The sequence below is a fragment of the Thioclava sp. F34-6 genome (genome assembly GCF_002213235.1).
Classification (GTDB): Bacteria; Pseudomonadota; Alphaproteobacteria; order Rhodobacterales; family Rhodobacteraceae; genus Thioclava; species Thioclava nitratireducens.
The window spans coordinates 227,273-453,476 of record NZ_NBOA01000001.1 but is presented as its reverse complement, the minus strand read 5'-3'; the positions used below and the strand labels follow the sequence as shown (position 1 = coordinate 453,476).

Below are 226,204 nucleotides of genomic sequence, written 5' to 3'. Positions count from 1 at the left end.
GGGTTTGCCGACGGTTCGCACCGAACATACGGACGAGAACCTCACCGCACGCGGCGCCTATCTGCTGCGCGCACCCGAGGCCCGCGACGTGACGCTGATCGCCACCGGGTCCGAAGTTGAGATCGCAATGGCCGCTGCCGAACAACTGGCCGAGCAAGGGATCAAGGCCGCGGTCGTCTCCGCGCCGTGTTTCGAGCTTTTCGAGAAACAGGACGCGGCCTATCGCGCCGAGGTTCTCGGCGATGCCCCGCGCGTCGGCTGCGAAGCCGCGATCCGTCAAGGCTGGGATCTCTTCCTGCGCCCCGAGGACCGCTTCGTGGGCATGACCGGTTTCGGTGCCTCGGCCCCTGCCCCGGCGCTCTACGAACACTTCAACATCACGTCCGAAGCAATTGTTTCGGATGCAAAAGAACTGATCTGAGGGACTAACGAGAATGACGGTTAAAGTTGCCATCAACGGGTTTGGACGTATCGGCCGCAACGTGCTGCGCGGGATCATCGAGTCGGGTCGCGCCGATATCGAGGTGATTGCGATCAACGATCTGGGCCCGGTCGAAACCAACGCCCATCTGCTGCAATTCGACAGCGTCCACGGCCGCTTCCCGCAGGAGGTCAGCACCGGCGAGGACTGGATCGACGCAGGCCGCGGCAAGATCAAGGTCACCGCGATCCGCGACCCGAAGGAACTGCCCTGGGGTGATGTCGATATCGCGATGGAATGCACGGGCATCTTCACCGCGCGGGAGAAAGCGGCCTTCCACCTGGAGAACGGCTCGAAGCGCGTGCTCGTCTCGGCCCCGGCGGCCGGTGCTGACAAGACCATCGTTTACGGCGTGAACCACGGTGCGCTGACCAAGGACGATCTGGTCGTGTCGAACGCGTCCTGCACGACGAACTGCCTTTCGCCGGTCGCCAAGGCGCTCAACGACGCGATCGGCATCTCGAAAGGCTTCATGACGACGATCCACAGCTATACCGGCGACCAGCCGACGCTCGATACGATGCATTCCGACATGTATCGCGCCCGCGCCGCCGCGCTGTCGATGATCCCGACCTCGACCGGGGCTGCGAAGGCCGTGGGTCTCGTGCTGCCGGAGCTCAATGGCAAGCTGGACGGAGTCGCGATCCGCGTGCCGACGCCGAATGTCTCGGTCGTCGATCTGGTCTTCGAGGCCGCGAAAGATACCACTGTGGAAGAGGTCAACGCGGCTATCCGCACCGCCGCCGATGGTCCGATGAAAGGCATCCTCGGCTATACCGACAAACCCAATGTTTCCAGCGACTTCAACCACGATCCTCACTCCTCGGTCTTCCATATGGATCAGACCAAGGTGATGGACAGCCGGATGGTGCGCATCCTCAGCTGGTACGACAACGAATGGGGCTTCTCCAACCGCATGGCCGACACCGCCGTCGCGATAGGAAAGCTCCTCTGACCGCGGCGCGACCGGTTAGGCCCGCAACGTAAGGCCCACAACGTAAGGAACACCTGATATGGCTCTGATTACGCTCAGACAATTGCTCGATCACGCCGCGGAATACGGCTACGGCGTGCCGGCGTTCAACATCAACAACATGGAACAGGGTATCGCCATCATGATGGCGGCGGCGAAATGCGACGCGCCCGTCATCATGCAGGCCTCGCGCGGCGCGCGCAGCTATGCCGGCGACATCATGCTGCGCCACATGATCCAGGCGCTGTCGGAGATGTATCCCGATATCCCGCTGTGCATGCATCAGGACCACGGCAATAACGAGGCCACCTGCCTCACCGCGATCCGCCACGGCTTCACCTCGGTGATGATGGACGGCTCGCTGAAAGAGGACATGAAGACCCCCGCCGATTGGGACTACAATGTCAGCATCACCAAGCGCGTGGCCGACATGGCCCATTGGGTGGGCGCTTCGGTCGAGGGCGAACTGGGCGTGCTCGGCAATCTCGAGACTGGCGAAGCGGCGGAGGAAGACGGCTCGGGCGCGGTTGGCAAACTCAGCCACGATCAGCTTTTGACCGATCCCGACGAGGCGCTGGATTTCGTCAAGCTCACCAAGGTCGATGCGCTGGCGATCGCCTGCGGCACCAGCCACGGCGCCTACAAATTCTCGCGCAAGCCCACGGGCGACATCCTCGCGATCAGCCAGATCGAGAAGATCCATGCGAAGATTCCGAACGTCCATCTGGTCATGCACGGCTCGTCCAGCGTGCCGCAATATCTGCAGGATCTGATCAACGAGTCCGGCGGCGAGATGCCCCAGACCTACGGCGTGCCGGTCGAAGAGATCGAGCGCGGCATCAAGTCGGGCGTGCGCAAGGTGAATATCGACACCGATAACCGCATGGCGCTGACGGCACAGTTCCGCAAGGTCGCGCAAAGCAAGCCGACGGAATTCGACCCGCGCAAATTCATGATCCCCGCGATGGAAGAGATGGAGAAGCTCTGCCTCGACCGCTTCCAGCGCTTCGGCACCGCCGGGAATGCCAGCAAGATCAAGGTGATCGACCTCGACGACATGGCCAAGCGCTATGCCGAGGGATCGCTCGACCCGGTGATTTCCGCGGCCAAGGCCGCCTGACACACCCGCGATCCCGGCAGTCGAGCGCCCGGGGCCGCAGTTATCGGATTTAGGGAGACAAGGAGACCCCGATGAACCAGCATGCAAATCCCGGTAAATACAGCGCCGGCGTCAAGGAATACCGTGAAACCTATTGGGAGCCGAACTACACCCCCAAGGACAGCGACGTGCTCGCCGTCTTCAAGATCACGCCGCAGCCCGGCGTCCCGCGAGAGGAAGCCGCAGCCGCCGTCGCCGCAGAAAGCTCGACCGGCACCTGGACCACGGTCTGGACCGACCTGCTGACCGATCTCGACTACTACAAGGGTCGTGCCTACGCGATCGAGGACGTGCCGGGCGACGACGAGAGCTACTACGCTTTCATCGCTTACCCGATGGGTCTGTTCGAAGAGGGCTCGGTCGTCAACGTCTTCACCTCGCTCGTGGGCAACGTCTTCGGCTTCAAGGCCGTGCGGGCGCTGCGTCTGGAAGACGTGCGTTTCCCGCTGTGGTTCGTGACCACCTGTGACGGCCCGCCCCACGGCATTCAGGTCGAGCGCGACAAGCTCGACAAATACGGCCGTCCCTTCCTGGGGTGCACGATCAAGCCGAAGCTGGGTCTCTCGGCGAAGAACTACGGCCGCGCGGTCTACGAGGCGCTGCGGGGGGGACTCGACTTCACCAAGGATGACGAGAACATCAACTCGCAGCCCTTCATGCGCTGGCGCGACCGTTTCGAGTTCTGTCAGGAAGCGATCGACAAGGCAGAGCGTGAGACCGGCGAGCGCAAGGGCCACTACCTGAACGTCACCGCGCCGAACATCGAAGAGATGTACAAGCGCGCCGAGTTCGCCAAGGAGATCGGGTCGCCGATCATCATGTCGGACTACCTGACGATGGGCTGGGCCGCGCAGGCCTCGCTGAGCCGCTGGTGCCGCGATAACGGCATGCTGCTGCACGTGCACCGCGCGATGCATGGCGTGATCGACCGCCACCCCAAGCACGGCATCAACTTCCGCGTTCTCGCAAAGATGCTGCGCCTTCTGGGCGGCGACCACCTGCACTCGGGCACCGTCGTCGGCAAGCTCGAAGGCGACCGCGAGGCGACGCTGGGCTGGATCGACCTGATGCGCGACAAATACGTCAAGGAAGACCGCTCGCGGGGCATCTTCTTCGATCAGGACTGGGGGCAGATGCCGGGCGTGCTCCCGGTGGCTTCGGGCGGCATCCACGTCTGGCACATGCCCGCGCTGGTCAACATCTTCGGCGATGACAGCTGCCTTCAGTTCGGCGGCGGCACGCTGGGCCACCCCTGGGGCAACGCCGCGGGCGCAGCGGCCAACCGCGTCGCGGTCGAGGCCTGCGTCAAGGCACGCAACGAGGGCCGCGATCTCGAGAAGGAGTCGAAAGACATCATGACCTCGGCCGCGAAGCACTCGCCCGAACTCAAGATCGCTATGGAGACGTGGAAAGAGATCAAGTTCGAGTTCGACACCGTGGACAAGCTGGACGTGGCGCACCGCTAAGGCGCGCCCCTCCCACCAACGCCTGAGAAAGGACTGACACCATGAGTGAAATGCAAGATTACGGCTCCCGCATCTCGGACCCGAACAGCCGCAAGATGGGCACCTTCTCCTATCTGCCCCAGCTCAGCGATGACGAGCTGCGCAAGCAGGTGGAATACATCGTCTCGAAAGGCTGGAACCCGGCCATCGAGCATACCGAGCCCGAGAATATGCGCTCGAACTTCTGGTACATGTGGAAGCTGCCGATGTTCGGGGAAACCGATGTCGATGCGATCTTCCGCGAGATCGAGATGTGCAAGAAGGCCAACCCGGGCAACCATGTGCGCCTCGTGGGCTACGACAACTTCAAGCAGACGCAGGGCACCTCGATGGTGGTGCACCGCGCCGACATGTCGGCCTCTGCCTGATCTGACACCGGGGCGGGCTGCCGATCGCGGCGGCCCGCCCTGCCCCATTTTTCCGGATTTTCCAGCGCGACGGAGAGCCACCCATGAGCGATATCGACCCAGACCAGTTCCGCGTGAAGACCGAGCCCTATTACCGGCCTGTCGGCAACGAGATCGAACAATACGCCGCCGCCTATGACGTGCGGATGCCGGTGATGCTCAAGGGCCCCACGGGCTGCGGCAAGTCGCGTTTCGTCGAATATATGGCGTGGAAATTGAAACGCCCCCTGATCACCGTGGCCTGTAACGAGGACATGACCGCGTCCGACCTGATCGGGCGGTTCCTCCTCGATATCAACGGCACGAAATGGCAGGACGGCCCGCTGACCGTTGCCGCGCGGATCGGCGCGATCTGCTATCTCGACGAGGTCGTCGAGGCCCGTCAGGACACCACCGTCGTCATCCACCCGCTGACCGATCACCGCCGCCAGCTGCCGCTGGAGAAGAAGGGCGAGCTGGTCGACGCGCATCCCGATTTTCAGGTCGTGATCTCCTACAACCCCGGTTACCAGTCGATGATGAAGGACCTCAAGCAATCGACCAAGCAGCGTTTCGGCGCGATGAGCTTCGACTACCCCCAGGCCGCGACCGAGGCCGAGATCGTCAGCCACGAGGCCGGGATCGACCTCAAGACCGCCGAAAAGCTCGTGCAGGTCGCCCAACGCTCGCGCAACCTCAAGGGCCACGGGCTCGATGAGGGCATGTCGACGCGCCTTCTGGTCTATGCAGGCCAGCTGATCTCGCAGGACATCCCCGCGCCCGCCGCCTGCCAGATGGCGCTGGTGGAGCCGCTGACCGACGACGCGGATATGCGCGACACGTTGCAGGCGGCCGTCCAGACCTTCTTCCCCGAGATCACCGACAGCTCGAAGGTGGCGTAAGGAGCGCGTCCGATGAAGGTCGATCTCGACGATTACGCCGCCGATCTGATCAAATCCGCGCCGGAGCTGGAGGAGACCCTCGACGGGCTCTTCCACGAGGCGGCGCGGATGATGTCGCCCGCCGGGCTGAAGGATTACATGGACGGTGCGAAGGCGATGACCTCGCTCGGCAAGGGCCCCCGCCTGCTGATCTCCTATCTCGACGAGATGCCGCAGGTCGCCAAGGAATGCGGCGAGGACGTCATTCGGGACGTGGTGGGCGCGGTGCTGAAGCTGGCCTCGATGGTGTCGGGCGAAATCCTGGTGCTGATGCTCGACACGCTGCCCGGCGCCGCCAACCGCTTCGGCGATCCGGAACTGCTGCGCGGCTATCTCGCGCTGCTGCACCGGCTGGCGGCCCGTGCGCCGCGCGGCCTGCGCCCTATGTTCGGCGTGCTCGAAGAACTGCTGGCGAAACTCACGCTGTCGGGTCTGCGCCGCTGGGTGGATTTCGGCGCCGAGGCCTATCGGCGCGACCTGCCGAAACAGGCGGATTACTTCGGGCTTGTCTCTGAAGACAGCCGCGCAGTCCTGAAACAGGAACGCCGCGGCACGCTCTTCATCGACAGCCAGCGCAGGCTGAACTTCTACCTCCGCGCCTTCTGGGCCCGCGACTTCTTCCTGCGTCCCTCTGCCGCCGACTTCGAAGGCTTCCGCCCCTTCATCGAGGACGGCGCGCTGCATCTGCCCGATGCGATGGACGGGTTCAACGGCGCCTCCGGCCTCGATCTCTACCGCGCGATGTGCGCCCATATGGCGGCCCATATCGTCTATTCCGATCACGGGCTCGGGCAGGAAGCGCTCAATCCGGCGCAGATTTTCCTGATCGGCATGATCGAGGATGCCCGCGTCGAATATTGCGCGACGCGGGCCTTTCCGGGGCTGCGCGCGATGTTCGACCGGCTGATGCCGGACACGCCACCCGGCGCTTACGAGCACGAGACGATGTATCTGCTGGAAAAGGTCGCCCGCGCGCTCAACACGCCCGGCACCCGCACCGGCGATCTGGAAATCGACAATCTCGTCGAGACCTTCCACGGCGAGATCGCGGACAATGCGCGTGAGACGATGTTCTCCTGGTCGCTGGGCGTCGAACTTTACAACCTGCTGGCGCAACGCCGCGCGGTGCCGTCCCTTCGCATTCTCGAATCTCTGAAAATTCCGTATCGCGACGACAACCGCTTCATCTGGTCGCTCTCGGATTACGACTGGTCGAACCAGAACGCCTATCAGCCCGCGCAGGGTCAGGTGCGCAAGCGCGTGGGCCTGATGGAATTCGTCAACGAGGTCGATGTCGAGACCGCGGGCGACGATGCGCAGGAGGTCTGGGTGCTGTCGTCAGAGCTGTTCCCCTACGAGGATGAGGGCGTCAGCTATAACGAGATGGAGGGCAAGGCCCCGATCTCCGACCCGTTTCATTACGGCGAGTGGGATTACAAGGTGCAGTTGATGCGCCCGTCGTGGTCGACTGTCTACGAACACCGCCCGCCGATGGGCGACCCGGACGAGATCGACACGATCCTGACCGCGCATCGCGGCATCCGTCACCGCATCAAGCAGATCGTGGACCGGCTGCGCCCGCAGGGCATCTCGCGCCAGCGGCGGCTGGAGGATGGCGACGAGCTGGATATCAACGCCGCCGTCGATGCGATGGTGATGCAGCGCATCGGCATGCAGCCCGACATGCGGATCACCATGCGCAACGTCATCAACCGGCGCGATCTGGCGGTCTGCATCCTGCTCGACCTGTCGGAAAGCACCAACGAGACCGTGCGCGGCTCGGACAAGACCGTGCTGGAGCTGACGCGCGAAGCCTCGGCGCTGGTGGCCGCGGCGATCGAAGGGATCGGCGACCCGTTCGCGATCCACGGCTTTTCCTCGGATGGCCGCCACGACGTGCAATATCAGCGCTTCAAGGATTTCGAACAGAAGCTCGATTCCGAGGTCAAAGGCCGCCTTGCGGGCATGAAGGGCGGGCTCTCGACCCGGATGGGGGCCGCGATGCGCCATGCCGCCCATCATTTGTCGCTGCGCCCGGAAGCCCATAAACTGTTGCTGATCGTCACCGATGGCGAACCGGCCGATATCGACGAGCGCGACCCGCAATATCTGCGCATGGATGCCAAGAAGGCGGTTGCGGAACTCCAGCAGATCGGCATTAACAGCTATTGTCTGACGCTGGACCCCGAAGCCGATGCCTATGTGTCGCGCATCTTCGGGACCAATAATTACACCGTGATCGATCAGGTCGAGCGCCTGCCCGAGAAACTGCCGACCCTGTTCGCGCAACTGACGAAATGAGCCGCCAAGGAGGCCCCCATGAGCTTTGACCGTTCCATCAAGATCGCGCCCTCGATCCTGTCGGCCGATTTCGCCAATTTCGGCGCCGAGATCCGCGCCATCGAAGATCAGGGGGCCGATTGGGTCCATGTCGACGTGATGGACGGGCATTTCGTGCCGAACCTCACCTTCGGCCCACCCGCCGTGAAAGCGTTCCGCCCGCATGTGAAGACCTTCATGGACGTCCACCTGATGATCGCGCCGGTCGACCCTTACATCGAGGCCTATGCCGAAGCGGGCGCCGACATGATCGTGGCGCATTGGGAGGCCGGTCCGCACCCGCATCGCACGCTGCAGGCGATCAAGGCGCAGGGCGTGAAATGCGGCATCTCGCTGAACCCCGGCACGCCCGCCAACGTGATCTCGGAACTGCTAGACCTCGTCGATATGGTTCTCGTGATGAGCGTGAATCCCGGCTTCGGCGGTCAGAAATTCATCCCCTCCAGCATCAACAAGGTCCGCCAAGTGCGCGAAATGATTGGCGATCGGGAGATTCACATTCAGGTGGATGGCGGCGTCGATCCGACCACGGTCGGCCCGCTGGTCGAGGCTGGTGCGGATTGCTTCGTCGCGGGCTCCGCCGTCTTCAAGGGCGGCTCGGTCGATAGGCCGGAGGTGTATGGCCAGAATATGCGCGCGATCCGCGAAGCGGCGGAGGGTGCTCTCAAAGCCGCACAGTGAGAAACTGCCAAGCTGCAAGGAGATCGGTCGCGATCTCGTGATCTGACCGCTTGCCCTGCCGCTGCCTCTCGTTCATATTCGTGGAATTGAATACCAGCTAGGGAGGACTGGCATGACATTCACGCGACGCACCATTCTGCGCGGAGGGCTGGCCATGGGCGCCATGACAGCCCTTCCCCGGCTCAGCTTCGCCGCCCAGACCCTCGAGATGGGTTCGGCCCGGCTCGACACGCTGTCCGATGGCAATCTCGTGCTGCCGATCGGCTTTGTGACCGACAATCCGGAGGCCAAGCCGATCCTCGAGAGCTACGGTATCACCGGAGACTCGGTCGAACCGCCCTGCAACGTCACGCTCTATCGCGACGGCACCAACACCGTGCTGTTCGACGTGGGGTCGGGCAATGACTTCATGCCGTCTGCGGGCAAGCTGATGGAGGCGATGGACGCGCTCGAAGTCGCCCCCGAGGACGTGACCCATGTCGTCTTCACCCATGGCCACCCGGATCACCTCTGGGGCGTGCTCGACGATTTCGACGAGCCGTTCTTCGCCAACGCCGAGCACATGATGGGCAAGGACGAATTCGAATATTGGCTCAACCCGGAGACGCTCGACACGATCGATCAGGGCCGCAAGACCTTCGCGGCAGGCGCGCTGCGTCGCCTCCAGATCCTTGAAGACCAGATTGCAACCTTTGGAGATGGCGAGGAAATCCTCCCCGGCATCTTGGCGCAGATGACGCCCGGCCACACGCCCGGTCACATGTCCTTCCACGTCAAGAACGGCGAGACGCAGGCCTTCATCATCGGCGATGCGATCGTGAACCACTACCTCGCCTTCGCCGCGCCGGGCATGGCGGCAGGCTCCGACCAAAACCCCGATCTGGGCGCGGAGACGCGTGTCGCGTTGCTCGATCAGCTGGCGACCGACAAGCTGCCGATCATCGGCTATCACCTGCCCGAAGGCGGCCTGGGCCGGGTCGAGCGCGACGGCGACGCCTATCGCTACGTGCCGGAGGTCTGAGGGTGAAAAAACTCCTTTTGACCAGCGTCTTGGCTGGGCTTCTTCATGTGAGCCCCGTACTCGCCTCTGAAGACGTGCCGGACATGTATCCCGGTTCGGTTCTCTACTCTAAGCCCTACGAGGTGATCCCCGGCGTCTGGACCGCGATCGGGGCCACTGCGCCGCCGACCTATGAGAATTCGGGTCATAACAACAATCTCAGCTTCATCGTCACCGGCGATGGCGTGGTCGTGGTGAATTCCGGCGCGTCCTATCAACTCGCCAAGGCGCTGCATGACGAGATCAAGGCGGTCACCGATCAGCCGGTGAAGCTGGTGATCAACGAGAACGGTCAGGGCCATTCGATGCTCGGCAACAATTACTGGATCGAACAGGGCGTGCCGGTGCTCGCCCATGTCGATGCGGCGGCCGAGTTCGAACATGACGCCGGCGGCGCCTTCGAGGCGCTCAAGAGCTACGGCAAGGAAACCGCCGAAGGCACCGATCCGAAGCTGCCCACCGAGACTTTCGAGGACAAGCGCGTCATCGAGATGGGCGACATGACCATCGAAGTGATGCATCTGGGCCCCGCGCACAGCCCCGGCGACACGCAGGTCTGGCTGCCGGAACAGAAGTTCATGATCGCGGGCGATATCGCCTTTTCGGAAAGGATGCCGCCGATCTTCTCGGGCACCTGCACGAGCTGCTGGATCGAGACCTTCGAGACTAAATTCGCGCCGCTGGAGCCTGCCTTCATCATCCCCGGCCATGGCCATCCGACCAATCTCGAGAAGGTCACGCGCGGCACGACGGGCTACCTGAAATATCTGCGCGGAAAGATCGCCGAACATCTCGACAATGGTGGCGATCTGGCCGAGGCCTACTACGTGGATCAGAGCCCCTACAAAAATCTCGACACGTTCGAGGAACTGGCGACGAAAAACGCGGGCGTCGTCTACGAGGAAATGGAATTCGAATAGGAGGCCGCATGGCTGTCACTCCCCCCGTCTGCGATTTCGGCTGGAAGGCTCCGGGCTTCACCCTGCCCGGCACCGACGGCAAGCAATACAGCTTTGACGACATCCGTGGTCCCAAGGGAACGCTCGTGATGTTCATTTGCAACCATTGCCCCTATGTCCAGTCAATCCTCGACCGCATCCTGCGCGATGCGGCGGAGTTGCAGAAGGCGGGGATCGGCGTCGTTGCGATCTCGGCCAACGATGTCGACGAATATCCGCAGGACAGCTTCGAGAACATGGCCAAACTGGCCGAGGAGAAGGGCTTTCCCTTCCCTTATCTCTATGACGAAACTCAGGCGGTCGCGAAGGTATACGGGGCCGCCTGCACCCCGGACTTCTTCGGTTTCAACGCCGAGGACAGGCTGCAATATCGCGGCCGTCTCGATGCCTCGACCAAGCAGGCCGCCGCGGTCGACGCCAAGCGAGAACTCTACGAAGGCATGATGTTGGTCGCCGAGACCGGCGAAGGCCCGCGCGACCAGATTCCGTCGATGGGCTGCTCCATCAAATGGAAATCGGCATGAGCGATGCGCCTTCCGTCATCTTCGATCTCGACGGAACGCTGATCGATTCCGTGCCCGCGATCCATGCCGTTTCGAACGCCGTTCTGACCGACATGGGCTTCGAGCCGCTCTCGCTGCCGACGGTCCGCAGCTTCGTCGGCAAGGGCGTGCCCAACCTCGTGCGCCAGTTGCTGATCACCTCGGGCGAAGACCCGGACGGGCCGCTCTTCAATCGGGTGGAGCACGCCCTCGTCGCGCGCTACGAGACCGATGTGGAGGGCAACGTGCCCTACCCCAACGTGATCGCCGCGCTTGACCGGCTCACGGAGATGGGCTGCAGGATGGCGGTCTGCACGAACAAACCGGTCCGCCCCGCTGAAGCCGCGCTGCGCCATGTCGGTTTATGGGACTATTTCGAGCTGACGCTGGGCGGGGACTCCATGCCCACCCGCAAGCCCGAGCCGGAAATGCTGCATCATTGCCATCGGGCCCTGGGCGGCGGACAGATGATCTATGTCGGCGACAGCGAGGTCGATGCGGAAACGGCGGCGAATGCGCAGGCCCCGTTTGCGATCTATTCCGAGGGCTATCGCAAGACGCCCCTGACCGACGTGCCCCATGACGTCGCCTTCTCGGATTGGGCGATGCTGCCAGGTCTGGTGGAGGGCTGGAAATGGTAAGCGCGCTGATCTTCGACGTCGACGGAACGCTGGCCGAAACCGAAGAAGCCCATCGCCGTGCATTCAACGAGACCTTTGCCGCACGGCGAGTGGACTGGAACTGGTCGCAGGAGACCTATCGCGAACTGCTGAAAACCGCCGGCGGCAAGGAGCGCATGGCGCGCCACCGCGAGGTCATGGGCTTCGGCCCGACCGACGACGAGATCGCCATGCTGCACGAGATCAAGACCCGCCGCTATGTCGAGATCATCACCGGCGGGCAGGTCCCGCTGCGCCCGGGCGTGGCGCGGCTGATCGCAAATGCGCGTGCCGCCGGGATGAAGCTCGCCATCGCCACGACGACGAACCGTCCCAATGTCGATGCGCTGATCCGCGCGCAGCTGGGTGCCGACCCCGATCACCTGTTCGATGCGATCGCGGCAGGCGACGAGGTCGCCGCCAAGAAACCCGCGCCCGACGTGTTCGAACTCGCGCTGAACCGGCTGCATCTGCCGCCCGAGGCCTGCATCGCCTTCGAGGATAGCGAGGTGGGCCTGCGCTCTGCGCAAGCGGCCGGGCTGCGCGTGGTCGTGACGCCCTCGGCCTATACCGATGGCGGCGATTTCTCGAGCGCGGAGTGGGTGCTCCCCGATCTCTCGCACCCCTTACCGCCCGAGATCACGGAAGGGCTGGGACAGAGTGCCGCAATTTCATAAGATCGGACTCGGCTACATATGCTGGGCAGGTTAACGGAGGCCGCCATGATCAAACCGGACGTCAAAGCTTTTTTCGACACCGCGACTTTCACCGTCTCCTATGTGGTGAAAGATCCCGGCAGCAAAGCCTGCGCCGTTGTCGATAGCGTGCTCGATTTCGACTATTCCTCGGGCCGGACGGATACCAAATCCGCCGACGAGGTGATCGCCTATGTGAAGGAGAACGGGCTTGAGGTGGAGTGGATCCTCGAGAGCCACGTCCATGCCGACCACCTTTCCGCCGCGCCCTACATCCAGGAGCGCGTCGGCGGCAAGATCGGCATCGGCGACCGCATTCAGGTCGTGCAGGACACCTTCGGCAAGATCTTCAACGAAGGCACCGAATTCCAGCGCGACGGTTCGCAGTTCGACAGGCTCTTCAAGGAAGGCGACACTTTCAGCGTCGGCGCGCTGGAGGGTCGCGTTCTGCACACGCCGGGCCATACGCCCGCTTGCCTTACCTACGTCATCGGCGATGCGGCCTTCGTGGGCGATACGCTCTTCATGCCCGATTTCGGCACCGCGCGCTGCGACTTCCCCGGCGGCTCGGCGGAGACGCTCTACGCCTCGATCCAGAAGATCTTGTCGCTGCCCGACGAGACCCGCATTTTCGTGGGCCACGACTACAAGGCACCGGGCCGCGACGAATTTGCGTGGGAGACGAGCGTGGCCGAGGAAAAGGCCCGCAACATCCATATCGGCGGCGGCAAGTCCGAGGCCGAATTCGTCAAGATGCGCACCGAGCGCGATGCGACTCTGGCGATGCCGAAGCTCATCATCCCGTCGCTTCAGGTAAACATGCGCGCGGGCCAGATGCCTCCGAAGGACGAGGACGGCAAGACCTACCTCAAAGTGCCTGTCAACGGGCTTTGAGACGATAAACCGAGAGGGCGGGAAACCCCGCCCATCTCCACCTAGAAGGCAGGATAACAGGACAGATCATGGAATTGCGCAAACTTTCCGACGAGTTCTCCGTCGCCCCGCAGATCGAACCCGAAGACGTGCCGAAGCTTGCCGAGATGGGCTTTCGCACGCTGATCATCAATCGTCCCGACGAGGAGATCGAGGACGCAGATCAGCGCTCGGACGCGATCGCCGCGCTTTGCTCGACGCATGGCCTCACGCCTTACTACCTGCCCTACTATCCCGGCGAACTGAGCCTCGAACTGGTCGACAATTTCGCGACGATCATGGACGCGGCAGAGAAACCCGCATTGGGCTATTGCCGTTCGGGCACGCGCTCGTCGCATCTTTGGGGCGTCAGCCAGGCGGGCGAGATGGAAATCGACAAGATCGTCGCGACCGCCGCCGAAGCGGGCTATGACCATTCCACGCTGGTGCCGGTGATGCAGTATTACGCCAGCCGCCGCGATCAGGCCTGATCCAGCCCTTTCGCGACGTGCCAATGCTCAAACGCTACCTGCCGATCCTAAGCTGGGGGCGCGACTACGATCGCCCGACCTTCGAGGCCGATCTGATCGCGGCGGTGATCGTCACGATCATGCTGATCCCGCAGTCGCTGGCCTATTCTCTGCTGGCCGGGATGCCGCCGGAATACGGGCTCTACGCTTCGGTACTGCCGCTGCTGATCTACGCAGTCTTCGGCACCTCGCGCCCGCTGGCCGTCGGCCCGGTCGCGGTGATCTCGCTGATGACGGCCGCCGCGGTTGGCAGGGTCGCGGCGCAGGGTACGCCCGAATATATCGCCGCCGCAGTGGCGCTGGCGTTTCTCTCGGGCGTGATGCTGGTGGTGATGGGCTTCCTGCGCATGGGCTTCATAACGGCCTTCCTCAGCCACCCGGTGCTGTCGGGCTTTACATCGGCTGTCGGTATCCTGATCGCCGCGGGCCAGATGAAGCATTTCTTCGGTATTCCGGCGGAGAGCGGCGGGATTCTCGATATTCTCGGCGGCCTCTGGGCGCATCTCGGCCAGACCAATCCCTACACGGTCGTCATCTCGATCCTGTCGCTGGTCTTCCTGTTCTGGGCGCGACGTGGGCTTAAGCCGCGCCTGCTAAAGGCGGGGCTGTCCGAGCGGCTTGCGGCCATCCTCACCCGCGCCGCGCCGGTTTACGCAGTCGCCGCGACCATCCTGATCACCTGGCTGTTCGGGCTCGAGGGGCGCGGGGTCCGCGTCGTCGGCACCGTGCCGCTCGGCTTCCCGACCCCGAGCCTGCCGCCCGCCGATCTCGCGCTCTGGAAAGAACTCTTCGTCCCGGCGCTCCTGATCGCGATCATCGGCTATGTCGAGACGATCTCGGTCGCCCAGACATTGGCCGCTAAGAAACGCCAGCGCATCGACCCGGACCAAGAATTCATAGCCCTCGGCGGCGCCTCCATCGGCTCCGCGATCTCTGGATCCTTTCCGATCACCGGGGGCTTCGCGCGCTCTGTCGTCAGCTTCGAGGCCGGCGCCACGACGCCCGCCGCTGGTGCCTTCACCGCGATCGGGGTCGCGCTCGCGACCTTCACCCTGACCCCGGCCCTCTATTACCTGCCGCAAGCGACGCTCGCGGCCACGATCTTCGTCTCGGTGCTTACGCTGGTCGATATCAAGGCGCTCAAGCGCACGTTCAAATACGCCCCCCGCGAAGGTGTCGGCATGGCGCTGACGGTGCTCGTCACCCTGATCTGGGGCGTCGAGGACGGCATCGCCTTCGGTGTCATCCTCTCGATCGCGCTGCGGTTGTGGCAAAGCTCGCGCCCGCATGTGGCCGAGTTGGGCCAGGTTCCCGGCACCGAGCATTTCCGCAATATCCGGCGCCACCGGGTGAACTGCGCGCCGGGCATCCTCAGCCTTCGCATCGACGAGAGCCTGTGGTTCCCGAATGCCCGCTTCGTCGAGGAGATGATCTACGACCGGATCGCGAGCGACGAGTCCATCAAGCATGTCGTGCTGAATTGCCCCGCGATCAACCATATCGACATGTCCGCGCTCGAGGCGCTGGAAGAGGTGAACGACCAGCTCAACGACGCGGGCGTGCGATTGCACCTGTCCGAGGTTAAAGGCCCGGTGATGGACCGCCTGACGCGCTCGGACCTGATCACCCAACTAACCGGGCAGATCTACCTTACCCATTACGACGCGCTGGCGACGCTCGCCCCCGAGACCACCCAAGGTTGCGCACACGAGAGCCGTGTCGAGACCCACCGCTAAGCGTCTTCGTGCCCCACGTGGGTTGCCATGGCGCGCGAAACATAAGACATTTGAACAGGGTCTCCGGCGCGGGGAAACATGCGCCTCCGGAGTAGTGTTAATGAGCTACGCGAACTAACCGATTGTGGGGTGAAACGCGATGTTATCCTTCTGTGAGGCGGTCTTACGCGCAAAATCCGTGCAGGAAATTTGGTCCCGCCATTGCCGCGAAATGGAGCGGTTCGGCTTCGACCGTTTGATCTATGGATTCACGAGTTTCCGAAAGGGAAACAACTTCGGCCACGAAGACGATTTGTTGATCCTCTCGAACCACCAGAAGGAATATCTCGACCTCTTCATCGGAGAGGGAAAATATCGCCACGCGCCGATGGTGCAATGGGCCGCGAAGAATGACGGGCCCTGCTCGTGGCGCATTGTCGCGGACCGCGCAATGCGGGGAGAGCTGACCCCGGCAGAGATCGACGTGATCGACATCAACCACCGTTTCGGCATCCGCGCGGGCTATTCGATCGGTTTCTCCGACCCGCTCTCCTACGCGCGCGGCGCGATCGGACTCGTGGGGCGGCCGGGGCTGAGCCAGGACGACGTCGACCGCATCTGGCGCGAGAACGAACGCGAATTGATGGTGATGAACAGCCTCGTTCATCTGCGCATCTCGACCATGCCCTATTCCACCGGGCGACGCCCACTGACGGATCGGCAGCGCGAAGTCCTCGAATGGGTGGCGGAGGGCAAGACGACCGCCGATATCGCGATCATCATGGGGCTGACCCCTTCGACGGTGGAGAAACACCTGCGACTGGCGCGCGAGGCGCTGGACGTGGACACCACCGCGCAGGCGGTCATGAAAGCCTCGGTGCAAAAGCAGATTTTCCTGAACGCCTCACACGCGGCGGCGCGTTAGGTTCGCATCCCAGACCCCTGCCCCACAATGAAAAACGCCGCCCCGGTCAGGGCGGCGTTTCCTATTTCAAAGAAGAGGCGCGGGCTTAGTTGCCAGCTGCGGTCTTCGCCACTTCGGCGGCGAAATCTTCTTCTTTTTTCTCGATGCCTTCGCCGACTTCCATCCGGACGAAGCCGGTGATCTCGACGCCAGCTTCTTTCGCGGCCTGACCGACGGTGAGGTCGGGATTGACGACGAATTGCTGGTTCAGCAGCGTGACTTCCGCAGTGAATTTCTTCATGCGGCCTTCGATCATCTTCTCGATCACCTGCTCGGGCTTGCCCGATTCACGTGCGATGTCGATCTGAACCTGCTTTTCCTTCTCGACGACAGCCGGGTCGAGATCGGATTCGGACAGCGCGGCCGGGTTGGTAGCGGCGATGTGCATCGCGATCTGCTTGCCGATGCCGTTGTCTTCGCCCTTCAGCGCAACGAGCACACCGATCTTGCCCATGCCGTCGGCGGCAGCGTTGTGCACGTAATGCACCAGCGTGTCGCCTTCGAGGATGTGCATGCGGCGCAGGTTCATGTTCTCACCGATACGCGCGATGGCGTCGGTGATCACGTCTTCGACCTTCTTGCCGTTGAGATGCGCAGCCTTGACGACTTCGACATCTTCACCGGTTTCCAGCGCGACTTCCGCGATGTCGGAGACGAGCTTCTGGAAATCGGCGTTCTTCGCGACGAAGTCGGTTTCCGAGTTCATCTCGATCGCGACGCCCTTGCCGTTGTTGACGGCGAGCGCGACGAGACCTTCGGCAGCCACGCGGCCCGATTTCTTCGCAGCCTTCGCAAGGCCCTTGGTGCGCAGCCAGTCAACGGCGGCGTCCATGTCGCCATCGGTCTCGGTCAGCGCTTTTTTCGCGTCCATCATGCCTGCGCCGGTAGCTTCGCGCAGTTCCTTCACCTGAGCGGCGGTAATCGCCATGGTCGGATCTCCTTCAAGAACTCTGCGAGGGCGGGATACCCCGCCCTCATGTCATCTGGGTGACGGTCGCGGCCTTACTTGGCCTCGGCCTCGGCCAGCGCCTCTTCAACCGGGGTCTCGGTGAGGGCACCGACATCGACGCCCGCCGCGCCCATCTGGGCCGACATGCCGTCGAGAGCTGCGCGCGAAGCGAGGTCGCAGTAGAGCGCAATCGCACGGGCCGCGTCGTCGTTGCCCGGGATCACGTAATCCACGCCGTTCGGCGAGCAGTTGGTGTCGACCACCGCCACGACCGGGATGCCGAGCTTCTTGGCTTCCGCGATGGCGAGGTCTTCCTTGTTCACGTCGATCACGAACAGGAGGTCCGGCAGACCGCCCATTTCGCGGATACCGCCGAGCGACGCCTGCAGCTTGGCCTGGTCACGCTCCATGCCGAGACGCTCTTTCTTGGTCAGGCCTTCAGCGCCCTGCTCAAGCTTCTCGTCGATCTCGTTGAGACGCTTGATCGACTGGGAGACGGTCTTCCAGTTGGTCAGCGTGCCGCCGAGCCAGCGGTGGTTCATGTAATACTGTGCGCATTTCTCGGCGGCTTCGGCGATCGGGCGCGCAGCCTGACGCTTGGTGCCGACGAAGAGAACGCGGCCGTTTTTCGCAACGGTGTCGCGGATGACCTGCAGAGCCTGGTCGAGCAGCGGAACGGTCTGCGTCAGGTCGACGATGTGGATGCCGTTACGCTCGCCATAGATGTACTGACCCATACGGGGGTTCCAACGCTGGGTCTGGTGGCCGAAGTGAACGCCAGCTTCCAAGAGCTGACGCAGGGAGAATTCAGGAAGCGCCATGTCCAATTCCTTTTCCGGTTTGCGCCTGAGCGGAGGGTCTCAGGGCATATGCCCCAACCGGTGGACTTTTGGGGATGTCTCCCCCATCGGCCCGCCTCCGCCTGTGAAGTGCGCGCGATATAGACCCATCGCGCCGCCTTGGCAACCCCTACCGGTCATGGGCGTCCCCGGGAAAACCAAGGCGCGCGCGCCCGCTTCGGCTTGGTGTAAATATCCCGGGTGAATTCGCGTCAGCGAAGAGGGGCAGCGCCCCTGCCCCGTCTCCGGCCCGGCTTACAGCGCGCGGAACCGGTTGCGCTGACTGCCGGTCCATTCGACCTCGAAGGTCCACCCCTCTTCGGTCTGCGTCTCGGCGCGGATCACGTTCTGCTCGTGCAGCCAAGCGCGTTTGCGGCCATCCGCAAAGCCCAGCGTGATCTCTTCGTGATAGCGTTCTTCCGAAAGCTTCTCGTCGATCGCCGTCAGAAGCGCGTCGAGACCCTCTCCGGTCAGCGCCGAGATCGCCTGCAGATCGGGCTCGCGTGCCTCCTGTACCAGCAGAGCGCGGCGCGGCTCGGGCGGTACGGCGTCCATCTTGTTCCAGACCTCGATCAGCGGCACTTCCTTGGCGACGCCGAGTTTGGTGAGAATGTCGTTCACATCCTCCGCCTGCTCCTCGGTCTCGGGATGCGAGATGTCGCGGACATGCAGGATCAGATCGGCTTCGAGCACCTCTTCCAGCGTCGCGCGGAAGGCGGCGACAAGCTGCGTCGGCAGGTCCGAGATGAAGCCCACCGTGTCGGACAGGATCACCTTGCGGCCCGTCGGCAGCTCCAGCCCGCGCATCGTCGGGTCGAGCGTGGCGAACAGCATGTCCTTGGCCAGCACTTCGGCCCCGGTCACGCGGTTGAACAGAGTGGATTTCCCCGCGTTGGTATAGCCCACCAGCGCCACGATCGGGAACGGCACCTTTCGGCGTGCGGCGCGGTGCAGCTCGCGGGTCTTCACGACCTTCGCAAGCTGGCGGCGCAGACGCACGATCTGCTCGTCGATGGCGCGGCGGTCGGCCTCGATCTGGGTTTCCCCCGGGCCGCCGACGAAGCCGAGCCCGCCGCGCTGACGCTCGAGGTGGGTCCAGGCGCGCACCAGCCGCGTACGCTGATAGCTCAGCGCGGCCAGCTCCACCTGCAACACACCTTCACGGGTGCGCGCACGGTCGGCAAAGATTTCGAGGATCAGCCCGGTCCGGTCGAGGACCTTTACCCCCCATTCCTTCTCGAGGTTGCGCTGCTGCACCGGGGTCACCGGCCCGTCGATGAAGACGAGATCGACCTCGTTCTCCTCCAGCCGCGCCTTGATCTCGGCCAGCTTGCCCTGGCCGAACAGCTTGCCCGGCTCGGGCTTGCGCAGCTTCACGATCTCCTCGCCCACCACCTGCAGATGCGGCAGGGCGGCGGCGAGCGAAACCGCTTCGGCCAGCGCAAATTCGGGCAAGTGTCGCTGGCCCTCTCGCGACGGAATGTCGGGATGGATCACGTAGGCCCGCGTATCGGGCGTCTCGGTAGAGGTCGTTTCGCTCAAGATATGTATCGCTAAAGCCGCGCGCGGCGCCGCTTAGTCGTCGCCTTCGTAAAGCGAGATAGGTTGTCCCGGCATGATCGTCGAGATCGCGTGCTTGTAAACAAGCTGAGATTGCCCGTCGCGGCGCAGAAGCACACAGAAGTTGTCAAACCAGGTGATGACGCCCTGCAGCTTCACCCCGTTGATCAGGAAGATCGTGACAGGAACCTTTGTCTTGCGCACATGATTGAGAAATGCGTCTTGCAGGTTCTGTTTGTCGCCAGCCATATTATTCTTGCCCTTGTTTTTCGTATCGCGTTTCGCATCGCGCGTGATCGGACGGGCCTGATTTGCCCTTTCTTCAAGTATGCAGCGCATAGCGGGAGATTCCAGCCCAAAAAACAGTTTGTTAGGCCCTGAGCCAGAAATTGCGTATCGAATCCGGGATTCAGGCGCGCCAGAATTCCGGGTTGAACAGGGCGATGATCGCCAATGTCTCGAGCCGGCCAAGCACCATGGCGAAGGCGAAAACGGCCTTGATTGGCTCGCTCAGATGGGCCCAGCTCAGTGGCACATCGGCCGCGATCCCCGCCAGCGGTCCGGTATTCGACAGCGCCGCGATGGTCAGGATCGTCGCGGGCTCGAACGACAGACCGAACAGCGACGCCGCCATCATCACGCCGGCGATGGAAATCGCGAACAGCATGAACACGATCCAGCTGATATAGGCGCCTTCGCGGCGCAGCCGCCTTGCCATCATGCCGCCGCCCGCGATGGAGTTCGGATAGATCAGCTTGTCGAGTTCGCGCTCGCCGTGACGCAGCAGCGCGTAAACCCGCAGCAGGCGCACCCCGCCCGCGGTCGTTGCGACGCCGCCCCCGATGATCGCAAGCCCCGCGAGGATCAGGCCCGGTGTGCCCAGCCCCGACCAGTCGCGCGCGTCGTGCCAGCCGTTCGATTCGAAGCCGGTCGTGGTCAGGAAGGACAGCGAGGTGAACAGCGACCCCCAGATCGAGCGGAAGATCGCACCGAAATCGCCCGGCGTGCGCACTTCCAGCGCCGCGATCCAGTGACGCAGGAACAGGAACAGCGGCACGAGGATCACCAGCCCGGCAGCCAGACGCAGCTCGGGGTCGTCGATCAGCTTCGGCGAGGCGCGCAGCTCGCCGCCCCCGGGCCAGAGCCTGCGCGACAGCGCGGGCAGGAAGAACACGAAGATCACCATCTCGCCCGCCACCCCAGAGCGCGCATTGGCCATCCCGCCCACTGGCGAGATGCCGGAGGTCGAGAGCGTGGACATCGCATGGATCAGCGCCGTCAGCGACCGGTCCCCCGCCATCAGCAGGCAGACCCACAGCAGCACCGTCAGCCCGGTATAGATAGGAGCCAGCGAGACCGCGTAATGGGCGATGCGCTCGGACATCTCCGCGCCACCATCTGCGGCCGGGGCCGCAGCAGCCGGGGCGCCAGAGGGGCCACCCGAGAAGAACACTTCGAAGCCGCCAAGCCGCATCGGCGCCAGCACCGCGATTGCCATCACGAGGATGAAGAAGCCGCCCATCCACGCCACCAGCCCACGCCAAAGATGCACCGAGCCGACCAACCGGTCGGGCTCGTAAAGCGTGCCGCCCGTGGTGGTGAAGGCGGAAACCATCTCCCACCAGCTATTGAAAAACGACGTGTCGCGCACCGCGATATAGAACGGCACTGCGAGCATCACGGGCAGCACGGTGAAAGCGGCCAGCATGATCAGAAGGCTCGCCCGCCCCGCCCGCGCAGGCCGCGGGTTCGACCCGTTGGCCAAGCCGATCAGGGCGGTCGCGAAGAGAAACAGCGTCGCCGAATAGAAGAACGATCGCGCGGTATGGTGATGATGCGTCAGGAGCGCGTGGATCGCCGGCACATACATCGCCAGCGCCGAAACTCCCATCAGGAGTATCGGCAGCGGCAAGGCCTTGATCATGCGTTCCATGCGGACCGGCCCTTAGAAGAAGTCGATGGAGACCTGCAACAGGCGCTCCACTTCGGGCACGTCGGAGGTCAGAGCGAAGAGAACCACGATATCGCCCTCCTCGATCCGGGTATTGCCGGTCGGCTTGACGATCTTGTCGCCCTTGCGGATCGCGCCGATCAGAACCCCTTCGGGGAAATCGACATCGCGCACCGCCTTGCCCGACATCGGCGACGTGCCCATGACCTGCGCCTCGATCGCCTCGCCCTCGGCATCCCCGATCGAGTAGATCGCGCGCACCCGGCCATGGCGGATATGGCGCAGGATCGACGACACGGTGGTTGCCCGGGGGTTGATATAGGCATCGATATCGAGCGCGCTCAGCAAGGGCGCCAGCGTCGGATCGTTGATCAGGCAGATCGCCATCCGGCAGCCCGCCTGTTTCGCGCGCACCGAAACGAGAATGTTCGTCTTGTCGTCATCCGTGATCGCCAGAACCGCGTCGGCGGTGGCGATATTCGCCTCCTCCAGCAGTTCCGAGCTCATCCCGTCTCCGTTGAGAACGATCGTACGGTCCAGCGCGTCGGCGGCCTTCTCGGCCTGCGCGCGCGAGCGCTCGATGATCTTGGCACGCACGCGCTCGGTTCGCGCTTCGAGGGACTTGGCCACGCTGAGACCGACGTTGCCGCCGCCGATGATGACGATGCGTTCCTGCTTCTGCGTGGATTTGCCGAAGATATCGAGCGTGCGGTTCACGTCCTCGACATGGGCGAAGACATAGATCTGGTCGCCCGCGAAAAGCTGATCGCCCGGCTCGGGCGCGAACAGCCGCCCCTCGCGGCGAATGCCCACCACGACAGCGCGCAGCGTCGAGAACAGATCGGTCAGCTGCCGCAGCGGCGTGTCGAGCACAGGGCAATCAGCGTCCAGCTCGATCCCCAGCAACTGCAACTGCTCGTCGAGGAAGCTTTCGGTGTCGAAGGTCGAGGGCGCCGCCAGACGGCGCAGCGCGGCCTCGGCCACCTCGCGCTCGGGCGAGATGATGACGTCGATCGGCAGATGATCGCGGCGATAGAGATCGGAATATTCCGGCTGCAGATAGCTTTGCGCCCGGATGCGGGCGATCTTGCGCGTGATCCCGAAGACCGACATCGCGACCTGGCAGGTCACCATGTTGACCTCGTCGGAATGGGTTGCGGCGATCATCAGGTCGCAATCGCGCGCCCCGGCCTGCTCGAGAATGTCCGGATGCGAGGCGAAGCCCACCACGCCCTGGACGTCGAGCGTATCGGCCGCGCGCCGCACCAGTTCGGGATTGGAATCCACGACCGTGACGTCGTTGCGCTCGCCCGCCAGATGGCGCGCGATCTGCCAACCGACCTGACCCGCACCGCAGATGATGACCTTCATGGCAAATGCCTCCGCGCCTTACTTGGCCCCTATCTAGGCCGCGTTGCCGGGGGTGGTCAAATGGCAAACACGCAAGCCGCATGTCAGCCTCGTAAACCTAAGCCCGTTCCTCTTGCCGAGAATGTCCTTGGGGGTGAGGCAGGATAAACGAACTTCAAGCGGACGGACGCCCCGCCGCACGCCCCGTAGCGCCAGAGAACGGCCGTGGCGAGCGGAGGCCGCCCCTGCTCAGCCCCCTCGCAAAACCTAGCCGGTGCGCCCGCGCCGCGATCACCGGTCGCTCACGCAACATCCCATCCGCGTGTATCCGCGGCGGTCTCACCGAGCGGTGATGGCGCGTGAGCGGAACCGTCACCGAAGTGTCAAATGACGCCCCTAGCCAGAGGCCACGCCCCGTAACGCACGGGAAAGCTGCCATCTCAACGAGGGACTTCACATGATCGACACGCTCCGCCCGACCGGTGCCGTCAGCGCGCTCGCGCTGGCTTGCGCTGCCGCGACCGCCCAGGCTGGCACCGCCGCCGACACCCAGACCGCCACCCCGATCAAGCATCTCGTGGTGATTTTCCAGGAGAACGTCTCCTTCGACCATTATTTCGCGACCTATCCGAAGGCCGCCAACCCCAAGGGCGAGCCGCAATTCACCGCCGCGAAAGACACGCCCAAGGCCAATACGCTCGCAAGCGCCGGTCTGCTGAAGAACAACCCCAACAAGAGCAATGCCGTCAATGGCGCGAATGCCGCCGCCCCGTTCCGGCTCGACCGGACGCAGGCCGCGTCCGCCGACCAGAACCACGGCTACACCGCCGAGCAGGCCGCTTTCCACGGCGGCAAGATGGATGCCTTCCCGGCCAATACCGGCAAGGGCACGAAGGGCGGCACGGGCGCATTCGGCACCAAGGGCCAGGTGATGGGCTATTACGACGGCAATACCGTCACCGCACTGTGGAACTACGCGCAGGCCTACGCGATGAACGACAATGCCTTCTCGAGCACCTTCGGCCCCTCGACGCCGGGCGCGATCAACCTCGTCTCGGGCCAGACCAATGGCGCGGTGCTGCCCAAGGGCTACAAGCTCGAAGCCGACGGCACCTATGACAAGGGGCGCGTCGTGCCCGACGGCAATGGCGGCTGGACCATGATCTCGGATCTCGATCCGACCGGCGATGTCTGCTCGAACCCGAAATACCCGACGACGCTTATGGGCGGCAAGAATATCGGCGATCTGCTGAACGCCAAACACGTTACCTGGGGCTGGTTCGAGGGCGGCTTCGACCTGACCGCGGTGAACGGCAACGGCACCACCGGCTGCGACCGCTCGTCGCTCTCGCAGGTGACCGGCGAGACCTCGAAGGACTACATCCCCCACCACGAGCCCTTCCAGTATTACAAATCGACCCGGAACGTCGATCACACCCGTCCCGCCTCGGTCGATGTGATCGGCACGTCGGACGATGGCGGCGCGAACCACCAATATGACAGCAAGGATTTCTACGCGGCCCTGAAGAACGGCAACCTGCCGGCGGTGAGCTTCCTGAAAGCGCCCGCCTATCAGGACGGCCATGCGGGCTATTCCGACCCGCTCGATGGGCAGGAGTTCATCGTCAACGCGGTCAACGCGCTGCAGAAATCGAACGACTGGAAGGACACTGCGATCGTCGTGACCTATGACGACTCCGATGGCTGGTATGACCACGCGATGGCAGTGGTGAACGGCTCGAACATCCCGGTCGCGGGCTATGACGTGCTCAATGGCAGCAACTGCGCCAGCGACAAGACGCTGCCCGGGCTCGACGGCAAGCCCGCGCAGGGCCGTTGCGGCTACGGCACCCGCATCCCGATGCTGGTGATCTCGCCCTATGCGAAGAAGAACGCGGTGGATCACACACTGGTCGATCAGTCCTCGGTCACCAAGTTTATCGAGGATAACTGGCTGAACGGTCAGCGCATCGGTCAGGGCTCCTTCGACGCCCAGGCGGGCGAGCTGAACGGCATGTTCGACTTCTCGAAAGCGGCCAATGGCAAGCTGATCCTCGACCCGGCCACCGGCAACCCGAAAGGCTGAGGCGATGAGACTGCCGAACCTGAGATTGATCACTCCCAGAACGATCCGTTCGGCACAGGGGGCCGCGAGCATCACGCTCGCGGCTTTCCTTTCGGCCACCCCCGTCGGGGCCGCGTCCGACGCCGGTTCGAAAACGACCGCACCCGGAGATGCCGATCTGAGCGCCGTGGCCACGATCGGCAAGGCGCTGTTTTCTGACCCCACGCTGTCAGCCAGTGGCCAGATGAGCTGCGCGAGCTGCCACGATCCGGGCAATCACTTCGCGCCCTCCAATGCCCGCCCCGTGCAGCTTGGCGGGGCGTATCTCGACCAGCCGGGACTGCGCGCGGTGCCATCGCTCACATACAAGCGTCAGACGCCACCCTTCACCTTCGGGATGCTCGACCCGACCTCGGAGGCGGGCGAAGCCGCGCCGCAGGCGGTCGTACAGCAAGGGGCGGGCGCGAAAGGAGCCGCAGGAGCAAGCGGATCTTCGCAGCCCGCGCCGCAAAAAACCGCCGGCACGCCCGCCGCCGCGAGCCCGGTGCCGCGGGGCGGTCTGTTCTGGGACGGGCGCGCGGATACGCTGCAAGAGCAGGCGCTGGCCGTCCTCTTCACTCATTTCGAGATGGCAGAGCCCGACCGCGCAACCCTCGCCGCGACCCTGCGAGCGCGCTATGGCGACCGCTTCGCGCGGCTCTTCGGCGAGGCGGTGCGTGACGACGACAAGATGCTGATCGACGAGGCCGCCTTCGCTCTGTCGCGCTACGAGACCGAGGCGGTGGAATTTCACCCCTATACCAGCAAATACGACGCCTTTCTCGCGGGCGAGGCGCAGCTTTCGCCGGCAGAGGCGCGGGGTCGTGCGCTCTTCGACGATCCGAAGAAGGGCAATTGCGCGGCCTGTCATCTCGACACCCGGTCCGCCGATGGTCGCCCGCCGCAATTCACCGATTACGAATACGAGGCGCTCGGCGTGCCCCGCAACCCGGCGATCCCGGCCAATGCCGATCCGCATTATGTCGATCTCGGTCTGTGCGGCCCGCTTCGCCACGACACGATTTCGACGCAGCCCGGCAATTGCGGGATGTTCAAGACCCCGAGCCTGCGCAACGTCGCGACCCGGCACGTGTTTTTCCACAACGGTGTCTACACCAGCCTGCAACAGGTCCTGCGCTTTTACGCCAAGCGCGACAGCGATCCCCGCGCGATTTACCCCACGCGCAACGGAAAAGTGGCGCGGTTCGACGACCTGCCCACTCGCTATCAGGGAAATATCGACCGCACCGATGCGCCTTTCGGACGCAAGCCCGGAGAAGGCGACGCGCTGACCAAGGCCGAGCAAGCAGATATCATCGCCTTTCTCGAGACCCTGACAGATGGCTACGCACCGCCGGAGGAGTGACCAGAGCCACTGGCGAGGCCCCTCTTGCGAGGCCGCTTCCGCCTTTGAGCCATGCCGCCCTCCGGCGACAGGGCAGCGCCCTGTGCCTCTTAAGTTTTGTCGCCATCCGGCGACGGGGTCAGCGCCCCCTGCCCCGGTCACCGGAACAAAACGAGCGCTCCGGGCGACCATGCGACGCGGGTGCGGGTGCCGACTTCCAGCACGGGGCGGCCGAACACGTTGCGCATCGAGATACGGACCGGTTTTTCGGTGCCGTCGAGGCGCACGTCGTAATAGGTCATGTCGCCGTAATAGACGACCTCGTCGATCGTGCCGGGCGCTTCGCGGTCGGAGGCCTGTTGACCTTCGTAAAGAAGCGTCAAGGTTTCCGGGCGGAAGCCCACCGCGGCGCCATCGCCCGCAGGTGCGATCGAGATCTGGCTCGGCGCGACTTCGAGCCGTCCGAGACCTGCGACCTCTGCGGTGACCGCTTCGCCGGGCCCATCCGTGACCGTCGCGGGCAAGAAATTCATCACCCCGATGAAATCGGCCACGCGACGCGAATTGGGGCGACCATAGAGCACTTCCGGGTCGGCGAGCTGGGCGATCTCGCCCTCGAACATCACCGCGATCCGGTCCGACATGACCAGCGCCTCTTCCTGATCGTGGGTGACCAGAACGAAGGTGATGCCGACCTCGCGCTGCAGCTTGATCAATTCGACCTGCATCTGCTCGCGGATCTTGCGGTCGAGCGCGGAGAGCGGCTCGTCGAGCAGCAAAACCTTAGGCTTGAGGATCAGCGCGCGGGCCAGCGCCACACGCTGCCGTTGCCCGCCCGAGAGCGCATGGGCCGCGCGGGCGCCGTAGCCCTTGAGCCCCACCATCTCGAGCGATTCCTCGACCAGCTTGGCCTTCTCCGATTTCGAACGCGGATCGCGGCGAAGGCCGAAGCCGACATTCTCGGCCACGCTCAGATGCGGGAAGATCGCGTAGGACTGGAACACCATATTGGTGGGCCGCTTGTTCGGCGGAACGCCCACCATCGTCTTGCCGTCGATCAGCACCGCGCCTTCCGATATCTCCTCGAACCCCGCGATGGTGCGCAGCAGCGTGGTCTTGCCGCAGCCCGACGGACCGAGCAGCGAGAAGAACTCGCCTGCGCGGATCTCCGCGGTGATGCCGCGCAGCGCGTGATAATCGCCGTAATATTTGTGAACGTCCTGAAAGGCGATCATCGGTTTATCGGTCACAGGAAACCTCCGGTATCCTTGGCGCCGGTCCGTTTGACCCCGCGCCGGCGGAAGAATTCGGCCACGCTCAGAAGCAGGATCGAGGCCGCGACGAGGCAGGTGCCAAGCGCCATGATGACCGGGATCGCTGACGGGAAACGCAGCTGGGAAAAGATATAGGTGGGCAGCGTGGGCTGATTGCCCGCGAGGAAGAAGGCCACGATGAACTCGTCGAGCGAGATCGTGAAGGAGATCAGGAAGGCCGAGATGATACCGGGCATCACCAGCGGCAGCACGATCAGGCGGAAGGTCGACATTCGCGTCTCACCCAGATCGACCGCCGCCTCTTCCAGCGACTGATCCAGCGTCGCGAAAGCCGTCTGCAGCACCGCGATGGCATAGGGCAGCGAAATGATCACATGGCCGAGGATCACCGTCGCGATCGACAGGTTCACCTTCAGCACTTCGAGCATCACCAAGAGCAGCGACATCCCCATCAGGATATCGGGCAGGACCATCGGCAGCAGGATCAGCCCCATGATCCCGCCCTTGCCCTTGAAGCGGTAGCGCGTCGAGGCGCGGGCGGCGAAAACCGCGAGGATCGTGGCGCCCGCCGAGGAGGTCAGCGCGATGATCAGCGAATTCGACAGCGCGTGGCGCAGCGTGTCGTTCTCGGCCATTTTCGCGAACCAGTCGGTCGTGAAACCCTTCAGCGGAAAGGCAATGATCGTGCCATCGTTGAAAGCGAACAGCGGCAGCAGGAAGATCGGCGCGTAGAGGAAGATCAGGTAGGCGATCGCGTAAATCTTGAGGGACGGTATTTTCATGCGCGGCTCACTTTCCGACCTTCAGGAAGCGGCGGTTGAGCCACAGGAAGACCAGCGACAGGGCCGCGACCACGAGCAGCGAACTGACCGCAATGGCCGAGCCCAGCGGGCGATTGTCCAGGGGTAGCATCTGCGCCTGAATGAGGTTCGCGACCATCGGCATCTTGCCGCCCCCGATCAGCTCGGGCGTGACGTAATCGCCGACCGTCGGGATGAACACGATCAGCGTCGCGGCTACGACACCGGGCATCGCCAAGGGCAGCGTCACGCGCAGGAAGGTGCGCCAGCGGCTTTCGCCCAGATCCTGGCCCGCCTCCAGCAACGAGCGGTCGATCTTCTCGAGGCTCACGAAAATCGGCAGGATCGCGAAGGGCGCATAGGCATGGGCCAGCGTCAGCGCGATCGCCCCCACCGAATTGAGCATCTGCAGCGGATCGGCGATCAGCCCGTTCGGCCCGATGAGCCCGATCCCCTCCAACGCGGAATTGATCACGCCATTATAGCCAAGGATCACCTTCCACAGAAACACGCGGATCAGATACGACGTCCAGAACGGGATGGTGATCAGAAAGATCCAGCGCGCCTTGCGGTTCGGCGCCAGACCGAAGCTCAGATAATAGGCAATCGGGAAGGCCAGCGCGACCGTGACCAGCGTCACCAGCCCCGCCACCAGCAGCGAGCGGACCAGAATCACGCGAAAGATCGGATCGGTCCATGTGGCGATGTAATTCTGTACGGTGAATTCATGCACCACCGTCAGATAGCCATCCTTGAAGAAGGAATAGGCAAGGATCGTGACCAGCGGCGCGGCCAGCAAAAGAACGGCATAGAGGAAGGGGGGCGAAATCAGCGCATAGCCCTGCGCGGACTCGCTGCGCAGCCAGCTCTCCCCTTTACCCGCCATCCATCTCTCCCGATTTGCACCCGTCTCGGGCGTCGTTGGCTATCACGAAAGCACAAGGGCGCGGGCGTGAAAAGAGGGCAAGCGCCCCTACTCGCGCAAGGGCAAGGCAGATGCCGTAATTTTGTGCAGCGCGCTTCGGCGGCGCGGCGTCAGGGCTCAGCCCTCAGACCGGCAGATCGTCGGGCATCCGCTCCAGCAGCCCCGTCAGCGTGCGCAGCGCCGTGCGGAAGCGCTCTTCGGGGACCGAGCCCGCCATCGCGATGCGCACCGCGTTGGGCGCCTGCCCGTCCTGCACGACATATTCATCGGCCGAGCGCAGCAGCACGCCCTCCATCTCCGCCATGCGCGCGAAGGTGGAGCCACGCCAGCCCATCGGCAGCTTCAGCCAAAGGAAGCTCAGCCCCGGAAGCCAGTTGAAATCCTGTCCCGCCAGCGATTGCACCGTCATCTGCAACCGCCGACCCATTTCCTCCTGCGCGGCATAGCGAAGACGCATCGCCTCGCCGCTCTCGAAGAGCCGGGCGACCATGTCGGTGATCGGCCGTGCGAGGCCGAAGAAGCTGTGCTGGGCGGCTAGCCGCCCCACTTCGCCCATGCCTTCGGGGGCTGCGACGATGCCGAAGCGCATGCCCGCCGAGATCGTCTTCGACAGCGATGTGATGTGCCAGCTGCGCTCGGGCGCGATCACCCGGAAGCTCGGCAGGCCGGTGACCGGCGCGGTGTAGCAATCGTCCTCGATGATCTGCAGGTCATGGCGGCGCGCGACCTCGACCAGCGCCTCGCGGCGCGCGACATCCATCCGGCCCGCCGTGGGGTTCTGTGCGTCGGGCGTGATGCAAACGATCTGGCCGCCATGTTTGCGGCAGGCCGCGTCGAGCGCATCGGGCATCATCCCCTGCTCGTCGATGGCGACGGGATGAACCTCTGCGCGGTTGAGCCGTGCGGCGTGACGGAAGCCGGGATAGGCCAGCTCCTCGATATAAACGCCGGGCCGATCGCCACGCAGGCAGGTCTGCATCACGAGGTTGATCCCGTTCTGCCCGCCATGGGTCAGCACAAGGTCATCCGCGTTCAGGATAGAGGCGAGCGAGCAATCTTTCGGAAACCAGTCGAGCACCGCCTCGCGGCAATAGGCGTCGCGGCGCAGACCGGGATATTGCAGGTAGGTCTTGCCGATCGAGCGCGCAGCTTCCTCCATCGCCCATTGTAACGCTTTTGTCTGGCCGACATCGGGCAATTGTGGCGATCGGAGGTTGACCAGATCGTCCGGGGTTGCGTCGATCTCCTCCCCGGTATGGCGGTAAAGCGGCTCGCGCGGGCCGAGTCGCTGCGTTTGTGTCGATACAAAGGTGCCGCGTCCCACCTTGGCCTCCAGCAGCCCCTCCTGCGTGGCGATTTGGTAGCCCCGCGCGACCGTGCCGGGGGTCACCCCCAGTGACCACGCCAAGTCCCTGACAGTAGGGAGTTTTGCGCCCGGTTTCAGGTCTCCGCGACGGATCCCTTCGCGCAGCGCGCGCACCAGCGCGAGATATTTCGGTCCGGCGATATGGGCGAGTTGGGGAGACCAGCTTGTATCAGTCACAATATTTCTCTGGTTGCTTATTTTGAGGTATTGTATCCCTCCTATAGCAACAAACGCCACATTGTATCAATACAGAAAGGCATCGCAATGTTTACCCTGTCGCGGACCCGTCCCGTTCCCGCTCGTCATGGCCGTCTGAGCCTGATCGCGCGCGTTGCGCGCGTCCTCGAAGCGCGCCGATCGCGGATGGCGCTGGAGAAACTCGATGACCATCTGCTCAAAGATATCGGAATCAGCCGGGAGATTGCCCGGCAAGAAGTGCGCCGCTTCCTGTGACGCGAACGATCCGGGCAATTCCCCTGACCGGAATCGTCTATTGGCCGGGCCTCAGTGCCCGGCTCTTTTTTGCGGTTGATGAAAATCACTCGGTGGGGTGCGTCTCGGGCAAGGCGGCCTCTGCGTCGCGCCGGGACAGATCGGGGCGCAGCGCCAGAAGCTCCGCCCGCTGCGCCGCATCGAAGCCCGCCAGCATCGCCAACTCCGGTCGGAAACTCTCGACCCATAGTCCGTCGCAGAGCAACATTTCCGGCGCGTCGAGTAGCAGTTGCAGATAGCGCACGCCGCCCGCCGCCCGCTCGGCCTCGACCCCGTCCAGCCCGACAAGCTCTTGCGCGGAAACGAGATTCCCCCGTAGCGGCGACATCAGACGGTGATTGGGTGATACGCGCATATCCTGCACCGGATGCCCCTCGCCAAGCGCGCCCGCGCGGATACGCACCGGGCACAGCAGAGGATTGAGCGCGAGATCGGCAGCCGTGAACACTCGTGAACCGATCCAGCGCAGCGTCTGAACACCGGACTCGCGCGTCACCAGCCGCGCACCGGGGCGCAAATCGCCCGCAGGAACACCGCCAGCCTCGGTTGCGACCCGCGTCTCGGGCGTCACGCAGGGAATGGCCGCGCGAAACGCAGCGATGGAGCCGGAAAAAACCGTATCTCCGGATGCGTCAAAGCCACTGATATGGCCGTCCGTCTCGTCATGGCTGTCGAATTCCAGGCGCAGCGACTCGGTGCGCGCCATCGCGGTACATCGCAGCCCCTGAGCCGGCGATTGCGCCAAAATCTCCGCGATATCCGTTGCGCGCATGCTCCGCGTCATCCGATCCTCCTGCCTCCCAGCAGTCGAGGCCCCCTTCCATCACACGATAGCGACAAAACCCTGAGGCGAAAACGCGTGATGGCGTCTCTACGTGCGGATTAGCGGAAACGAATTGTTCGAGTTGCGGAAACAACACGGCAGCACCGCGCCCCGGAAACATCCCGGACGCGGTCGCAGTTATTGGGCTGGCGGGGCCTCTGACGAGGCCGGCGCGTCAGCTCATGCGCAGGACGTTGGCTTCATGCTTCTTGAGCGTCTTGCGCGCCGCCTGATAGGCCTCGCGGCCCTTCGCGGTCTGCAGTTCCGGGAAGATCTCGAAGATTTCCTGACGCTGCGAATTGCCCATCCCGCCCAGCGTCTGGTCGCCGGGCTGGAAGCTCTCGGTCCAGGCACCATTGGCGAGCAGAACCTCGTGGCGGTCGAACATGAAGTGCAGGTAGCTGGTGCCCAGCGTCTCCACCGTGTCCACGCCCTGATTGCCGACGAGATGCTTGGCCGCGACGAGAACCTCGTGCTCTTCGAAATAGAGCGCAGTCTTGTCATTGGCGACGAGCATTCGGTGGTTCGGCGAGACCATCATGTCGCGCTCGGGCAGGTCGTTGCCGAGCGAGCCCTTGCGGATCAGCACCGGCTTGAGATGCGGTGCGCGCGCGAGCTGCTCATGCGTCATGTCGGCGCGGCCGGCCCAGCGGACCTCCTGAATGCCGTTATCGCGGGTCAGGACCTTGTCGCCTTCGCGCAGCGTCTCCACCGGAACCTCGCCACGCGGCGTCGCGATCAGAGTACCCGGCGTGAAGCAGGGGATGACCTCTTCCATGTTGGAGAATTCGAGCGTACCGGTGACATTGCCCGAGCCGTCGAGGAAGTCGACCGTCCCGGCATAGGTGCTGACACCCGAGACCGGATCGTAATCGGTGACCGTGGAATGAACACGCAGCGGCCCCGCGCCCTGCAGGTCGAGCGTGTCGTAATCGTCGCCGCCTTCGCCGCCGTCGAGCGTGTCTCCGATGCCATCGGTCGAGGACCCCACGATGAACAGATCGCGATCGTCGCCACCGGAGACGGTGTCCGCATCCGCGCCGCCATCGAGCGTATCGTTACCCTGGCCGCCGTCGAGACTGTCCGATCCGTGACCGCCTTCCAGCGTGTCGTTGCCTTGCTGACCGTAGAGCACGTCATCGCCCAGACCGCCCATCAGGCTGTCGTCGCCGGGCTCGCCCGGATCATTTTCCACCGGACAGGTGTCATAGGTCATGTCTGTGATCGAGATCGCCTGATCCGTCGCCCCGCCATTCGAATAGGCGATGCTCAGCTTTGCGGTCGGATCATTGATGGTGACCTTGACCGAACCGATCTTGTCGTCCTGATGCAGGCTGCCGTCGTCCTGATCGCCACCGGTGATGGTGTAGGTGCCGTCGCCATTGTCGGTGACCGTCTGGTTGCCCTCGGGATCGATCGTGATCGCGACCGGGTTGCCATCGGCATCGACGGCCGAGAGCGTCACGACATCGACATGGTCGTCATAGCTGTCCGAACGATCGAGATCGTTGATCCGGAAGCTCAGCCCCTGAACTTCACCGGTGTAATCGCTATTGTCCGAAGAGAAGGTCAAGACGGTCGTCGAGGTCGGCGACACACCGCCTTCGCAATCGCCGCCCGCACCGTAGAGCTGCAGCGCCGAGCAGCTGTCGAAGTTCTCGCCCGCTTCGGTATATTGCGCAGAGGTCGTCAGCGTCGCCTTCGCCCCGTAATCCTGCGACTGGAAGTCGAAATGGACCTTGGTCTCGCCCAGATCGACAGTCTGGTCCTTCACCTCGCCGCAATCGGTCTGGAAATGGCTCCAGTCCACGGTTTCCGAGACCGGATCGGCCGCGGGGCCACCGGCCGGATCGTTGTCGCCGTAGATCGTGTCGTTTCCGGCATCGCCCGAGATCGTGTCGTTGCCGCCCTCGCCATAGATCAGATCGTCGCCCTGGCCGCCCTCGACGGAGTCGTCGCCCTGACCGGCATAGACCGTGTCATTGCCGTCGCCCGCGATGATGTAGTCGTCATTCGGCGCGGCGCCCGGAAGGATCGCGTCGTTATTGTCGACCATGTCGCCTTCGGGATCGCCGGTGTAATGATCGTCGATCAGGTCGCCGCCGGAGGTGCCTTCGACGATACCGTCGGGCGCGCTCACGTTGATCGTGACGGTCGCGGTGTCGTAACCGCCCTGCCCGTCATAGATCTTGTAGGTAAAGCTGTCGGTGCCGGAATAGTTGGGATCGGGCGTGTAGGTAATCGTGCCATCGGCATTCACCGTGACCGAGCCATGCGCCGGGTCGCTCGCCCACTGCACCTTGAGCGGGTCGCCATCGGGGTCGCTGTCATTCGCGAGAACGGCGATCGTCTGCGCGGTATTGTACTTAACGCTCGCGCTGTCGTTGGTAGCATTCGGATCGGAATTCTTGTCGCAATCATCGTCGTCGTGATGATAGTAGAAATAAGTCATCCCCAACTCTCCTTTGCCGTCCGCTTGGCTCCCTGGCCCCGCGCCGTGGCGTATCTTCCCTAGGGCGCAAAGCGGCGGCGCCGTGACGTGTCCGGATCCGAAGTCCGAACGTGTTTTTTGAGAAGAATTGGCCAGCGTCGGCGCGCGCGGGCGCTGCCGGCAAAGTCGCCGCAGATCGCTCTGCGTCTCCTTTGCCCTCATGGTCGAGGCCGTTATGGATCGGTCCCCTTGGCAGCGCCGGGCGAGCTCTCTTTCGACAACTCTTCTCTTTGGCCACCCCCATGGCCAATCGCCCCCCAGCAGGGCTTGGCCTCAATCTGCCCTCGCGACCGCCACAAAGAAAAGGGGAATTTGCCGCTTTCTTGCCTCATTTCGAGGAAATGCCCGGGAAACGGTCATCAATAATCCGAATCGCGAAGTGACTGTTTTTAAACACCGTTTCCGTTTGCCAAAAGATCGACCTATCTTTTTGGACAGGAACTATGCCTAAGTTTCGCCACATTTAAACCGGTGGTTGAAAGGTATTTGTCGGACCCGTTGCGAAAGGCGAAAAACTGTTTTCGATTTAGCGACAATAACCGGGCGAGTTTGTTTCCTGGGAGGCCCCCAATCGCAGCGATATTTCTCCCACGGATAAGTCTTAATTGTCCTCGACCGCGCCGCAATCCGGTATCTCGCGCCCGTTTGTTCTGAGAACGAAACGAGATTACTTCGAATCATCTTTTGCTAACCACGTTCCAAGACGCCGCTTTTCATGATGACGCCAAATTTGGACAAAGTCTTGCGAGCCCGGAAAACGCGGGCCCGACAAGACATAGGAACGAAGATGCGGCGGCCGGGTCACCATCGGCGCGCGGATCTGTCATTTTGCGGAAGGTCTGGTGCCCGAGGTCGGTAAACTGCTTGGTGGAGCAATTGGTGGAGAAACCGAGCCAAAGCTAAATTTATCTAATGATTTCAAATAGATCTGGTGCCCGAGGTCGGACTCGAACCGACACGCCTTGCAGCGGCGGATTTTGAATCCGCTGCGTCTACCATTCCGCCACTCGGGCCCAGTCCGAATCCTCTAGCGCGCAGCCGCGCCCGAGGCAAGTACGCTTAGAGGTTACGCGTTGAAAACGTGTCGCATTGTTTGATCTCACCGCTCAGATAGCCCCGCTCGAACCAGCGTTGCCGTTGAGCGGAGCTGCCATGAGTGAAGCTGTCGGGCATCGGCACCCGGCCGGCCTTGCGTTGCAGCGTATCGTCCCCGATCCGTGCCGCGGCGTTGATGGCCTCCGCGATGTCGCCCGGCTCGATCGCGCCGATCTGATCTTCGGCGCGGCGCGCCCAGATCCCCGAGAAGCAATCGGCCTGCAACTCGATGCGCACCGAGAGCGCATTAGCCTGCGCCTCGGAGCTTTGCGCGCGCACTTCGTTAACCTTACCGAGAATCCCCAGCTCGTCCTGAACGTGGTGGGCCACCTCATGCGCCACGACATAGGCGGCGGCGAAATCGCCCCGCGCGCCGAGCTGCTGGCTCAGCGTGTCGAAAAACGCCGTATCGAGATAGATTTTCTGATCGCCCGGACAGTAGAACGGCCCCGTCGCGCCGCTCGCATTGCCGCAGGGCGATTGCGTGACCCCGCTAAAGAGTACCAGCACCGCCGGATCGTATTGCCGTCCCAGGTCGGATTGGAACACGCCCTGCCAGACCTCCTCGGTATCGGCCAGCGTCACCGAGACGAAATCACCCATCGCCTTCTCGCGTTCGCTCAGCTCGCCCGATTGGGTGATCACCGGCCCCGAGCCCGACCCGCCATCGAGCAGCGGCGTCAGATCGACCCCGAGGAAATAGGCCACCACGATGATCGCGACCACACCGAGGCCGCCGCCGCCCAGACGGATTGCGCCGCCCCCTGCCCTGCGCTGGCCGCGCCGGTCCTCGATATTGCGGCTGCCGCGCCGTCCACGCCATTGCATTTGCGAATGCCTCCCTCGCTTTTTCGTGAAGTCTAGCGCGAGGCCCGCAAAAGCAAAGGTGCGACGCGCGCGACTTGACCTTGCGGCCCGCGCGGGAGATGAAGCGATCCGAGCAGCAAGGAAAAGGATGCCGCCATGATCCGCCGCATCTACGACTGGACGATGGCCCGCGCGAGCCACCCGCATGCGATGTGGTATCTCGCCGCCGTCGCCTTCATCGAGGCCTCGGTCTTCCCGATCCCTCCGGATGTCCTGATGATCCCGATGATCCTCGCCCGGCCCTGGGCGGCTTGGCGCATCGCGCTGGTGGCGACGCTGTCGTCGGTCGCGGGCGGCTGTCTGGGCTACCTGATCGGTTATGGTTTCATGGACGCAATCGGCAGGCCGGTGCTGGACTTCTACGGCAAGGCGGACGATTTCAACACACTCGCCGCCCGGTTCAACCAGATGGGCGGCTGGGCCGTGCTGATCGCAGGTGTCACGCCTTTCCCCTATAAGGTGATCACGATCTTCGCGGGCGCCACGAACCTGAGCCCGGTTCTCTTCCTTGGCGTCTCCTTCATCGCCCGCGCGCTGCGCTTCTTCGTGGTCGCTGGCCTCCTTTGGAAATTCGGCGAGCCGATCAAGACCTTCATCGAACGTTGGCTCGGCCCGCTCTTCACTATCTTCGTCATCCTGCTGATCGGCGGGTTCTATCTTCTGAAATATCTCTGAGGCCTCCGATGCAAGATCGCCTGCAAACCCTGACCTCTTTCCGCGGCCTCGTCGGCCTCGCCGCCGCTGGCTCCGCCGTCGTGCTGGCCGGGGCCTTCGTGTTTCAGGCCTTGGGCTATGCGCCCTGCCACCTGTGCCTGCTGCAACGCTGGCCGCATCTGGTCGCAATCCTGATCGGACTTGCGATCCTCGCCTTCCGCCTGCCCGGCTGGACTGCGCTTCTGGGCATGCTGGCGGCGCTGACGACCTCGGTGCTGGGCTTCTATCATTCGGGCGTCGAGCGGAAGATCTTCCAAGGTCCGACCGATTGCACCTCGAATGGCGTCGACACCACCGTCTCCGCCGCCGACCTGCTCAAGCAGATAAACGAGGCCCCGCTGGTGCGCTGCGACGAGATTCCGTGGGACATCTTCGGCATCACCATGGCGAACCTCAACGCAATCGGCTCGCTCGTTCTTGCGGGCATCTGGCTCTGGGCGTTCCTCAAGTCGCGCCGCGCCTGAGCCACCCGAGCGGGGGCCAAGCCCCCTTGCCCCGCTCCCGAAACCGCGCCAAGAACCGCGCATGAGCGAATCCAGACCTGATATTCTGTGCATCGGTTCGGTCCTGTGGGACATCATCGGCCGCGCCTCGGTGCATATGCACGAGGGCTCCGACGTGCCGGGGCGGATCGAGCGGCTGCCCGGCGGCGTTGCGATGAACATCGCGATGACGCTCCATCGGTTCGGGCTGAAACCGGCCGTGCTGACCGCGCTCGGGCGCGACAGCCAGGGCAACGATCTGATCCGGACCGCCGAGGTGCTGGGCGTCGATTGCAGCTATCTCTACCGCTCCGACGACCTTCCGACCGACCGCTACATGGCGATCGAAGGGGCGAACGGGCTGATCGCGGCGATCGCGGATGCGCATTCGCTCGAGGCTGCGGGCGAGAAGATCCTCGCACCGCTTTCCGACGGGCGGCTCGGCACGGAAAACGAGCCGTGGACCGGCGCCATCGCACTCGACGGCAACCTGACCGAGGCTCTGCTCAGCCAGATCGCGCATTCGCCTCTGTTCGCCAAGGCCGACCTGCGCGTGGCGCCTGCCAGCCCCGGCAAGGCGGAAAGGTTGATGCCACTTCTGACGCATCCGGCGGCGACGCTTTACGTCAATCTCGAAGAGGCGGGCATCCTGTGCCAGGGCCGCTTCGACAGCGCCCAGCACGCCGCCGAAACGCTACTGGAGCGCGGGGCGCAGCGCGTGCTCGTGACGGATGGCGGCAAGGCGGCCGCCGACGGAAGTGCTGTCGCGGGCAACGTGATCGCCTCGGCGCCGCCCCCCGTCCTCGTGACCCGCGTGACCGGCGCGGGCGATACTTTCATGGCCGCGCATCTCGTGGCCGAACAGCGCGGCGCGGGTCGTGAGGAGGCGCTGGAGCGCGCTCTGACCGCCGCCGCGCGCTACGTTTCCGGAGAACTGGCCACATGACCGCCCCCCTCACCTTCGCCGCCGAAGTCGCTGATGCGAAAGCACTAAACCGTCCCATCGTCGCGCTCGAGTCGACGATCATTACCCACGGGATGCCCTATCCGCAGAATCTTGAAACCGCGCAGGCGGTCGAGGCCGAGATCCGCAAGGCGGGCGCGGTACCGGCCACGATCGCGGTGATGGGCGGCAAGATCCATATCGGGCTGGAGCCGGAGGAACTGGAGCAGCTCGCGCAGACCAAGGACGCGATGAAGGTGAGCCGCGCCGATCTGGCGGTGTGCCTCGCGAAGGGCGCGACCGGTGCCACCACCGTCGCCGCCACCATGATCTGCGCGAACCTCGCGGACATCGACGTCTTTGCCACCGGCGGGATCGGCGGCGTCCATCGCGGTGCCGAAGACAGCTTCGACATCTCCGCGGACCTTCTGGAACTGGCACAGACTCCGGTCAGCGTGGTCGCGGCCGGTGCGAAGGCGATCCTCGATCTGCCGAAGACGCTCGAAGTGCTGGAGACCCACGGCGTGCCGGTCATCGCCTACGGGCAAGACGCCTTCCCCGCTTTCTGGTCGCGCAATTCCGGCCTTCCCGCGCCGCTGCGCGCCGATAGCGCCGCCGAGATCGCCAAGTCACAACTCGCGCGCGCGTCGCTCGGTCTGCCGGGCGGCCAGCTGATCGCGAACCCGATCCCCGAAGAAGCCGAGATTGCCCGCGAAGAGATCGTGCCGGTGATCGAACAGGCGCTGAGCGAGGCCGAGGCGCAGGGCATCGCGGCGAAGGCCGTCACGCCCTTCCTGCTGTCGCGCATCTTCGAACTGACCGAAGGCCGCTCGCTCGAGGCCAATATCGCCCTCGTTCTGAACAATGCCCGTCTGGCTGCCGCAATCGCGGGCGAAATCATCACAGCTCGCGGCGCCTGATACGCGGACCATTGCTCATCGTGGCGGCGCTGCCTAGATAGCAGGCAACGCATCGCCACGAGAGGGCGCATCCTGACATGACCAAAGACGATTCCCATCCGCGCCGCCGCTCGCGTTTCGGCGCGCTGCGCGCCTCCTTCTTTACCGGGTTGATCGTCGTCGCGCCGATCGGCCTGACGATCTGGCTGATGTGGACGATGGCCGGTTGGGTCGACGGCTGGGTGCTGCCGCTGGTGCCGCCCGAGCTGCGCCCCGAACGCTATATCGGCATCAATGTGCGCGGGCTCGGCGTCATCATCTTCCTGGTATTCACGGTCATCGTCGGCTGGCTCGCGAAGGGCTTCTTCGGCCGCACGATGATCCGCTTCGGCGAAAGCATCGTCGACCGGCTGCCCTTCGTGCGCACGGTCTATAACGGTCTCAAGCAGATCGCGGAAACGGTGCTAAGCCAGTCCGAGGGCAAGTTCGACCGCGCCTGCATCATCGAGTATCCGAGCGAGGGCCTGAAGGCGATCGCCTTCGTGTCGTCGACCGCGAAGGGCGAGATCGCGGCACAGGCCGAGGATGGCGACCCGCTGATCTCGGTGTTCCTGCCGACGACGCCGAACCCGACCTCGGGCTTCCTGCTCTTCGTGCCGGAATCGAAGGTCACCTATCTCCAGATGTCGGTCGAGGATGCGGCGAAGCTGATCATCTCGGCGGGTCTCGTCTATCCGCAGCCCAAACCGGTGAAGGAGCCGCGCAAGTCGAAGGCGAAGATTCAGTCGAACAACGCCTGAAGGTCGGTCGACGCCTCTTTGCCGATCTTGTCGGCGTGAGCTTCGAGCCAGCGATCCGCCGCCGCCCGGCCTGCCAGTTTCAGCTTTGCCAGCATCCCCCATTCGGGAAGGATCTTGGACTTCGCACCCAGCTCGGTCATGACGTCGTCATCGGCGATCATGTGGATCAGCACATCCTTCATCGACCCCTCCGGCAGCCGGTCTTCGCGGATCAGCCGATGTACGAAATTGATCGCGCGCAATTCCCGCAGCAGCGAGGTGTTGAAGCTGATTTCGTTGATCCGCTCGTCGATCTGCGCGGGCGTCCGGGGGATCTCGTCGCGCCAGAGGGGGTTGATCGAAATCACCACGACGTCGCGCGGATAAGCGGGTTCGAACAGCGGGAAAAGCGGCGGATTTCCGGTATAGCCGCCATCCCAATACGCCTCTGTGCGGCCCGTCTTCGGGTCGTCGATTTCGACCGCCTGGAAAATCTCGGGCAGGCAGGCCGAGGCGAGGATGGCATCCGCTGTAATTTCTTCGCCGGTGAAGACACGGACCTTGCCGGTGCGCACATTGGTCGCCGAGACATGCAGCCGTGGCCCCTCTTCCGCGCAGACATCGCGATATCGGAACCGTTCGACCACCGAGCTCAGCGGATTGACGTAGAACGGCCCTGCATCATAGGGCGAAAAGACGCGCGACATGCCGTCGATGAAGGCCGCAGGGGTGAAAGCGTCGAACCAGCGTTTCAGCGCCTCGGAGCCGGGCACTTGCGCGGGCATCAACCGCTCGAGCCGCAGATCGACGCTTTCTGCCACCTGGCTCCAAAGTTCGTCGAGCGCCTCGCGCGCGCCTTGGCGACCGCCCCGCGCATAGCCCGCCTTGAACGCGGCCCCGTTCAGCGCCCCGGCAGAGGTGCCGGAGATCGCCGCGTAGTCCAGCCACTCTTCATCCAGAAATCGGTCGAGAACGCCCCAGGTGAACGCGCCATGCGCGCCGCCACCTTGCAATGCGAGATTGATGCTCTTGCGGTTCATCGGCTCGGCCCTTTCGCTGCCCGCCTCCCTGCCGCAGAGTTATGCTGCGTCGCAGCAAAAGCAAGTCTCTCGCCCGGGCGGTCGCCTCAGCCTAGCAGATCGTGGCAGAGTTCCAGCGCGGAAATCAGCGCATCGGCCTCTTCGCGGGTGTTATACATCCCGAAAGACGCGCGCGCCGTGGCAGAAACGCCCAGCCATTCCATCAGCGGCCCGGTGCAATGTTGCCCCGCGCGCACCGCGACGCCCCGCTTGTCGAGGATGGTCGAGATGTCATGCGGATGCGCCGGCCCGTTCAGCGTGAGCGAGAAGATCGCGCCCTTGTCGGGCGCGGTGCCCTGCTGGTTGAGCCAGTTCAGCCCGCTCAGTTTCTCGGCCGTATAGTCGCGCAGATCGCGCTCATGCTCGGCGATGTTCTCCATCCCGATCCCCATCAGGTAATCGAGGGCGACGCCCATGCCGATCTGCTGCACGATGCCGGGAGTGCCAGCCTCGAATTTCATCGGCGGCGTGTTGTAGATCACCGTATCGCGGGTAACGGTGTCGATCATGTCGCCGCCGCCAAGGAATGGGCGCATCTCGAGCATCCGGTCGCGGTGAATGAAGAGCGCCCCGGAACCGCTTGGCCCGTATAGCTTATGTCCGGTGATGACGTAGAAATCGCAGCCCAGATCGTCGATGTCGACGGGGCCATGCACTGCCGCCTGCGAGCCATCGACCAGCGTGGCGATCCCGCGGGCGCGCGCTGCCTGCGCGATCGGTTTCACATCGACCCGGGTGCCCAGCACGTTCGACATATGCGTGATCGCGATCAGCTTGGTGCGCGGCGTGATCGCCTCCAGCACCTTTTCGGGCGGCAGCGAGCCATCGGCCTCGGGCTCCACCCAGACCAGCTTCACGCCCTGCCGCTCGCGCAGGAAATGCCACGGCACAATATTGGCGTGGTGCTCCATCACCGACAGGATGATCTCGTCGCCCGGCTCGAGGTTCGGCGCCCCCCAGGCGTAGCTCACGAGATTGATCCCCTCGGTCGAGCCGGTGGTGAACACGATCTGCTCTTCATCTGCGACATGCAGGAAGCGCGCGACGATCCCGCGCACGCTCTCGTATTTCTCGGTCGCGATATTGGACAGCGTATGCAGCCCGCGATGCACGTTGGAATAGTCGTGCTCGTACATCTGCGTCATCGCGTCGATCACGACGCGCGGCTTCTGCGCCGAGGCCCCGTTATCGAGGTAAACCAACGGCTTGCCGTTCACTTCTCGCGTCAGGATCGGGAAATCCGCGCGGATTTTTTCGATATCATACATGGAGCACCTCAGAGTGACGCGGGGTCTGCGGGCATTTGCACGAGGCCGGTCGAGACCAGCACGATCCCCGCGATCATCGCCGAGCCCAGAAAGGTCAAGATAACCCCGAAGCCGGTCGCCAAGGGGTTTTCGAACCCGTGCAGAACCATCGTGAACTGCACCAGCAAGTAGAACATCAGCGCCACCAGCAGCACCGACATCAGAGTGGCCGAGATCGGGAAGAACACCATAAGCACGACCTGGATCATCTGACCTATCATCAGAACGAATTCAATCCAGGTCAGAAGCAGCAGCGCATCCGAGAATTTCCCATTCCCGCCAAAGCGTTGGCCGACGAAAGACATGGCGAAGGCGCCATAGACCAGGAGGGCCGCCTGCAGCCCCACGACGGTCAGCGGCGGCGTCACCGTGCCGATATCGACCTTGGTGATGAACGAGAACACCAGCTGCGCGAGCGTGCCGAGGATCGCCGTCATCACGACAACCAGCACCATCGCCATGAACCGCGCATTGCCGCTCAGATTCAGCCCGATCAAATCGCGCGCAACCGATTTGGGATCGGTGAAGCTGCGGATAAGCCATTCTTTAAGGTCGGGCTGCATCAGTTTGTTTTTCCTTCGAATTCCACCACCCGCAACGCTGCGCCCCATAGCAGGACGAAGGCTACGGTCACAAGCGCGGAGACGAGCGAAAGTTCCGCGCCGCGTCCGATGAACCCCGCGACCAGCCCTTGCAGCAGCATCAGCGGCGAGACCACCAGAAGCGACCAGAACAGCGCGACGCGCGCACCATACCAGCTTCCCTGCCCGCCAAGGAGGCGCAGCACAAGGTGGCTCAATGCCGCAATCGCGTAGAAAACGGGCACCGTGGCCAGCAGCGCCAGCACTGTGCCCATCATCAGCCCAACCATCGGCTGGTCGGGCATCTCATGGGCGATCCGCGACAGCCGCGGCCATTGCGCGATGAAGATCACGGTCAGCGCCGCAAGCAGGAAGACCAGCGCGCGCGGCTCCGAGGCCGGACGCGCGAGATGCTCGCGCATCACCACGCGCGGACGCCGGTAGCTGCGCCGGATATCGTCGGTCGCGGACATCGCGGCGCCTCAGCCGCGATGGCGCGAAAGCCACCCTTCCAACCGGGTGAGGATCGCATCGCGGAACCGCTCTTCCTCAATCTCTTCAATGGCATCGGCCACGAAGCTCAGAACCAGAAGCGCGGTGGCTTCCTCTTCCGGCACGCCGCGCGAGCGCAGGTAGAAAAGCGCCGTCTCGTCGATCGCGCCGGTGGTCGAGCCGTGCGAACACTGCACGTCATCGGCGTAGATTTCGAGTTCCGGCTTCGCGAGGAACTGGCTGTTCTCGTCCAGCAGCAGGGACTGGCTGATCTGGTAGCCATCGGTCTTCTGCGCGCCCGGCTTCACGAGGATCTTGCCCTGGAAGATGCCCTCGGCGCCGTTCTTCAGCACTTTCTTGAAGACCTGACGGCTCTCGCCGCGCTCGGCCCCGTGGGTGATGAAGACGGTGTCGTCGTGGTGGAACTTGCCGGTCTTGCCATCGCCAAGAGCCGCGCCCGCGACATGGGCGTTCGCGTCGTCGCCCACGATGTCGATCACGCATTCATTGCGCGTCAGCACCCCGTTCGAGGTCAGCGTGAAGCTCTTGAACAGGCCCTCTTCCGCGACGCGGGTGAAGATCGAGGTGATCGCACGACGCTCATGGTCGCGGCCCTGCACGCGGATGTGGTGGAATTTCGCGTGTTTCGCGACATCCACTTCCATCAGCTGGTTGAAGCGCGCCCCGGCCGGGCCGTTCTCCAGAACCGTGATCTCCGCGCCCTCTTCCAGCTTCACGAGGTGATGAAGGATCGGGTCGGAACTCTCTGACTCATGGGTATAAATCAGGCTCACGGGTTTCTCGGCGGCACCGGTCACGAGGATCAGAACGCCATCGGTCGCCGACGCGGTGTTCAGCGCCGCGAAGGGGCGTTTCACCGGATCCTGACCGTTGGCTTCCAGCGTGCCGTAAAGGCTGCTGGCCCAGTTCACGTCGGGCGCATCGGCCAGACGCAGGATTTCGACACCGGACATCGCCAAATCGTCGGAGGCCTCGGCATCGAAAACACCGTCGCGGAATACGATCTTCAGCCGATCGATTTCCCCGAAAATTTCGGGCTCGTCATCCGCGAAGGGCGCGGCGGGCACCGGATCGGGCGCGATGAAATCGGTCGGGTTGGTCCAGCGCCAGTATTCGTCGCGACGGCCCGGCAGGCCCATCGCGTTCAGACGGTCCAGCGCGGCGCGACGTTGCGGCCCGAAGCCCTCGGGCAGAGAAACGCGCGCCAGCCGCGTCTCGGCGGGGGTCATTTTCTCGACTGCCGACATTACGCCATCACCTCCGAGATCCCGTGTTTCGCGAGCAGGTCGGCATAGCCGTTCTTCTCGACCTCGAGAGCCAGTTCCGGCCCGCCGGTCTCGATGATGCGGCCATCCGCCATGATGTGGACGACATCGGGTTTGATATGGTCGAGCAGGCGCTGGTAGTGGGTGATCACGAGGAAGGAACGGCCCTCGTCGCGCAGCGCGTTCACGCCTTCGGCCACCAGACGCATCGCGTCGACGTCGAGGCCGGAGTCGGTCTCGTCGAGGATGCACATCTTCGGCTCGAGGATCGCCATCTGAAGGATTTCGTTGCGCTTCTTCTCACCGCCCGAGAAGCCGACATTGACCGGGCGCTTCAGCATATCGGCGTCGATCTTGAGCGATTTCGCCTTGCCGCGCACCAGTTTCAGGAAGTCGCCAGCGGAGATTTCCTCCTCGCCGCGGGCCTTGCGCTGTGCGTTGAGCGCGGTACGCAGGAAGGTCATGTTGCCGACGCCGGGAATTTCCACCGGATATTGGAACGCGAGGAACAGGCCTGCCGCCGCGCGCTCTTCGGGCTCGGAATCGAGCAGGTCGGTGTCGTTGAGATGCGCCTCGCCTTCGGTGACCTCGTAGCCATCGCGGCCCGAGAGCACGTAGGACAGCGTGGATTTACCGGACCCGTTCGGACCCATGATCGCATGGACCTTGCCGGACTCGACGCTCAGGTTGACGCCCTTGAGGATCTGCTTGTCCTCTTCTTCCAGTTTGACGTGCAGGTTCTTGATATCAAGCATGGTTCTTCCTCAGGATACGGTTACAGCGGTGCCGGAGGCCGACACCATTAGCATGGATTGGCCGACGACCTCGTAGTCGAGATCGACGCCGACAACGGCATTCGCGCCCAGCTCGCGGGCGCGGTCTTCAAGCTCGCCGAGCGCCGTGGCGCGCGCGTCTTGCAATTTGGATTCGTAAGCGCCGGAGCGGCCACCGATGATGTCGGTGACCTGCGCGAAGATATCGCGGACGACATTGGCGCCCATGATCGCCTCGCCCACGACGATGCCATGATAGGTCGCGATCGGGCGACCCTCGATGGTGGGTGTGGTGGTGACGATCATGCGCGCTCTCCCCCTTGGCGACCCTTACGGGCTGCGGCGGGCGCGCATGGGGTCAGAAGCGGATGGTTGTCTCGGCGTAGCGCAGCGTGCGCGGCTCGAAATGCGCGGTCTGCTGCTCCACCCAGTCGGGCGTGAAGGCGAGCGCCGCCATATCCGGTTCCCAGAACGCGATATTGTGCAGCCCCACGAAGGCCAGCGCGACGCCCAGCAGCTGCACCGCCATCAGTTTCACCGAGGCGAGCCGCAGCACCATGCCCAGCCCGAAGGCCGTCAGCACTGCCGCGACCACGAGGACCAGATCCGGGTTGGAGCCGACCTTCTCGGCGAGTTCCGGCGTCAGAAAGCGCATCTTGAGCGCCGTCACGATCATCATCCCGATCGCGCCGACCATCAGCGCGGGCAGGACCTTGAACACGGCCAGCCGCGAGTGACGCGGCTTGGCGATGACCCGACGCAGCATCGCGGAATCGTTGGTCACCCAGGCTTCCTGATCGCCGATATGCAGCTGAATCCGGCCCTTCGCCGATTTCCGCGTTTTCTCGATCCGCGCGAGGCGATCGTTGAAGCTGGCGCTCGATATCGTCATGGTCCTCACCTATCCATTTGGACAGGTTAAGACATGCATAAGGATTATGCCCGAAATGGGGCAGATCCTCGGCAATTTCGATATTTGCGCGCGTGAAGATCACCCGACGCTCCCCTCCAGCGAGATCGCCACAAGGCTTTGAGCTTCCATCGCGAATTCCATCGGCAGCGCCTGAAGGACTTCGCGGCAGAACCCGTTGACGACGAGCGCCACGGCCTCTTCCTCGTCCATCCCGCGGGCGCGGCAGTAGAACAGCTGATCGTCGTCGACCTTCGAGGTGGTGGCCTCGTGCTCGACCCGGCTCGAGTTGTTCTTCACCTCGATATAGGGAACCGTGTGCGCGCCGCATTTGTCGCCGATCAGCAGCGAGTCACATTGCGTGTAGTTGCGCGAGTCGGTCGCTTTCGGGTGCATCGAGACGAGACCGCGATAGGTGTTCTGCGCCTGACCAGCCGAGATGCCCTTGGACACGATCCGCGAGCGGGTGTCCTTGCCGAGATGGATCATCTTGGTGCCGGTATCGGCCTGCTGCCAGTTATTCGCGATGGCGATAGAGTAGAACTCGCCCTGGCTTTCGTTGCCGCGCAGAATGCAGGACGGGTATTTCCATGTGATCGCGGAGCCGGTCTCGACCTGCGTCCACATCACCTTGGCGCGGTCGCCGCGGCAATCGGCGCGCTTGGTGACGAAGTTGTAAATGCCGCCTTTGCCGTCTTCATCGCCCGGGAACCAGTTCTGCACCGTGGAATATTTCACCTCGGCGTCTTCCTCGACGATGATCTCGACCACGGCCGCGTGCAGCTGCGCGGTGTCGCGCTTGGGCGCGGTGCAGCCTTCGAGATAGGACACGTAAGAGCCCTTGTCTGCGATGATCAGGGTGCGCTCGAACTGCCCGGTATTCTCCGCGTTGATGCGGAAATAGGTCGACAGTTCCATCGGGCAGCGCACGCCCGGCGGCACGTAGACGAAGGAGCCGTCCGAGAACACGGCGGAGTTCAGCGCTGCGTAGAAGTTGTCACCCTGCGGCACGACAGAGCCGAGATATTTCTTCACCAGCTCCGGGTGTTCCTGGATCGCTTCCGAGATCGAGCAGAAGATCACGCCCGCTTCGGCCAGCTTGTCCTTGAAGGTCGTGCCGACGGAGACGCTGTCGAACACCGCATCGACCGCGATCTGGCGATCTTCGAGGTTGATGTCCTCCGCCCCTTCGACGCCCGCGAGGATCATCTGTTCCTTCAGCGGAATGCCGAGTTTTTCATAGGTGGCGAGCAGCTTCGGGTCGACCTCGTCGAGCGACTTGGGCTTCTCGACCATGCTTTTCGGGCGCGCGTAGTAATACTGGTCCTGGAAGTCGATTTCCGGAACCTTCAGCAGCGCCCAGTTCGGCTTGGGCATATCTTCCCAGCGCGAGAAAGCCTGCAGACGCCATTCGGTCATCCACTCGGGCTCTTTGTTCTTGTCCGAGATCAGGCGGACGATATCCGTGTTCACGCCTTTCGGCGCGTATTCCATCTCGATATCGGTGTTCCAGCCGTATTTGTAGGTGCCCATATTCTGGACGGTCTCGACCGTCTCGCGATCGACGCCTTCACGTACTTCCACCTGATCAACGCCCGCCATATCCGGCTCTCCCATCTCTTACCCGCGCCGTGCGCGGTGTTTCGCTTCGCATTTCAGCCAGTGTTCGGCGAAACGCATGACATCTTCTTCGCGGCTCTGCGGCCCCAGCGAGACCCGCAATGCCGATCCCGCCTCGGTTTCCGAAAAGCCCATCGCGACCAGCGCGGCGGAACTTTTGACCTTTCCGCTCGAACACGCGGAGCCTGCGGAGACCGCGAACCCGCCCAGGTCCATCTGCATCACCTGCGTCTCGCCCTTCCAGCCGGGCGTGATGAAGCAGGACGTGTTCGGAAGCCTGCGCGATTCATTCCCGACAAAAATAGTCTCGCTTGCCCGATCCGCAATGGCGTTTTCTAGAATGTTTCTAAGTTTTTCGATCTCGCGCCAGATTCCGCCCTCAAGATCACGCGAGGCGGCCTCGGCTGCCGCACCGAAGCCCGCGATACCGATCAGATTCTCGGTGCCGGCGCGGCGCCCCATCTCCTGACCGCCGCCCTTGAGCTGCGCCGCGATATCCGTGCCGCGCTTCACGATCAGCGCGCCGACGCCTTTCGGCCCGCCCAGCTTATGCGCCGAAACGATGCCGCAGGTGGTGCCGAGCCAGTTGAACGCAAACGGGAGCTTGCCAAACCCTTGGGTGAGATCGCTCAGATACAGGCCTTCGGGCAACTCCTGCACCACGCCGGTCTCGGAATTGGCCAGCTGCAGCGCCGAATTTGCGGGATCGGTGACGGTGATCCGCCCTGCCCGGTCCACAGGCAGATCCTCCACGCACCAGCTGCGCACCGCGTCATGCTCGACGCCCGCACAATGGACTTCGCGCCCGGCCAGCGCCAAGGCGGCGGCTTCCGTGGCGCCGGAGGTGAAGATCACGTCCTGTCCCTCTGCGCCCAAGGAGGCCGCCACCTGATTGCGCGCCCGCTCCATCAGCGCCTTCGCGGCACGCCCCTCGGAATGCACGGAGGATGGGTTGCCGACCACGTCCATCGCCTCGATCATCGCCGCACGGGCCTCGGGCCTCAGCGGCGTTGTCGCGTTCCAGTCGAGATAGCTGCGCGCCATGATACGCTCCGCGTGAATGAAATGTCGGATGCCTCCGGCGGGGATATTTGACCCAAGCCGAAGAAGAAAGGGCGTGCCTTCGCCTCGACGAAAATATCCCCCGCGAAGCGCCCGCGAGCGACCATCATGCCCGGACGGACGGGATCACTCGTCGACGACCGAAAACAGGCTCGGCACCGCCGGACAGGGTTTGAGCTGGTTCTTCACCACGTCTTCGAGCGTCGTCTGATGCAGGAAGACGAAGACCTGCGCCGAGAGGCTCTCCCAAAGACGGTTCGCCATCGACTGCGCCCGTGAACCCGAGATCGCGCCCGAGGCGCCGGCGCCGACATGCATCGCCGAGACGGTCTCGTCCACGGCCTCGAAGATCTCCGAGATGCGGATTTCCGCGGGCGTGCGCGCAAGACGGTAGCCCCCGCCGGGGCCGCGGACCGAATTCACCAGCCCCGCGCGGCGCAGCCGCACGAAGAGCTGCTCCAGATAAGGCAGCGAGATATCCTGACGCTCGGACAGCGCCGCCAGCGAGGTCCGGCTGCCTTCGCCCGCCAGCGCCAGATCGACCAGCGCGACCATCGCGTAACGGCCTTTCGTCGACAGTTTCATGCACCCTCCCCGGTCCGAGACCCATCCGAACCCGTATTTGACCGCAAATCGGCCCGAAAACTCTGCCCGCGCAGGAGTGAATCATTGCTAAAGCATTGACGCAAGCGCGAGGGCCGATTACCTCCACCAATGCCCGATCTCCCGGCATGGCGCCGGGGGTGGCTTTCTCCTAGGCCAGCCGCGCCGACCCGTCAAGAAAGGCGGATGCGCTGGCGGCCCCGGAACCCAGAGCTGGCGCAATAAAAACGAGAGACGATGCCCGAAGTCATTTTTCCCGGTCCCGAAGGTCGCCTCGAGGGGCGCTACCACCCGCAGCCCGCACCCGACGCGCCGATCGCGATCATCCTGCATCCCGATCCGCAGTTCGGCGGCACGATGAACAACCGCGTCGTCTACAACCTGCACTACGCCTTTTTCAAAATGGGCTTCACGGTTCTGCGCTTCAACTTCCGGGGCGTGGGCCGCAGCCAAGGCGAATACGATCAAGGCGTGGGCGAATTGTCCGATGCCGCCTCGGCGCTGGACTACCTGCAGGCGATGAACCCGAACTCGAAGCATTGCTGGGTCGCGGGCCATTCCTTCGGCGCGTGGATCGGCATGCAGCTGCTGATGCGCCGCCCCGAGATCACCGGCTTCATCTCCGTTGCCCCGCCCGGCCCGTCTTCGCCCGGCCCCGGCAATTACGATTATTCCTTCCTTGCGCCCTGCCCCTCGTCGGGTCTGATCATCAACGGCACGAACGACCGGATCGCGCAGCCGAAAGAGACCGAGCAGCTGGTCTCCAAGCTGCAGGAGCAGAAGGGCATCACGATCACCCATGAGGTCATCGAGGGCGCGGACCACTTCTTCAAGAACGAAGAAGCCCATATGCAGCCGATGATCGAGACCGTTCAGACCTATGTGCGCCGCCGGCTGACGGAGGGCACGCGCTGATGGCGCTGATCGACGAACTGGCCGAAAAGCTCGCCACCGACACGATGGAGGCGATGCGCAAATACGACGACGATCGCCTCTTCATGGAGGTGAGCAACTATATCGGCACGTCGTCGCCCTCCCTGCAGGAGGCCTACATGACCGCCTGTCGCCTGCACATGGCCGAGCAACGCGGCCGCGAATTCTTCGAGCGCAAGCTGGTGGAGTTGGAAAAACGCGCACAGGCGGCGGCGAAAACACCGGATTCCGGGACCGGGGCATGAGCCCGGGGGCCGCGCGCGTTCTCTTCGCGGCAGCCCTCTCCCTCGCCCTGTCGCTGATCATCGCGACGGCCTTTCATGCAGGCCAGATGCTCTGCGACGGCGACTGGGCCGGATCGCATTCGCGTGGTGAGGCGTTGCGGCTCGGGCTTGCAGACCTACTCGCGCGGCCGCTGCACCTGATCGTCGTGGCGGTGCCGCTCTGGCTTGGCTGGACCGGGCTCCTGCTCGCCGCCGCGAACCGCGCGATCCCGCCGGTTCTGGGCATGGGCATCGTCGTTTTCTCGATCTTCGGCACGGTTCTGTTCTACGCTTTCGCCGCGCCGAACCTCGACTGTGCTGCCTATACCGATCGCGCGATGAGCTGGCGCGCGGGCGGTCTGTTCGCCTTCGTGGCGCTTCTTCTGCTTCTGCCCCGGCTCTGGAGACGTTCATGACCCGGCTCGATCAGCAATTCACCTTTCTCGCCGAAGCCGAGAAACTTAAATCGGTGACCCGCGCGACGCCGATCCACGACGCATCGCGCCCGGAGAATTCCGGCGAGCATAGCTGGTCGCTCGCGCTTTATGCGCTGACACTGGCCGAGCAGGCGCCCGAAGGTGTTTCGATCGACCGGGTGATCCGCATGCTCCTGCTGCACGATCTGGTCGAGATCGACGTAGGTGACGTGCCGATCCACAGCCAAGGCGGCACGGCGCATGGCGCGGAAGACATCCAGAAGGCTGAAGCCGCCGCCGCCGAGCGCATCTTCGGACTGCTGCCTGAGGACCAGGGGGCAGCGATGCTGGCGCTGTGGCAGGAATTCGAGGCCAACGAGACCCCTGATGCGATCTTCGCGAAATCGCTCGACCGGGTGCAGCCGGTCCTGCTGAACCACCAGTCAGGCGGCGGATCGTGGATCGATTACGATGTCAGCTTCACCCAACTCGAAGAGCGCATCGGCACCAAGATCGCCCGTGGCGCGCCCGCGGTGTGGGACTGGGTGCGCGATCGGGTAGAAGGCTGGTTCGCGGCGCGCAGCTGACGCGTGCGGCCCCTCAGCGCCCGCTGCATGGGGATTTCGGGCAACCTCCGTATACAATCGCATACCGTCTAGCCAAGCGCATCTGAATCGGGTAAGAGGCAGCAAACCGAGGCTTCAACCGAAGAGGGCTGTGCCATGAGCGACAAGAACACTCCTGACATCATTTACACCAAGGTCGACGAGGCCCCGGAACTGGCAAGCGCATCGCTGCTGCCGATCGTGCGAAAATTCGCGCAAGCGGCCGGGATTTCGGTGGGCACCAAGGATATCTCGCTCGCGGGCCGCATCCTCGCCACCTTCCCCGAAGCGCTTACCGAAGAGCAACGCCAGTCGGACGATCTGGCCTGGCTCGGCGATTACGTGAAAACGCCGCAGGCCAACGTCATCAAGCTGCCGAACATCTCGGCCTCGGTGCCGCAGCTGGTCGCTGCCGTCCGTGAATTGCAAGGCCAAGGCTACGCCCTGCCCGATTACCCGGAAGAGCCGAAGACCGATGAGGAAAAAGCCGTCCGCGCGAAATACGACTCGATCAAGGGCTCGGCCGTGAACCCGGTGCTGCGCGAGGGCAACTCGGATCGTCGCGCCGCCGCTGCCGTGAAGAAATTCGCGCAGAACAACCCGCACCGCATGGGCGAGTGGACCGCCGACAGCAAGACCCGCGTCGCCTCGATGTCAGAAGGCGATTTCTTCTCGAACGAAGTCTCGGCCACCCTGCCGAAGGCGGCCACCGCCAAGATCGTGCTGGAAGGCGCCGATGGCGAGACCGTTCTCAAGGACGGCGTGAGCTATCCCGAAGGCACCGTGGTCGACGCGACCTACATGTCGGCTGACAAGCTCGACGCTTTCCTCGCCGAGGAAATCAAGAAGACCAAGGACGAAGGCGTCCTGTTCTCGCTGCACATGAAAGCGACGATGATGAAGGTCTCCGACCCGATCATCTTCGGTCATGCGGTGAAGGAATGGCTCAAGCCGGTCTTCGAGAAATACGGTGACAAGATGAAGTCGCTCGGCGTCGATCCGGCCTCGGGCATGGGCGACCTGCTGGAGCGCGTGAAGGGCGAGCCGGAAATCCTGGCTGCGATCGAGGAAGTCCGCGACCAGCGTCCGCCGATGTATATGGTGAACTCGGACAAGGGCATCACCAACCTGCACGTGCCCTCCGATGTCATCATCGACGCCTCGATGCCCGCTCTGATCCGCGCCGGCGGCAAGGGCTGGGGCCCGGACAACAAGGAACACGACTGCGTCTGCGTGATCCCGGACAGCTCCTACGCGCCGGTCTATGACGCGACGATCGAGTATTTCAAAGCCAACGGCAAACTGAACCCCGCCACCGCAGGCACCGTTCAGAACATCGGCCTGATGGCGCAGAAAGCCGAGGAATACGGCTCGCACCCGACCACCTTCGAGATCCCGAACGACGGCACCGTGAAGATGGTTCTGGACGATGGCACGGTCCTGCATTCGCATGACGTGAAGAAGGGCGACATCTGGCGTTCGGCCTCGGCCCGCAAGGCGCCGATCGAAGACTGGGTGAACCTCGCCATCGACCGTCAGAAGGCGACCGGCTACCGCGCGATCTTCTGGCTCGACGAGACCCGCGCCCACGATGCGGAGCTGATCTCCTACGTGAAGCCGATCCTGGAAGCCAAGGGCGTGGCCGACAAGTTCGAGATCATGGCCCCGCGTGAGGCGACCATCGCCTCGCTCGAGACCATCACCAAGGGCGAGAACACCATCGCGATCACCGGCAACGTGCTGCGCGACTACCTGACGGACCTGTTCCCGATCCTGGAGCTGGCCACCTCGGCCAAGATGCTCTCGATCGTGAAGCTGATGCAGGGCGGTGGTCTGTTCGAGACCGGCGCTGGCGGCTCGGCCCCCAAGCACGTTCAGCAGCTGGTGGAGGAAAATCACCTGCGTTGGGACAGCCTCGGCGAATTCTGCGCCCTCGGCGAGAGCTTCAAGTTCTTCGCGGACCAGACCGACAACGCGAAAGCGCGCGTGCTGGGCGAGACGGTCGAGACCGCGACGCAGGGCATTCTCGACAACGACCGGTCGCCCTCGCGCAAGGTCGGCGAGCCCGACAACCGCGCCAGCCACTACTGGTTCGCCCGCTACTGGGCCGAGGCTCTCGCCGCGCAAGGCGACGATACCGAACTGGCCGCCGAATTCGCCCCGATCGCCAAGGCGCTGGCCGAAGGCGAGGCGAAGATCGTGGCCGAACTGGCAGAGGTTCAGGGCAAGCCCGCCGATATCGGCGGCTACTACCACGCCGATCCGAAAAAGCTCGCCGCGGTGATGCGCCCGAGCGAGACGCTCAACGCCATCATCGGCTGAGAGCACTGAGACCAGGGGGCGGCGCGGGCCGCCCCTTTCAATTCCCGGCCTCCCCGGCACACGAACCCGTGAATTAAGCCCGATCTGAAAAGGAACGCGCATGACCAAGATCAAGGTAGAGAACTCCGTCGTCGAACTCGACGGCGACGAGATGACCCGCATCATCTGGGACTTCATCAAGCAGAAACTGATCCTGCCCTATCTCGATATCGACCTGAAATATTACGACCTCGGCATCGAGAGCCGCGACGCGACCGACGACCAGATCACCGTCGATGCGGCCGAGGCGATCAAGCAATACGGCGTCGGCGTCAAATGTGCGACGATCACCCCAGACGAGGCGCGCATGGAGGAATTCAACCTCAAGCGCATGTATCGCTCGCCCAACGGCACGATCCGAAACATCCTCGGCGGCGTCATCTTCCGCGAGCCGATCATCTGCAAGAACGTCCCACGCCTCGTGCCCGGCTGGACCAAGCCGATCGTCGTGGGCCGTCACGCCTATGGCGACCAGTACAAGGCCACCGATTTCCGCTTCCCCGGCAAGGGCACGATCACGCTGAAATTCGTGGGCGACGATGGTGAAGTGATCGAGAAGGAAGTGTTCCAGGCGCCTGACGCAGGCGTCGTGATGGGCATGTACAACCTCGACAAGTCGATCATCGACTTCGCGCGCGCCTCGCTGAACTACGGCTTGATGAAGGGCTGGCCGGTTTATCTGTCGACCAAGAACACGATCCTCAAAGCCTATGACGGCCGCTTCAAGGATCTGTTCCAGCAGGTCTTCGAGGAAGAATTCGCCGAGAAGTTCAAGGAAGCCGGCATCTGGTACGAGCATCGCCTGATCGACGACATGGTGGCGAGCTCGCTGAAATGGTCGGGCGGCTATGTCTGGGCCTGCAAGAACTACGACGGCGACGTGCAGTCGGATACGGTCGCGCAGGGCTTCGGTTCGCTGGGTCTGATGACCTCGATCCTGATGACGCCCGATGGCAAGACGGTCGAAGCCGAGGCCGCCCACGGTACGGTCACACGGCACTACCGCCAGCACCAGCAGGGCAAGGAGACCTCGACGAATTCCATCGCCTCGATCTTCGCCTGGACCGGTGGCCTGAAGCACCGCGCCAAGCTGGACGGCAACGCGCAGCTTCAGACCTTCGCGGAAACGCTCGAGAAGGTCTGCGTGCAGGCGGTCGAGGATGGTCACATGACCAAGGACCTCGCGCTGCTTGTCGGTCCGGACCAGAAATGGCTGACCACGATGGGCTTCCTCGAGAAGATCGACGAATACCTGAACAAGTCGCTGTCGCTCTAAAGCGCGCGAAAGGGTTGAGGAAGGCGGGGTTCTCCCCGCCTTTTTCATTTGGCGAGCGACGCCCGACTGGCACGGGGCGACCAGCCCCGGGCCGCGCCCATTCGTCAGGCTTACGCCGCGCCACAGGCGCGACGGTCCCTCCTCATTCCCCCCGGGAGGGCGCATCGGCGGTGTCTCCGCAAGCACGCAGTCATTCGGGCTTGCGAGATAAGACCCCCTCACACAGGCGGATCAAAGCGCCCACCCGAGGTCGGGCGCGCCCCTCATGTCCTTGCATGGGCCGGGCGCATCACACGCCCGACCCTTTCGTTTACCGCATCATGCTCCACGGCTCTGGCGGAGGCTCAGCGGGCCCGAGCCCGATATCTCTGCGCAAGTGGTCGCTCAGCTGCCCGGCATCGAGCGGACGCGGCTTGTTTCCGCGGGAAATAAGCGCGAGCAGTGCCGCGCGCAGCACTTTACCTGCGCCGAACTTGGCGATCGTGGCTTCGATGGTGAAGGCGTCGTTCGGACGCTCGAGAGTCTGGATCATGTGATGTCCCGGCTCGGGTCCAATCCCGCAACCGGCCTTTCTTCGATTGATGTGAAAGAAGACCCGACGGGAACCGCGAGAGCGCGGCCAGGATGCGTCGCGACAGGATCGGGACGCGGAAATCGGGTCAGTTTGCGGGAGTGGGGCCTAGGCCCCGGGTCGGATCGGTACGGTCAGGCGAGGCGTCGTGCGACGCGGGCGGTGACCGAAAAACCGATACGGGTTTCGCAATACGCTGCGAGGGCTTGGTGATATGACATCATGGCGGCCCTCCTCTTGACTTGGGCGTTGCGAATGGCGCCACTTGGCCCGATCTCCGACAGCACGGCAACTCGCGCGACGGTGTTTGGGAGGTATTGGGGCACCTCTGTTGCCGATGCGCCTCAGTTCTTGCGCTTGGCGTTGCCTCATGGCATCTGAGCGCCATGAGCCAGACCCGCATCCAAGACCCGCATCGCCATACCCTGCCCGAGGACACCCAAGGGCTTCTCTCCGGCACGCTGATGATGGCGCTCGCCGTAGCCCTGCTGCACGGCGCGGGCTTGTTTACCGGGCAGATCGCCGGGCTGTCGCTGGTGCTCTCCTACGTCACCGGATGGAGCTTCGGTGCGATCTTTTTCACGCTCAACCTACCCTTCTATTGGCTTGCCTTGCGCCGGATGGGGAAGCGATTCACGGTGAAGACGGTGATCGCAGTGGCCATCCTGTCTGTCTTTACCGAGATCTTGCCGCATCTTCTCAGCTTCGCCACCCTTCACCCCGGTGCGGCGGCTGTCTTGGCGGGGGTCGTCTCGGGCGCAGGCCTTCTGGCGCTGTTCCGCCACGGGGCAAGCCTTGGCGGCGTGGGGATCGTGGCGCTTTATCTGCAGGACAAGACCGGGTTCAAAGCGGGCCGCACGCAGATCCTGTTCGATTGCGGCGTGTTCCTCTTCGCGCTGTTCGTGCTGCCGCTCGACAAGGTGCTGTGGTCGCTTCTGGGCGCGATGGTTTTGAACGTGATCATCCTGATCAACCACCGCCGCGACCGCTATATCGCCACCTGATCCGGACGCGATCGGCCGGCCACGGGCCCGCGCGCCCTGCCCGACCCTTTCGAGCACTGCAAGGCGGACCTGCGCCCAGCGAGTTGGTAGGTCAGCGATTATGCCCTATTATTAGGTCATGACCACTGACGCACATATCACCGCCGACCAGATTGCCGCCAAAGACGCGACCCGTCCGCATTACTCGAAGCTCGAGGATCTGCAGGGCCTTGTCGTGGCCGCCGCTCAAGCCGCGCTGGGAATTCACCTGCTGCGCGCCGCGGGCCTCGTGACCGGGGGCACCGCAGGCGCCGCGCTGATCCTGTCCTATATCACGGGGGTCAGCTTCGGGGTCGTGTTCTTCGTGATCAACATCCCCTTCTACGCCTTCGCCTATTACGCGCGCGGCGCAGGCTTTGCGCTGAAAAGCCTCGTGACCGTGACGCTCGTGTCGCTGATGGCCGAGGCGCTCAAACCCGTTCTGCATGTCGCGGATATCCACCCTGCCGTGGCCGCCGTGCTGTTCGGGATCTCCGCAGGCGTCGGCCTTCTCGGCCTCTTCCGTCACAAAGGCTCGCTCGGTGGAGTCTCCATCGTCGCCGTGATCTTGCAGGACAAGTTCGGCTTTCGCGCCGGCTGGACGCAGCTGATCCACGACCTCTGCCTCTTCGTCATCGCGAGCTTCATCCTCGCGCCGCCTTTGGTGCTCTACTCGCTTCTGGGTGCAATCGTGCTGAATTTCGTCATCGCGATGAACCACCGCCGGGACTGGTATATCGCCGAGTGATCCGGCAGAGTGCCGGCCATGCTCAAGACCTATGTCATCCTGCTCATCGCGGTCGCTTTCGAGACCTTCGGCTCGGCCTGCCTGCAGGCCAGCCAGCAATTCACGCGGCTCTGGCCGACGGTGGGCGTGGCGGTGGGCTTCATCGGCGGGCTCTATTTCTTCACGCTGGTGCTGAAGGTGCTGCCGCTCGGGATCACCTATGCGCTGTGGTCCGGGATCGGCATGGTCCTGATCGCGGGCGTGGGCTGGCTGATGTTCAATCAGCGGCTGGATTTGCCCGCCCTGATCGGGATCGCGCTGATTCTGACAGGCATCCTCGTGATCAACCTGTTCTCGAAATCGCATTTCCACTGACACGATGCCGCATCGCGGCGAGATCGCCATGCTGGGGGCTAGCCGAGAGGCGATCTTTCCTTTATGGGCGGGGCAACTCAAGAACAGGACGACCTCCCATGGACCTTCGCAACATTGCGATCATCGCTCACGTGGACCACGGCAAGACGACGCTCGTGGACCAGCTTCTGCGCCAATCGGGCGCTTTCCGTGAAAACCAGGCCGTCGCGGAACGCGCGATGGACAGCAACGACATCGAGCGCGAGCGCGGCATCACCATTCTCGCCAAGGCCACCTCGGTGGAATGGGGCGGCACCCGCATCAACATCGTCGACACCCCCGGCCACGCCGATTTCGGCGGCGAGGTCGAGCGTATCCTCTCGATGGTGGACGGTGTCGTGCTGCTGGTGGACGCAGCCGAAGGCCCGATGCCGCAGACCAAGTTCGTGACCTCGAAGGCGCTTGCGCTTGGCCTGAAGCCGATCGTCGTGCTCAACAAGGTCGACAAGCCCGCGGCCGAGCCCGACCGCGCGCTGGACGAGGTGTTCGACCTCTTCGCGAATCTCGGCGCCGATGACGAGCAGCTCGACTTCCCGCATCTCTATGCCTCGGGCATCGGTGGCTGGGCGGATACCGAGCTGGACGGCCCGCGCGAGAACCTCGACGCGCTGTTCGAGCTGATCCTGAAGCATGTCGAGCCGCCGAAGCAGGAATTCCGCGCCGACGAGCCGTTCCAGATGCTGGCCACCACGCTCTCGGCCGACCCGTTCATCGGGCGCATCCTGACCGGCCGTATCGAGGCGGGCACGCTCAAGGTCGGCGATCAGCTCAAGGCGCTCTCGCGCAAGGGCGAGCGCATCGAAGCCTTCCGCTGCACCAAGATCCTCGCCTTCCGTGGCCTGTCGCAGCAGCCGATCGACGAAGCCGTCGCTGGCGACATCGTCACCGTCGCAGGCATGACCAAGGCCACCGTCGCCGACACGCTCTGCGCGCCGGAAGTCGATACCCCGATCGACGCCCAGCCGATCGATCCGCCGACGATCTCCGTGACCTTCGGCATCAACGACTCGCCGCTCGCCGGCAAGGACGGCTCGAAGGTGCAGTCGCGCGTCATTCGCGACCGCCTGATGAAAGAGGCCGAAACCAACGTCGCGATCCGCGTCGAGGACACCCCCGGCGGCGAGGCTTTCGTGGTCTCGGGCCGTGGCGAACTCCAGATGGGCGTGCTGATCGAGAACATGCGCCGCGAAGGGTTCGAACTGTCGATCTCGCGCCCGAAGGTGATCTTCCGCGAGGAAGACGGCCAGCGCATGGAGCCGATCGAGGAAGTCATCGTCGACGTGGACGACGAGTATTCCGGCGTCGTGATCGAGAAGCTGACCGGCTACCGCAAGGGCGAACTGGCCGAGATGCGCCCGGCCGAGGGTGGCAAGACCCGCATCGTGGCCCATGTCCCCTCGCGGGGCATGATCGGCTATCAGGGCGAGTTCCTGACCGACACGCGCGGCTCGGGCGTGCTGAACCGCCTGTTCCATAGCTGGGCGCCCTACAAGGGCCAGATCGACGGGCGTCGTCAGGGCGTGCTGATCTCGATGGAGAATGGCGTCTCTGTCGCCTACGCGCTGTGGAACCTCGAGGAGCGCGGCAAGCTGTTCATCGGTTCGCAGGAGCAGGTCTATACCGGGATGATCATCGGCGAGCATTCGCGCGACAACGATCTCGAAGTGAACCCACTCAAGGGCAAGAAGCTGACCAACGTCCGCGCCTCGGGCACGGATGAAGCGGTCCGCCTGACCCCGCCGGTGCGTCTGTCGCTCGAGGAGGCCATCGCCTATATCAACGACGACGAACTGGTCGAAGTCACGCCCAAGGCGATCCGCCTGCGCAAACTGCACCTCGATCCGCACGAGCGGAAGCGCGCAGCCCGCGAAGGCTGATCGGCTGCGGCATGGGCCGCGCCCCGATCGCCCTAACCTGACGTCACGAAGAAGGCCCCGCGCACCCGCCGGGGCCTTCTCCATGATTGCACCCGCCGCTTGCGGCCTTTATAAGGTTCCACAACAATATCTAGAATATCGAGGCGCGCGTGACCGACACTCCTGAACCGCCGGAAACCGAAGAAGAAGGCCCCGGGCGGCCCGCTTATCTCGGCCCCACCGTTTCCATCGCGGACGAGATGAAAACCGCCTATCTCGATTACGCGATGAGCGTGATCGTGAGCCGCGCGATCCCCGATCTGCGCGACGGTCTGAAGCCCGTTCACCGGCGCATCCTCTATGCGATGCACGAGACCGGGAACACTTTCGACAAGCCCTATCGCAAGTCGGCGCGTCCGGTCGGCGACGTCATGGGTCAGTATCACCCGCATGGCGACGCCGCGATCTACGACGCGTTGGTGCGGATGGCGCAGCCCTTCTCGATGTCGCTGCCGCTGCTCGACGGTCAGGGCAACTTCGGCTCGATGGACGGCGACAACGCGGCGGCGATGCGCTACACCGAAGTGCGCATGGCGAAACCGGCCAATTACATTCTCGCCGATATCGAGAAAGACACGGTCGATTTCCAGGACAACTACGACGGCAAGCAGGAAGAGCCGACGGTTCTGCCCGCACGCTTCCCGAACATGCTGGTCAACGGCGCGGGCGGTATCGCCGTGGGTATGGCGACGAATATCCCGCCGCACAACCTCGGCGAGGTCTGCGACGCGACGCTGGCGCTGATCGACAACCCCGACATGTCGGACGAGGCGATCATGGAGATCGTCCCCGCCCCCGACTTTCCGACCGGCGGCCAGATCATGGGGCGCGGCGGTGCGCGCAAGGCTTACCTCGAGGGCCGTGGCTCGGTCATCATCCGGGCGAAGACCCGCGTGGAAGAGATCCGCAAGGACCGCTTCGCGATCATCCTCGACGAGATTCCCTATCAAGTGAACAAGGCGGCGATGATCGAGAAAATCGCCGATCTCGTGCGCGAGAAGAAACTCGAAGGCATCTCGAACATCGCCGACGAATCCGACCGCGTTGGCGTGCGTGTCGTGATCGAGCTGAAGCGCGACGCGACCCCCGATGTGGTGCTGAACCAGCTTTTCCGCTTCACGCAAATGCAGACCTCCTTCGGCTGCAACATGCTGGCGCTGAACGGCGGCCGCCCCGAGCAACTGACGCTGCGCCAGTTCCTCACCTATTTCATCAGCTTCCGCGAGGAAGTCGTCGCACGCCGCACCGCGTTCGAACTGCGCAAGGCGCGCGAGCGCAGCCACATCCTCTGCGGTCTGGCCGTGGCGGTGTCGAACGTGGACGAGGTCGTGGCGACCATCCGCTCCTCGGCCGACGCGGCAGAGGCCCGCACCCGCCTGATGGAGCGGCGCTGGCCCGCGCATGACATCGTCGAATATCTCAAGCTGATCGACGATCCGCTGCATCCGGTCAACGATGACGGCACCTATAACCTGTCGGAAACGCAGGCCCGCGCGATCCTCGATCTGCGTCTTCAGCGTCTGACCCAGATCGGGGTGAAGGAAGTCACGGACGAGCTCGCCCAGCTGGCCGAGAAGATCCGCGAATACCTCGCCATCCTCGCCTCGCGCGAGCGGATCATGGGTATCATCGCCGACGAGCTGCGCGAAGTGCGCGAGCTGTTTGCCGTGCCGCGCCGCACCGAGATCATCGACTGGGCCGGCGACATGGCCGACGAAGACCTGATCGAGCGCGAAGACATGGTCGTGACCGTCACTCAGGGCGGCTACATCAAGCGCACGCCTCTGGCCGATTTCCGCTCGCAGAAGCGCGGCGGCAAGGGGCTGTCGGGTGGCGCGCTGAAGGATGACGACACGGTCACCACGCTGTTCGTCGCCAACACCCATACGCAGCTTCTGTTCTTCACGACCGAAGGCATGGTCTACAAGATGAAGTGCTGGCAGCTGCCGCTCGGCTCGCGCCAGTCGAAGGGCAAGGCGATCGTCAACATCCTGCCGATCCCCACAGGCGTGTCGATCGCCGCGATCACCCCGGTCGATCGCGACGAGGCGGAATGGGACGACCTGCAGATGGTCTTCGCGACCTCCAAGGGCACCGTGCGCCGCAACCGCCTGTCGGATTTCACCAACGTCATGCGCAACGGCAAGATCGCGATGAAGTTCGAGGACGAGAACGCCGGAATGCGCCTGATCAATGCGCGCATCTGTTCCGAGGACGACGACGTGATGCTGGTCACCGCCAGCGGTCGCGCGATCCGCTTCCCGGTGCCGGAAGTGCGCGTGTTCAACTCGCGCAACTCGGTCGGCGTTCGCGGCATCAAGCTGAAGGGCGATGACGAGGTCGTCTCGATGTCGGTGATCCGCCACTTCGAAGCCAGCTCGGAAGAGCGCGCGGCCTATCTCAAGCAGCGTCGACTGATGGCGGGCGTGACCGAGGACGAGGTCGAGCCCGACGAGGACGAGGAAACCGTGGCCGAGGGGCCGCTCTCGATGGAACGTTATGCCGAGATGTCCGCCGCCGAAGATCTGATCCTGACGATCACCTCGAAGGGTTCGGGCAAGATCTCGTCGAGCCATGACTACCCGACCCGCGGTCGCGGCGGTCAGGGCGTGACGGCGATCGACAAGGCGATGCGGGGCGGCCCGCTGGTGGCCTCCTTCCCGGTCGAGATGAGCGATCAGATCATGCTCGCCACCTCGACGGGTCAGTCGATCCGCTGCCCGGTGGAAGACATCTCCTTCCGCTCGCGCTCTGCCGGTGGCGTGCGTGTGTTCAACACCGCCAAGGGCGAAGTCGTGGTCTCGGTCGCACGGATCGCCGATCAGGGCGACGACGACGATCTGGATCCAGGTTCCGATGGGTCGACCGATGCACCCGATGCACCTTCCGCGCCGGACGCCTCCGGGAACGGCGGTGCGGAGGATAGCGAAAGCTGATCCTGCGTAAGCCGCTCGCAATTCGCAACGGCTTCGCAGAAAATCAATGAAATCAAGCCCCCGTTCCGCAAGGACCGGGGGCTTTCCCATTATGGCTTCCACGTTTGAAGAATAGTCGCGATGGCGAGTTCGATCTCTGGAACGTTGGCCTCCGCGTCACCCCTGGAAAAGGTTCGACCACGAACCTCTTCCGCCACAACCTCGCCTTCTGATCGCACGGAGTTTCGATGTTGCGGCTCAGCCACGTGCCGCGCCGTTTCGACTCTTTGTTGCTCTCAATTCGCCATTTGCCCGGAACCACCCCTGAAGCCACCCGTTGCGGTTGCACTATTCAAAAAAGGGAGAGTTTCATGAAAGCCTTGGCAGATAGGCTCGGCCTAAGAACCGACCCGACGATCTTCTTCGTATCGGCAGGCTTCACGATCGTCTTCGTGCTCGCCCTTGTGATCTTTCCCGGCCCGATTGGCGACGCGTTCGCCGCGGGCCGTTCCTGGATCGTCGCCAATCTCGGCTGGTTCTTCATTCTCGGCGTCAATATCTGGCTGGGCTTCCTGATCTGGGCTGCGCTGTCGCGCCATGGCCATATCCGGCTCGGGCCGAAGGACAGCCGCCCGGAATATGGCAATCTGTCATGGTTCACGATGCTGTTCGCGGGCGGTATCGGCACGGTGCTGATGTTCTGGGGCGTGGCCGAACCGATCAGCCATTTCTCCGAACCACCGCTGCCGGGCGTCGAGCCTTTTTCCGACGAGGCCGCGAAAGACGCGATCTCAATCGCGATCTATCACCTCGGCCTGCACACCTGGACGATCTTCACGCTGCCGGGGCTGGGGTTTGCCTATTTCATCAACCGCTACGACCTGCCGGTGCGGGTCTCTTCGGTGTTCTACCCGCTCCTGAAAGAGGGCATCAACGGGCCGATCGGAAAGGCGATCGACATCGCTTCGATCCTCGGCACGCTGTTTGGCGTCGCCGTCTCGCTCGGCCTCGGCTCCAGCCAGATCGCCGCCGGCCTCGATGCGCTTCTCGGTACGGGCGACGGCACCTTCGTCAAGATCGCGATCCTCACCGCGCTGACCGCCGTTGCGATCACCTCCATCGTCGCTGGGCTCGACAAGGGCGTGAAGCTGCTGTCGAATATCAATATCGGCATGGCGGTCGGTCTGATGGTCTTCGTGCTGATCTTCGGCTCGACCCTGTTCCTGCTGCGCGGGATCGTCCAGACCTTCGGGCTCTATTTCTCCAACCTGCCGCATCTGGCCTTCTGGAACGACATGCTGGCCAACGAGAACCCCGACACGCCCGGCTGGGGCTGGCAGGGCTCGTGGACGGTGTTTTACTGGGCCTGGACGGTGACCTGGTCGCCCTTCATCGGGCTCTTCGTCGCGCGCATCTCGCGCGGTCGCACGGTGCGCGAATTCGTCTTCGGCGTGCTGCTGGCGCCCTCGCTCTTCACCCTGATCTGGTTCGCGATATTCGGCTGGCAGGCGATGGAGTTCGACGGCATCGGACAGGCGGCGCGCGCCGCGATGGGCGATCAGGCGGGGCAATTGTCGAAAGCGGTCTCCGATAGCGTTCCGCTCGCGATGTTCGCCTTCTTCGAGCATTTCCCCTTCGTCCATATCGTTCAGGGCATCGCCGTCGTCGTGGTGGCGATCTTCTTCGCGACGTCGTCGGACTCGGCCTCGCTGGTGGTCGACATGCTCTGCACCGGCACGCCGACGCCCGGCCCCGTCCATCAGCGCGTTTTCTGGGGCGCGGCCGAAGGTCTGGTCGCGGCGATGCTGATCATACTCGCAGGCGATGCCGGGTTGACCGCGCTGCAACAGGTGATCACCGTCGTGGGCCTGCCGATCTTCATACTGGTGTCGATGATGATCCCTTCGATCATCAAGGGATTTGCGCTTGAAGACATCGACCATGTCTCGATCGGCAAGAGACCCAAGCTCGACGATTTCTGATCGCAAGAAACGGCCCGGGGATGCTCCGGGCCGTTTCCCGTTTTCCCTCCGCGGATCGGCCTTCCCTTTTGCCGCTTTGACCACTACATGAGCGGCCATGACAGAAGAACTCCATATCGTCGGCGGTGGCATGGCGGGCTCGGAAGCGGCCTGGCAGGCGGCGAATGCCGGCATTCGCGTGGTGCTGCACGAGATGCGGCCCAAGGTCGAAACCTTCGCGCACCAGACCGGCAACTATGCCGAGATGGTCTGCTCGAACTCGTTCCGCTCGGACGATCACGAACGCAACGCCGTGGGTCAGCTCCATTGGGAGATGGGCGCCGCGAACGGGCTGATCATGGAGACCGCGCGTAAGCACCGTCTGCCCGCAGGCGGCGCGCTGGCCGTGGACCGCGAGGCGTTTTCGCAATCGGTGACCGAGGCGCTTCGCGCCCACAAGAACATTTCCTTTACGGAGGAAGAAGTTACGGAGCTTCCTTCAGAGGGAAAATGGATCTTTGCGACCGGGCCTCTGACGTCCGAGAGCCTCGGAACAGCTATCCTGCAAGCAACCGGCGAAGAGCGACTGGCCTTCTTCGATGCGATCGCGCCCATCGTCTATGCCGACACGATCGACATGTCCGTCGCATGGCGCCAGTCGCGCTACGACAAGGGCGAGACCGAGGAAGAGCGCACGGCCTATATCAACTGCCCGATGACGAAGGACCAATACGAGGCCTTCATCGACGCGCTGCTCGAGGCCGACAAGACCGAGTTCCACGAGGGCGAGACCGCGGGCTATTTCGACGGCTGCCTGCCGATCGAGGTGATGGCTGAACGCGGCCGCGAGACCCTGCGCCACGGGCCGATGAAACCGGTCGGCCTGACCAACGAGCACGATCCGCAGACCAAGGCTTGGGCGGTGGTGCAGCTGCGCCGCGACAACGCGCTCGGCACGCTCTACAATATCGTGGGCTTCCAGACCAAGATGAAGTACGGCGCGCAAGCTGCTGTTTTCCGGATGATTCCGGGACTTCAGGATGCCAAGTTTGCGCGTCTCGGCGGGATTCACCGCAACACCTTCATCAATTCGCCGACGCTCCTCGATGCTCAGATGCGGCTCAAGTCGCACCCGAACCTGCGCTTCGCGGGCCAGATCACCGGCGTTGAAGGCTATGTCGAAAGCGCCGCGATGGGCCTTCTGGCGGGTCGCATGGCCGCTGCGGAGCTTCAGGGCCGCGAGTTGCCGCCGCCGGGACCCGAAACCGCGATGGGGGCGTTGATCACCCACATCACAGGCGGGGCCGAGGCGAAGACGTTCCAACCGATGAATGTCAATTTCGGGCTCTTCCCGCCGATCGACGCCAAGGGCGGGCGGCGTGGCCGCAAAGACCGCTACAAGGCCTATACCGATCGCGCCAAGACGGTCTTCGGCGACTGGCTGGCACATCAAGGAGAGACCGTATGAACTACGTTCTGGCCCTGTTTCTGCCACCGCTTTCGATCCTGCTGATCGGGCGCATCTTCCTTGCGATCCTCGTCTTCGTGATCTGGGTTCCGGCGATCATCTTCTCGGGCGGCCTGACGCATCCGATGTTCATCGCGCTTGCCTGGATCCTTATCTATCAGGCGCATGCGGATCGCCGCGCGGGCGGCTGATTTGGCAGGGTGCGCGCGTCGATGATCACACGCTTCGCCCCCTCGCCAACGGGCCCGCTGCATCTGGGCCATGCCTATAGCGCGATCCTAGCGCATGACATGGCGCGCAAGGCCGGCGGGCAGTTCTTGCTGCGCATCGAAGACATCGACCAGAGCCGCGCGCGCCCGCACTGGGAACAGCAGATCTACGACGATTTACACTGGCTCGGGCTGTCTTGGGACGGGCCGGTTCTGCGCCAATCGGATCGCTTGAACCTCTATCGCGAAGCCCTTGAAAGACTTTGGGAAAGCGATCTTCTCTTTGCATGCTCCTGCACCCGCCGCGACATTGAGGCAGCCGCCTCCGCACCGCAGGAAGGCGCGCAATACGGGCCCGACGGCCTGATCTATCCCGGCACCTGCCGCGAAAGCGGCGCGCGCCGACCCGGGGCTCCGCTGCCTGAAAGCGCCTTGCGCCTGAATATGACCCGCGCCGCCCGCGATATCCGCTTCGAGGAAATCTGCGCGCTGCACAAAGGCACGCATCACATCTCTCGCGCCGATCTGATCGACAAGGTGGGCGATGTCGTGCTTGCACGCCGCGAGATGGGTACGTCCTATCACCTCGCCGTGGTGCTAGATGATTCCGCACAGGGCATTACCCATGTCACACGCGGCGCAGACCTGTTCGACGCCACGCAGATCCACGTGCTGCTTCAGAAACTACTCGAACTTCTCACGCCAACTTATTGCCATCACGAGCTTATCCGCGACGAGACCGGCAAGCGCCTCGCCAAGCGCGACGACGCCCGCGCGATTGCGAAATACCGCGAGGATGGGGTCACCCCGGACGAGATTCGCCGCATGGTCGGGCTACCCGCTTCCTCTTGACGGAAATATCCTCCCCGAAGGGTCGCTCTCAATCTTCCATCGGCGTGAGGATCTCGACCTCCTCGCCATCGCGGATCGCGGTATAGAAGCACGACCGGCGATTGGTGTGGCAGGCCGGGCCTTCCTGCTCCACCAGCACCAGAAGCGTGTCGCGGTCGCAATCCACCCGCATCTCGCGCAGGCGCTGCACATGGCCCGAGGTCTCGCCCTTTACCCAGAACGATTGCCGCGAGCGCGACCAATAGGTTACGCGCCCTGTTTCGAGTGTCCTCGCAACGCTCTCAGCGTTCATCCATGCCATCATCAGGATATCGCCGGACAGCGCATCCTGCGCGATGGCGGGGATCAAACCGTTGGCGTCATAGGTCAAGCTGGCGGGATCGAATGGCATCTGCTCTTTCCTTCCTGTGGCTCAGGTCCTATCTACGCCGGACGGGCCGAAGGGGAAAGAGATGAGCGACACCGATCTGATCAAGCTCTATTCGCAGCGTATTCTGGCGCTTGCCGCCGATATGCCGGGCACCGATCCGCTGCCCGAGCCCGACGTGACCATGCGCAAGCGCGCGCCGCTTTGCGGCTCCACAGTCGAGGTCGCGCTGACCTGCGCAGACGGCCGCGTGACCGGCTATAGCCAGACCGTACATGCCTGCGCGCTGGGTCAGGCTTCTGCTGCGATCTTCGGGGCCCAGGTCGTGGGCCGTACGCGCGATGAGATCGCGAAGGTGTGCGATCAGCTGGCCGAGATGCTCAAGGGCGGCCCTGTCCCCGATGCGCCCTTCGGCGATTATGAAGTGCTGCAAGCCGCGCGCGACTACCCCAACCGGCATGGCTCGATCCTGCTCGCCCCCGAGGCGACGCTCGAAGCGCTCGAGCAGTGCTGAGCCGCTAAACTCTCTCCTACGCGATAAAAAAAGCCGCCACTCGAAAGAGCGGCGGCTGAAGGTTGCGCTTTACGGACAGGCGGGGCCTGGGGGACAGGCAAAGCCGCGGGTTTGGGACAGGTGCGGCAGCCAAAAAGCGCGAGGCAGTAACGATGAGACAGGTCGGGCTTAGAGGAGCCCCGGCAGCCAAAGCGCCATGATGAAGCTTGCGCAAAGCGCGATGCCCCCCACGGCGTCGGCCAACAGCGTGCTGTGATTGCGGTCGAGAAGCTCCTTGATTTCCTTGGCCATCTGGCACCTCCATTCCCTTTGTTGCTACTTTGTTCTCATAATTGACGTCGCGTGTAAAGAACTTTTTAGGAACATTTGAGAACACTGGAGGAGAACGTGAGTCGAACCGGGCTCAGCCGATTCCGATCAGGCGGATCGCACGGTCCTGTTCCATCAGCCACAGCAGCACCCGCGCCGCCTGTCCGCGCGGGCCGCTCAGCTCGGGATCGTCGGACAGGAGCTTGCGCGCATCCGACTGCGCCACCGCCATCAGACCGGCCTGACGTTCAAGGTCCGCCACGCGGAAACGCGGCAGGCCCGACTGCGCCGTGCCGATCACATCGCCCGCGCCCCGCATGGCGAGGTCTTCCTCGGCGATGCGGAACCCGTCCTCGCTTTCGCGCAGGATCGACAGGCGGCGTTCGGCCGTCTCGCTCAGCGGGCTCTGGTAGATCATCAGGCAGGTCGAGGCCGCGGCGCCGCGCCCGACCCGCCCGCGCAGCTGATGGAGCTGCGCGAGACCGAAACTCTCGGCCCGCTCGATCACCATGATCGAGGCGTTGGGCACGTTCACGCCCACCTCGATCACCGTCGTCGCGACCAGCACGCGTGTCTGCCCTTTCACGAAAGCCGCCATCGCGGCGTCTTTCTCGGCGGAGGGCATCTGGCCGTGAACCAGCCCCACGACATCGTCGCCAAGCGCTGCGCGCAGCGCCAGAAAGCGGTCGGTGGCGGAGCTCAGATCGACGCGCTCGCTCTCTTCGACCAGCGGGCAGACCCAATAAGCCTGCCGCCCCTCGGCCACCGCCTTGCGCAGATGCTCGACCACCTCTCCCATCCGCTCCATCGCGACGAGCGCGGTCTTGACCGGCGTCCGACCCGGTGGCTTCTCGTCGAGAAGGCTCACATCCATGTCACCATATTGCGCCAGCGCGAGCGAGCGCGGGATCGGCGTCGCGGTCATGACCAGCACGTCGACCGCCTGCCCCTTGGCACCCAGCTCCATCCGTTGCGCCACACCGAAGCGATGCTGTTCGTCGATCACGGAAAGCCGCAAATCCTGAAATTCCACGTCTTTCTGAAAAACCGCATGGGTGCCCACGAGGATACCAATCGCGCCCGAGGCCAGATCGGCGAGCTTGCGCGCCCGCTCCGCCCCCTTGTCGCGCCCGGTCAGAATCTCCAGCCGGACGCCCGCCGCCTCGGCCAGCGGCGCCAGACCTTCCAGATGCTGGCGCGCGAGAATTTCCGTGGGCGCCATCATCACGCCCTGCCCGCCAGCCTCGACCGCCGTCAGCAGCGCCATGAAGGCGACCAGCGTCTTGCCCGCGCCGACATCGCCCTGCAGCAGCCGGTTCATTCGCCGCTCGGAGCCCATATCGCCCGCGATTTCGGCGATCGCGCGGGTCTGCGCACCGGTCGGCTTGTACGGCAGGCTGGCCAGAACCTGCGCCGAGAGCTTGCCCGTGCCGCGCGTCACCCGACCCTTCTTGCGCCGCGACTGGCGCCGCGCGAGCGCGAGTGTCATCTGATGCGCGAAAAGCTCGTCATAGGCGAGGCGCGCGCGCGCCGGCGCCGTGGCCGCGAGATCGTCAATCTTTTCAGGGTGATGCGCCGTTTGCACCGCGTCGCGCCAATCCGGCCAGCCCTCGCGGCGCTTGAGCGCAGCGTCGATCCATTCGGGCAGGTCCGGCGCACGCGCCAAGGCCCCCTCGGCCGCCTTCGCCATCAGCTTTTGCGTGACGCCCGCGGTGAGCGGATAGACCGGCTCGAAGCGGGGCATCTCGCCCGCATTTTCGGGCGGCAGGATGTAATCGGGATGCACGATCTGCGCCTGCCCGTCATAAATCTCGAGCTTGCCCGAAATGATCCGCCGCGCCCCGTTGGGCATCTGTTTCGCGAGCCAGTCGCCCCGCGCGCGGAAGAAGACCAGCGTGATGTCGCCCTGCGCGTCATGGCATAGAACCCGGTCTGGCGCGCCCTGTTTACGCGCAGGGCTATGGGCTCCGATCGTCACTTCGACGGTGACGGTGGTGCCCGCGGGCACGCCTTGCACGGTCGCAACAGGACGGCGGTCGATCACCGAATAGGGCAAGGTAAACAACACGTCGCGCGGGCGGGTGATCCCCAACCCCTCGAAATGCTTGGCCGTTTTCGGACCGACGCCCGCGAGACTGTCGAGCTCGGCGAAGAGCTCGAACAGTTCGGAGGGCCGGGTGCTCATGCGCCCCCCGCGAGCGCGATCCATTCATCCTCGTCGATGACGCGGATGTTAAACTCGGCCGCTTTCTTGGCTTTCGATCCAGCGCCCGGCCCCGCGACGAGCAGGTCGGTCTTGGCGCTGACGGACCCCGAGACCTTCGCGCCAAGCGCCTCCGCCCGCGCCTTCGCCTCGGCCCGGGTCATCTTCTCCAGCGTCCCGGTGAAAACGACGGTGAGGCCCGAAACCGGACTGTCGGATTTCGGCTTCTCGGCCTCCTCGACACTCAGATGCGCGGTGAGACGGTCGATCGAGGCGCGCTCGGCCTCTTGCTGGAACGTCGTCACGACCGAGGTCGCGAGCGTCTCGCCGACCCCGTCGATCGAGATCAGATCGTCCCATTCCGGGCCCTGGCCGCAGTCTGCCTGCGTCATCGCGGTCTCGAACGCGTCCCACGTGCCGTAATGTGTGGCGAGCATCCCTGCGCTCGTCTCACCGACATGACGGATGCCGAGCGCGAAGATCAGGCGTTGCAGCGGAATCCTGCGTTTCTCTGCGATGGCGGCAAAGAGGTTGCGCGCCGATTTCTCTCCCCAGCCCTCGCGGTTCTTGAGCTGCTGGATGCCCTGCCCGTAGCGCTCTTCCAGCGTGAAGATGTCGGCAGGTTCCTTGATCCAGCCATCCTCGTAGAATTGCTCGACCTGTTTCGCGCCGAGACCTTCGATGTCGAAAGCCGCGCGCGAGACGAAATGTTTCAGCTTTTCGACCGCTTGCGCAGGGCAGATCAGCCCGCCGGTGCAGCGGCGCACCGCATCGCCCTCTTCGCGGATCGCCTCGGATCCGCAGCGGGGGCAATGGGTCGGAAAGTCGTAGGGCACCGCGTCTTCGGGGCGGCGCGCGAGATCGACATCGGCGATCTTCGGGATCACGTCCCCCGCGCGATAGACCTGCACCCAGTCGCCGACGCGGATATCCTTGCCGCCGCGAATTTCCGCGCCCTTGGAATCGCGCCCGGCGATGTAATCTTCGTTATGCAGCGTCGCGTTCGAGACGACCACGCCGCCCACCGTCACCGGCGTCAGCCGCGCGACCGGCGAGAGCGCGCCGGTGCGACCGACCTGAATGTCGATCCCTTCGAGCTGCGTCCAGGCAAGCTCGGCGGGGAATTTATGCGCGATCGCCCAACGCGGCGTGGTCGAGCGGAAGCCCAAACGGCGCTGCAGCGCGAGGTCGTTCACCTTGTAGACGACGCCGTCGATATCGTAGCCGAGCGTGGCGCGCTTTGCCTCGATCTCGCGGTAATGGGCGAGCATGTCAGCAGGTCCGTCGCAAAGCTCGGTCAGCGGGTTGGTCTGGAAGCCGAGGGATTGCAGCCGCGCGATGGCCTCGATCTGGGTCTCGGCCAGCGGCGCGGAAAGCTCCCCCCAGGCATAGGCAAAGAACTTCAGAGGGCGCGACGCGGTCACTTTCGGGTCGAGTTGGCGCAAGGATCCAGCGGCGGCGTTGCGCGGATTGGCGAAACGCTTTTCGCCCGCGGCCTCGTTGCGGCTGTTGAGCGCCTCGAAATCGGCATGGCTCATATAGACTTCGCCGCGCACTTCCAGCACGTCCGGCGCATCCGCGATCGAGGTCGGAATGTCGTCGATGGTGCGTGCGTTCTCGGTCACGTTCTCGCCGACCGCACCGTCGCCGCGCGTGGCGGCATGGATCAGCTTGCCCTTCTCGTAGCGGATCGAGAGCGACAGCCCGTCGATCTTCGGCTCGGCCGTGTAGTTCAGCTTTGCGTCGGATTTCAGACCGAGGAAGCTGCGGACGCTTTCGTCGAACTCGGTCACCTCCTCGTCAGAAAAGGCATTGGCCAGGCTCATCATGCGGATCGCATGGGTGATCTTGCCGAAGCCTTCCGCGAGTTGGCCGCCAACCTGTTCGGTGGGCGATTGCTCGGATTTCAACGCGGGAAATTTCGCCTCGATCGCTGCGAGGCGTTGCTTGAGCGCGTCATATTCCGCATCCGAAATCTCGGGCGCATCATGAGTATGATAGGCGGTATTAGCCGCCTCGATCTTGGCGATCAGGCTGGGCATTTCTGCGCGGGCCTCGGCCTCGCTCAGCGCGTCGATCCCGGTGCGGCTTGGCTCGGACATGGAAAACCCCCTCGTGCTGACCTTGGTTTAGGCAAGCGCCGAGGGGGCGTAAAGAGCCGTGACGACGGAGATCGCCGGCTTTGTGAAGTCAGGCGCCCATGGCGATGCGCCGCTCCAACTCCGAAGGGTCGGGATCGCGCAGCACGTAGCCACGGCCCCAGACGGTTTCGATGTAATTCTCGCCCTCGGTGGCATCGGCGAGTTTCTTGCGCAGCTTGCAGATGAAAACGTCGATGATCTTCAATTCGGGCTCATCCATGCCGCCATAGAGGTGGTTGAGGAACATCTCCTTCGTCAGGGTCGTGCCTTTGCGCAGGCTCAGGAGTTCGAGCATCTGGTATTCCTTGCCGGTCAGATGCACCGGCTTGCCATCGACCTCGACCGTCTTCGCATCGAGATTGACCGAGATCTTGCCGGTGCGGATGATCGATTGCGCATGGCCCTTGGACCGGCGGATGATCGCGTGAATGCGCGCCACCAGTTCCTCGCGGTGAAAGGGCTTCGTCATGTAGTCATCGGCGCCGAAGCCGAATCCCTTGATCTTGTTTTCGGTATCGTCGGCCCCGGTGAGGATCAGAATCGGCGTGTCGATCTTCGACAGGCGCAGCTGGCGCAACACCTCGTGCCCGTTCATGTCGGGCAGATTGAGGTCAAGCAGGATCAGGTCGTAATCGTAGAGTTTCGCGAGATCGATGCCTTCTTCACCCAGATCGGTGCAATAGACGTTGAGATTCGCATGGGTCAGCATCAATTCGATACTGCGCGAGGTCGTCGGGTCGTCTTCCACCAATAAAATACGCATTCTGGGTTCTCCGCATTAATCCCTCGATCAGGTCGAGACTTACATCAAATGGTTAACACCGGGTTACCTTCTCACGTTTCCGCGAGGGTGCAACCTAAAGCTGTTTGAGCTTCTGGATCGCGGTCACCTTAAGCCCTTGAATCCCGTGCCTTTCGATCGCTTCGATCCAGAGGTCGAGCTCCTCGTCGGAGAGCCCGTAGCGCTCCAGCACCTCATCGCGCGAGATCAGATCATGCGCGACCGCCTGCACGATTACGGCTTTTCGGCTGGCCACCCATCTTCGGGTTTTCGGAGAAGGCAGATCTGCACGGGTCAGGATCGTGCCGTCGGCGAGGGTCACCGCGCGCGGGCCGTCGACTTTCTTGAGATACATGGGCTCACCCCTTCAAGCTCTTCACGCCGGCCACATTGGTGCGCACGCCGTTAACACTGCGTGAAACGCGGGGTTGAGAGTGGGTCGCATTTTCCTATATTGCTGCACGTCTCGTTAAAGGACGCTTCATCATGCCCAAGGATCTGCCGCTCAATTCGCTCGGTTTCGCCAAACCGCCCGCGGACACCCGCGTCGTCGTCGCCATGTCGGGCGGCGTCGATAGCTCGGTCGTGGCCGCGAAACTCGCCGAGGAAGGCTATGACGTGGTGGGCGTGACGCTGCAGCTTTACGACCACGGCGCGGCGCTGGCCAAGAAAGGCGCGTGCTGCGCGGGGCAGGATATCCACGATGCCCGCCGCGTCGCCGAGGAGATGGGCTTCCCGCATTACGTGCTCAATTACGAGAACACGTTCCGCGAGGCGGTGATCGACGAATTCGCCGACGCCTATCTGGGTGGCGCGACGCCGGTGCCCTGCATCCGCTGCAACGAGCGCGTGAAGTTCAAGGATCTGCTGGAGACGGCGAAGGATCTCGATGCCGATTGCATGGCGACGGGCCATTACATCCAGCGCAAGGACGGCGCGGCCGGGCCCGAGTTGCATTGCGCGGCCGATCCGAACCGCGATCAGAGCTATTTCCTGTTCTCGACCACGCCGGAGCAGCTCGATTACCTGCGCTTCCCGCTGGGCCACCTGCCCTCGAAGGATGCGACGCGGGAACTGGCGGCGAAATACGGGCTGGCGGTGGCCGACAAGCCCGACAGTCAGGATATCTGCTTCGTGCCGAACGGGAACTACGCAAGCGTCATCGAGAAGCTGCGCCCCGGCGCCGCCGATCCCGGCGATATCGTCGACATGGAGGGCAACGTGCTCGGCCAGCATCGCGGCGTGATCCATTACACGATCGGTCAGCGGCGCGGGCTCGGCATCGGCGGACTGGAAGATCCGCTTTACGTTGTGAAGCTCGACCCCGAGACGCGCCATGTCGTCGTCGGCCCGAAAGAGGCGCTGTCGACCCGCACCATCCCCGTGCGCGAGATCAACTGGCTAGGCGACGAGCCCTTCACCTCGCGCGAGGAATGGCACCTGAAGGTCAAGGTCCGCTCGACCCGCCCGCCGCGCGAGGCGATCATCCGCCCCGTCTCGGAGACCGAGGCCGAGGTCGAACTGGTCGTGCCAGAGGAAGGCGTCAGCCCCGGACAGGCCTGCGTGTTCTACGCGCCCGAGGACAGCCGCATCTTCGGCGGCGGCTGGATCTACAAGAAGTAAGCCCGCAAACTGGCCGCAAACGGCACTGCGCGCGGCGAGCCCCTCCGGCTTGCCGCGCCAACGCGTTTTCGGATCGCTCAGACCGGCACGCCGCCGAGGCTCACCCCGTGCTTGCCGACCCGAGGCGTCACTTTTTTCCGACCGCCTTGGCGAGCGCTTCGCCCTCTTCGGTGGCAGAGCGCACCGCGCGTTCCGCGATCCCCGTCATCGAGGTGGCGAGCTTGGTCATCTCGGCGGTGTAATCGCTGGCCGTACGCTGCCAGAACTCACCCCAGAGCGTCATCGCGCGCATCGGATCGGCAGTTTCCGACAGCTGGTTGACCATCTCCTGATCACGCTCGAACCGGGCTTTCAGGAATTCGAGCAGTTCGATGTTCTGCGCGATCATCGATTCCATCATTTTGAGCTGCGGTGCCATCACCGAGCTTACCGAACCCATATCCGGCACCGGCATGCAGCCGGCCATGTTCATGCCGGGTGGGGATTTCTTCTCTGCCATGTAAGCCTCCCTTGTGACTGGATAGCGCAACCCTAACATGGGCGCGCCGAAGATCGTTTGATTTGGAACAATCGTCGCGCGAAAAGCTTGCCCTAGGGCGATTGCCGAAAATTTGGGCCGGGCGCGCGCCCTCGCGTATGCATTTCGAGCGTTACCGTAAGTGAAAGACCGATGGCCGAGCCGCTTCTGATCCCGCGCCCCGAGGGGCTCTATTGCCCGAGCGGCAATTTCTACATCGACCCGAGTCGTCCCGTGGCGCGTGCGCTGATCACGCATGGCCACGCCGATCACGCGCGCGCAGGCCACGGGCATGTACTGGCCACGCGCCAGACGCTGGAGATCATGGCGATCCGCTATGGCGAGGATTTCGCAGGACAGCGGCAGGCTTACGAGGGGCCGCTCTCGGTGGGGGGCGTGGATGTCAGCTTTCATCCGGCGGGGCATGTGCTCGGCTCGGCGCAGATCGCGATCACGCATAAGGGGCAGCGCCTCGTGGCCTCGGGCGATTACGCGCGCGTCGCGAACCCGTCCTGCGCGCCTTTCGAGCCGGTGCCATGCGACACGTTCATCACCGAGGCCACCTTCGCGCTGCCGGTCTTCAAGCATCCCGATCCTGCCGAAGAGATGGCGAAGCTGATGGCCTCGATGCGCGCAGCCCCCGAGCGACCGCATCTGGTGGGTGCCTATGCGCTGGGCAAGGCGCAGCGCGTCATCATGCTCGCGCGCGAGGCGGGCTATGACGCGCCGATCTACATCCACGGCGCGCTGCAGCGGCTCTGCGACTACCACCTGGAGCAGGGCATCCCCTTGGGCGATCTGCGCCCCGCCACGATGGACAAGGCAGAGGCGCGGGAGCTGCGCGAGGCGCTGGTGATCGCGCCGCCCTCGGCCTTTTCTTCGCCTTGGGTGCAGCGCTTCGCCGACCCGGTGATCTCTTTCGCCTCGGGCTGGATGCAAATCCGCGCCCGCGCCCGCCAGCGCGGGGTCGAGCTGCCGCTGGTGATCTCGGACCATATCGACTGGGTGGACCTTACGCGCACGGTGCGCGAGATCGACCCGTCCGAGCTGTGGATCACCCATGGCCGCGAGGAGGCGCTGATGCGCTGGGCGGAACTGGAGGGGCGCGTGGCCCGTCCGCTCCATCTTGTGGGCTACGAGGAGGAGCCAGAATGAAAGCCTTCGCGGTCCTTCTCGAACGTCTCGCCTTCACGCCGGGGCGCAACGCCAAGATCGACGCGCTGGCCGATTACCTGCGCCACGCGCCCGACCCCGAGCGCGGCTATGCGCTTGCGGCGCTCACCGGAGAACTGGAACTGGGCCGCGCGCAACCTGCGGTCCTGCGCGCGATGGTGGGCGAACGGGTCGATCCCGAGCTGTTCGCGCTGTCCTATGACTACGTAGGCGATCTGGCGGAGACGATCGCACTCATCTGGCCGCAGGAAGACACGCCCCAGGACCTCGATCTGGTGGAGATCGTCGAGACCCTGCAGGACACGCCCAAGACCCGCGTCGGGCCGCTGATCGCCGGGTGGCTGGACCGGCTCGAGCCCTCGGAACGCTATGCGCTCTTGAAACTCGCGACCGGGGGGCTGCGCGTGGGCGTCTCGGCGCGGCTTGCCCGGGTGGCTCTGGCCTCGCTCGGCACGCCCGAACTTGAGGAGATCGAGGAAATCTGGCACGGGCTATCGCCGCCCTATCAGCCGCTTTTCGACTGGATCGAGGGCGGCGAAAAGCCCGAGCGCGCGGGCTTCGCGCCGTTCCGGCCGGTGATGCTGTCGACGCCGACCGATCTCGACGCGCTCACCGATTTGACGCCCGACGACTTCGCCGCCGAGTGGAAATGGGACGGCATCCGCGTGCAGGCCGTGGCCGAGGGCGGCGAGAGGCGGCTTTATTCGCGCACCGGCGAGGATATTTCGGGGGCCTTTCCTGATGTAGTCGCGCATATGGCATTCGACGGCGCGCTCGATGGCGAGTTGATCGTACGGCGCGGCGATCAGGTGGCGCCATTCGGCGATCTGCAGAAGCGGCTGGGGCGGAAGTCTCCGGGCAAGGCGATGCTCGCCTCCCACCCGGCGGCACTGCGGCTCTACGATATCCTGATCGCGGGCGAGGAAGATCTGCGCCCCCTGCCCTTCGAGGCCCGCCGCACCCGGCTGGAAGCGTTTGTTGCTGACCTCAACCCCGAGCGCTTCGACGTCTCGGAACTGCTGCCCTTCGACACTTGGGAGGATCTCGCCGAGTTACGCGAAGCGCCGCCCGAGGTGGTGATCGAGGGCGTGATGCTGAAACGTCGCGATACGCCCTACATGGCGGGCCGCCCCAAGGGGCCGTGGTTCAAGTGGAAGCGCGACCCGCGGATCATCGACGCAGTGATCCTCTATGCGCAACGCGGGCATGGCAAACGCTCGGGCTTCTATTCCGATTTCACCTTCGGCGTCTGGGAGGGAGAGCATCTCGTGCCCGTGGGCAAGGCCTATTCCGGCTTTACCGATGAGGAACTGCGCAAGCTCGACCGTTTCGTGCGCAATCACACGGTGGAACGCTTTGGCCCGGTGCGGTCCCTGTCGCCCGATCTGGTGGTGGAGGTCGCCTTCGAGGGGCTCAACCGCTCCACCCGACATAAATCCGGCGTCGCGATGCGCTTCCCGCGCATCTCGCGAATCCGCTGGGACAAACCCCCAGGTGAGGCCGACCGGATCGAGACGCTGCGCGCGATGCTGCCCGAGGTCGAGCAGCCCTAGCGGGTCATCACGTACGCCCCCGGCGCATCGCAGAGCGCGCGGTATTTGCGCCCCTTGCCCATCGCGGGCGGCGCGATCTCGGACCCGTCCCCGGTCTTGCGCAGCCATTTCGCCCAAGGCTCCCACCACGACCCTTCGCGGGGCGCACATTCCGAGGCCCAGTCCACGGCGGAGGGATGCGGCATGCCGGGGCGATGCTCCATCAGGCGGTAATGCGCCCGCGGCGCGCCCGGCGGACGCACGATCCCGGTATTGTGCCCGCCCGAGACCAGCGCGAAATTCACCGCTCCCGGCAGAGACCATGTCAGCTTGAAGACCGAGTGCCACGGCGCGATGTGATCAGCCTCGGTCGCGACGGCGAAGACCGGCGTCTCGATATCCTGCAGGAAGACCGGCACGCCGCGCGTATCCATGCGTCCCTCTGCCAGATCGTTGTCGAGAAACAGCCGGCGCAGATATTGCGAATGCATCCGGTAGGGCATCCGCGTCGCGTCGTGGCTCCACGAGGCCAGCGCGCTGTCCGTCTCGCGCTCGCCCATCAGGTAGGTATGAACCGCCTGCGACCAGATCAGATCCTTCGACTTGAGCATGGTGAAAGTGCCCGCCATCGCGGTCTTGTCGAGATAGCCCTCCTCCCACATCATATCTTCGATAAGGCTCAGCTGGTCTTCATTGGTGAACAGGCTCAGCTCCCCGGCCTCGGTGAAATCGACCTGCGCAGCCAGCATCGTCAGCGAGGCCAGCCGCTCGTCGCCATCGCGCGCCATCGCCGCCGCCGCGACCGACAGGAGCGTCCCGCCGAGGCAATAGCCCAGCCCGTGAACCTTCTCCGCACCCGTGATCGCGCAGACCGCATCGAGCGCCGTCATCACGCCCTTCTCGCGGTAGTCGTCGAAGCCCAGATCGCGGTCGCCCTCGTCGGGATTTTTCCAAGAGATCGCGAAAACGGTAAAGCCTTGCCCCACGAGCCAGCGGATCAGCGAATTCGTCTCCTCCAGATCGAGGATGTAATATTTCATGATCCAGGCCGGCACGATCAGCAGCGGCACCGAATGGACCTTCTCGGTGCGCGGTTCGTATTGCAGCAGCTCGATCAGATCGTTGCGCAGCACCACCTTGCCCGGCGTCAGCGCCACATCGGTCCCCGGGATCAGCGTGGGTTCCGGCTTGGTATCGCCGGTGAGCGCCTTGAACGCATCCTCGCCCCAATAGCGCGCCCCGCGCAGGAGGTTCACCCCGCCTTCCTTCAACGTCCGCTCGATCACTCGCGGATTGGTCGCGATGAAATTCGTGGGCGCCACCATGTCGAGCCATTGGCGCGCGTAGAACTGCATCATCTGTTCGTGCCGGGCCTCGACCCCGCGCACGTCCGTCGTGGCGTTGTGCCACCATTGCTGGGCATGCAGGAAACTCTGCGCGTAGAGGGCGTACGGAAACTGCTGCCAGTCGGGCGCGGAGAAACGGCGGTCCTGCGGCAGCGGTTCGAGCGGCTGCGCCTCGACATCGTCGCTGCTGTGCGGCGCCATTGCGCGCAACAGGTGCATCCATTTGCGCCCGGCCTTCCAGCCAAGCTCGGCCTGTTTGCCGGGGCTGAGGGCCAGATGCGTCGCCCAATCGGCCCAGGCGAGGCTCAGCGAGATCGGAGACAGCCCGCCCTCGGCCCGGCCCATCAACGCGTGAGAGAGACGGTCGAGCGCCTCGAAGGAGGCCAGCGCCGCGCTGTGTTCCTCGGTACGGGGCTGATCGGCGCCCGCGAGCTTGCTCACCACATTGGCCGATCCCGCGCCCGCCGTCGCGCCCTTGCGCGGCGACACCTTGCGTGACGTCCCCTTGCGCGGCGGCATCTTGTCCCCGGCCAGATCCTTCATCCCGCTGTCTCCTGCCTGTGCGATTCCACGCCAAACCTAGCGCAGAAAGCATGACATTGGTTTGACCTGACGCAAGGGAGGACGCGCCCGCGGCACCTCACGGAAAACCGGCGCGATCTCACATGAACGGGAGGCAAATGAAATATCGGAACTGCGGCATTGCTGCATCGGTTCTCCCTGCACATCTCGAGACGCAAGGGCATAGGCAAGATGGCAGGCCGGGATACGCCACCCCCGGACATCGCCGTCGAGCGCAGATGCCTCGCGACATTCGGAAAGGCCGGGTTTCTCTCTCTCCCCCTCCCTGCCCGGGTTTCCGCGACGACCTGCTTCCGGGTTCTCTCGTCTCTCCTGCCCGGAAGCAGGCCCCATCACTCCCAACTCCCCGCCCGTTCTCGGGCGGGGTTTTTCTTTGCCGATCTCACCTGCGCGATAAAGCACGGCGCTCTGCGCGCGCCCGGCGGGGTGACACCGCGCGGCAAAGTGCTAGCTATGCCCGGTCATGCTGAGCAGGCTTCGCGAAAATATCATTCCGCTGACGGTGGCGCTGTCGCTCCTGATGGAGCTGATCGACGCGACCGTGCTGGCCACCGCGATCCCGGTGATCGCGCGGGACCTCTCGGTGCCGGTGCTGTCGCTCAAGATGGCGATGGCGACCTACCTGATCGCGCTCGCGGCCTTCGTGCCGATTTCCGGCTGGATCGCGGATCGGATCGGCGCACGACGAACGTTTCTGGCCGCGATGGGTGTGTTTCTCGTGGCCTCGCTCCTCTGTGCGATCCAGACGAGCGTGACAGGGCTCGTGCTGGCCCGCGCGCTGCAGGGCATCGGGGCCGCAATGATGAGCCCGGTGGGCCGGCTCATCGTGCTGCGCCACACCTCCAAGGAGGAGATGACCCGCGCGATGGTCTATGTCACCCTGCCCGCGCTGATCGGCCCGGCGCTGGGCCCCTTCGTCGGCGCGACGGTGACGACCTTCCTTGGCTGGCGCTCGATCTTCCTGATGAACCTGCCACTGGGCGCGCTGGCGATCTGGCTGACGCTGCGCCACATGCCCGCCGACGGCCCGCCCGAGCCGAAACCATTCGATTTTCCGGGCTTCGTGCTCTCTGCCGTAGGTCTGGCCTCCGTGATGACAGGGTTTTCCGCGTTGGGCGAGCATATCCTGCCGTGGCAGGCCGCAGTCGCCCTCAACGTCGCGGGCGTGGCCCTGCTGGTCCTCTACTGGCTGCGCGCGCGCAATACGTCCGAGCCGCTTCTCGATCTGCGGCTGTTCCGGCACAGGACGTTCGACGTTTCGATCACCGGCGGGCTGATATTCCGGCTGTCGAACGGGGCGATCTCGCTTCTGCTGCCGCTGTTCTTCCAGCTGGGGCTCGGCGCTTCCGTGATGGTTTCCGGTGCACTGACGGGTCTGAACGCGGTGGGCGCGGTCAGCCTGCGGACATTCGTGCCGCGCATCCTCGATCGGTTCGGCTTCAAATGGGTGATGATCTGGGCCGCCGTCATACGGGGCGCCACGATCTTCGGCTTCCTCACCGTGACCACCATCCATGACTGGCAGTTGATCCCGCTTCTGCTGATCGGTGGCGCCGCGCAATCGGTGGTCTTCACCGCGATCAACTCCATCGGGTTTGCCGATCTCGACCTGCGCGAGATGAGCCCCGCCACCGCCTTCACCGCGATGAGCCGTCAGGTCTCGCTCGCGCTTGGCATCGCGCTGGCGGGCGTGGTGCTGGAACTGACCGCCGGGGCGGCCGCAACCACCACCGGGGCCGAGATGATCCCGATCCACGCTTTCCTCTGGGGATTTGCCATCGCAGGTGCGACGGGGCCGCTCTCGGCGCTTTATTTCATGCGCTTGCGCCGGGGCGACGCCGACGGGCTGCGTCGCAAGCGCCGGACGGTAGAGCCCTACGGCTCCTCGCGCGAACGCTTCCACGCTCCGCAGTCCAAGGAGGCGCGCGAAGCGGCCGAGTGAGCCTCCAAGAGAGCAGCCGGAAAATCGGGGATGCACAAGGCGTTGAGCCGGTGTAGCGTGGCGCCATGATCAAGCTCGACCCCCGCGATATCGAAATTCTGCGCGTGCTGGCACGCGAGGGCCGCATCACCAAGGCGGCGCTGGCCGAGAAGATCAACCTCTCGCCGACGCCCGCATGGGACCGGCTGAAAAAGCTGGAGAAGGCGGGCCTCATCGCTGGCTATCGCGCGACCTTCAACCTCAAGAAGCTCGGGCCGCATGTGACGCTGTTCGTGGCCGCCGAACTGGCCGATCACACCGCCGCCAGTTTCCAGACCTTCGAGCGGTCGCTCGATCAGCACCCTGAGGTCGTGGGCTGCTGGGCTCTGGGCGGCGGCTTCGACTACCTGATGCAGATCGTGACCCGCGACATCGACGCCTATCAGCGGCTGATCGACTCGATGCTGGACGCGCGGATCGGGATCGCGCGCTACTTCACCTATATCGTCACGAAGGAGGTGAAGAACGCCGCCATGCCGCCCTTCGACCTCTTCGCAGACCAAATGGACTGACGGTCGGCGGTATTTCAGCCCAAATGCGGGGCCCGCGCAGCCCATTCGGACTATTACCCTGTCAAAACGGGCGCAGAGTGATCTCAACCAAGGAGGTCTCTCATGCTCGATACCGCCATTTCCGCCCGTCCCGATATCGCCGACAAGCGCCTTCTGCGCAGCTTTGCCTATGTGAACGGTCGCTGGGTCGCGGGCGAGACGGGCGAGGTGATCCCCGTCACCAACCCCGCCAACTCGGAACGGCTGGGCGACATCACCGCACTCAGCCGCAGCCAGTCGCTAGAAGCCGTCGATGCCGCACAGCGCGCGTTTCTCGATTGGTCGACGACGCTCCCGCAGGAGCGCTCCGCGATTATGCGCCGCTGGTTCGATCTGATCATCGAGGCCAAGGATGACCTCGCGCGGATCATGGTGCTCGAACAGGGCAAACCGCTGAGCGAAGCCATGGGCGAGATCGACTACGCGGCGAGCTTCATCGAATATTACGCCGAAGAGGCCAAGCGCCCGAATATCGAGGGCGTCACCTCGCATCTGCTTGACGCAGAGGTGGAGCTGTGGCTCGAACCGGTGGGCGTCGTGGGCCTCGTCACGCCTTGGAACTTCCCCGCCGCGATGCTCACCCGCAAGGCCGCCGCCGCCATCGCCGCAGGCTGCACCGTGGTCGCGCATCCCTCTCACGAGACGCCCTATTCCGCGCTGGCGCTGGCGGAGCTGGCCGAACGCGCAGGACTTCCCGCAGGCGTGTTCAACGTGCTTACCGGCCACGCCGCCGAGATCGTCGAGCCTTGGGGAGAAGACACTCGTGTTCGCGCGCTGTCCTTCACCGGCTCGACCGAAGTAGGCCGCCTGCTCTATCGCCAATCGGCTCAGACGGTGAAGCGACTGGTCCTCGAACTGGGCGGCCACGCCCCGGTCATCGTCTTCAAGGGTGCCGATCTGGACCGGGCAGTGGAAGAGGTCATCAAGGCGAAATTCGCAACCTCCGGTCAGGACTGCCTCGGCGCGAACCGCATCTATGTCGAGCGCCCCGTCTATGAAGAATTCTGCCGTCGGTTCACCGAGGCCACACAGGCGCTGAGCGTGGGCATCGGCATGGACGACCCCGATATCGGACCGCTGATGAACGAAAAGGCCGTCGCCAAGCAGGAAGAGCATGTCGCCGACGCGCTGGCCAAGGGCGCGAAACTGGCCTGCGGTGGCAAGCGGCTCGACCGCGGCCCGCTGTTCTTCGCGCCGACCGTTCTCACGGATGTGCCCGACAGCGCGAAGATCATGCAGGAGGAAACCTTCGGCCCGGTCGCTCCGATCACCGTCTTCGACACCGAGGAAGAGGTATTCGATCGCGCCAACGCTACCGAATACGGGCTCGTGGCTTACGTCCATAGCCAGAACCCGAAACGCATCTACCGCGCCACCCGCGCGCTGCAATTCGGCATGGTCGCGGTCAACCGCACCAAGGTCACCGGCGCGCCGATCCCGTTCGGCGGCATGAAGCAGTCCGGCCTCGGCCGCGAAGGCTCGCGCCGCGGAATGGAGGAGTTCATGGAAATCAAATACGTCTGCCGCGACTGGGGCTGATCGCCCCGCCCGCCCGGACGCCCCAAGACAAGAAGAAGGAGAGAAAATTGCTGACCAATGACCAACTCGACAAGTGGGATCGCGAAAGCTTCTTCCACCCCTCGACCCATCTCGCCCAGCACGCACGCGGCGAGTCCCCCAACCGCATCGTCACCGGCGGCAAGGGCGTCTTCATCGAGGATCGCGACGGCAACAAGCTGCTCGATGCCTTCGCAGGCCTCTATTGCGTGAACGCGGGCTACGGGCGCACCGAAATCTCCGAGGCCATCGCAGAGCAGGCGAAGGAACTGGCCTATTACCACGCCTATGTCGGCCACGGCACGGAAGCCTCGATCACGCTGGCGCATATGGTCCTCGACCGTGCGCCCGATCACATGTCGAAGGTCTATTTCGGCCTGTCGGGCTCGGATGCGAACGAGACCAACATCAAGCTGGTCTGGTATTACAACAACATCCTGAACCGCCCCGAGAAGAAGAAGATCATCTCGCGCTGGCGCGGCTATCACGGCTCGGGGCTGATGACCGGCTCGCTCACGGGGCTGGAGCTGTTCCACAAGAAGTTCGACCTGCCGCTGAGCCAGGTGGTCCACACCGAGGCGCCCTATTACTTCCGCCGCCCCGATGAGGCGATGTCGGAAGAGGCCTTCACCGCCTATTGCGCCACGGAGCTGGAGCAGCTGATCGAACGCGAAGGCGCCGACACCATCGCCGCCTTCATCGGTGAGCCGGTTCTGGGCACGGGCGGCATCGTGCCCCCGCCGAAAGGCTACTGGGAGGCGATCCAGAAAGTGCTGAACAAATACGACATCCTGCTTATCGCAGACGAGGTCGTGACCGGCTTCGGACGTCTGGGGAGCATGTTCGGCTCGGATCACTACGGCATGAAGCCCGACCTGATCACCATCGCCAAGGGTCTGACCTCGGCCTATGCGCCGCTCTCCGGCACGATCGTGAGCGACAAGGTCTGGAAAGTGCTCGAGCAAGGCACCGACGAGAACGGCCCGATCGGACACGGCTGGACCTATTCGGCACACCCGATCGGGGCGGCGGCCGGTGTCGCGAACCTCGAACTGATCGACAAGCTGGGTCTGGTCGAGAATGCGGGCAAAGTCGGCAAATACCTCAATGACCAGATGCGCGCCGCCATCGGCGAGCACGCGAATGTCGGCGATATCCGCGGCGAAGGGATGCTCTGCGCGGTGGAATTCGTCTCGGATCGCGACAACCGCACCTTCTTCGACGCCTCCGACAAGATCGGCGCGAAGATCGCAGGCGCGATGGTCGAGCGTGGCGTGATCGGGCGTGCGATGCCGCAGGGCGACATCCTTGGCCTCGCCCCGCCGCTGTGCCTGACCGAGGCAGAGGCCGACAAGATCATCGAAGTCACCGCCGATGCCGTGAAATCGGTGCTGGGCTAAGGCCCCTCGGCAGGGGGCGTCTTACGAGGCGAGCTCTGCCAGCCATGCGGCAATCGCCGCGCGGCTGTCGGGATCGGGCGAATGATGCGAGACGATGAAATCGTCGAGCCATTCGCGCCGCTCCTCCGGCGTCTTCGAACCGAGCGCCCAGCCGAGCCGTGCCATCAATCGCTCCGCATCGCGATGACAGCGCGCACAGGATTGCGTGAAAAGCTGCGCCGGATCGGGTTCGGCCAAAGCGCTTCCCGCCCAAAATGTCAGCGTCATCACCAAAAAGACGCGCATCACGCCCTCCCGAGAAACTCCAGAACCGAACGCGCCGCACGAAGGCCGGGCGGTTCGCCGCCCTCGCCCAAACGGCGCATCACCTCTTCCATCGCGGCCATCTGCTCGTCACGCGCCGCGTCTTCTTCCAGCAACTCCAGCATCTTCGCCGAAATCTCGCGCGGCTTGCATTCGGGGCCGAGGAATTCCGGGATCACCCGCGTGTCCGAGACCAGATTGACCAGCGTCACAGTGTCGATCTTGAGCATCCGCGAGATAATATGCCAAGTCAGGAAATTCGCGTCATAGGCGATGACCATCGGCACCCGGTTCGCCGCCAGCTCCAGGCTGACGGTCCCCGAGGCCGCCAGAGCGATATCGGCGGCGGCGAAAGCCGCGCGCTTGTCATCGGCATTCTCGACCACGATCGGCGCGACCGGCCAGCGCGCCGTCATCTCGCGCACCATCGGCGCCACGCCCCGCACCGTCGGCAGCACGACGCGCAGCCCCGGCTCGCGGTCGCGCAGCTGCATCAGCGCCTCGTCGAACCGTGCCCCGAGCCGCTTTACCTCGCCGCGCCGCGAGCCCGGCAGACACAGCGCCAGCGGTTGATCCTCGCCGATCATATGGGTCTCGCGGAAGGCCGCCGCGTCCGCACCGGTCGCACGCGGTTCGGCGACGACGGGATGGCCCACGAAATCGCAACTCATCCCGGCGGCTTCCATATAGGGCGGCTCGAAAGGCAGCAGCGCGAGCACGTGATCGACCACCCGCGCCATCTTCTGCGCACGCCCCGGACGCCACGCCCAGACCGAAGGCGCCACATAGTGGATCACCTTGAGATCAGAGCTTTTTTCCTTCACCAGCCGCGCGACGCGAAGGCAGAAATCGGGACTGTCGATGGTGATCAGCGCTTCGGCGCCGCTATCGATCACATGATCCGCGGTCTCGGCGATGCGACGTTTCAGATGGCGGTATTTCGGCAGGACTTCCATCAGCCCCATGACCGAAAGCTCTTCCATCGGGAAGAGGCTGGTCAGGCCCTGCGCGCCCATTTCCTCGCCGCCAATGCCGGACCATTCGACCTGCGGCGCAAGCTCGTTAATCCCCGCCATCAGGGCGCCGCCGAGCTTGTCGCCCGAAGCCTCGCCCGCGATGACGTAGAGCCTCATGACGCCCGCGCCCAGAGAAAGAGGCCCGCTTCCTCGGCGGCCTCGATGACCGCGTCGCGGTCGAGAAGCATCACGCCGCCCGCCTCGAAGGCGATGCCGGACAGGCCAGCAGCAGCGGCGTTCTTCACCGTCTCAACGCCAATGGCGGGCAGATCGGCGCGACGGTCCTGATCGGGTTTCGGCGCCTTGTAGAAGACCCCTTTCACCGCCTTAAGATCGCCGCGCAAGCCTTTGTGGTGACGCACGAAATCAAGCATTGCATCGGTGCCCGGCAGTGTCTCGACGGCAAGGCAAAGCCCGCGCCCAACGACCGCCCCTTGACCGATATCCGAAGCCCCAAGCGCGGCCACGATTTCGGCGCCACGCTCGGCGTCGTCTTCGTCCACGGCGGACGGTTTGCCGCACAGCACCCCCGCCTCGGGCAGCAATGCCGGCACTATTTCATGCGCGCCGACGACCTCCAGATCGAACTCCTCGAAGACCTCGATCACCGCCCGCAACGTCGCATCGTCGCCCGCCTGCATCGCCATGGCGAGACGCGGCACCAGTTGCGCCGAGCGCGGATCGAACTGCTCGGGGTCGATCGCCGGTCGCTGCATCGCGCCGGCGAACACCACTCGCTCGATCCCGCGATCGGCCAGTTCGTCGAGAAACGGCACCAGCCGCTCGATCCGGAATCGCAGGTGATCGCCATCCAGATCGCAGGGCGCGCCGATCATCTCGCAAACGAGGATGTCCGGCACGGCCTCTTGCACGATCGCGGGCAGACGGCCAGAGCCGGCGATCAGCGCGGTATGCTTGCCCCCGCTCATTTGCCGGGCGTCAGGAAGCTGCGCTCGGACGGGCCGAGGATGAAGTCGAGCACTTCGCGCGCCAATTCGCCCTCGACACCCTCATCGGACAGGGTTCGCGCGCTTTCGCGGAAGCTGCCCTGACCGAGCGCCTCGACGGTCTTGCGCAATGCCGAGATTTCCTCGCGCGGGGTTCCACGACGCTTCAGGCCCACGAGGTTCAGCCCTTCGAGCCCGGCGCGGGGCCCTGCGACCAGCGCGTGCGGAATAACATCCGCCGTCACCATCGACAGCGCGCCGATGATTGCGCCGCGCCCGATGCGGACGAACTGGTGCACGCCCGAGAGGCCCCCGACGATCACGTCATCGCCCAGCACGCAATGCCCCGCCACCGCGACCGAATTCACCAGAATGACCCGATCGCCCAGCTTGCAGTCATGCGCGACGTGGCACGACGACATGAAGAGCCCGTCATCGCCGATCTCGGTCAGCCCGCCGCCGCCCTCCGTGCCGGTATTCATCGTCACGTATTCGCGGATGCGGTTGCGCTTGCCGATCTTCAGCCGCGTCTTCTCGCCGTTGAATTTCAGATCCTGCGGGATCTGCCCGAGCGAGGCGAAAGGAAACACCTCCGTCTCGTCGCCGATCTCGGTCGCGCCTTGCACGACGACATGGCTTTGCAACGACACGCCGCGGCCGAGCACGACCTCGGGCCCGACCACGCAGAACGGACCGATCCGGCAGTCCGGACCGATCACCGCCCCGGGCTCGACCACCGCGGAGGCGTGAATCTGCGCGCTTGGGTCAATGCTCATGCATTCAGCCCTGAAGGTCCATCATCGCGGTGAACTCGGCTTCGGCGGCCAGTTCGCCATTCACCGTACCCCGGCCCTCGAATTTCCAGATCTTGCCGCCGCCACGCTTCACGGAGACGTGCAGCTCCAGCACGTCGCCCGGAACCACCTTGCGACGGAACTTGCACTTGTCGATACCCATGAAATAGGTCAGCAGCGGCTTGTCGATCACGTCGAGCGAAATCCCCACGACGACCGCCGAGGTCTGCGCCATCGCCTCGACGATGGTGACACCGGGCATGATCGGCTCTTCCGGGAAGTGGCCCTGGAAATGCGGCTCGTTCGCGGTGACGTTCTTGATTCCGACCGCGCCCTTGTTCGGAACGATGTCACGCACCTTGTCGATAAGCAGGAACGGATAACGATGCGGAATGATGCGCTTGATGAGCGACAGATCGGCTTCGGTATAGGGGGCGGGTTCGGTCATGAGCTGTCCTCGTTCTCGGGCAAATTGCGCCTGCGGCCGCATTAGGGCGCCGCATCACGCAATCGTCGCTTTTGGCTTGTTGCTAGCAATCGCGGCCTCGCTTGGCAAGCAGCGCGCGCCTGCTATTGCCCCGGCTTGGTGTCCGTCGGAGTGGCCTGAGTACCATCTACCACCGGCAGACCGAGCGGCAATCCGGGCGCATCGCGGGTCGCCCCGTCCAGCGTGGAATTGCCGTTGCCCTTGGGCTTCGTGTTCGGCGTCGTGTCCACGAAAACGCCTGCCTCGCCACTCGAATCCGTCGTCGCGCCATTCGCAGGTTGATCCGGAGCGGGCTGGGAAGGCGCCGCCTGACTCGAAGGCGCGGGCGTATCGGTCGCCGCACCCGCGCTGTCATTGGAGGCGGGCGGGACCAGAGGCGTCACGCGCCCGGCCCCGTCGCCGATTTCCTTATCGACCCGCGCGCCGAGTTCCTGCGTCACGTCGGCCTGCGCGAGCCCGCGGATGATCGCGCGGGAATCGAGCACCACGACCGCACCGCGCGCCCGCAGTACCTCGTCGAGCAACGGCACCACCGTTTGGACGAAGGTCTGGTGCTCCTGATTGAGCTGGCGCTGGATCGCATCGGCCTTGGCCTTCTGGGCCTGACGAATATCGGTTGCCCGCTTGTCGAACGCATCGGCGGCTTTCTGGAACGCGTCCGAAGGCATCGTCAGCCTCTCCTCGGTGAGCTTTCGCTCCTCCGCCTCGAGCTGACTCGCGATCCGGTCGTTTTCCTTGCGTAGCGCGCTTGAGGCGGCCTGAATCTCGGATTGCACCCGCTTGCCCCACAGCGAGTTGTCGTAAAGCTTCTCCCAATCGAGGGTCAGAACCGCGCTCTGTTGTGCGCGTGGCCCCAAGGCCTGCGCGTCGGGAGTCTGACCTGCCGATTGCGCGACAGCCGCGCCGGGCCCGAAGGCCAGCGCGGCTGCGATAAGGGTGACGGAGATACGGCTCAGACGCATCGCGCGCCCTTAGAACTGCGTGGAAAGAGACAGATCGAAGTTCTGCGTCTTGTCGTAGCTTTCTTTCTTGATCGCGCGCGAGAAGTTCAGACGCAACGGACCGATCGCCGATTTCCAGAACAGAGATACGCCGACCGCGGAACGGACATGCATCGAGTCGTCGACCTCGTTACCGCCAGTGCCGCTGGTGTCATCCAGCCCCCAGACAGAACCAACATCCCAGAACACGCCGCCGGTGATGCCGTACTCTTCGGGCAGACCGATCGGGAACTCCGCTTCGACCTTGCCGACCCAGTAGTAGTTGCCGCCGAGCGCGTCTCTGTTCGCTGCATTGAGATCACGCGGACCGATACCGTAGCTCTCGAAGCCGCGGATCTGGCTACCCGAGAAGCGTTGCAGGATCGTCGAACCACTCGTGGCGTCGACCGCACCACCTTCGAGCGAGGCGCGCAGCGTCGCTTCCTCGTTGAAGATCTTGCGCTCGCCGACGATCTTCGCGGTGGTCTGGCCACCTTTCACGTCACCGCCCACGCCCCAGAACTGCTGGTCGACGTTGAAGCGCCAGGTGAAACGCGGGTCGATCTGTTCGCGCGAGGTGTCGTAGCTGTAGCGCAGACCCGGGCCGCTGTACCGCTGCGAGCCCTGGTTGGTTTCTTCACGCTGCAGGATTTCTGAGGAGTCGGTCGGCACGTTGTTCAGCGTGTCTTCGCCGATCTTGTAGCTCACCTGCAGCCGGCCGCGCTCGGAGACCGGGAATTCCAGCGCCGGTTCGATGCTGATACGGCGCGTGTCGTAATTGGTGTTCGTGGCCGAGCTGGACGTCGCATAGATCGCCGAGAATTTCAGCGCCACGTCACGGCCGAGGAAAGCCGGCTCGACGAAGCGGATGCTCGAGCTGTTGTTGTCCTTGGTCGTTCCGAGCGACAGGCCGAGATATTGCCCGCGGCCGAGGAAGTTCTTCTCTTCCAGCGAGGCGTTGAAGCCGATCCCGTCGGTCTTGGAATAGGACGCGCCGAAACCGAGCGAGCCGGTGGGTTGCTCCTCGACGTTCACGTCGACCACGACCTGATCGGAGTTGCTGCCCGGCTTGGTGTTCACGTCGACCGACTTGAAATAGCCGGTGCCACGGATCCGGTCAGCCGCGTTCGAGATCTCGCGCGGGTTGTAGGGGTCGCCTTCGACGGTGCGGAATTCGCGCCGGATCACCCGGTCGAGCGTCGCCGTGTTGCCTTCGATGTCGATGCGCTGCACGAAGACGCGCGGGCCACGGACCAGAACGAAATCGACATTGACCGACTGCGTGCGCGGGTCTTCGGTGATGCGGGGATCGACGCGGACAAATTGCACGCCCTTCTTGATCGCAAGCTGTTCCATCCGGGTCACGGCCAATTCGATCGCCTTTGGCGAGAAGGTCTGACCTTGGCGGATCTTGGTGAGCGGCGCGAACTCGTCAGGCGCAAGCCCGTCGATCTCGGAGCTCGTGTTGATCGCGTTGAAGTGGTATTTCTGCCCTTCGATGATGTTGAAGGTCATGAAGAACGCATCGCGCTGACGCGACATCTGCGAAGACACGCCGGTGACCTGCACGTTCTTGTAGCCGCGCGCCTGGTAGAACTCGATCAGTTTCTGACGGTCGACCGGAATGCGGCTTGCGTTGAACGTGTCGTTCTTCACGAAGGTGCGGAAAATCCCCGCCTGCTTCGTCTCGAGAACCTGACGCAGACGACGATCCGAGAAGGAGCGGTTGCCAGTGAAAGTCACACGTTCGATCGAGGTGACTTTGCCTTCCTTGATCTCGAAGGCCACGTCGACGCGATTGTTGTCGCGGCGAATGACCTTCGGCACGACACGCGCGGCCATGCGGCCATCCTCGGAATAGGCACGCGCCAGACGCTGGGCGTCGGCTTCGATCTGGGCGGGATTGTAGACACGGTTCGGCTTCGCCTGAATGATCGCGGCGAGCTGCGCATCCTTGATGATCTTGTTGCCTTCGAAATTGATCACGCTGATCGTCGGATATTCCGTCACGGCGATCTTGAGCGTGTTGCCCTGCGGCGTGATCGCAACGTTTTCAAACAGGCCGGAATTCGTCAGGCGCTGGTAAGCCGCGTTCAGATCGGCGGCGGTGACGGGCTGATTGCGGGCGATTCTGGCGAAGGACAGAATCGTCGCCGCGTCGACGCGCTCGTTACCGGTGATGACCACCTGCGAGAAGCTGTATTGCTGCGCCTGAGCGATCACGGGAACCGCGAGGCAACTCATTGCAACTGCTGGAAATACTACGCTGGCCCGCAGTGCCTTTCGCGTCGCACAGAGTCTCAGCATAGTTTGCACGCTCATCGACATCGCCCTCTCCCGCCGGAAGTTCACTTTTCCCTTTGGTTAGGGTGGTAGCGAAGGGCGTAACCGATGTCAAAGCTGGGATGGCCCCTCGGCCCCGAGATTTTGTGGACCGCGATCATCTTGCCACGAAGGAAAGGGCCGCGAAGGCGGCCCCGGGATCAAGGAAGAACGGATTTTGCGGGCGTCGCGCCCCTGTCGGCTCCGGCTCAGATGCGCTGGAAACTCGAAGCGTCGCCGCCGAGAATGTCGATCAGTTGAACACCGATCAGAGCCGCACCGAGAAGCGCGACCAGAACCGCCGCGATGAACAGCAGCCGGTCCCCGACAATATCCACCAAGGGGCGGAGTTCGCGATAGTGATGCGCGATGATCTCGGACATGGGTGGTCTCCTTCGCGCGAGTTGCGCCTAAAGGCTCCCTACCCGGCCTTCATGTCGGCATTGCGAGGCAAATGTGGCGAAACCGCGGCACCGCCCGCTCGCGCGCCCATCAGGCCCCGCTCAGTCAGGCCCCGCTCAGCAGGTCAGATCGTTCCACAGCCCGAAGACCATCAGCGTCAGCACCAGCGCCAGCCCGATCGACATGAAGACGTTCATCAACTGATCGGAGGGCGGCTTGCCCGTGATCGCTTCGTAGAGGTGGAACATCAGGTGGCCGCCATCGAGCACCGGGATCGGAAAGAGGTTCAGGAAACCCACAGCCGTCGACAGCACCGCGATGAACCAGATGAAGTCGAGCATCCCCGATTTCGCCGCCGCAGCCGAAGTCTCGGCAATGCGCAGCGCGCCGGTGAGATTACAGCTCGAAATCCGCTGCGCGATCATCGCCTGAATGCCCGAGACCGATTGCGTGATGATGCCCCAGGTCTGGGTCACGCCACCCACCAGCGCATCGACAGGGCCGACCGATTGGGTTACCGGCTCGAACATGAACGAGCCCGTGGCGCCAATCAGGAACCGGGTCTCGAATTGTCCGTCGCCCACCGGCAGATCGGTGCGGCGCGGCTCGAGCGTCACGGAGAACGTCTTGCCCGCATCTCCCTCGGGCCGCCAGATATCGAGCGCGACCGGCTTGCCCGCGCCCGCTTTCACCGCATCCTGCAGATCGATGAAACGATAGACCGGCTTGCCGTCGATCGCCGTGATCACGTCGCCGGCCCGCAGCCCGGCATCATAGGCGGCCGAGCCGGGTTGAACGCCCGCAAATCGCGCCGGGAAAAGCTGCGGTCCCGTGGCGTCGGTTTTGCTGCCATCGCGGGTTACGGTGTAATCGAGCGTCGGCCCTGCGGGCAGTTGATCGACCACGTCGGAGAGCGCTTGATAATCCGGCGTCGGCTTGCCCGCCACCGCGTCGATCACGTCGCCCTGTTGCAGATCGCCTGACCCACCGGGCAGCGCCACGACAGTCTGAATCGCGGGCGTCTCGGTCGCCTTTCCGGCCCAGAGGCTCAATCCCGCGATCACGAGGATAGACAGAATGAAGTTGAAGACCGGCCCTGCCGCCACGGTCGCGGCCCGTGCCCAAAGAGGCGCGCCATGCATGGTGTGGCGGCGTTCCTCGGGGCTCAGGTGCTGCATCTCCTCGACATCGACCCCGGCCGAGGCCGCGTTCGCATCGCCCAGAAACTTGACGTAGCCGCCCAATGGCACCGCCGCGATCTGCCAGCGCGTGCCATGCTTGTCGACGCGGCTGATCAGCTTCGGCCCGAAGCCGAGCGAGAAGACCTCTGCCTTGATCCCGGAAATCCGTCCGATGATGTAATGGCCGTATTCATGCACCGCGACGATGATCGAGAGCGCGACGACGAAGGCCACCACGGTATAGAGCAGATTTCCGAATTGGGGCAGCAGGTCCAAAACTCAGATCCTTCCGTGTTCACAGATCGCCATTGCGCGCGCGCGCGCCTCGGCGTCGCAGCTCAGAACCATATCGAGGTCTTTTGCCGCGATTCCAAGCCCCTGATCCCGCGACATCTCGCCCAAGGTGGTCTCGACCAGCGCCGCCATGTCGAGAAATCCGATACGTCCCGCGATGAACAGATCGAGCGCCACCTCCTTGGCGGCGTTGAACACGGTGCCCGCCAGACCGCCCGTCTCCATCACCTCGCGCGCCAATCGCAGCGCGGGAAACCGCTGCAGATCGGGGGTGCGGAAATCGAGCTGTCCGATCTTCGCCAGATCGAGCTTCTCGACCGGAAGCGGCTTTCGCGCGGGCCAGTTGAGCGCATAGCCGATCGCATGGCGCATGTCGGGCACACCCATATGCGCCATCAGCCCGCCATCGTGGAACCCGACCAACGAATGGACGATGCTCTGAGGATGCACGAGGACTTCAATCTGCTCTGGTGCGAAACCGAAGAACTCTTTCGCCTCAATAATTTCCAAGGCTTTGTTAAACATGGACGCGGAGTCGATCGTGATCCGCTGCCCCATGTCCCAATTCGGATGCGCCGAGGCCTCTGCCACGGTCGCATGGGCCAGCTTTTCCATCGGCCAGTCGCGGAATGCGCCGCCCGAGGCGGTGATGATAACCCTCTCGACCGCGGCGATATCCTCGCCCACGAGCCCTTGGAAAATCGCCGAATGCTCACTGTCCACCGGCAGGATCGTCGCGCCATGGGTGCGCGCCTCGGCCATCAGGAGCGGCCCGGCGGTGACCAGCGACTCCTTGTTCGCCAGCGCCAACGTCGCCCCTTGCGAGAGCGCCGCGAAGCCGGGTGCGAGCCCCGCCGCGCCGACGATCCCCGACAGAACCCAATCTGCGGGGCGATAGGCCGCCTCGATCAAAGCCTGCGGCCCGGCGGCCACCTCGATCCCGGTCCCGGCGAGTGCATCGCGCAAGGCGGGCAGGCAATCGTCGAATGCGGTTACGGCCAGATCGGCTTTCAGCGCCACGGCCTGCTCGGCCAGTCGCGCAACATTGCGGCCCGCACTCAGCGCCACAACGTCGTAGGCTTCCGCCCCGCCCTGTGCCATCAGCAGATCAAAGCAGCTTTCGCCGATCGAGCCGGTCGCCCCGAAGACCGAAACCTTCCGCATCGTTCAGCCTTCCGTCAGCGGCAGGGTCGTCACCTGCGAGATCAGCATCAGGAACACGACGGCCCCGGTCAGCGCGTCGAACCGGTCGAGCACACCGCCATGGCCCGGGATCAGAGAGGAGCTGTCCTTCACCCCGGTCGCGCGCTTGATCGCGCTTTCGGCGATGTCGCCCAGCTGGCCCGCGAAGGCCAAAAGCGGCGAGATCCAGATCATCGCGAGACCGCCGCCCATCTGGGCAAAGACGAAGCCCACGAGCGCCGCGCCGACCCAGCCGCCGATCGTGCCCGACCATGTCTTCTTCGGGCTGACCTTGGGCCAGAATTTCGGTCCGCCGACCGTCCGGCCGACGAAATATCCCATGATATCAGAGACAACGACCACCGCGACGATCCATGTGATCGCACCCAGCCCCGCGCCCTCTCGCAGCGCCACCAGCCCGTATCCCGTCAGCATGATCGCCAGCGCATAGGCCGCGCCGATCCGGCGCCGCCCGGTGCAGATCACCGCCGCCATGATCGGTACGATCAGCAGGTAAATCAGCCCGTAAGGTTCGTGGATCACGAAGACGAAGGTCAGGGTCGCCGCCGCCACGAGCCCCAGACCCACGGCTTTGCCGGGGCGTTCGGGGCGCAGCATCTCGGTCAGCTCCCAGACCATCAGCCCGGTGACGAGCACCGAGAGCGCCGCGAAGACCGGCCCGCCCCACCAAATCGCGGCAAGCCCGATCGCCACCATTGCAAGCCCGGAGGCGAGCCGCGGGACGAGATCGCCCCATTTGCCGGTCCGCGGCTGACGGGTCACGAGGCGACCCCGCCGAAGCGCCGCTCGCGCCCGGCGAACCGCTCGAGGATGTCCGCAAGCTCGGCCGGGGTGAAATCGGGCCAGAGCGTGGGCGTGAATTCATATTCGGAATAGGCCGCCTGCCACGGCAGGAAATTCGAGGTCCGCGTCTCGCCCGAGCTGCGGATCACCAGATCGGGATCGGGCATCCCCGCGCTGTCGAGCCGGGCCGAGATCAGGGCCTCGTCGACCGCATCGACATCGATCTTGCCCGCGGCCACGTCACGCGCGATGGATTGCGCGGCGCGCTTCAGCTCGTCGCGCCCGCCGTAATTGATCGCAACCGCCAGCGTCAGCTTCGAATTGCCCTTGGTGCGGGCCTCGATCGCGTCCATCGTCTCGCGCAGAAGCGGGTCGAGCGGCGTCCGGTCCCCAATGAAGCGCAGCTCGACGCCCTGACGCGACAGCTCCGCCGCCTCGCGTTTGATCATAAGCCGGAACATCTTCATCAGACCGAGAACTTCCTGCGTCGAACGCTTCCAATTCTCGGTCGAGAAGGCGTAGATCGTCATGTAGCGGATGCCGAGGTCGGGCGCGGCCTGCACGACCTTCTTGATCTGCTCCGCCCCCTTGCGGTGACCGGCGAGACGCGGCCAGCCCCGCTGGGTGGCCCACCGCCCATTGCCATCCATGATGATCGCGACATGCAGCGGCGCAGGCGCGCCGCCGTCATGCCCCTGCGGGGTTTGGGCGATATCGGGAATGCTAGGGGCCATCGGCGATGTGATCCTTCTCGCGCTGGACGCAATGCGGGGCTGAGGCGGAGGCCTCAGACCTGCATGATTTCGGCTTGCTTGTCTTCCAGCGCCTTGTCGACCTTGGCGATATGCGCGTCGGTCATCTCCTGGACTTCGCTCTCCCAGAGCTTCACGTCATCTTCGGACATGCCGTCGGCCTTGGCCTTCTTGATCTGGTCCATGCCATCGCGACGTACGTTGCGGATCGCGACGCGGGCGTGCTCTGCATATTGGGCGGCGACCTTGGTCAGTTCGCGGCGGCGTTCCTCGTTGAGCTCGGGGATCGGCAGCATGATGATCGTCCCGTTGGTCTGCGGGTTGATGCCCAGACCCGATTCACGGATCGCCTTCTCGACCTTGCCGACGAGGCCCTTGTCCCAGACGTTGATCGTGACCATCCGCGGCTCGGGCACGTTGACGGTCCCGACCTGGTTGATCGGGGTCATTTGGCCATAGGCTTCGACCTGAACCGGCTCCACCATCGAAGCCGAGGCGCGGCCCGTGCGCAGCGACGCGAATTCATGCTTGAGCGAGCTCATAGCGCCATCCATACGGCGTGCCAGGTCATCGGTATCGATCTCGAAATCGTCGGACATTGGGTATTTCCCCGTTCTTGTTGAGCCTCGGGCCGAGCTTTAGCGCAGCTCGCAGGCGAAAACTAGCATTTGTGATCGTCGCGCGGCGCTCAGCCCTGCACTTTGGTGTAGGTGCCTTCGCCTGCCAGAATGCCGCGGAAGCCACCCGGCTCGTCAAGCGAGAACACGATGATCGGCTTGTTGTTGTCGCGTGCGAGCGCGATCGCCGAGGCATCCATCACTCCGAGATTCTTCTGAAGAACCTCGTCATAGCTGACGGTATCGTACCGCTTCGCATCATCGAATTTCTTCGGGTCCTTGTCATAGACCCCGTCGACCTTGGTGCCCTTGAAGATCGCTTCGCAGGACATCTCGTTGGCGCGCAGCGTCGCGGCCGTGTCGGTGGTGAAATAGGGGTTGCCGGTGCCGGCGGCGAAGATGCAGACCCGCTTCTTCTCGAGGTGGCGTACGGCGCGGCGGCGGATATAGGGCTCGCAGACCTGATCCATCGGGATGGCCGAGATTACGCGGGTGAAGACGCCCAGGCCTTCCAGCGCCGATTGCATCGCCAGCGCGTTCATCACGGTCGCGAGCATCCCCATGTAATCGGCCGTCGTGCGCTCCATCCCCTGAGCAGAGCCCGCAAGCCCGCGGAAAATGTTGCCGCCGCCGATTACCATGCAGATTTCGACACCGAGATCGCGCACCGACTTCACTTCATGCGCTATACGCGACACGGTCGGCGGATGCAGGCCGTAGCCCTGGTCCCCCATCAGCGCCTCGCCCGAGATTTTCAGTAGCACGCGATTGTATTTGGCCGCGGGATGCGTCTCGGCGCTCATCTGATCCTCCGATGGGCTGTTGTCATTGGCGCGCAAAATGATCCAAATAGAGCCGGGGTTCAACCTCTTGCAGAAGCGTTGTTCCCCGAGCCCGACAGAAAGCCTGCAAGAGCCGCCGATGCCGCCTGCCCTGCCCGATATATCGCCGCGAACGCCCGTGCTGATCGCGGGCGCCACGGCGAGCGGAAAATCGGCGCTGGCACTGTCGATCGCCGAAGCCGCGGGCGGCATCGTGATCAATGCCGATGCGCTTCAGGTCTGGTCCTGCTGGCGGGTGCTGAGCGCGCGACCCTCGCCCGAGGAAGAGGCCCGCGCGCCGCATGCCCTCTACGGGCATCTCGATCCCGGCGCGGACTATTCCGTCGGCCATTGGCTGCGCGATGTCACGCCGCATCTGGAGGCATTTCACGCAGGCGGGCCGCGCCCGATCGTCGTTGGCGGCACCGGGCTCTATTTCACGGCGCTGACGCAGGGATTGGCGGAGATCCCTGTAACGCCAGCGGAAATTCGCGCCGAGGCCGATCATCGGCGGCTCTCGGAAGGCCATGCGGGGATGCTGGGCGAGCTCGACGCGACGACCCGCGCGAAGATCGATCCGCAGAACCCGATGCGCGTCCAGCGCGCGTGGGAGGTGTTGCGCGCCACCGGCGAAGGCCTCGCCGTGTGGCAGGCCCGCACCCCGCCGCCGCTTCTGCCGCTCGAGACTGCGGCGCCCCTCCACCTCGATCCGGAGCGCGACTGGCTGGCCGAACGCATCGATCGCCGGTTCGATCTGATGCTTGAACAAGGCGCGCTCGACGAGGTTCGCAGGGTGGAGCCAATCTGGGATCCGGATGCGCTTTGGGCGAAGGCGATCGGAGCGCCGGAATTGATCGCGCATTTGCGTGGCCAACTCGATCTGAGTGAGGCGCGCAAACGCGCGCAGGCGGCAAGTCGCCAATATGCCAAGCGGCAACGCACATGGTTTCGTAGCCGTATGAAGGCGTGGCACAAGATCACGTAGACTGTGACCCAACGGCAACTGCGCGGCCGGGCTTCTGTGGAAAATTCCTTGGTCGCTAAGCGGGTTGCGGGCTATCCTCCCGCCGTCATCGCTTGGGATCAACGCATCGTGAAGCTCTTTTCCACTCCGCCCCTGTCGCAGCTGTCGCAGGCCAAGACCGTAAGGCCCGGGTCGCAGTCCATGTCCGGCCCGACGCGCGGCGACGTCGGCCAGCCTTCGGAACTGCCCACCGTTCCGCGGGAACCACGGCTCGTGCAGATCGCCCATCTGGCCAAGGGCGGGCGTTGGCGGGTCGAGGCAATGCGCGCCCATTCCGAACCTTGCCTTCTGTGGTTCTCTCGAGGGCAGGGCCGGATCACGCTGGCGGGCGTGACGCGCGGCTATGGGCCAAATAACGCGATTTTCATCCCGCCGGGCGTGATGCACGGCTTCGAGATTTCCAACCAGACCCACGGTCAGGCGCTGTTCTTCGGGCGCGACAGCGACATCGTCTTGCCGCCCGCCGCCCATCACCTGCGCATCCGGGAGGCGATCGCACAGGGCGAAATCGGCTCGATCTTGGAAGCGATCCAGCGCGAGAACGAGAGCACGCGTCCCGCCGCCGACCGGGCACTGCGCAGCCATCTGGGCCTGCTCAGCGTTTGGCTCGAGCGACAGATCGCGAGCAATGCGAGCGAGGCGATCCGCCCGAGCGCGGCGCGCCGTCTGGTTACGCGCTACGCCGTTCTGGTCGAGCGCGAGTATCGCGCGGGAACGCCGGTCGCGGATATCGCGCGCGAACTGGGCGTAACACCGACCCATCTGTCGCGCGCCTGTCGCGACGCCTGCGGGAAATCGGCTCTGGAACTGATGCAGGAGCGGCGCCTTTACGAAGCCCGCCGCCTGCTGCGCGATACCCCCGTTCCGATCAAGGAGATCGCGCAGCTTCTGGGATATCGCAGCGCCGGATATTTCTCCCGCGCCTTTCAGGCCGGCACCGGCAGTACCCCGATCGCCTTCCGCCGCGCCACCTGAGCGGCGTCTCGCGCCGCGCGGAAGGGCCGGCGGGCTTGCCTTCCGAGCGGGCCCCGGGCCGATCGCCCCGGGGGACTGCGACCGGCCGACGCGTGGGTCGCGTCTGGGCGAATTCGTCCCATTGCGCCAAGGGCGACGATACCTCGCAGCCTCGATCCGTGCGCCGAGGCGGCGGGGAAATCGCCCTCGCGCGTGTGTCACACCGATGTGCGTCTTTGGAACGAGCCCATGGATCAGACGCATCATGCAGCGCTCGCGGTGCCATCGCGTTGCGGTAGGGTGAAACTCGAAACGGCGGCGATCAGCTGCGCGCTCTCGGACAGCATCGCGCGGCTGGCAGCGGCGCTGCGGTCGAACATCGCGGCCCCACGCTGCGTTGCCTGATCCAGTTGGTGCACCGCAGTGTTGATTTCGGCGATACCATTCGCCTGTTCCCCCGAAGAAGCCGCGATTTCCGAGACCCGGTCATGGATTTCGCGCACCGAGCCCACGATCCGCGCTAGCGCCGCACCGGTCTGGCCGACCAGACTCACGCCGGATTGCACCTGCCGGTCCGAGGAAGAGATCAGCTCTGAGATTTCCTTAGCGGCTTCGGAGGAGCGCTGCGCCAGCGCGCGCACTTCCGAAGCGACGACCGCGAAGCCCCGGCCTGCCTCGCCCGCCCGTGCGGCCTCGACCCCGGCGTTGAGCGCGAGCAGGTTGGTCTGGAAGGCAATATCGTCGATCACCGAAGTGATCCGCGAAATCGCCTTTGCAGAGGTCTCGATCTCCGCCATCGCGGCCACCGCGCTATCCACTACGTTGGAGCCGCTCTCGGCATGTCCGCGCGCGTCGCTGGCAAGATCGCGCGCCGACTGCGCCCCTTCCGCTGCCGATTGGACCGAGACCGTAAGCTCGTTGAGGGCCGCCGCAGTTTGTTCGAGCGTTGCGGCATTGCGCTCTGTCTGGGCGCTGAGTTCATCGGCGGAGTTTGCGATTGCGCGGGCCTCGCCGTCGATATGCCGTGCCCCGCTGTCGATCTGACTGAGCGAAGCGGCAAGCTGGGCCACGGCCGCGTTGAAATCGTGGCGGAGTTTTTCATACTCGCCGGGCAGTTCGTGATCGAGCGAAGCACCGAGATCGCCGCGCGCGAGCGCATCGAGCCCCGCAGCGAGCGTATTCACGATGGTCTTCTGATCCGCGAGAGCTTGCCGCGACTCTTCCTCGCGCTGGCGCAGGGCTGCCTGTTCCACGGCTTCGGCTTCGCGCTCCGCGCGTTGCGCGGCCTCTGCCTCAGCACGTCGAGCCTCCTCGGCCTGCGCGACCTCTTCCTGACGCGCGCGATCCGCCTTTCGGGCATTTTCCTCTTCGAGACGCAGGCTCTCCTGCATTTCGGCGTTCCGCTCGATATTCTCGGCGAAGACCTGAAGTGCCCGTGCCATCTCGCCCAGCTCATCGCGCCGCTTGGCGCCCGAAACCTTGACCTGCGTATCCCCTTTTGCAATCGCATCGGTCGCCCGCGCCAATGCGCCGATCGGGCGCGTGATCCGTCCACCCGCGATCCAGGCGATCACCCCGGAAACGACGAAGGCCGCGGCAATCAAGCCGAGCGAAATCTGCCAGATCATTCGCCGCAGAGCCGCCAGCTCATCGGCGCTCAGTTCCACAGTCGCGGCACCGACGACGTCGCCGGAGAAATCCCGCACCGGTGTCGCGCGCAGCACGTAGTCCGCCCCGTCATGGGAGATCCACTTGTCGACCGTTTCGCCTGCGCGCAATGCCGCGAAATCCGCGTCGTTCAGCGGGTTCCGCTCATCCACGGTGAAGGCGAGCCGTTCTGGCTTCCCGTCCCCGAGGAGACCGAAATATTCATACTCGGAGCCGGTCTGGGCCTTGAGCGCGTCGAAGAAGGTTTGTCCGATATTGAGGCCGATCTCGACCGAACCGACCTGCTTGCCCTCGTGGAAGACCGGGGCGACGCCCCGCGCGCCGATCCCCGCCTTGCCCGATTCCAGCGCCGCGACCGGCTTGCCGGTCTCGTTCACCGTGACCACGGTCTTGCGAAACCCCGACAGATCGTCGCCGCGTTTTTCCAGCTTGTGGATACGGATCAGCGACGTTGCAGGCGCCAGATGGAACTGAAACTGCGCCACGCCGGTCTCATCGCGCAAGACCGGCCAGTTCGGCGCGAAGATCGCTTCGAGCGCAGCATCGTCGCGCGCAGCCATTGCTGCCTGTACCTGCGGCAATCCTGCGATCAGCAGCGCCCGGTCGCGCGCACCGACACTCGCGGCCTCGATCGCGCTACGCATCCGTTCCTCGGCCGCATTCAGATTGCGCACGCGCGAGACATCCTCGAGCTTGCCGCCGACCCAGAACATCCCCGCTGCCATCAGCGCGCAGGCGATGAGCGAGATCACGATTGGCAACAACAGGATTTGCCGGCGAATGGACATGTCGGACCCTTTCTCAAAGTCAGTCGGATCCGGACTAGAACGATTCTCCTAACATCTCGTTCACGCGATATCGGCGGCCCGCCGCGCCGCATAGAAATGGGCCGCGCCCTTGCAGGCGCGGCCCGGGTTTCGGGGAGGTAACCCTATCAGAAGAACCCGAGCTTGTTCGGGTTGTAGCTGACTAGCATGTTCTTGGTCTGCTGGTAGTGATCGAGCATCATCTTGTGGGTCTCGCGACCGATGCCCGACTGCTTGTACCCGCCGAAGGCCGCGTGGGCCGGATAGGCGTGGTAGTTGTTGACCCAGACGCGGCCCGCCTCGATCCCGCGACCGAAGCGATAGGCACGCGAGCCATCACGGGTCCAAACGCCGGCGCCAAGGCCGTACATCGTGTCGTTGGCGATCTCGAGCGCCTCTGCCTCGTCCTTGAAGGTCGTGACCGACACCACGGGGCCGAAGATTTCCTCCTGGAAGACCCGCATCTTGTTGTGGCCTTTCAGGATCGTCGGCTGGATGTAGAAGCCGTTCGCCAGATCGCCGTTGAAGCGCGCGGCGTCGCCCCCGGTCAGTACCTCGGCCCCTTCTTCGCGACCGATGCTCAGATAGGACATGATCTTGTCATGCTGCTCCTGGCTCGCTTGCGCGCCGACCATCGTCTCCATCACGCGAGGGTCGCCCTGCTTGATGGCTTCGACGCGGGCAATGCAACGCTCCATGAACTTCTCGTAAATGTCCTCCTGAATGAGCGCGCGGCTCGGACAGGTGCAGACTTCACCCTGATTGAAGGCAAACAGCACGAAGCCTTCGACCGCCTTGTCGAGGAATGCATCATCCTCGGCCATCACGTCGGAGAAGAAGATGTTGGGCGACTTGCCGCCAAGTTCCAAGGTGACCGGGATCAGGTTCTCCGTCGCGGCCTGCATGATCTTGCGGCCCGTAGCGGTGGAGCCGGTGAAGGCGATCTTGGCGATGCGCGAGGAGCGCGCCAGCGCCGCGCCGACTTCCGCGCCGTAGCCGTTGACGATGTTGAGAACGCCATCGGGCAGCAGGTCGGCGATGACTTCAGCCACGACCATGATCGCTGCCGGAGTCTGCTCGGCCGGTTTCAGCACCACGCAGTTGCCTGCCGCCAGCGCCGGCGCCAGCTTCCATGCCGCCATCAGAACCGAGAAGTTCCACGGAATGATCTGCCCGACGACGCCCAGAGGCTCGTGGAAGTGATAGGCGACGGTGTCGGCGTCGATTTCCGACATCGTGCCTTCCTGGCTGCGCAGAACGCCCGCGAAATAGCGGAAATGGTCGACGGCGAGCGGAATGTCGGCGGCCGTGGTCTCGCGGATCGGCTTGCCGTTATCCCAGGTTTCGGCGGCGGCGATCAAGTCGAGATTTTCCTCGATCCGGTCGGCGATCTTGAGAAGGACGTTCGAGCGTTCGGCAGCCGAGGTCTTGCCCCATGCGTCTTTCGCGGCATGGGCGGCATCAAGCGCGGCTTCGATATCCGCCTCGTTCGAATGGGCGACTTCGCAGACCTTGCCGCCAGTGATCGGTGTGATGTTGTCGAAATACTTGCCGCTTTTCGGGGGCACAAACTTGCCGCCGATGAAGTTGTCGTAGCGGTCGCGGAACGGCGACACGGAAACGCCTTTGAACTCGGGCGTCATATCATTGGCCATTGGTCTTCCTCCCAGTTTAGAGCGCAACCGACAGGGCCGCGCAGCATGGGGCTCAGCTTGCCTAATTGCGCACGCTACGCATAGCCGGCCTGCGCTGGGGGAATACGTCATCTGTATCAGACCTGAGACAGGTGCAGGCGCAGCATTCAGAGGAAGGAGGGGGCGCCGCCCCGCACTCGCGGAACCGCCGGAATACTTTCAGGACCGAAGGGGAGCATCGCGCCAAGTAAGCCTCGCCCGCCATACCCTGCATCGGGATGTTAAGAGCTAGCACCGCACTTGCAGCTCATCATTCGCCTCTGCCCTATGCTTTGCCTCAGGCACGCCGCGGGTATCGGAGCGATACGTGTCGGAGGATTCCGAAGTCTTCATGCCTCAAGGAATCATCGAACTGTGGCGTGTTTTGGACGTTCGGGCGGCGATTTTCGTATGATCTTTACAACTCTGGGGCGCAGATCGTGCCGAGCGACACCGGACCGATCTATGTGGGAAACCGTTGCGAAAATGTGAGTGAAGCACTTTGCACAGCTAATTGGGCGCACGACGACTTGCAGTTGTTACGACAAGGCAGGCGCCCCACGGGGTGCCAGGCAAGAAACGGAGATCCGGAAACGCGATAGAATAGCGCCGTGATCGGTCGGCCCTGCCCGCCTCACCGCCACTCAAACGCCGAGGTTGAGCGCCTTGGCTTTGCGGTAGAAGGTCGCCCGACCGATGCCGAGATCGCGGGCGGCAGCCGAGACGTTGCCGCCGTTGCGGGCCAGTGCGCGGGCCATTTCGGCGCGTTGCGCTTCTTCGAGACCGTTGCGGATGCCATGCTCCAGCAGATCGGAGGCCGGAAGCTGGCCGATCTGCCCGGCCTCGATGCCGAGGTGCCGCCGGGCGGCGCGGGTGGCGCCGACGACGAGATCGTCGCGGTCGAGCGCCAACAGCATCACGCCCTGCGCCCCGGTCTCGCCCGAGCCGGTCGAGAGGATGCGCGCGCCGTCATAGGAGGCGCGGAACAGGTCCGCCTCGATCCGGTGCGCTGCGTCCTGCACGGTAAGCGCCACGAGGCGCGCATAGCCCTCGGTCATGTCGGAGCGCGCGGAGCTGACGTCGATCACGCCGGCCAGATCGCCCTGCGCGCCGAAAATGGGCGAGCCCATGCAGGTCAGCACCGTGTTGCGGGTGCGGAAATGCTGATCGCGCCAGACGGTGACGGGGCGCGCCTCGGCGACGCAGGTACCGATGCCGTTCGTGCCCTCGACCCCTTCGGACCAGTCCGAGCCGGGCGCGAGGTTGGAGGAATGGAAATCATCCTTATCCGCGTCGCGCAAACGCTCGTCCAGCACGAGCCCGCCCGCGTCGGACAGAAGGACCGTGCAGCCCGCATCGCCTGCCGCCCGCGACAGACGGTCGAGCACCGGCGAGGCGATCCGCATCATCAGTTCCGCCCGCTCGCGCCGCTCGCGCATCTCGGCTTGGGTCAGGCGCTCGTTGCGCCCACCGGTTTCGGGGTCGATGCGGTGATGGATCATCGAGCGGCGCCAACTCGCCGCGAACCCCGCCCGCGTGGCGGATTTCGGCGAAGAGACGACTTCGCGCACGATATCGGCATGTTGGCGCGGAACGCCCGTATGCAGTGACGGCATGCGAAAGCCTCCCTCTCTTGCGCAGCCTATGAAAGTCCACGCAGGTTAGGCCGATTCGAACCGTTCACAACGTAAATTCCCGCTGAGCGGGCAGGCACCTGTCTCGGGGTTGAGACAGTCGAGGCTCACGGCTCCTCGTGCCGCCGCCCGCGAAAACCTTGCGCCACCACGAATTTCTCCGAGCTGTCCGAGCGCGAGGCTGGCGGTTTCACATTGGCGACCTTGGTGAAGTTTTTCTTCAGGATCGTCATCAATCCCTGCTCCGCGCCGCCTGCGAGAACCTTGGCGACAAAGGTGCCGCCCTCTTCGAGCACGTCGAAGGCGAACTCTGCCGCCGCTTCGCACAGCGTGATGATGCGCAGGTGATCGGTGTTCTGGTGCCCCGAGGACGCGGCCGCCATATCCGACATCACCACATCCGCAGAGCCGCCAAGCCATTCCTTGACCTTGTCGTCGGCGCCTTCTTCGAGGAAATCGAGCACGTGGATTTCGGCCCCGGCGATCGGTGTGACCTCCTGCAGATCGACACCCAGAACGGTGCCGACCTTCTTGCCGGATTTCTCGCCCAGGGCGTTCACGCGCTTGACCGCCACCTGACACCAGCCGCCAGGCGCACAACCCAGATCGACCACCCGCGCGCCGGGCACGAGGAAGCGATACTTGTCGTCCAGCTCGAGGATTTTGTAGGCGGCACGGCCTCGATAGCCTTCTTTCTTGGCACGCTGCACGTAAGGGTCGTTCAGCTGTCGCTCCAGCCAGAGGGTCGAGGACAGCTTGCGCCCCTTCGCCGTCTTCACGCGCACGCGCAGGTCGCGCTGCCCGCGTCCCGAAGTGTTCTTGCCGCTGGGTGTCTTCGCCATCATTTAATCTCTTCTAACACGCCGTCTCCGGCCATTTGCGCATAGAGGAGCCCCTCGCGCAGGCCACGGTCGGCAATGGACATCTGGTCGGTGGGCCAGACCCGCATAAGGGCCTGGAGAATTGCGGCGCCGGACATGATCAAGGTGTGTCGGTCGCGCCCGATCCGCGGGTCGGAGCGCCGTCCGGCGGGCCCGAGTTGCAGGAAGGAGCGGATCACAGCGTCGATCTCGCCCGAGGTCATGGTCAGCCCGTCCACCCGGTTGCGGTCATAGCGCTTCAGGTTGAGGTGGCAGGCCGCGACCGTCGTGACGGTGCCCGAGGTGCCGATGATCTGGAACCCGTCCTGCGGGCTGCCCGCCGCGTAGGGCGTGAAGTCCGCGAGCTTCTCCTCGAAGAACCAGCTCATAAGCGCAAAGCGTGCGGCATCGTCTTCGACATCGGCGAATTGATCCTTGAGCGTCGCGACCCCGAGCGGCACCGAAATCCAATCGACAACGCGTGCCGCCGGATCGGGCCCGTCGGGCTGGTTGAACCCTTGCGAGAGGCGCATGATCGCGCGGGCCCTGTCGCCGGGCGGCACGTCTTCGAGGTCGATCCAGACGAGCTCTGTCGAGCCGCCGCCGATATCGACCACCAGAACCTGCTCGGAATTGGGCGACACCAGCGAAGCGCAGGAGATCACGGCCAGCCGCGCCTCTTCCTCGGGCGCGATGATCTCCAGCGGCAGGCCGGTCTCGCGGCGTACATAACGGATGAAGTCGCGCGCATTCTTGGCGCGCCGGCAGGCTTCGGTCGCCACCAGACGCATCCGGGTGACCCCGTGCGTTTCGATCTTGCGGCGACAGATTTGCAAAGCCTGAACGGTGCGCGACATCGAGCTGCGCGACAACCGGCCATAGGTTTCGAGACCCTGACCCAGCTGGACCGCTTTCGAGAAGCTGTCCACGACCTGAAACTGAGAACCCTTGGGACGGGCAATCAGCATCCGGCAACTGTTGGTGCCAAGGTCGAGAGCGGCATATAGCCCCTCGCCGGACTTGGCGGATTTGGTCGCGGGGGACTCGACCTGAGCCGGTTTCACCGCCCGCGCGGGCGATGCAGCTGTCGGGAGCGCGCCCGCCGACCGGGGACGCTTGGGCGTCATCATTACGCCCTCCGATTTGAAGTTGCCATAAAGCTATCGGTTTGCGCGTCCCGGTTCAAGGGAGCGCGACGCGGAAGTGACAGAACGTCAGCGCATCTCGTCTGCCGAAACCGAACCGTACCGGCGCGCTCTCAGACCGCAGGCAGGATCACCGTGAAGCAGCTGCCCTCGCCCTTCTTGCTGTCGACGCGGAACCGGCCACGGTGGCGCGCCACGATATGCTTGACGATGGCGAGACCCAGCCCCGTTCCGCCCTTCTCGCGCGAGCGGTGGGTATCGACGCGGTAGAAGCGTTCGGTCAGGCGCGGCAGGTGCTGTTCGTCGATGCCCTCGCCGCGGTCGATCACATCGACGCGATAGGCTTTGCCGCGCAACACCGGCTCATGCGGGATCAGTGAGACCCGCAGCCGCACCTCGCCGCCCTGCCCGCCATATTTGATCGCGTTCTCCACGAGGTTCGAGAAGACCTGCGTCAGCTGATCGGGATCGCCCTGCACGGGCAAGGCCCCGGTTTCGCCCTCGCAGATCAACTTGACGGACGCCGCTTCTGCCACGGGTTCGAGCGTCTGCGTGATCCCTTTGAGCACCAGCGCCAGATCGACCTTGCCAGTGGGACGCATCCGCTCTTCGCCCTCGACACGGCTGAGCGAGAGAAGATCGCCCACCAGACGGTTCATCCGCGCCGCCTCGCGCTCCATGATCGACAGGAACCGGTCGCGCGCCGCCGCATCGTCGCGCGCGCTCGAGCGGAGCGTCTCGATGAAGCCCATCAGAGCGGTCAGCGGCGTGCGCAACTCGTGGCTCACATTTGCAACGAAATCGCGCCGCATGGCTTCGGCAGATTCGAGAGCCGTGATGTCTTCGAAGCTTGCCAGAACCGAATTCGTCGCAAGCGGCCCTTCGGGCGCGGGCGGCAGCGGAGAGAAATGCACCAGCGTGATCGTCTCGGCCTGACCGGTGGGATGCAGCCGCAGGCGAACCGGATCGGGCCGCGCCCCGCGCAGCGCCGCGCTCACCGCCGCGCCGAAGCCGGGCTGGCGCAACACCGTCACATAGGGGCGCCCGAGAAACTGCGTGCCGAACAGCCGATTGGCTGCGAGATTGCCCTGCGCGATCCGCTCGTCGCGCCCGATCAGCAAAACCGCGCTCGGCAGCGCGTCGAGAACCTGTCCGATCGCCCCTTGGCTCATTGCCGCGCCTCCCCGCCTGCCATCTCGTTCGGAGCAAGGTTTGAGCGATGCGAGGCGAGCTGTAAAGGCTTGTCATAGAAATGAAATCCAACCCCGCATCGGCATCGCAACTCTCGCTTCGCGGTTCGCAATCAATGGGTTGTAGAATGGTCACCGAGACGTTAAACCTAGGCGTGTATTTAGCGGAGCCCGGTCGGGTTCCGTCGAATACATCATCGGGGGCGATGAGGTTATTACGAATTATGCCAAGAACCCCGAGTTCCCGCCTTGCGCTACAAGCTGTTCTCTTTCAATGCGTGAAAACGTCCGAGAGCAGCAACCTTCTGCTTGTAGACCCGGGCGGGAAGTTGCCCCCGTCGCTCAACGAGATTTCGGGCCAGGCGATTCAGGTACTGCAATACGACCAGATCACCGCGAAAAAGATGGCGGTTCTGCGCCCCGAACTGGTGCTGGCGCCGCTGCTGACCACGCGGTTCGACATTCTCGATCTGGCAAAGCGTCTCGAACGGTTCGGGTTTACCGGCAAGCTGCGGGCCTATTCCACTCCGCTTCCGAATATCGACTTCATCCGGCAGGAGGTGCGCGCCGCGCATCCCCAGCTCGATTTCGATATATTCACCTTGCCGGTCGACAAGCGTCGCGACAATTAGCCGATCGCTTTCAACCCCTTGGCGAAACGCGCCGCATTCTCGCGGTAATGCGCGGCCGAGCCCAGAAGCGCCTTGCGCGCGCCCTCGTCGAGTTCGCGAACGATCTTGCCCGGCGCGCCCATCACGAGGCTGCCGTCGGGAATTTCCTTGCCCTCGGTGATCAGCGCACCGGCGCCGATCAGGCAGCCCTTGCCGATCTTCGCGCCATTCAGAACCGTCGCCCCCATCCCGATCAGCGAGCCGTCCCCGATCGTGCATCCATGCAGCATCGCCTTGTGGCCGATCGTGCAATTTTCGCCGATGGTCAGCGGAAAACCCATATCGGTATGGCAGACCACGTTTTCCTGCAGGTTCGAGCCGCGTCCGACCCGGATTTCCTCGTTATCGCCGCGCAGGGTCGCGCAGAACCAAACCGAGGTTTCGGCTTCCAACACGACCTTGCCGATCACGTTGGCGTCGGCGGCGACCCATGCGTCTTCGGCGATTTGCGGGGCGCTCCCGTCCAGTTCGTAAATCATCTTGCGTCGAACTCCCTGTTCAGTTTTCGCACGAATTCGCTGAGCCCGACCTGACGATCGCGGCGGTTACGCTCCGCAGTCAGAATGGTGCGCAGCATCTCCTCGGCGCGGTCGAGGTCGTCATTGACCAGAACATAGTCATATTCCGACCAATGGCTGATCTCGGCGAGCGATTTCTCCATCCGGCTGCGGATCACGTCGTCGCTGTCCTGCGCGCGGCTGCGCAGACGGTCTTCCAGCGCCGCGATCGAAGGCGGCAGAATGAAGATCGAGACCACGTCCTTGCCAAGCGTGGAGTTACGGATCTGCTGACCGCCCTGCCAGTCGACGTCGAAGAGCGTATCGCGCCCCTCGCCCATCGCCGCCTCCACCGGGCCTTTCGGGGTGCCGTAGAAATTGCCGAACACCTCGGCATGTTCCAGCATGTCGCCCTGCACCACCATCGCTTCGAACTCTGCGCGGGTCTTGAAGAAATACTCGACACCATCGGTCTCGCCCGTGCGCGGATCGCGCGTCGTGGCCGAGACCGAGAAGCGCAGCGTCGGATCCCAGCTCATGAGCCGTTTGGCGAGCGTGGATTTTCCAGCGCCCGAGGGCGAGGACAGGATGATCAGAAGGCCGCGGCGGGCAGTGTCGGGCATTGGTATCACTCTACGTTCTGGATCTGCTCGCGCAGCTGGTCGATCGCGTATTTCAACGCCAGACCGATCCGCGTCAACTCCGCATCGCCCGATTTCGAGCACAGCGTATTGGCCTCGCGCACGAATTCCTGCGCCAGAAATTCGAATTTGCGGCCCACGGGCCCGGTCTCGGCGAGAAGCGCGCGCGCGGCCTCGACATGGACGCGGAGCCGTTCGATCTCTTCGGTGACATCCGCCTTGATCGCGATCAGCGCCAGTTCCTGCGCGACCCGGTCGGGATCGGCCTCGGTCGCTTCCATCACCCGCGCGAGCGCCGCGCGCAGCGTCTCTGCAGCTTTCGGAGCGCGCGCTGCGGCGGCGATTTCCGCTTCATCGGTCAACGCCGCGATCTCGTCGATGCGGGCGGCCAGCAACGCGCCCGTCCGCGCGCCTTCCTCGCGGCGCATCGCGACGAAGCTTTCCAGAACGGGCGCAAAACTCTCCATCAAGGCGGCCAGCAGTGCGGCGGGATCCTCGATCGTGCTGCCGGAATGGTCGATCACCCCGCGCATCGCCATCAGGTCGCTCGGCTTGAGCGGCGCCAGCGCCACGCCCTTGCGTTCGGCTGCGCGCTCGACCTTGTCGACGGCAGCAAGGGCAGCGTTCAGCACCTCCGGCTCGATCCGCATCGCGGCACTGCCTACGGCCTGCGTGAGCTTCAGGTTCAGCGTGACGTTACCCCGCGCGACCCGTTCGCCAACCGCCTTGCGCAGCGCCGGCTCGAGCCCCTCGATATCGGGCAGCCGCAACCGCAGGTCGAAGCCCTTGCCATTGACCGAGCGCAGATCCCAGCTCCAGTCATGCCCCGCGCCGCTCCCCTGTCCGGCGGCAAATCCGGTCATCGAGACGGTGGCGGCGGCGGGCGCCCCCTCCGGGCGCGGCTCTGGGGCGGGCTTAACCATTTAAGAGTTTCTTTCTCCATGTGACGAAAAAATGGCCTAACTTGGGGCCCGGTAAGAGTTCAGTAACGATTTCGTCCCGACGGTCAACCGCAAGGCGCCCCGCGCCACCGGCGCGCCGGGCGAGAGAAAGCGGCCCCGCGCCCGTGCCGCGCGGGACGAAACAAGGATGATAGAAATGGATCGCGAGACCGACAGCAACGCTGCATCCCCCGCCTCGGCCAAAGGTCGCCGGGTCGGCAACGAGCTGCACGCCTATTGGGAGGCGCTGCTCGACGGTCGCCCGATGCCCGCGCGCGCCGATATCGATCCGCGCGGCATCGACCGGGCACTGCAATTCGCCTTCATCCTCGAGCGCGTCGCGCCGGGCATCGCGCGGTTTCGCCTTGCCGGCCAGCATATCTGCGGCCTGATGGGAATGGAGGTGCGCGGCATGCCCCTGACCTCGCTCTTCGCGCCCGAAGCCCGCAAACAGATCGCCGATCTGACCGAGGCCGTCTTCGCGCGTCCCGCCATCGCCGAGGCGCAGCTGGCCTCGGCCGCAGGGCTCGGAAAACCGGAACTGACGGGCCATTTGCTGATGCTGCCGCTGACGGACGATTTCGAGGCGGTGACGCGCGCGCTTGGATGTTGCGTAGCGGAGCCTCTGCGCGCTCCGGACGCGGCGGACGGTAGCCTCGACGCAGGACGCGCCCCGCGCCGCTTTACCGTGTCAGCCGCGCGGATCAAGCCTTTGGAGATGCCGCCCCTGCGCGACCCGCAGCCTTCGCCCCGACCGACTGGGCGCAGGTCTCCTCCGGCGCACTCCTTCGAGCAGCCCGTGCCGACCGCCGCCACCTCCGGCTTCGCCGAAAGCCAGACGCCTTACACCCCGCGGCCGAAATCCCGCGCCGCACATCTGGCGGAAATGACCCCGGAAGAGCGCCGCGCGATGTTCCGGGTGGTGCGTCAGGACGGGTGAGAAGATCCGCGCGGACTCTCAACATCTGCCTGCAACGCCATGTCTTTATTGGATTATTCGCTGTAGGCGTCGACCTTGGATTTGGCGTTCTCGCCAAGTTCCGACGCCTCGTCATGCGACGCATCGCTTTCGCGGCGGCGCATCGCCTCTTTCTGGGCCATCATCGCCACGACCCCGAGATAGAGAATTTGCGACAGCAGGAGAGCGGCCAGAGCAAGCCCGAGAATCCACCAGACGCCAAGCCCGGCGAGATAACCGAGAGCGCTTTGGAACGTCAGGTAGATGACAAGACCGACCAGGTAATTCGAAAAACGCATCCCGCCGACGAACTCTCGAAAGTTGAATATTCTTACCAAACTATACGAACACAGCATTTGGCACAACATCGCGCGCGGCCGCCCCGGTCTGCGCCGCCGGTTCGAGACAGGTCATGGCCGTCCGTAATAAACCTCGTAATCGTTGGCATGTGCCTCGGTGTCGCTGTCGTCCACGTAGTCTTTCAACTGCGTCAGGTCGACCTTGTTCAGCACGATCCCCAGCAGCTTGGCGCGGATCAGCGGATCGGAATCGAGCAGATGTTCCAGAAGGCCCCGGCTTATGCGCCCGAATTCGGAAACGATGACAAGCTGATCGAGGTCTTTCAGGATCGAGCGCACATCTATCACCGGCGCCATCGGCGCAAGATCGAGGATGACGTAGTCATATTGCCATTTGAGCGCGTCGAGCATCTCGTGGAACGCGGAGCTGCTCAGAATTTCGCTCGTATGAGGAAAATCCTTCGGAACGAGGCCGGGGATCAGGTCGACTTCCGTCTCCCCCAGCCGCAACAGCACCTCCTCCCAGGCGCACCGCCCGGTCAGGATATCCAGCAATCCTTTTTCGGTTTTCAGCCCCAGGTGATGGCTCAGCCCGCTGCGATGGGGATCGGCATCGACCAGCACCACCGAATTTCCGGTGGATGCAATCACCGCGGCAAGGTTGAGCGCAGTGATCGATTTCCCCTCGCCTGGCTTGGCCGACGTCAAGCCAAGCAGGCAACTCTCGTCATTCGCCGAGGCCAGGCGGCTCGCCAGTCGGATATTTCGCAACGTCTCGGTATATTTCGACCGCATGTTGGTCAGCGCATAGACCGCGGCCTTCGGCGCGCTAATCACCTTCGCCTCCCGATCGAGCCGGGCTGTCAAGGTTCGCACGGAGAAGCGCGGTTTCTCGTAAAGCTTTTCGATACGCGGCAGGTATCCGAGGAAATGCGCGTCGAGATGATTGGTCACATGATCCGCGGTGCGCACGAAGCGATCTCTCCATTCACGAATTGCCGCGATCAGCAACCCCGTCAAAAGACCCAGAACGACGCAAAGCGCCAAGATAATCTTCGTGCTCGGGCCGGCGGAATCGAGCGTCGTTTCGGCTAGGTTGAGGATACGCACATTCGAGACCGGGAAGCTCTTTTGCTGGTCGATCTCCTGAAACTTGCTCAGGAAGCTCTGGTAGAGCGCCGAGAGCGTATCGGCGCGCTGCTCGAGCGCCCGCAGACGGACCAGCGCGGGCCCGTTCTTGGCATCGTCGCCCACCGCCTTGTCGAGGCTCGATTGCAGCGCGTCGACCTTGGCGGAGGCGAGCGTCAGATCGCTGCGCGCCTGCCCCAGAAGCCGCCGCAGCGAGGCGAACAGAAGATCGCCGGTATTGTAGACACGTTTCTGGCTCGCGGCAATCTGTGCGGCGTCGTCGCCATAGACCAGCTTGGCGCGGGTGAGGTTTGTCAGCGCCCCCATCATCGCGGTGCGCAGCTTGGTGAAATCGGGATCGTCGCTGGCAGGCAGCCCCACCAGCACGTCATCGACCACCAGCCCGTCGCGCCCGCCCTCGACGATCTTTTTCAGCGCGGCGACCTGGGCCGCGGCGCGCGCCTGTTCGGCAATCGCCTCGGACAGATCGACATTGAGCGAGTTGACCGCATCCTGAGACATCGTGCTGTCGCGGGCCGAAACCAATCCGTTGCGGGCGCGGAACTGCTCTGCCGCCTGCGCGGCGGCGCGGGCGTCCTCTTCGAGCTGCGAAAGCCGCGCGCGCATCCATTCCGTCATCCGTTCGGTCGCGGCGTAATTGGCGTTCAGCACGTCCGCGACATAGACATCCGCGAACGTGTTGACGATTTCGGCGGCAACTTTCGAGTCGGTCCAGCGGAACTCGATGCCAAACGCGGTACTCTGCCCGATCCGGTGCACCACGACGGACTTGCGCAACTCGTCGATCGCCGTCACGCGATTGCGGGCTTCGTCGGTTTGCGGCGGGGTTCCCTCTTCAGTGACCGCTGCGGAGGAGGCGCCGCCGTCCTGCATCCCCGGATCGAACAGATCGCGCAGCTTGCGGATCGGCGTCGCCACCGTGTCGATCGCGCCCCGGATCATCGTCCGCGTCAGCGCCTGCGGCGGGCTCATGAAGGCCGGATCGTTCTGCAGGTCGAGCTGGTCGACCACGCGCGAGATCACCGCATCCGAGGTGATCACCAGCCGCGCGCTTTCCATCGCACCGTCGGTGGTGCTCATGTCGCTGGTGGTGGAGACCTGCCGGATCGTGCGGTCGATATTGGCGTCGAGCAGCACCTGCGAGGAGGCATCGAAATAGCGCGGCGTCGTCGCGAGGTAGAACATCCCCAGACAGAGCCAGCCCGCCACCGAGAACGCAATCGAGCGCCGCCTGCGCCGCAGCGCGGCCAGCACCCGCGACAGGTTGATCGTCGCGGTTGGCGCGGAGATCGGGTCGCGCAACGGGTCCATGCCCGACTGGTATCGAAAACCTTCTCGCGTCATTCCGCCCTCCGGACTGCAGGAGCCGCCCCGCCATAATGTTCGGGGCGCTTGCCCCCAAGGCAACCGGCAACGACCCCGACATGCAGGCTCAGGCGCAGGATTGCCTTATTGCGCGCCGTTTCGGAGAAAATTCCGGCAAGCATGAGACCGAGGCAGGCTGTGCTCTTGGCCCCAGCCAGCCCCGCCTGTGCGAGCCGCCCCGACAGAGGGCGTCCGGCCGCGATCACCTCGCCATGGGTCAGCCCCATCCGGTAGCGCCGCCGCATCAGCCAGCGCATCGTCGCGCGGGCCTCGGGCACGATCTCATGCGCGACCGCATCGGGCGCGAAGGCGATCTCGCCGCCGCGCGCCTGATAGGCTGCGAAAAACGCCGTATCCTCGCCGCCGCTGCGCCCCAGCGCTTCATCGAAGCTCAAGCCGTCGAAAGCAGGCGCGCGCAGAAGGATCAGCATGTTGCAGGTGTAGCCGGTATGCGCATGGCCGCGCGCATCGACATCCGGCGTCGTGTCATGGATCGCAGAGCGGCGCATCCAGCCCGGCGCAGTCTCGAGATGCTTCGCGCGGACCGGCCCCACTACGGCGGAGGTCGCGGCCTCATGCATCCGCCGCTCCATCCGCATCAGCCAGTCGGGCTCTACCCATTCATCATCGTCGAGGAAGGCCAGCAGATCGGCGCATTGCGCCCGCGCCGCCTGCAAAATCGCGTTGCGCGCGACCGAGATATTGCGGGCCGGGGCGTGCAGATAGATCAAAGGATGCGGGAACCACTCGCCGATCGCGTCGATCACCGGCCGCGCCGAGGGAGTATCGTCATTATCCGCGACGATCACCTGGATCGTCAGATCCGGGCAGGAGCTGAGTGCCGCAAGCGAGGCCAACGTGTCGCGCAGCTGAGCGCGGCGATAGGTGCAAACGCCGATGATGACGGTCCGGGGTGCCTTCATGCCTTGCCCTCCTTCGCAGTCCAGCGCTGCGCCTTGGCGCCCGCCGTCAGGCTTTGCGCCCAGAACCCTGCCGACCATGCCGCCTGCATCAGCCCCGCCAAGGGCCCGGCCAGAAATCCGGTCAGGCTGCGCGTCTCGCGCGCGAGCATCACGCCCACCGCGACACAAGCCAGCGCCCAGAGCAGCAGCGGCAGCGCGAAGACCCAATGCAGCGGCGACAGCACCGCCAGCGCCAGCCCGGGCAGCAGCGCCGCGACGATCATCTGGCGCTTCGCGGGCCGCATCCGGTGCTTGGCAAGGTTACGCGCCCGCCCGCGCCCGAAGAGGTAATATTGCCGCATCAAGGCGTGCAGGTTCTGGCGCGGAAGGTAATCGATCCCGGTGCGCGCGCTCAGCCAGATCCGGTAGCCCGCCATCCCCAGCCGGTGGTCGAGCTCCGCATCCTCGTTATGGGTGAAGCCCGGATCGTAGCCGCCCGCCGCGCGGAACGCATCGCAGCGCATCAGCGCGTGATGACCGTGATCGACCCATGCGCCCTCGCTCCGGTTGCGATGGGCCGAGCTGCCATTGCCGAAACGCGAATTCTGCGCCACCGCGATCGCTTCTTGCAGCAGCCCCTGCCCGACCGCGTTCATCGTGACGGTGACGGAGGCCGCCCCGGTCGCCTCGGCCTCTGCGATCAGCGTCTCGCAATAATCCGGCGGGTAGATCGAATGGGCGTCGATGCGGATCAGGTAGTCGCAATCCGCCCCGAACGCCTCCACGGCGAGATTGATCGCAGCGCTTTGATATTTCAGCGGATTGTCGATCAGGCGCAGCCAATCCGCCTGCGCCAACCGCTGCGTGACGATGCCCTGCGTACCATCGCGCGAGCCGCCATCGACCACAACGACCAGCGCCTCGCCTGTCTTCACGAAAGGGGTCAGCTGATCGAGCACCGCCCCGATATGGGCCGCCTCGTTCAGCGTAGGCACAACCACCAGAACTTTCGGATCGCTCATCGTCTTTCCTTTCGCTCAGGCCGCATTGGACTGGATCGGCGCGCGCAACGCCGCCAGCATCGCCGCCCCATCCGCCGCGCTCGCCAGCCAGCTTGCGCGCTCACGCGCCGCAAGCGCGGAGCGCAGCACCTCGAGTTCCTCGGGACCGATCGGGGCCAGCGCATCCTCGACCGCGCTGATCTCGGGCGCGCTGACCTGAACGCCGATCCCCTCCCGCGCCATCCGCCGCCCGATCTGGGTATGCGACAGCCCGATCGGCGGCGCGCCGAACAGCCCGCCCTCGTAAAGGCGATTGGGCAGCAGCCAATCCGAATTTCCGCCCGGATCGAAGCGATCGAGCAGCCAAGCCAGATCGCAGGCGCCGTAAATCTCGGGCAGCTCGTCGGGCCATGCGTAGCTGCCGCGAAACTCCAGAGCGTCATTGGGCTCGATCACCGCATGGAAATCGGGGATCACGTCGAGCGAGGGCCGCCCGCTGATCACCACCCGGTAGCGCCCCGGATTGCGCCGCGTCAGCCCGTCGAGCGTCTCCAGCGACCAGCGACAGCGCAGGATGCCGAACCAACCGATGGTGATCTGGCCCTGCGTGACCGGCGCAAGCCGCGCGCCCTGCGGGATCAGGCTCTCGGGCAGGAACGGCTTGTTCTCGACCAGGTGCACCGGAACCGTATTATGTTGATAAGGTTCGAGATATTCGCTCTCGAAGGCTTCCGAGGAGGTGACGACCAGATCGGTCTCGGCCAAGAGCCCGCGCTCGATCCGCCGCAAAGCCCGCGACGCGGTGCCTTGGCCCAGCATGATCCGGTGAATGTCGAGCAACTCGTAGACCAGCGCCGGCTTATCCGCGAAGGCCGCGCGGGCGTGCCGCCCCAGCGCCAGCATTTCCAGATTGCGCGCGAGGATCACATCCACCCCGACCGAGACCAGCGCCCGCACCCGCCTGCGGATCTGCGGATAGGCGCGCGCCACGCTCAGCGCCCGCGCCGCAAGTTTGCCATCCTGAGTCCAACCGAGGATTTCGGCGGGCCGCTGCGGCGCACCGGGCAGCCGCTTGAACCCCGCGATCACCACCTCGGCCCCCGTCGCCTCCAACATCTGCACCCGCCGCCAGATCGCGGCATCGTCCAGATCATGCGCCAGATAGAGAAGTTTCATCGCCTCACCTACCCCGCGTCACTTCAGATCGCACAGGATCGAGCCGTCGAAACTGCAGCCCGTGCCCAGCGGCGTGTAGCGGAAGCGTTTGACCACCATCTCGACCGGCCCGTCGGGCGTCTCGTACCGCCCCATCCAGCGGTCGAGCGTCTCCGTCGCCCAGAAGCTGAAATAGACCTTCATCCGATGCGTCGGGATATGATCGGTGGCCTCGCGCACCAGTTTTCCATCGACGAACCAGCGCAGCCGGTCGGGCTCCCAAATGATCGCGTAATCGTGGAACCCGTCCTGCCCGGGCGTTGCGATGTCGATGCCGCGCCCGCCCTCGTCCCCCTCGTCGCCAGAGACGTAACGATTGGTCCAGACGTAATCCGGCTGCTTGGTCAGGATCTCGAAATCGATCTCGTCATGGGGCTGATCGTGGACCGGCCCGGTATAGGTGAAGAAAGCGGCATTGAACCCCGCGCCCGCGCCGCTGCGGACGCGCGCCTCGAACGTGCCATAGCTGAACCAGCCCTGCGTCTGGATCTCGCCGCAGAGATTGGGCATCGACCCATTCGCGAGCGGCAGAAATTTCAGCGTGGCCCCGCCTTCTGGTGCAAGCCCGATGGCGCGGCGCGACCAGGTGCAGTTCTGATGATCGCCATTGCTCCAGCCGTCTGAGATATACCAGCGCGCCGGGGCGACGCGGGCGAAGGTTTCCTCGAACGGCGTGGTCACGAGGCCCTTGCTGTCCGCGTCCTCGGCCGAGGCGGCGAGTGTCGCCCCCATGGCCACAGCCAGCGCGCACCCGGCCACGAGGCCGCGTCTGATCATCCCCCGAAACATGCAGATCCCCTTCATCAGCATCTGCTTCAAACGTGGCCCCCGGCCCCCCTTCAGCTAAGCACCTTCGGGCCCGCGCATCGCTTTTTCGCATGATTTTCACCATCCGCCCAAAAATAGAGCACCGAAAGGGGGCAATGCGCGAATGGCGATGCATTTTGCAGGCGCAGCATTCGGCCTAACTTGGCGCGGCCCGACTCCGTTCCTAATGTCCAATCCATGACTGCTCCGTTGATCTCGATCGTGATGGCGAACTACCGGGGTGCGGCCTATCTGGATCGCGCCATCGCATCCGTATTGGCACAGGATCATACGCGTCTCGAACTGCTGCTGATCGACGATGCCTCGGGCGATGGCTCCGCCGCGATCGCCCGCGACTGGGCCGCCCGCGACGCGCGGCTGCGCTTTCACGAAATGCCGCGCAACGGGGGGGCGGCTGCGGCGCGCAATCAGGCGCTGGACATGGCGCGGGGCGAATGGGTCGCGATCGTCGACAGCGACGATCTGATCCATCCGCAGCGCCTCTCGCGGCTGCTGGCGGCGGCGACCCGGCTCGATGCGCAGATGGTCGCGGATGACATGGTGTTCTTTTCCCAGACGCCGAATGCCGCCGGGCGCACTCTGTTGCAGCCCTTGCAGCTGACCTGCCCGCGCGAGGTCACCGCGCGCGACATGCTGGCCTCCGACGATCCGGCCAAACCCTTGCCGCCACTGGGCTATCTCAAACCGCTTATCGCGCGGAAAACAATCGGCAATCTGCGCTACGACACCAGCCTCTCGATCTCCGAGGATATGGATTTCTACCTGCGCCTGCTGATCGGCGGCGCGCGTCTCATGGCGCTGCCGGACCCGATGTATCTCTATCGCAGGCATTCGGCCTCGCTGTCTTACCGGCTGTCCTGCAAAGCGCTCGAAGCGATGCTCGACGCGCAGGCGCGGCTGAGCCCGAGCTGCCCGCCGTCGCTCTCGGAAGCGCTCGAGACCCGCAGGCGGGCTTTGGAACATATGCTGCGCTATCAGCGGCTGGTCGATGACCTGAAAGCGCATCGCTGGGGTCCGGCGACGATACGTCTGGCGCGGGCTCCGGGGCTGTTCGGCAATCTCGTGGAAAGCCTGCAGGCCCGGCGAAAGCGTATGAAAGCCACTCAAAACAAAAGAAAATATCCGCTTTCTCTCAGCCTCGGCGCTACGGGCTCGGGCGCCACTCACAGCGTGCCGCCGCCCCCCGAAGCAGGCGCTTGTTGGGATATGCAGCCCGCCGATCCAGCCGCTGAGATTTCAGCGCTTATGGTAAGACATGCCGTGTCGCTAGAGACGGAGGACGAAGCGGGCGCTTGGTTCGCCTGGATCGCATCCGGTAACGAAACTGCATAAAGATGTGCTATCGCGATGCTTATTCTGCCCAGCAATTACCGCCTTTGCGAAAAACTCCGGTCGGAGCCTGCCAGATCTTGCATGTCAGATCTCGTCTTTCGAAACTTTGAACTGTGAGGAACGGCGGCGCGTGAACCGAGTAGAGGACATGCATGGTACTGCAGGTGCAGGTGCAGAAAGAGACCTCGAAAATCCGGAGCGATTGGAGACTACCGATTCCTTCCGATCAACAAACACGCACACGGCCATTTTCCGAGCTTGAGCGAAGGAGAGAGAGAGTTGAGCTCTGAAATCTGCGTCATCATTCCCGCCTTCAACGCTGAAGCCACGATCGGAGACGCAGTGCGTTCGGCGCTCGCCCAGCCGGAACTGCGCGAATTGCGCGTGATCGATGACGCCTCGAGCGACGCCACCAGCGAGGCGGCCCATGACGCTGCCGCCGGCGATACGCGCCTGCAAGTGATCAGGCAGACCCGCAACACCGGTCCCGCGGCCGCGCGCAATATTGCAATTGCCGAAAGCACCGCGCCCTATCTGAGTGTCCTCGACGCCGATGATTACCTGCTCCCCGGACGGTTCGGACGACTGGCACTGGACGGAACGGCCGATATCGTCGCGGACAATATCGTCTTCGTCCCGGAATCCCGGCCCGACCTGCTATGCCCGGAAAGCCTGCCCGCGCTCCCCGATCACGCGGCGAGCACGCTCGATCTGGCCGGGTTCATTCGCGGCAATCTCTCGCTGCCCGGGCAGCCCCGGGGAGAGCTCGGCATCCTGAAACCGGTGATCTCGCGCGCGTTCCTCGACCGGCACGGGCTGCGCTACAACGCGGCGCTGCGGCTCGGCGAGGATTGCGATCTGTATTTGCGGATGTTCCTCGATGGCGCGCGGTTCCGGCTGCAGCGCGATATCGGATACGTCGCGCGGGTGCGCCGCGACAGTCTCAGCGGGCGCCACAGGGCCGAAGATCTGGGAAACCTGCTCGCCGCTGCTGAGCAACTGGCCCCGATGGTCGCGCGCGATCCGAAAGCCGCGCCGCTGTTCCGCGCCTATCTGACGGAGATCCGGGCGCGCTATCTGCTGCGCGATTTCCTCGACGTGAAACGGCGTGCCGGGCTGGCGGCGGCGCTGCGTCATTCGGCGCGGCCCTTGTCGAACCTCGTCCCGGTGTTTGGCGGGGTCGCGCGCGACAAGCTCGCGGCCTTGCGCAAGACGGAGGCGCCACCCCTGCCCGATCAGCGCTATCTCCTGCCGCTGGAACAGGAAAAAGGCGGCCCGTGACGGACCGCCTTTCGCGCTGGAATATCTTAGGTTTCTAGCCTTTGACCTGCGCCGGAAGCAGTTGGAACTCCACGATATCGCCGGGCATCAAAGGCGCATCCATCGCCAGCACCTCGGCGTCGCTTGCACCCTTGCGATGGACCCGCACCTGAAGCGCATCCTCGGGCCGCTCGATCGCGGTCAGCAGCCCCACGATCCGCTCCTGCAAGACGCGCTTGCCGCGGATTTCGTCCAGATCGGCCTCGACCTGTCGCAAGGTTTCCAGCCGCGCCGCGGCCGCCCCTTCGACCGCATCCAGCCGGTCCGCTTCGGCGGACGCGATGTCCTGTCGCGCCTTCAGGATTGCGCTGCGCACATCGAGCGCCTGCGTCTCGACCGTCGCCGCGACCCGCTGCGCATCCAGAAGCCGCGCATTGGCTGCGAGCCCCCGGTCGGCCAGCGTGTTCATCGCATCGGTCTGCTTCTGCGCCAGAGCCTGTTGCTCCTCGAGAGAAGCGGATTTCTTTTCGAGCGCCGCGATCTCGGAGTTCAGAAGCTCCAGCCGCCCGTCGATCAGGGTGATCCGACGCTTCGTCTCTTCTCGGTCGAGCTCGAAAATCTTGCGCTCGCGGTCGCGCAGGACCTCGCCGCTCGCATCGTTCTGCAGCCGCGGGAAGTCGATCGTCTCGGCCCCGTCGACCTCGGCGATCAGCCGCGCGCGCCGCGCGCCGAGCGTATCTTCCTTCTGCCGCAGATCGCTGAGCAGCGTTTCCGCCTCCAGCCGCGCCCGCAGCGGATCGGTGTCGCTCAGCCCCGCCATCGGGATGCCACCCGCCTGCGCCAGGGCCTCGCGCGCGGTCATCCCCTCGCGGAAATCGACCTTGCCGCCCGTGCGCACCAGCCCCGACACATAGACCGGCGGGCGCTGCGCAATCGCGACAGAGACGCCCGGCATATCGGTGATGCCGAGCTGCTGGATCAACCGATTGGCGATCTCTTCCGACAGATCGGACGGTGTCGTGGTCTCGGCCTTCATCGGCCCGAGAAAGGGCATCGTGAGAATACCTTGCTCGTCGACCGTATACTCGGTCGGCCAGCTATCCCATTCGCGCATCACCGCGCTGATCGGGTCCCAAGCCATCACGCGGATCGACAGCGCGTCCCCCGCGACGATGGTCTCGGTAAAGCCGGCGCTGGCGGGCAGAACCATGCCCAATATCAGCGCCAGCCGGAGTTTCATGGAGCGCACCACCTCAGCGCGCGCCTTTCGCAAAGAGCACCGCCGGGATCGTCATGAACAGCACCCAGATATCGAGCATCGGCCGCCAGTTGCTCACATAGAAGCGATCCAGCCGCACACGCTCGCGATAGGTCACGTCGGATCGCCCGCTGACCTGCCACATTCCGGTCACGCCGGGGCGGCTCTGCAGGTAGTGAAACCGCGACTGGCCGTAGTTTTCCAGCTCGTCTTCGACCACCGGGCGCGGGCCGACGATGCTCATTTCGCCGGTCAGCACATTCATGATCTGCGGCAGCTCGTCGAGGCTGAGCTTGCGCAGCACAGCGCCAACCGACGTCACCCGCGGATCGTCGTCGAGCTTGCGTTGTTCTTGCCAGATCGCGCGCTGATCCGGGTTCAGCATGAGGTGACGTTCGAGCACCTCATCGCCGTTTGTCACCATCGAACGGAACTTCCAGCAGCGGAATTCCCGCCCGCCGAAGCCGATCCGGCGATGGCCGTAGAACAGCGGACCGCCGTCGGACAGCTTGATCATCAGGCAAAGCCCGAGGAACAGCGGCGCGAAAAACGGCGCGATCGCCAGGACGATAAGAAGATCGAGAGCGCGTTTCACGCGCCCGCCCACAGGGATCTCATAGCTACGCGGCGCTTTAGGCAGAGGCACCGGCGGATTGATGACGACAGCATTGGCATCGAAGTTTCGTATCGAACTGAAGGACATTTCCCCACTCCATGTTTCAGTTTCCCCCCTTAATGCCCGTCCTTCCTGTCATGCCTCACGATCGCGTCTCGTTCAGAGATGTTCTCACCATTGGATTAAAGATGCTGATCGCCCATCAAATTGACCAACGTTTTTTTGAGAAAAAGTCGGTTTCCACAACTCCAGAGTGAGATCGCGACTTTGCAGGCGCAGAAAATGGGAGATTGCCCTAAATTTGACACATTATTCAGCACTTCGAAAACAGGCTTGACCTCCGCAACCTCTGGTTCAGGCAATGTTTTCTGACGGCCTGATCTGCTCCGGTACGTCCTCCCAGGGCCCCGAGCCGCATCGAAACGCGCCAAACTCCCGTCTCATTTCGGCCGCATTCGAGCATCGCTCAGCTCCTCTCGATAACAAAAAGCCGGCCTGAACCGGGCATTCGTCTATGGCGATTGCGGCCATCTCATACGCGCGTTGCCCAATGAATAGACGAAACTCGTCAAAACGGAGCTTTCGCGCCGCCACGCCCCTGCCGGCAACTGAAAAAACCTAGACAATTCTGGACCTGCATAGTCCGCTTCTCGGTAGGGATCGTCCCACTCCGGGTCACGTGGATCCGGACGATCGGTTGGATGTTGCCCCGAGAGGTATGCGCATGGGTCTGGCCCGAAGCTCTGCACGCGGAGCCGCGATCAATATGGTTGCGATCGTCATACGGATAGGACTGAACATTCTCGTCGTCACGCCGATCGTGGCGCGCATTCTCGGCCCGGAAAGCTTCGGTCTCGCAGCGATGGCAATGACGCCTTTCGCCTTCTTCCTTCTTTTCGGCGATATCGGCCTGTCTGCGGCGCTTGTGCGGTCGCACAACCCGTCGAAGATGCTCTGGTCCACGGCGTTCTGGGCGACCGGCATCCTCGGCACCTGTGTCTTGCTGATCGCGATCGGCACCGCAGGCGCGTTGAGCAGTTTCTATCACGAGCCCGCTGTCGCCCCGCTCGCCCGTGCGCTCGGGATCGCAATGTTGTTTCAGGTGATGATGACGATCCCCGTCGCGTGGCTGCAGCGCGAGCATCAGTTACACCACGTGGCGATCGCCGATATTCTTTCAGTTACACTCGCCGCGATCGTCTCGATCACAGCGGCCCTGCTCGGCGCGGGGGTCTGGGCATTGATCCTGCAGCACATCACGCTCGCGGGCACGAAATTCACGACGATCTTCTTCTTCGCGAAACTGCCGCTTTCGATGAATTTCCGCTGGGCGGAGATTGCACCTATGATGGGGTTCTCGACGCGGCTGACGAGTTCAAGCCTCGTTTCCTACTTCAACACCCAGACCGACACGATCCTCGTGGGCCGGTATCTCGGCACCGATGCGGTCGGTCTCTACAGCCGCGCCTATCAACTGATGCAGCTGCCCGTGCAGGTGATCGCGCATGGCATGGCCTTTGCCGCCTATCCCGCGATGGCGCGGGTGACACATGACCGCGAATGGCTCTCGGCGCTTTATCTCAAGCTCATCACGGCCGTGTCCTTCATGGTCTTTCCGATGACCTTCGGCCTCGCCGTCGCTGCGGATCCGCTGATCCTCGTGTTGCTCGGGCCGAAATGGATCGAGATCGCGCCGACTTTCGCGGTGCTGACCATAACCGGGATGACCCAGAGCTTCGTGGTGAACGGGACCGATCTGCTGATGGCCGACAACCGCACCGACCGCATCCTGTGTTGGGCGATCATCCGGCTGGTGGTGCTGGTGCCCGCGTTCGCACTGGGGGTCTATCTCGGCTCGGTGCTCTGGCTCGCGCTCTTCTTCAGCGTGGCTAGCATCGTGCTACTGGTCCCCTTCCAGATGGAGATCAACCGCCGCGCAGGCCTTGGCCATCGCCAGATGCTCGCGCGCCTGCTGCCGAGCTTCGTCGCCGCTTTGGGCATGGCCGCGGGCGTCTATGTGCTGAAGCTGTGGTTCTACGGTCTGGGTTTGCCCGCGCTGGTCGCGCTCCCGGTATTGGTGCTGGCGGGGGGTGCGCTTTATCTCGGGCTGCTACGGCTCGGCGCGCCCGCTTTCCTGCGCGACATCCTCGGCATGGCGGATCATTTCCGCAAAAGCCGCGCGAGCTGACCGCGTTCAGCCAGCCGCAGCCCGCTCATACAGCCCATCCCAATAGGCCGCCGCATCCTCGGGATTGAACAGCGCCCGCGCCTGCGCATGGGCGGCGCGGCGCATCGCACGGTAGGCTTCGGGATCGGCGAACATCTCTTCGAGCCGCGCGATCCCCTCCTGCGCCATCCGCTCGGTCTCGGCCACGAACATCGCCTCGCATTCGACGGTGCCGCGCAGCGACCATTCGGGCCGCCATTCGTCATCGCCCGGCGTGCGCGGACGCCCAACCAGCGCCCCCGAGACGCCATCCTCGATGAATTCGGGAAGCGCGCGCTGATCGGTCGCCAGAACCGGCGTGCCGTGGATCATCGCCTCCACCGCCGAGAAGCCGAACGTGTCCGAGAAAGTCAGCAGCGCCGCCGCGTGGCTATTGCGCAAAAGCTCGACCACCTGAGCGTTCGGCATCCGCGCGTGATGCGTGACATTGGGCAGGTTGAGTAGATCGAGATAGGGCTGGAACACCTCCTGCCGCTCCGGGTCGCTCCAGATCGACCCGCCGCAGGTGAGGCTGGAGATCACGTTGAAATGGAATGGCAAGCCGCGTTTCAGGGCCAGTTCCGCCATTCGCGCGACCGAACATCCCCCTTTGCGCGCGAAATGCCCGCCGACGAAGGTGATCTGGAAGGGCGGCTCCAGCGCGATCTCTTCATGCGCGTCCTTGCCCGGGTGCAGAGACGGGTAGCGACATTCCAGCTTATCCAGGAGCCGAGTCTGATCGGCAGGCGACAGCCGGGATTTCGTTACCGTCGCGCGAAAGCTCTCGCAGGCGAATTGCGAGATCGCGACGATCGCGCGGCAGCGATCCGAAAGCAAAATCCGATAGAGCATCGCCTCGTAGCCCGAGTCCTCGCGCCCGAAGACCCGCGGCAGGTCGGATTCGAAGCCGATCACGAAGGGTTTGCGCCCGAGCGGGATACGGTTGAAGGCATGGATCAGGTCGCAACGATGCGCCGAGACCGGATCGAACAGCGTCACCCCGTCATATTCCGAACGAATCCGGTTGAACGGCACGAAAATCTTGCGCTCGATCCGGTGACGCGACTGGCGCGGCCCGCTGAAATCCCACGGATAGCCCACCGGCGCGAGCACCTTCAGCGGCCTCGATTCTGTCTTGATAGTCATGACGCCCCCATCGACTCGTCACGGCACATTGCGCGGCCTTTGACACCCCTCGCAGGCCGCAGGGTTCAAGCTAGGACCGCCCAAGCCCCGCCAGCAAAGAAAAACCGCCCGGTTTCTGCATTGCAGCACCCGCGCGCCTGTTTCTTACGCGCTGTTGAGCGGTTTCGGGCCGATGCGCGTATCAATCGGGCTTTCACGACTGCCCGCGAGATCATCACCTTGTCATGAAACCCGCCGATAGTTTCGCCACTCGGGGCAAGGCCCGCCCGGGAGCAGGCAAAGCGCTGGCCCGCCCTGCCGGGTCGCGCGAGGATCGGGGAAAGGGGTGCCGATCGCGCCCGCTCAGAGGTGTTTCGACGCAAGATGATCTCCCGCCGCGACACGATCACATTCTCGCCCGAGGCGTTCGCATTCGCGATCGGCCTGATCGCGCTGAACTGGATTCCGTTGATGGGATCCAAGGCGGCGCTGATCTATCTGGCGGCGATGGCGGCGCTGGTCTTCTGGCAGCCGCAGCGCATCCTCGACGAAGGCTACGCCACCGCCGCGATCTGGGTGATGATCGGCTGGTGCCTGCTGTCTTTCCTTTGGTCGAACTACCCCTCGCAGACGATCCGGCACGGGCTGCAACTGGCCCTGACGGCGAGCATGGCGGTCGCGGCGGGCTCGCGGCTCTCGACGACGACGGTGCTGCGGGTGCTGCTGGTGACGGGGCTGATCCTGGCGGTCTGCCAGTTCGGGATCGGGCGGATCAGCGGCTCGGGCGCGTGGCTCGGCCTCTACAATTCCAAGAACCAGCTGGCGCAATTCGCGATGATCCCGATGCTCGTCGGTCTGGCGATCACGCTCGACCGGCGCGGGCGGCGCTACCTGCTGCCCGGCGTGGTGGCGCTGGTGGCTGGGACATTCCTGCTGATCGTGGCCGGCTCCGTGGGCGCGATCCTCGCCGCGATGGGCGCCTGCACGGCGATGGTGGCGATCAAGTTCCTCAACCGGCTCGGACCGTGGCAGAGGCTGCTGGTCGCGGGCAGTTCGGTCCTGCTGATCGCGCTGATCGCGATCGCGGTTTCCGGCTTCTTCGACGAGCTTTCGCAGCTGATGGTCCGGCTGACCGGCAAGGACCTGACCCTGACGGGGCGCACCACGCTCTGGCAAGCCGCCTTCGACGAGATCGCGAAACATCCGCTGCTGGGCGAAGGGTTTCGCGGCGTCTGGGTGGTGGGCAACCCGCTGGCCGAGCGGCTCTGGGCGGAGTTCGGGATCGCCGACAAGGTGGGCTTCCATTTCCACAACACCTTCATCTCGAACACGGTGGAGATCGGGCTGATCGGCGGCGCGATGCAACTGGGCCTGTTCCTCTACACGCTCTATTTTCTGGTGCTCTGGGCGATCCGCTCGCCCAGCTTCGAGTCACTGTTCTGGGCGGGCTACATGGTGCGCGAGGTGATCCTCGTGAACAGCGAGGTGATGTTCTTCGCCGAATTCGCCGCCGATACGGTGCTGATGTTCATGGCGATCGTGGTGGCGCGGCGCTACCAGCTGTCGCTGCGCGCGCCAGCCGGAGCGGTCCGCGCGCTCGGACAAACGCCGGCGGCCCGCTATTCCGATCGGTTCGCTGGCTGAGCGCCCCGACCCGATTGGGACGTCGGAACCGCGTGAAAAAAAGCCCGAACACAAGGGTCCGGGCCAATCAATCCGTTGAAACGTGCCGCGGCGCGACGATCGCGCCTTATTGCGAAGCCGCTTTCGCCAGCTTGCGGCGGTCCTGCAGCTCCTCCGCCACGAGGAAGGCCAGTTCCAGCGATTGCGAGGCGTTCAGGCGCGGGTCGCAGGCGGTGTGGTAGCGCGAGGACAGATCGCCGTCGGTCACCGCGCGCACGCCGCCGGTGCATTCGGTCACGTCCTTGCCGGTCATCTCGAAATGCACGCCGCCGGGGATCGTGCCCTCGGCTTTGTGAATCGCGAAGAATTCCTTCACCTCGCGCAGCACGGAGTCGAACGGGCGGGTTTTGAAGCCCGACGCGGACTTGATCGTGTTGCCATGCATCGGATCGCAGGACCAGACGACATTCGCGCCCTCGGCCTCGACCGTGCGGATCAGGCGCGGCAGGTGATCGCCGACCTTGCCCGCGCCGAAGCGCGCGATCAGCGTCAGACGGCCCGCCTCGTTCTCCGGGTTCAGCTTCTCCATCAGCACCTTGAGGTCGTCCTCGGTGGTGGTGGGGCCGCATTTCAGACCGATCGGGTTCTGCACGCCGCGTGCGAATTCGACATGTGCACCGTCGGGCTGACGGGTTCGGTCGCCGATCCAGAGCATGTGACCGGTGCCCGCAATCGGCAGGCCGGAGGTGGAATCGATGCGGCAGAGCGCCTCTTCGTATTCCAGCAGCAGCGCCTCGTGCGACGTGTAGAAATCGACCGAAGCCAGCTCATTCGCGGTTTCCGAGGTCACGCCCGCGGCCCGCATGAAGTCCATCGCCTCGCTGATATGGTTGGCGACTTCGCGGTATTTCTCGGCCTCGTCGGCATCGGTGAAGCCGGCGATCCAGCTCTGGACGCGGTGGATGTCGGCGAAACCGCCGGTCGAGAAGGCGCGCAGCAGGTTCAGCGACGCCGCCGCCTGCGTGTAGGCCTGCAGCATCCGGTTCGGATCGGGCAGACGCGCCTCCGAGGTGAACTCGAAACCGTTGATGATGTCGCCGCGGTAACTCGGCAGTTCGGTGCCGTCGATGGTCTCGGTCGGCGCCGAACGCGGCTTGGCGAACTGGCCCGCCATGCGGCCGACCTTGATGACCGGAACCTTCGCGCCCCAGGTGAGCACGACCGCCATCTGCAGCATCACCTTGAACGTGTCACGGATATTGTCGGCGGAAAATTCCCCGAAGGACTCGGCGCAGTCGCCGCCCTGAAGCAGGAACGCCTCGCCACGCGCAGCTTTCGCAAGCTCCGCCTTCAGCGTGCGCGCCTCGCCCGCGAAGACCAGCGGCGGCATCCGCGACAGCTGTGCCTCGACAGCGTTCAGCGCCCCCTGATCGGGATAGTCGGGCATCTGAACCCGCGGTTTCGCGCGCCAGTCCGATTTGCTCCAACCCTTGCCCATCTGATCCTCCAAAAGCGTGGTCGTGTTCATTCGGCGCCGCTTATAGACGGCGCGGGTCTGGGAAACAAACCCGAATTTGCATTTCGACAAGTCTGCAGCGCCCACCTTGCCCCCCTCTTGCGGCGCGCGCCAATTTCCTGTTTCGGTGATTCACCACAGATGACGGATTGACGACATGCCTGATCCCCGCCCCACCCGTCGGCCAGCCCCTTCGCAAGGAATGATCCGGATTGGCCCGGACGCACGCCAGCGTTCGGTCGTCTTCCTGCTTCTAGAGCGATTCACGATGATGGCCTTCGCAAGCGCGATCGAGCCGCTGCGCCTCGCCAACCAGGTGTCCGGTCGCACGCTCTACACTTGGAAACTCGCCTCAGAGTCCGGCGCGGATGTCACCTGCTCGAACGGGACGACCTTCCGCACCGATATCGGTCTGGAGGAGCTGGGACGCGACACGATGGTGCTGGTCTGCGGCGGCATCGACGTGGCCGAGGCGGTCAGCAAGCCGCTGTTGAACTGGCTGCGGCGCGAGGCGCGGCGCGGCGCGGTGATGGGCGGCTTGTGCACCGGCTCTTACGCGCTGGCCCGCGCGGGGCTGCTCGACGGCAAGCGCGCGACGATCCACTGGGAGAATATCGACGCCTTCGCCGAGGATTTTCCCGATATCGAACTGACCAAGGGCGTGTTCGTGATCGACGGCAACCGGGTGACGACGGCGGGCGGCACCGCCTCGATCGACCTGATGCTGCGGCTGATCGCCCGCGATCACGGCGAAGAACTGGCCAATACCGTCGCCGATCAGCTGATCCATTCCTCGATCCGCTCGGACCGCGACACTCAGCGGCTGTCGATTCCCACCCGCATCGGCGTGCGCCACCCGAAGCTCGCGCAGGTGATCGGCCGGATGGAGCGCAATATCGAAGACCCGATCAGCCCCGCGACGCTCGCCACCGAGGTCGGCATGTCGGCGCGCCAGCTGGAGCGGCTGTTCCGCCGCTACCTCAACCGCTCGCCCAAGCGCTATTACATGGAATTGCGGCTGCAGAAGGCGCGTAACCTGCTGATGCAGACCGAAATGAGCGTGATCAACGTTGCCATGGCCTGCGGCTTCGCCAGCCCCTCGCATTTCTCGAAATGCTACCGCGCGCATTACCAGACCACACCCTACCGTGAACGCGGCGCGAGCGCCACGGGCGAGAAGGAGATCCCGGACGCCGCCTCCGAGGTTGGACCGGAAGACTCGCTCGACTGAAAATTGCGCAATCCGCCCCCTCGCCTTTCACGAATTTGCACAACGGCCCAAATTGCCGTTACGTCGCATTGCGCGATCCTTGACCTTCGGGTCGGTTTTTCGCGTCATCGCGCCACTCGCGGTTCTTCACATTTGACGCACCGCGCACTAACCTCGCGCAAGAACGCGAGTTCCAACACGGGAGTGAACACATGAAAAAACTGCTTCTGGCTTCGGCTGCGATCGCGCTTGGCGCGACCGGCGCATATGCCGATGACGTGAAGATGGGCGTCCTGCTGGGCTTTACCGGCCCGCTTGAATCGCTCGCCCCGCCGATGGCGCAGGGTGCCGAGATGGCGATCAAGGAAGTCTCCGACTCCGGCAAGCTGCTGGGTGGCGACACCGTGACCGCAGTCCGCGGCGACTCGACCTGCGTCGACGCAGCAGCCGCAACCGCGGCTGGCGAAACGCTCGTCACCACCGACAAGGTCGCTGGCATCATGGGCGCGATGTGCTCGGGCGCGACCACCGCTGTCCTGCAGAACGTCGCCATGCCGAACGGCGTCGTGATGATCTCGCCCTCGGCGACCTCGCCGGCGCTCTCGGATCTCGAAGACGATGGCCTGTTCTTCCGCACCGCTCCGTCGGATGCGCGTCAGGGCGAAGTCATGGCCGATGAGCTGATCGAGAAAGGCATCAAGAACGCCGCCGTCACCTACACCAACAACGACTACGGCAAGGGTCTCGCGGACAGCTTCGAGAAAGCCTACAAGGCCAAGGGCGGCAACGTCACGATCTCGGCCGCGCATGAAGACGGCAAGGGCGACTACTCCGCCGAAGTCGCATCGCTCGCCTCCGCGGGTGGCGACGCGCTCGTCATCGTCGGCTATATCGACCAGGGCGGCTCGGGCATCCTGCGCGGCGCGCTCGACACCGGCGCCTTCGAGACCTTCGTCTTCCCCGACGGCATGGTCAGCCAGACGCTCGAAGACAATTTCGGCTCGGAAATCAACGGCTCCTTCGGTCAGCTTCCCGACTCCGCGGGCGACGGCATGAAGACCTATCTCGGCATGGCCGAGAAAGCCGGCTTCGACGGCTCGTCGGCCTATTCGGGCGGCGCCTATGACGCGGCGGCCCTGATGCTGCTGGCGATGCAGGCCGCCGACTCCACCGACCCGAAAGTCTACAAGGACAAGGTCATGGAAGTCGCGAACGGCCCCGGCGAGAAGATCTATCCCGGCGAGCTGGGCAAGGCGCTCGACCTGATCAAGGAAGGCAAGCCTGTCGATTACGAAGGCGCGACCGCCGTCAACCTGATCGGCAATGGCGAAGCCGCGGGCACCTTCCGCGAAATCGAGATCAAGGACGACAAGATCGAAACGGTGAAGTACCGCTAAGCGATCATCAGACGCGAGACAGCCCGGAGAGATCCGGGCTGTTTTCAATTATAAAACAACAAGATGCGGCGTGAAGCTAACATGCCTACAACTCAGGGGACCCTATGATCCGGGTTGAAAACCTAGTCAAATCCTTCGGCGGATTCCGGGCGGTCGATGGCGCGAGCCTCGAGATTGCAACCGGCTCTATCACCGGGCTTATCGGACCGAACGGCGCCGGCAAATCCACGCTCTTCAACGTCATCGCAGGCGTGCACGAACCCACCGCGGGCCGTGTAACGATGGATGGCGAGGACATCACCGGGCTTGCCCCGCACGAGCTGTTCCACAAGGGTCTGCTGCGCACCTTCCAGATTGCGCATGAGTTTCCTTCGCTCACCGTGCGCGAGAACCTGATGATGGTGCCCACCGGGCAAGCCGGCGAGACGCTCTGGAACACGTGGTTCGGGCGAAAACACATCCGCGAGGAAGAAGCGGCGCTTCTGAAGAAAGCCGATGAAGTGCTTGATTTCCTGACGATTTCGCATCTCAAGGATGAGAAGGCAGGGAACCTCTCGGGGGGTCAGAAGAAGCTTCTGGAACTGGGCCGCACGATGATGGTCGAAGCCAAGATCGTCTTCCTCGACGAGGTCGGCGCGGGCGTGAACCGGACGCTTCTGAACACGATCGGCGACGCCATCGTGCGACTGAACAAAGAGCGCGGCTACACCTTCTGCGTGATCGAACATGACATGGATTTCATCGGCCGCCTCTGCGACCCGGTCATCGTGATGGCCGAGGGCAAGGTGCTGGCCCAAGGGTCCGCCGATCACATCATGGAAAACGAGGCCGTCATCGAGGCCTATCTGGGGACCGGCCTGAAGAACAAGGTCAAGGCCGAGGAAACCGCCGAGACCGCCGCGCATGAAGACCACGGCGCGCAGCCCGGTCTGGGCGACGAAGCAGGCCATGGAGGCGACCAATGAGCTACCTCGACGCCTCACACATGACCGGCGGCTACGGCAAGGCCGACATCCTGCACGACTGCACCCTGACCGTCGAAAAAGGCGAGATCGCGGTGATCGTCGGCCCCAACGGCGCAGGCAAATCCACCGCGATGAAGGCGGTCTTCGGGATGCTCGGCCTGCGCGAAGGCAAGGTCACGCTCGACGGGCAGGACATCACCGGCCTCTCGCCGCAGGACCGCGTCAAGAAAGGCATGGGCTTCGTGCCGCAGGTGAACAACGTCTTCCCGACCATGACGGTCGAGGAAAACCTCGAGATGGGCGCCTTCATCCGCGACGACGATTTCCGGGGCACGATGGATCAGGTCTTCGACCTGTTCCCGATCCTGAAGGAAAAGCGTCGCCAGAATGCGGGCGAACTGTCAGGCGGGCAGCGTCAGCAGGTGGCCGTGGGCCGCGCGCTGATGACCCAGCCGAAGCTCCTGATGCTCGACGAGCCGACCGCAGGCGTCTCGCCCATCGTGATGGACGAGCTGTTCGACCGCATCATCGAGGTCGCGCGCACCGGCATCTCGATCCTGATGGTCGAACAGAACGCCCGCCAAGCGCTTGAGATCGCGGATAAAGGCTATGTGCTCGTGCAGGGCGCGAACAAGTACACCGACACTGGCGAGGCCCTTCTGGCCGACCCGGAAGTCCGCCGCACCTTCCTGGGGGGCTGAGGAATGGAACTCATCAACGCGCTCGTCGCGGTTACCAATTACGTCATCATCCCCGCCACCGCCTATGGCGCGCAGCTTGCGCTCGGCGCGCTCGGGGTCACGCTGATCTACTCGATCCTGCGGTTTTCCAACTTCGCCCATGGCGACACGATGGCCTTCGGCACCGGGGTCGTGATCCTGATCACCTGGGGTTTCCAGGCGATGGGGATCAGCTTCGGGCCTCTGCCGACCGCCCTGCTCGCACTGCCCTTCGGCATCGTCATCACCTCGGCGCTGATGCTCGGGACCGACAAGGTCGTTTACCAGTATTACCGAAAAGTCAGGGCTGCGCCCGTGGTCATGGTCATGGTCTCGGTCGGCGTGATGTTCGTGATGAACGCGCTCACGCGCTTCCTGATCGGAGTCGACCAGATCAATTTCGACGACGGCATCCGCTTCGTCATCAACGCCCGGCAATGGCGCGACATGACGGGCCTCTCCGAGCCGCTGACGCTGCGCTCGACGCAGGTGATCACCGTCGTCACCGCGATCATCACCGTGGCCGCGCTGTTCTGGTTCCTCGGCAAGACGCGCACCGGCAAATCCATGCGCGCGTTTTCCGATAACGAGGATCTGGCGCTGCTGTCCGGCATCGACCCGAACAAGGTCGTGGCCGTCACCTGGATCATCACCGGCGCGCTCGCGACCATCGCAGGCACGCTCTACGGGCTCGACAAGTCGTTCAAAGCCTTCACCTATTTCCAGCTTCTGCTACCGATCTTCGCCTCGGCCATCGTCGGCGGCATCGGCAACCCGGTGGGCGCGATCGCGGGCGGCTTCGTGATCTCCTTCTCGGAGGTGGGCCTCACCTACGCTTGGAAGAAGGTGGCGACCTATCTGATCCCGAACTGGGAGCCGGACGGGCTCGTTCAGCTTCTCTCCACCGACTACAAATACGCAGTCAGCTTCACGATCCTGATCCTTGTCCTGATCTTCAAGCCGACCGGCCTCTTCAAGGGGAAAATCGTATGAGCAGCAATCGTCAGGCTGGTGAGACCAGCCGTCTCCGTGCGCCCCTCTTCTTCGCCATCATGGCCGCGCTCATCCTGCTCGAAGGTTTCACCTCGGGCTGGAACTCGGCGCTCGGCATTCTCAACATGGGACTGCTGTCGGCGATCATGGCGCTCGGCGTGAACATGCAATGGGGCTATGCGGGCCTGTTCAACGCAGGCGCGATGGGCTTCCTCGCGCTTGGCGGCCTCGCCCCGGTGCTGATCTCCATGCCGCCCACCCCCGGCGCTTTCTCGGGCGGCGGTCCGGGCATCATGGCGGCCTTCTTCGTGGCCATCGTCGCCGTGCTGGCGGCGGTCTGGATCTGGCGCAACCTGCGCGGAAAGACGCGCGGCCTCGCCGTGACGGCCGTGCTGATCGTCGGCTTCTTCACCTATCGCTGGCTCTTCGATCCGGCGGTCGAAGTGATCGAGGCGATCAACCCCTCGGCGCAGGGCAACCTCGGCGGGCTTGGCCTTCCGACGCTGATCTCCTGGCCCGTGGGCGCGGTTCTCGCCGCAGGCGCGGCCTGGCTGGTCGGCAAGACCGCCCTCGGCCTGCGCTCGGATTACCTCGCGATCGCCACGCTGGGCATCGCGGAGATCATCGTTGCGATCCTGAAGAACGAGCAGTGGCTCGACCGCGGCGTGCTGAACGTCAATGGCATCCCGCGCCCCTGGCCGGTGCCCTACGAGATCGACCTGCAGAACTCGCCCGACTTCGTCGCGCAGATGCAGAGCTGGGGCCTCGATCCGCAGCTTGGCTCGACCATCGTGGTGAAGCTGGCCTTCCTCGTGCTGTTCGTGATCGTCATCCTCGCGCTGATCTGGCTGACCGAGATGTCGCTGAATTCGCCCTGGGGCCGGATGATGCGCGCGATCCGCGACAACGAGATCTCGGCGGCGGCAATGGGCAAGAACGTCACGCGCCGCCATCTGCAGATCTTCGTGCTGGGCTCGGCGGTGATCGGGCTTGCGGGCGCGATGATGATCTCGCTCGACGGGCAGATGACGCCGACCTCCTACAACCCGCTGCGCTACACCTTCCTGATCCTCGTGATGGTGATCGTGGGCGGCTCGGGGAACAACTGGGGTTCGATCCTCGGTGGCGTGCTGATCTGGTATGTCTGGGTCAAGGCTGGCGACTGGGGCCCGGATATCATGGGCGCGCTGGCGGCTCCCTTCCCCGATGGCGGGTTCAAGGATCACCTGATCCAATCGGCCCCGCATATGCGGATGCTGGTGATGGGTATCATCCTGCTGATGGTGCTGCGCTTCAGCCCGCGCGGGCTCTTGCCGGAGAAATAAAAAAGAGGGGCTCTGCCCCTCGTCCGTTCCGGGCTCACCCCGGGATATTTCTTCCAAGCCGAAGACAAGACGCGCGCCCCGCAAGGAGCGCGCGTTTTTTTGGTTACTCCTCGCCGCCGTCAAACTGGGCGACGCGGGCGCCGGCCTTGTTCGTGGTGACGACGCCGAGCGATTTGAGCTTGCGGTGCAGCGCCGAGCGCTCCATGCCGACGAAATTCGCGGTGCGCGAGATGTTGCCCCCGAAACGGTTGATCTGGGTGAGCAGATATTCGCGCTCGAACAGCTCGCGCGCCTCGCGCAGTGGAAGCGTTGCAAGCGCGCCGCCCAGAACGATGCGCCCCTCATCCGCCGGGCCTTCCTGGCCGGGCAATTCGCGCGCCTCGATCACGCCCGTCCCTTCCCCGAGGATCAGCACCCGCTCGATCACGTTGCGCAGCTGGCGGACGTTGCCGGGCCACTCCATCGTCTGCATCAGCGCCGCCGCCTCTTCCGAGATTTCTCGCAGCGGCAGGCCTTGGGTCTCGTTGAAGCCGCGCAGGAAATGGTCGGCCAGAAGCGGCACGTCCTCGCGGCGCTCGGAGAGCGGCGGCACCTCGATCGGCACCACGTTGAGCCGGTCGTAGAGCTCCTGCCGGAAATGCCCCTCGCGGATCTGTGCCGTCAGATCGCGGGTCGTCGACGAGATAACCCGCAGGTCGACGCGGACCTTGTCGGCCCCGCCCACACGCAGAAATTGCTGCTCGGTCAAGACGCGCAGGATCTTCGACTGCGTGCCGAGCGGCATCTCCGCCACCTCGTCGAAATAGATCACGCCGCCATGGGCCTGCTCCAGCAGGCCCTTCTCGACGCCGCGCTCGGGCGTCTCGCGCCCGAAGAGGACTTCTTCCATCCGGTCGGGCTCGATCGAGGCGGAATTGACCGTGACGAAGGGCCCCGCCGCACGGGTCGAGAACTGGTGGATGTAGCGCGCGGCCATCTCCTTGCCCGAGCCCGGCTCGCCCGTCAGCATCACCCGGCCGTTGGACTTGGTCACCTTGTCGAGCTGATCCTTCAGCCGCCGGAACGCCGCCGAGTCGCCGATCATCTCGCCCGAGGACATGTCGCGGCGCTTGAGCGTCGAGTTCTCGCGCCGCAGCCGCGCCGTCTCCATCGCGCGGGAGATCACCACCATCAGCTGGTCGATGTTGAACGGCTTCTCGATGAAGTCGTAAGCGCCCTGCTTGATAGCCGCCACTGCGATCTCGATATTGCCGTGGCCCGAGATGATGATCACCGGCACGTCCGGATTGTCGCGCTTGACCGTCTTGAGGATGTCGATCCCGTCCATCTTGCTGTCCTTCAGCCAGATATCGAGGATCATCAGCGCCGGTTCCTGCGCGTTGATCTCGTCCATGCACTCGTTGGAATTCGCCGCGAGGCGTGTCTTGAAGCCTTCGTCGCGCAGGATGTCGGCGATCAGCTCGCGGATGTCTTTCTCGTCGTCGACGATCAGAATGTCGCTCATGTCACTTCCCCGGGGGCTTCGCCCCTCTCCTTGATGGCTCTGAGCGCTGCTCGGGCGCGTGGGAGCCTGATTTCGGCGAGCGCCCCGCGATGGGCGCCCTCTACGAAGGCGGGCGCGTCGCTCAGCGTCAACGTTCCACCATGTTCCTCGATGATCTTCTTGACGATGGGAAGACCCAGCCCGGTGCCTTTCTCGCGCGTCGTCACGTAAGGCTCGAACAGGCGCGAACGGTCCGGCGGCAGGCCGATCCCGTTATCCGCGATATGGATCGTCACGTGATCAGAGGCGACTTCCATATCGAGGCGTACCTCGGGCGCGTAGCCTTCCTCCACGTTCCCTTTTTCCGTATAGGATTCAATCGCTTCGCCCGCGTTCTTTACGAGGTTAGTCACCGCTTGCGAAATCATCGTCGCGTCCAGTTCGACGATCACCGGCTCGGTCGGGACATCCGTCACCAGTTTCGCGCCATGCAGGCTGTCTTGCTGCAAGGTCGCCGCATCGCGCACGAGCTGCGCAAGATCGTGATCGGCACGGTCGGGCTCGGGCATCCGGGCAAAGCGCGAGAACTCGTCCACGATGCGCCGCAAGTCATTGGTCTGGCGCACAATAACGCCGGTAAGCTGATTGAGCGTTTCTAGGTCTTCGCCCTCGGTCATCTTGCCGAACTTACGCTTGATCCGTTCGGCCGAGAGCTGGATCGGCGTGAGCGGGTTCTTGATCTCATGTGCGATGCGCCGCGCCACGTCGCCCCAGGCCGCCATCCGCTGCGCAGAGACCAGATCGGTCACATCCTCGAACGCGACCACATAGCCTTCGGGCGTGCCCAGATCGTTGCGTCGAACGGCCATGCGCACCAGCAGGCTCTCCAGCCGCCCGCCGCGCGAAATCCGGATTTCCTCCTGCGCAACTTCATTAAGACCGTCCTGCAACTTGTTGTAAATCGACAGAAACTCTGGAACGGCGGTTGCAAGGTCGCGGGAATGATCGCTCACGCTATTGAGCGCCAGCAACTGCATAGCTGCCCGGTTCATGAAATCGATCCGCCCGTCGGCATCGAGTCCGATCACCCCCGAAGTCACCGAGGACAGCACGGAATCGAACAGACGCCGGCGTTCTTCCGTCTCGCGGTGGTTCTCCATCAGGGCCATGCGCTGGCCCTTCAGTTGTCCGGTCATGCGGTTGAACGCCTCGCCAAGCGTCGCGATCTCGTCGTCGCCCTCGGCCTCGATCACCCGCGCGTCCAAATCACCCGCGCCGACCCGCTCCGCGGCGGCGGCGAGCCGCCCGATCGGCCGAGACAGGCGCTCCGCGAACCACAGCCCCATCCAGAGCGCGGCGAGGATCAGGATCAGCGCGAAGCCGAAATAGACCAGCCCGAATTCGAAGATGACGCGACCGCGGGCGCTCTCCAATTGCTGATAGAGCGTCACCGTCTCGCGCGTCTTGTCCAGCAGAGCGAGAATCTGCCCATCCACCTTGCGCGAGATATACAGATACCGATCCACGAAAGCGTCGAGCCGGATCAGCGCGCGCAGTTCCGAGTTCGGCCAATCCTCGATCAGCACCGTCTCGCCCTTCTGCGCCTCGACGATGTCACGCGGAGAAGGTTCTTCGTAATCAAAGAGATAAGAGCGATCGCCGCGCGCGATGATGCGCCCCGTACCGTCGATCACATAGGCCTCTTTCACGCCGCGCTGGATGCCCGCCTGCCCGGTAATGAGCAATTCGCGCAGCTCGCCATCCGACATGAAGGTCGACGCCTGCCGCCGCAGGTCGAGGAAATTCGCGAGCGCCCGGCTGTCCTGCACCAGATCGCGCTTGTGCTCGGACTGATAGGCCTCGGCGGCCTGAAGCGAGGTGCCGACGACCGAGCGCACGCGGTCGGAAAACCACCCCTCGAGGCCGATATTCACGGTAAGGAACGCGAAGACTGCGACGAGGATCGTCGGCACCAGCGCAATGCCCGCGAAAACGCCCGTCAGGCGCAGGGTGAGCCGCGAGCCGGCGGAATGGGCGCGCCGGGCTGCGATGATCTGCACCAGCCGCATCAAAATCAGACCGGCGAGCAGCAGAAAATAGACGAAATCGGCGAGCAGGATCAGGCGCAGCGCGGTGCTGTCCGCCCCCTGGCCCAGGGGGCCGAGGACGATAAAGGTCGCAATCGCGAGCGCCGGGCCAAGCACCACCAGGCCGAAGGTGAACAGGTTGCGGACCCGCTTCTGGCGGCGAAAGCGCGCCAAACGGTCCCAGCCTGAGCGATATGCCGTGCTGCCCTGCACCAATGCCCCCTCATTCCGGGCTGAAGCTCGCGAATCCGTTAGACGGAAAAGCCACAGGCCCCTGTTGCGGGTTTACATCAGTTTGCGGCGCCGTGTCACCTGAATATCCAGATCAGTGATCTTTTTCCGCAACGTATTGCGGTTGATGCCGAGCAAATCGGCACATCTGGCTTGATTGCCGCCGGTTGCATCCAAGGCGATTTCGATCAGCGGCGCCTCCATTTCCTTCAAAATCCGGTCGTAGAGGCCCGGCGGTGGCAGCGTGCCGCCGTGAAGGTCGAAATAGCGCCGCAGGTGGCGTGCGATGGAGGAGGACAACTTCTCGCCCTCGCCGCCCTGACGTAGCGGCTCGATCGCGGGTTGGTTGCCCAGCACGAATTCCGCCTCGGCCCGGGTGATTTCCTCTTCGGGCGAGGTCACGGCAAGCCGGCGGATCGTGTTCTCCAGCTGGCGCACGTTGCCGGGCCAGGAATAGGCGCGCACGAGTTGCAGCGCCTCGGGCGTGAAACGGCGCAGCCCCAGCCCGTCGCGCTCGGCGCGGGCAAGGAAATGCTCGGCCAGAAGCGGGATATCCTCGACCCGCTCGCGCAAGGACGGCACGTTCAGCGTCACGCCGCCCAGCCGGTAGAACAGGTCCTGACGGAACTTGCCCGCCTCCATCAGCCCCGCGAGGTCGATCTGCGTCGTCGCCATGATACGCGGTGCGGGATCGGGCAGCGCGTCGAGCATACGCACGATCCGCGCCTGCGTCTCGTCGTCGTAATCGCCGACCTCGTCGAAAACGAGCGAGCCACCTTTGGCCTTCGCCACCAGTGCCGCGGGGCCGTCCGCGCCCTGCAGATCGCCTGCCTGCGCCACCACAAAGGGAAGCGTGCGGCGGTCGGAAAAGTCGTGAATAGCCTTCGCGATGAGGGACTTGCCGGTGCCGCTCTCACCCGCGATCAGCACCGCGAGATCGGCATTCATCACCCGCGCAACGAGCCGGTAAAGCTCCTGCATCGCAGGCGTGCGCCCGACCAGCGGAAGATCGCCCGCATCGGCGCGTCCGTCGATCTCGCGCGGCGCGGTCGGACTGCGGCGCTTCTGCTCCAGCGCCTTTTGCGCACGCTTCATCAGGTCGGGCAGATCGAACGGTTTGGGCAGATAGTCGTAAGCCTCGGCCTCGGCCGCCTGAATCGCAGTCATTATCGTGTTCTGCGCCGAGATAACGATGACCGGCAGGCCGGGACGCTCCTCGGATATCTTCGGCAACGCCTCCAGCCCGTTCCCGTCGGGCATCATGACGTCCGAGATCACCAGATCACCCTTGCCCTCTTCGACCCACCGCATCAGCGTCACGAGCGAGGCCGTGGCGTGAACCTTGCAGCCCGCACGGGTAAGCGCCTGGGTCAGAACGGTGCGGATTGTGCGATCGTCATCCGCGACAAGTACGGTGCCGTCCATGGATCAGGCCTCCTTCGGCGCAACGGGAAGTGAAATGCGAAACCGGGTCTTGCCCGGGACCGAGTCGAGCGTGACCCAGCCGTCGTGATCATTGATGATCTTCGAGACAAGGGCGAGACCGAGCCCGGTCCCGTTCTCGCGACCCGAGACGAAGGGCTCGAAGATCTCGTTGGAGATTTCCGGCGGAATACCGGGGCCGTCGTCGATGATCTCGATCTGCAGCGGCAAGGGCTGCCCCGATCCATCGGCGCGACGCAGACGCAGGCTGTGTTCGTAGAAGGTACGGATCTTGATATTCCCAGCTCCTTCAGAGGCTTCTGCGGCGTTTTTCAACAGGTTCAGGAAGACTTGAGTCAACTGATCCGCATCGCCCAGCGTCGGCGGCAGCGAGGGATCGTAATCTTCCGTAATCGCCATATGCGCGCCGAAACCCACACCTGCGGATTTGCGTGCGCGGTCGAGCACGTCATGGATATTGACCGGCTTCTTCTCGGGCGCACGGACGTTGCCGAACTGTTCGACCTGCTCGAGTAGCTTCACGATCCGGCGCGTCTCGTCGACGATCAGGTCCGTTAATTCAAGGTCTTCTCCGGACAAGTTCATGCTCAGAAGCTGGGCCGCCCCGGCGATCCCGGCGAGCGGGTTCTTGATCTCATGGGCCAACATCTCCGCCATACCGATGGCCGAGCGCGCCGCCGATTTCACGAGACTGGCGCGGCCCAGCCGGTCAGCCAGCTCGCGCGGCTCGATCAGCAGCAACACCCGGTCGGGGTCTTCGCCCACCGGCGCAGCCTGAAGGTTGCATTGCACCGGGGCTTTCTCGCCCGTCGTCAGCTCGACATCGTTAACGAAGAGAGAGGCGCGGTTCTTCCGAACCCGGTAGAAGATTTCCTCCAAAGGCGCCGAAATCGCGAGCCTTTCGCCGATCGCCTTACCCCTCAGCGCCTTGGCAGACAGGTTAAGGAACAGCTCGGCGGCCGGGTTCACCTCGTCGACAAGATCATCGCCGTCGATCAGCAAAGCCGGGGTCGGCAGCGAAGTCCAGATTATGCCGGGGGCCGGAAGGTTCATGCGGCGCACCTTTCGCCGAAAGCGCGCTCGATTAGCGCCAAGGTCGCCTCCGGCGTTTCGCTGACCATCATCTCGGCGCGCAGCGGCGCGTTCGCCGCCTCGCAATACCAGCCCAGATGTTTGCGCGCGAGACGCAGCCCGAGATCACGGCCGTAGAAGCTCAAGATCGCCTCGTAATGTTCTGAAATATAATCGCAAAGGGCGTTTCCGTACGGAACCTGCGGCTTCGGCGATCCGTAGATTTCATGACCGATTTCAGCCAAGCGCCACGGTGCGCCCTGCGCCCCACGCCCGACCATCACGCCCGCCGCGCCGGATTGTTCAAGCGCAACGCGAGCGGAACTCGCATCGACCACGTCGCCATTGGCGATCACCGGGATCGAGACCGCCTCGACCGTCTCGGCAATCGCCTCCCAGTCGGCGCTGCCTTTGTAGAACTGCATCCGGGTGCGCCCATGCACGACGATCATCTTCACGCCCGCAGCCTCTGCCCGGCGCGCGATCTCTGCCGCATTGCGCGTGTCATCACACCAGCCCAGCCGCATCTTCAGCGTCACCGGCAGATCGACCGCGCCCACCGTCGCCTCGATCAGACGCAGCGCGTGATCTGGATCGCGCATCAGCGCCGAGCCCGAGGCCCCGCCCGTCACCTTCTTGGCCGGGCAGCCCATATTGATGTCGATGATCCGCGCCCCCATGCCGGCGACCATTTTCGCGGCTTCGGCCATCGGCTCGGGCTCACGGCCCGCCAATTGCACCGAGGTCGGCAGCTCCAGCCCCATCTCGACCCGGGCCTTCGCGCGCACGGAGGGCTTCGCCGTCAGCATCTCACCCGAGGCCACCATCTCGGACACGACGAGACCCGCGCCGAAGCGCGCCACCATCCGCCGGAACGGAAGGTCGGTGATCCCCGCCATCGGCGCGAGGAAGACCGGAGGGGTCAATGTGATATCGTCGAGAACCAAATTCTGCGGCACGGAGACTGTCCTGTTACGCGTCTTCCTTCGAATTAGGCGTTTGACCAAAGAATCACAATTGCGTCCAGCCTTTTTTAGGTGGGAAAATCAGCATCCGCCTATTTTTTAATCACCGGTCCGTGGCCAGTTGTCACATCCCGCAGCGTCTCGCGTCCAGCGGCACCGATTGCGCAAAGTCGCGTCTTCGCCTAAGCCCTTGGGCGATCAGGGAGGCGCCATGAGCAACGCCATCATCATCGTCGCCGCCGGGCGCGGCACCCGCGCCGGCGGAGAAACCCCGAAGCAATGGCAGAGCCTCGCGGGGCAGCCGGTGCTGGCCCATACCGTCGCCGCTTTCGAAGGCATCGGGCGGATCGTGGTCGTTCTGCATCCCGAGGACATGGCGCGCGGCGTCGCGCTGTTTCAGGGCAAGGTCGCGCTGTGTGCGGGCGGTGCCAGCCGCGACGCCTCGGTGCGCAATGCGCTGGAGATGCTCGAGGGCTCGGGCATCGAGAAGGTGCTGATCCATGACGGCGCGCGCCCGCTGGTGAGCCGCGCAGTGATCGACGGCGTGCTCGAGGCGCTGGACAGCGCACAGGCCGCAGCGCCCGCCCTGCCCGTGTCGGATGCACTCTGGACCGGCGAGAACGGTCAGGTCACGGGCACGCAGGACCGCAGCGGGCTCTACCGCGCGCAGACCCCGCAAGGCTTCGATTTCGACGCGATCCTCAGCGCGCACCGCGCCCATCCCGGCGGGTCCGCCGATGACGTGGAAGTGGCCCGCGCGGCGGGTCTATCGGTTGCGATCACGCGCGGCTCGGAGGACAATCTGAAGATCACCTACCCGGAGGATTTCGCCCGGGCCGAGAGACTGTTGGGAGACAAGATGGATATCCGTTTGGGTCATGGTTACGACGTGCACGCGTTCGAGCCGGGCGATCACGTGACGCTCTGCGGGGTCGCGGTGCCGCATGACAAGAAGCTCAAGGGCCATTCCGATGCCGATGTGGGCATGCACGCGCTGACCGATGCGATCTATGGCGCGCTGGCCGAGGGCGATATCGGTCGGCATTTCCCGCCATCGGACCCGCAGTGGAAGGGCGCGGCGTCCGAGATTTTCCTCGACCACGCGGTGAAACTGGCCGAAGCACGAGGCTTCCGTCTGGGCAATGCCGATGTCACGCTGATCTGCGAGCGTCCCAAGATCGGCCCGCATGCCCCTGAAATGGCCCAGGTTCTGGCGCGCATCATCGGGATCGAGCCGGGCCGGATCTCGGTCAAGGCCACCACCTCCGAACGTCTGGGCTTCACCGGGCGCGAGGAAGGCATCGCCGCCATCGCCACTGCCACGCTGATCAAGGAGTAACGCCATGCTGCGCGCCATCAACACGGTCGGATTTGTCGGCTTGCTGAAACCCGCGCCGGGCACCTGGGGCTCGCTGGTGGCGGTGCTGGTCGGTTGGGCGATCGAGCATTGGCTGGGCTTTATCCCGCTGGTGATCGCCACGGTCGCGGTCACCGCACTCGGCTTCTGGTCGGTGCGCGCGCAACTGGGCGACAGCAGCGACGACCCCTCCGAGATCGTCATCGACGAGGTGGCGGGCCAATGGGTGGCGCTCCTGTTCCCGGCCTTCGGCTTCTGGCAGCGCGGCCTCTCTACCGGCGTCGATCTGCATATGGTCTGGCCCGGCCCGGTCGCGGCCTTCCTGCTGTTCCGGCTGTTCGACATCTGGAAGCCGTGGCTCGTGGGCCGCGCCGATCGCCGCCATGACGCGACGGGCGTGATGCTGGACGATATCTGGGCGGGGGTCTTTGCCGGGATCGTGTCGATCATCCTCGCAGGGCTCTATCACATCGTCTTTCTGGGCATGATGGGATGAGCCGCGCCTCCGACGTTCTCGACGCCTGCAAGGCGCGCGGTCTTATGGTCGCCACCGCCGAGAGCTGCACCGGCGGCATGGTCGCCGCAGCCCTTACCGATATTCCGGGATCGTCGGCGGTGGTGGAGCGCGGCTTCGTCACCTACACCAATGACGCCAAACGCGAGATGCTGGGCGTCAGCGCGGAAAGCCTCGACGCCCATGGCGCGGTCTCCGAGGAGGTCGCGCGCGAGATGGCCGAGGGCGCGCTGCGCCACTCCCACGCCCAGCTCGCGGTCGCGATCACCGGGATCGCAGGCCCCGGCGGGTCGGAGTTCAAACCCGAGGGCCGCGTCTGCTTCGGCCTCGCCCGAAACGGCGCCGAAACGCAGGTCGAGACAGTCGAATTCGGCGCGCTCGGCCGCGACACCGTGCGCGAAGCGGCCCGCGATCATGCGCTGAGCCTGCTGCTGCAAGCCGCCAAAAGCTGACTCACTTCCGCCCATCAATCGCGCATACCGGGAAAAATCTGCCCAATTTGCGCGCAGTTTCCAAAGTGACGCGCATTTGAGCGGCCTGCGCGGAAATTGTCCCTTTATTGCGCGCGGCGCTTATGGCCCCTGCCCCTCCAGAGGGATTTCCGAGGAGGATGTGAGCAAATGGAAGCGGGGATGAACGCGGCCGATACCGCGTGGATCATGGTGGCGACGGCGCTGGTCTTGCTGATGACGCTGCCGGGGCTGGCGCTGTTCTACGGCGGGCTGGTGCGGGCGCGCAACGTGCTGTCGATCTTCATGCAGTGTTTCTCGATCGCCGCGCTGATGAGCGTGCTGTGGCTGCTGTTCGGCTATTCGATCGCCTTCGGGGACGCCAATGGCTACTGGGGCGGTCTGGGCAAATTTGCGCTGCTGGGCGTGACGCCCGACACGCTGTCGGGCTCGATCCCCGAGATCGTCTTCTTCGCTTTCCAGATGACCTTCGCGATCATCACGCCCGCCCTGATCGTCGGCGCCTTCGTGGAGCGCATCAACTATGCCTTCGTGATGGCCTTCACCGGGCTCTGGATGCTGCTGATCTACGCCCCGGTCACGCATTGGATCTGGGGGGGCGGCATGATGTCGGATGGCGGCATCTGGGGCGCGGTCGGCACCCGGGATTTCGCGGGCGGCATCGTGGTGCATGAAACCGCGGGTCTTGCAGCCCTCGTGCTGGCGCTGATGATCGGGCCGCGCGCCAAGCGCACCACCCCCCCGCACAACCCCGGCATGGTCGCGATGGGCGCAGGGCTCCTGTGGGTCGGCTGGTTCGGCTTCAACGGCGGCTCGGAGCTGGCGGCCGATGGCGTCGCCGGCATGGCGATCACCGTCACTCATATCTCCGCTGCCGCCGCCTCGCTGAGCTGGGCGCTCTGGGAGCGCATCAAGTTCGGCCGCGCCTCGATGGTGGGCCTCGTGACCGGCACGATCGCGGGCCTCGCCTCGATCACCCCGGCCTCGGGCTTCGTGGGTCCGATCGAGGCGCTGGTGATCGGCTTCGCCGCCGGGATCATCTGTCAGGAATTCGTCGTGCTGATCCGCGAGAGGCTTCATGTCGATGACAGTCTCGACGTCTTCGCGGTCCATGGCGTGGGCGGCATCTTCGGCACGATCATGATCGCGGTCTTCGGCCATGGCAGCTTTGTTGCCCAGCTTGGCGCGCTGGCGGTGGTGGGCGTCTTCACCGTCGCAGGCAGCTGGGCGCTGGCGATGCTGGTGCGGCTCGTCTTCCCGCTGCGCGTGAGCGAGGAGCACGAGACCAACGGGCTGGACCTTTCCACCCATGGCGAACGCGCCTACGACATGAATTCCTGATCGCAGGTCTTTGAACGGAAACGCAAAAAGGCCGCCCCGAGAGGCGGCCTTTTTCGTGGCGCGGAACGAACGGCGCGGCGCTCAGCCCTTCGGCCCGTACAACTCCTCTGCGCGCTTCTCGAAGGCACGCACGATCCGCTGCATCGCCTCGTTGAAGACGACCCCGATCACGCCCTGCAGGATCGCGTTCTTGAACTCGAAATCGACGTGGAAATCCACTTCGCAGGAGCCGTCCTCGCGATCGGTCATCCGCCAGTGGCTGTGCATGTATTTGAACGGCCCGTCGATATATTCAGTCTCGATATGATGCTCCTCGGGATGAAGCACCACGCGCGAGCCGAACTTCTCGCGGAACACTTTGAACGAGATCACCAGATCGGCCAGCATCAGGATCGAGCCGTCCGGACGCTCTTCGCGCGAGCGCACGCGGGCGGCGGAATTCCACGGCAGGAATTTCGGATAGCTCTCCACATCGGCCACAAGATCATAGATCTGCTGCGCGCTATAGGGCATGACCCTGTTCTCGTGATGCTTAGGCATGTCTCTCCCGTTTTCTTGCGCCTCTTGATGCGCTAAAGCTAAGCCCGAGTTCAAGCCCTACAACCCGTTTCGAGGCCCGACATCATGACGCAGCGCCCCTATGTGATCGACCAGATGATTTCGGCCAAGCAGATCGCGGCCCGAGTCGAGGAATTGGCGGCCGAGATCACCCGGACCTTCAAGGGCACCGACAAGCTGGTCGTGGTGGGGCTGCTGCGCGGCTCCTTCGTGTTCATCGCCGATCTGGTGCGCGAGATCGACCTGCCCGTCGAAGTCGACTTCCTCGAGGCTTCGAGCTACGGCGACGCGATGACCAGTTCGCGCGAGGTCCGCATCCTGAAAGATCTGCGCGCGGGCATCGAAGGCCGCGACGTGCTGGTGGTCGAGGATATCGTCGACACTGGCTTCACTCTGCACCACGTGATGGGAATGCTGCGGGCGCGCGAACCGGGGCGGATCGAATCCTGCGCGCTGCTCGACAAGCCGTCGCGGCGCGAGGTCGATGTGCGCGCCACCTGGACCGGGTTCGAGATCCCCGATGAATTCGTCGTGGGCTACGGGATCGACTTCGCGCAGCGCAACCGCAACCTGCCCTATATCGGCAAGGTGCGCTTCACCGGGGAAGCTTCGTGAATTACACGTGGCTGCTGCGCATGGCGCGGTGGGCACGCCGCCCTCCGTCGATGACGCAGGTGAAGATCGTGGCGGTCGTGACGCTCGCCGTGATCGCGATCGTTGTCATTGAAAAGCTTGGATATTGGCCGGACTGGGCGACGGTGAACCCGCGCGCCTTGCGCGCTCCCAGACCCTGAGGCCGCGGTCCCTCTTCGGGCTTGTGAAATATCCCGGGGGGTGAGGCGGGAAAGGCGGCCTTCCAGTGGAAGAACGCCCGCCGAACGCCCGACGCGCAAGCGACGGGCCGTGACGCGCGGGGGCAGCGCCCCCGCCACGCCAGTTTTACAGCGACGAAATGCGCAGCAGACGCGCGATCTCGCCGACGATGCCGCGGCGGAACAGCAGCACGCAGGCGATGAAGGTCGCGCCGATCACCACCTGCACCCACGAGCCGATGCCCGACAGGAAGTGCTGCAGCGTGACCACGATGAACGCGCCCACGACCGGGCCGAAGATCGTGCCCATGCCGCCCAGAAGCGTCATCAGGATCACCTCGCCCGACATCTGCCAATGCGCGTCGGTCAGCGAGGCAAACTGGAACACCAGCGCCTTGGTCGAGCCCGCAAGCCCTGCCAGACCCGCAGACAGCACGAAGGCCAGCAGCTTGAACCGGTCGACGTTGTAGCCAAGCGAAAGCGCGCGCGGCTCGTTCTCGCGGATCGCCTGCAGCACCTGCCCGAAGGGCGAATGCACGATGCGGTAGATCGCGAGGAAGCCGACCAAGAAGATCACGGCCACGAAATAGTACATCGTGATCGGATCGCTGAGATTGAAAATCCCCAGCAGGTTGCCGCGCGGGATGCCTTGCAGGCCGTCCTCGCCGCCGGTGAAGGGCATTTGCAGCGCGAAGAAATACACGATCTGCGCGAGCGCGAGCGTGATCATCGCGAAGTAGATGCCCTGCCGGCGAATGGCGAGCGAGCCCACGACCCAGCCCATCGCAGCCGCTGCGAGCGTGCCAGCGATGATGCCCAGGATCGGCGGGAAGCCCCAGACCTTCAACACATGGCCCGCGACATAGGCCGCACCGCCGAAGAAGGCGGCATGGCCGAAGCTGAGCAGGCCGGTGAAGCCGATCAGCAGGTTGAAGGCGGCCGCGAACAGCGCGAAGCACAGCAGCTGCATCACGAAGACCGGGTAGAGGAAGAAGGGTGCGATCGCGAGGAAGCCCAGCAACACCACCCAGAACACAGCCTGCACCATGCGGCCGCGCTTGTGGGTCTGGGGGCTGACGTCTTCCTGTTCGAATTCGCCGATTTCGCTCGTCGTGCTTGTCGTATTGCTCATGTCTTCACCCTCACCCTTGACGTCCGAAGAGGCCCGACGGGCGCACCAGAAGCACGATCACCATCAGCAGGAAGATCACCGTATTCGCGGCAGGCGCGTAGAAGACCTTGGTCACGCCCTCGATCAGCCCCAGAGAGAAGCCGGTGATCACCGCCCCCGCAATCGAGCCCATGCCGCCGATCACGACGACCGCGAAGATCACGATGATCAGGTTCGCGCCCATCAGCGGGCTGACCGAGTAGATCGGCGCGGCCAGCACGCCTGCGAGCCCCGCGAGGCCGGTGCCGAAGCCGAAAGTCAGCATCACCATCAGCGGCACGTTGATCCCGAAGGCTTTCACCAGCTCGGGGTTCTCGGTGCCCGCGCGCAGCCGTGCGCCGATCCGGGTCCGCTCGATCACGTACCAGGTCACGAAGCAGACCACGATCGAGAAGATGATAACGAAGAGGCGGTATTTCGGGAACATCATGAAGCCGAGATTGGTCACGCCCTTCATGCTCTCGGGCATCCCCGGATAGGGCGTGCCGGAGGCGTTGAAGTAATTGATGAACAGGCCCTGCAGCACCAGCGTGATCCCGAAGGTCAGCAGCAGCGAGTAGATCGGGTCGAGCTTGTAGAGCCTGCGCAGCAGGAAGCGTTCGATCAGCATCCCGAAGCAGGCCACCAGGAGCGGCGCGAGGATCAGCGCCGGCCAGAAGCCGATATGCAGGTCCGCCATGCCGATCCACTGACCGACATAGGAATACAGGATCAGCGCGAGGAACGCGCCCAGCATGTAGAGCGCGCCATGCGCGAAATTGACCACGTTCAAGAGGCCGAAGATCACCGCGAGCCCGAGGCTCAGCATCGCGTAGAACACGCCGTTGTTTAGGCCCAGCATCCCCTGGGCAAGAATAAGTCGGATCATCGGATCCATCGGGGTTGTCCTCCCTGTCGGGTCTCGGGCGCCTGAGCCCGGCCCGGTTTCTCGTTACACGCTCAGGTAATGGTTCAGCCGGTCCATCGAGGCTTCGACCTGATCGGCTTCGATCACGTCGATCACCTCGCCATGTTCGATGACGTAATGGCGGTCGGCGAGCGGGGCTGCGAAGCGGAAGTTCTGCTCCACCAGAACGATCGTGTAGCCGCGCGATTTCAGATCGCGGATCACGCGACCCAGCGTTTTCACGATCACGGGCGCAAGCCCTTCGGTGATCTCATCGAGCAGCAGCAGCCGCGAACCGGTGCGCAGGATACGCGCGATGGCCAGCATCTGCTGTTCGCCGCCCGAAAGCCGCGTGCCCATCCGCTTGCGGACATTGGCGAGGTTCGGGAACATCTCGAAGAGTTCCTCCACCGACATGCCGCCCTCGCCGACGCTCGGCGGCAGCATCAGGTTTTCCTCGACATTGAGCGAGGCGAAGATGCCGCGCTCTTCGGGGCAATAGCCGATCCGTGCATCGGGCGAGATCTTGTGCGTGGGCTTCGTCAGAAACTCCTCGCCATTGATCTTGATCGAGCCTTCGCGGCGATCGACCATCCCCATGATCGAACGCAGCGTGGTCGAACGGCCCGCGCCGTTGCGGCCCAGAAGGGTGATCAGCTGCCCCTCGCCTAGTTCGAGATTGATCCCGTGCAGGACGTGGCTCTCGCCATACCATGCGTGCAGATTCTCGATCTTGAGCATCGGTTTGGTCATGGTTGCGGTGCTCATGCGACCTCCTCCTGCTCGTCGGCGGAGACGCCCATGTAGGCCTCCATGACTTGCGGGTTCTTCGACACTTCGGAATAGGGCCCTTCGGCCAGCACTTCGCCGCGCGCCAGCACGGTGATCGTGTCGGCCAGTTCCGCCACGACGCCGAGGTTATGCTCCACCATGACGATGGTGCGCCCCTCGCGGACACGGCCGATCAGCTCGGTCACAGCGCCCACGTCCTCGGTGCCCATGCCCTGGGTCGGCTCGTCGAGCAGCATCAGCTCGGGCTCCAGCCCCAGCGTCGTCGCGATCTCGAGTGCGCGTTTGCGGCCGTAGGGCAGCTCCACCGCTTTGAGATGGGCGAAGTCCTTCAGCCCCACCTGATCGAGTGCGGCGACGGCTTTCGCGTCGAGGTCGTGCAGCACCGATTTGGAGCGCCAAAACTGATAGCTCACGCCCAGCGAGCGTTGCAGCGCGAGGCGCACGTTTTCCAGCGCCGTCAGGTGCGGAAAGACCGCGGAAATCTGGAACGACCGAACGATGCCCATATTGGCGATCTCGGCGGGTTTGCGATTGGTGATATCGCGGTCGTTGAAGAGGATCTTGCCCGACGTGGGCGTGATGAATTTCGTCAGCAGGTTGAACATCGTGGTCTTGCCCGCGCCGTTCGGGCCGATGATCGCGTGAATGGCACCGCGCTTGATACGCAGGTTCACGTCATTGACGGCCACGAAGCCGCCGAAACTCTTGGTCAGGTTCTTGGCCTCGAGAATGATATCGTCGCTCATGGTCTCGCTTTCGGACTGATACGCAGGCGCAGGGCGGTCGCGATGCCGCCCTGCGCCAAGGATTTGTTCAGATCACTTGTTGACCAGCTTGCAGCCGCCCGCTTCGAGCGAGGCATAGGCCTCTTTGCCCGGAATGGTGCGCGCCACGTCGGCCACGTCCCACGGATCTTCGCCGCCTTCCTTGACCTTCAGCAGATACATGTCGTGCTCCAGCAGGCCGTCGGGACGGATGGTGCCGCCCTTGGCGAAGAAGTCGTCGATCTTCATCTTGCCGAGCTGCTCACGCACCTTGTCGGAATCGTCGGTGCCAGCCGCCTTGATCGCCTCGAGATAGGCCATGGTCAGCGAGTAGTCCGCAGCGTGCACGAAGGTCGGCGCTTCGCCGCCCGAGAACTTCTCGTACTCTTCCTTCCACTTGCGGCTCTCGTCGTCCATGTTCCAGTACCAACCGGTGGTGAACTGGAGGCCCTTGGCGACGTCGGTGCCGAGCGACTTCACGTCCGAGATCAGCACCAGCATACCAGCGAGCTGCTGGCCACCGGCGACGATGCCGAATTCATGCGCCTGCTTGATCGAGTTCACGGTGTCCTGACCGGCATTGGCCAGACCGATCACTTTAGCGCCCGAGCTTTGCGCCTGCAGCAGGTACGAGGAGAAGTCGGTCGATGCCAGCGGCACGTCCGAGCTGCCCACGACCGAACCGCCGAGGTTCTTCACGACTTCCGAGGTGTTGTCCTGCAGCGCATGGCCGAAAGCGTAGTCAGCGGTGATGAAGTACCAGCTGTCGCCGCCGTTCTTCACGACCGCCGTCGCGGTGCCGACCGGCAGCGCGTGGGTGTCGTAGCCGTAGTGGATGCCATATTTCGAGCAGTTCTCGCCGGTCAGCGCCGCGGTGGCAGCGCCGGTTGCGAAGGTGATGGTCTTCTTCTCGGAAGCGAGTTGCTGCACGGCAAGCGCCACGGCCGAGTTGGTCAGGTCGGCGATCATGTCGACATGCTCTTGGTCGATCCACTCGCGTGCGGTGGCCGAACCGACATCCGCCTTGTTCTGGTGGTCAGCCGAGATCACTTCGATCGGCTTGCCGAGAACTTCGCCGCCGAAGTCGCGTACGGCCATTTTCACCGCGTCGACCGCGCCCTTACCCGAGAAACCGGTCGAGTAGACGCCGGACATATCGCCGAGCACACCGATCTTCACCGAGCCGTTCGAAATCGCATCCTGCGCCATCGCGCCGCCTGCGGCAATGCTAAGCGCCGCGGCACTTACACCTGCGTAAATAGCTGATTTCATCAACATTCCTCCCATTGGTTGATAGATTTGGCTCTCTTGCGCATCGCGCCATGAGAACACGCCGACGGGACGCTTCTCTGGTCCCTGCCGGATTACGATCCTGTTTTTCTCCTCACACGGCCGTCCCTGCTCCTCGACGCGACCGCTGGCGAATTCAGCTTGGAAACGAGGGGACATTCAAGTGCTTGCGCCACCGCAGTTCCCTTCAAGCCGATAAATTCATTGTCAGCGCTCCCATCATAGGCAGAAACCGGCCATGTGCAAAAGGCTAGGTGGGAAAATACGCGCGGCCATGCCACGTATCGCCAAACGCATGTGCAAGAATACCCATATAGCCCGTTTTTACGACACACGACTGCAAAAAGGACCGGCAATGAGCTTCGATTGGGACGATCTGCGATTCTTTCTCTCGGTGGCCCGGGCCGGGCGCCTGACCGTCGCGGCCCGCGCGATGGGCACCGATCATGCCACGGTATCACGCCGGGTCAAATCTCTGGAGACCCAGCTTGGCGCGCAATTGTTCGAACGCAGCCCGCGCGGCTATGCGCTGTCGGAACATGGCGAGCGGCTTCTGGCGAAGGCCGAGCAGATCGAGAATGTCGCGGCACGCGTGCAGGACGAATTGTCGGGCACGCTCTATGCGCTGTCCGGCACGGTGCGGATCGGCGCGCCCGATGCGTTCGGGGCGTTCTTTCTCGCGCCGCGGCTGGCGGATTTCATCAAGGCCAATCCCGAGCTGGAGGCGCAGCTGGTCGCCACGCCGCGCCTGTTCTCGCTCTCGAAGCGCGAGGCGGATATCGCGATCACCCTGTCGCGCCCCGAAAAGGGCCGGCTCGTGTCGCGCAAGCTCACCGAATACACGCTGCATTTCTACGCCTCCCCCGACTACCTCGCCCGCAATTCGGCGATCAACCGCAAGGAGGACCTGCTGAAGCACCCGCTGGTCGGCTATATCCCGGAACTGATCTACACGCCGGAGCTGGATTACCTGTCGGTCATGCTGGGCGATCACACGCCGCGCCTGTCCTCGACCAATCTCTTCGCGCACAAGCAGGTAGCCGAGGCCGGACGCGGGATCGCGGTGCTGCCCGATTTCCTCGCCCGCCACTCGACGAAGCTGGTGCCGATCCTGCCCGACGAGATCGAGATTCGCCGCACCTTCTGGCTGGTCACTCATGAAGACCTGCACGAGATCGCCCGCGTCCGCGCCGCGATGCGCTTCATCGCCGAAGAGGTTTCCAAGAGCCGCGCCGAGTTCCTGCCCCGGATCACCGCCCTGTCGGATTGAACGGGGCGACGCGGCGGGCCCCGATTGGGCCAGCGATGGAGCGCGAACGATTGAGCCGCGCTCATGATCTTGGCGCGGATTATTCCGATGCGCAGCGCTGGTCCAGGCCCCTGCCCGCCTGCTATCACCTGCCCCACAGTCACCGGCACGTCGCTCACCCGCGACGGAATGTCGAAAATCCACCGCGCCCGGCGTCGCTTTCGGGCAATTCTGGCCCCACGAGGAGAGAGATTCGCATGGCACAGATCACCTTGGTCTATTGGCGCGACATCCCGGCCCAGATCATCGCGGGCAAGGGACGCCGTGGCGTCAAGAAACCACTGCCCGAACGGTTCGAGCAGGCGATCGACCGCGCGGCCATGAAGATCGGCGCCCGCGACAGCGACGCCTATCTGGCCGAGTGGCGCAAGGTGCCCGAGGGCGAGGAGCCCGGCGACGATGCCGAGGCGGCCGAGGCCGTGCTGGCGCGTATCCTCTCTGACTACGACGACGCGCGGTTGCGCGCGTTGATTGCCAATGACGGCTGGAACCCCCAGCCCGACGCGTAAGGGAGAATAGGCGCATGGCTCTTGTGAATTTCCGCCGCGAGGCTGCGAAACCGGTCCGCCCGCCGGTGAACGCCAATATGGTGGCCCTGCTGGACGGCGCCTCGGTCGAGGTCATGCCGCGCACCGCCGCGAAGGTGGAAAGCTTCGCGCCTTTGTTCGCGAAGGGCTCCCGCGTCTATATCGCCCATATCGACGGCACGCCCTTCGAGGAAATGCTCGCCACGGCCAAGCGGCTGCGCGAAGAGGGTTTCGAGCCGATGCCGCACTTCCCGGCGCGCATCATCCGCGACGAAGCGCAGCTCAATGACTGGGTCTCACGCTACCGTGGCGAAGCAGGTGTCGAGCAGGCGCTGCTGCTGGGCGGCGGCGTGGCCGAGCCGAAGGGCGACTTCCACTGCGCCATGCAGATGATCGAAACCGGCGCCTTCGACGGCTTCGCCCGTCTTCATGTCGCCGGCCACCCCGAGGGCAACCGCGACATCGATCCCAATGGCGGCGAGGCAGAGGTGATGGCCGCGCTGAAGCTCAAGCAGGATTTCGCGAACCGCACCGATGCGGATATGGCGATCGCCACGCAATTCGCCTTCGAGGCCGGTCCGATCCGCGACTGGGCCAAGCGTCTGGAGGCCAACGGCATCGAAATGCCGGTCCATCTGGGCATCGCGGGCCCCGCGAAACTGCAGACGCTGCTGAAGTTCGCCATCGCCTGCGGCGTCGGCCCCTCGCTGAAAGTGCTGCAAAAGCGCGCCCGCGACGTGACGAAGCTGCTGCTGCCCTTCGAGCCGACCGAATTGCTGACCGATCTGGCCGCCGATCGCCCGTCGAATATCGAAGCCGTGCATTTCTTCCCGCTGGGCGGTATCACCGCGACAGCCAATTGGATCGCTGAACAGAGAGGCCATGAATGACCCGCACCGTCCTTGAGTCCAAAACCAAAACCGTCGTGATCGGCTTTGACGAGCCCTTCTGCGTCATCGGTGAGCGGATCAACCCCACCGGCCGCAAGAAGCTGGCCGCCGAGCTGGAGCAAGGCGATTTCTCGACGGTCGAGAAAGACGCGCTCGAGCAAGTCGCCTGCGGCGCCACGGTTCTGGACATCAATTCGGGCGCGGTGTTCTCGAACAAGATGGCCGAAGACCCGCGCTATGCGGATAACAACTTCGTCGAACCCTCGCTGATGCGCGATCTGATCAACTGCGTGCAGGGCGTGATCGACGTGCCGCTGTGCATCGACAGCTCGGTCCCGGCCGCGCTCGAGGCGGGTCTGGAAGCCGCCGAAGGCCGTCCGCTTCTGAACTCGGTGACGGGCGAGGAAGAGCGTCTGGAACTGGTTCTGCCGCTGGTGAAGAAATACAACGTGCCGGTCGTCGCGATCTCGAACGACGACACCGGGATTTCCGAAGATCCCGACGTGCGTTTCGCCGTGGCCAAGAAGATCGTCGAGCGCGCCGCCGATTTCGGCATCCCCGCGCATGACATCGTCGTCGATCCGCTGGTGATGCCGGTGGGCGCGATGGCCTCCGCGGGCCGTCAGGTCTTCACGCTTGTCAACCGCCTGCGCGACGAGCTGGGCGTGAACACCACCTGCGGCGCGTCGAACATCTCCTTCGGCCTTCCAAACCGCCACGGGATCAACGGGGCCTACCTGCCGATGGCGATCGGCGCCGGCATGACCTCGGCGATCATGAACCCGGTGCGCAATCAGGAGATGGAGGCGATCCGCGCTGCCAACCTGCTGATGAACCACGACCCGAACGGGATGGAGTGGATCCGCCTGTCGAAGACGCTCGACGCGATGAAAGAGGGCGGCATCAGCTTCGCCGAAGCCTCGGCAGCCGCGGCCACCTCCTCCGCCGGTGGGCGTCGTGGCGGGCGCCGTCGCCGCGCCTGATCCGACCCACGTAGACTGTCGAACGCCCGGGGCTCGCTCCGGGCGTTTCGCATTTTGCGCATCGCGTTTCTTCCACTCCGGATTTGAGGCCTTTCCAGCGGCTATTGTTGCGCAAACCGGCACAAATCGTCCGCAACCTCACGACAATGGCGGTTATCACGGCGCGATTCGCGGAGTCGTGATCAATCAGAGCTCCCGCGCACAGAAGCCGTCTCATTCAGCATATTGCAGCCTCAGCCGCGCTGCGGACCGGCGGGATATCGCCGCTTCGCGCCCCGGGGCTCGAAAATTCCGATTGTAAGGCAAAGATTTACTGGCAGGGCTTAAACCCGTATGTGTACCTTGCGGCATCGAACTGGGAACACGCTGCCATGCGCTTAGCATTCAAACTGCTCAGCGCGGCCTCTCTGGCGCCTGCGCACCTTGAGACGGCATCGCGCACCGGCTTGTTGAAAGCCTCGTCCCCCGGACGCGCTGCGGCGCGGGCGGGCACGCTCGCCGCGCTGCTCGTCGCGGGCGGTCTCGCCGCCTGCTCGACCAACAGCCCCGAGGTGACGACGACCCGCGGCACGGCCCAACTTCTCGACCTCTCCGCGCCCGATCTGGCGCCAGGGCTCGAGACCGCTCCCTCGTCTGAGCGGCTGCCCGATAACAGCCATCTGGGCGCCGACTTCATGGAGCTCAGCTTTTTCCTCGAATCCGGGCGCGCGCTGCCGCGCTTCACCCGGTTCGAAGGTCCCGTCTCGATCACGCTCGCGGGCAACGCCCCGCCCGTCGCGCAGACCGAACTGGGTCATCTGGTCCACCGGCTGCAGACCGAGGCGGGGCTGAACGTGTCGACCGAACCGGGCAATGCCAACACGATCTCTGTGCAATTCGTTCCCCAACGGCAGATGCGGCGCGAGGTTCCGAATGTCGCCTGTTTCGTGGTGCCCAATGTCGAAAGCTGGACGGATTACCGCAACTCGCATGGCGACGAGGCCAGCGATTGGGCCAAGCTGACGCAGCGCCATTCCGCCACCGTGTTCATCCCCGCCGCCTCGACCCCGCAGGAGATCCGCGATTGCCTGCATGAGGAGGTCAGCCAGGCGCTCGGGCCGGTGAACGATCTCTACCGCCTGCCCGACACGGTCTGGAACGACGACAATTTCCACACCGTGCTGACCAAGTTCGACATGACGATCCTGCGCGCCTATTACGACCCGGCGCTGCATACCGGCATGAGCCCCGACGAAGTGCGCATGGCCCTGCCCGCGATCCTGTCGAAGATCCACCCGTCGGGCGGCCAGATGCGCACCCTGCCCGCCGATCCGACACCGCGCGCCTATGTGAAGGCGATCACCACAGCGCTCGGTCAAGGCGCGAGCGACAAGCGCCGTCGTGCCGCCGCCGAACGCGCCACGAAGATCGCCACCAGCCGGGGCTGGCATGACAGCCGCGCGGCGTTTGCGTGGTTCGCGGTCGGGCGGCTGACGATGAAGACCGATCCCGAGAAAGCCGTCGCGGCCTACAAGAAGGCAGGCCGGATCTACCGCGCAACGCCGGGCGCGGAAATTCAGGCCGCCCATATCGATATGCAGCTTGCGGCCTACGCGCTTGGCACGGGCCGCGCGCAGGAGGCGGTGACGCTGGTGAACCGCGCGCTGGCCTCCGATGTCTCGACCGAGAACGCCTCGCTGATGGCCACGCTCTACATGATCCGCGCCGAAGCCTATGGCCAGCTTGGTGACGCTACGCAGGAACATCAGGCTCGTCTCGACATGCAGCAATGGGCGCGCTATGGATTTGGCTCGGACGCGGCGGTGACACGCCGCGCGAAAGAGGTGGCGGCCCTCGCCAATGCGGGCGCTCGCGTGAACTGACCGCAAAAGGCGGTCCGGGCGCGCCCGGACCAAGACCGCAAGGGGGCGCAGCATGTATGTTCTGGCAGGGGTGGTGATCGGGCTGATCTGGGGCGACTGGAAGGCCCGCAAACGCGGCGGCAACAAGCTGGACCGGGCGCAATATGCCGCCGTTCACGCGATCGGGCTGGCGCTGGTGGGCCTCTTCGTCACCGTGATCATCAACCGCATCTGGGCATAATCGGAGGGCGGAGATGTTCCTGCCATTCTTCGATGCTCTGCGGCGCGGCGGTGTCCCCGTCTCTCTGCGCGAATATCTGAGCTTTCTCGAAGGGCTGGCCGCGGGGCTTTGCACCTACGACATCGACGGGTTCTACTATTTCGCCCGCGCCGCGATGGTGAAGGACGAACGCTTCCTCGACCGGTTCGACCGCGCGTTCTCCGAGGCCTTCTCGGGTCTGGAGACGATCACGCCGGACGATGTGCTCAACGCCGTCGATCTGCCCGAGGAATGGCTGCGCAAGCAGCTTGAGAAACACCTAACAGACGAAGAAAAAGCGCAGATCGAGGCGCTCGGCGGGTTCGACAACCTGATGGAAACGCTGAAAAAGCGGCTCGAGGAGCAGAAAGGCCGCCATCAGGGCGGCAGCAAATGGATCGGCACGGGGGGCACCTCGCCCTTCGGTGCTTATGGCTACAATCCGGAAGGCGTTCGCATCGGCCAGAAGGAAAGCCGTCACCAGCGCGCCGTTAAGGTCTGGGACAAGCGCGAGTTTCGCGATTTCGACGACACGGTGGAGCTTGGCACCCGCAACATCAAGGTGGCGCTCAAGCGCCTGCGCCAATGGGCGCGGCACGGCGCGAACGAGGAACTGGACCTGCCCGGCACGATCCGCGCCTCGGCCGAAGCCGGCTATATCGACGTCAAGACCCGGCCCGAGCGGCATAACGCGGTGAAGGTCGTGCTGTTTCTCGATGTGGGCGGCTCGATGGACGCCCATGTGCAGCTGGTGGAGGAACTGTTCTCCGCCGCCAAATCCGAGTTCAAGCATCTCGAGCACTGGTATTTCCACAATTGCCTCTACGAGGGCGTCTGGAAATCGAACAAGCGCCGCTGGAACGAGGCGACGCCGACCTGGGACGTGCTCCATCGCTACGGGCCCGATTACAAATGCATCTTCGTGGGCGACGCCTCGATGTCGCCCTATGAGATCACCCATCGCGGCGGCGCAAACGAACATTGGAACGACGAAGCGGGCCATGTCTGGCTGACACGCGCGCGCGAGCAATGGCCCTATCACACATGGCTCAACCCGATCCCGGAACGCGGCTGGGGTTATACGCCGTCGATCGAGATCATCCGCGAGATTTTCGAGAACCGAATGCATCCGCTGACCCTCGAAGGGATCACCGCGGCGATGAAGGAACTCGGATGAACCGGCTGCGCTACCTCTGGGGGCATCACAAGATTGCCTCGCTGGGCTTTATCCTCGCGGTCGCGCTGTCGCTGTTCTTCGGCGCAAGGTTCGTCTCGCGCGCGATCTACTGGTCGGACCCCGCCCATCTGCATCAAAGCCCAGAGGCGTGGATGACCCCGGGCTATATAGCGCGAAGCTGGCATCTGAAGATCGAGGAAGTCGACGCGATCCTCGGCATCGAGGACGGCCACGCGCTGGTCGGCGACGGACGCCCGACGCTGGAACGTATCGCGAAGGCCAAGGGCGAGCCGCTGCAGGACCTGATGCGCAAACTCTCTCTCGGCCTGCCGAAGACGATCGCCGACAAAGAAGCGCGACCGCCGCAATGAGTTTCTCCGACCTTTCAGACTGGCTGCTCGCGCAGGTGCCGCTCTATGGGCCTTGGCTGTTAGGTCTGACGACCTTCCTGAGCTGCCTCGCGATCCCGGTCCCCTCCTCGCTGATGATGATCGCGAGCGGAGCCTTCGTGGCCTCGGGCGATCTGGACCTCGCGACGGTCGCGGGCGCAGCCTTCACCGGCGCGATCCTCGGCGATCAGCTGGGCTTTCAGCTCGGCCGCCGGGCCGAGCGTTTCCTGCCGCAGCCCGGCACCAGACGCGGCGCCCTGGTGGACAAGGCGATGGCCGCCCTGCGCAGGCGCGGCGCGGTCACGGTGTTCTTCACCCGCTGGATGTTCTCCGCGCTCGGGCCTTGGGTGAACCTCGCAGCCGGCGCCTCGGGCTTCGCGCATCGGCGTTTCACGCTGGCAGATCTGGCGGGCGAAGCGGTTTGGGTCACCGCCTATGTGGGCCTCGGCATCACTTTCGGGGCCAATCTGGACGCGGCCGCCGAACTTGCAGGCAACGCGCTGGGGCTGTTGGGCGCGGGTGCGGCCGCCTTCGCCTTCGGCTGGTGGCTCTGGCACGCGGCCAAGCGCGCGCCCAAAGCCCCCCATCCGACGCCTGATCACGACGCTTGATCACGGGCCCGCGAGCCGCCATATCCATCCCATGTTGTTCCGCCTTCTCCCGATCCTGCTGCTGGTCCTCTACGGCTTCGCCATGTGGCATTTCTCGACCTGGCAACTCAAACGCCAGCTGAACGGGAATTCGCGCCGGTTGCGCGACAGCAAGCTGGAGCCCTATCTCGACCGGCTCGCCGCCGCGCTCGAAGTCTCGGAAATCCCCGTCCATGTCTACCAGATCGAACCGGTCAACGGGCTCGCCGCCCCCGATGGCCGCGTCTTCATCACCGAAGGCTTCATGCGCAAATATCGCAACCGCGAGGTCTCGGCGGAGGAGCTGACCTCGGTGATCGCGCATGAGTTGGGCCATGTCGCCTTGGGCCATTCGCGCCGCCGCATGATCGACTTCTCGGGTCAGAACGCCCTGCGCGCCGTGCTGATGACAGTGCTTGGCCGCTTCATCCCGTTCATCGGTCCGTGGATCGCCAATCTGATCACCGCCGCACTCGCTGCCCGCCTCAGCCAGCGAGACGAGTTCGAGGCCGATGAATTCGCCTCGGCACTGATGATCAAGGCGGGCTTCGGCACCGAGCCGCAGGTCTCGCTTTTCCACAAGCTCGATGCGCTGACCAAGAACGCGGGCCAGACCACGCCCGCCTGGCTGCTGACCCACCCCAAGACTGAAAGGCGCATCGCCGCGATCGAGGCGAACCAGTTGCGCTGGTCACGCGCAGAGCGCTGATTTTCCTTACTTTCGCCGCGCAGGGCCGCTAATCTGCCCGCGAGGAAGGGCAGCGAATGACAAGCGGGTCTAAAGGGCGGGTGCACAGGCGCCGGGTGTTCTACATTCCGGGCTACGACCCGATTCACCCCCGCCGCTACCGCGAGCTCTACCGCAAGGAAGGCGCAGACCAGGCCCGCATCTCGGGCTACGAGATCTCGCTGGCGCCCAAGCGCGCAGGCGGCTCCTATGGCTGGCACGTCACCTCCACCCAGGACGGCGCAGAGGTCGAGGCCGATGTCGAAGTGCTCGTCTGGTCCGATATCGTGCGCTCATCGATGGGCAAATCGATCCCCGCGACCTACGCACAACTGATCCGCACCGCATGGGCCTATATCGCCTCCGGCGCGCTGTTCCGGCTGATGAGGCTGCGCAAAGGCCCGGTGATCGCCGCGCTCTACCCGATCGTGGCACTGATCGTGCAGGCGCTGATCGGGTTCGGCCTTGGCTGTGCTACGGCAGCACTCGCATTGACGCCCCTTCCCGGCTTCCCGCTCGACTGGCTCGCAGGCCTCATTCTCGGCGCCGCGATCCTTACCCTCACCCTGCGCTGGTTCCGAGGCAAAGACGGCAAGCTCTTCGCCTATTACCTCATGCATGACTACGCCTTCACCGCACGCTGGGGCGGCGCGAACCCGCCAGAGCTAGAAGCGCGCATGGCCGAGTTCGCCGCCCGCATCGAAGACGCCATGCGAGAGGACTGGGATGAAGTCCTGATCGTCGGCCATTCCTCGGGCGCCCATCTCGCCGTCTCGATCCTCGCCGACCTGATGCGCGAGAACCGCCTCCCCAGTTCGGGCTTGTCGAAATATCCCGGGGGTCCGGGGGCAGCGCCCCCGGCGCTCGCCTTCCTCTCGCTCGGTCAGGTCATCCCGATGGTCAGCTACCTCCCCCGCGCCACCCGCCTGCGCGCAGATCTGCAGTTCCTCGCCACGCGGCCCGAGCTGTTCTGGCTCGACGTCACCGCGCCGGGCGATGGCTGCGCCTTCGCGCTCTGCGATCCGGTTGCGGTCTCGGGCGTGGCCCCGGAGGGCCAGATCCACCCGCTGGTGATCTCCGCCGCCTTCACCCAGACTCTCAGCCCTGCACGTTGGAAAGACCTCCGCTGGCGCTTCTTCCGGCTGCATTTCCAATACCTCTGCGCCTTCGACCGGCCAAGGGATTACGACTATTTCCGCCTGACCGCCGGACCGCTGACCCTGGCCGAACGCTTCCACGGTCGCCCGCCATCGAAAAGCCGGATCACGACGCCCGCGAACCGGTTCACGAGCGTCACATGAGCCGGCCCTCCCGCCTACCCCCGAAACCGACCCCGCGCCCGGATCGCGTCTCGCTCTGGCGCTATTTCCGGCTGTTCAAATCCGACATCCTCTCCGCCCAGCCCGCGCGTCTCTATCGCGCGTGGATGGCGGAGTTCCGCACGCCGTTCTTCCGCTCCTACATGTGCAACGACCCCGATCTGGTCGATCTGGTGCTCAACAAACGCCCGATGGATTTCCCGAAATCCGACCGAGTGCGCGAGGGGCTGAAACCGCTTCTCCGCGAGAGCGTCTTCATCACCAATGGCGAACAATGGCAGCGCCAGCGCCGGATCATCGACCCGGCCTTCGAGGGCGGCAAACTTCGCGAGACATTCCCGGCGATGTGGGCAGCGGGCGAGGCTTGCGTCGAACGGCTGAAGATGAAGACCGACGCCGAACCGATTGATATTGAAACGGAAACCTCCCACGTCGCGGCCGATATCATCTTTCGCACCCTATTCTCGATCCCGATCGAGGATGAGACCGCCAGCGCCGTCTTCGCAGCCTTCAAGCGCCATCAGCGCGCCTCTCCGGTGGTCAATCTTGGCGCGCTGCTGCCGCTGCCGCGCTGGTTTCCGCGCTTTCATGCGCGCGAGACGAAGCGCACGGCCGCCCATATCCGCGCGCTGATCAAGCGGCTGACGACAGAGCGCGCCGCCCGGATCGCCACCGGCACCGCGCCCGACGATCTGGCAACCAAGATCATGACCACCGCCGATCCCGAAACCGGCGAGACCTTCGACACCGCCGAGATGGTCGATCAGGTCGCGATCTTCTTTCTTGCGGGCCACGAGACTTCGGCTTCGGCGCTGGCATGGGCGCTCTATCTGCTGGCGACGCATCCGGAATGGCAGGACCGAGTGGCCGAAGAGGCAACGACTGCACTGGCGGAAAGTCACAACTTTTCCGTGCTTTCCAAGCTGAAGTTGAACCGCGCCACATTCCGTGAGGCGATGCGGCTTTACCCGCCGGTGCCGATGTTCGTGCGCGAGGCGACCTGCCCGGAAACCTTCCGCAAGCGCGGCGTCAAACCGGGCAGTCAGGTGGTCATCTCACCGTGGCACCTGCATCGCCACGAACGGCTATGGGACAATCCCGACGGGTTCGACCCGAGCCGTTGGGAGACCGAGAACGGCAAGTCCTGCCAGCGCCGCGCCTATATCCCGTTCTCCTCGGGCGCGCGGGTCTGCCCCGGTGCAGGCTTCGCGATGGCGGAGGGGCCGCTTCTGCTCGCGATGCTGCTGCGGGTGTTTCGGTTCGAGGCTGTCGAGGGCCGCGAACCGGTCCCTGTCGCGCATCTGACGGTGCGCGGCAAGGACGGGATTTATCTCAGGATTTCCATGCGTTGAGACGCGAAACTCAGTCCCGCACGACGAGATCGGCGGCGCGGCTCTCGCGCGTGATGGTGCGGCCATTGGGCAAGTCGTTTTCCTCGACGCGGCGGCGCGTCTCGGCCAGATCGCAGCCCTGATCGCGCCAGCGTTGAGTCAGCCGCTCGCGCAGCACCTCTTCAGGCAGATCGATGCGGATCGTAAGATCGAAAAGCGGATAGAGATCGCTCCAACCGGGCCGCGTAAGCAGCAGGTAATTGCCCTCGACGATCAGGTATTTCGCCGAGCCCGGCACGTTTGCACCGCCCGGAACGGTGGCGTCCAGATCGCGGTCGAAGGTCGGCACCGCCTCGTCCTGACGGCTCGATTTCAGCCGTGCAAGAAGTTGTGAAAACCCCTCCGTATCAAATGTTTCCGGTGCGCCCTTCACGTTACGCAGGCCGCGTGCGTCGAGCCATTCATTGTCGCGGTGAAACCCGTCCATCGCGACAATCGCCGATTGCTCTCCGAGCGCCTCGGCGAGTTCACGCGCGAGATGCGACTTGCCCGCACCGGGGCCGCCGACGAGCCCTATCAGCAGCCGCTCGCCCGGAAGCTGGCGGATATGCGCGGCCAGATCGGCGCGCGGCACCTGCAGCTCGCTCTCCATGAAGGCCCCGTAATCGCCCATCGGGCCGTCGCTATCGCCGAGCCAATCCGGCATCACGACATCGCCTTGATGAACCGTCCCAAAGCTGCGGCCGGGTCGTCTTCGCGCCAGACCTCGTCGCCGAAAGCGAACCAGTCGGTGACGGGGGCGAATTTCGTGACCAATTCCTCGGTCAGCGCGCCTTCGGCCACCACCGGGACTTCGATCACTTCCGACCACCAGGCGAACAGCTCGTGCTCGGCGGGTTCGGCCGTCCCCAGATTGGTCTCGCCGATCGGGCCGAAGCAGACATAGTCGGCCCCCGCCTCGCCCGCGTTCATCCCCTCATGGCGGGAATTGCCGCAGAAACTGCCGACGATCGCGTCGTCGCCCAGCTCCTTGCGGCCATAGCGGATCTGCTTCGCGCCATCGATGAAATGCACCCCGTCGAGCCCATGGCGTTCAACGAGGGCGACATGGGATTCGATGACCAGCGCCACGTCGCGGGCATGGGCCACTTCGCGCATCGCGTCGGCGATCCGACCGATTTCGTATTCGTCGCGGCTGGCGAGCGACAGGCGGATGCAGGCGATCTCATGCGCATCGAGCACCGAGGCCAGTTTCGGCGCGAATTCCTCGGCGTCGAAAGCGGGCGGCGTGATCAGGTAAATCTGCGGGCGGTCTTCGGCCATGGGCAGGCTCCTTTGCGGGTCTTGGGCGCCTATTAACGCAAGCGGCGCGGCCTTGCCAGTGCCAGCTTGCGCGACTAGGAGAGGCGCGAAAGGACCGCCCATGCCCCATACGCCTGAAATTCCCGATCCCGCCCAGCCCGCCTTCATCCTCGTGCGTCCGCAGATGGGCGAGAATATCGGAGCGGCGGCGCGCGCGATGCTCAACTTCTCGCTGCGCAAGATGCGGCTGGTGGAGCCGCGCGACGGCTGGCCCAACCCGAAAGCGGTGGCGATGGCCTCGGGGGCGGCGGGGCAGGTGCTCGACTTCGCGGGCGTCTATGACAGCGTGGCGGACGCGGTCGCCGATTGCGATTACGTCTTTGCCACCACCGCGCGGGGCCGTGAGTTGCCCAAACCCATCTACACGCCCGAGGCGGCGATGGACGAGGCGCGCAAACGCATCGTCGCAGGCCAGAAGGTCGGCGTGCTTTTCGGGCCCGAACGCACGGGGCTGGAGAATGACGACATCCTGCGTGCCAATGCGATCATCACGGTCCCGGTGAACCCGGAGTTCTTCTCGCTCAACCTCGCGCAGGCGGTGCTGCTGTCGGCCTATGAGTATTCGCGCCACACGCTGGAGTCCGTCCCGATCGATCCGGGGCTTGCGGGCCATGATCCTGCAAGCGCGGTCGAGGTCGAGAAGCTGGGCGATCACTTCGAGCAGCGGCTCGAGGAGGCGGGCTTCTTCCACCCGCCCGCGAAGGCCCCGATGATGAAGCGCAACCTGCGCAACATGTGGACGCGCTTCGCGATGACGCGCTCGGAGGTGCAGACACTGCACGGCGCGCTGCGACAAATCCTCCGCGGGCGCGACTGACGCTTGGTGAAAACCGTGGCTTGCGCCATCTTGGCGGCATGTGGCGAGTGATCCGGGTCTCTCTATTGGCGCTTCTGGCGGGCGGGCTTCTGGGCCTGATCGCGCTGTTGTGGTTCTATCCGGTACTGGCGGCGGGGCTATGCCCGCGCTGCTTCGGGCTGGACCGGGCCGCGCCGGGCATTTTCGTCGAGCATGAGATGAGCCGCGCAGAGCGCCGCGATCTGGTCGAGACGGTCGATGCGGCACGCGACACGGTGGGACGGTTCTATCCGACGCGCGAGGCCCATACCCGCATTCTCGCCTGCACGAGCGACGCCTGCGACCGCCGACTTGGTGGGCGGGGTGCGGCGGCAGTGACCTATTCGCTCGGGGCCTGGGCGGTGGTGCGCGTGGCCCCGCGCGGGCTGACCGAGACGATCCTTGCGCATGAGCTGACCCATACAGAGACCCATGCCCGGCTGGGGGTGCTGGGTCAGGTACGCGGACGCATGCCCGCGTGGTTCGACGAGGGGTTAGCGGTGCTGGTCTCGAACGATCCGCGCTATCTCGGGCAAGGCTCGGGCATCGGGCGCTGTCAGGCGCTGCCGCGCGCCGATCTGCCCAGCTCGCCCTTCGACTGGGCACCGCAGGCCGGGCGCGACAACCGACTTTATGCCGAAGCCGCCTGCGCCGTGCTGATCTGGGAGACGCATCAGGGCGGGCCGGAGGCCATCCTTGCGCGGCTGGACGACGGGCGCAGCTTTCCCTGAAACGCAGCCATGCGCGAGGCGTGCGCGGATTGCGCTTGACCTGAGGGCGTGTGCGCAGAAAAAGGGGCCATGGCACAGGCACATCTTCATATCGACCTCGACGCAGTGGTCAGCAATTGGCGCGCGCTCGACGCGCAATCGGGTGAGGCGACGCGCACGGCGGCGGTCGTGAAAGCCGACAGCTACGGCTTGGGCGCAGAGCGTATCGCCCCGGCGCTTTACCGGGCGGGTGCGCGGGACTTCTTCGTCGCGCTGGCCGAGGAAGGCGCGAAGCTGCGTCCACATCTGGGCGAAGACGCGCGGATCTTCGTTCTTGGCGGTCATATGGCGGGCGATGCGGGTTTCCTGCGCGACGCGCGGCTGATCCCGATGCTGAACTCCGGCGAACAGGCGCAGCGGCATCTGCAGGCGATCCCCGAAAGCCCCGTGGGCGTACAGCTCGACACCGGGATGAACCGGCTCGGGATGGAGGCTGCCGACTGGCAGGCCGCCGCCCCGCAGCTGATGGAGCGCGGGATCGAATTGGTGATGAGCCATCTCGCCTGTTCCGACGAGCCCGACCACGAGATGAACGCCAAGCAGCTGGCCGAGTTCAAACGCATGACCGACGGGATGGGGTTGAAACGCTCGCTTTCGGCGACGGGCGGCATCCTCTTGGGCCCGGACTATCATTTCGACGTGACACGCCCCGGCATCGGCCTTTACGGCGGGCGTCCCTTCGCAGAGGCGCGCCACGTCGTGACCCTCGCGCTGCCGGTGATCCAGACCCGGATCGTCGGGCCTGGCGAAACCGTGGGCTACGGCAACACCTGGACCGCCGAGCGCGAGACGAAGATCGCGACGCTCTCGGCGGGCTATGCCGACGGAATTCACCGCGTGCTGTCGAACATCACGAACCTTTACGCGGGCGACACGCCCTGCCCGCTGCGGGGCCGCGTCTCGATGGACCTGCTGACGGTGGATGTGACCGATCTCGATACGGTGCCCGACACGCTAGATCTGCTCGGGCCGCATCAGGGTGTCGACACGCTGGCGGATCTCGCGGGCACGATCGGCTACGAGATCCTGACCTCGCTCGGTCCCCGCTATGCCCGCCGCTACGCGGAGCCCGCCGCATGACTGCAACGGCGCTCAGCCGGCCGCTGGCCACGCTCGGCCGGGCCACGCTCGCGCTTCTGGCGGAGACGGGGCGGCTGTCGCGCTTCGTGGGCGAGACGCTGAGCCACCTGCTCCGCCCGCCCTTCTACCTGCGCGAATTCTGGCTCGCTTGTCTCAATATCGGCTGGCTGTCGCTGCCGGTCGTGGGGATGACCGCCCTGTTCACCGGCGCGGCGCTGGCGCTGCAGATCTACGCGGGCGGCGCGCGCTTCTCGGCAGAGCAGGTCGTGCCCTCGATCACCGCGATCGGAATGGTGCGTGAACTTGGCCCCGTCCTGGGCGGCTTGATGGTGGCGGCGCGTGTGGCCTCATCCATCGCGGCCGAAATCGGCACGATGAAAGTGACCGAGCAGATCGACGCGCTCACCACGCTCTCGACCAACCCGATGAAATATCTCACCGTGCCGCGCGTGCTGGCCGCGACGCTTTGCGTGCCGATGCTGGTCGGCGTGGGCGACGTGATCGGGATCATGGGCGGCTGGGTGGTCGGCGTGAACCGTCTCGGCTTCAACTCCGCCACCTACCTCAAGAATACGTGGGATTTCCTCGAGTTCTGGGACGTGGGATCGGGCCTCGTGAAGGGCGCGGCCTTCGGCTTCATCGTGGCGACGATGGGCTGCTATCACGGGATGAATTCGGGCCGGGGCGCGCAGGGCGTGGGCCGGGCGACGAAATCGGCGGTGGTCGCCGCCTCGGTCGCGATCCTCGCCGCGAATTACGTGCTGACGGAGGCGTTCTTCTCGGCATGATCACGCTTGAGGCCATAACCAAGAGCTTCGGATCGAACCACGTCCTGCGCGGCGTCGATCTGGTGGTGCCGACGGGGCAATCGACGGTCATCATCGGTGGCTCGGGTACCGGCAAATCGGTACTGCTGAAGTGCATCCTCGGGCTGGTCAAACCCGATAGCGGGACGATCACGCTCGACGGGGTCGATGTCCATGAGGGCGAGCGCGACGCCTTCCTCGCCCGCTTCGGGATGCTTTTTCAGGGCGGCGCGCTGTTCGACAGCTTTTCCGTCTGGGAGAACGTCGCTTTCCGCCTGCTGCGCGGCGCGCTGAAGCGCGCCAAGGCGGAAGCGCGCGAGATCGCGGTGGAGAAGCTGCGCCGGGTGGGCCTGTCGCCGGATGTCGCCGACCTATATCCGGCGGAACTATCGGGCGGTATGCAGAAGCGCGTCGGCCTTGCCCGCGCGATCGCCGCAGAGCCCGAGGTCATCTTCTTCGACGAACCCACCACCGGGCTCGACCCGATCATGGCGGGTGTCATCAACGAGCTGATCCGCGAGATCGTCACCGAGATGGGCGCGACCGCGATGACGATCACCCATGACATGACCTCGGTCCGCGCGATTGCCGACCGCGTTGCAATGCTCCACGCGGGCAAAATTCGATGGGAAGGTCCGATCTCGGAAATGGACGCGACTTCAGACCCTTACGTCCAGCAGTTCATCCACGGACGTGCGGACGGACCGATCGAAACGCTTCGCTGACACACAGGCTGCGGAACCAAGCGAATTTCCGCGCATTCTCCCCAAGTGCTTGATCCGCCAACGAGACTCAAACTCGGACCGGTTCCGGCCAACATCTTCAACAAGGGGACCGGGGGGTTCAGACAATGCAAACCGAACACGTTGGGAGCGCCAATCTAGACCGTATCAACGCGGCGATTGGCCAAGCACTTACCGTCACCGTCGCAATCACCGCACTCGCCGCGATCGGCGCGGTCGCTGCGGCGTCGCTCGGCCTGATGCCGTGGCTCAGTCTCGAGGCGCAATTCGGCGACACTGTCCTGCCTGATTTCGGCGCCTGGCTACAGGTTGGCGCAGCGCTTCTGGCGCTGATCCTGTTACTCTATCTGCCCTCCTGCTCGCGCGTGTCGAAGCTCGAAGGCAGTCATCGGCGGTTCCACGTCGACATGGATGACGTGACCCGCGCCTATCGCAGCGCGCATGATGCGGACCGCGAAGGCGTTTTTGCGCTGTCGGGCGAGTTCGACGCCGTGCGCGAACGCATCAGCTATCTGCGCCAACATCCCGACTTGGGAGGCCTCGAGCCGGAACTGCTGGAACTGGCCGCACAGATGAGCCTGCAATCGCGCGACCTCGCGAAGGTCTATTCCGAGGAAAAGGTCAAACGCGCCCGCGCCTTCCTCGAACAGCGCCAACAGGAGGCGGAGACGCTGAGCGATCAGATCGCGGTCGCCCGTGGAACCTGCACGCAGCTTCGCGAATGGCTGACCGATGTCGAGACCGAGGAGCGCGAGGTGAACGCCGAGTTTCGCCTGCTGGAGCGCGACCTGCGTGACATCCTGCCGCTGCTGGGCTACGAAATCGAAGACGGCCCGCAGCCCAACGTGGTGCCGATCGCGAAGAAAGAATCCAAGTCGTAACGGGGCCGAAGCGTCCCTCGGGAAGAGCGCCGGTCGATGCTGAAATTCGCCAATCTGGCGCTCTTGCTGCTATTTCCCCTCGCATGGGCCGCGCCGCTTCTGCGCGCGGGGCTCTTGCCCTTTTTCGGGCTGGAGGAAATCTCGGTGCTCAGCGGGCTGCAGACGCTGTGGCGGACGGAAGTGTTTCTCGCCCTGCTCGTCAGTTTTCTGGCCCTGTTTGCCCCCTATCTGAAGGTGATCGGCGTCGCGCTGATCCAGTTCGATCTCGCCTCCCCGCGCCTGCTGCCGACGCTGAACGTCTTGGGCAAACTGGCGATGGCCGACATCTTCCTGATCGCGATCTATATCGTCGTGGCGAAGGGCGTGGGCGTCGGGCGGCTCGAGACGGCCTGGGGGCTGTACCTGTTTACCGGATGCGTCGCGGCGTCCTTCGCGATCTCGCATCTGGAAATGAAAAAGGCGCCGCGAGGGTGATCCCCCGGGCGCCTTTCGCGTCCTTTCAGCCGATCAATGGACCGAGACCGGGTCCAGATCGTTCTGCCGCGCCAGCGAGAAGGCCAGCTTGCGGTCCTTCACCAGCGCGAGCCGTTCGCCATCGCTGTCATGGACGGCATAGAGGTGATCGACATCGTCCAGTTCGGCCCGGATTTCCTCGGGCAGATCGACGACCGCGACTTCGCGGACATAGACGATGGGATGTTCGGCCTTATCGCCGAAATCGTATTCCGTATTCATTGCGCTTTTCCTTTCCTGCCTGATTATTTCCGCTCGATCGGGATGGTCTGCACGATCGTTTCGGGCGGCGCCCTGTTCAGATCGACATGCAGTAGACCGTTCTCGATCGTGGCGGCTGCGACCTCGACCCCTTCGGCGAGCACGAAGCTGCGCTGAAAGGCCCGTGCGGCGATCCCGCGATGAAGGAACAGGCGGTCGCCCTCCTCCTCGCTTTGACGGCCGCGGATCACCAAAGCCCGGTCTTCGAGCGTGATCGCGAGGTCTTCCTCTCGGAAGCCTGCCACTGCGAGCGTGATGCGGAACGCATCCTCGCCGCGTTGTTCTATGTTATACGGCGGATAGGCATCCGATCCCTTGGCGGTGCGTTCCACCAGCCGTTCCAGCTGGTCGAAGCCCAGCAGGTAGGGATGTGCGCCAAAACTCAGTTTCGTCATTCGGCAAGCCCTTGATCAAGCGACGTTGCAAGTTCGGGCCCCGATCTTCGGCAGCCCACTAGTCAAATATGGGCGGCGTGGAAGCCCCCTGCAAGACCCCGCCGTCCATTTACGCTAAGGGCAAATTTTCTCCTAAGTCGTTCGAAACCTGTTATATTGACCCTCCCCCCTGACGGGCCCAGCCGAGTCGGGCGGAGGGTAAATCGCGCAACCAGAACCGGATGATACGGATATGAACGCCCATCTCGAGATGGATCATGAAGAAGTGCTGCGGGTGAAGCTGGAAGTGCTGCGGCGTGAACACCGCGATCTGGACGAGGCGATCTCTGCCCTCACGCAGGCGGTGCATTCCGATCAGCTGCGCCTCGTGCGACTGAAAAAGCAGAAGCTTGCCCTGAAAGACGAGATCGCGCGGATCGAAGACCAGCTCACGCCCGACATCATCGCCTGATCCCCGAATTGATCCCGATCCGATCGGCGCTGCAGCCCTGCCGGGGCTTGCCGCGACGGCACAGATTCCTATAGTGCGCGCTCCATCTGAAAAGGGGGCGTCATGAGCGTGAAAGTGGGAATCATCATGGGCAGTCAGTCCGACTGGACCACGATGAAAGAGGCGGCGGAAATCCTCGACGAACTCGGTGTGGAATACGAGGCGAAGATCGTCTCGGCCCATCGCACCCCCGACAGGCTCTGGTCCTACGGCAAGACCGCCGTGGAGCGTGGTCTGCACGTCATCATCGCAGGCGCGGGCGGTGCCGCGCACCTGCCCGGCATGATGGCCTCGAAAACCCGCGTGCCGGTGATCGGCGTGCCGGTGCAGACCCGGGCGCTCTCGGGCGTCGACAGCCTCTATTCCATCGTGCAGATGCCCAAGGGCTTCCCCGTCGCGACGATGGCGATCGGCGCGGCGGGCGCCGCCAATGCGGGCCTGATGGCGGCGGGAATCTTGGCCGTGTCCGATGCGGATCTGGCAAAGCGGCTCGATGACTGGCGCGAGAAGCTCTCGGCCTCGATCAAGGAGGAGCCGGAAGATGAGTGAGCCCCTGCCCTATGGGTCGGTGATCGGCATTCTGGGCGGCGGTCAGCTGGGACGGATGCTCTCCGTCGCGGCCTCGCGTCTGGGCTACAAGACCCACATCTTCGAGCCGGGCGCGAACCCGCCCGCAGGCGACGTGGCCCATGCGGTGACCACAGCGCCCTATGAGGACGAGGCCGCGCTGCGCGCTTTCGCCCAAGCCGTGGACGTCATCACCTACGAGTTCGAGAATGTCCCGACTTCGGCGCTCGATCTGCTGGAAAGCCTCAAACCGATCCGCCCCAACCGCAAGGCGCTCGCCGTCAGCCAGGACCGTCTGGTTGAGAAAGCCTTCCTCAACGACCTGGGCCTCGCCACAGCACCTTTCGCCGCCGTGGACGATATCGAGGACCTCAAGGAAGCGATCGCCGAGATCGGCTGCCCCGCGATCCTGAAGACACGCCGCTTCGGCTATGACGGCAAGGGACAGGTGGTGATCAACGCGCCCGAAGAGGCTGCCGCCGCGCTGGAGGACATGAAGGGCGCGCCTGCGATCCTCGAAGGCTTCGTGGAGTTCTTCAAGGAAATCTCCGTGATCGGCGCGCGCGCCGAGGATGGCGCGATCTCCTGCTACGATCCGGGCCAGAACAAGCATGAGGGCGGCATCCTGCGCACCACGCTGGTGCCCGCCGCGATCACTGACAGCCAGCGCACCGATGCGGTACTGCTGGCGGCGAAGATCCTCAACAAGCTCGATTATGTCGGCGTGATGGGGGTCGAGCTGTTCGTCACCCGCGACGCGCTGATCGTGAACGAGATCGCCCCGCGCGTGCATAATTCCGGCCACTGGACGCAGGCGGGCTGCGCGGTCGACCAGTTCGAGCAACATATCCGGGCCGTGACCGGCTGGCCGCTGGGCGATGGCGGGCGCCATTGCGACGTCGAGATGGAGAACCTGATCGGCGACGACATGGACCGCGTGCCGCGGCTGGCGAAGCTCGCGCGGTATCAGATCCATCTCTACGGCAAGGCCGAGGTGAAGCCGGGCCGCAAGATGGGCCATGTGAACCACATCCTGTAAGTGAAAAAGGCGCCCATCGCGGGCGCCTTTCTCTTATATCGCACGATCACTTATGTCGCACGATCACTTCGCGGACCATGTGAAGCGCGTGCCCCACGGGTCTGCCACGCTGTCGCCATAGGCCTCGCGGAAGGCGGCGAGCGGCTCGGCATCGGCCTTCAGCCCCACCTCGGCCAGACCGGTCACGGGCTGGTGACGTTCCTTGGCGCCGCGGCTGTTCCAGATATTCGTGGCGAGGTGGTGGTGATAGCCGCCCCAGCCGTGGAAATTCGCTCCCGGATAGCGGGCCATCACATCCGCACCGAGCGTCTCGGCATAGAACGGCTCCGCCGGATCGAGCGCACCGACCTGCAGGTGAACGTGCCCGATCACCGAACCCTTCGGCGCGCCGCGCCACGGGCCGCGGGCCTGCGCCATCACGTCAGCCAGATCGAGCGGGTCGGTCACCATCGCGATCATCCCGTCCTTGCGCGGCCAGTCTTCGCGGGCACGGTCACGGTAGATCTCGATCCCGTTGCCTTCGGGGTCGTGCAGATAGACCGCCTCGCTCACGAGGTGATCGGACGCCCCGTCGAGCCGGATGCCTTTCTCGGCGGCGTGGTTCAGCCACGCGCCCAGATCGGCGCGGTCGGGCAGCAGAAAGGCGGTGTGAAACAGTCCCGCCTCTGCCCGGCTCGATTTGCGCGCCTCCGGGTCGGCTTTCAGGATCACGAGCACCTTGCCATCGACGCCGTAACGCGCCTCGGCAGTGTCACCCCCGATCCGCTCCAGCCCGAGCACGCTCTCGTAGAACGCGCCCACCGCCGGGAGGTCACGGACCACGAGGGTCACATGGCCGATTTCGACATTTGCATCACTGGTCGCCATCGTCTCCTCCTGTCATTTCCGGCTCAAAGGGCGCAGCGCATAGGCGCCGTCACCCAGAGCAGCGAGCGTGAATTGAACGATGGCCCACATCACCGGATATTCCCAGCCGCCGCCTTGGTTCGAGAATCCGAAGCCGTTGCCCCAGTGCGCCGTGAAGGCCGCGCCGAGCAGGATGAACCCGAGCCCGAAAGAGACGATCCGAGCATAGATGCCGGTGAGCAAGGCGATACCGCCGAGGATTTCCGCCGCCATCGTCACGATGCCGAGCCAGCCGGGCAAACCCAGCGATTCAAAGAAACCCATCGTCCCGGCCGGAGTAAAAACGAAAAGCTTCGTCAGGCCGTGGGTGAGAAACAGCGCCCCGGTCAGAAGGCGCAAAACGAGGATGCCGTAGGGGGCGAGTTTGGTGTCGATCATGGTCTATCTCCTGCAACCGCACTCTGTGCGCGGTGTGTTCGCGTTACAGCGAGGAAATTAGCCGTTCCGTTAGTGAATAAAATGGATATTATCTAGAATGACTTTTACCATTTTGTTCTGAATAGCGATGGATATCACCGAACAGCTCCGCGCCTTCGTCGCGACTGCCCGCGCCGGCTCTTTCACCGCGGGGGCGGAGCAATTGGGCATCTCCAATCGGCTCGCCTCGAAATACGTGGCCGAGCTGGAGGAACGCCTTGGCACGCGCCTTCTGCAGCGCACGACGCGGCGGATCGGGCTGACCCCTGCGGGCGAACGGCTGCTGGCCGATGCGCCGGGCGTGCTCGACGCGCTCGACGATCTCTTGGGCGCGGTGTCCGAACAGTCGCGGGGCTTTTCCGGCGTGCTGCGGATCTCCGCGCCGGTCACTTTCGGCGAGGTCTATCTGGCCGAGATGCTCGCGCGCTTCGCCGCACCGCACCCCGATCTGGTGATCGATCTGACGCTCTCGGATGCACCGACAGATCTGGCCGCCGAGGGGATCGACCTCGCTTTCCGGATCGGGCAGCTGCGCGATCGGGCTCTGCGGGCGCGCAAGCTGGGCGAGATCGGGATGCGCGTCGTGGCATCTCCGGCCTATCTCGAACGGGTGGGCCGTCCTGCGAAGATCGCCGATCTGACCGATTACCGCTGCATCCATGACAGCAATCACAGCGCGATCCCGCATTGGCGGCATCGTGAGAGCGGCGAGATCACCACCCTGCCCGTTCCCGCGCAAATCCGCGTCAACAGCGCCCGCGCGGCCTGCGAGCTGGCGCTGGCGGGCCACGGCATCGCCTATGGGCCGGACTTCGTGCTGGGCCCCGAAATCGCAGCGGGGCGGCTGGTCTCGCTCTTTCCGGAGGAGATGCTGCTGCGCATCCCGATTCACGCGGTCTATCTCGACGGGCCGCGGCTGCCGCGCAAGCTGCGCGCGTTGATCGAGTTCGCCTACGAGGATACGCGCCCCTTCCGGGCCTGAGCGCTCAGCCCTTGACCGTCGCCGTCACGCCGCGCGCGGCCGACGTCTCGGACCGCTGTGCGCCTTGGGCGCGCTGGTCCATCATGTCCTCGACGAAAAGGCTCAGAAGCGCGCCGCGTCCGTTCACCCCGGCTTTGCGGTAGATTGCCGCGCTCTGCGCCTTGGCGGTGCCCTCGGACGTCCCGCGAAGGGCCGCGATTTCCGCCGTACTGAGCCCCTTTATCGCGAAAAGCGCGACGTCGCGCTCTGCCGCCGTGAGGCCCCAGTCCGAGAAGCGTTCTTCCAGAAGGTCTTCGAAGGCCGAGGTCGCCCGGTCCAGGCGCGCCTGCGCCCGCGCCCCCTCACGTAGTGCCCCCGCCAGAGCGAACGCCCCGAGCGCGAGACCCAGAACGAGGCCGAGCGCGGCGCCGATTTCGAGGAATTCGCGGTTCTGCCAACTGATCGGCGCCGGGTAGAGACCGAAGATCGACAGCAGGATGTCGGAGATGAAGAACAGCGCGCAGACAGCCTGAAAGAGCAGGATCGCCCCCACAAGCACCGCCCGACGCAGCCGCGACGTCATAGCGCCGCTCCCGTCGACCTCTGCGGGGCGTCAATCATCCGCACTGTCTCCGCCGCTATCGCTGCTATCGCTGCCCCCGCCATCGTCGCTGCCGCTGTCGTGGCTTCCGCCATCGTCGCTGCCGGCGCTGGACCCGCTGTCGGATCCGCTATCCGAGTCGCTGCCGCCATCATCCGACCCGTCGTCGGAGCCGTCGCGTCCGGATGTGGCGCCCTGTCCGGCATAGGAGCTCGATCCGTTCCCGCCCAATGGCGTGTCGTTCAGGATCGGCCTGCGGCTGGAGCGTGACAGATCGCGCAGGATCTCGCCGCTGCGCGGATCGAGGACGATCTCGCGCTCGACGCCTGCCCGGGTGCCGGTGATGCGCACGCGGCCCAACAGGGTCCGCTGTACGTCGATGCCATGATAGCCGTAATCTTCGAGCTGTCGGGTGACCGCCTCGCTGGCGCTCTCGGCACGGGCGAGGCCGGGCGCGAATGGCACGCTCAACGCGCCGATCAACGCGGCTATCGCCAAGTCTCTGCGCAATCTCATCGGCGCCTCCTCCCGCGCGGATACGCGGCTCTTGCGGGGATTATGCCCGGCGCAGGGAGCGCCGGGCAAGTCCGTTCGGATCAATCGTCGTTGCTGTCATGCGAGCCGCCGTCATCCGACCCGCTGTCATGCGAGCCGCCGTCGTCGGAACCGCTGTCATCCGAGCCGCCATCGTCCGAGCCGTGGTCGTCCGAACCGTGATCGGAATCCGACATGGTGTGATCGCCGTCGCTGCTGTCATCCATGCCCTGATCGTCGCTACCGTTATGGTCGTCTTCGCTGCCGTCGTAGAAATCTTCCGACTGCTGACGGACGCTGACGCCCTGCGTCATGTCCTCGCCCGCGCGCGTCCGGTAGGTTTCCTGTTTCTGGATCTTGCCGGTCTCGCGGTCATAGACCACTTCGATCTTGGTGCCGTCGGGGTTGTAGCCCTCGGCCTTGACCTGGGTCGGGCCGACCTTGATCTCGATGCTGGTGAAGCCATTGGCCTGAAGATCGGCGGCGATGCCGTCCGTGGACACTTCAGCCTGCGCCATATGCGCTGAGACCGCGAATGCCGCGAGTACGGCGAGGGTAGATTTCATCTTCATCGTCTCTCTCCTCCGATGGGAATTGCGCCGCGGGCTGCGACGTCGGGGGAGAGGGTCGGCGGACAGGGCCCGCCGGTCCATTGACAATTGGGTTATGTCAGCACATTCGGCCTGCCGTTGCAGGACATAAACCTGAGTTTATGCCTGCATATCGAAGCCGAGATGCTTCGCGACGGCGAAAATGTCCTTATCGCCGCGCCCGCACATGTTCATCACGATGATATGGTCCTTGGGCAGATCGGGAGCGATCTTCATCACATGGGCCAGCGCGTGCGAGGGCTCGAGCGCGGGGATGATCCCTTCGAGACGGCAGGAGAACTGGAACGCCTCCAGCGCCTCCTTGTCGGTGATGTTCACGTATTCGGCGCGCCCGGTGTCATGCAGCCAGCTATGCTCGGGACCGATTCCCGGATAGTCGAGCCCGGCCGAGATCGAATGCCCTTCGAGGATCTGCCCGTCCTCGTCCTGCAGCAGGTAGGTCCGGTTGCCATGCAACACGCCCGGACGCCCGCCGGTGAGCGAGGCGCAATGCTCCATCTTCTCGTCGACGCCATGACCGCCGGCTTCGACGCCGATGATGCGCACGGATTTGTCGTCGAGGAACGGGTAGAACAGGCCCATCGCGTTCGAGCCACCGCCGATCGCCGCGATCACGGTGTCGGGCAGACGGCCCTCGCCTTCCTGCTCTTCAAGCTGCCAGCGCACTTCCTTGCCGATGATCGACTGGAAATCGCGCACCATCGCCGGATAGGGGTGCGGACCGGCCACCGTGCCGATGCAGTAGAACGTGTCGCGCACATTGGTCACCCAGTCGCGCAGCGCATCGTTCATCGCGTCTTTCAGCGTGCCGCGGCCCGATTTGACGGGCACGACTTCGGCGCCCAGCAGGCGCATCCGGAAGACGTTGGGCGCCTGACGCTCGACATCGGTCGCCCCCATATAAACCACGCATTTGAGGCCGAATTTCGCGCAGACCGTTGCGGTCGCCACGCCATGCTGGCCCGCGCCGGTCTCGGCGATGATCCGGGTTTTGCCCATGCGCCGTGCCAGCAGGATCTGCCCCAGCACGTTGTTGATCTTATGCGCGCCGGTGTGATTCAGCTCGTCGCGCTTGAGATAGACCTTCGCGCCGCCCAGCTCTTCGGTGATGCGGGGCGCGAAATACAGCGGCGACGGACGGCCGACATAGTGCTTCCACAGATCGTCCATTTCGGCCCAGAAATCGGGATCGGTCTTGGCCTTCTCGTATTCCTCTTCGAGCGCGAGGATCAGCGGCATCAGCGTCTCGGACACGAAGCGGCCACCGAAAATGCCGAACCGCCCATTCTCGTCGGGCACATTCATGAAGGAATTGATCAGATCGTCAGCCATGGCTCACCTCGCGCTTTTCGTGACGACGGGTCTAGCGTCAAAGCGGGGCAAGATAAATCCCTGCCCCGGCCTCAGACCAAAAATACTCGATTGCGCCGGGCCCGGCTACGCCCCGTCGGCCCCCTGACGCGCGGCGTGGACGAAGGCGCGGATTTTCTCGGGGTCTTTCACGCCCGGCGCGCTTTCCACCCCGGAAGAGACATCGACCTGCCGCGCGCCGGTCAGCAGGATCGCTTCGGCCACGTTTTCGGGCGTCAGCCCTCCGGCCAGCATCCACGGTTTTTCCCATTTGCGCCCGGCGATCAGCCGCCAGTCGAAGGAAAGCCCGTTACCGCCCGGAAGCTCCGCCTCTTTCGGCGGCTTTGCGTCGAGCAGGATCTGGTCGGCCACCGCCTCATAGTCCGCGATCTTCGGCAGATCGGCCGCATCCGCGACGCCCACGGCCTTCATTACGGGCAGACCGAATTTGGCGCGGATCTCGGATACCCGCTCCGGCGTCTCGGAGCCGTGAAGCTGGATCATGTCAAGCGGCACGGCGTCCGTGATCTCGGTGAGAAGCTCGTCGCTCGGGTTCACAACCAGGCCAACCTTGGCGATGCCGGGTTCCACCTCCTGCGCCAACTCGCGCGCCTCGGCGATCTCCAGATGACGCGGGGATTTCGGGAAGAAAACGAAGCCAACATAGCGCGCCCCCGCCTCGACGGCGGCGGCGATATCCTCGGCCTTGCGCAGCCCGCAGATCTTGACCCGGGCGAGACCCTGCGCGTTGCGGTCTATGGCGACGGTCGGCATTTCAGCGCGAGGGCTGGTCGAGCAGCGCCAGCACGTCGTCCTTCGGGCCGGTCTTGTCGTGGCGCAGGGTTTGAACCTCCGCCTCGAGCTTGCGGGCCTTGCGGTGCGACTGGCGGGCATCGCGGCGCAGACGCGCCTCGCGCGCCCATTCCCAGACGAAACCGATCAGCAGGCCGATCAGAACGCCCGCGAGGATCACGAGGAACAGCGGCACCTGAACAGCCCAGTCCCAGCCAAGGAAGCTGCCCGCCTCGAGCGGCAGCACCCGCAGCGTGACGATTTGACGATTGGCCAGCGCCAGTCCGATCAGGACCACGGCGAGCAGGCCGAGAAACAGCAGCCGAAGCGCTCGAATCATTAGCTCTTATTCCTCTTTCCCGTTCAGCCGGTCGCGCAGCAGCTTACCGGTCTTGAAGAAGGGTACATGTTTTTCCTCGACCTCAACCGCTTCGCCGGTGCGCGGGTTCCGACCGGTGCGCGCGTCGCGCTTCTTGACGGAAAAAGCCCCGAAGCCGCGCAGCTCGACGCGGTCGCCCGAGGCGAGCGCCTCGGTGATCTCGTCGAAGATCGTGTTCACGATCTTCTCGACATCCCGCTGGTAAAGATGCGGATTCTCCTCGGCAATCTTCGTGATCAACTCAGAGCGGATCATCTTGTTATCTCCCCCACGGGCTTGGCCGGGTGAGCTCCCGGCTCTCACATGCGTCAGAGTGCAATTATAGGACCAATCGGGTCAGCGCGGAACAGCAAAGACCCGGAAAATCCACGTAAAATCGAGCCCCTAGCGGTCTGCCGCCGATAGAACCGCCTTCGCAATCGCAGAAAATCGGCCTATCGCCCGCCCACGCGTCACCCTGTGCGCGAATCGCTGTTGCACATCGCCAAGACTTTGCAGGAACGAAAAAGGCCCCGCCAAACGGCGGGGCCTCCGGTTGGACCGAGCGGTCCGATCTCTTACTTGTCGCCCTTGAGCGCGGCGCCCAGGATGTCGCCCAGCGACGCACCCGAGTCCGACGAGCCGTACTGTTCCACGGCTTCTTTCTCTTCAGCGATCTCGCGCGCCTTGATCGACACACCCAGCTTGCGGGTCTTGGAGTCGACGTTGGTCACGCGGACATCGACGTGATCGCCAACCTGGAAGCGCTCGGGGCGCTGGTCGGCGCGATCGCGGGCGAGGTCCGAACGGCGGATGAACGACTTCATGCCGTTGTATTCCACCTCGACGCCACCGTCTTCGATCGCGGTCACGGTCACGGTCACGATCGAACCACGCTTCACGCCGTCAACGGCATCCGAGAACGTGTCGGCGTCGAGCGCCTTGATCGAGAGCGAGATACGCTCCTTGTCGGTGTCCACTTCGGTGACAGCGGCCTTGACCATGTCGCCTTTGCGGTAGTCCTGGATCGCATCCTCGCCACGCTGTTCCCAGCTGAGGTCCGAGAGGTGAACCATACCGTCGATGTCGTTCTCGAGGCCAACGAACAGACCGAACTCGGTGATGTTCTTGACTTCGCCTTCGATGACGGTGCCGACCGGGTGGGTCTCTGCGAAGACTTCCCACGGGTTGCGCATGGTCTGCTTGAGACCCAGCGAGACGCGGCGCTTCGCGGTGTCGATCTCGAGGACCATGACGTCGACTTCCTGGCTCGTCGAAACGATCTTGCCGGGGTGGACGTTCTTCTTGGTCCAGGACATCTCGGACACGTGCACGAGACCTTCGACACCCGGCTCCAGCTCGACGAACGCGCCGTAGTCGGTAATGTTGGTCACGCGGCCGGTATGCACCGAACCCAGAGCGTACTTCGATTCCACCGAGTCCCACGGATCCGACTGCAGCTGCTTCATGCCGAGCGAGATGCGGTGGGTTTCCTTGTTGATCTTGACGACCTGGACCTTGACGGTCTCGCCGATCGACAGGATCTCGGACGGGTGGTTCACGCGGCGCCATGCCATGTCGGTGACGTGCAGCAGACCGTCGACGCCGCCCAGATCAACGAACGCACCGTATTCGGTGATGTTCTTGACCACACCATCGACGACCTGACCTTCGGAGAGGTTGGCGATGACTTCGGCGCGCTGTTCGGCGCGGCTCTCTTCGAGGATCGCACGACGCGAGACAACGATGTTGCCACGACGACGGTCCATCTTGAGGATTTGGAACGGCTGCTTGAGACCCATGAGCGGGCCAGCGTCACGCACCGGGCGCACGTCAACTTGCGAGCCGGGCAGGAACGCGACAGCGCCGCCCAGATCGACGGTGAAGCCGCCTTTGACGCGACCGAAGATGGCGCCTTCGACGCGCTCTTCCTTGGCGTAAGCTGCTTCGAGACGATCCCATGCCTCTTCGCGGCGGGCTTTCTCACGCGAGATCACGGCTTCGCCGCGGGCGTTCTCGACACGGTCGAGATACACTTCGACTTCGTCGCCGACTTCGATCTGCGGAGCCTCGCCGGGGTTGGCGAATTCTTTCAGTTCGACGCGGCCTTCCATTTTGTAGCCGACATCGATGATGGCCTGGCCCGCCTCGATGGCGATGACCTTGCCTTTAACAACCGAACCTTCGTTCGGGGTGTCGATTTCGAGGCTCTCGTTCAGAAGGGCTTCGAATTCGTCCATGGTTGCATTTTGCGACATGCGTTCAGATTTTCCTTTTCATCTTCGGTTTTCTGGCCTTGCGGTTGGCTCCGCCGGTCTTTCGTTGGAATGTCCGTGCTGCAATAGCGCACAGGCCGGGTGAGTCCCGACCTGCCTCAGACCGCGCCGATATAGGCGCGATCAACCATTATCGCAAGCATTTATTGCGTCCTGAGCAGGCCGAGGCGGCCTCTCGCTCAACCGTGGCTCGCACTGGCGAGAGCGGCCTTGACGTCGCCCAGCATCCACGACGAAAGCGGGGCCGCGCTGGCGGGATAGGTCGCGATCACCGATCCGTCGCGGCCCAACAGCACCTTGTTGAAGTTCCAGCTCGGCTCGAACCCCTCGGTGTCATGCATGTAGCGGTAGAACGGATGCGCCTGCGGCCCCTTCACCTTGGCCAGCTGCGCCATCGGCAACTCGGCCCCGAAGGTCAACGCGCAATAGCGCTTGGCCTCCTGCGCGGTGGAGAGTTCCTGATGGAAATCGTTCGAGGGCACGGTCAGAACGACCAGCCCGTCGCGTCCGTAGGTCTCGGACAATTTCTGCAACTCGGTGAACTGGGGCGCGAAGCCGCATTTGGATGCGGTATTGACCACGAGCACGACCTTGCCACGAAAATCGGAGAGCGACACTTTTCCGCCTTCGACCAGATCGAAGGACAGATCGCCCGGCACCGGCGTCGCGGAGTGCGCCTTGACCCGGAGCGGTTCGGGAAGCGGACTGTCGGCCCACGCCGGAGCGGTCAGGGACGCGGCGCCAAGACAGATGCAGGCCAAAGCCAGGGGCAAGCGCATCGGACCTTCCTCATGTAGTTTTCACGTACCGCTAACGCAGCGAGGCGGGAAAAGGTTCACCAATTCGTGATTATATATTTCGGATGTTTCTTTTCCTCAATCGCAAATGCGATCGACGCGGCGATATTTCGGCACCGGGAATTCCGGTATTTCCATGGGATCACGGGGCTTTACGCCAGGGCGCACCGCTTCCGGTGCGGTGGTCACGCTGTCGAAATCGAGCGCGAGACGCTGGCAAATTCCGAGGCTTTTCTGCGCTATCGCCCCCAGATCGCTCAGATCGACCAGATGCCCGCCCTTTCGCGCGAAGCCCGTGACGCCGAAATCGAGCGGCGGATCGAGGCGCAAGCGCTCGGTGTCGGGACCGAAGAGCGTCGCACCGCCTTTCCAATCCCCGGCAGGCCCAAGCGCCACCTGCAGCTCGAACCGGCCCGGCGGCACCAACAGGCGAAAGAACTCCCCACCCTGCGCATAGGCGCCCATCACGTCCTGCCCGGTCGTGGCATCGCGCAGCACGATGTAGAGATCGCGATCCGGGGCGGATTTGATCTGCAACGGCATGGTGCGCGGCAGGTCCGTCTCGCTCCATAACAGGCCCTGCGGGCGCTCCTCGGCGGTCGCCTGAGAGGCTAGAACCAGCAAGAGGAGCCCCCAGCGCAGCATCCCTGCCCCCTAGTCCAGATCGCCCGCGCGGCGGGCCTCGATCTGATCGGCGGCGCGGGCGACCGCCTCTTCGATGCTGAGATCCGACGTGTCGATCACGAGCGCATCCACGGCCGGGCGCAGCGGACTGTCGGCGCGGCCCATGTCGCGAGCATCGCGCTCGCGCACCTGCTCCAGCACGTCGGCCTCATCGCCACCCAGTTCCAGCCAGCGCCGATGCGCGCGCACCTCCGGCGAGGCGGTGACGAACAGCTTCACCTCGGCCTGCGGGCAGATCACCGTGCCGATGTCGCGCCCGTCGAGCACCGCACCGCCCTCTCGCGCCGCGAAATCGCGCTGAAACGCCACCAGAGCCGCGCGCACCTCGGGGATCGCGGCGACGATTGAGGCCGCCTGCCCCGCTTCCATCGTGCGCAGATCGTCGCGCTCCAGATCCTCGGGGCGGAGCGCCTTGGCCGCGGCGATGGGCTCCAGGCCCTCGGTCTCGGATTTCATGCCGACCGCGCGATAGAGTGCACCGGTATCGAGATGCGCCAGCCCAAACCGCTCGGCCACGGCGCGGCTGATCGTGCCCTTGCCAGCCGCGGCGGGGCCATCGATGGCGACGGTAAAGCGCATGAACGGTCCTTTCTTCTCACAGCGACGCGGACAGCCGCCCTGCCCGGCTCAGCCTTCGCGGACGATCTCCGCACCCAGCTGCGCCATCAAATCTTCGAAGATCGGGAAGGAGGTTGCAATGGGCGAGCCGTCATCGACCGAGACCGGCTTCTGCGCAGCCATGCCCAGTACCATGAAGCTCATCGCGATGCGGTGGTCGAGATGGGTCACCGCGGTGCCGCCGCCCGGCACGCCTTCGGGGCCGCAACCATGCACGATCAGCGTATCCTCGTCTTCCTCGATCTTGACGCCGTTGGCTTCCAGCCCGCGCGCCATCGCGTCGATCCGGTCGCTTTCCTTCACGCGCAGCTCATGCACGCCGGGCATGCGCGTCACGCCTTCGGCAAAGGCTGCGACGACCGAAAGAACGGGATATTCGTCGATCTGCGCCGAGGCGCGCTCGGCGGGCACGTCGATCCCGTGCAGCTTGGAATAGCGCACGCGCAGATCGGCCACCGGCTCGCCCCCCTCTTCGCGCTCGTTCTCGAAGGTCAGGTCCGCGCCCATCTCGCGCAACGTGATGAAAATCCCGTTGCGGGTCGGGTTCTGGCTGACGCCCGGCACCACGATCTCCGAGCCCGGCACGATCAGCGCAGCGCAGACCGGGAAGGCCGCCGAAGACGGATCGCGCGGCACGGCGACCTCCTGGGCCTTCAACTCAGGCTGGCCCTGCAACGTGATCACATGGCCCTGATCGGTCACTTCGGTGGTGATCTCGGCACCGAAGCCGCGCAGCATCCGCTCGGTATGATCGCGGGTCGGGGTCTTCTCGATCACGACGGTCTGACCCGGCGCGTTCAGCCCCGCCAGCAGCACCGCCGATTTCACCTGCGCAGAGGCCATCGGCGTCGCATAGCGCACGGGCGCCGGGCTCGGCGCGCCGAGTATGGTCATCGGCAGACGACCGCCATGACGCCCGAAAGCTTGCGCGCCGAACAGACGGATCGGATCGGTGACGCGGCCCATCGGGCGTTTGCGCAAAGACCCGTCGCCGGTGAAGGTCGCCACGATCGGCGAGGTCGCCATCGCGCCCATGATCAGGCGCACGCCGGTGCCGGAATTGCCGCAATCGATGACATCCTCAGGCTCGGCAAAGCCGCCCACGCCCACGCCATGCACCGACCAGCTGCCGGGGCCGTGCTGCGTGACCTCGGCGCCGAAGGCGCGCATCGCCTTGGCCGTGTCGAGCACGTCTTCGCCTTCGAGCAGGCCGGTGATCTTCGTCTCGCCCACCGAGAGCGCGCCGAGGATCAGCGCGCGATGGCTGATCGACTTGTCGCCGGGAACCTCCGCCGTGCCCTTGAGGGGACCGCAGGCGTGCGAGGTCATTTTGATCGGTGTGCCGTGGCCGGACATGATGCCTCCCTAATTTCAACGCGCCCCTGTTAGCGCGATCTGGCGGGAGGCGGAAGGGCTCAGATCCGCCGATAGGTCAGGTAATGCGGCTTGCGGCCCTCACGCAGCGCTTTCTGTTCGTAGCGCGTCGAGAGCCAGTCCGCCCACGGTGTATCCCAATCGCCGGAAACCGGCTGCGGATCGTCGAAATCGAAGGCGGCGGGCACCTCGAACAGCGGCTCAAATCCGGCCTGCGGGACTTCTTCGACCGTCTGGCGGACATAGTCGGGGATGTCGGTCGCCACGCGGAAATCCGATCCCGGTTTCAGCGCGCGGTGCAGCGGTTCGAGATGCTCCTGCGTCACGAAGCGCCGACGATGGTGCTTCGATTTCGGCCACGGGTCTGGATAGAGGAGAAACGCCTTCGAGATCGAGCCCTCGGGCAGCACATCCATCAGGTCGCGCGCATCGCCGGGATGGACCGAGACATTCGGTATTTTCTCGCGCCGCAGCTTACCCAAGAGCATCGCCACGCCATTGACGAAAGGCTCGCAGCCGATGAATTCCACGTCCGGATAGGTCTGCGCCATGTGGGCGAGATGTTCGCCCCCGCCGAAACCCACTTCAAGCCAGACCGGCTTGCCCTTGAACCGCGTCTCCATGTCGAGCGGCTCGCGGTCGGGGTTCTCCTCCCAACCGACGGGACCGGGCAGACGGCCCGGCAGGTCCTCGCGCAGATATTCCTTCTGCGCCTTGTTCAACGTCTTGCCGTGGCGGCGACCATAGAAGTTGCGCCAGGGCTGTTCGGGGGTGTCATTCTCGCTCATGGGAGGGGCCTCTAGCGGCGTCTCTCGAAAGGTTCAAGCCTTCTGAATGAGGAACAGCCCCAAGCACATGAAGCCGATCCCCGCCCCGCGCATCAGAGTGATCGGCCGGACCAACGCGCCAAACAGTCCGAACTGGTCGATCGCGGCGGCGGCGATCATCTGGCCCAGCAGCACGAAGAACACCGCATTGCCGACCCCGAATTTCGGCGCGATGAAGGTGATCGAGATCACGTAGAAGGCAACGAGGAGCCCCGCGAGAAACAGATACCAAGGCTGCCCCGGCAGACGTGCGAGCGGCGCGGGACCGACGGTGAAGAGCATCACGATCACCGCCCCCGACAGCGCCACGCAGAACAGGACGACCGCCGCGACCGCAGGCGATGCGATCCGCGCGCCAAGCTGGGCGTTGAGCGCGGCCAGCACCGGAATCCCGATCCCGGCGGCAAGCATGATGGCGGCATAGCGCAGGGCGTCGGGCATGGTCTGTCTCCTGTTGTTTTGCGGCGGAGAGTGGCGCGGAAGGTCGGAAGGCGCAAGCTGGATCGCGAAGCGTTCGGTCTGCTCGTCTGCGCGCACGAACCGCGTTGGACGACCAGCCTCAAGGCCGCACCCGCCGCTCAGCACCATCCCCGCAAAAGCAAACGGGCAGAGGTTCCCCCTGCCCGTCGCAAATTCCTGAAAGCTCTCGCCTCAGACCGCTTTCTTCAGCGCCTCGACCAGATCGGTCTTCTCCCAGGAGAAGCCGCCATCGGCCTCCGGGGCGCGACCGAAATGGCCATAGGCCGCGGTGCGCTCGTAGATCGGCTTGCACAGATCGAGCGTCTCGCGGATGCCTTTCGGCGTCAGGTCCATCACCTGCGCCACGGCTTTCTCGATCACCTCGTCGGGCACTTCGCCGGTGCCGAACGTGTCGACATAGATCGACAGCGGTTTCGCCACGCCGATCGCGTAGGACACCTGGATCACGCATTTGCGCGCCATACCTGCCGCCACCACGTTCTTCGCCAGATAGCGCGCCGCATAGGCCGCCGAACGGTCCACCTTGGTCGGGTCCTTGCCCGAGAACGCTCCGCCGCCATGCGGGGCCGAGCCGCCATAGGTGTCCACGATGATCTTGCGCCCGGTGAGGCCCGCATCGCCATCCGGACCGCCGATCACGAAGGTGCCGGTCGGGTTCACCCACCATTCGGTCTCGTCGGTGATCCAGCCGTCGGGCAGCGTCTCGCGGATGTAAGGCTCGACGATCGCGCGGATATCATCCGAGGTCTGATGCTCGTGGGCATGCTGGGTCGAGAGCACGATCTGGCTCACGCCGACGGGGCGGCCATTCTCGTAGCGCACAGACAGCTGCGATTTCGCGTCGGGGCGCAGCTCGGGCTCGGCGCCGGATTTGCGCGCTTCGGCCAGACGGCGCAGGATCGCGTGCGAATAATGGATCGGCGCGGGCATCAATTCGGGGGTCTCGTCGGCGGCGAAGCCGAACATGATCCCCTGATCGCCGGCCCCGTCCTTGTCGACGCCCTGAGAGATATGGGCAGATTGCGGGTGCAGGAAGTTCGCGACTTTCAGCGTCGCCCAGTGGAACTCGTCCTGCTCGTAGCCGATATCCTTGACGCAATCGCGCACGATCTTGTCGATGCCTTCGAGATATTCGGCAAGCTTGGTTTTATCGGCCAGACCGACCTCGCCACCGACCACGACCTGATTGGTCGTCGCGAATGTTTCGCAGGCGACCCGCGCGTTGGGCTCTGCAGCCAGGAAAGTATCGAGAACGGCATCCGAAATCCGGTCACAGACCTTATCGGGGTGCCCCTCCGAAACGGATTCGGAGGTGAAGACGTAATTCGCGCGTGCCATGAAAGGGTGCTCCGTTGTTGATATCCCCACCCCGTCAGGAAGCCGTTGGGGTGGTTCGGCTTTCTAGCTAGGAGCGCCTGCCGGTCGGGTCAATCGAAATACGCGTAAAGAGTGAAAGAAGCGCCAAAGCTGCAACAATCAGCGCGATGAACGGTGCGTCGCCCAGCTTGGAATAGAGCGTCGGCGGCAGGCTTGGCGGCAGCGCCACGTCGAGCTTGCCCATCCGGTCGAGTCCGAGGCTCGCCGTGATCCGCCCCTTGGCGTCGATCATCGCAGTGACCCCGGTATTGGCGTCGCGCGCAAGCGGCAGGCCCTGTTCGATCGCGCGGAGCCGCGCCTGCGCGAAATGCTGATAGGGCCCGCTGAGCGTGCCGAACCACGCGTCATTCGTGACCTGCAAGATCCAGTCGGGCCGCTGCGGGAAGCCGCGCAGATCCTGCGGGAAGATCGCCTCGTAGCAGATCAGCGGCGCAACATGGCCGAGCTTGCCCAGATCGAGCAGCTTCTCCCCCGGCCCGGACGAATAGCCATTGCCGACCTGTGCGGCGAAGGCGGTGATCCCGATCTTCGCCAGCGCATCGCCGAAGGGCATGTATTCGCCGAACGGCACGAGATGGGATTTGTCGTAAAGCGCCTCGATCCGGTCATCGGGGGTGATGACGGCGAGCGAATTGAAATAGCGGCTGCCTTCACTGCGCTGCACCCCCATCGCGAGCGGGATGCCATTCGCCGCCTCGGTCGACATCTCCAGCCCGCCCTGCGGATGGTCGAGCAGGAAAGGCACCGCCGTCTCGGGCCAGACGATCAGGTCGGGCTTGGGCTGACCGGGCGCGGGATCGGCCTTCGTCAGGTCCAGCAGGCGCTGGAAGAATTTCATCCGGTATTGCGGCAGCCACTTCAGGTTCTGCGGCGCATTGGGCTGCACCAGACGCAGGGTGATCGGCTCGGGCCTCGGCGCCACCGGCGCGTTGAGCCGCGCCACCCCGCCGAGCCACAGCCCGACCAGCACGACCAGCGCCGCGCCCACGATTCCGAGGGCGGCAGGCATCCGCATCCCGCGCGTCATCGCGGGTGCGCTCGCGATCAGCAAGGTGATCAGGCTCAGCCCCAGCGGCCCGACAAAGGCCGCCGCCTGCGCGACGGGCGAGCCGATCCAGATATGGCCGACCAGCACCCACGGAAACCCGGTGAAGACGTAGGAGCGCAGCGCATCCGAAGCCGCCATGCCAAGCGCGATCCCGAGCGCACGCGAGCGCGGCCCCTGCCCCGCATAGGCCCCGAGCCCGTATCCGATCGCCCAGAATGCGCCCATCCCTGCGGCCATCAGGACCAGCGCGAAAGGCGCCATCCAGCCATAGACATCGGCCTCGACCATGAAAGGCTCGACGATCCAGAACATCGCGGCCAGCGCATAGCCGAAGCCGGTGGCGAACCCGATCCAGATCGTGGAGGCGCGCCAGCGTTCGGCGGAGGCGAACCAGACTGAGGCCGCCAGCGCGGGCAGCGCGATCCACCACAGACCGAGCGGCGCCTGCCCGGCGGCGAACAGCACACCGAAAAGTGCTGCCAGAGCCAAGCTCTGCCAGCGCGGGCGCAACGGTGCGCGAAAGCCCTCTCGGATGGTCGCGATCATGGGCGCGTCATAGCCCGCTCACTCGGCGGGCGCCACTCCCGGCAGACGCACGCGCAGACGTTTGATCCGGCGCGGATCGGCATCGACCACCTCGTATTCGACGCCGTTCTCGGTCACCACGACCTCGCCGCGCGCGGGCACCCGGCCAAGCTGCATGAAAACCAGACCGCCCATCGAATCGATCTCGTCATCGGCCTCCTCGTCGGAGAGCCGCATCCCGATCTGCGCTTCGAACTCGTTGACCGGCGCGCGGGCCTGCACGACCCATTGGCCGGGCTTTTCCTCGCGCCAATAAGCGTCGTCGGCCTCGTCATGCTCGTCCTCGATCTCGCCGATCACCTGTTCGATCAGGTCTTCGAGCGTGAGCAGACCGTCGACCCCGCCATATTCGTCGATCACCAGCGCCATATGGGTGCGCTGCACCTGCATCTTCTGCAAGAGCACGCCGATCGGCATCGACGGCGGCACGTAAAGGAGCGGACGGATCAGCTTGCGCAGCGAGAACCGGCCATTGCCCGATCCGAAGCCGTATTCCAGCGCCAGGTCTTTCAGGTGGACGAGGCCCAGAGGCGTATCCAGCGTTTCCTTGAAGACCGGCAGGCGCGAATAGCCGTGCTGGCGGAACTTCTCCACCAGCTCGTCGCGGGTGATGGAGACCGGAACGGCCTCGATCTCGACTTTGGGAATGGCGACATCGCCCACCCGCATCTTGCGCAGGTTCCCCAGCCCCAGCGGCGCTGGCGCGGGTTTGGGCGGCATTTCTACCTGTGGGGCCTCTTCTTCCATTGGGCGTTGCCCGAAAAAGCGGCTGAGCAACCCGCGCGAAGCGGGCTCCGAAGACTGACCGGGTTCTGCGTTTTCCGAACTACCGGTATTGGCGGAGGTAACTCCGTCGGCGACCTGTCCCATTGTTCCTTTCCGAAAGATGACGCGGAATGCGCCTAGTCTTACACATATGGGTTACGAATTCCTACGCTTTCAAGAAGCCGGATTTCGATTTGTTCCATAACTTGCGCATCTTCGTCGCGAATATGGTCATAGCCCAACAGGTGCAGCACCGCATGGATGAGCAGATGCAGCGCGTGATCTTCGACGGATTTGCCTTGTTCTTCGGCCTCCCGGGCGCAGGTTTCATAGGCGATCGCGAGGTCGCCGAGCTCGATCTCACCGAAGACATCGGGCGCGGGCGGTTCGGGATGCGCGCCGGGCTCTTCCGCGCCGCGTTCTTCGGCGGGCCAGCTGAGCACATTGGTGGGCTTCGCCTTGTCGCGATATTCGCCGTTCAGCTCGGCGATGCGCGCATCGTCGCAGGCGAGCACCGAGAGGCGGCAGAGCTCCGTCTCGATTCCGCGATCCTCCAGCACCAGTGACGCGGCGCGGATCATCAGGTCTTCGAGCCCGACCGTCTCCCAGCGGGGGTCTTCGATCTCGAGGTCAATTTCCATCGGAATTCCCGCCCTCCGTGCCAAGCGTCAGATCGCCCACCTTCTGCCCGGCCTTGTCATAGACCAACACCTGCCCCCCATCGGTCACCACCACAGTATAGTTGCGCGCGAAGGTCACGGCCTCGGCCTGTGCGCCCTCGGGCAGCGTGATCGCGGCGGGCAGTTGCGGCAGCGGATTGGGTTGCTGCAAGCGGATGACAAGCAGCGCCACGATCGCTACAAGCCCGACGATCATCACCGCCGCAAGCGTGGTCACCAGTATCTTGAGAAAGCGAAGATCGGGTGGCAGCGTGGTGGCAGGCTCTTCGTCAGGCAGGTCGGACATGAATAAGGAAATCCTCAGCATCGAGATCGGACCCGGCATGGGTCCCCGCCTTGATAAGGCCTTGGCGGCGGCTGTGCCAGAGGAAGCGGCGCTCTCGCGCTCGCGCCTGGCGAAACTGATCGCGGAGGGCTCGGTCAGCCGCGAGGGCGTGGCCGTGACCGATCAGAAGACCAAGGTCGCCGAGGGCGAGGTCTATCAGATCGCGCTGGAGCCTCCGAAAGAGGTCGAGACCGTCGCGCAGGACATTCCGCTGGAAGTGCTGTGGGAAGATGACGACCTGATCGTCGTGAACAAGCCCGCGGGCATGGTCACCCACCCCGCGCCGGGCACGCCCGAAGGCACGCTGGTCAACGCGCTGCTGCACCATTTCGGCGGGAATCTCTCGGGGATCGGCGGCGAGGCGCGCCCCGGCATCGTCCACCGCATCGACAAGGACACGTCGGGGCTGCTCGTCGTCGCGAAATCGGACCGGGCGCATCACGGGCTCGCCGCGCAATTCGAGGCGCATACGGTTCATCGCCATTACCGCGCGCTTTGCCACGGCGTCCCGCAGGCTTCCGATCCGCGGCTGCGCGGACTGAACGGCGTCAGCTTCGAGCAAGGCGGCGTGCTGAAGATCGTCACGCAACTCGCCCGCCACAAGACCGACCGGCAGAAACAGGCGGTGGTGGCCCATGGCGGGCGGCATGCCGTCACCCGGGCCCGCACGATCGAGGATTTCAACGGAACGGCGGCGCTGATCGATTGCTGGCTCGAGACCGGGCGCACCCATCAGATCCGCGTCCATATGGCCTATGCGGGTCACGGGCTGATCGGCGATCAGACCTATGGCGGCAAGCGCAAGATCTCGGAAAAAGCGGTGGGCGCGGCTGCGGCAGAGGCCGTGCGCGCCTTCCCGCGGCAGGCGCTCCACGCGGCGACGCTTGGCTTCGTTCATCCCGTCACCGGAGAGGAACTGTCCTTCGAGGCGCCCCTGCCCGGTGACATGACCGACCTGATCGACGCGCTGCGCGCCGCCTCCATGCCCCCTGCAGGCGGCACCGCCCCGTGAACGTCTGGTGGGCGGAGCTTCTGACGCTGCTGTTTCACTTCGGCAGTCAGGCGCTCGCGCTGCTGCGCGTGTTCACCCGTCCCGACAAGCCGCCCGCGGTGCGCGCAAGCTGGACGGTGCTGATCCTGTCGGTGCCGTTCCTCGGCGTCATCCTCTATATCCTGATCGGGGAGACGCGGCTCAACCAGCGCGTCGCGCGCAAGCTGCAGGCGACGGTCGCCGCCCTGCCCGCCCCCGATCCGGTCGAGCCCGCAGACCTCGAAGCCATCTCCCCGGCCTATCGCGCAGCCTTCGCCCGGGCCGCCGCGATCAACGGCTACGCGCCGAGTAGCGGCGATGCCATCGCCTTCCTGCCCGACCCTGCCGATCAGCTCGAACCGCTGATCGCCGATATCGACGCCGCCACCCGAAGCGTGCACCTCATCACCTATATCTGGCTGACAGACCTGACCGGCATCGCGATGGCCGAGGCGCTGACCCGCGCGGCCGAACGCGGGGTGACCGTGCGCGTCCTCGTCGACGGGCTGGGCGCGCGCGGCTTCATCAAGTCGCGCCACTGGAAGGCGATGAAGAAGGCCGGAGTGAAGACCGCGATCGCCTTTTCCTTCCGCTGGCCGCTGTTCAAGCTCGCGACGATGCGGATCGACCTGCGCAACCACCGCAAGCTCGCCGTGATCGACGGGCATGTGGCCTATACCGGTTCGCGCAACATCGCCGACCCGGAGTTCCGCATCAAGGCGCGCTTCGCGCCGTGGAAGGATGTCATGCTGCGGATCGAGGGGCCGCTCGCCGCCCAGCACCAGCACATCTTCGCGACCGACTGGGTGACGCATAGCCGGGAGGAAATCTCGGACCTCGTGATCCCCACTCCCGCCGCGCCGACCGCGCGGCCCGGAACGGCGGTCGCCTTCGCCACGGGGCCGATGCTGGACACGCGCGGGGTGCCGGATGTGTTCCTTGCGGTGATCGGGGCCGCGCGCGAGACGCTGACCCTCTCCACCCCCTATTTCGTGCCGGGCGAGGAAATCGCCTCCGCCCTGCGCGCCGCCAAGCGCCGGGGGGTGCGGGTGCAGGTGATCGTGCCGAGGCGCAACGACTCGCGCTTCGTCGCCCATGCCGCGCGCAGCTTCTACCCGGTGCTGGCCGAGGCGGGCGTCGAGATCTGGGAGCACGGGCCGGGGCTGCTGCACGCCAAGACACTGCTGGCCGATGGCCGCGTCGCGATCCTCGGCTCGGCCAATCTCGACCGCCGCAGCTTCGAGCTGAATTACGAGAATTGCGTGCTGATCGAGGACCACGAACTCGGTCTCGAACTGGGCGAACGCCAGCGCCACTGGATCGCGCAGGCCCGCCGCGTCGGACCGGAGCGGATCGCGGAATGGCCCCTGCACTGGAAAATCATCAACAACCTGATGTCGGTGCTCGCGCCGATCTTGTGAAGCGTCAGATGTTTTTTTACACATCCGCGACGGAAATCCCGTTACGATACGTTGATCTTTCTATGCGACTGCGTCAGGGCGGCTTTCGGTGAACCAATCCGCACTGCCTTGCGTTTCTTGAAAGAACGGGGGGCGATCCCCATATTGAGCAGCCGCCAAAAGGGAGACATGGGAGACGATGACGAGCTACACGAACCTTCCGGCCCCGAGTCCTGAGCAGGGGCTGAACCGCTACCTTCAGGAGATCCGGAAGTTCCCGCTTCTGGAGCCGGAACAGGAATATATGCTGGCCAAGAGCTGGGCCGACCACCAGGACACCGATGCCGCGCACCAGTTGGTGACGTCGCACCTGCGTCTCGCCGCGAAGATCGCGATGGGCTATCGCGGTTACGGCTTGCCGCAGGCCGAGGTGATCTCGGAGGCGAATGTCGGTCTGATGCAGGCCGTGAAGCGCTTCGATCCCGAGAAGGGCTTCCGCCTCGCGACCTACGCTATGTGGTGGATCCGCGCCGCGATCCAGGAGTACATCCTGCGCTCGTGGAGCCTCGTGAAACTGGGCACCACCTCCGCGCAGAAGAAGCTGTTCTTCAACCTCCGCAAGGCGAAGTCCAAGATCGGCGCCTATGAAGACGGCGATATGCGTCCCGAGAACGTCAAACAGATCGCGTCCGATCTGAACGTGACCGAGGAAGAAGTGATCTCGATGAACCGGCGGATGTCGGGCTCGGACGCCTCGCTGAACGCACAGATCGGCGCGGGTGACGAAGGCGGGGCCGCGCAGTGGCAGGACTGGCTCGAAGACGAGGATGCCGATCAGGCCGAGGCCTATGCCGAGACCGAGGAGATGGAAGCCCGCCGCGAGATGCTGATGGACGCGATGGACGTTCTCAACGACCGCGAGAAGGACATCCTGATGCAGCGCCGCCTGCGCGACGATCCCGTCACGCTGGAGGAACTCTCGGGCGTCTATGACGTCTCGCGCGAGCGTATCCGCCAGATCGAGGTGCGCGCCTTCGAGAAGCTGCAGAAGCGCATGACCGAACTGGCACGGGAAAAAGGCATGAACGTGCCCGCGTAACCCGCGAACAGTAACGAGTGCGAAAGTATGTCGCCGCTCCCTTTCCGGGGGCGGCGATTTTCTTTGCGCCGCGCCGCATAAGCATTACCTTCGCCCCGGATACGAGCACGAAAAGAGGGAGAGAGACGATGCAGGTGTTGAACTGGGGAATCCTCGGCGCCGCGAAATTTGCGCGCGAGCATATGGGCCGGGCGATCCACGCGGCCGAGGGCGCGCGGCTGGCGGCGCTCGCGACGTCGAGCCCCGAAAAAGCCGATCCCTTCAAGGCCTTCGCGCCCGATCTTAAGGTCCATGACAGCTATGATGCGCTGCTCGCCGACCCCGGCATCGACGTAGTCTATATCCCGCTGCCCAACACGCTCCATGTCGAGTGGACGAAGAAGGCGCTGGCGGCAGGCAAGCATGTGCTGACGGAAAAGCCGATCGCGATGAAGGCCGAGGAGATCGACGGGCTGATCGAAGCGCGCGACGCCGCCGGCAAGTTCGCGACCGAGGCCTACATGATCGTGCATCACCCGCAATGGCGGCAGGTGCGCGACTGGCTCGATGCGGGTGCAATCGGAGAGCTGCGCCACGCCGATGTGGCCTTCACCTTCAACAACCCCGACCCCACCAATATCCGCAACAAGCCGGAGACGGGTGGCGGCTCGATCCCCGATATCGGCGTCTATGCCTATTCCTGCGTGCGCTTCGCAGCCCGGGCCGATCCGGGCGATCTGCGCGCCGTCATCCATCGCGAGAACGATGTCGACACGTTCACGCAGGTCACGGGCGAGATGGTCAGCGACAAGGGCCGCTTCACCTATGGCGCGCTGACCTCGACCCGGCTGCATCCGCGCCAGGAAGCGGTCTTCCAGGGCTCCGAAGGTTTGATCCGCCTCACCTGCCCGTTCAACGCGAATGTCTTCGATCAGGCGGAGGTCACGCTGATCCGCAAGGGCAAGCCGGACGAGGTGGTCCGCTACCCGGGCGTGAATCAATATGTGATCCAGGTGGAGGCCTTCGTGCGTCATGTCACCGAGGGCGCGCCCTATGCGTGGACACTTGAAGATGCGCGCGGCACACAGGCGATGATCGACAAGGTGTTCGCCAGCGAACAGGGATAGCGCAGGCTCGCACAGGGAACAAAGCACGCGTGACGGGGTTCAGCACGAATGAAATCAGACAGTTCCCAAAGTGACGCGCAGGGCGGGTCCGACAACGGCAGCGGAAAAGCCCAGAACAACGCCGTGCGCGAACGGCACGAGGAGCGCTCGGTGAAGCAAGCCTCGCGCCTCTCCGCGCGGTTGATCTACGCCGTGATCCGGCATGACGGCGACGAAGAGCTGAACCGCCCGCTCACCTCTCTCGTGTGGTCGGGGCTCGCGGCGGGCATCCTGATCAGCCTCTCGGTCATCGCGCAGGCGAGCCTGCATGCGCGTCTGCCCGACGAAAGCTGGCGGATACTGGTCGAGTCCCTCGGCTATTCGGCCGGGTTCATGGTGGTGATCTTCGGGCGGATGCAGCTGTTCACCGAGAACACGATCACCACCGTCCTGCCGGTGGTGGCCGAACGGTCGCTGACATGCCTGCTGAAAATGCTGCGGCTCTGGGCGATCGTGCTTGCGTCGAACATTCTTGGCTGCGCGATCGCCTCGGGGTTCCTGAGCATTCCCCATGTCATCCCCAACGAGATGACCGACAGCCTGCTGGCCGTGGCGCGCCACGCGACCGACGGCGACATGGGACAGAACTTCTACCGCGCGATGCCGGCGGGCATCATCATCGCCGCCGTGGTGTGGATCATGCCCGCGGCGCAGGGCAGTTCGTTCCTCGTGATCCTCGCGATGACATGGCTGCTCGCGGCCTCGGGCTCTGCGCACGTCGTCGCGGGCTCGGTCGAGGCGGGGCTGCTTGTCTGGAGCGGCCATATGAGCCTGACCGAGGCGATCAGCCGGTTTTTCTTCCCGGTTCTCGCAGGCAATGTCGCGGGCGGCACGGCGGTCTTCACGCTGCTGACATGGGGTCAGGTGAAGAACGAGGTGATCGGCGAGCACGACGAGGCAGACGACGAGTCCTGAGCCGCCCCGACCGAGTTTTTCAAACCATATGCGAAAACCGCCGGGCGCGCCTCAGCGCAGCTTCGGCGGCTTGCTCGGATCCATGCCGGGGGCGGAACCGGGGCGGAGTTCCTGCACCTCTTCCTCGACCGGCTCGGGGACATGCAGCACGAGCCCCTTGTCCAGCAGAAGCTGCGCGGCCTTGTCCTCGGGCTCGAGGAAGGTCACGTCCAACTCGCCCGCATCCAGCCCCGAGAAGGTCAGCGCCTCGCCCATTGCCTTGGCGATACCCGCGCGGAAATGCTCATGCGCGCCGATCACCGCGAGCACATGGCCCCGGTGGCCGTCCTCGTAGGTGACGCCGCCCAGCACGGCAGCCTGCGCGATCCCGGCAAGCTGGTCCAGCTTGGCCTCGAAGGCGGGCAACAGCAGCGCGATCACTGCGGGCGACAGGCCCGGAGCGGTGAATTCCACCGGACGGCCCTGCGCCTCCAACGGCGTATGCGCGAGCGTCTCGGTCAGCCAGTCCAGCGCCTCGGGCGGCAACAGCATCGCCGATTCCGCAACACCGAGATTGACGCCCAGCCCGATATTCTCGCCCACCAGATGCTGCGCGATCACCCGGCCCGGCAGCGCCGCGTAGGGCTGCGGCCCGTCCGCGAATTCGCCGAGACGGTCTTCGGTATCGAAGACGAGAACGAACTCGCCCTCTTCGGTGGAGAACACCTGCGGCTTGATGTTTTCGTCCTCGGGCTCTTCTTCGAGCAGCAGGAACAGCTCGGCATCGGCGAGACGGTCGAACACGGCAAGGCGCTTGGCCTCGTTCTCCGGCTCGGCTTCCATCGCGGCATGGGCGCGGTCATAGGGGGTCATGTCAGCTCCTTCACCCGGGTGCGCAGGACCGGCAGCAGGTCGGCCTCGAACCACGGGTTTTTCTTCAGCCATCCCGTATTGCGCCAAGACGGATGAGGCAAGGGGAAGAGGCGCGGCGCGTGGTCCCGCCAGCCCAGCACGGCCTGCGTCACGTTGCGTGTACCCAGATGCCAGCGCTGCGCGGCGCCGCCCACAAGAAGCGTCAGATCGACCGGGCCGATTTCCTCCATCACCCGGTCGCGCCACGTCTGGGCGCAGATTGCGGGCGGCGGCAGGTCGGACCCCTTCGCATCATAGCCCGGAAAGCAGAACGCCATCGGCGCGATCGCGATGCGCGAGACGTCGTAGAAGGTCTCGCGATCAACGCCCATCCAGTCGCGCAGCCGGTCGCCCGAGCGATCGTTGAACGGCACGCCGGTCTCGTGCACCCGGATTCCCGGCGCCTGCCCCACGATCAGCACGCGTGCGCCGGCGGCGAACCACGCGACGGGACGCGGCGAATGGCCGGTCGCGGTCGCGCGGAACCGCGCCGCGCAAAGGCGGCAGTCGCGGATCTCGTCTTGCACGGGGCGGGTCATCGTTTCTCCTCTAGTGTCAATGTGTTCGTCATTGCATAACCCTCCCACAACTGAACATAATGCTGCCCAAATCCAAGGTTAGGCGGGTTCTCACACTGCTGCCCCCGTGATTTAGTGGCGAGGCGCGCACAGATGGAGACCCGGGCCAAAAAGTAATGATCGTATTCGAGAACGTCTCCAAATCCTTCTGGACCGGCAAGCAGCGCAAGGTGATCCTCGAACGCGCCAGCTTCCGCGTGGAGCTGGGCCAGAGCCTCGGCATTCTCGCGCCCAACGGCACCGGCAAGACCACGATCATCAACATGATGGCAGGGCTCGAAAAGCCCGACGAGGGCGAGATTCGCCGCACCAGCCGGGTCTCGTTCCCGCTGGGCTTCATGGGCGGCGTCGTCTCGAAACATTCGGCGCGCGAAAACGCCCGCTTCATCGCGCGGCTCTACGGGCTCGATCCCGATTATGTCGAGGCCTTCTCGCGCTGGCTGACCGGGATCGCGGAATATTTCGACCAGCCCGTGGGCACCTACAGTTCGGGGATGCGCGCGCGGTTCACCTTTTCCCTGCTGCTCGCGCTGGAATTCGACATATACCTGATCGACGAGGGGATGCCCTCGACCACCGATGTGGAGTTCAACCGCAAGGCCGGCTCGATCCTGCGCGACCGGCTGCGCAATTCCACCGTGGTCGTGGTCTCGCACCAACCCTCCACGATCGAGAAATTCTGCAATCGTGCGGCGGTGCTGCGCGACGGGCAACTTTACCAGTTCGACACTCTTGAAGAAGCGAAGCGGTTGTATGACTACCAGTCCTAAGGCCCCGAAATTCCGTATCCGCCGCGATGGGCCGGTGATCACGGGGAGCGACGGCTCGCTGCAGCTGGGGGCGATGCCGCTGAAATCGGGCCCCGGGACGACGGGAGAGCCGACCACGCCGCGCGCCTCCAACGCCTCTGCGGCCTCCGCCGCGCAAGCCGCACCCTCTTCCGACGCGCCGGAACCGCAACGGCAACGTCAACGGCGGCACAGAGACAGCGATCCCTCCAGCATGTTCGAGCCGCAGGATGACGGGTTCGGCGATCAGAAATTCCCGACGGCGGAGCGCAACGGCGCCGAGGTGATCGATGCGGGCCAGCGCACCCCCGAGGAAGAAATCGACGCGATCCGCGCCGAGGGGCTGACCGGCCGCCAGTTGCGCCTCGCCCGCCGGATGGCGCAGAAACACGGCGTGCAGGCCAGTTCCGATTTCGAGGCCGTGCTGCTCCTGCGCCGCCGCGGGATCGACCCGTTCGACCGCTCGAATATCGTGGCGATGGTGAAACCCGGCGAGGCGGAAGCGACTTCGCGGGCGCTGGCGCGGACCGACGGGCCGGGCGCGGATACCCGCGTGAACCTGCCGCAGACGATCAAGAAAGGTCAGCTCCCCTCGACCGAGGTGATGACCGAGGATCGTCGCGCCGTCGAGATCCTGCGCATCCAGCGCGACATCGCCAAACGTCGCCGCCGCAAGCTGATGCTGCTGGGCGCGCGGCTGGGCTTCTTCGTCGTGCTGCCGACGCTGATGGCCGCCTATTACTATTTCGCGATGGCCACGCCGATGTATGCGACGAAATCGGCCTTCGTGATCCAGAAGGCCGAAGGGCTGGGCAATTCCGGGCTGGGGTCGCTCTTCTCGGGCACGCAGCTCGCCACCAATCAGGACTCGGTGACAGTGCAATCCTATCTGCAGTCGCGCGATGCCATGAAACGGCTCGACCGCGATCAGGGTTTCAAGAAAATCTTCGAGGATCCGAGCATCGACCCGCTTCAGCGCCTGCCGAAGGATGCCACCGACGAGCAGGCCTACCGGCTCTACTCGAAAATGGTCGAGATCGGCTACGACCCTTCCGAGGGCATCGTGAAGATGGAGGTCATCGCCCCCGATCCGCAGAAATCGCAGCAATTCTCCGAGTCACTGATCTCCTATGCCGAACAGCAGGTGGACCAGCTGACTTCACGGCTGCGCGACGACCAGATGAAGGGCGCGCGCGAAAGCTATCAGGATGCCGAGGCGAAGGTGTTCGCTGCGCAATCCAAGGTGCAGCAGCTACAGGAGAAGGTCGGCGTCCTCGATCCCGTCAGCGAGAACTCGGTGGTGATGGGCCAGGTCGCCAATCTGGAAAACCAGTTGCAGCAGAAACGGCTCGAGCTGGGCCAACTGCTCGACAATGCGCGTCCCAACCAGGCGCGGGTTTCGGGTGTGCAGGGCGACATCAGGCGCATCCAGGCGCTTCTCGAAAAGACGCGTGGCCAACTCACGGCGGGGCGCCAGGCCACCGGGGGCGAGTCGCTCGCCGCCGTCACCGGCCAGTTGCAGATCGCCCAAGGCGAATTGCAGACCCGCCAGATGCTGCTCTCTGCCGCCGCGCAACAGATGGAAACCGCCCGGATCGAGGCCAACAAGCAGGTGCGCTATCTGGAGATGGGCGTACGCCCCGTCGCCCCGGACGAGCCCACCTATCCGCGCGCTTTCGAGAACACGCTGTTGGCTTTCCTGATCTTCTCGGGCATCTATCTGATGCTGTCGCTCACAGCGTCGGTCCTGCGCGAGCAGGTCTCGAGCTGAGCTAGAGCGGCCCGTCACAGGCTGCGGAGAGAGAAATGAAAGACGTGAAAATCGGCGGGCTGACCGTCTCGAACGACCGCCCGCTGACGGTGATCGCGGGTCCGTGCCAGCTCGAAAGCCGCGACCATGCGATGATGATCGCGAAGGAAATGGCCCGCGCCTGCGACCAGGCGGGCGCGCAGTTCATCTTCAAGGCGAGCTACGACAAGGCCAACCGCACCAGTCTCAAAGGCAAGCGCGGCCTCGGCATCGACGCGGGACTGAAGATCCTCGAAGAGGTGCGCGCAGAGATCGGCTGCCCGGTGCTGACCGACATCCACGACGCGGAACAGGCCCGGATTGCAGGCGCCGTCGTCGACGTGATCCAGATCCCGGCCTTCCTGTGCCGCCAGACCGATCTGTTGCTGGCCGCGGGCGAGACCGGCTGCGTCGTGAACATCAAGAAGGGCCAGTTCCTCGCGCCGTGGGACATGCCCAACGTGGCCGAGAAGGTCGCCTCCACCGGCAACGAGAAGATCCTGCTGACAGAGCGCGGCACCTCCTTCGGCTACAACACGCTGGTCGCCGATATGCGCGGCCTGCCCGAGATGGCGAAGACCGGCTACCCGGTGATCATGGACGCGACCCATTCGGTGCAGCAGCCCGGCGGTCAGGGCGGCTCCTCTGGCGGTCAGCGCGAATTCGCGCCGGTGATGGCGCGTGCGGCGGTGTCGCTGGGCATTGCGGGGGTGTTCATCGAAACCCATGAGGCGCCCGATAGCGCGCCCTCGGACGGGCCGAACATGATTCCGCTCAACCAGATGCCGAAGCTGGTGCAGACTCTGATGGAGTTCGACCGGATCGCCAAGGACGACCCAATCCGGCTGTAATCGCGTATGAGAAAGGGCGCGCGAGTGTCCCGCGCGCCCTGCCCTGTTCGCAAAGACCTGCCTCAGGCGTCGGCCACGACCTCGGCGCGCTGCTGGCCCAGCCCTTCGATCTCCAGCTCCACCACATCGCCCGGCCGCAGGAAGCGCGGGGTCTCCATCCCCATCGCGACGCCCGGAGGGGTCCCGGTCGAGATCACGTCGCCCGGATGCAGCGTCATGAATTGCGAGAGGTAGCTGACCAGCTTCTTCACGCCGAAGACCATCGTCTCGGTCGAGCCGTTCTGCATCACTTCGCCGTTCACGCTCAGCTTCATCGCCAGCTTCTGCGGATCGGCCACCGCGTCGCGCGTCACCAGATACGGTCCGAGCGGGCCAAAGCTGTCGCAGCTCTTGCCCTTGGTCCACTGGCCCGAGCGGTCCTTCTGGTAGCTGCGCTCGGACACGTCGTTGGCGAGCACGTAGCCCGCGACATAATCCATCGCATCCTCTTCCGAGACGTATTTCGCAGGTTTGCCGATGACGATGCCCAGCTCGACTTCCCAGTCGGTCTGCTCGGCGCCGCGCGGAATCACGATCGGATCGTTCGGGCCCTGGATCGCGGAAGTGGCCTTCATGAAGATCAGCGGCTCCGGCGGCACCGTCGCGCCCGATTCCGCAGCGTGGTCGGCATAGTTCAGCCCGATGCAGATCATCTTCCCGATGCCCGCAATCGGCGCGCCCAGACGCGTGCCTTCGGGCACGGCGGGCAGCTCGGACACGTCCAGCGAGCCGATCGCCGCCAACCCGTCATCCGAGAGCACCGCACCCCCGATATCGGCGACCTGGCCCGACAGGTCGCGGATCACACCCTGACCGTCCATCAGCCCCGGTTTTTCGGCTCCGATAAGCCCGTGACGCAGAAGTTTCATGTAATGTCCTCCATAATTTGGCGGCATCAAGCCTGTGCGGCGACGAAGATGCAAGAGTGTCAGGTGACATGCAGGATGAAAATCCCGAGCAGAACCAGAAGCGCGATCACCAGCGCAAACAGCACCAGCTCGGGCCAGTTGGTTCCTTGGCTGTCCGGGGCCTTGCCGCTTTCGATCGCGGCGCGCAGCATCCGCATGCGCACGAAGGCGAGGATCACCACGACCCCGCCGCTCAGCACCATCGCCAGATCGGACCATTGCGGAAGATCCGTCCGGGTCAACTTCGCCGCGGTGAGCCCGACCCCGACGATCGCGACGGCCGTGCGGAGCCACGCGAGGAAGGTCCGCTCGTTGGCGGCGTGATCCTTGAAGTTCTCGTTCACGGCCACTCTCGAGCCTGCCTTTCCATCGCATCTCGCGCGATCCGCTGCGACACGCCACGCAAGGCGGCGCGCACCGCGCGCTCCTGTATCGGAATCGCATCTGCGGCCCGATCGGTTCCCCTATCCCTGGAAGCGGTCTGCCGCCCTGCCCCTTGGGGAGCCCCGCCCCGCTTTCAACTCATCTCACGGCAATCGTGAGCCGCGGATCACGAGATCGTTGCCCCGATCAGCGCTGCGGGAGCGCCTCGCGAGCGTCCCGCCAGCGGATTTCCGCCCGAAAAACAAGGCCCGGCTGGCGCGTGCGCTTTCCGCAGAGGAAGGCTCTCCAAGCGGCTCGTTCAACCAAGATCATCATCGCGTGAGGTGAGGTGGTCGCGCCCCCGTGACTGCATCATTCTGGGCGCTCGCGAACATCCGGCGCCCGCGCCACATGGTCGTGATCGTCCCTCGGCGGGCGTCGGTGCGCCCGACATCTGCATACATCTGAATGTTTGGAACAGATCACTCCGCCATGCATTGTTCGTGAAAACGACGTGAACAAGAACCGACCGACCGGGCTAAAGGGAGAATGGAACAGTGACGAGCATCCACGCGTCGCACCGGCTCGGCCCGGGTCAAACCTGACACCGGAGCCAGCCAATGCAAATCACCGAAACGCTCGGCCTGCTGCTCGCCCTAAGCTTCGTCATCTCGCTACTGGCGTTGACGATCCTGATCTGGGCGATCGCGAACAAGCAGGTCCACACGCCAGACGCCGACGATGCCCGGACCATCTTCGAGCCCGGCGAGGGCGCGGATACCGACGCGCCGAACGACCCTCACCACTTCAACGCGGCGCGCGCCGGTATCGACGCGAGTTCCTCCAGCGTCGTGATGTGGCTCATCGCGGCGGCGGTGTTCTGGCTGATCTACGGCTCGCTGCACGGGCTGGCCGCCTCGCTGGAACTGCACCTGCCCGATCTGATGTCGGGAACTGCGCAAATGACCTTCGGGCGGATGCGCACGGTGCACCTGAACTCGGTCGCCTATGGCTGGGCGAGCCAGGGCGGCCTCGCCGCCGTCTGCTGGATCCTCCCGCGTATCTTCCGCACCGAACTGCGCATGACGGGCCTTCTGAAGACCGGGATCGTGCTTTGGAATATCGGCCTCGCCGCAGGCGTGTTCGCCATCGCGAACGGCTGGACCGACGGGCTCGAATGGCTCGAGATCCCGTGGCAGATCGACATCGTCCTCGCAGCCGGCGCAGCCTGTTTCGTGGCCCCTCTGATCGCGACCGCGAAGCACCGCAACGTCCATCACATCTACGTCTCCGGCTGGTATTTCCTCGCCGCGGTGCTCTGGTTCCCGGTGCTGTTCGTCATCGCCAACATTCCCGGCGTCCATCACGGGGTCGAGCAGGCCACGATGAACTGGTGGTACGCCCATAACGTGCTGGGCCTCTGGTTGACGCCGCTGGGCGTGGGCGCGGCCTATTACTTCATCCCGAAGATCATCGGCAAACCGGTCTATTCCTACGCGCTCTCGCTGGTTGGCTTCTGGGCGCTGGCGCTGTTCTACAGCCAGGTCGGCATCCACCACCTGATCGGCGGCCCGGTCCCGACCTGGCTGGTGACGCTCTCGGTCGTCCATTCGGTGATGATGTTCGTTCCCGTGATCGCGGTGGCGATCAACCAGCACGTCACGGTGGCGGCCAATCTCTGGGCGCTCAAGGAGTCGATCCCGCTACGCTTCATCTCCTTCGGGGCGGTGATGTACACGCTGGCCTCGTTCCAGGGCTCGATCGAGGCGCTGCGCTCGGTCAACACGATCACCCACTTCACCCATTACACGGTGGCGCACGCGCATCTGGGCGCCTATGCCTTCGTGTCGCTGGTGCTGATGGGCGTGATCTATCAGGTCGTGCCGCGCGCGACCGGGAAATACTGGCCCTTCCCGCGGATGATCGCATGGCATTTCTGGCTGAACGTGATCGGCTTCGCGATCTACTTCTTCTCGCTGACCATCGGCGGCGTGCTGCAGGGCCTTGCCCAGCTCGATGCGACGAAGCCCTTCGCCGACAGCGTGACCCTGCTCAAGCCCTATCTCGAAGGCCGTTCGCTCGGCGGCGGGCTGATGACGCTGGGCCATGTGCTGCTGGCGATCAACCTCATTGCGCTCGGCTTTTCCAAGAAGACCCGTGAGACCGAAACCGACAACATGGTGGCTGCAGAATGAACCGCTATCTTCCTCTCGCAATCACGGCGCTGGCGATCCTCGCGCTCGCGACCCTGTTCCTGGTGATCGCGCCGGGCATGCAGATCAGCGCACAGGGACCGACGACGGGGCTCAAGCCTTACACCGAGGCCGAGGCGCGCGGCCGTGAGGTCTATGTCTCACTGGGCTGCCTCTACTGCCACTCGCAGCAGCCGCGTTCGCTGGCACAGGCCCCCGATGCCGAACGCGGCTGGGGCCGGGCCTCGGTCGCGGGCGACTACGCCTATGACGCCCCTCACCAGCTGGGCACGATGCGCACCGGGCCGGACCTGATGGATATCGGCGACCGCATGCCCTCTCAGGCATGGCAGCTGACCCATCTCTATCAGCCCCGCGCGATCTCCAGCTGGTCGATCATGCCCGCCTATCCCTACCTCTTCACGCATAAGGACAAAGCCGGGCCTGACGATGTGGTGGTCAAGCTGCCCGCGAAATACGCGCCAAAATCCGGTGTGATCGTGGCCAAGCAGGATGCGCTCGACCTCGTGACGTATCTGCAAGGCATGACACGCCAATACGCTCCGCCGAAGGACGGTCTGCGCGACAACGGCTACGCGCTGATCGCCGAGAAGCAACGCGAAGCGACCGATGCCACCAAGGCCTCGAACTGAGACGACGGAGACAAGAATGACCGACAAGAAACCCGATCCCCGGCGTCCCGACGAGACTTTCGAGCCGTTCGAGGCAACCCGCCGCATCCCGTGGCCCGTCTATTCGATCGCGATCGCGCTCGCGATCTGGGGGGTGATCATGCTGGTCCAGACCAGCACCGCCGTTCAGGTCGCGGACAAGGCGCAAACCGAAGCGGCCAAGCAGGAGCCCACGAAACTCGCGCAGGCCGCCGCGCCCGATCTCGACGCGGGCAAGACGCTGTTCGCGGACAATTGCGCGACCTGCCATGGCGATGCCGGTGAAGGCGTCACCGGCGCCTTCCCTCCGCTGCACGGCTCTGACATCGTGAAGCTGGGCGGCGCCAAGGCGGTGACCCAGATCGTGATGCGCGGCATCGGTGGCAAACTCAACGTCAATGGCGAGAGCTACGAGGGCGAGATGCCCGCCTTCGGCTCTGTTCTCAGCGACACCGAAATCTCCGAAGTCGCATCCTATGTGGCCACCGGGCTCAATGACGACGCCAAGACCATCAGCGCCCCGGAGGTCGCCGATATCCGCAAGGTGGCGGGCGACATGGACCCGCTCGATGGCGGCGCCGGCCTCGCAGGGCTGATCAACAACCTGCCCGCGCAGCCGGAATCCGCAGCTGCCGAGAAAGGCCCCGGGTCCGAGCGCGTCGCGCAGCTCGTCAGTCAGGGCTCGGACACGGTCTGGGCCTGCGCAAGCTGTCACGGCGACAAGGGCGAAGGCACCGAGACCGTGCCGCGGCTGGCGGGCCTCCCGGCGCCCTATCTGGCCAAGCAGTTGCACGACTTCCAGAAAGGCACCCGGCCCAACGACTCGATGGCCTATGTGGCCAAGGGGCTGAGCGATCAGGAAATCGTCGAACTGGCGAACTACTACGCCACGATGACCAGCCCCTCGGGCGCGAAGCCTTCTCTGGAAGGCGATCTCAAGCGCGGCGCGCAGCTTGCCAAGGAAGGCGACTGGTCGATCGGCGTTCCGGCTTGCTTCACCTGTCACGGGCCCTCGGGCGTCGGCGTCGCGCCGAATTTTCCCGGGATCGCCGCGCAGCAGCCGGCCTATGTCGCGCATCAACTCGCGATGTGGGCAGGCGGCGCGCGCCATAACTCGCCGCTCGGCCTGATGGCGGGGATCGGCAAGGCGCTGAACGATGCGGATCGGCGCGCGGTGGCCGATTACCTCGCCTCGCTCGCCCCGATGCCGGCGATGGACAAAACCGAACTGGCCGCGATGGAAAGCAACATCCCGGTGCGTGAAGGAGTGGATCAATGAGTAACAAGCACCCGTCCGACATCCCTCCGCGGGGAGAGACCGACCCCTCCCGCGGCAAGACGGCCCTGCGCGCGATCCTCGCGGTAGGCGGTGGCCTCGCACTGGTCGTGCTGGGCTCGCTGCTGGTAAATTTCGGCCTCGCACCCAGCTGGTTGACCGGCGCCACGCGTGACCAGAGCGAAGCCGAGGCCGCCGCGCAGCAAAGCGGCGGCGACACGCAGCAGGCGAAGCTTTTCACCCCGCCTGCGGAGAGCACCATTCCCGACGACGATTTCGGCAAGTCGGTCCGCCGAGGCATGGCGATTTTCAACGATACCGGCACCAACGCGCATGACTTCGTCGGAAACGACCTGTCCTGCTCGAACTGCCACCTCGACGCGGGCCGCCAGGCCTTCTCCGCGCCGATGTGGGCCGCCTACCCGGTCTATCCGAAATATCGCGGCAAGAACAAAATGGTGAATACCATGGAGGACCGCATCAGGGGCTGCTTCACCTATTCGATGAACGCGCAAGGTTCGCCCTCGGGGGGACCGCCGCCCTATGGCTCGGATGTCTATCGCGATCTGCAGGCCTATTTCTTCTGGATGTCCAAGGGTCTGCCCACGGGCGAGAAACCGGAAGGCGCAGGCTTCGGCAAGATCGACAAGCCCGCGAAAGAGCCCTCGCGCCAGCGCGGCGAAGCGGTCTTCGCCCAGAACTGCGCGGTTTGCCACGGCGCCGACGGTCAGGGTCAGAAGGACATCAACGGCAAGGTCGTCTTCCCGCCGCTCTGGGGGCCGAACAGCTTCAACTGGGGCGCGGGCATGCACAAAGTCAACGCCGCCGCCGCCTTCATCAAGCATAACATGCCGCTTTCGGAGCCGAACAAACTGACCGTGCAGGAAGCCTGGGACGTGGCCGCCTTCGTCGACAGCCATCCGCGCCCGAACGACCCGCGGCAGATCGGCGACGTGACGGTGAAGGACGCCGTCGACAAATGGCACCACAACCATCAGGGCTTCTACGGCAAAGAGGTCGACGGGAAGCTGATGGGTCCGGGATATCCCTCCAGCGATCAGGCCTCGGCGCCTGCGCAAAACGAAAGTTCGGGAGGCTAAGCCTTTCCATTAGACCTCCTAGAACGGGCCGGCGCAGCAATGCGCCGGTCTTTTCCTTTTGAGCCCTTCCCGCGGCGGCCCGCGCTTGCCTTTGGCGATCTGCGCTGCAATATGTCTGATGAAACATATCGAAGGAGGCCCCATGTCCCTGCCCCGCATCCTCGCCCTTGCGCTTACGACGGCGAGCCTCGCGCTACCCGCCCGCGCAGAGGAGGTCACGATCTTCGCCGCTGCGTCGATGAAGACCGCGCTCGATCAGGTAGCGAAGCTCTGGGAGACGAAGACCGGCGACGTGGCGCATATTTCCTTCGCCGGGTCCGGTGCGCTGGCCCGCCAGATCGCCGCCGGAGCACCGGCCGATATCTACATCTCCGCAAATCCGGGCTGGATGGAGACGGTCGCGAAGACGGGCCGCATCAAGGTGCAGGAGGATCTGCTGGCCAACCACCTTGTGCTGATCGCCCATGATCCAAAAGCGAAACCGGTGACGATTTCTCGCGATCTCGATTTCGACGCGCTTCTGAATGGCGGCAAGCTGGCCATGTCGCTGGTGAACGCGGTGCCCGCAGGCCAATACGGCAAGGCGGCGCTGGAGCATTACGGGCTCTGGTCCAAGGTCGAGCCCGAAGTCGCGCAGGCCGATAACGTGCGCGCGACACTTGCGATGGTGGCACTTGGCGCGGCACCCTACGGGATCACCTATGCGACCGACGCCGTGGCCGAGCCGCGCGTGCATGTCGTGGCGACCTTCCCCGAAGACAGCCACCCACCGATCCGCTACCCCGCCGCCCGCCTCACCGATAGCGACGCGGCGAAAAGCTTCTATGCCGAGCTGAAATCCGACGCCGCCGCGAAGATCTTCCACGAGCAAGGCTTCGAGACACTGAAATGAGCTGGCTGTCGTCCTCCGACTGGCAAGCAGTCTTTCTCTCGCTGAAAGTGGCAGGCTGGGCGACGCTGCTGTCATTGCCGCCCGGGCTGTTCGTCGCCTATGCGCTGGCCCGCTGGCGCTTTCCGGGGCGCAGCCTCGTCAACGGGCTGGTGCATCTGCCGCTGATCCTGCCGCCGGTCGTCACTGGCTACCTGCTGCTGATAGGCTTCGCGCCGAACGGGGTGATCGGGGCGGCGCTGGCGCGGGTCGGGATCACGGTGGCTTTCTCATGGCGCGGGGCAGCGCTGGCCGCCGGGATCATGGCCTTTCCGCTGATGGTGCGCGCGATCCGGCTCGCGATCGAGGCGGTGGACCCGAAGCTGGAACAGGCGGCATCGACTCTCGGGGCGTCGAAGTTTTCCTGCTTCGCCACGATCACCCTGCCCCTGATCCTGCCAGGCATCCTTGCGGGCGCGATCACCGCCTTCGCCAAGGCGATGGGCGAATTCGGCGCGACGATTACCTTCGTCTCGAACATCCCCGGCCAGACCCAGACCCTGCCGCTCGCGATCTATTCGCAATTGCAGGTGCCGGGCGGCGAGGTCGAGGCCGCGCGGCTGGTGGTGATCTCGGTCACGCTGGCGCTTGGCGCGCTGTTGGTCTCGGAGTGGCTGGCGCGACGGATCGCGGCGCGGATCGCGGGACAGAACTGATGCTGGAAATCTCGCTCAGCCATCGCCTGCCGGCGCTCGATCTCGACGTAGATTTCACCGCGCCCGAAGGCGTGACCGCGCTGTTCGGCCCGTCCGGCGCGGGCAAGACGACCGTGGTGAACGCGGTCGCGGGGCTGCTGCGGCCCGACCGGGGGCGGATCGTCGTCAATGGAGAGGTGCTGCTCGAGACCGAGGCCGGAATCTGCCTGCCGTCCCACAAGCGCCGCATCGGCTATGTCTTCCAGGACGCCCGGTTGTTCCCGCATCTGAGCGTCAGATCAAACCTACTCTACGGGCAGCGTTTCAACAAAACCAAGACCGCGCCGGAGTTCGACCACATCATCGATATGCTCGGCCTCGGCGCGCTGCTGGAGCGCCGTCCCGCCGCGCTCTCGGGCGGTGAGAAAAGCCGCGTCGCGCTTGGTCGCGCGATCCTGTCGAACCCGCGGATGCTGCTGATGGACGAGCCACTCGCCGCGCTGGACGCTGCGCGAAAATCGGAAATCCTTCCCTATATCGAGCGGTTACGGGACGAAGTTAAACTTCCCATCCTCTATGTCAGCCACGCACCGGCCGAGGTCGCGCGCCTCGCCACCTCCATCGCGCTGATCGAGGCCGGCCGGCTGCGCGGCTTCGGCCCCGCGCGCGAGATTCTGTCCGATCCGACACTCGCCCCCGCGCTCGGGCAGCGCGAAGCGGGGGCGGTGATTTCGGGACGTGTCATGGCGCAGGAAGCCGACGGCCTGACCCGGATCGAAACCGCAGGCGGGCCGGTGCTGCTGCCATATCGGGAAGGTCAGCCCGGCCAATCGCTGCGGCTGCGCATCCATGCGGGGGACGTGACTCTTGCGGTTGCGCGGCCCGAAGGCCTCTCTGCGCTCAACATCCTGCCGGTGACGGTCACGGAGCTGCGTCCTGCGGCTCCTCCCAGCGTCTATGCCCGCCTGAAGATGGGCGACGAGCATCTGCTGGCCCGGCTCACCACCCGCTCGGTCGCGGCGCTTGGCCTGACCGAGGGGAAGAGGTGCCACGCGATCATCAAGGCGATGTCGGTGGCCTCCGAGGATGTGGGCTAGCAGGCTAGCGGGGCTTACCCCGCCAGCAGCGCCGCGTTGCCGCCCGCCGCGGTGGTGTCGACGCACAGATGCCGCTCATGGAGGACATCGGCCTTCTGCACCGCGCCGGTGGTCAGCGTCAGGATCGGGCCCTCGCGCTTTGCAAGCGCTTTGACGAGGGCGCGCGTATCGTGGCCCCACCAGATGGCGCCCGCGATATCCTCAAGCGTTTCAAGCACGTCCGGGGCGATCTTGCCATCGGCCCCGACGGCCACGCCGCCCAGCTTCTCGACTTCCTTGATCTGCGCCACCTGCGCAGCTTCGCCCGGCCCGAGGCACAGGATCGGCCCGCGCGGATAGCGGCGCAGCGTGTTGGCCTCGCCCGTCGGCCCCGGCAACTCCAGCGCCTCGAGCGGCTCGCTCGCCTCGGCCTTCGCCGCAGCTTTCGCAAGCTTTTTGCGCAGCGTGTCGAGATCGGCCTTGTGGCCCCATTCGCCGTTTTTCGACGACGCCTCAGGCGCCATCGCGAAACGGGTCAGGTAAAGCGGTCCACCCGCTTTCGGCCCCGTGCCCGACAGACCTTCGCCCCCGAAGGGCTGCGAGCCCACGACCGCGCCAATCTGGTTGCGGTTGACGTAAAGGTTGCCGACATGCAGCGCGTCCGAGACCTCCTGCACGCGGTTGTCGATCCGGCTGTGCAGGCCCGCGGTCAGCCCGTAGCCGGTGGCGTTGATCGCGTCGAACACCTTCTCGATATCCTCTGCGCGATAGGTCGCGATATGCAGAACCGGGCCGAAGACCTCACGCTCCAGCGCCTCGATGCCGGAGATTTTCACCAGCGTCGGCGCGATGAAATGGCCCTTCGACGGCGCGTCGAGCTTGTGCAGCACGCGGCCCTCTTTCTCGGCATCCGCAATATAGCCCGCGATATCCTCCTGAGCTTCGCCGTCGATCACCGGGCCGACATCCGTCGACAGATACCACGGATCGCCCAGCGACAGTTCGTCCATCGCGCCCTTGATCATCGAAATCAGGTTCTCGGCAACGTCTTCCTGCACATAGAGGCAGCGCAGCGCCGAGCAGCGCTGACCCGCCGACTGGAAGGCCGAGGCGATGATGTCGCGCGTCGCCTGTTCGGGCAGCGCGGTCGAATCCACGATCATCGCGTTCAGACCGCCGGTTTCCGCGATCAGCGGCGCGGTCGGATCGAGATTGTCGGCCATCGACCGGCGGATCATCTTCGCCGTCTCGGTCGAGCCGGTGAAGGCGATGCCCGCGATCTTCGGGTTGGACGACAGGGCTGCGCCCACCGTCTCGCCCTGACCCGGCAGCAGTTGCAGCACGTCGCGCGGCACACCCGCCTCATGCATCAGGCGCACGGCGATGGCGGCGACGAGCGGCGTCTGATCGGCCGGCTTCGCGATCACGCCATTACCGGCAGCCAGCGCCGCCGAGATCTGGCCGGTGAAGATCGCCAGCGGGAAGTTCCACGGGCTGATCGCCGCGAAGATGCCGCGCGCCGTCGGGTCGCTCTCTTCGGCCTGCGCCGAATAATAATGCAGGAAGTCGACCGCCTCGCGCAATTCGCCCACGGCGTCGAGCTGGCTCTTGCCCGCCTCTTTCGCGAGCACCGCGAAGAAGGGGCCGAAGTTTTCCTCGTAAAGCTCGGCCACGCGACGCAGCACGGCGGCGCGCTTAGCGACCGGGGCAGCCCACGGACGCGCAGCGTCGATGGCGGCCGCGACACAGGCCTCGTCGGCCTCGGTGACCTTGGCCACTTCCTCACCCGTCGAGGGGTTGATGACGGCCACGGCTTGCCCCGTCGCCTCGCCCGCCACGAGCGGGCCCGCATCCGGGATCGCCACATTGCGGGCCGCATCGATGCGCGCCAGCGTGCCCTCGTCGGTCAGATCGAAGCCCATGGAATTCTCGCGGGACTCGGCGAACACCTCCGAGGGAAGCTTGAGCATCGCCGAACGCTCGGCCGTCTCGAGTTGCACGAACGGGTCTTCCGCGATGGTTTCGGGCGCCACGTCCTCATCGACGATCTGGTGCACGAAGGAAGAGTTCGCGCCGTTCTCCAGCAGTCGACGCACCAGATAGGCCAACAGGTCGCGATGCGCGCCGACGGGAGCGTAGATGCGGCAGCGGGTGCCCTCTTCGCGGTGGACGATCTCGTGCAGACGCTCGCCCATGCCATGAAGGCGCTGGAACTCATAGGGACGGCCCTCGGCCATCTCGAGGATCGCGGCGACCGAATGGGCATTGTGGGTCGCGAATTGCGGATAGATGCGGTCGGTATAGCTGAACAGCTTGCGCGCATTGGCAAGGTAGCTGACATCGGTCGCAGCCTTCGTGGTGAACAGCGGGAAGTCCGGCAGGCCTTCGACCTGCGCGAGCTTCATCTCGGTGTCCCAATAGGCGCCTTTCACCAGACGCACCATGATCTTGCGGTCGAGCTTTTCCGCCAAAGCGCCCAGCCAGTCGATCACGAGGCTCGCGCGTTTGCCGTAAGCCTGCACGACCACGCCGAACCCGTCCCAGCCGGCAAGCTCGGGGTCGGACAGGACCTCTTTGATGATCTTGAGCGAGATCACCAGCCGGTCCTGCTCCTCGGCGTCGATGTTGAGGCCCATGTTCCCGGCCTTCGCGGCCTTCGCCAGATCCTTGAGCACCGGCACGATCTCGGCCATGGCGCGCTCTTCCTTGGCGACCTCGTAGCGCGGATGCAGCGCCGAGAGCTTCACCGAGATGCCGGGATTTTCGGCCACGGGGCGGTCCTTGCAGACCTTCGCGATGGCGGCGATGGCGTCGGCGTAATCCTTCGCGTAGCGCTTGGCATCGCGCGCGGTGCGAGCGGCCTCGCCCAGCATGTCGTAGCTGTAGGTGTAGCCGCGATCTTCGAGCTTCTTGGCTCGGCTCAGCGCGTCCTTGATCGTCTCGCCAAGGACAAACTGGCGGCCCATCTCCTTCATCGCGCGGCTGACGGCGGCCCGGATCACCGGCTCGCCCAGACGGCGCACGGCACCGCGCAGCACGCCTGCCATGCCGGGCTTTTCGTCTTCGAGCACACGGCCCGTCAGCATCAGCGCCCAGGTCGAGGCGTTGACCATCGAGGACGACGCGGTGCCCATGTGCTTGCCCCAGTCCGACGGTGCGATCTTGTCTTCGATCAGCGCGTCGATCGTCTCGGCATCGGGCACGCGCAGCATCGCCTCGGCCAGACACATCAGCGCCACGCCTTCCTGCGTGGACAGGCCATATTCCGCGAGGAAATGCTCCATCAGCGTCGGTTTGGCTTCGGTCCGGATACGGCGCACGAGCTTCGCCGCGCGGGCGGAGATCTGCTTGCGATCACTCTCGCTCAGTTCGGCCTGGCCCTTTAGCCGCTCCAGAAGCGCGGCTTCTTCGGCGAATTTCGCCTGTGTCGTGAACTGATCGAACGTGTCGCCCATGCGATCCTCCCTTGAGTCTGATTGTCCGATCCTATTCGATTTCCCCTAGGCGATTGGCGCAAAGATTTGCTAAGCGATGGTCTCTGGAACTTATTTTTGGAGACTCTGTAGCCCATGAGTGAAGAGATCGATGCGATCGACAGGCGAATCCTCAACGAGCTTATCGCCGATGCACGCCTTCCCGTGGCTGAGATAGCGCGCAGGGTCGGCTTGTCGAAGACGCCGGTGGCCGCGCGCATCCGCCAAATGGAGGAAACCGGGCTCATCAAGGGCTACCGGGCGATGATCTCGCCGATCAAGCTGGGGCTGACCCATGTGACCTATATCGAGCTGAAATTGAGCGATACGCGCGAGACCGCGCTGAAGGCGTTCAACGCCGCGGTGCGCGCGATCCCCGAGGTCGAAGAGTGCTACATGATCGCCGGGGGCTTCGATTATCTGGTGAAGATCCGCGCCCGCGACATGGCCGATTACCGGCGGATCATGTCGGAAGAGCTGTCCACCCTGCCCCATGTCCATTCCTCGTCGAGCTATGTCGCGATGGAGACCGTGGTGGAGGCCAGCGCGCCGCCTTTGGAGTGAGCCTCGGTGCACCACTTGGCACGGGGCGACCAGCCCCGGGCCGCGCCCGACCCTCCCCCCGGGAGGGCGCATTGGCGATCTCAGCGCAGGCATACGCGTCATTCTGGCTTGCGAGATAAAGCGCAAAGCCAGATGCGGCTCAAGGCGCCCGCCCGGGGCTCGGGCGCCGCCCTTCGCGCAAAACACAGACGCCCCCCTGTGCCGCGACGCGCGGCGCATTCGCCGCTGAAGCCTTCCGAGACGCGGATCACCCCAAGGCTCGGGCGCGTCCCTCAGCGCAATAGAAAAGGCGGCAGGGCTCCCCGCCGCCTCTCGATCCGATCAGGTCGAACTCACTCGCCCTGTTTCTTGATCCGCCCGTCGAGCTTGGGCGCAACCGTCCCCTTGTTCTCGATATAGGTCATCACGTCATTGGCCATCAGGTTGCCGTTGCCGGCGTTCACGATGACCTTGCCGCCGCCGAGCGACGTGTAGCCGTCGCCGCCGCCCAGCATGTAATCGTTGGTCGCGACCTTGTAGACCTTGTCCTTGTCGAGCGGCTGACCGCCCACCTCGACCGAGACCACGCGCGACCCGGCCGGTGCGGAGGGATCGTAGACCACGCTCATGCCCGAGATCTGCGGGAAACGGCCCGCACCGTTCTCGACCTGGCTGAAGCCGTTCTCCAGCGCGCTCAGGAGCTGCGAGCCGGGGATCTCGGTCACCACCGTCTTGTTGCCGAAGGGCAGCTCGGTCAGCACGTCCTTGCGGGTGATCTTGTGGCCCGCATCATAGGTCGTGTCGCCCCGGATGCCGCCGCCATTGATCAGCGTCACATCGGCCTTGGTCGCGGCGCGCAGCGCATCGGCGATCAGATCGCCCATCGTGCTCTCCTGCGAGCGCACCACGTTGCGCCGCGAGTCCAGTTCGGTCTCCGACGTGCCGATCTGCTGGCCGAGATTGTCGTCGAGTTGCTGCTTGAAGCCGTTGACCAGCTTCATCGATTCCGGATCCGGCGTTACATTCGCGGTGTCGATCCAGCGGAAATCCGGGGTCCAGCTGATCTTGCGCTTGCCGTCCTTCTCGGAGATGTCGACGGTCAGATCGACCGGCATCAGGTAGCGCGCGTCGATCGAGGTCTCCACATAGGCCGTGATCCCGTCATAGAACATCGCATTGAGGTGGTCGTCGCCCGAGATGATGACGTCGAAATCCTTGCTCGCGATCAGGTCGCGGTCGTTCGACTGATCGGTCTGCACGACCCCGATCACCAGATCCGCGCCATCCTCGCGCGCCTTCTTGGCTGCTGCGATCGCGCTGTCCACGGTCGGCCCGAATTTCAGATCGCCCGAATTGGCGACCTCGGGCGTCGTGTCCTGCGCGACCGGAACGAGCGCGACCTTGAGACCGGCGATCTCTTTGATCATCACGCCGCCCAGACCCTGAACCGGCGAGCCGTCTTTCTGGGTGATGTTGATCGCGGCCCACGGGTATTTCGAGGCTTCCATCTTCTTCTCGAAATTCTGCGGGCCGAAATCGAATTCATGGTTGCCCGGCACCGCGATATCGAAGGGCACGATATTGGTCAGGTCGATCGTGTTCTGACCTTCGTCGATCCCCGACAGAAGCGAGGGCGAGAGCATGTCGCCATCGAAGACATAGAGCGTGTTGGGATTGTCCGCGCGCTCCTTCTTGGCGACCGCGTTGAGCCGGGCGAACCCGCCGCGCTCGCCATCACCGTCGAAATTGTAGATATCGCCAACCCCGAGGATCGTGAGCTTCACCGTCTCGGCCTGAATGGGCCCGGCGGCGAGAAGCCCGGTCGAGGCGGCGCCCAGCATGAGGGCAGCCAGACGGCGCTTGAAATCGGACATTTCGGTCTCCCTGCGGAATGAATTTATTCATAGACCCCGAACGGCCGCATGGCCCGGGGCGTGGGAGAAAGCTTAGCCGCACTCTGTCATCGCGCAAACCTCAAGTCAGATGACCTCGCGTTCACGATCGGGCGCGCGCCTCTTTTCGCGTCACCCCGCGCAGATCAGCGCGCTGGGTACGCTTTCAGACCAACACGCCCGCCAAGCGCGCGAACAACGCATGCGCCGCCGCCTCGTCGATCAGGTCGACGGTGAATTGCGCGAAGGTCAGGCCGGTCTCCGGCGCGCTGGAGAACATGACGCGGACGTCCTCGCCCGACTCGGTGATCATGTCGAGCTGCCCGCCGAAGACGGTCGTGTAGCTTCCCGCGAATCCGGACATCATGGCCTCCAAAGCCTTGGCGCAGGCCACGATCTCGTCCGACGACCCTTTGACGGGCCGCAAGATCCGGTCGCTGGGGCCGATCCGCCCGGCAAGCTGCAGCCCCTCGGGCAACTCGATACCCAGCCGGAGCCGCGTGGTGGCGAGAAGCAGCGGGCTTTCCTGCTTCACCGGGGCCTCCCTCTCGGCCTCGGTTTCAGGCACGACGCCGCCGGTGACATTCGGCCCCGGCTTGAGCGCGGGCTCTCGAACGGGCTCGCGCGCAGGATCGCGAAGGGGTTTCGACGCCCGCGTGACACGACGTGGCGACACCTCGGGCGTGCGGTCGACGGGGTTCGGGTCCGGCCGATACTCGGGCTCGGCCCCGGGGGGCGCCACCGGCGCGACCGGCGCGCCCGAATTTGCGGGCTCGGAGCTGCGTTTACGCTCCCCGGGCGCGCGGAACGGCAAGATCGCCCCGCCATGTTCCGAGAGCAGCGGGGACGGCGCGTCATGGGCCCCGATCGCCAGATCCGCCTCGGTCTCGGGATCGAGCGCGTCGAGCCCGGCCACCGCGCGCCCTGTCATCGCCCCGAGCGCCGCGATCAGCGCCGCGCCGCCGCTACGCTGGAACGCTTCATCCGAAGTCTCGGCGGCACGCAACAGGTCGCGCGATCCGTGCAGAAATGCGATCCGCGAGAAATACGCCGCCGACTCGCGCTGAACCCGTGCCTTCAGCTTCGCCCGGTCCCTGTCGTTGCGCAGCTTGTCGCCACGCGAAATCGCGAGCAGGCAATCGGACGGGCGCGCAGACCCCAGACATTCGATCAGAGTCTTTTCGGTCAGCCGCCATGCCTGCGAGGCGATCGTGACCCAAATCATCACGTCGCAGGTGGCGATCAGACCGACCTGACCTTCGTTGAGATCCTCGGCGCAGGTCAGCGGCACCTCGACGAATTCGAACCCCTGCAGATGCGGCTGCGCGGAATAGACGTAAATCTCGGAGGGCACGGCGCCGCCCTCTTCGACCTCCGCCGCGTCGATCTCCCGCCCCGTCGCGTCGCGCATCACCACGCCCGGCGTCGCACGGTAGCGCGCGACGACCGTGGGTCGCTCGGTCCGGCCCAGATTGTCGCCGATGCTGCGCGCGCGCAAAATCGCGTTGAGCACCGTGGACTTACCGGAATTGACCTCGCCGCAGATCGCGACCCGCAACGGTGCGCGGACCGGATCGGGCGGTGCCTGATCGTGGCGGAGGTCTTGTTTGAAGATCATTTGCTTCCTTGTCCTCACGCCGCGCGGGATGCGGGCTTGCGCCGCGGCATCATCGTGCTGCTGACGGCGCTTTCGATCGCGCCGAGGTTGATCAGGCGCCGTTCCAGAACTTCCAGCTTGCTCTGGATGCGCGACGCCATCCGGCTTTGCTGGGCGGGATCACGCGCCAGCCGTTCCAACTCGGCCCGCTCCTGCTTGAGCTGCAGGGTTCGCTCGCGCACGACCATCTCCATCATCCGAACCATGACCCGCAGTCGCGACCCGCCCGCGGTCGCGCGCTCCACCAGCGTCTCGCCATAGGCTTGCAGGATCTTCTCCACCGCAGGGCGCAACTCTTCCGCCGCGACGACGCGCAGACCCTCGAGCGTCTTCTCGATATTCACGGTCGGTCCACGCCAGAAGGCCCAGCCGCGCTCCAACGCGAAATTGATGCGCAGCGCGCGCCGGGTCAGCGTCAAGGTCGAGGTGAACGTGTCATGCGGCATATCCGCGAGGTCGATCTCTTCGCTGGGATCGTCGAACCGGTCCACGATGGTTGTGCGGCAGGCATGGATCGCATTGTCGAGCAGCACGTCGATGGCGGCCCGCGAGCGGGCGTAGCTTTTCGTCACTTCGCGTTCGAGCGCGATCTGCAACGCGGTCGTATCGGTCTCGAAGCTGCGCGGCGGACGGCCGTCGCGGATCCGATTGGTGCGCAGAACCTCCTCGAACCGGGCACGCTGACTGTTGACGAAATCCTCGATGCTCTTGTTGAGCCGCGTCTCCAACGCCGACCAGCCTCGGCTCAGCACGGATTCGATCTGGTGTTCGGCGCTCTCGACATGGTTTTCGAGCGCGCCGCGCAGCGCCTCCGTCGCCTCGATCTCGCCGGTCATCTCCTCGATCGCGGCCTCCGCCACGTCCGAGCGAATGCTCTCGATCTGCATCTGCAACGTATCGCGTTCGCGGCGGGCGACGAATTGCATCCCCGACAGCTCCGCGCGCAGATCGCCACGCAGCTGGGCGAGCTGCTGACGCCCCACCCCGCCATCGATCACGGCAGAGAGCACGTGTTTGACCTCTTCGACGCCCGAGGCCAGCAGAAGCCGATCGATCGGATCTTCGGGCACACGGCCGAAACGCGAATACAGATATTGCGCCAGCTCCATCGAATCCATCTCGGCGCGCGCCCAGGCGGCTTCCTCGTCGGAGCGCTGGGTGAGATCGGCGAGATAGGCACTGCCCGCGACGATCTTGAAGTCGATGTCGGGGATCGCCGCGCGCAGGCGGCGCGACACATCGGCAATCACGCGGGGCACTTCGACCGCGTAATCGTCGAGCTCGTCGATCCGGTTGAGGAAGATCAGCACGTCCTTGTCGTCCTGCTTGGCGAGGATGCGGATCAGGGCGAGGTCGACATCGGTCAGCGGCTGATGCGCCGAGAGCACCATGATGAACACGTCCGAGCGGTCGAGCGAGCGGCAGGTGAACTCGTCGCGCACGAGGAACGGATCGTTGACCCCGGGCGTGTCGGTGATGATCGTGGGCACCTGAAACTCGGGTAAGCGCATGTAGATATGGGCGCTTTTCGTCAGCGCGGCGAACCGGCCGAGCGCCTCGCGATCCAGCCCGTCATCCGCGCCCGGCCCGGCACAGACATAGCGCTGCAACAGGTCGGGGGCGAGGAAGTCGTAGTCGTGCTGCTGCCCCAGAAGCGTGTGGTAATGCTTGCCAAGCCGCCGTTGCGCGCGCCGGCGCATCTGCTCGGACTGCTCGCGCAGGATGTCGGTATCGAATCCCGGCAGCAGCTCTTCGGTCAGTTTCCGGATGCGCGTGCCACCATTGATGATCTCGTCCCAATCGGCTTCCGAGAAGAACTCGAACCGGGCCCCCGTCACCGGATCTTCCGGCAGGTTGATGCGCATGTTCGTCACGACCGAGGTCCACGGATTCACGTCCGAGGGCAGGAAGTCATGTTGGTGCAGGAAGGCGTTGAGGAAGGTCGACTTGCCCGCCTTCACCTGCCCGATCACCGCCACGCGCGCCGCCCAGTCATGTAGCCGCAAGCGCAGATCGCGGATGCGCGGACGGGCGCTGCGTTCGACGGCGGTTTCTATCTGGTCGAGCGTGCCGTCGAGAAAGTCGAGTTCCTTACGCAGTTGCGGGGCGATCTTCATGGCGTGCTCCTCCTCGTCGCGTAGGCCGGCTCGGGTTCGTCCGCGGCTCTGGCATCGAGCCGGTCAAGCAGATGTTCGACATGGGCGAGGACATCTGCGGCATCGGTAAAGGCGTGACCCGCCGTGAGTTCCTCCCACAGCGCGCGGGCCGGGCCTGGCATCGAGGCGGGCTCTGCGGGCGGGTAGTCGGGCAGCGGCGCGTCGAGGATCAGCGGCTCGGCATCGGTCACCTCGGGCAGCTCCGCGCCCTCCGCCTTTATCAGGCGCGCCGAGCGCAGACGGCGCGGCTTGACCGGCATGCGCGGCTTCGGGAAAGCGATCACGTCGCGCTCGCGCACGAATTTGGCGACCGTCTCGTTGGTCTCTCCCGATGGTTGGCCGATCTGACCGCTCAGCCGCTCGATCTCGCGCCCGATCTGCGCGACGTCCTGCGCGTCGGTCAGTGCCGCCAGACGGATCGTTGGGAAAACCTCCCCCGCCTCGCGCTGAACCCGGCGCATCAGGCGCGCGCGGGTGCGTTCGTCGGGCAGACGGTCGCCATGGGTCACGACGAGCATCGGCTGCTCGAGAAGCGCCTGGGGCATCGCGTCCCAGACCGCCTTCTCGCTTTGCCGCCACGCCTGCGTCGCGTTGGTGCACCAGATCACGAGATCGGCATAGCGCAGCATCCGCTGCCAGCTTTCCATCGGCATGTTCGGGTCCGACGAACCGGGCGTGTCGATGATGTCGATCCGCTCGAGGATCGGCGCACCATGGGCGATCACGCAGTAGCACGCCTTTTCCAGATTGAGCTGCGCCAGATCGCAAAGCGGGCGCGCGACCTCCTCCTTGTCGATCCAGATCTGCCCCCGGTCCCTGCCGTGCACCAGCCAGATCGGCGGCAGGGCGGTCGCGGTGACATGCGAGGGCAGCACCTTCTCGCCCAGCAACCCGTTGATGAGACTGGTTTTGCCAGCCGAGAATTCGCCCGCCACCAGCACCCGCAGCTTGCGCGGTTTCGCGGCGGCTTGCGGGCTCTGGGCACTCGTGAGGTCCGGCAAGGCAGGGCGTTCGCGTTTGCGCATCGAGTTCATGCCGAGAGCCTTTCCTTGTCGTGTCCCGCCGCGCCCGAGAGGCAGCGCTCGCGCACCGCCTTGCAGAACTGACCCTGATCGAAAACGAAGCGCTCCACGATCTCGCGGCTGCGCGCGATGGCGGGGTCGAAATACTCGGTCATCAGGTCTTCGATCAGCGGCGTGGTTTCCGCGATTATCACATCGCGGTAGCGCGCCTGTGCCGCGCCCTTGCGATTGAACCGCCAATAGCGACGCCACCACGCGCCCTGCATATCCAGCGTGATCATTCGCGCGAGCACCGTCGGCGCGCGATGTTGCGGCTGTTCGGGGAAGCGGCTCACATCGGCCTCGCGGATCACGCCGAACTCGGCAGCGAGGAAGCTGTCGATCCCGTCGCTGACCATGTCGAGCGCCGCCTCGCCCTTGCGCCGCAGCCGCGCGCAATTGGACGC

General features: G+C 64.5%; 219 protein-coding genes, 1 tRNA gene and 1 riboswitch (2 of these 221 cut by a window edge). Of the genes, 107 read left to right on the top strand and 113 right to left on the bottom strand.

Annotated elements, in window-relative coordinates; translation table 11 throughout:
* From tkt to B6V72_RS02025, 17 genes are all read left to right on the top strand, one after another.
* Window positions 1-421, top strand: partial view of a transketolase gene (gene tkt / locus B6V72_RS02105; RefSeq protein ID WP_088734668.1) — the 3' end only. The gene continues 1,553 nt to the left of window position 1, outside the view; 421 of the gene's 1,974 nt are visible here — the last part of the coding sequence; the start codon falls outside the window, past its left edge; it ends in the stop codon at window positions 419-421.
* A gap of 13 nt (window positions 422-434) precedes the next feature.
* A complete protein-coding gene (gap, locus tag B6V72_RS02100) occupies window positions 435-1,436 on the top strand; it encodes a type I glyceraldehyde-3-phosphate dehydrogenase (protein ID WP_088734414.1) in 1,002 nt (333 codons plus the stop codon).
* Between the two features lie 58 nt (window positions 1,437-1,494).
* Complete coding sequence (gene fba / locus B6V72_RS02095) at window positions 1,495-2,574, top strand: class II fructose-bisphosphate aldolase (RefSeq protein WP_088734412.1); 1,080 nt, start codon at window positions 1,495-1,497, stop codon at window positions 2,572-2,574.
* A 71-nt stretch (window positions 2,575-2,645) separates the two neighbouring features.
* Window positions 2,646-4,079: a form I ribulose bisphosphate carboxylase large subunit gene (locus B6V72_RS02090; protein ID WP_075774813.1), complete on the top strand. Its 1,434-nt coding sequence runs from the start codon at window positions 2,646-2,648 to the stop codon at window positions 4,077-4,079.
* 41 nt (window positions 4,080-4,120) lie between these two features.
* Window positions 4,121-4,486: a ribulose bisphosphate carboxylase small subunit gene (locus B6V72_RS02085; protein ID WP_075774814.1), complete on the top strand. Its 366-nt coding sequence runs from the start codon at window positions 4,121-4,123 to the stop codon at window positions 4,484-4,486.
* A gap of 83 nt (window positions 4,487-4,569) precedes the next feature.
* The gene (locus B6V72_RS02080; protein WP_088734410.1) at window positions 4,570-5,406 is read left to right on the top strand and encodes a CbbQ/NirQ/NorQ/GpvN family protein; all 837 of its coding nucleotides are present in this window, start codon (window positions 4,570-4,572) and stop codon (window positions 5,404-5,406) included.
* A 12-nt stretch (window positions 5,407-5,418) separates the two neighbouring features.
* Complete coding sequence (locus B6V72_RS02075; RefSeq protein ID WP_088734408.1) at window positions 5,419-7,746, top strand: VWA domain-containing protein; 2,328 nt, start codon at window positions 5,419-5,421, stop codon at window positions 7,744-7,746.
* 18 nt (window positions 7,747-7,764) lie between these two features.
* A complete protein-coding gene (rpe, locus tag B6V72_RS02070; RefSeq protein WP_088722783.1) occupies window positions 7,765-8,466 on the top strand; it encodes a ribulose-phosphate 3-epimerase in 702 nt (233 codons plus the stop codon).
* 112 nt (window positions 8,467-8,578) lie between these two features.
* On the top strand, window positions 8,579-9,487 hold the full coding sequence (locus tag B6V72_RS02065; RefSeq protein WP_088734406.1) for an MBL fold metallo-hydrolase: 909 nt from the start codon (window positions 8,579-8,581) through the stop codon (window positions 9,485-9,487).
* An 83-nt stretch (window positions 9,488-9,570) separates the two neighbouring features.
* Window positions 9,571-10,446, top strand: a complete 876-nt coding sequence (locus B6V72_RS02060) for an MBL fold metallo-hydrolase (protein ID WP_077701221.1) — start codon at window positions 9,571-9,573, stop codon at window positions 10,444-10,446.
* Between the two features lie 8 nt (window positions 10,447-10,454).
* Entirely contained in the window at window positions 10,455-11,009 is a 555-nt protein-coding gene (locus B6V72_RS02055) for a thioredoxin family protein (RefSeq protein WP_088734404.1), read from the top strand.
* Window positions 11,006-11,668, top strand: coding sequence for a phosphoglycolate phosphatase (locus B6V72_RS02050; RefSeq protein ID WP_075774821.1), 663 nt, complete (start codon window positions 11,006-11,008; stop codon window positions 11,666-11,668). Before B6V72_RS02055 ends, B6V72_RS02050 begins: the two co-directional genes overlap by 4 nt.
* Window positions 11,662-12,363: an HAD family hydrolase gene (locus tag B6V72_RS02045; RefSeq protein ID WP_088718596.1), complete on the top strand. Its 702-nt coding sequence runs from the start codon at window positions 11,662-11,664 to the stop codon at window positions 12,361-12,363. The genes B6V72_RS02050 and B6V72_RS02045 overlap by 7 nt, the downstream gene beginning before the upstream one ends.
* A 48-nt stretch (window positions 12,364-12,411) precedes the next feature.
* A complete protein-coding gene (locus tag B6V72_RS02040; RefSeq protein WP_166504549.1) occupies window positions 12,412-13,275 on the top strand; it encodes an MBL fold metallo-hydrolase in 864 nt (287 codons plus the stop codon).
* Between the two features lie 68 nt (window positions 13,276-13,343).
* Window positions 13,344-13,784, top strand: coding sequence for a TIGR01244 family sulfur transferase (locus tag B6V72_RS02035; protein ID WP_088718594.1), 441 nt, complete (start codon window positions 13,344-13,346; stop codon window positions 13,782-13,784).
* A 23-nt stretch (window positions 13,785-13,807) separates the two neighbouring features.
* Window positions 13,808-15,559, top strand: a complete 1,752-nt coding sequence (gene sulP / locus B6V72_RS02030) for a sulfate permease (protein ID WP_075774824.1) — start codon at window positions 13,808-13,810, stop codon at window positions 15,557-15,559.
* A 139-nt stretch (window positions 15,560-15,698) separates the two neighbouring features.
* On the top strand, window positions 15,699-16,463 hold the full coding sequence (locus B6V72_RS02025; RefSeq protein ID WP_075774825.1) for a LuxR family transcriptional regulator: 765 nt from the start codon (window positions 15,699-15,701) through the stop codon (window positions 16,461-16,463).
* A gap of 85 nt (window positions 16,464-16,548) precedes the next feature.
* Here B6V72_RS02025 and tsf read toward each other — a convergent pair whose 3' ends face one another.
* From tsf to trkA, 6 genes are all read right to left on the bottom strand, one after another.
* Window positions 16,549-17,430, bottom strand: a complete 882-nt coding sequence (tsf, locus tag B6V72_RS02020; protein WP_075774826.1) for a translation elongation factor Ts — start codon at window positions 17,428-17,430, stop codon at window positions 16,549-16,551.
* 74 nt (window positions 17,431-17,504) lie between these two features.
* On the bottom strand, window positions 17,505-18,272 hold the full coding sequence (gene rpsB, locus B6V72_RS02015; protein ID WP_075774827.1) for a 30S ribosomal protein S2: 768 nt from the start codon (window positions 18,270-18,272) through the stop codon (window positions 17,505-17,507).
* Between the two features lie 273 nt (window positions 18,273-18,545).
* On the bottom strand, window positions 18,546-19,832 hold the full coding sequence (gene hflX / locus B6V72_RS02010; RefSeq protein ID WP_240497671.1) for a GTPase HflX: 1,287 nt from the start codon (window positions 19,830-19,832) through the stop codon (window positions 18,546-18,548).
* 33 nt (window positions 19,833-19,865) lie between these two features.
* Window positions 19,866-20,099, bottom strand: a complete 234-nt coding sequence (gene hfq, locus B6V72_RS02005; RefSeq protein ID WP_038060695.1) for an RNA chaperone Hfq — start codon at window positions 20,097-20,099, stop codon at window positions 19,866-19,868.
* 160 nt (window positions 20,100-20,259) lie between these two features.
* Complete coding sequence (locus tag B6V72_RS02000) at window positions 20,260-21,783, bottom strand: potassium transporter TrkG (protein ID WP_075774829.1); 1,524 nt, start codon at window positions 21,781-21,783, stop codon at window positions 20,260-20,262.
* Window positions 21,784-21,795: 12 nt separating this feature from the next.
* Complete coding sequence (gene trkA / locus B6V72_RS01995; RefSeq protein ID WP_075774830.1) at window positions 21,796-23,172, bottom strand: Trk system potassium transporter TrkA; 1,377 nt, start codon at window positions 23,170-23,172, stop codon at window positions 21,796-21,798.
* A gap of 436 nt (window positions 23,173-23,608) precedes the next feature.
* Here trkA and B6V72_RS01990 point away from each other — a divergent pair, with 436 nt between their 5' ends.
* Complete coding sequence (locus tag B6V72_RS01990; RefSeq protein WP_075774831.1) at window positions 23,609-25,237, top strand: alkaline phosphatase family protein; 1,629 nt, start codon at window positions 23,609-23,611, stop codon at window positions 25,235-25,237.
* 4 nt (window positions 25,238-25,241) lie between these two features.
* On the top strand, window positions 25,242-26,621 hold the full coding sequence (locus tag B6V72_RS01985; protein ID WP_088734402.1) for a cytochrome c peroxidase: 1,380 nt from the start codon (window positions 25,242-25,244) through the stop codon (window positions 26,619-26,621).
* Between the two features lie 137 nt (window positions 26,622-26,758).
* On the opposite strand, the gene B6V72_RS01980 is transcribed toward B6V72_RS01985, so the two are convergent.
* From B6V72_RS01980 to B6V72_RS01965, 4 genes are all read right to left on the bottom strand, one after another.
* Window positions 26,759-27,835, bottom strand: a complete 1,077-nt coding sequence (locus tag B6V72_RS01980; protein WP_088734664.1) for an ABC transporter ATP-binding protein — start codon at window positions 27,833-27,835, stop codon at window positions 26,759-26,761.
* Window positions 27,836-27,846: 11 nt separating this feature from the next.
* Window positions 27,847-28,656: an ABC transporter permease gene (locus tag B6V72_RS01975; protein WP_075774834.1), complete on the bottom strand. Its 810-nt coding sequence runs from the start codon at window positions 28,654-28,656 to the stop codon at window positions 27,847-27,849.
* Between the two features lie 7 nt (window positions 28,657-28,663).
* Window positions 28,664-29,560 (bottom strand): ABC transporter permease, encoded by an 897-nt coding sequence (locus B6V72_RS01970; RefSeq protein WP_088722791.1) that lies wholly within the window; start codon window positions 29,558-29,560, stop codon window positions 28,664-28,666.
* Window positions 29,561-29,723: 163 nt separating this feature from the next.
* Entirely contained in the window at window positions 29,724-31,142 is a 1,419-nt protein-coding gene (locus tag B6V72_RS01965) for a PLP-dependent aminotransferase family protein (protein WP_088718589.1), read from the bottom strand.
* Window positions 31,143-31,229: 87 nt separating this feature from the next.
* On the opposite strand from B6V72_RS01965, the gene B6V72_RS18905 reads away from it, so the two are divergent.
* Complete coding sequence (locus B6V72_RS18905) at window positions 31,230-31,418, top strand: DUF1127 domain-containing protein (protein WP_109171954.1); 189 nt, start codon at window positions 31,230-31,232, stop codon at window positions 31,416-31,418.
* Window positions 31,419-31,503: 85 nt separating this feature from the next.
* Here the strand turns inward: B6V72_RS18905 and B6V72_RS01955 are convergent, their stop codons facing one another.
* The 4 genes from B6V72_RS01955 to B6V72_RS01940 form a co-directional block, all read right to left on the bottom strand.
* Window positions 31,504-32,241 (bottom strand): Hint domain-containing protein, encoded by a 738-nt coding sequence (locus tag B6V72_RS01955; protein WP_088734400.1) that lies wholly within the window; start codon window positions 32,239-32,241, stop codon window positions 31,504-31,506.
* Window positions 32,242-32,455: 214 nt separating this feature from the next.
* Window positions 32,456-34,732: a Hint domain-containing protein gene (locus B6V72_RS01950; RefSeq protein WP_168172991.1), complete on the bottom strand. Its 2,277-nt coding sequence runs from the start codon at window positions 34,730-34,732 to the stop codon at window positions 32,456-32,458.
* Window positions 34,733-35,700: 968 nt separating this feature from the next.
* A tRNA-Leu gene (locus B6V72_RS01945) sits at window positions 35,701-35,784 on the bottom strand.
* 46 nt (window positions 35,785-35,830) lie between these two features.
* Entirely contained in the window at window positions 35,831-36,694 is an 864-nt protein-coding gene (locus B6V72_RS01940; protein WP_088734398.1) for a neutral zinc metallopeptidase, read from the bottom strand.
* A 135-nt stretch (window positions 36,695-36,829) separates the two neighbouring features.
* Between B6V72_RS01940 and B6V72_RS01935 the strand changes: the two genes are divergently transcribed.
* From B6V72_RS01935 to B6V72_RS01915, 5 genes are all read left to right on the top strand, one after another.
* Window positions 36,830-37,408, top strand: coding sequence for a YqaA family protein (locus B6V72_RS01935; protein ID WP_075774840.1), 579 nt, complete (start codon window positions 36,830-36,832; stop codon window positions 37,406-37,408).
* An 8-nt stretch (window positions 37,409-37,416) separates the two neighbouring features.
* A complete protein-coding gene (locus tag B6V72_RS01930; protein WP_199224636.1) occupies window positions 37,417-37,911 on the top strand; it encodes a disulfide bond formation protein B in 495 nt (164 codons plus the stop codon).
* 61 nt (window positions 37,912-37,972) lie between these two features.
* Entirely contained in the window at window positions 37,973-38,875 is a 903-nt protein-coding gene (locus B6V72_RS01925; RefSeq protein ID WP_088718586.1) for a PfkB family carbohydrate kinase, read from the top strand.
* Entirely contained in the window at window positions 38,872-39,792 is a 921-nt protein-coding gene (locus B6V72_RS01920) for a pseudouridine-5'-phosphate glycosidase (RefSeq protein ID WP_088718585.1), read from the top strand. Before B6V72_RS01925 ends, B6V72_RS01920 begins: the two co-directional genes overlap by 4 nt.
* Before the next feature lie 77 nt (window positions 39,793-39,869).
* Window positions 39,870-40,571: a DUF502 domain-containing protein gene (locus B6V72_RS01915; RefSeq protein ID WP_075774844.1), complete on the top strand. Its 702-nt coding sequence runs from the start codon at window positions 39,870-39,872 to the stop codon at window positions 40,569-40,571.
* Here B6V72_RS01915 and B6V72_RS01910 read toward each other — a convergent pair.
* The 11 genes from B6V72_RS01910 to B6V72_RS01860 all read right to left on the bottom strand — a co-directional run bounded on the left by B6V72_RS01910 (window position 40,553) and on the right by B6V72_RS01860 (window position 50,245).
* Window positions 40,553-41,590 carry a patatin-like phospholipase family protein gene (locus B6V72_RS01910; protein ID WP_088734396.1) on the bottom strand — a complete coding sequence of 346 codons (1,038 nt, stop codon included), beginning with the start codon at window positions 41,588-41,590 and terminating at the stop codon, window positions 40,553-40,555. The genes B6V72_RS01915 and B6V72_RS01910 overlap by 19 nt on opposite strands.
* Window positions 41,591-41,676: 86 nt before the next feature.
* Complete coding sequence (locus tag B6V72_RS01905; RefSeq protein ID WP_075774846.1) at window positions 41,677-42,897, bottom strand: cysteine desulfurase; 1,221 nt, start codon at window positions 42,895-42,897, stop codon at window positions 41,677-41,679.
* An 8-nt stretch (window positions 42,898-42,905) separates the two neighbouring features.
* Window positions 42,906-43,499, bottom strand: a complete 594-nt coding sequence (locus tag B6V72_RS01900; protein ID WP_075774847.1) for a YIP1 family protein — start codon at window positions 43,497-43,499, stop codon at window positions 42,906-42,908.
* The gene (locus B6V72_RS01895; protein WP_075774848.1) at window positions 43,499-43,990 is read right to left on the bottom strand and encodes a Yip1 family protein; all 492 of its coding nucleotides are present in this window, start codon (window positions 43,988-43,990) and stop codon (window positions 43,499-43,501) included. The genes B6V72_RS01900 and B6V72_RS01895 overlap by 1 nt, the downstream gene beginning before the upstream one ends.
* Before the next feature lie 9 nt (window positions 43,991-43,999).
* Window positions 44,000-45,277 carry a SufD family Fe-S cluster assembly protein gene (locus B6V72_RS01890; RefSeq protein ID WP_088734394.1) on the bottom strand — a complete coding sequence of 426 codons (1,278 nt, stop codon included), beginning with the start codon at window positions 45,275-45,277 and terminating at the stop codon, window positions 44,000-44,002.
* Window positions 45,277-46,050, bottom strand: a complete 774-nt coding sequence (gene sufC / locus B6V72_RS01885; protein ID WP_075774850.1) for a Fe-S cluster assembly ATPase SufC — start codon at window positions 46,048-46,050, stop codon at window positions 45,277-45,279. Before sufC ends, B6V72_RS01890 begins: the two co-directional genes overlap by 1 nt.
* A gap of 9 nt (window positions 46,051-46,059) precedes the next feature.
* Complete coding sequence (locus tag B6V72_RS01880; protein WP_075774851.1) at window positions 46,060-46,374, bottom strand: heavy metal-binding domain-containing protein; 315 nt, start codon at window positions 46,372-46,374, stop codon at window positions 46,060-46,062.
* Between the two features lie 52 nt (window positions 46,375-46,426).
* On the bottom strand, window positions 46,427-46,960 hold the full coding sequence (locus B6V72_RS01875; RefSeq protein WP_088734392.1) for a hypothetical protein: 534 nt from the start codon (window positions 46,958-46,960) through the stop codon (window positions 46,427-46,429).
* Between the two features lie 99 nt (window positions 46,961-47,059).
* Window positions 47,060-48,580, bottom strand: a complete 1,521-nt coding sequence (gene sufB / locus B6V72_RS01870; RefSeq protein WP_075774853.1) for a Fe-S cluster assembly protein SufB — start codon at window positions 48,578-48,580, stop codon at window positions 47,060-47,062.
* A gap of 18 nt (window positions 48,581-48,598) precedes the next feature.
* Entirely contained in the window at window positions 48,599-49,642 is a 1,044-nt protein-coding gene (locus B6V72_RS01865; RefSeq protein WP_088734390.1) for a cysteine desulfurase family protein, read from the bottom strand.
* Window positions 49,643-49,786: 144 nt separating this feature from the next.
* Window positions 49,787-50,245: an Rrf2 family transcriptional regulator gene (locus B6V72_RS01860; protein ID WP_075774855.1), complete on the bottom strand. Its 459-nt coding sequence runs from the start codon at window positions 50,243-50,245 to the stop codon at window positions 49,787-49,789.
* A 255-nt stretch (window positions 50,246-50,500) separates the two neighbouring features.
* On the opposite strand from B6V72_RS01860, the gene B6V72_RS01855 reads away from it, so the two are divergent.
* The 6 genes from B6V72_RS01855 to B6V72_RS01830 all read left to right on the top strand — a co-directional run bounded on the left by B6V72_RS01855 (window position 50,501) and on the right by B6V72_RS01830 (window position 56,117).
* A complete protein-coding gene (locus B6V72_RS01855) occupies window positions 50,501-51,178 on the top strand; it encodes an alpha/beta hydrolase (protein ID WP_075774856.1) in 678 nt (225 codons plus the stop codon).
* On the top strand, window positions 51,178-51,441 hold the full coding sequence (locus B6V72_RS01850; RefSeq protein WP_075774857.1) for a hypothetical protein: 264 nt from the start codon (window positions 51,178-51,180) through the stop codon (window positions 51,439-51,441). Before B6V72_RS01855 ends, B6V72_RS01850 begins: the two co-directional genes overlap by 1 nt.
* Entirely contained in the window at window positions 51,438-51,875 is a 438-nt protein-coding gene (locus B6V72_RS01845) for a hypothetical protein (protein WP_088722800.1), read from the top strand. Before B6V72_RS01850 ends, B6V72_RS01845 begins: the two co-directional genes overlap by 4 nt.
* Window positions 51,872-52,462: an HD domain-containing protein gene (locus B6V72_RS01840; protein WP_075774859.1), complete on the top strand. Its 591-nt coding sequence runs from the start codon at window positions 51,872-51,874 to the stop codon at window positions 52,460-52,462. The genes B6V72_RS01845 and B6V72_RS01840 overlap by 4 nt, the downstream gene beginning before the upstream one ends.
* A 135-nt stretch (window positions 52,463-52,597) precedes the next feature.
* Window positions 52,598-54,802 (top strand): NADP-dependent isocitrate dehydrogenase, encoded by a 2,205-nt coding sequence (locus tag B6V72_RS01835; protein ID WP_088722801.1) that lies wholly within the window; start codon window positions 52,598-52,600, stop codon window positions 54,800-54,802.
* Window positions 54,803-54,902: 100 nt separating this feature from the next.
* Entirely contained in the window at window positions 54,903-56,117 is a 1,215-nt protein-coding gene (locus tag B6V72_RS01830) for an NADP-dependent isocitrate dehydrogenase (protein WP_088734388.1), read from the top strand.
* Window positions 56,118-56,427: 310 nt separating this feature from the next.
* Here B6V72_RS01830 and B6V72_RS01825 read toward each other — a convergent pair whose 3' ends face one another.
* On the bottom strand, window positions 56,428-56,649 hold the full coding sequence (locus B6V72_RS01825) for a hypothetical protein (protein WP_088722802.1): 222 nt from the start codon (window positions 56,647-56,649) through the stop codon (window positions 56,428-56,430).
* A gap of 425 nt (window positions 56,650-57,074) precedes the next feature.
* Here B6V72_RS01825 and B6V72_RS01820 point away from each other — a divergent pair, with 425 nt between their 5' ends.
* The 9 genes from B6V72_RS01820 to gluQRS all read left to right on the top strand — a co-directional run bounded on the left by B6V72_RS01820 (window position 57,075) and on the right by gluQRS (window position 68,172).
* Window positions 57,075-57,692: a YitT family protein gene (locus B6V72_RS01820; protein ID WP_088718578.1), complete on the top strand. Its 618-nt coding sequence runs from the start codon at window positions 57,075-57,077 to the stop codon at window positions 57,690-57,692.
* Window positions 57,693-57,810: 118 nt separating this feature from the next.
* Window positions 57,811-58,458 carry a YitT family protein gene (locus tag B6V72_RS01815; RefSeq protein ID WP_077701228.1) on the top strand — a complete coding sequence of 216 codons (648 nt, stop codon included), beginning with the start codon at window positions 57,811-57,813 and terminating at the stop codon, window positions 58,456-58,458.
* Window positions 58,459-58,476: 18 nt separating this feature from the next.
* A complete protein-coding gene (locus tag B6V72_RS01810; RefSeq protein ID WP_075774864.1) occupies window positions 58,477-58,812 on the top strand; it encodes an SMR family transporter in 336 nt (111 codons plus the stop codon).
* Window positions 58,813-58,910: 98 nt separating this feature from the next.
* Window positions 58,911-60,728 carry a translational GTPase TypA gene (typA, locus tag B6V72_RS01805; protein WP_075774865.1) on the top strand — a complete coding sequence of 606 codons (1,818 nt, stop codon included), beginning with the start codon at window positions 58,911-58,913 and terminating at the stop codon, window positions 60,726-60,728.
* A gap of 149 nt (window positions 60,729-60,877) precedes the next feature.
* A complete protein-coding gene (gene gyrA / locus B6V72_RS01800) occupies window positions 60,878-63,703 on the top strand; it encodes a DNA gyrase subunit A (RefSeq protein WP_088734386.1) in 2,826 nt (941 codons plus the stop codon).
* 350 nt (window positions 63,704-64,053) lie between these two features.
* Window positions 64,054-65,664, top strand: coding sequence for a BCCT family transporter (locus B6V72_RS01795; RefSeq protein ID WP_075774866.1), 1,611 nt, complete (start codon window positions 64,054-64,056; stop codon window positions 65,662-65,664).
* Window positions 65,665-65,761: 97 nt separating this feature from the next.
* Window positions 65,762-67,111, top strand: a complete 1,350-nt coding sequence (gene trmFO / locus B6V72_RS01790) for a methylenetetrahydrofolate--tRNA-(uracil(54)-C(5))-methyltransferase (FADH(2)-oxidizing) TrmFO (RefSeq protein ID WP_088734384.1) — start codon at window positions 65,762-65,764, stop codon at window positions 67,109-67,111.
* Window positions 67,108-67,302, top strand: a complete 195-nt coding sequence (locus B6V72_RS01785) for a hypothetical protein (RefSeq protein ID WP_075774868.1) — start codon at window positions 67,108-67,110, stop codon at window positions 67,300-67,302. The genes trmFO and B6V72_RS01785 overlap by 4 nt, the downstream gene beginning before the upstream one ends.
* Window positions 67,303-67,323: 21 nt before the next feature.
* Window positions 67,324-68,172 carry a tRNA glutamyl-Q(34) synthetase GluQRS gene (gene gluQRS, locus B6V72_RS01780; RefSeq protein ID WP_088734382.1) on the top strand — a complete coding sequence of 283 codons (849 nt, stop codon included), beginning with the start codon at window positions 67,324-67,326 and terminating at the stop codon, window positions 68,170-68,172.
* A 28-nt stretch (window positions 68,173-68,200) separates the two neighbouring features.
* On the opposite strand, the gene hisI is transcribed toward gluQRS, so the two are convergent.
* Window positions 68,201-68,563, bottom strand: coding sequence for a phosphoribosyl-AMP cyclohydrolase (gene hisI, locus B6V72_RS01775; protein WP_075774870.1), 363 nt, complete (start codon window positions 68,561-68,563; stop codon window positions 68,201-68,203).
* A gap of 61 nt (window positions 68,564-68,624) precedes the next feature.
* Here hisI and B6V72_RS01770 point away from each other — a divergent pair, with 61 nt between their 5' ends.
* Window positions 68,625-69,053: an iron-sulfur cluster assembly scaffold protein gene (locus B6V72_RS01770; protein WP_088734380.1), complete on the top strand. Its 429-nt coding sequence runs from the start codon at window positions 68,625-68,627 to the stop codon at window positions 69,051-69,053.
* Window positions 69,054-69,221: 168 nt separating this feature from the next.
* Here the strand turns inward: B6V72_RS01770 and B6V72_RS19475 are convergent, their stop codons facing one another.
* The 5 genes from B6V72_RS19475 to B6V72_RS01750 form a co-directional block, all read right to left on the bottom strand.
* Window positions 69,222-69,344: a hypothetical protein gene (locus B6V72_RS19475; RefSeq protein ID WP_255266459.1), complete on the bottom strand. Its 123-nt coding sequence runs from the start codon at window positions 69,342-69,344 to the stop codon at window positions 69,222-69,224.
* 112 nt (window positions 69,345-69,456) lie between these two features.
* Window positions 69,457-71,547, bottom strand: coding sequence for an ATP-dependent DNA helicase RecG (gene recG / locus B6V72_RS01765; RefSeq protein ID WP_088734660.1), 2,091 nt, complete (start codon window positions 71,545-71,547; stop codon window positions 69,457-69,459).
* Window positions 71,544-73,667 (bottom strand): NAD-dependent DNA ligase LigA, encoded by a 2,124-nt coding sequence (gene ligA, locus B6V72_RS01760; protein ID WP_088734378.1) that lies wholly within the window; start codon window positions 73,665-73,667, stop codon window positions 71,544-71,546. Before ligA ends, recG begins: the two co-directional genes overlap by 4 nt.
* An 88-nt stretch (window positions 73,668-73,755) precedes the next feature.
* The gene (locus B6V72_RS01755; protein ID WP_075774873.1) at window positions 73,756-74,469 is read right to left on the bottom strand and encodes a response regulator transcription factor; all 714 of its coding nucleotides are present in this window, start codon (window positions 74,467-74,469) and stop codon (window positions 73,756-73,758) included.
* A gap of 94 nt (window positions 74,470-74,563) precedes the next feature.
* Window positions 74,564-74,842, bottom strand: a complete 279-nt coding sequence (locus tag B6V72_RS01750; RefSeq protein WP_075774874.1) for a DUF1153 domain-containing protein — start codon at window positions 74,840-74,842, stop codon at window positions 74,564-74,566.
* A gap of 131 nt (window positions 74,843-74,973) precedes the next feature.
* On the opposite strand from B6V72_RS01750, the gene mnmA reads away from it, so the two are divergent.
* Complete coding sequence (mnmA, locus tag B6V72_RS01745; RefSeq protein ID WP_088734376.1) at window positions 74,974-76,110, top strand: tRNA 2-thiouridine(34) synthase MnmA; 1,137 nt, start codon at window positions 74,974-74,976, stop codon at window positions 76,108-76,110.
* A 127-nt stretch (window positions 76,111-76,237) separates the two neighbouring features.
* Here mnmA and B6V72_RS01740 read toward each other — a convergent pair whose 3' ends face one another.
* Entirely contained in the window at window positions 76,238-76,609 is a 372-nt protein-coding gene (locus B6V72_RS01740; RefSeq protein WP_075774876.1) for a phasin family protein, read from the bottom strand.
* Window positions 76,610-76,780: 171 nt separating this feature from the next.
* On the opposite strand from B6V72_RS01740, the gene B6V72_RS01735 reads away from it, so the two are divergent.
* Both B6V72_RS01735 and B6V72_RS01730 read left to right on the top strand, forming a co-directional pair.
* Complete coding sequence (locus B6V72_RS01735; protein WP_088734374.1) at window positions 76,781-77,782, top strand: ligase-associated DNA damage response exonuclease; 1,002 nt, start codon at window positions 76,781-76,783, stop codon at window positions 77,780-77,782.
* Window positions 77,779-79,353 carry a cisplatin damage response ATP-dependent DNA ligase gene (locus B6V72_RS01730; protein WP_088734372.1) on the top strand — a complete coding sequence of 525 codons (1,575 nt, stop codon included), beginning with the start codon at window positions 77,779-77,781 and terminating at the stop codon, window positions 79,351-79,353. Before B6V72_RS01735 ends, B6V72_RS01730 begins: the two co-directional genes overlap by 4 nt.
* Here the strand turns inward: B6V72_RS01730 and B6V72_RS01725 are convergent.
* Complete coding sequence (locus tag B6V72_RS01725; RefSeq protein WP_088734370.1) at window positions 79,350-81,221, bottom strand: alpha/beta fold hydrolase; 1,872 nt, start codon at window positions 81,219-81,221, stop codon at window positions 79,350-79,352. The genes B6V72_RS01730 and B6V72_RS01725 overlap by 4 nt on opposite strands.
* A 502-nt stretch (window positions 81,222-81,723) precedes the next feature.
* Here B6V72_RS01725 and B6V72_RS01720 point away from each other — a divergent pair.
* The 4 genes from B6V72_RS01720 to B6V72_RS01705 all read left to right on the top strand — a co-directional run bounded on the left by B6V72_RS01720 (window position 81,724) and on the right by B6V72_RS01705 (window position 86,749).
* Window positions 81,724-83,202, top strand: a complete 1,479-nt coding sequence (locus tag B6V72_RS01720) for an MFS transporter (RefSeq protein WP_088734368.1) — start codon at window positions 81,724-81,726, stop codon at window positions 83,200-83,202.
* Between the two features lie 68 nt (window positions 83,203-83,270).
* Entirely contained in the window at window positions 83,271-83,753 is a 483-nt protein-coding gene (locus B6V72_RS01715; RefSeq protein WP_075775114.1) for an Lrp/AsnC family transcriptional regulator, read from the top strand.
* 102 nt (window positions 83,754-83,855) lie between these two features.
* The gene (locus B6V72_RS01710) at window positions 83,856-85,331 is read left to right on the top strand and encodes an NAD-dependent succinate-semialdehyde dehydrogenase (protein ID WP_088734366.1); all 1,476 of its coding nucleotides are present in this window, start codon (window positions 83,856-83,858) and stop codon (window positions 85,329-85,331) included.
* A 47-nt stretch (window positions 85,332-85,378) separates the two neighbouring features.
* Complete coding sequence (locus B6V72_RS01705) at window positions 85,379-86,749, top strand: aspartate aminotransferase family protein (RefSeq protein ID WP_088734364.1); 1,371 nt, start codon at window positions 85,379-85,381, stop codon at window positions 86,747-86,749.
* 21 nt (window positions 86,750-86,770) lie between these two features.
* On the opposite strand, the gene B6V72_RS01700 is transcribed toward B6V72_RS01705, so the two are convergent.
* From B6V72_RS01700 to pyrH, 14 genes are all read right to left on the bottom strand, one after another.
* Entirely contained in the window at window positions 86,771-87,034 is a 264-nt protein-coding gene (locus B6V72_RS01700; RefSeq protein ID WP_088734362.1) for a hypothetical protein, read from the bottom strand.
* On the bottom strand, window positions 87,034-88,185 hold the full coding sequence (gene lpxB, locus B6V72_RS01695) for a lipid-A-disaccharide synthase (protein WP_088734360.1): 1,152 nt from the start codon (window positions 88,183-88,185) through the stop codon (window positions 87,034-87,036). The genes B6V72_RS01700 and lpxB overlap by 1 nt, the downstream gene beginning before the upstream one ends.
* Window positions 88,182-88,997, bottom strand: a complete 816-nt coding sequence (lpxI, locus tag B6V72_RS01690) for a UDP-2,3-diacylglucosamine diphosphatase LpxI (RefSeq protein ID WP_088724344.1) — start codon at window positions 88,995-88,997, stop codon at window positions 88,182-88,184. Before lpxI ends, lpxB begins: the two co-directional genes overlap by 4 nt.
* A complete protein-coding gene (gene lpxA / locus B6V72_RS01685) occupies window positions 88,994-89,791 on the bottom strand; it encodes an acyl-ACP--UDP-N-acetylglucosamine O-acyltransferase (protein ID WP_088722817.1) in 798 nt (265 codons plus the stop codon). Before lpxA ends, lpxI begins: the two co-directional genes overlap by 4 nt.
* 4 nt (window positions 89,792-89,795) lie before the next feature.
* Entirely contained in the window at window positions 89,796-90,257 is a 462-nt protein-coding gene (gene fabZ / locus B6V72_RS01680) for a 3-hydroxyacyl-ACP dehydratase FabZ (protein ID WP_075774887.1), read from the bottom strand.
* Between the two features lie 122 nt (window positions 90,258-90,379).
* Window positions 90,380-91,258, bottom strand: coding sequence for an OmpH family outer membrane protein (locus tag B6V72_RS01675; protein WP_088734358.1), 879 nt, complete (start codon window positions 91,256-91,258; stop codon window positions 90,380-90,382).
* Between the two features lie 9 nt (window positions 91,259-91,267).
* Window positions 91,268-93,520, bottom strand: a complete 2,253-nt coding sequence (gene bamA, locus B6V72_RS01670) for an outer membrane protein assembly factor BamA (protein WP_088734356.1) — start codon at window positions 93,518-93,520, stop codon at window positions 91,268-91,270.
* 287 nt (window positions 93,521-93,807) lie between these two features.
* On the bottom strand, window positions 93,808-93,981 hold the full coding sequence (locus B6V72_RS19105) for a hypothetical protein (protein WP_157771582.1): 174 nt from the start codon (window positions 93,979-93,981) through the stop codon (window positions 93,808-93,810).
* Between the two features lie 135 nt (window positions 93,982-94,116).
* On the bottom strand, window positions 94,117-95,457 hold the full coding sequence (gene rseP, locus B6V72_RS01665; protein ID WP_233243035.1) for an RIP metalloprotease RseP: 1,341 nt from the start codon (window positions 95,455-95,457) through the stop codon (window positions 94,117-94,119).
* Window positions 95,458-95,460: 3 nt separating this feature from the next.
* Window positions 95,461-96,639 carry a 1-deoxy-D-xylulose-5-phosphate reductoisomerase gene (gene dxr, locus B6V72_RS01660; protein ID WP_240497670.1) on the bottom strand — a complete coding sequence of 393 codons (1,179 nt, stop codon included), beginning with the start codon at window positions 96,637-96,639 and terminating at the stop codon, window positions 95,461-95,463.
* 3 nt (window positions 96,640-96,642) lie between these two features.
* Complete coding sequence (locus B6V72_RS01655; protein ID WP_075774892.1) at window positions 96,643-97,440, bottom strand: phosphatidate cytidylyltransferase; 798 nt, start codon at window positions 97,438-97,440, stop codon at window positions 96,643-96,645.
* Complete coding sequence (uppS, locus tag B6V72_RS01650) at window positions 97,437-98,195, bottom strand: polyprenyl diphosphate synthase (RefSeq protein WP_088734353.1); 759 nt, start codon at window positions 98,193-98,195, stop codon at window positions 97,437-97,439. Before uppS ends, B6V72_RS01655 begins: the two co-directional genes overlap by 4 nt.
* Before the next feature lie 53 nt (window positions 98,196-98,248).
* Window positions 98,249-98,812, bottom strand: coding sequence for a ribosome recycling factor (gene frr, locus B6V72_RS01645; protein WP_075774893.1), 564 nt, complete (start codon window positions 98,810-98,812; stop codon window positions 98,249-98,251).
* Window positions 98,813-98,901: 89 nt separating this feature from the next.
* Window positions 98,902-99,633, bottom strand: a complete 732-nt coding sequence (pyrH, locus tag B6V72_RS01640) for a UMP kinase (protein WP_075774894.1) — start codon at window positions 99,631-99,633, stop codon at window positions 98,902-98,904.
* 118 nt (window positions 99,634-99,751) lie between these two features.
* On the opposite strand from pyrH, the gene miaA reads away from it, so the two are divergent.
* Both miaA and B6V72_RS01630 read left to right on the top strand, forming a co-directional pair.
* Complete coding sequence (gene miaA / locus B6V72_RS01635; protein WP_088734351.1) at window positions 99,752-100,636, top strand: tRNA (adenosine(37)-N6)-dimethylallyltransferase MiaA; 885 nt, start codon at window positions 99,752-99,754, stop codon at window positions 100,634-100,636.
* A 180-nt stretch (window positions 100,637-100,816) separates the two neighbouring features.
* Window positions 100,817-101,650: an AraC family transcriptional regulator gene (locus B6V72_RS01630; RefSeq protein ID WP_077701379.1), complete on the top strand. Its 834-nt coding sequence runs from the start codon at window positions 100,817-100,819 to the stop codon at window positions 101,648-101,650.
* 242 nt (window positions 101,651-101,892) lie between these two features.
* Here the strand turns inward: B6V72_RS01630 and B6V72_RS01625 are convergent, their stop codons facing one another.
* The 6 genes from B6V72_RS01625 to B6V72_RS01600 all read right to left on the bottom strand — a co-directional run bounded on the left by B6V72_RS01625 (window position 101,893) and on the right by B6V72_RS01600 (window position 110,587).
* Window positions 101,893-104,085, bottom strand: coding sequence for a methyl-accepting chemotaxis protein (locus tag B6V72_RS01625; protein ID WP_088724349.1), 2,193 nt, complete (start codon window positions 104,083-104,085; stop codon window positions 101,893-101,895).
* Between the two features lie 146 nt (window positions 104,086-104,231).
* Window positions 104,232-105,758, bottom strand: a complete 1,527-nt coding sequence (gene adh / locus B6V72_RS01620) for an aldehyde dehydrogenase (RefSeq protein WP_088718557.1) — start codon at window positions 105,756-105,758, stop codon at window positions 104,232-104,234.
* 662 nt (window positions 105,759-106,420) lie between these two features.
* On the bottom strand, window positions 106,421-107,392 hold the full coding sequence (locus B6V72_RS01615) for a GAF domain-containing protein (RefSeq protein WP_075774898.1): 972 nt from the start codon (window positions 107,390-107,392) through the stop codon (window positions 106,421-106,423).
* A gap of 125 nt (window positions 107,393-107,517) precedes the next feature.
* A complete protein-coding gene (locus B6V72_RS01610) occupies window positions 107,518-108,252 on the bottom strand; it encodes an RlmE family RNA methyltransferase (RefSeq protein WP_075775117.1) in 735 nt (244 codons plus the stop codon).
* Entirely contained in the window at window positions 108,252-109,397 is a 1,146-nt protein-coding gene (locus tag B6V72_RS01605) for a Ppx/GppA phosphatase family protein (protein ID WP_075775118.1), read from the bottom strand. The genes B6V72_RS01610 and B6V72_RS01605 overlap by 1 nt, the downstream gene beginning before the upstream one ends.
* A 131-nt stretch (window positions 109,398-109,528) precedes the next feature.
* Window positions 109,529-110,587 carry an ATP-binding protein gene (locus B6V72_RS01600; protein WP_088734349.1) on the bottom strand — a complete coding sequence of 353 codons (1,059 nt, stop codon included), beginning with the start codon at window positions 110,585-110,587 and terminating at the stop codon, window positions 109,529-109,531.
* Between the two features lie 347 nt (window positions 110,588-110,934).
* Here B6V72_RS01600 and B6V72_RS01595 point away from each other — a divergent pair, with 347 nt between their 5' ends.
* Window positions 110,935-111,237, top strand: coding sequence for a hypothetical protein (locus B6V72_RS01595; protein ID WP_088734347.1), 303 nt, complete (start codon window positions 110,935-110,937; stop codon window positions 111,235-111,237).
* Here the strand turns inward: B6V72_RS01595 and B6V72_RS01590 are convergent.
* From B6V72_RS01590 to B6V72_RS01580, 3 genes are read right to left on the bottom strand one after another with little or no spacing between them, the layout of a single operon-like run.
* The gene (locus B6V72_RS01590) at window positions 111,234-111,755 is read right to left on the bottom strand and encodes a gamma carbonic anhydrase family protein (RefSeq protein ID WP_088734345.1); all 522 of its coding nucleotides are present in this window, start codon (window positions 111,753-111,755) and stop codon (window positions 111,234-111,236) included. The genes B6V72_RS01595 and B6V72_RS01590 overlap by 4 nt on opposite strands.
* Window positions 111,752-112,396 (bottom strand): guanylate kinase, encoded by a 645-nt coding sequence (gene gmk, locus B6V72_RS01585; protein WP_075774902.1) that lies wholly within the window; start codon window positions 112,394-112,396, stop codon window positions 111,752-111,754. The genes B6V72_RS01590 and gmk overlap by 4 nt, the downstream gene beginning before the upstream one ends.
* 5 nt (window positions 112,397-112,401) lie before the next feature.
* On the bottom strand, window positions 112,402-113,337 hold the full coding sequence (locus tag B6V72_RS01580) for a YicC/YloC family endoribonuclease (protein ID WP_240496888.1): 936 nt from the start codon (window positions 113,335-113,337) through the stop codon (window positions 112,402-112,404).
* A gap of 175 nt (window positions 113,338-113,512) precedes the next feature.
* Here B6V72_RS01580 and B6V72_RS01575 point away from each other — a divergent pair, with 175 nt between their 5' ends.
* Complete coding sequence (locus tag B6V72_RS01575) at window positions 113,513-114,295, top strand: PAS domain-containing protein (RefSeq protein WP_088734658.1); 783 nt, start codon at window positions 113,513-113,515, stop codon at window positions 114,293-114,295.
* A gap of 53 nt (window positions 114,296-114,348) precedes the next feature.
* Here the strand turns inward: B6V72_RS01575 and B6V72_RS01570 are convergent, their stop codons facing one another.
* The 6 genes from B6V72_RS01570 to B6V72_RS01545 all read right to left on the bottom strand — a co-directional run bounded on the left by B6V72_RS01570 (window position 114,349) and on the right by B6V72_RS01545 (window position 121,033).
* The gene (locus B6V72_RS01570) at window positions 114,349-114,612 is read right to left on the bottom strand and encodes a hypothetical protein (RefSeq protein WP_088734343.1); all 264 of its coding nucleotides are present in this window, start codon (window positions 114,610-114,612) and stop codon (window positions 114,349-114,351) included.
* 111 nt (window positions 114,613-114,723) lie between these two features.
* A complete protein-coding gene (locus tag B6V72_RS01565; protein ID WP_088734341.1) occupies window positions 114,724-117,105 on the bottom strand; it encodes an AAA family ATPase in 2,382 nt (793 codons plus the stop codon).
* The gene (locus tag B6V72_RS01560; RefSeq protein WP_088734339.1) at window positions 117,102-118,049 is read right to left on the bottom strand and encodes a glycosyltransferase family 2 protein; all 948 of its coding nucleotides are present in this window, start codon (window positions 118,047-118,049) and stop codon (window positions 117,102-117,104) included. Before B6V72_RS01560 ends, B6V72_RS01565 begins: the two co-directional genes overlap by 4 nt.
* Window positions 118,046-119,050, bottom strand: coding sequence for a glycosyltransferase family 2 protein (locus B6V72_RS01555; RefSeq protein WP_088734337.1), 1,005 nt, complete (start codon window positions 119,048-119,050; stop codon window positions 118,046-118,048). Before B6V72_RS01555 ends, B6V72_RS01560 begins: the two co-directional genes overlap by 4 nt.
* Window positions 119,051-119,065: 15 nt before the next feature.
* On the bottom strand, window positions 119,066-120,205 hold the full coding sequence (locus B6V72_RS01550; protein ID WP_088734335.1) for a glycosyltransferase: 1,140 nt from the start codon (window positions 120,203-120,205) through the stop codon (window positions 119,066-119,068).
* Between the two features lie 18 nt (window positions 120,206-120,223).
* Window positions 120,224-121,033, bottom strand: coding sequence for a family 16 glycosylhydrolase (locus B6V72_RS01545; RefSeq protein ID WP_168172990.1), 810 nt, complete (start codon window positions 121,031-121,033; stop codon window positions 120,224-120,226).
* Between the two features lie 216 nt (window positions 121,034-121,249).
* Here B6V72_RS01545 and B6V72_RS01540 point away from each other — a divergent pair, with 216 nt between their 5' ends.
* Both B6V72_RS01540 and B6V72_RS01535 read left to right on the top strand, forming a co-directional pair.
* A complete protein-coding gene (locus tag B6V72_RS01540) occupies window positions 121,250-122,404 on the top strand; it encodes a glycosyltransferase family 2 protein (protein ID WP_088734331.1) in 1,155 nt (384 codons plus the stop codon).
* A gap of 279 nt (window positions 122,405-122,683) precedes the next feature.
* Window positions 122,684-123,685 carry a glycosyltransferase family 2 protein gene (locus B6V72_RS01535; protein WP_088734329.1) on the top strand — a complete coding sequence of 334 codons (1,002 nt, stop codon included), beginning with the start codon at window positions 122,684-122,686 and terminating at the stop codon, window positions 123,683-123,685.
* A gap of 34 nt (window positions 123,686-123,719) precedes the next feature.
* Here B6V72_RS01535 and B6V72_RS01530 read toward each other — a convergent pair whose 3' ends face one another.
* Window positions 123,720-124,904 (bottom strand): polysaccharide biosynthesis/export family protein, encoded by a 1,185-nt coding sequence (locus B6V72_RS01530; protein WP_088734327.1) that lies wholly within the window; start codon window positions 124,902-124,904, stop codon window positions 123,720-123,722.
* Between the two features lie 13 nt (window positions 124,905-124,917).
* Window positions 124,918-125,625 carry a sugar transferase gene (locus B6V72_RS01525; RefSeq protein ID WP_088734325.1) on the bottom strand — a complete coding sequence of 236 codons (708 nt, stop codon included), beginning with the start codon at window positions 125,623-125,625 and terminating at the stop codon, window positions 124,918-124,920.
* Window positions 125,626-126,262: 637 nt separating this feature from the next.
* Between B6V72_RS01525 and B6V72_RS01520 the strand changes: the two genes are divergently transcribed.
* Window positions 126,263-127,726, top strand: coding sequence for a lipopolysaccharide biosynthesis protein (locus tag B6V72_RS01520; RefSeq protein ID WP_168172989.1), 1,464 nt, complete (start codon window positions 126,263-126,265; stop codon window positions 127,724-127,726).
* Window positions 127,727-127,732: 6 nt separating this feature from the next.
* Here the strand turns inward: B6V72_RS01520 and B6V72_RS01515 are convergent, their stop codons facing one another.
* A complete protein-coding gene (locus B6V72_RS01515; RefSeq protein WP_088734321.1) occupies window positions 127,733-128,890 on the bottom strand; it encodes a glycosyltransferase in 1,158 nt (385 codons plus the stop codon).
* Window positions 128,891-129,253: 363 nt separating this feature from the next.
* Between B6V72_RS01515 and B6V72_RS01510 the strand changes: the two genes are divergently transcribed.
* Window positions 129,254-130,513, top strand: coding sequence for an O-antigen ligase family protein (locus tag B6V72_RS01510; protein ID WP_146696151.1), 1,260 nt, complete (start codon window positions 129,254-129,256; stop codon window positions 130,511-130,513).
* Between the two features lie 106 nt (window positions 130,514-130,619).
* On the opposite strand, the gene B6V72_RS01505 is transcribed toward B6V72_RS01510, so the two are convergent.
* On the bottom strand, window positions 130,620-131,990 hold the full coding sequence (locus tag B6V72_RS01505) for a 3-deoxy-7-phosphoheptulonate synthase class II (protein WP_075775120.1): 1,371 nt from the start codon (window positions 131,988-131,990) through the stop codon (window positions 130,620-130,622).
* A 220-nt stretch (window positions 131,991-132,210) separates the two neighbouring features.
* Between B6V72_RS01505 and B6V72_RS01500 the strand changes: the two genes are divergently transcribed.
* The 6 genes from B6V72_RS01500 (at window position 132,211) to B6V72_RS01475 (ending at window position 138,617) form a co-directional block, all read left to right on the top strand.
* Window positions 132,211-133,239, top strand: coding sequence for a GlxA family transcriptional regulator (locus B6V72_RS01500; RefSeq protein WP_088734316.1), 1,029 nt, complete (start codon window positions 132,211-132,213; stop codon window positions 133,237-133,239).
* Between the two features lie 191 nt (window positions 133,240-133,430).
* Window positions 133,431-134,615, top strand: a complete 1,185-nt coding sequence (locus B6V72_RS01495) for an ABC transporter substrate-binding protein (RefSeq protein ID WP_075774905.1) — start codon at window positions 133,431-133,433, stop codon at window positions 134,613-134,615.
* A 104-nt stretch (window positions 134,616-134,719) separates the two neighbouring features.
* A complete protein-coding gene (locus tag B6V72_RS01490; RefSeq protein ID WP_075774906.1) occupies window positions 134,720-135,580 on the top strand; it encodes an ABC transporter ATP-binding protein in 861 nt (286 codons plus the stop codon).
* Entirely contained in the window at window positions 135,577-136,281 is a 705-nt protein-coding gene (locus B6V72_RS01485; RefSeq protein ID WP_075774907.1) for an ABC transporter ATP-binding protein, read from the top strand. Before B6V72_RS01490 ends, B6V72_RS01485 begins: the two co-directional genes overlap by 4 nt.
* Before the next feature lie 3 nt (window positions 136,282-136,284).
* Complete coding sequence (locus B6V72_RS01480) at window positions 136,285-137,292, top strand: branched-chain amino acid ABC transporter permease (RefSeq protein ID WP_088734313.1); 1,008 nt, start codon at window positions 136,285-136,287, stop codon at window positions 137,290-137,292.
* Window positions 137,289-138,617 carry a branched-chain amino acid ABC transporter permease gene (locus tag B6V72_RS01475; RefSeq protein WP_088734311.1) on the top strand — a complete coding sequence of 443 codons (1,329 nt, stop codon included), beginning with the start codon at window positions 137,289-137,291 and terminating at the stop codon, window positions 138,615-138,617. The genes B6V72_RS01480 and B6V72_RS01475 overlap by 4 nt, the downstream gene beginning before the upstream one ends.
* A gap of 103 nt (window positions 138,618-138,720) precedes the next feature.
* Here the strand turns inward: B6V72_RS01475 and B6V72_RS01470 are convergent, their stop codons facing one another.
* From B6V72_RS01470 to dusB, 5 genes are all read right to left on the bottom strand, one after another.
* Window positions 138,721-140,121 carry a sigma-54 dependent transcriptional regulator gene (locus B6V72_RS01470; RefSeq protein WP_075774910.1) on the bottom strand — a complete coding sequence of 467 codons (1,401 nt, stop codon included), beginning with the start codon at window positions 140,119-140,121 and terminating at the stop codon, window positions 138,721-138,723.
* Window positions 140,118-142,400 (bottom strand): PAS domain-containing sensor histidine kinase, encoded by a 2,283-nt coding sequence (locus B6V72_RS01465; protein ID WP_088719364.1) that lies wholly within the window; start codon window positions 142,398-142,400, stop codon window positions 140,118-140,120. The genes B6V72_RS01470 and B6V72_RS01465 overlap by 4 nt, the downstream gene beginning before the upstream one ends.
* Before the next feature lie 72 nt (window positions 142,401-142,472).
* Window positions 142,473-143,843 carry a response regulator gene (locus B6V72_RS01460; protein WP_075774911.1) on the bottom strand — a complete coding sequence of 457 codons (1,371 nt, stop codon included), beginning with the start codon at window positions 143,841-143,843 and terminating at the stop codon, window positions 142,473-142,475.
* Window positions 143,844-143,846: 3 nt separating this feature from the next.
* Window positions 143,847-144,914, bottom strand: coding sequence for an ATP-binding protein (locus B6V72_RS01455; protein WP_075774912.1), 1,068 nt, complete (start codon window positions 144,912-144,914; stop codon window positions 143,847-143,849).
* Window positions 144,911-145,891: a tRNA dihydrouridine synthase DusB gene (gene dusB / locus B6V72_RS01450; protein ID WP_276206161.1), complete on the bottom strand. Its 981-nt coding sequence runs from the start codon at window positions 145,889-145,891 to the stop codon at window positions 144,911-144,913. Before dusB ends, B6V72_RS01455 begins: the two co-directional genes overlap by 4 nt.
* Before the next feature lie 217 nt (window positions 145,892-146,108).
* On the opposite strand from dusB, the gene B6V72_RS01445 reads away from it, so the two are divergent.
* From B6V72_RS01445 to B6V72_RS01430, 4 genes are all read left to right on the top strand, one after another.
* Window positions 146,109-147,236, top strand: coding sequence for a bifunctional 2-C-methyl-D-erythritol 4-phosphate cytidylyltransferase/2-C-methyl-D-erythritol 2,4-cyclodiphosphate synthase (locus B6V72_RS01445; protein ID WP_088734309.1), 1,128 nt, complete (start codon window positions 146,109-146,111; stop codon window positions 147,234-147,236).
* A 4-nt stretch (window positions 147,237-147,240) separates the two neighbouring features.
* Window positions 147,241-147,750: a phosphatidylglycerophosphatase A gene (locus B6V72_RS01440; RefSeq protein ID WP_075774914.1), complete on the top strand. Its 510-nt coding sequence runs from the start codon at window positions 147,241-147,243 to the stop codon at window positions 147,748-147,750.
* Entirely contained in the window at window positions 147,747-148,220 is a 474-nt protein-coding gene (locus B6V72_RS01435; RefSeq protein ID WP_088724357.1) for a CinA family protein, read from the top strand. The genes B6V72_RS01440 and B6V72_RS01435 overlap by 4 nt, the downstream gene beginning before the upstream one ends.
* A 180-nt stretch (window positions 148,221-148,400) precedes the next feature.
* The gene (locus tag B6V72_RS01430; protein WP_075775123.1) at window positions 148,401-149,579 is read left to right on the top strand and encodes an ammonium transporter; all 1,179 of its coding nucleotides are present in this window, start codon (window positions 148,401-148,403) and stop codon (window positions 149,577-149,579) included.
* An 81-nt stretch (window positions 149,580-149,660) separates the two neighbouring features.
* Here B6V72_RS01430 and B6V72_RS01425 read toward each other — a convergent pair whose 3' ends face one another.
* Window positions 149,661-150,119, bottom strand: a complete 459-nt coding sequence (locus tag B6V72_RS01425) for a type II toxin-antitoxin system RatA family toxin (RefSeq protein ID WP_088718543.1) — start codon at window positions 150,117-150,119, stop codon at window positions 149,661-149,663.
* An 84-nt stretch (window positions 150,120-150,203) separates the two neighbouring features.
* Here B6V72_RS01425 and hpt point away from each other — a divergent pair, with 84 nt between their 5' ends.
* Together hpt and B6V72_RS01415 are read left to right on the top strand one after the other, a co-directional pair.
* A complete protein-coding gene (hpt, locus tag B6V72_RS01420) occupies window positions 150,204-150,752 on the top strand; it encodes a hypoxanthine phosphoribosyltransferase (RefSeq protein WP_088722830.1) in 549 nt (182 codons plus the stop codon).
* Window positions 150,749-150,931, top strand: a complete 183-nt coding sequence (locus B6V72_RS01415; RefSeq protein ID WP_088734306.1) for a hypothetical protein — start codon at window positions 150,749-150,751, stop codon at window positions 150,929-150,931. The genes hpt and B6V72_RS01415 overlap by 4 nt, the downstream gene beginning before the upstream one ends.
* Window positions 150,932-151,076: 145 nt before the next feature.
* Here B6V72_RS01415 and B6V72_RS01410 read toward each other — a convergent pair whose 3' ends face one another.
* The 5 genes from B6V72_RS01410 to B6V72_RS01390 form a co-directional block, all read right to left on the bottom strand.
* Window positions 151,077-151,997 carry a branched-chain amino acid ABC transporter permease gene (locus B6V72_RS01410; RefSeq protein ID WP_088719361.1) on the bottom strand — a complete coding sequence of 307 codons (921 nt, stop codon included), beginning with the start codon at window positions 151,995-151,997 and terminating at the stop codon, window positions 151,077-151,079.
* A 94-nt stretch (window positions 151,998-152,091) separates the two neighbouring features.
* Window positions 152,092-152,997, bottom strand: a complete 906-nt coding sequence (locus B6V72_RS01405) for a branched-chain amino acid ABC transporter permease (protein ID WP_075774919.1) — start codon at window positions 152,995-152,997, stop codon at window positions 152,092-152,094.
* A gap of 54 nt (window positions 152,998-153,051) precedes the next feature.
* On the bottom strand, window positions 153,052-153,759 hold the full coding sequence (locus B6V72_RS01400; protein ID WP_199224642.1) for an ABC transporter ATP-binding protein: 708 nt from the start codon (window positions 153,757-153,759) through the stop codon (window positions 153,052-153,054).
* An 11-nt stretch (window positions 153,760-153,770) separates the two neighbouring features.
* A complete protein-coding gene (locus B6V72_RS01395) occupies window positions 153,771-154,544 on the bottom strand; it encodes an ABC transporter ATP-binding protein (RefSeq protein WP_075774921.1) in 774 nt (257 codons plus the stop codon).
* A gap of 72 nt (window positions 154,545-154,616) precedes the next feature.
* Complete coding sequence (locus tag B6V72_RS01390; RefSeq protein ID WP_075774922.1) at window positions 154,617-155,834, bottom strand: ABC transporter substrate-binding protein; 1,218 nt, start codon at window positions 155,832-155,834, stop codon at window positions 154,617-154,619.
* Between the two features lie 373 nt (window positions 155,835-156,207).
* Here B6V72_RS01390 and B6V72_RS01385 point away from each other — a divergent pair, with 373 nt between their 5' ends.
* The 12 genes from B6V72_RS01385 to B6V72_RS01335 all read left to right on the top strand — a co-directional run bounded on the left by B6V72_RS01385 (window position 156,208) and on the right by B6V72_RS01335 (window position 167,254).
* Window positions 156,208-157,122 (top strand): LysR family transcriptional regulator, encoded by a 915-nt coding sequence (locus B6V72_RS01385; RefSeq protein ID WP_075774923.1) that lies wholly within the window; start codon window positions 156,208-156,210, stop codon window positions 157,120-157,122.
* A 236-nt stretch (window positions 157,123-157,358) separates the two neighbouring features.
* Window positions 157,359-157,670 carry a virulence factor gene (locus B6V72_RS01380; RefSeq protein WP_075774924.1) on the top strand — a complete coding sequence of 104 codons (312 nt, stop codon included), beginning with the start codon at window positions 157,359-157,361 and terminating at the stop codon, window positions 157,668-157,670.
* A 14-nt stretch (window positions 157,671-157,684) separates the two neighbouring features.
* Complete coding sequence (locus tag B6V72_RS01375) at window positions 157,685-158,578, top strand: 5,10-methylenetetrahydrofolate reductase (RefSeq protein ID WP_075774925.1); 894 nt, start codon at window positions 157,685-157,687, stop codon at window positions 158,576-158,578.
* Window positions 158,575-159,561, top strand: coding sequence for a methyltetrahydrofolate cobalamin methyltransferase (locus tag B6V72_RS01370; RefSeq protein ID WP_075774926.1), 987 nt, complete (start codon window positions 158,575-158,577; stop codon window positions 159,559-159,561). The genes B6V72_RS01375 and B6V72_RS01370 overlap by 4 nt, the downstream gene beginning before the upstream one ends.
* A 371-nt stretch (window positions 159,562-159,932) precedes the next feature.
* Window positions 159,933-161,423: a DUF2927 domain-containing protein gene (locus B6V72_RS01365; RefSeq protein ID WP_088734304.1), complete on the top strand. Its 1,491-nt coding sequence runs from the start codon at window positions 159,933-159,935 to the stop codon at window positions 161,421-161,423.
* Between the two features lie 52 nt (window positions 161,424-161,475).
* Window positions 161,476-161,643 carry a hypothetical protein gene (locus B6V72_RS19100; RefSeq protein ID WP_165756950.1) on the top strand — a complete coding sequence of 56 codons (168 nt, stop codon included), beginning with the start codon at window positions 161,476-161,478 and terminating at the stop codon, window positions 161,641-161,643.
* 13 nt (window positions 161,644-161,656) lie between these two features.
* Complete coding sequence (locus B6V72_RS01360; protein ID WP_088734302.1) at window positions 161,657-162,838, top strand: VWA domain-containing protein; 1,182 nt, start codon at window positions 161,657-161,659, stop codon at window positions 162,836-162,838.
* A complete protein-coding gene (locus B6V72_RS01355) occupies window positions 162,835-163,209 on the top strand; it encodes a hypothetical protein (protein ID WP_088734300.1) in 375 nt (124 codons plus the stop codon). Before B6V72_RS01360 ends, B6V72_RS01355 begins: the two co-directional genes overlap by 4 nt.
* On the top strand, window positions 163,206-163,838 hold the full coding sequence (locus B6V72_RS01350) for a DedA family protein (RefSeq protein ID WP_075774929.1): 633 nt from the start codon (window positions 163,206-163,208) through the stop codon (window positions 163,836-163,838). Before B6V72_RS01355 ends, B6V72_RS01350 begins: the two co-directional genes overlap by 4 nt.
* Window positions 163,839-163,872: 34 nt before the next feature.
* The gene (locus tag B6V72_RS01345) at window positions 163,873-164,565 is read left to right on the top strand and encodes a M48 family metallopeptidase (RefSeq protein ID WP_088734654.1); all 693 of its coding nucleotides are present in this window, start codon (window positions 163,873-163,875) and stop codon (window positions 164,563-164,565) included.
* Between the two features lie 56 nt (window positions 164,566-164,621).
* On the top strand, window positions 164,622-165,884 hold the full coding sequence (locus tag B6V72_RS01340) for a hypothetical protein (RefSeq protein WP_088734298.1): 1,263 nt from the start codon (window positions 164,622-164,624) through the stop codon (window positions 165,882-165,884).
* Window positions 165,881-167,254, top strand: a complete 1,374-nt coding sequence (locus B6V72_RS01335) for a cytochrome P450 (RefSeq protein ID WP_088734295.1) — start codon at window positions 165,881-165,883, stop codon at window positions 167,252-167,254. Before B6V72_RS01340 ends, B6V72_RS01335 begins: the two co-directional genes overlap by 4 nt.
* Window positions 167,255-167,264: 10 nt before the next feature.
* Here B6V72_RS01335 and B6V72_RS01330 read toward each other — a convergent pair whose 3' ends face one another.
* Both B6V72_RS01330 and B6V72_RS01325 read right to left on the bottom strand, forming a co-directional pair.
* Complete coding sequence (locus B6V72_RS01330; protein ID WP_240497669.1) at window positions 167,265-167,939, bottom strand: AAA family ATPase; 675 nt, start codon at window positions 167,937-167,939, stop codon at window positions 167,265-167,267.
* Window positions 167,939-168,556 (bottom strand): thiamine phosphate synthase, encoded by a 618-nt coding sequence (locus B6V72_RS01325; protein ID WP_088734293.1) that lies wholly within the window; start codon window positions 168,554-168,556, stop codon window positions 167,939-167,941. Before B6V72_RS01325 ends, B6V72_RS01330 begins: the two co-directional genes overlap by 1 nt.
* 100 nt (window positions 168,557-168,656) lie before the next feature.
* Here B6V72_RS01325 and B6V72_RS01320 point away from each other — a divergent pair, with 100 nt between their 5' ends.
* The 7 genes from B6V72_RS01320 to B6V72_RS01290 all read left to right on the top strand — a co-directional run bounded on the left by B6V72_RS01320 (window position 168,657) and on the right by B6V72_RS01290 (window position 174,184).
* Window positions 168,657-169,412: an RNA methyltransferase gene (locus B6V72_RS01320; RefSeq protein ID WP_088718535.1), complete on the top strand. Its 756-nt coding sequence runs from the start codon at window positions 168,657-168,659 to the stop codon at window positions 169,410-169,412.
* A gap of 47 nt (window positions 169,413-169,459) precedes the next feature.
* Window positions 169,460-170,161 (top strand): hypothetical protein, encoded by a 702-nt coding sequence (locus tag B6V72_RS01315; RefSeq protein ID WP_146696150.1) that lies wholly within the window; start codon window positions 169,460-169,462, stop codon window positions 170,159-170,161.
* A gap of 69 nt (window positions 170,162-170,230) precedes the next feature.
* Window positions 170,231-171,280 (top strand): alanine racemase, encoded by a 1,050-nt coding sequence (gene alr / locus B6V72_RS01310; RefSeq protein ID WP_088734289.1) that lies wholly within the window; start codon window positions 170,231-170,233, stop codon window positions 171,278-171,280.
* Window positions 171,277-172,068 (top strand): ABC transporter permease, encoded by a 792-nt coding sequence (locus B6V72_RS01305; protein ID WP_075774936.1) that lies wholly within the window; start codon window positions 171,277-171,279, stop codon window positions 172,066-172,068. The genes alr and B6V72_RS01305 overlap by 4 nt, the downstream gene beginning before the upstream one ends.
* Entirely contained in the window at window positions 172,065-172,811 is a 747-nt protein-coding gene (locus B6V72_RS01300) for an ATP-binding cassette domain-containing protein (protein ID WP_088734287.1), read from the top strand. Before B6V72_RS01305 ends, B6V72_RS01300 begins: the two co-directional genes overlap by 4 nt.
* 125 nt (window positions 172,812-172,936) lie before the next feature.
* On the top strand, window positions 172,937-173,710 hold the full coding sequence (locus tag B6V72_RS01295; RefSeq protein WP_240497668.1) for a DNA repair protein: 774 nt from the start codon (window positions 172,937-172,939) through the stop codon (window positions 173,708-173,710).
* 36 nt (window positions 173,711-173,746) lie between these two features.
* Window positions 173,747-174,184: a paraquat-inducible protein A gene (locus B6V72_RS01290; protein ID WP_088734285.1), complete on the top strand. Its 438-nt coding sequence runs from the start codon at window positions 173,747-173,749 to the stop codon at window positions 174,182-174,184.
* A gap of 33 nt (window positions 174,185-174,217) precedes the next feature.
* Here B6V72_RS01290 and B6V72_RS01285 read toward each other — a convergent pair whose 3' ends face one another.
* Window positions 174,218-174,445: a DUF1150 family protein gene (locus tag B6V72_RS01285; RefSeq protein ID WP_075774940.1), complete on the bottom strand. Its 228-nt coding sequence runs from the start codon at window positions 174,443-174,445 to the stop codon at window positions 174,218-174,220.
* Between the two features lie 23 nt (window positions 174,446-174,468).
* A complete protein-coding gene (locus B6V72_RS01280; protein ID WP_088724368.1) occupies window positions 174,469-174,879 on the bottom strand; it encodes an Hsp20 family protein in 411 nt (136 codons plus the stop codon).
* Window positions 174,880-175,111: 232 nt separating this feature from the next.
* Here B6V72_RS01280 and B6V72_RS01275 point away from each other — a divergent pair, with 232 nt between their 5' ends.
* The 3 genes from B6V72_RS01275 to B6V72_RS01265 all read left to right on the top strand — a co-directional run bounded on the left by B6V72_RS01275 (window position 175,112) and on the right by B6V72_RS01265 (window position 176,975).
* Complete coding sequence (locus B6V72_RS01275; RefSeq protein WP_075774942.1) at window positions 175,112-175,330, top strand: DUF465 domain-containing protein; 219 nt, start codon at window positions 175,112-175,114, stop codon at window positions 175,328-175,330.
* 102 nt (window positions 175,331-175,432) lie between these two features.
* Window positions 175,433-175,918 carry a 5-(carboxyamino)imidazole ribonucleotide mutase gene (gene purE / locus B6V72_RS01270; RefSeq protein WP_075774943.1) on the top strand — a complete coding sequence of 162 codons (486 nt, stop codon included), beginning with the start codon at window positions 175,433-175,435 and terminating at the stop codon, window positions 175,916-175,918.
* A complete protein-coding gene (locus B6V72_RS01265) occupies window positions 175,911-176,975 on the top strand; it encodes a 5-(carboxyamino)imidazole ribonucleotide synthase (protein ID WP_088718528.1) in 1,065 nt (354 codons plus the stop codon). Before purE ends, B6V72_RS01265 begins: the two co-directional genes overlap by 8 nt.
* Window positions 176,976-177,038: 63 nt before the next feature.
* Here the strand turns inward: B6V72_RS01265 and B6V72_RS01260 are convergent, their stop codons facing one another.
* Window positions 177,039-177,842, bottom strand: coding sequence for a VOC family protein (locus B6V72_RS01260; RefSeq protein ID WP_088726481.1), 804 nt, complete (start codon window positions 177,840-177,842; stop codon window positions 177,039-177,041).
* 12 nt (window positions 177,843-177,854) lie between these two features.
* A complete protein-coding gene (locus B6V72_RS01255; RefSeq protein ID WP_088724372.1) occupies window positions 177,855-178,259 on the bottom strand; it encodes a DoxX family protein in 405 nt (134 codons plus the stop codon).
* A 127-nt stretch (window positions 178,260-178,386) separates the two neighbouring features.
* Between B6V72_RS01255 and B6V72_RS01250 the strand changes: the two genes are divergently transcribed.
* Entirely contained in the window at window positions 178,387-179,280 is an 894-nt protein-coding gene (locus B6V72_RS01250) for a LysR family transcriptional regulator (protein ID WP_088734283.1), read from the top strand.
* Window positions 179,281-179,284: 4 nt separating this feature from the next.
* Here the strand turns inward: B6V72_RS01250 and B6V72_RS01245 are convergent, their stop codons facing one another.
* The 19 genes from B6V72_RS01245 to B6V72_RS01155 all read right to left on the bottom strand — a co-directional run bounded on the left by B6V72_RS01245 (window position 179,285) and on the right by B6V72_RS01155 (window position 195,302).
* Window positions 179,285-179,842, bottom strand: coding sequence for a hypothetical protein (locus tag B6V72_RS01245; protein ID WP_146696149.1), 558 nt, complete (start codon window positions 179,840-179,842; stop codon window positions 179,285-179,287).
* 30 nt (window positions 179,843-179,872) lie between these two features.
* Window positions 179,873-180,376 (bottom strand): hypothetical protein, encoded by a 504-nt coding sequence (locus tag B6V72_RS01240; protein ID WP_088726478.1) that lies wholly within the window; start codon window positions 180,374-180,376, stop codon window positions 179,873-179,875.
* A gap of 80 nt (window positions 180,377-180,456) precedes the next feature.
* Window positions 180,457-180,966, bottom strand: a complete 510-nt coding sequence (locus B6V72_RS01235) for a PepSY domain-containing protein (protein WP_075774950.1) — start codon at window positions 180,964-180,966, stop codon at window positions 180,457-180,459.
* Between the two features lie 138 nt (window positions 180,967-181,104).
* Window positions 181,105-182,337, bottom strand: a complete 1,233-nt coding sequence (gene trpB, locus B6V72_RS01230; RefSeq protein ID WP_088718523.1) for a tryptophan synthase subunit beta — start codon at window positions 182,335-182,337, stop codon at window positions 181,105-181,107.
* Window positions 182,338-182,442: 105 nt separating this feature from the next.
* Entirely contained in the window at window positions 182,443-183,129 is a 687-nt protein-coding gene (locus tag B6V72_RS01225) for a phosphoribosylanthranilate isomerase (protein WP_088724375.1), read from the bottom strand.
* 1 nt (window position 183,130) lies between these two features.
* Entirely contained in the window at window positions 183,131-183,487 is a 357-nt protein-coding gene (locus B6V72_RS01220; RefSeq protein WP_233243041.1) for a LapA family protein, read from the bottom strand.
* A gap of 6 nt (window positions 183,488-183,493) precedes the next feature.
* A complete protein-coding gene (gene ihfB / locus B6V72_RS01215) occupies window positions 183,494-183,781 on the bottom strand; it encodes an integration host factor subunit beta (protein WP_075774953.1) in 288 nt (95 codons plus the stop codon).
* A 302-nt stretch (window positions 183,782-184,083) separates the two neighbouring features.
* On the bottom strand, window positions 184,084-185,763 hold the full coding sequence (rpsA, locus tag B6V72_RS01210; protein ID WP_075774954.1) for a 30S ribosomal protein S1: 1,680 nt from the start codon (window positions 185,761-185,763) through the stop codon (window positions 184,084-184,086).
* Window positions 185,764-185,960: 197 nt separating this feature from the next.
* Complete coding sequence (locus tag B6V72_RS01205) at window positions 185,961-186,560, bottom strand: glutathione peroxidase (protein ID WP_088726477.1); 600 nt, start codon at window positions 186,558-186,560, stop codon at window positions 185,961-185,963.
* Window positions 186,561-186,656: 96 nt separating this feature from the next.
* Window positions 186,657-187,223: a hypothetical protein gene (locus B6V72_RS01200; protein ID WP_088734279.1), complete on the bottom strand. Its 567-nt coding sequence runs from the start codon at window positions 187,221-187,223 to the stop codon at window positions 186,657-186,659.
* A gap of 9 nt (window positions 187,224-187,232) precedes the next feature.
* Window positions 187,233-187,841 carry a d(CMP) kinase gene (locus B6V72_RS01195; RefSeq protein WP_088722850.1) on the bottom strand — a complete coding sequence of 203 codons (609 nt, stop codon included), beginning with the start codon at window positions 187,839-187,841 and terminating at the stop codon, window positions 187,233-187,235.
* Window positions 187,842-187,889: 48 nt separating this feature from the next.
* Complete coding sequence (gene aroA / locus B6V72_RS01190) at window positions 187,890-189,236, bottom strand: 3-phosphoshikimate 1-carboxyvinyltransferase (RefSeq protein ID WP_075774957.1); 1,347 nt, start codon at window positions 189,234-189,236, stop codon at window positions 187,890-187,892.
* Window positions 189,237-189,295: 59 nt separating this feature from the next.
* Window positions 189,296-190,042: a tRNA (guanine(46)-N(7))-methyltransferase TrmB gene (locus tag B6V72_RS01185; protein ID WP_088734277.1), complete on the bottom strand. Its 747-nt coding sequence runs from the start codon at window positions 190,040-190,042 to the stop codon at window positions 189,296-189,298.
* 33 nt (window positions 190,043-190,075) lie between these two features.
* A complete protein-coding gene (locus B6V72_RS01180) occupies window positions 190,076-190,522 on the bottom strand; it encodes a DMT family transporter (RefSeq protein ID WP_075774959.1) in 447 nt (148 codons plus the stop codon).
* Between the two features lie 210 nt (window positions 190,523-190,732).
* Window positions 190,733-191,899, bottom strand: coding sequence for a methionine adenosyltransferase (gene metK, locus B6V72_RS01175; RefSeq protein ID WP_088734275.1), 1,167 nt, complete (start codon window positions 191,897-191,899; stop codon window positions 190,733-190,735).
* A gap of 7 nt (window positions 191,900-191,906) precedes the next feature.
* A riboswitch (SAM-SAH riboswitch) is annotated at window positions 191,907-191,956 on the bottom strand.
* 10 nt (window positions 191,957-191,966) lie between these two features.
* Window positions 191,967-193,532 (bottom strand): apolipoprotein N-acyltransferase, encoded by a 1,566-nt coding sequence (gene lnt, locus B6V72_RS01170; protein WP_088734273.1) that lies wholly within the window; start codon window positions 193,530-193,532, stop codon window positions 191,967-191,969.
* A gap of 18 nt (window positions 193,533-193,550) precedes the next feature.
* The gene (locus tag B6V72_RS01165) at window positions 193,551-194,291 is read right to left on the bottom strand and encodes a hemolysin family protein (RefSeq protein ID WP_306461393.1); all 741 of its coding nucleotides are present in this window, start codon (window positions 194,289-194,291) and stop codon (window positions 193,551-193,553) included.
* Window positions 194,292-194,479: 188 nt separating this feature from the next.
* Complete coding sequence (gene ybeY / locus B6V72_RS01160; protein WP_088734271.1) at window positions 194,480-194,977, bottom strand: rRNA maturation RNase YbeY; 498 nt, start codon at window positions 194,975-194,977, stop codon at window positions 194,480-194,482.
* The gene (locus tag B6V72_RS01155) at window positions 194,967-195,302 is read right to left on the bottom strand and encodes a DUF6476 family protein (RefSeq protein WP_075774964.1); all 336 of its coding nucleotides are present in this window, start codon (window positions 195,300-195,302) and stop codon (window positions 194,967-194,969) included. Before B6V72_RS01155 ends, ybeY begins: the two co-directional genes overlap by 11 nt.
* Here B6V72_RS01155 and B6V72_RS01150 point away from each other — a divergent pair.
* From B6V72_RS01150 to B6V72_RS01130, 5 genes are all read left to right on the top strand, one after another.
* On the top strand, window positions 195,301-196,353 hold the full coding sequence (locus tag B6V72_RS01150; protein WP_088723383.1) for an RluA family pseudouridine synthase: 1,053 nt from the start codon (window positions 195,301-195,303) through the stop codon (window positions 196,351-196,353). The genes B6V72_RS01155 and B6V72_RS01150 overlap by 2 nt on opposite strands.
* Window positions 196,350-197,792 carry a cardiolipin synthase gene (gene cls / locus B6V72_RS01145; RefSeq protein ID WP_088718513.1) on the top strand — a complete coding sequence of 481 codons (1,443 nt, stop codon included), beginning with the start codon at window positions 196,350-196,352 and terminating at the stop codon, window positions 197,790-197,792. The genes B6V72_RS01150 and cls overlap by 4 nt, the downstream gene beginning before the upstream one ends.
* A 178-nt stretch (window positions 197,793-197,970) precedes the next feature.
* Window positions 197,971-198,870 (top strand): RNA polymerase sigma factor RpoH, encoded by a 900-nt coding sequence (gene rpoH, locus B6V72_RS01140; RefSeq protein WP_075774967.1) that lies wholly within the window; start codon window positions 197,971-197,973, stop codon window positions 198,868-198,870.
* Window positions 198,871-198,998: 128 nt separating this feature from the next.
* Complete coding sequence (locus B6V72_RS01135) at window positions 198,999-199,976, top strand: Gfo/Idh/MocA family oxidoreductase (RefSeq protein WP_088734269.1); 978 nt, start codon at window positions 198,999-199,001, stop codon at window positions 199,974-199,976.
* 48 nt (window positions 199,977-200,024) lie between these two features.
* Window positions 200,025-200,930, top strand: a complete 906-nt coding sequence (locus B6V72_RS01130) for a formate/nitrite transporter family protein (protein WP_143597854.1) — start codon at window positions 200,025-200,027, stop codon at window positions 200,928-200,930.
* Between the two features lie 51 nt (window positions 200,931-200,981).
* On the opposite strand, the gene B6V72_RS01125 is transcribed toward B6V72_RS01130, so the two are convergent.
* A complete protein-coding gene (locus B6V72_RS01125; protein WP_088734267.1) occupies window positions 200,982-201,782 on the bottom strand; it encodes an SseB family protein in 801 nt (266 codons plus the stop codon).
* A complete protein-coding gene (locus B6V72_RS01120) occupies window positions 201,779-202,360 on the bottom strand; it encodes a uracil-DNA glycosylase family protein (protein WP_088734265.1) in 582 nt (193 codons plus the stop codon). Before B6V72_RS01120 ends, B6V72_RS01125 begins: the two co-directional genes overlap by 4 nt.
* 155 nt (window positions 202,361-202,515) lie before the next feature.
* Here B6V72_RS01120 and B6V72_RS01115 point away from each other — a divergent pair, with 155 nt between their 5' ends.
* From B6V72_RS01115 to kdsA, 3 genes are read left to right on the top strand one after another with little or no spacing between them, the layout of a single operon-like run.
* Window positions 202,516-203,169 carry an ATP-binding cassette domain-containing protein gene (locus B6V72_RS01115; protein WP_075774971.1) on the top strand — a complete coding sequence of 218 codons (654 nt, stop codon included), beginning with the start codon at window positions 202,516-202,518 and terminating at the stop codon, window positions 203,167-203,169.
* Window positions 203,153-204,958 (top strand): capsule biosynthesis protein, encoded by a 1,806-nt coding sequence (locus B6V72_RS01110; protein ID WP_088734263.1) that lies wholly within the window; start codon window positions 203,153-203,155, stop codon window positions 204,956-204,958. Before B6V72_RS01115 ends, B6V72_RS01110 begins: the two co-directional genes overlap by 17 nt.
* A gap of 35 nt (window positions 204,959-204,993) precedes the next feature.
* Window positions 204,994-205,827, top strand: coding sequence for a 3-deoxy-8-phosphooctulonate synthase (gene kdsA / locus B6V72_RS01105; RefSeq protein ID WP_088718509.1), 834 nt, complete (start codon window positions 204,994-204,996; stop codon window positions 205,825-205,827).
* Window positions 205,828-205,889: 62 nt separating this feature from the next.
* Here kdsA and B6V72_RS01100 read toward each other — a convergent pair whose 3' ends face one another.
* A complete protein-coding gene (locus tag B6V72_RS01100) occupies window positions 205,890-206,735 on the bottom strand; it encodes a fumarylacetoacetate hydrolase family protein (RefSeq protein WP_075774974.1) in 846 nt (281 codons plus the stop codon).
* Window positions 206,736-206,794: 59 nt separating this feature from the next.
* Window positions 206,795-207,124, bottom strand: coding sequence for a DUF202 domain-containing protein (locus B6V72_RS01095; protein WP_240496886.1), 330 nt, complete (start codon window positions 207,122-207,124; stop codon window positions 206,795-206,797).
* Window positions 207,125-207,757: 633 nt separating this feature from the next.
* Between B6V72_RS01095 and B6V72_RS01090 the strand changes: the two genes are divergently transcribed.
* The 7 genes from B6V72_RS01090 to modC all read left to right on the top strand — a co-directional run bounded on the left by B6V72_RS01090 (window position 207,758) and on the right by modC (window position 215,036).
* A complete protein-coding gene (locus tag B6V72_RS01090) occupies window positions 207,758-209,332 on the top strand; it encodes a cbb3-type cytochrome c oxidase subunit I (RefSeq protein WP_240497667.1) in 1,575 nt (524 codons plus the stop codon).
* A complete protein-coding gene (locus B6V72_RS01085; RefSeq protein WP_088723379.1) occupies window positions 209,329-209,982 on the top strand; it encodes a cbb3-type cytochrome c oxidase subunit II in 654 nt (217 codons plus the stop codon). Before B6V72_RS01090 ends, B6V72_RS01085 begins: the two co-directional genes overlap by 4 nt.
* A 16-nt stretch (window positions 209,983-209,998) precedes the next feature.
* On the top strand, window positions 209,999-211,279 hold the full coding sequence (locus B6V72_RS01080) for a c-type cytochrome (protein ID WP_168172988.1): 1,281 nt from the start codon (window positions 209,999-210,001) through the stop codon (window positions 211,277-211,279).
* Entirely contained in the window at window positions 211,276-212,376 is a 1,101-nt protein-coding gene (locus tag B6V72_RS01075) for a c-type cytochrome (RefSeq protein WP_088734259.1), read from the top strand. Before B6V72_RS01080 ends, B6V72_RS01075 begins: the two co-directional genes overlap by 4 nt.
* A gap of 142 nt (window positions 212,377-212,518) precedes the next feature.
* Window positions 212,519-213,268: a molybdate ABC transporter substrate-binding protein gene (gene modA, locus B6V72_RS01070; RefSeq protein ID WP_088723377.1), complete on the top strand. Its 750-nt coding sequence runs from the start codon at window positions 212,519-212,521 to the stop codon at window positions 213,266-213,268.
* The gene (gene modB, locus B6V72_RS01065) at window positions 213,265-213,960 is read left to right on the top strand and encodes a molybdate ABC transporter permease subunit (protein WP_088723376.1); all 696 of its coding nucleotides are present in this window, start codon (window positions 213,265-213,267) and stop codon (window positions 213,958-213,960) included. Before modA ends, modB begins: the two co-directional genes overlap by 4 nt.
* A complete protein-coding gene (modC, locus tag B6V72_RS01060) occupies window positions 213,960-215,036 on the top strand; it encodes a molybdenum ABC transporter ATP-binding protein (protein ID WP_088734257.1) in 1,077 nt (358 codons plus the stop codon). The genes modB and modC overlap by 1 nt, the downstream gene beginning before the upstream one ends.
* Window positions 215,037-215,050: 14 nt before the next feature.
* Here the strand turns inward: modC and putA are convergent, their stop codons facing one another.
* Complete coding sequence (gene putA, locus B6V72_RS01055; protein WP_088734255.1) at window positions 215,051-218,470, bottom strand: bifunctional proline dehydrogenase/L-glutamate gamma-semialdehyde dehydrogenase PutA; 3,420 nt, start codon at window positions 218,468-218,470, stop codon at window positions 215,051-215,053.
* Window positions 218,471-218,584: 114 nt separating this feature from the next.
* Here putA and B6V72_RS01050 point away from each other — a divergent pair, with 114 nt between their 5' ends.
* Complete coding sequence (locus tag B6V72_RS01050; RefSeq protein ID WP_075774978.1) at window positions 218,585-219,052, top strand: Lrp/AsnC family transcriptional regulator; 468 nt, start codon at window positions 218,585-218,587, stop codon at window positions 219,050-219,052.
* Window positions 219,053-219,384: 332 nt separating this feature from the next.
* On the opposite strand, the gene B6V72_RS01045 is transcribed toward B6V72_RS01050, so the two are convergent.
* The 5 genes from B6V72_RS01045 to B6V72_RS01025 all read right to left on the bottom strand — a co-directional run.
* A complete protein-coding gene (locus B6V72_RS01045; protein WP_088734253.1) occupies window positions 219,385-220,905 on the bottom strand; it encodes a bifunctional UDP-sugar hydrolase/5'-nucleotidase in 1,521 nt (506 codons plus the stop codon).
* A gap of 184 nt (window positions 220,906-221,089) precedes the next feature.
* On the bottom strand, window positions 221,090-222,541 hold the full coding sequence (locus B6V72_RS01040; protein WP_088734251.1) for a GTPase: 1,452 nt from the start codon (window positions 222,539-222,541) through the stop codon (window positions 221,090-221,092).
* Between the two features lie 14 nt (window positions 222,542-222,555).
* The gene (locus B6V72_RS01035; RefSeq protein WP_088734249.1) at window positions 222,556-224,697 is read right to left on the bottom strand and encodes a dynamin family protein; all 2,142 of its coding nucleotides are present in this window, start codon (window positions 224,695-224,697) and stop codon (window positions 222,556-222,558) included.
* Window positions 224,694-225,770 (bottom strand): dynamin family protein, encoded by a 1,077-nt coding sequence (locus tag B6V72_RS01030; protein ID WP_088734247.1) that lies wholly within the window; start codon window positions 225,768-225,770, stop codon window positions 224,694-224,696. Before B6V72_RS01030 ends, B6V72_RS01035 begins: the two co-directional genes overlap by 4 nt.
* Window positions 225,767-226,204, bottom strand: the 3' portion of a protein-coding gene (locus B6V72_RS01025) for a dynamin family protein (protein WP_075774983.1). 1,503 nt of this gene lie beyond the right edge of the window; only the last 438 of its 1,941 coding nucleotides appear in the window; the start codon falls outside the window, past its right edge; it ends in the stop codon at window positions 225,767-225,769. The genes B6V72_RS01030 and B6V72_RS01025 overlap by 4 nt, the downstream gene beginning before the upstream one ends.

Coding starts and splice junctions, on each gene's coding strand:
- gap (WP_088734414.1), top strand. CDS start 435: ATGACGGTTAAAGTTGCCATCAACGGGTTTGGACGTATCGGCCGCAAC.
- fba (WP_088734412.1), top strand. CDS start 1,495: ATGGCTCTGATTACGCTCAGACAATTGCTCGATCACGCCGCGGAATAC.
- B6V72_RS02090 (WP_075774813.1), top strand. CDS start 2,646: ATGAACCAGCATGCAAATCCCGGTAAATACAGCGCCGGCGTCAAGGAA.
- B6V72_RS02085 (WP_075774814.1), top strand. CDS start 4,121: ATGAGTGAAATGCAAGATTACGGCTCCCGCATCTCGGACCCGAACAGC.
- B6V72_RS02080 (WP_088734410.1), top strand. CDS start 4,570: ATGAGCGATATCGACCCAGACCAGTTCCGCGTGAAGACCGAGCCCTAT.
- B6V72_RS02075 (WP_088734408.1), top strand. CDS start 5,419: ATGAAGGTCGATCTCGACGATTACGCCGCCGATCTGATCAAATCCGCG.
- rpe (WP_088722783.1), top strand. CDS start 7,765: ATGAGCTTTGACCGTTCCATCAAGATCGCGCCCTCGATCCTGTCGGCC.
- B6V72_RS02065 (WP_088734406.1), top strand. CDS start 8,579: ATGACATTCACGCGACGCACCATTCTGCGCGGAGGGCTGGCCATGGGC.
- B6V72_RS02060 (WP_077701221.1), top strand. CDS start 9,571: ATGTATCCCGGTTCGGTTCTCTACTCTAAGCCCTACGAGGTGATCCCC.
- B6V72_RS02055 (WP_088734404.1), top strand. CDS start 10,455: ATGGCTGTCACTCCCCCCGTCTGCGATTTCGGCTGGAAGGCTCCGGGC.
- B6V72_RS02050 (WP_075774821.1), top strand. CDS start 11,006: ATGAGCGATGCGCCTTCCGTCATCTTCGATCTCGACGGAACGCTGATC.
- B6V72_RS02045 (WP_088718596.1), top strand. CDS start 11,662: ATGGTAAGCGCGCTGATCTTCGACGTCGACGGAACGCTGGCCGAAACC.
- B6V72_RS02035 (WP_088718594.1), top strand. CDS start 13,344: ATGGAATTGCGCAAACTTTCCGACGAGTTCTCCGTCGCCCCGCAGATC.
- sulP (WP_075774824.1), top strand. CDS start 13,808: ATGCTCAAACGCTACCTGCCGATCCTAAGCTGGGGGCGCGACTACGAT.
- B6V72_RS02025 (WP_075774825.1), top strand. CDS start 15,699: ATGTTATCCTTCTGTGAGGCGGTCTTACGCGCAAAATCCGTGCAGGAA.
- tsf (WP_075774826.1), bottom strand. CDS start 17,430: ATGGCGATTACCGCCGCTCAGGTGAAGGAACTGCGCGAAGCTACCGGC.
- rpsB (WP_075774827.1), bottom strand. CDS start 18,272: ATGGCGCTTCCTGAATTCTCCCTGCGTCAGCTCTTGGAAGCTGGCGTT.
- hfq (WP_038060695.1), bottom strand. CDS start 20,099: ATGGCTGGCGACAAACAGAACCTGCAAGACGCATTTCTCAATCATGTG.
- B6V72_RS02000 (WP_075774829.1), bottom strand. CDS start 21,783: ATGGAACGCATGATCAAGGCCTTGCCGCTGCCGATACTCCTGATGGGA.
- trkA (WP_075774830.1), bottom strand. CDS start 23,172: ATGAAGGTCATCATCTGCGGTGCGGGTCAGGTCGGTTGGCAGATCGCG.
- B6V72_RS01990 (WP_075774831.1), top strand. CDS start 23,609: ATGATCGACACGCTCCGCCCGACCGGTGCCGTCAGCGCGCTCGCGCTG.
- B6V72_RS01985 (WP_088734402.1), top strand. CDS start 25,242: ATGAGACTGCCGAACCTGAGATTGATCACTCCCAGAACGATCCGTTCG.
- B6V72_RS01980 (WP_088734664.1), bottom strand. CDS start 27,835: ATGATCGCCTTTCAGGACGTTCACAAATATTACGGCGATTATCACGCG.
- B6V72_RS01975 (WP_075774834.1), bottom strand. CDS start 28,656: ATGAAAATACCGTCCCTCAAGATTTACGCGATCGCCTACCTGATCTTC.
- B6V72_RS01970 (WP_088722791.1), bottom strand. CDS start 29,560: ATGGCGGGTAAAGGGGAGAGCTGGCTGCGCAGCGAGTCCGCGCAGGGC.
- B6V72_RS18905 (WP_109171954.1), top strand. CDS start 31,230: ATGTTTACCCTGTCGCGGACCCGTCCCGTTCCCGCTCGTCATGGCCGT.
- B6V72_RS01955 (WP_088734400.1), bottom strand. CDS start 32,241: ATGACGCGGAGCATGCGCGCAACGGATATCGCGGAGATTTTGGCGCAA.
- B6V72_RS01950 (WP_168172991.1), bottom strand. CDS start 34,732: ATGACTTATTTCTACTATCATCACGACGACGATGATTGCGACAAGAAT.
- B6V72_RS01940 (WP_088734398.1), bottom strand. CDS start 36,694: ATGCAATGGCGTGGACGGCGCGGCAGCCGCAATATCGAGGACCGGCGC.
- B6V72_RS01935 (WP_075774840.1), top strand. CDS start 36,830: ATGATCCGCCGCATCTACGACTGGACGATGGCCCGCGCGAGCCACCCG.
- B6V72_RS01930 (WP_199224636.1), top strand. CDS start 37,417: ATGCAAGATCGCCTGCAAACCCTGACCTCTTTCCGCGGCCTCGTCGGC.
- B6V72_RS01925 (WP_088718586.1), top strand. CDS start 37,973: ATGAGCGAATCCAGACCTGATATTCTGTGCATCGGTTCGGTCCTGTGG.
- B6V72_RS01920 (WP_088718585.1), top strand. CDS start 38,872: ATGACCGCCCCCCTCACCTTCGCCGCCGAAGTCGCTGATGCGAAAGCA.
- B6V72_RS01915 (WP_075774844.1), top strand. CDS start 39,870: ATGACCAAAGACGATTCCCATCCGCGCCGCCGCTCGCGTTTCGGCGCG.
- B6V72_RS01910 (WP_088734396.1), bottom strand. CDS start 41,590: ATGAACCGCAAGAGCATCAATCTCGCATTGCAAGGTGGCGGCGCGCAT.
- B6V72_RS01905 (WP_075774846.1), bottom strand. CDS start 42,897: ATGTATGATATCGAAAAAATCCGCGCGGATTTCCCGATCCTGACGCGA.
- B6V72_RS01900 (WP_075774847.1), bottom strand. CDS start 43,499: ATGCAGCCCGACCTTAAAGAATGGCTTATCCGCAGCTTCACCGATCCC.
- B6V72_RS01895 (WP_075774848.1), bottom strand. CDS start 43,990: ATGTCCGCGACCGACGATATCCGGCGCAGCTACCGGCGTCCGCGCGTG.
- B6V72_RS01890 (WP_088734394.1), bottom strand. CDS start 45,277: ATGTCGGCAGTCGAGAAAATGACCCCCGCCGAGACGCGGCTGGCGCGC.
- sufC (WP_075774850.1), bottom strand. CDS start 46,050: ATGCTTGATATCAAGAACCTGCACGTCAAACTGGAAGAAGAGGACAAG.
- B6V72_RS01880 (WP_075774851.1), bottom strand. CDS start 46,374: ATGATCGTCACCACCACACCCACCATCGAGGGTCGCCCGATCGCGACC.
- B6V72_RS01875 (WP_088734392.1), bottom strand. CDS start 46,960: ATGACGATATCGAGCGCCAGCTTCAACGATCGCCTCGCGCGGATCGAG.
- sufB (WP_075774853.1), bottom strand. CDS start 48,580: ATGGCGGGCGTTGATCAGGTGGAAGTACGTGAAGGCGTCGATCGCGAG.
- B6V72_RS01865 (WP_088734390.1), bottom strand. CDS start 49,642: ATGGCGCGCAGCTATCTCGACTGGAACGCGACAACGCCGCTGAGGCCC.
- B6V72_RS01860 (WP_075774855.1), bottom strand. CDS start 50,245: ATGAAACTGTCGACGAAAGGCCGTTACGCGATGGTCGCGCTGGTCGAT.
- B6V72_RS01855 (WP_075774856.1), top strand. CDS start 50,501: ATGCCCGAAGTCATTTTTCCCGGTCCCGAAGGTCGCCTCGAGGGGCGC.
- B6V72_RS01850 (WP_075774857.1), top strand. CDS start 51,178: ATGGCGCTGATCGACGAACTGGCCGAAAAGCTCGCCACCGACACGATG.
- B6V72_RS01845 (WP_088722800.1), top strand. CDS start 51,438: ATGAGCCCGGGGGCCGCGCGCGTTCTCTTCGCGGCAGCCCTCTCCCTC.
- B6V72_RS01840 (WP_075774859.1), top strand. CDS start 51,872: ATGACCCGGCTCGATCAGCAATTCACCTTTCTCGCCGAAGCCGAGAAA.
- B6V72_RS01835 (WP_088722801.1), top strand. CDS start 52,598: ATGAGCGACAAGAACACTCCTGACATCATTTACACCAAGGTCGACGAG.
- B6V72_RS01830 (WP_088734388.1), top strand. CDS start 54,903: ATGACCAAGATCAAGGTAGAGAACTCCGTCGTCGAACTCGACGGCGAC.
- B6V72_RS01825 (WP_088722802.1), bottom strand. CDS start 56,649: ATGATCCAGACTCTCGAGCGTCCGAACGACGCCTTCACCATCGAAGCC.
- B6V72_RS01820 (WP_088718578.1), top strand. CDS start 57,075: ATGAGCCAGACCCGCATCCAAGACCCGCATCGCCATACCCTGCCCGAG.
- B6V72_RS01815 (WP_077701228.1), top strand. CDS start 57,811: ATGACCACTGACGCACATATCACCGCCGACCAGATTGCCGCCAAAGAC.
- B6V72_RS01810 (WP_075774864.1), top strand. CDS start 58,477: ATGCTCAAGACCTATGTCATCCTGCTCATCGCGGTCGCTTTCGAGACC.
- typA (WP_075774865.1), top strand. CDS start 58,911: ATGGACCTTCGCAACATTGCGATCATCGCTCACGTGGACCACGGCAAG.
- B6V72_RS01795 (WP_075774866.1), top strand. CDS start 64,054: ATGAAAGCCTTGGCAGATAGGCTCGGCCTAAGAACCGACCCGACGATC.
- trmFO (WP_088734384.1), top strand. CDS start 65,762: ATGACAGAAGAACTCCATATCGTCGGCGGTGGCATGGCGGGCTCGGAA.
- B6V72_RS01785 (WP_075774868.1), top strand. CDS start 67,108: ATGAACTACGTTCTGGCCCTGTTTCTGCCACCGCTTTCGATCCTGCTG.
- gluQRS (WP_088734382.1), top strand. CDS start 67,324: ATGATCACACGCTTCGCCCCCTCGCCAACGGGCCCGCTGCATCTGGGC.
- hisI (WP_075774870.1), bottom strand. CDS start 68,563: ATGCCATTCGATCCCGCCAGCTTGACCTATGACGCCAACGGTTTGATC.
- B6V72_RS01770 (WP_088734380.1), top strand. CDS start 68,625: ATGAGCGACACCGATCTGATCAAGCTCTATTCGCAGCGTATTCTGGCG.
- B6V72_RS19475 (WP_255266459.1), bottom strand. CDS start 69,344: ATGGCCAAGGAAATCAAGGAGCTTCTCGACCGCAATCACAGCACGCTG.
- recG (WP_088734660.1), bottom strand. CDS start 71,547: ATGAGCACCCGGCCCTCCGAACTGTTCGAGCTCTTCGCCGAGCTCGAC.
- ligA (WP_088734378.1), bottom strand. CDS start 73,667: ATGTCCGAGCCAAGCCGCACCGGGATCGACGCGCTGAGCGAGGCCGAG.
- B6V72_RS01755 (WP_075774873.1), bottom strand. CDS start 74,469: ATGCGTATTTTATTGGTGGAAGACGACCCGACGACCTCGCGCAGTATC.
- B6V72_RS01750 (WP_075774874.1), bottom strand. CDS start 74,842: ATGTATCTCAAGAAAGTCGACGGCCCGCGCGCGGTGACCCTCGCCGAC.
- mnmA (WP_088734376.1), top strand. CDS start 74,974: ATGCCCAAGGATCTGCCGCTCAATTCGCTCGGTTTCGCCAAACCGCCC.
- B6V72_RS01740 (WP_075774876.1), bottom strand. CDS start 76,609: ATGGCAGAGAAGAAATCCCCACCCGGCATGAACATGGCCGGCTGCATG.
- B6V72_RS01735 (WP_088734374.1), top strand. CDS start 76,781: ATGGCCGAGCCGCTTCTGATCCCGCGCCCCGAGGGGCTCTATTGCCCG.
- B6V72_RS01730 (WP_088734372.1), top strand. CDS start 77,779: ATGAAAGCCTTCGCGGTCCTTCTCGAACGTCTCGCCTTCACGCCGGGG.
- B6V72_RS01725 (WP_088734370.1), bottom strand. CDS start 81,221: ATGAAGGATCTGGCCGGGGACAAGATGCCGCCGCGCAAGGGGACGTCA.
- B6V72_RS01720 (WP_088734368.1), top strand. CDS start 81,724: ATGCTGAGCAGGCTTCGCGAAAATATCATTCCGCTGACGGTGGCGCTG.
- B6V72_RS01710 (WP_088734366.1), top strand. CDS start 83,856: ATGCTCGATACCGCCATTTCCGCCCGTCCCGATATCGCCGACAAGCGC.
- B6V72_RS01700 (WP_088734362.1), bottom strand. CDS start 87,034: ATGCGCGTCTTTTTGGTGATGACGCTGACATTTTGGGCGGGAAGCGCT.
- lpxB (WP_088734360.1), bottom strand. CDS start 88,185: ATGAGGCTCTACGTCATCGCGGGCGAGGCTTCGGGCGACAAGCTCGGC.
- lpxI (WP_088724344.1), bottom strand. CDS start 88,997: ATGAGCGGGGGCAAGCATACCGCGCTGATCGCCGGCTCTGGCCGTCTG.
- lpxA (WP_088722817.1), bottom strand. CDS start 89,791: ATGAGCATTGACCCAAGCGCGCAGATTCACGCCTCCGCGGTGGTCGAG.
- fabZ (WP_075774887.1), bottom strand. CDS start 90,257: ATGACCGAACCCGCCCCCTATACCGAAGCCGATCTGTCGCTCATCAAG.
- B6V72_RS01675 (WP_088734358.1), bottom strand. CDS start 91,258: ATGCGTCTGAGCCGTATCTCCGTCACCCTTATCGCAGCCGCGCTGGCC.
- bamA (WP_088734356.1), bottom strand. CDS start 93,520: ATGAGTTGCCTCGCGGTTCCCGTGATCGCTCAGGCGCAGCAATACAGC.
- B6V72_RS19105 (WP_157771582.1), bottom strand. CDS start 93,981: ATGTCCGAGATCATCGCGCATCACTATCGCGAACTCCGCCCCTTGGTG.
- dxr (WP_240497670.1), bottom strand. CDS start 96,639: ATGCGGAAGGTTTCGGTCTTCGGGGCGACCGGCTCGATCGGCGAAAGC.
- uppS (WP_088734353.1), bottom strand. CDS start 98,195: ATGGCCCCTAGCATTCCCGATATCGCCCAAACCCCGCAGGGGCATGAC.
- frr (WP_075774893.1), bottom strand. CDS start 98,812: ATGTCCGACGATTTCGAGATCGATACCGATGACCTGGCACGCCGTATG.
- pyrH (WP_075774894.1), bottom strand. CDS start 99,633: ATGAGCGCCGAGACGCATCCCGCGGCCAAATACAATCGCGTGCTACTG.
- miaA (WP_088734351.1), top strand. CDS start 99,752: ATGCCGCCTGCCCTGCCCGATATATCGCCGCGAACGCCCGTGCTGATC.
- B6V72_RS01630 (WP_077701379.1), top strand. CDS start 100,817: ATGTCCGGCCCGACGCGCGGCGACGTCGGCCAGCCTTCGGAACTGCCC.
- B6V72_RS01625 (WP_088724349.1), bottom strand. CDS start 104,085: ATGTCCATTCGCCGGCAAATCCTGTTGTTGCCAATCGTGATCTCGCTC.
- adh (WP_088718557.1), bottom strand. CDS start 105,758: ATGGCCAATGATATGACGCCCGAGTTCAAAGGCGTTTCCGTGTCGCCG.
- B6V72_RS01615 (WP_075774898.1), bottom strand. CDS start 107,392: ATGCCGTCACTGCATACGGGCGTTCCGCGCCAACATGCCGATATCGTG.
- B6V72_RS01610 (WP_075775117.1), bottom strand. CDS start 108,252: ATGGCGAAGACACCCAGCGGCAAGAACACTTCGGGACGCGGGCAGCGC.
- B6V72_RS01605 (WP_075775118.1), bottom strand. CDS start 109,397: ATGACGCCCAAGCGTCCCCGGTCGGCGGGCGCGCTCCCGACAGCTGCA.
- B6V72_RS01600 (WP_088734349.1), bottom strand. CDS start 110,587: ATGAGCCAAGGGGCGATCGGACAGGTTCTCGACGCGCTGCCGAGCGCG.
- B6V72_RS01590 (WP_088734345.1), bottom strand. CDS start 111,755: ATGATTTACGAACTGGACGGGAGCGCCCCGCAAATCGCCGAAGACGCA.
- gmk (WP_075774902.1), bottom strand. CDS start 112,396: ATGCCCGACACTGCCCGCCGCGGCCTTCTGATCATCCTGTCCTCGCCC.
- B6V72_RS01580 (WP_240496888.1), bottom strand. CDS start 113,337: ATGGTTAAGCCCGCCCCAGAGCCGCGCCCGGAGGGGGCGCCCGCCGCC.
- B6V72_RS01575 (WP_088734658.1), top strand. CDS start 113,513: ATGGATCGCGAGACCGACAGCAACGCTGCATCCCCCGCCTCGGCCAAA.
- B6V72_RS01570 (WP_088734343.1), bottom strand. CDS start 114,612: ATGCGTTTTTCGAATTACCTGGTCGGTCTTGTCATCTACCTGACGTTC.
- B6V72_RS01565 (WP_088734341.1), bottom strand. CDS start 117,105: ATGACGCGAGAAGGTTTTCGATACCAGTCGGGCATGGACCCGTTGCGC.
- B6V72_RS01560 (WP_088734339.1), bottom strand. CDS start 118,049: ATGAAGGCACCCCGGACCGTCATCATCGGCGTTTGCACCTATCGCCGC.
- B6V72_RS01555 (WP_088734337.1), bottom strand. CDS start 119,050: ATGAGCGATCCGAAAGTTCTGGTGGTTGTGCCTACGCTGAACGAGGCG.
- B6V72_RS01550 (WP_088734335.1), bottom strand. CDS start 120,205: ATGAAACTTCTCTATCTGGCGCATGATCTGGACGATGCCGCGATCTGG.
- B6V72_RS01545 (WP_168172990.1), bottom strand. CDS start 121,033: ATGTTTCGGGGGATGATCAGACGCGGCCTCGTGGCCGGGTGCGCGCTG.
- B6V72_RS01540 (WP_088734331.1), top strand. CDS start 121,250: ATGACTGCTCCGTTGATCTCGATCGTGATGGCGAACTACCGGGGTGCG.
- B6V72_RS01530 (WP_088734327.1), bottom strand. CDS start 124,904: ATGAAACTCCGGCTGGCGCTGATATTGGGCATGGTTCTGCCCGCCAGC.
- B6V72_RS01525 (WP_088734325.1), bottom strand. CDS start 125,625: ATGTCCTTCAGTTCGATACGAAACTTCGATGCCAATGCTGTCGTCATC.
- B6V72_RS01520 (WP_168172989.1), top strand. CDS start 126,263: ATGGGTCTGGCCCGAAGCTCTGCACGCGGAGCCGCGATCAATATGGTT.
- B6V72_RS01515 (WP_088734321.1), bottom strand. CDS start 128,890: ATGACTATCAAGACAGAATCGAGGCCGCTGAAGGTGCTCGCGCCGGTG.
- B6V72_RS01510 (WP_146696151.1), top strand. CDS start 129,254: ATGATCTCCCGCCGCGACACGATCACATTCTCGCCCGAGGCGTTCGCA.
- B6V72_RS01505 (WP_075775120.1), bottom strand. CDS start 131,990: ATGGGCAAGGGTTGGAGCAAATCGGACTGGCGCGCGAAACCGCGGGTT.
- B6V72_RS01500 (WP_088734316.1), top strand. CDS start 132,211: ATGATCCGGATTGGCCCGGACGCACGCCAGCGTTCGGTCGTCTTCCTG.
- B6V72_RS01495 (WP_075774905.1), top strand. CDS start 133,431: ATGAAAAAACTGCTTCTGGCTTCGGCTGCGATCGCGCTTGGCGCGACC.
- B6V72_RS01490 (WP_075774906.1), top strand. CDS start 134,720: ATGATCCGGGTTGAAAACCTAGTCAAATCCTTCGGCGGATTCCGGGCG.
- B6V72_RS01485 (WP_075774907.1), top strand. CDS start 135,577: ATGAGCTACCTCGACGCCTCACACATGACCGGCGGCTACGGCAAGGCC.
- B6V72_RS01480 (WP_088734313.1), top strand. CDS start 136,285: ATGGAACTCATCAACGCGCTCGTCGCGGTTACCAATTACGTCATCATC.
- B6V72_RS01475 (WP_088734311.1), top strand. CDS start 137,289: ATGAGCAGCAATCGTCAGGCTGGTGAGACCAGCCGTCTCCGTGCGCCC.
- B6V72_RS01470 (WP_075774910.1), bottom strand. CDS start 140,121: ATGAGCGACATTCTGATCGTCGACGACGAGAAAGACATCCGCGAGCTG.
- B6V72_RS01460 (WP_075774911.1), bottom strand. CDS start 143,843: ATGGACGGCACCGTACTTGTCGCGGATGACGATCGCACAATCCGCACC.
- B6V72_RS01455 (WP_075774912.1), bottom strand. CDS start 144,914: ATGAACCTTCCGGCCCCCGGCATAATCTGGACTTCGCTGCCGACCCCG.
- B6V72_RS01445 (WP_088734309.1), top strand. CDS start 146,109: ATGAGCAACGCCATCATCATCGTCGCCGCCGGGCGCGGCACCCGCGCC.
- B6V72_RS01440 (WP_075774914.1), top strand. CDS start 147,241: ATGCTGCGCGCCATCAACACGGTCGGATTTGTCGGCTTGCTGAAACCC.
- B6V72_RS01435 (WP_088724357.1), top strand. CDS start 147,747: ATGAGCCGCGCCTCCGACGTTCTCGACGCCTGCAAGGCGCGCGGTCTT.
- B6V72_RS01430 (WP_075775123.1), top strand. CDS start 148,401: ATGAACGCGGCCGATACCGCGTGGATCATGGTGGCGACGGCGCTGGTC.
- B6V72_RS01425 (WP_088718543.1), bottom strand. CDS start 150,119: ATGCCTAAGCATCACGAGAACAGGGTCATGCCCTATAGCGCGCAGCAG.
- hpt (WP_088722830.1), top strand. CDS start 150,204: ATGACGCAGCGCCCCTATGTGATCGACCAGATGATTTCGGCCAAGCAG.
- B6V72_RS01410 (WP_088719361.1), bottom strand. CDS start 151,997: ATGGTGCAGGCTGTGTTCTGGGTGGTGTTGCTGGGCTTCCTCGCGATC.
- B6V72_RS01405 (WP_075774919.1), bottom strand. CDS start 152,997: ATGGATCCGATGATCCGACTTATTCTTGCCCAGGGGATGCTGGGCCTA.
- B6V72_RS01400 (WP_199224642.1), bottom strand. CDS start 153,759: ATGACCAAACCGATGCTCAAGATCGAGAATCTGCACGCATGGTATGGC.
- B6V72_RS01395 (WP_075774921.1), bottom strand. CDS start 154,544: ATGAGCGACGATATCATTCTCGAGGCCAAGAACCTGACCAAGAGTTTC.
- B6V72_RS01390 (WP_075774922.1), bottom strand. CDS start 155,834: ATGAAATCAGCTATTTACGCAGGTGTAAGTGCCGCGGCGCTTAGCATT.
- B6V72_RS01385 (WP_075774923.1), top strand. CDS start 156,208: ATGAGCTTCGATTGGGACGATCTGCGATTCTTTCTCTCGGTGGCCCGG.
- B6V72_RS01380 (WP_075774924.1), top strand. CDS start 157,359: ATGGCACAGATCACCTTGGTCTATTGGCGCGACATCCCGGCCCAGATC.
- B6V72_RS01375 (WP_075774925.1), top strand. CDS start 157,685: ATGGCTCTTGTGAATTTCCGCCGCGAGGCTGCGAAACCGGTCCGCCCG.
- B6V72_RS01370 (WP_075774926.1), top strand. CDS start 158,575: ATGACCCGCACCGTCCTTGAGTCCAAAACCAAAACCGTCGTGATCGGC.
- B6V72_RS01365 (WP_088734304.1), top strand. CDS start 159,933: ATGCGCTTAGCATTCAAACTGCTCAGCGCGGCCTCTCTGGCGCCTGCG.
- B6V72_RS19100 (WP_165756950.1), top strand. CDS start 161,476: ATGTATGTTCTGGCAGGGGTGGTGATCGGGCTGATCTGGGGCGACTGG.
- B6V72_RS01360 (WP_088734302.1), top strand. CDS start 161,657: ATGTTCCTGCCATTCTTCGATGCTCTGCGGCGCGGCGGTGTCCCCGTC.
- B6V72_RS01355 (WP_088734300.1), top strand. CDS start 162,835: ATGAACCGGCTGCGCTACCTCTGGGGGCATCACAAGATTGCCTCGCTG.
- B6V72_RS01350 (WP_075774929.1), top strand. CDS start 163,206: ATGAGTTTCTCCGACCTTTCAGACTGGCTGCTCGCGCAGGTGCCGCTC.
- B6V72_RS01340 (WP_088734298.1), top strand. CDS start 164,622: ATGACAAGCGGGTCTAAAGGGCGGGTGCACAGGCGCCGGGTGTTCTAC.
- B6V72_RS01335 (WP_088734295.1), top strand. CDS start 165,881: ATGAGCCGGCCCTCCCGCCTACCCCCGAAACCGACCCCGCGCCCGGAT.
- B6V72_RS01330 (WP_240497669.1), bottom strand. CDS start 167,939: ATGCCGGATTGGCTCGGCGATAGCGACGGCCCGATGGGCGATTACGGG.
- B6V72_RS01325 (WP_088734293.1), bottom strand. CDS start 168,556: ATGGCCGAAGACCGCCCGCAGATTTACCTGATCACGCCGCCCGCTTTC.
- B6V72_RS01320 (WP_088718535.1), top strand. CDS start 168,657: ATGCCCCATACGCCTGAAATTCCCGATCCCGCCCAGCCCGCCTTCATC.
- alr (WP_088734289.1), top strand. CDS start 170,231: ATGGCACAGGCACATCTTCATATCGACCTCGACGCAGTGGTCAGCAAT.
- B6V72_RS01305 (WP_075774936.1), top strand. CDS start 171,277: ATGACTGCAACGGCGCTCAGCCGGCCGCTGGCCACGCTCGGCCGGGCC.
- B6V72_RS01300 (WP_088734287.1), top strand. CDS start 172,065: ATGATCACGCTTGAGGCCATAACCAAGAGCTTCGGATCGAACCACGTC.
- B6V72_RS01295 (WP_240497668.1), top strand. CDS start 172,937: ATGCAAACCGAACACGTTGGGAGCGCCAATCTAGACCGTATCAACGCG.
- B6V72_RS01290 (WP_088734285.1), top strand. CDS start 173,747: ATGCTGAAATTCGCCAATCTGGCGCTCTTGCTGCTATTTCCCCTCGCA.
- B6V72_RS01285 (WP_075774940.1), bottom strand. CDS start 174,445: ATGAATACGGAATACGATTTCGGCGATAAGGCCGAACATCCCATCGTC.
- B6V72_RS01280 (WP_088724368.1), bottom strand. CDS start 174,879: ATGACGAAACTGAGTTTTGGCGCACATCCCTACCTGCTGGGCTTCGAC.
- B6V72_RS01275 (WP_075774942.1), top strand. CDS start 175,112: ATGAACGCCCATCTCGAGATGGATCATGAAGAAGTGCTGCGGGTGAAG.
- purE (WP_075774943.1), top strand. CDS start 175,433: ATGAGCGTGAAAGTGGGAATCATCATGGGCAGTCAGTCCGACTGGACC.
- B6V72_RS01265 (WP_088718528.1), top strand. CDS start 175,911: ATGAGTGAGCCCCTGCCCTATGGGTCGGTGATCGGCATTCTGGGCGGC.
- B6V72_RS01260 (WP_088726481.1), bottom strand. CDS start 177,842: ATGGCGACCAGTGATGCAAATGTCGAAATCGGCCATGTGACCCTCGTG.
- B6V72_RS01255 (WP_088724372.1), bottom strand. CDS start 178,259: ATGATCGACACCAAACTCGCCCCCTACGGCATCCTCGTTTTGCGCCTT.
- B6V72_RS01250 (WP_088734283.1), top strand. CDS start 178,387: ATGGATATCACCGAACAGCTCCGCGCCTTCGTCGCGACTGCCCGCGCC.
- B6V72_RS01245 (WP_146696149.1), bottom strand. CDS start 179,842: ATGACGTCGCGGCTGCGTCGGGCGGTGCTTGTGGGGGCGATCCTGCTC.
- B6V72_RS01240 (WP_088726478.1), bottom strand. CDS start 180,376: ATGAGATTGCGCAGAGACTTGGCGATAGCCGCGTTGATCGGCGCGTTG.
- B6V72_RS01235 (WP_075774950.1), bottom strand. CDS start 180,966: ATGAAGATGAAATCTACCCTCGCCGTACTCGCGGCATTCGCGGTCTCA.
- trpB (WP_088718523.1), bottom strand. CDS start 182,337: ATGGCTGACGATCTGATCAATTCCTTCATGAATGTGCCCGACGAGAAT.
- B6V72_RS01225 (WP_088724375.1), bottom strand. CDS start 183,129: ATGCCGACCGTCGCCATAGACCGCAACGCGCAGGGTCTCGCCCGGGTC.
- B6V72_RS01220 (WP_233243041.1), bottom strand. CDS start 183,487: ATGATTCGAGCGCTTCGGCTGCTGTTTCTCGGCCTGCTCGCCGTGGTC.
- ihfB (WP_075774953.1), bottom strand. CDS start 183,781: ATGATCCGCTCTGAGTTGATCACGAAGATTGCCGAGGAGAATCCGCAT.
- rpsA (WP_075774954.1), bottom strand. CDS start 185,763: ATGTCGCAAAATGCAACCATGGACGAATTCGAAGCCCTTCTGAACGAG.
- B6V72_RS01205 (WP_088726477.1), bottom strand. CDS start 186,560: ATGCGCTTGCCCCTGGCTTTGGCCTGCATCTGTCTTGGCGCCGCGTCC.
- B6V72_RS01200 (WP_088734279.1), bottom strand. CDS start 187,223: ATGCTGCGCTGGGGGCTCCTCTTGCTGGTTCTAGCCTCTCAGGCGACC.
- B6V72_RS01195 (WP_088722850.1), bottom strand. CDS start 187,841: ATGCGCTTTACCGTCGCCATCGATGGCCCCGCCGCGGCTGGCAAGGGC.
- aroA (WP_075774957.1), bottom strand. CDS start 189,236: ATGTCCGGCCACGGCACACCGATCAAAATGACCTCGCACGCCTGCGGT.
- B6V72_RS01185 (WP_088734277.1), bottom strand. CDS start 190,042: ATGAGCGAGAATGACACCCCCGAACAGCCCTGGCGCAACTTCTATGGT.
- B6V72_RS01180 (WP_075774959.1), bottom strand. CDS start 190,522: ATGCCCGACGCCCTGCGCTATGCCGCCATCATGCTTGCCGCCGGGATC.
- metK (WP_088734275.1), bottom strand. CDS start 191,899: ATGGCACGCGCGAATTACGTCTTCACCTCCGAATCCGTTTCGGAGGGG.
- lnt (WP_088734273.1), bottom strand. CDS start 193,532: ATGATCGCGACCATCCGAGAGGGCTTTCGCGCACCGTTGCGCCCGCGC.
- B6V72_RS01165 (WP_306461393.1), bottom strand. CDS start 194,291: ATGCCGCCCAAACCCGCGCCAGCGCCGCTGGGGCTGGGGAACCTGCGC.
- ybeY (WP_088734271.1), bottom strand. CDS start 194,977: ATGGAAATTGACCTCGAGATCGAAGACCCCCGCTGGGAGACGGTCGGG.
- B6V72_RS01150 (WP_088723383.1), top strand. CDS start 195,301: ATGAATAAGGAAATCCTCAGCATCGAGATCGGACCCGGCATGGGTCCC.
- B6V72_RS01155 (WP_075774964.1), bottom strand. CDS start 195,302: ATGTCCGACCTGCCTGACGAAGAGCCTGCCACCACGCTGCCACCCGAT.
- rpoH (WP_075774967.1), top strand. CDS start 197,971: ATGACGAGCTACACGAACCTTCCGGCCCCGAGTCCTGAGCAGGGGCTG.
- B6V72_RS01135 (WP_088734269.1), top strand. CDS start 198,999: ATGCAGGTGTTGAACTGGGGAATCCTCGGCGCCGCGAAATTTGCGCGC.
- B6V72_RS01130 (WP_143597854.1), top strand. CDS start 200,025: ATGAAATCAGACAGTTCCCAAAGTGACGCGCAGGGCGGGTCCGACAAC.
- B6V72_RS01125 (WP_088734267.1), bottom strand. CDS start 201,782: ATGACCCCCTATGACCGCGCCCATGCCGCGATGGAAGCCGAGCCGGAG.
- B6V72_RS01120 (WP_088734265.1), bottom strand. CDS start 202,360: ATGACCCGCCCCGTGCAAGACGAGATCCGCGACTGCCGCCTTTGCGCG.
- B6V72_RS01115 (WP_075774971.1), top strand. CDS start 202,516: ATGATCGTATTCGAGAACGTCTCCAAATCCTTCTGGACCGGCAAGCAG.
- B6V72_RS01110 (WP_088734263.1), top strand. CDS start 203,153: ATGACTACCAGTCCTAAGGCCCCGAAATTCCGTATCCGCCGCGATGGG.
- kdsA (WP_088718509.1), top strand. CDS start 204,994: ATGAAAGACGTGAAAATCGGCGGGCTGACCGTCTCGAACGACCGCCCG.
- B6V72_RS01100 (WP_075774974.1), bottom strand. CDS start 206,735: ATGAAACTTCTGCGTCACGGGCTTATCGGAGCCGAAAAACCGGGGCTG.
- B6V72_RS01090 (WP_240497667.1), top strand. CDS start 207,758: ATGCAAATCACCGAAACGCTCGGCCTGCTGCTCGCCCTAAGCTTCGTC.
- B6V72_RS01085 (WP_088723379.1), top strand. CDS start 209,329: ATGAACCGCTATCTTCCTCTCGCAATCACGGCGCTGGCGATCCTCGCG.
- B6V72_RS01080 (WP_168172988.1), top strand. CDS start 209,999: ATGACCGACAAGAAACCCGATCCCCGGCGTCCCGACGAGACTTTCGAG.
- B6V72_RS01075 (WP_088734259.1), top strand. CDS start 211,276: ATGAGTAACAAGCACCCGTCCGACATCCCTCCGCGGGGAGAGACCGAC.
- modA (WP_088723377.1), top strand. CDS start 212,519: ATGTCCCTGCCCCGCATCCTCGCCCTTGCGCTTACGACGGCGAGCCTC.
- modB (WP_088723376.1), top strand. CDS start 213,265: ATGAGCTGGCTGTCGTCCTCCGACTGGCAAGCAGTCTTTCTCTCGCTG.
- modC (WP_088734257.1), top strand. CDS start 213,960: ATGCTGGAAATCTCGCTCAGCCATCGCCTGCCGGCGCTCGATCTCGAC.
- putA (WP_088734255.1), bottom strand. CDS start 218,470: ATGGGCGACACGTTCGATCAGTTCACGACACAGGCGAAATTCGCCGAA.
- B6V72_RS01050 (WP_075774978.1), top strand. CDS start 218,585: ATGAGTGAAGAGATCGATGCGATCGACAGGCGAATCCTCAACGAGCTT.
- B6V72_RS01045 (WP_088734253.1), bottom strand. CDS start 220,905: ATGTCCGATTTCAAGCGCCGTCTGGCTGCCCTCATGCTGGGCGCCGCC.
- B6V72_RS01040 (WP_088734251.1), bottom strand. CDS start 222,541: ATGATCTTCAAACAAGACCTCCGCCACGATCAGGCACCGCCCGATCCG.
- B6V72_RS01035 (WP_088734249.1), bottom strand. CDS start 224,697: ATGAAGATCGCCCCGCAACTGCGTAAGGAACTCGACTTTCTCGACGGC.
- B6V72_RS01030 (WP_088734247.1), bottom strand. CDS start 225,770: ATGAACTCGATGCGCAAACGCGAACGCCCTGCCTTGCCGGACCTCACG.